The 225,605-nt window shown below is 70.8% G+C and carries 196 protein-coding genes and 2 pseudogenes (2 of these 198 running past the window's edge); 97 read left to right on the forward strand and 101 right to left on the reverse strand.

What is annotated here, in order from left to right:
* Both LAJ50_RS00735 and LAJ50_RS00740 read left to right on the forward strand, forming a co-directional pair.
* Positions 1–733: the 3' portion of a membrane-bound PQQ-dependent dehydrogenase, glucose/quinate/shikimate family gene (locus LAJ50_RS00735; RefSeq protein WP_224096422.1), read on the forward strand. 1,688 nt of this gene lie to the left of the window's left edge; only the last 733 of its 2,421 coding nucleotides appear in the window; the start codon falls outside the window, past its left edge; it ends in the stop codon at positions 731–733.
* A gap of 134 nt (positions 734–867) precedes the next feature.
* Positions 868–1,728, forward strand: a complete 861-nt coding sequence (locus tag LAJ50_RS00740; RefSeq protein WP_138651414.1) for an IclR family transcriptional regulator C-terminal domain-containing protein — start codon at positions 868–870, stop codon at positions 1,726–1,728.
* Between the two features lie 719 nt (positions 1,729–2,447).
* Here the strand turns inward: LAJ50_RS00740 and pcaC are convergent.
* The 15 genes from pcaC to LAJ50_RS00815 form a co-directional block, all read right to left on the reverse strand.
* Entirely contained in the window at positions 2,448–2,840 is a 393-nt protein-coding gene (gene pcaC, locus LAJ50_RS00745; RefSeq protein ID WP_138651412.1) for a 4-carboxymuconolactone decarboxylase, read from the reverse strand.
* A 20-nt stretch (positions 2,841–2,860) separates the two neighbouring features.
* Complete coding sequence (gene pcaD / locus LAJ50_RS00750; RefSeq protein ID WP_138651411.1) at positions 2,861–3,640, reverse strand: 3-oxoadipate enol-lactonase; 780 nt, start codon at positions 3,638–3,640, stop codon at positions 2,861–2,863.
* Between the two features lie 26 nt (positions 3,641–3,666).
* Complete coding sequence (locus LAJ50_RS00755; protein ID WP_138651410.1) at positions 3,667–5,004, reverse strand: 3-carboxy-cis,cis-muconate cycloisomerase; 1,338 nt, start codon at positions 5,002–5,004, stop codon at positions 3,667–3,669.
* A gap of 823 nt (positions 5,005–5,827) precedes the next feature.
* Positions 5,828–6,391 carry a protocatechuate 3,4-dioxygenase subunit alpha gene (gene pcaG / locus LAJ50_RS00760; protein ID WP_138651408.1) on the reverse strand — a complete coding sequence of 188 codons (564 nt, stop codon included), beginning with the start codon at positions 6,389–6,391 and terminating at the stop codon, positions 5,828–5,830.
* A 3-nt stretch (positions 6,392–6,394) separates the two neighbouring features.
* Complete coding sequence (gene pcaH, locus LAJ50_RS00765; RefSeq protein WP_130551285.1) at positions 6,395–7,111, reverse strand: protocatechuate 3,4-dioxygenase subunit beta; 717 nt, start codon at positions 7,109–7,111, stop codon at positions 6,395–6,397.
* A 61-nt stretch (positions 7,112–7,172) separates the two neighbouring features.
* A complete protein-coding gene (gene pcaF, locus LAJ50_RS00770; RefSeq protein ID WP_138651407.1) occupies positions 7,173–8,381 on the reverse strand; it encodes a 3-oxoadipyl-CoA thiolase in 1,209 nt (402 codons plus the stop codon).
* 13 nt (positions 8,382–8,394) lie between these two features.
* Positions 8,395–9,039: a 3-oxoacid CoA-transferase subunit B gene (locus LAJ50_RS00775; RefSeq protein WP_130534900.1), complete on the reverse strand. Its 645-nt coding sequence runs from the start codon at positions 9,037–9,039 to the stop codon at positions 8,395–8,397.
* Positions 9,036–9,716 carry a 3-oxoacid CoA-transferase subunit A gene (locus LAJ50_RS00780; protein ID WP_138651406.1) on the reverse strand — a complete coding sequence of 227 codons (681 nt, stop codon included), beginning with the start codon at positions 9,714–9,716 and terminating at the stop codon, positions 9,036–9,038. Before LAJ50_RS00780 ends, LAJ50_RS00775 begins: the two co-directional genes overlap by 4 nt.
* 226 nt (positions 9,717–9,942) lie before the next feature.
* On the reverse strand, positions 9,943–11,250 hold the full coding sequence (locus LAJ50_RS00785; RefSeq protein WP_138651405.1) for an MFS transporter: 1,308 nt from the start codon (positions 11,248–11,250) through the stop codon (positions 9,943–9,945).
* 127 nt (positions 11,251–11,377) lie between these two features.
* A complete protein-coding gene (gene aroD, locus LAJ50_RS00790; protein ID WP_224096423.1) occupies positions 11,378–12,268 on the reverse strand; it encodes a type I 3-dehydroquinate dehydratase in 891 nt (296 codons plus the stop codon).
* 41 nt (positions 12,269–12,309) lie between these two features.
* Positions 12,310–13,605 (reverse strand): carbohydrate porin, encoded by a 1,296-nt coding sequence (locus LAJ50_RS00795; RefSeq protein WP_138651404.1) that lies wholly within the window; start codon positions 13,603–13,605, stop codon positions 12,310–12,312.
* A 54-nt stretch (positions 13,606–13,659) separates the two neighbouring features.
* A complete protein-coding gene (locus tag LAJ50_RS00800) occupies positions 13,660–15,162 on the reverse strand; it encodes a NosD domain-containing protein (RefSeq protein ID WP_171044532.1) in 1,503 nt (500 codons plus the stop codon).
* 798 nt (positions 15,163–15,960) lie between these two features.
* Positions 15,961–17,316 (reverse strand): Gfo/Idh/MocA family oxidoreductase, encoded by a 1,356-nt coding sequence (locus tag LAJ50_RS00805; protein ID WP_138651403.1) that lies wholly within the window; start codon positions 17,314–17,316, stop codon positions 15,961–15,963.
* Between the two features lie 202 nt (positions 17,317–17,518).
* On the reverse strand, positions 17,519–20,512 hold the full coding sequence (locus tag LAJ50_RS00810; protein WP_138651402.1) for a TonB-dependent receptor: 2,994 nt from the start codon (positions 20,510–20,512) through the stop codon (positions 17,519–17,521).
* 121 nt (positions 20,513–20,633) lie between these two features.
* Entirely contained in the window at positions 20,634–23,987 is a 3,354-nt protein-coding gene (locus LAJ50_RS00815; RefSeq protein ID WP_138651401.1) for a TIM-barrel domain-containing protein, read from the reverse strand.
* Between the two features lie 321 nt (positions 23,988–24,308).
* Between LAJ50_RS00815 and LAJ50_RS00820 the strand changes: the two genes are divergently transcribed.
* The 5 genes from LAJ50_RS00820 (at position 24,309) to LAJ50_RS00840 (ending at position 29,168) form a co-directional block, all read left to right on the forward strand.
* Complete coding sequence (locus LAJ50_RS00820) at positions 24,309–25,475, forward strand: SIS domain-containing protein (protein WP_138651400.1); 1,167 nt, start codon at positions 24,309–24,311, stop codon at positions 25,473–25,475.
* Positions 25,468–26,403 carry an ROK family protein gene (locus LAJ50_RS00825; protein WP_224096424.1) on the forward strand — a complete coding sequence of 312 codons (936 nt, stop codon included), beginning with the start codon at positions 25,468–25,470 and terminating at the stop codon, positions 26,401–26,403. Before LAJ50_RS00820 ends, LAJ50_RS00825 begins: the two co-directional genes overlap by 8 nt.
* 107 nt (positions 26,404–26,510) lie before the next feature.
* Positions 26,511–27,290, forward strand: coding sequence for a DeoR family transcriptional regulator (locus LAJ50_RS00830; protein WP_138651439.1), 780 nt, complete (start codon positions 26,511–26,513; stop codon positions 27,288–27,290).
* Positions 27,291–27,725: 435 nt separating this feature from the next.
* Entirely contained in the window at positions 27,726–28,385 is a 660-nt protein-coding gene (locus tag LAJ50_RS00835; RefSeq protein ID WP_138651398.1) for a DUF4304 domain-containing protein, read from the forward strand.
* 270 nt (positions 28,386–28,655) lie between these two features.
* On the forward strand, positions 28,656–29,168 hold the full coding sequence (locus LAJ50_RS00840) for a hypothetical protein (RefSeq protein WP_138651397.1): 513 nt from the start codon (positions 28,656–28,658) through the stop codon (positions 29,166–29,168).
* Positions 29,169–29,349: 181 nt separating this feature from the next.
* On the opposite strand, the gene LAJ50_RS00845 is transcribed toward LAJ50_RS00840, so the two are convergent.
* The gene (locus tag LAJ50_RS00845; RefSeq protein WP_138651396.1) at positions 29,350–31,704 is read right to left on the reverse strand and encodes a Tex family protein; all 2,355 of its coding nucleotides are present in this window, start codon (positions 31,702–31,704) and stop codon (positions 29,350–29,352) included.
* 182 nt (positions 31,705–31,886) lie between these two features.
* Here LAJ50_RS00845 and LAJ50_RS00850 point away from each other — a divergent pair, with 182 nt between their 5' ends.
* Positions 31,887–32,246, forward strand: a complete 360-nt coding sequence (locus LAJ50_RS00850; protein ID WP_138651395.1) for a hypothetical protein — start codon at positions 31,887–31,889, stop codon at positions 32,244–32,246.
* Positions 32,247–32,277: 31 nt separating this feature from the next.
* Here the strand turns inward: LAJ50_RS00850 and LAJ50_RS00855 are convergent, their stop codons facing one another.
* A complete protein-coding gene (locus LAJ50_RS00855; RefSeq protein ID WP_138651394.1) occupies positions 32,278–33,504 on the reverse strand; it encodes an MFS transporter in 1,227 nt (408 codons plus the stop codon).
* 76 nt (positions 33,505–33,580) lie between these two features.
* Between LAJ50_RS00855 and LAJ50_RS00860 the strand changes: the two genes are divergently transcribed.
* The 4 genes from LAJ50_RS00860 to LAJ50_RS00875 all read left to right on the forward strand — a co-directional run bounded on the left by LAJ50_RS00860 (position 33,581) and on the right by LAJ50_RS00875 (position 36,824).
* A complete protein-coding gene (locus LAJ50_RS00860) occupies positions 33,581–34,375 on the forward strand; it encodes a helix-turn-helix transcriptional regulator (protein ID WP_138651393.1) in 795 nt (264 codons plus the stop codon).
* 253 nt (positions 34,376–34,628) lie between these two features.
* A complete protein-coding gene (locus LAJ50_RS00865) occupies positions 34,629–35,111 on the forward strand; it encodes a hypothetical protein (protein WP_138651392.1) in 483 nt (160 codons plus the stop codon).
* Between the two features lie 19 nt (positions 35,112–35,130).
* Positions 35,131–36,414 (forward strand): XVIPCD domain-containing protein, encoded by a 1,284-nt coding sequence (locus LAJ50_RS00870; RefSeq protein ID WP_138651391.1) that lies wholly within the window; start codon positions 35,131–35,133, stop codon positions 36,412–36,414.
* Positions 36,415–36,650: 236 nt separating this feature from the next.
* Positions 36,651–36,824, forward strand: coding sequence for a DUF1328 domain-containing protein (locus tag LAJ50_RS00875; RefSeq protein WP_130551265.1), 174 nt, complete (start codon positions 36,651–36,653; stop codon positions 36,822–36,824).
* Between the two features lie 224 nt (positions 36,825–37,048).
* Here LAJ50_RS00875 and LAJ50_RS00880 read toward each other — a convergent pair whose 3' ends face one another.
* From LAJ50_RS00880 to glyQ, 9 genes and pseudogenes are all read right to left on the reverse strand, one after another.
* On the reverse strand, positions 37,049–37,510 hold the full coding sequence (locus LAJ50_RS00880; RefSeq protein WP_171044531.1) for a VOC family protein: 462 nt from the start codon (positions 37,508–37,510) through the stop codon (positions 37,049–37,051).
* 200 nt (positions 37,511–37,710) lie between these two features.
* Positions 37,711–39,858, reverse strand: coding sequence for a S46 family peptidase (locus LAJ50_RS00885; protein WP_138651438.1), 2,148 nt, complete (start codon positions 39,856–39,858; stop codon positions 37,711–37,713).
* 155 nt (positions 39,859–40,013) lie between these two features.
* Positions 40,014–40,532 (reverse strand): hypothetical protein, encoded by a 519-nt coding sequence (locus tag LAJ50_RS00890; RefSeq protein ID WP_138651389.1) that lies wholly within the window; start codon positions 40,530–40,532, stop codon positions 40,014–40,016.
* Positions 40,533–40,602: 70 nt separating this feature from the next.
* On the reverse strand, positions 40,603–44,451 hold the full coding sequence (locus LAJ50_RS00895; RefSeq protein ID WP_224096425.1) for a translocation/assembly module TamB domain-containing protein: 3,849 nt from the start codon (positions 44,449–44,451) through the stop codon (positions 40,603–40,605).
* Positions 44,448–45,950 (reverse strand): annotated as a pseudogene (locus LAJ50_RS00900) (autotransporter assembly complex family protein); the annotation flags it as partial. The pseudogene LAJ50_RS00900 and the gene LAJ50_RS00895, both read right to left, overlap by 4 nt.
* A gap of 285 nt (positions 45,951–46,235) precedes the next feature.
* A pseudogene (locus LAJ50_RS20255) lies at positions 46,236–46,535 on the reverse strand (POTRA domain-containing protein); the annotation flags it as partial.
* Positions 46,536–46,708: 173 nt separating this feature from the next.
* Positions 46,709–48,934: a glycine--tRNA ligase subunit beta gene (gene glyS, locus LAJ50_RS00905; RefSeq protein ID WP_138651387.1), complete on the reverse strand. Its 2,226-nt coding sequence runs from the start codon at positions 48,932–48,934 to the stop codon at positions 46,709–46,711.
* 71 nt (positions 48,935–49,005) lie between these two features.
* Complete coding sequence (locus LAJ50_RS00910) at positions 49,006–49,638, reverse strand: glutathione S-transferase family protein (protein ID WP_138651386.1); 633 nt, start codon at positions 49,636–49,638, stop codon at positions 49,006–49,008.
* The gene (glyQ, locus tag LAJ50_RS00915; protein WP_138651385.1) at positions 49,635–50,564 is read right to left on the reverse strand and encodes a glycine--tRNA ligase subunit alpha; all 930 of its coding nucleotides are present in this window, start codon (positions 50,562–50,564) and stop codon (positions 49,635–49,637) included. The genes LAJ50_RS00910 and glyQ overlap by 4 nt, the downstream gene beginning before the upstream one ends.
* Before the next feature lie 91 nt (positions 50,565–50,655).
* Here glyQ and LAJ50_RS00920 point away from each other — a divergent pair, with 91 nt between their 5' ends.
* From LAJ50_RS00920 to LAJ50_RS00930, 3 genes are all read left to right on the forward strand, one after another.
* Complete coding sequence (locus LAJ50_RS00920) at positions 50,656–52,464, forward strand: GspE/PulE family protein (RefSeq protein ID WP_138651384.1); 1,809 nt, start codon at positions 50,656–50,658, stop codon at positions 52,462–52,464.
* On the forward strand, positions 52,461–53,186 hold the full coding sequence (locus tag LAJ50_RS00925; RefSeq protein ID WP_138651383.1) for a glutamine amidotransferase: 726 nt from the start codon (positions 52,461–52,463) through the stop codon (positions 53,184–53,186). Before LAJ50_RS00920 ends, LAJ50_RS00925 begins: the two co-directional genes overlap by 4 nt.
* Positions 53,187–53,248: 62 nt before the next feature.
* Complete coding sequence (locus tag LAJ50_RS00930) at positions 53,249–54,136, forward strand: BPSS1780 family membrane protein (protein WP_138651382.1); 888 nt, start codon at positions 53,249–53,251, stop codon at positions 54,134–54,136.
* Positions 54,137–54,480: 344 nt separating this feature from the next.
* Here LAJ50_RS00930 and tatC read toward each other — a convergent pair whose 3' ends face one another.
* The 4 genes from tatC to LAJ50_RS00950 form a co-directional block, all read right to left on the reverse strand.
* A complete protein-coding gene (tatC, locus tag LAJ50_RS00935; protein ID WP_130551255.1) occupies positions 54,481–55,245 on the reverse strand; it encodes a twin-arginine translocase subunit TatC in 765 nt (254 codons plus the stop codon).
* Positions 55,226–55,657, reverse strand: coding sequence for a Sec-independent protein translocase protein TatB (gene tatB / locus LAJ50_RS00940; protein ID WP_138651381.1), 432 nt, complete (start codon positions 55,655–55,657; stop codon positions 55,226–55,228). The genes tatC and tatB overlap by 20 nt, the downstream gene beginning before the upstream one ends.
* A 63-nt stretch (positions 55,658–55,720) precedes the next feature.
* Positions 55,721–55,957, reverse strand: coding sequence for a Sec-independent protein translocase subunit TatA (gene tatA / locus LAJ50_RS00945; protein WP_130514837.1), 237 nt, complete (start codon positions 55,955–55,957; stop codon positions 55,721–55,723).
* A gap of 106 nt (positions 55,958–56,063) precedes the next feature.
* A complete protein-coding gene (locus LAJ50_RS00950; RefSeq protein ID WP_138651380.1) occupies positions 56,064–56,975 on the reverse strand; it encodes a lipid-binding SYLF domain-containing protein in 912 nt (303 codons plus the stop codon).
* A gap of 165 nt (positions 56,976–57,140) precedes the next feature.
* Between LAJ50_RS00950 and hemH the strand changes: the two genes are divergently transcribed.
* Together hemH and LAJ50_RS00960 are read left to right on the forward strand one after the other, a co-directional pair.
* Positions 57,141–58,133 (forward strand): ferrochelatase, encoded by a 993-nt coding sequence (hemH, locus tag LAJ50_RS00955; protein WP_205961503.1) that lies wholly within the window; start codon positions 57,141–57,143, stop codon positions 58,131–58,133.
* The gene (locus LAJ50_RS00960; protein ID WP_138651378.1) at positions 58,130–58,987 is read left to right on the forward strand and encodes an alpha/beta hydrolase; all 858 of its coding nucleotides are present in this window, start codon (positions 58,130–58,132) and stop codon (positions 58,985–58,987) included. The genes hemH and LAJ50_RS00960 overlap by 4 nt, the downstream gene beginning before the upstream one ends.
* 69 nt (positions 58,988–59,056) lie before the next feature.
* On the opposite strand, the gene LAJ50_RS00965 is transcribed toward LAJ50_RS00960, so the two are convergent.
* From LAJ50_RS00965 to ttcA, 4 genes are all read right to left on the reverse strand, one after another.
* Positions 59,057–59,839 (reverse strand): SprT family zinc-dependent metalloprotease, encoded by a 783-nt coding sequence (locus LAJ50_RS00965; protein ID WP_138651436.1) that lies wholly within the window; start codon positions 59,837–59,839, stop codon positions 59,057–59,059.
* Between the two features lie 63 nt (positions 59,840–59,902).
* The gene (locus LAJ50_RS00970) at positions 59,903–60,802 is read right to left on the reverse strand and encodes a recombination-associated protein RdgC (protein WP_130551249.1); all 900 of its coding nucleotides are present in this window, start codon (positions 60,800–60,802) and stop codon (positions 59,903–59,905) included.
* Positions 60,803–60,960: 158 nt separating this feature from the next.
* Positions 60,961–61,617 carry a hypothetical protein gene (locus LAJ50_RS00975; protein WP_138651377.1) on the reverse strand — a complete coding sequence of 219 codons (657 nt, stop codon included), beginning with the start codon at positions 61,615–61,617 and terminating at the stop codon, positions 60,961–60,963.
* 38 nt (positions 61,618–61,655) lie between these two features.
* Complete coding sequence (ttcA, locus tag LAJ50_RS00980; protein ID WP_138651376.1) at positions 61,656–62,558, reverse strand: tRNA 2-thiocytidine(32) synthetase TtcA; 903 nt, start codon at positions 62,556–62,558, stop codon at positions 61,656–61,658.
* A gap of 114 nt (positions 62,559–62,672) precedes the next feature.
* On the opposite strand from ttcA, the gene LAJ50_RS00985 reads away from it, so the two are divergent.
* The 5 genes from LAJ50_RS00985 to LAJ50_RS01005 all read left to right on the forward strand — a co-directional run bounded on the left by LAJ50_RS00985 (position 62,673) and on the right by LAJ50_RS01005 (position 65,615).
* On the forward strand, positions 62,673–62,879 hold the full coding sequence (locus tag LAJ50_RS00985) for a YdcH family protein (protein ID WP_130551246.1): 207 nt from the start codon (positions 62,673–62,675) through the stop codon (positions 62,877–62,879).
* A gap of 191 nt (positions 62,880–63,070) precedes the next feature.
* Positions 63,071–63,733: a hypothetical protein gene (locus tag LAJ50_RS00990; RefSeq protein ID WP_138651375.1), complete on the forward strand. Its 663-nt coding sequence runs from the start codon at positions 63,071–63,073 to the stop codon at positions 63,731–63,733.
* A gap of 57 nt (positions 63,734–63,790) precedes the next feature.
* Positions 63,791–64,414 carry a hypothetical protein gene (locus tag LAJ50_RS00995; RefSeq protein ID WP_138651374.1) on the forward strand — a complete coding sequence of 208 codons (624 nt, stop codon included), beginning with the start codon at positions 63,791–63,793 and terminating at the stop codon, positions 64,412–64,414.
* A complete protein-coding gene (locus LAJ50_RS01000; protein ID WP_138651373.1) occupies positions 64,411–65,025 on the forward strand; it encodes a hypothetical protein in 615 nt (204 codons plus the stop codon). Before LAJ50_RS00995 ends, LAJ50_RS01000 begins: the two co-directional genes overlap by 4 nt.
* Entirely contained in the window at positions 65,022–65,615 is a 594-nt protein-coding gene (locus tag LAJ50_RS01005) for a hypothetical protein (RefSeq protein WP_138651372.1), read from the forward strand. Before LAJ50_RS01000 ends, LAJ50_RS01005 begins: the two co-directional genes overlap by 4 nt.
* Positions 65,616–65,640: 25 nt before the next feature.
* On the opposite strand, the gene LAJ50_RS01010 is transcribed toward LAJ50_RS01005, so the two are convergent.
* From LAJ50_RS01010 to LAJ50_RS01030, 5 genes are all read right to left on the reverse strand, one after another.
* Positions 65,641–66,903 carry a hypothetical protein gene (locus LAJ50_RS01010; RefSeq protein WP_138651371.1) on the reverse strand — a complete coding sequence of 421 codons (1,263 nt, stop codon included), beginning with the start codon at positions 66,901–66,903 and terminating at the stop codon, positions 65,641–65,643.
* A 6-nt stretch (positions 66,904–66,909) separates the two neighbouring features.
* Positions 66,910–69,564: a glycerol-3-phosphate 1-O-acyltransferase PlsB gene (gene plsB / locus LAJ50_RS01015; protein WP_138651370.1), complete on the reverse strand. Its 2,655-nt coding sequence runs from the start codon at positions 69,562–69,564 to the stop codon at positions 66,910–66,912.
* On the reverse strand, positions 69,564–70,562 hold the full coding sequence (locus tag LAJ50_RS01020) for a hypothetical protein (RefSeq protein WP_138651369.1): 999 nt from the start codon (positions 70,560–70,562) through the stop codon (positions 69,564–69,566). The genes plsB and LAJ50_RS01020 overlap by 1 nt, the downstream gene beginning before the upstream one ends.
* Before the next feature lie 624 nt (positions 70,563–71,186).
* Positions 71,187–71,906: an orotidine-5'-phosphate decarboxylase gene (gene pyrF / locus LAJ50_RS01025; RefSeq protein ID WP_138651368.1), complete on the reverse strand. Its 720-nt coding sequence runs from the start codon at positions 71,904–71,906 to the stop codon at positions 71,187–71,189.
* A complete protein-coding gene (locus LAJ50_RS01030; RefSeq protein WP_130551237.1) occupies positions 71,903–72,829 on the reverse strand; it encodes a 5'-nucleotidase, lipoprotein e(P4) family in 927 nt (308 codons plus the stop codon). The genes pyrF and LAJ50_RS01030 overlap by 4 nt, the downstream gene beginning before the upstream one ends.
* Positions 72,830–72,950: 121 nt before the next feature.
* Between LAJ50_RS01030 and LAJ50_RS01035 the strand changes: the two genes are divergently transcribed.
* A complete protein-coding gene (locus tag LAJ50_RS01035) occupies positions 72,951–73,619 on the forward strand; it encodes a DUF480 domain-containing protein (RefSeq protein ID WP_138651367.1) in 669 nt (222 codons plus the stop codon).
* 644 nt (positions 73,620–74,263) lie between these two features.
* On the opposite strand, the gene LAJ50_RS01040 is transcribed toward LAJ50_RS01035, so the two are convergent.
* Positions 74,264–76,243: a UvrD-helicase domain-containing protein gene (locus LAJ50_RS01040; protein ID WP_138651366.1), complete on the reverse strand. Its 1,980-nt coding sequence runs from the start codon at positions 76,241–76,243 to the stop codon at positions 74,264–74,266.
* Positions 76,244–76,375: 132 nt separating this feature from the next.
* Here LAJ50_RS01040 and LAJ50_RS01045 point away from each other — a divergent pair, with 132 nt between their 5' ends.
* Positions 76,376–77,002 carry a thymidine kinase gene (locus tag LAJ50_RS01045; protein WP_138651365.1) on the forward strand — a complete coding sequence of 209 codons (627 nt, stop codon included), beginning with the start codon at positions 76,376–76,378 and terminating at the stop codon, positions 77,000–77,002.
* 4 nt (positions 77,003–77,006) lie between these two features.
* Here the strand turns inward: LAJ50_RS01045 and LAJ50_RS01050 are convergent, their stop codons facing one another.
* From LAJ50_RS01050 to LAJ50_RS01065, 4 genes are all read right to left on the reverse strand, one after another.
* Positions 77,007–79,814: a serine/threonine-protein kinase gene (locus LAJ50_RS01050; protein WP_138651364.1), complete on the reverse strand. Its 2,808-nt coding sequence runs from the start codon at positions 79,812–79,814 to the stop codon at positions 77,007–77,009.
* A 16-nt stretch (positions 79,815–79,830) separates the two neighbouring features.
* Positions 79,831–80,400, reverse strand: coding sequence for an ECF-type sigma factor (locus tag LAJ50_RS01055; RefSeq protein WP_130551232.1), 570 nt, complete (start codon positions 80,398–80,400; stop codon positions 79,831–79,833).
* An 89-nt stretch (positions 80,401–80,489) separates the two neighbouring features.
* Positions 80,490–81,302 (reverse strand): bifunctional DNA-formamidopyrimidine glycosylase/DNA-(apurinic or apyrimidinic site) lyase, encoded by an 813-nt coding sequence (mutM, locus tag LAJ50_RS01060; protein ID WP_138651363.1) that lies wholly within the window; start codon positions 81,300–81,302, stop codon positions 80,490–80,492.
* A 67-nt stretch (positions 81,303–81,369) separates the two neighbouring features.
* Positions 81,370–82,191 carry an ATP-binding cassette domain-containing protein gene (locus LAJ50_RS01065; RefSeq protein ID WP_138651362.1) on the reverse strand — a complete coding sequence of 274 codons (822 nt, stop codon included), beginning with the start codon at positions 82,189–82,191 and terminating at the stop codon, positions 81,370–81,372.
* A gap of 132 nt (positions 82,192–82,323) precedes the next feature.
* Between LAJ50_RS01065 and LAJ50_RS01070 the strand changes: the two genes are divergently transcribed.
* The 5 genes from LAJ50_RS01070 to LAJ50_RS01090 all read left to right on the forward strand — a co-directional run bounded on the left by LAJ50_RS01070 (position 82,324) and on the right by LAJ50_RS01090 (position 86,783).
* Positions 82,324–83,523, forward strand: coding sequence for a fatty acid desaturase (locus LAJ50_RS01070; protein ID WP_138651361.1), 1,200 nt, complete (start codon positions 82,324–82,326; stop codon positions 83,521–83,523).
* A gap of 163 nt (positions 83,524–83,686) precedes the next feature.
* Entirely contained in the window at positions 83,687–84,022 is a 336-nt protein-coding gene (locus LAJ50_RS01075; protein ID WP_224096426.1) for a hypothetical protein, read from the forward strand.
* 176 nt (positions 84,023–84,198) lie between these two features.
* Positions 84,199–85,056, forward strand: coding sequence for an EamA family transporter (locus tag LAJ50_RS01080; RefSeq protein ID WP_138651359.1), 858 nt, complete (start codon positions 84,199–84,201; stop codon positions 85,054–85,056).
* A gap of 262 nt (positions 85,057–85,318) precedes the next feature.
* Positions 85,319–86,227 (forward strand): glyoxalase, encoded by a 909-nt coding sequence (locus LAJ50_RS01085; RefSeq protein ID WP_138651358.1) that lies wholly within the window; start codon positions 85,319–85,321, stop codon positions 86,225–86,227.
* A 160-nt stretch (positions 86,228–86,387) separates the two neighbouring features.
* Positions 86,388–86,783, forward strand: a complete 396-nt coding sequence (locus LAJ50_RS01090; RefSeq protein ID WP_138651357.1) for a MerC domain-containing protein — start codon at positions 86,388–86,390, stop codon at positions 86,781–86,783.
* Positions 86,784–86,817: 34 nt separating this feature from the next.
* Here LAJ50_RS01090 and LAJ50_RS01095 read toward each other — a convergent pair whose 3' ends face one another.
* From LAJ50_RS01095 to zwf, 4 genes are all read right to left on the reverse strand, one after another.
* A complete protein-coding gene (locus LAJ50_RS01095) occupies positions 86,818–88,527 on the reverse strand; it encodes an ExeM/NucH family extracellular endonuclease (protein ID WP_138651356.1) in 1,710 nt (569 codons plus the stop codon).
* 93 nt (positions 88,528–88,620) lie between these two features.
* Positions 88,621–89,139: a c-type cytochrome gene (locus LAJ50_RS01100; RefSeq protein ID WP_130551223.1), complete on the reverse strand. Its 519-nt coding sequence runs from the start codon at positions 89,137–89,139 to the stop codon at positions 88,621–88,623.
* Positions 89,140–89,362: 223 nt separating this feature from the next.
* Positions 89,363–90,076, reverse strand: a complete 714-nt coding sequence (gene pgl / locus LAJ50_RS01105; RefSeq protein ID WP_130551222.1) for a 6-phosphogluconolactonase — start codon at positions 90,074–90,076, stop codon at positions 89,363–89,365.
* Positions 90,073–91,557 carry a glucose-6-phosphate dehydrogenase gene (gene zwf / locus LAJ50_RS01110; RefSeq protein ID WP_130551221.1) on the reverse strand — a complete coding sequence of 495 codons (1,485 nt, stop codon included), beginning with the start codon at positions 91,555–91,557 and terminating at the stop codon, positions 90,073–90,075. The genes pgl and zwf overlap by 4 nt, the downstream gene beginning before the upstream one ends.
* A 136-nt stretch (positions 91,558–91,693) precedes the next feature.
* Between zwf and LAJ50_RS01115 the strand changes: the two genes are divergently transcribed.
* Positions 91,694–92,443 (forward strand): GntR family transcriptional regulator, encoded by a 750-nt coding sequence (locus tag LAJ50_RS01115; RefSeq protein ID WP_138651355.1) that lies wholly within the window; start codon positions 91,694–91,696, stop codon positions 92,441–92,443.
* Between the two features lie 21 nt (positions 92,444–92,464).
* Here the strand turns inward: LAJ50_RS01115 and LAJ50_RS01120 are convergent, their stop codons facing one another.
* Entirely contained in the window at positions 92,465–92,731 is a 267-nt protein-coding gene (locus LAJ50_RS01120) for a hypothetical protein (RefSeq protein WP_138651354.1), read from the reverse strand.
* Positions 92,732–93,198: 467 nt separating this feature from the next.
* Between LAJ50_RS01120 and LAJ50_RS01125 the strand changes: the two genes are divergently transcribed.
* Together LAJ50_RS01125 and LAJ50_RS01130 are read left to right on the forward strand one after the other, a co-directional pair.
* On the forward strand, positions 93,199–94,344 hold the full coding sequence (locus tag LAJ50_RS01125; RefSeq protein WP_171044530.1) for a DUF3182 family protein: 1,146 nt from the start codon (positions 93,199–93,201) through the stop codon (positions 94,342–94,344).
* Positions 94,328–95,170, forward strand: coding sequence for an alpha/beta fold hydrolase (locus LAJ50_RS01130; RefSeq protein WP_130551218.1), 843 nt, complete (start codon positions 94,328–94,330; stop codon positions 95,168–95,170). Before LAJ50_RS01125 ends, LAJ50_RS01130 begins: the two co-directional genes overlap by 17 nt.
* A 75-nt stretch (positions 95,171–95,245) precedes the next feature.
* Here LAJ50_RS01130 and LAJ50_RS01135 read toward each other — a convergent pair whose 3' ends face one another.
* The 5 genes from LAJ50_RS01135 to LAJ50_RS01155 all read right to left on the reverse strand — a co-directional run bounded on the left by LAJ50_RS01135 (position 95,246) and on the right by LAJ50_RS01155 (position 98,864).
* Positions 95,246–95,611 carry a GatB/YqeY domain-containing protein gene (locus tag LAJ50_RS01135; RefSeq protein ID WP_138651352.1) on the reverse strand — a complete coding sequence of 122 codons (366 nt, stop codon included), beginning with the start codon at positions 95,609–95,611 and terminating at the stop codon, positions 95,246–95,248.
* 200 nt (positions 95,612–95,811) lie between these two features.
* Positions 95,812–96,711, reverse strand: coding sequence for a ParB/RepB/Spo0J family partition protein (locus tag LAJ50_RS01140; RefSeq protein ID WP_130551216.1), 900 nt, complete (start codon positions 96,709–96,711; stop codon positions 95,812–95,814).
* On the reverse strand, positions 96,711–97,511 hold the full coding sequence (locus tag LAJ50_RS01145; protein ID WP_130551215.1) for an AAA family ATPase: 801 nt from the start codon (positions 97,509–97,511) through the stop codon (positions 96,711–96,713). The genes LAJ50_RS01140 and LAJ50_RS01145 overlap by 1 nt, the downstream gene beginning before the upstream one ends.
* Before the next feature lie 56 nt (positions 97,512–97,567).
* Positions 97,568–98,206, reverse strand: a complete 639-nt coding sequence (gene rsmG / locus LAJ50_RS01150; protein WP_130551214.1) for a 16S rRNA (guanine(527)-N(7))-methyltransferase RsmG — start codon at positions 98,204–98,206, stop codon at positions 97,568–97,570.
* 10 nt (positions 98,207–98,216) lie between these two features.
* Positions 98,217–98,864, reverse strand: coding sequence for a 4'-phosphopantetheinyl transferase superfamily protein (locus tag LAJ50_RS01155; RefSeq protein WP_138651351.1), 648 nt, complete (start codon positions 98,862–98,864; stop codon positions 98,217–98,219).
* A 212-nt stretch (positions 98,865–99,076) separates the two neighbouring features.
* Between LAJ50_RS01155 and LAJ50_RS01160 the strand changes: the two genes are divergently transcribed.
* Positions 99,077–99,328, forward strand: coding sequence for a GlsB/YeaQ/YmgE family stress response membrane protein (locus LAJ50_RS01160; protein WP_130521611.1), 252 nt, complete (start codon positions 99,077–99,079; stop codon positions 99,326–99,328).
* A gap of 100 nt (positions 99,329–99,428) precedes the next feature.
* Here LAJ50_RS01160 and xth read toward each other — a convergent pair whose 3' ends face one another.
* Entirely contained in the window at positions 99,429–100,196 is a 768-nt protein-coding gene (gene xth / locus LAJ50_RS01165; protein WP_138651350.1) for an exodeoxyribonuclease III, read from the reverse strand.
* 62 nt (positions 100,197–100,258) lie between these two features.
* Here xth and LAJ50_RS01170 point away from each other — a divergent pair, with 62 nt between their 5' ends.
* Together LAJ50_RS01170 and LAJ50_RS01175 are read left to right on the forward strand one after the other, a co-directional pair.
* Complete coding sequence (locus tag LAJ50_RS01170) at positions 100,259–100,801, forward strand: gamma carbonic anhydrase family protein (protein ID WP_130551211.1); 543 nt, start codon at positions 100,259–100,261, stop codon at positions 100,799–100,801.
* A gap of 82 nt (positions 100,802–100,883) precedes the next feature.
* Entirely contained in the window at positions 100,884–101,777 is an 894-nt protein-coding gene (locus LAJ50_RS01175) for a DUF2167 domain-containing protein (RefSeq protein WP_130551210.1), read from the forward strand.
* A 2-nt stretch (positions 101,778–101,779) separates the two neighbouring features.
* Here LAJ50_RS01175 and LAJ50_RS01180 read toward each other — a convergent pair whose 3' ends face one another.
* Positions 101,780–102,046 carry a YkgJ family cysteine cluster protein gene (locus LAJ50_RS01180; RefSeq protein ID WP_130551209.1) on the reverse strand — a complete coding sequence of 89 codons (267 nt, stop codon included), beginning with the start codon at positions 102,044–102,046 and terminating at the stop codon, positions 101,780–101,782.
* A 131-nt stretch (positions 102,047–102,177) separates the two neighbouring features.
* Between LAJ50_RS01180 and LAJ50_RS01185 the strand changes: the two genes are divergently transcribed.
* From LAJ50_RS01185 to LAJ50_RS01210, 6 genes are all read left to right on the forward strand, one after another.
* Positions 102,178–102,894 (forward strand): RDD family protein, encoded by a 717-nt coding sequence (locus tag LAJ50_RS01185; RefSeq protein ID WP_130551208.1) that lies wholly within the window; start codon positions 102,178–102,180, stop codon positions 102,892–102,894.
* A complete protein-coding gene (locus tag LAJ50_RS01190; protein ID WP_138651349.1) occupies positions 102,891–103,892 on the forward strand; it encodes a stage II sporulation protein M in 1,002 nt (333 codons plus the stop codon). The genes LAJ50_RS01185 and LAJ50_RS01190 overlap by 4 nt, the downstream gene beginning before the upstream one ends.
* Complete coding sequence (locus LAJ50_RS01195; RefSeq protein WP_138651348.1) at positions 103,882–105,393, forward strand: DUF4129 domain-containing protein; 1,512 nt, start codon at positions 103,882–103,884, stop codon at positions 105,391–105,393. Before LAJ50_RS01190 ends, LAJ50_RS01195 begins: the two co-directional genes overlap by 11 nt.
* Complete coding sequence (locus LAJ50_RS01200) at positions 105,390–106,550, forward strand: DUF4350 domain-containing protein (protein ID WP_138651347.1); 1,161 nt, start codon at positions 105,390–105,392, stop codon at positions 106,548–106,550. The genes LAJ50_RS01195 and LAJ50_RS01200 overlap by 4 nt, the downstream gene beginning before the upstream one ends.
* Positions 106,547–107,533 (forward strand): MoxR family ATPase, encoded by a 987-nt coding sequence (locus LAJ50_RS01205; protein ID WP_224096427.1) that lies wholly within the window; start codon positions 106,547–106,549, stop codon positions 107,531–107,533. Before LAJ50_RS01200 ends, LAJ50_RS01205 begins: the two co-directional genes overlap by 4 nt.
* 115 nt (positions 107,534–107,648) lie before the next feature.
* Positions 107,649–108,950 (forward strand): DUF58 domain-containing protein, encoded by a 1,302-nt coding sequence (locus LAJ50_RS01210; RefSeq protein WP_138653790.1) that lies wholly within the window; start codon positions 107,649–107,651, stop codon positions 108,948–108,950.
* A gap of 21 nt (positions 108,951–108,971) precedes the next feature.
* Here the strand turns inward: LAJ50_RS01210 and LAJ50_RS01215 are convergent, their stop codons facing one another.
* The 4 genes from LAJ50_RS01215 to LAJ50_RS01230 form a co-directional block, all read right to left on the reverse strand.
* Positions 108,972–109,493 (reverse strand): hypothetical protein, encoded by a 522-nt coding sequence (locus LAJ50_RS01215; protein ID WP_138653788.1) that lies wholly within the window; start codon positions 109,491–109,493, stop codon positions 108,972–108,974.
* 216 nt (positions 109,494–109,709) lie between these two features.
* The gene (locus LAJ50_RS01220) at positions 109,710–110,147 is read right to left on the reverse strand and encodes a hypothetical protein (protein WP_138653786.1); all 438 of its coding nucleotides are present in this window, start codon (positions 110,145–110,147) and stop codon (positions 109,710–109,712) included.
* A gap of 50 nt (positions 110,148–110,197) precedes the next feature.
* Positions 110,198–111,376, reverse strand: a complete 1,179-nt coding sequence (locus LAJ50_RS01225) for a glutathionylspermidine synthase family protein (RefSeq protein WP_138653784.1) — start codon at positions 111,374–111,376, stop codon at positions 110,198–110,200.
* A 1-nt stretch (position 111,377) separates the two neighbouring features.
* Positions 111,378–111,914, reverse strand: a complete 537-nt coding sequence (locus LAJ50_RS01230; protein ID WP_130551199.1) for a DUF1190 domain-containing protein — start codon at positions 111,912–111,914, stop codon at positions 111,378–111,380.
* 163 nt (positions 111,915–112,077) lie between these two features.
* On the opposite strand from LAJ50_RS01230, the gene ilvD reads away from it, so the two are divergent.
* The 3 genes from ilvD to LAJ50_RS01245 all read left to right on the forward strand — a co-directional run bounded on the left by ilvD (position 112,078) and on the right by LAJ50_RS01245 (position 115,330).
* The gene (gene ilvD, locus LAJ50_RS01235) at positions 112,078–113,916 is read left to right on the forward strand and encodes a dihydroxy-acid dehydratase (RefSeq protein WP_138653782.1); all 1,839 of its coding nucleotides are present in this window, start codon (positions 112,078–112,080) and stop codon (positions 113,914–113,916) included.
* 66 nt (positions 113,917–113,982) lie between these two features.
* Positions 113,983–114,888 (forward strand): cyclase family protein, encoded by a 906-nt coding sequence (locus LAJ50_RS01240; RefSeq protein ID WP_130551197.1) that lies wholly within the window; start codon positions 113,983–113,985, stop codon positions 114,886–114,888.
* 61 nt (positions 114,889–114,949) lie between these two features.
* Positions 114,950–115,330: a VOC family protein gene (locus LAJ50_RS01245; RefSeq protein ID WP_138653780.1), complete on the forward strand. Its 381-nt coding sequence runs from the start codon at positions 114,950–114,952 to the stop codon at positions 115,328–115,330.
* 12 nt (positions 115,331–115,342) lie between these two features.
* On the opposite strand, the gene LAJ50_RS01250 is transcribed toward LAJ50_RS01245, so the two are convergent.
* The 3 genes from LAJ50_RS01250 to LAJ50_RS01260 all read right to left on the reverse strand — a co-directional run bounded on the left by LAJ50_RS01250 (position 115,343) and on the right by LAJ50_RS01260 (position 117,670).
* Entirely contained in the window at positions 115,343–115,918 is a 576-nt protein-coding gene (locus tag LAJ50_RS01250) for a DUF2058 domain-containing protein (protein WP_138653778.1), read from the reverse strand.
* Positions 115,919–116,236: 318 nt separating this feature from the next.
* Positions 116,237–116,956, reverse strand: coding sequence for a hypothetical protein (locus tag LAJ50_RS01255; RefSeq protein WP_130551194.1), 720 nt, complete (start codon positions 116,954–116,956; stop codon positions 116,237–116,239).
* 117 nt (positions 116,957–117,073) lie between these two features.
* A complete protein-coding gene (locus tag LAJ50_RS01260; protein WP_138653776.1) occupies positions 117,074–117,670 on the reverse strand; it encodes a TetR/AcrR family transcriptional regulator in 597 nt (198 codons plus the stop codon).
* An 81-nt stretch (positions 117,671–117,751) separates the two neighbouring features.
* Between LAJ50_RS01260 and LAJ50_RS01265 the strand changes: the two genes are divergently transcribed.
* From LAJ50_RS01265 to LAJ50_RS01275, 3 genes are read left to right on the forward strand one after another with little or no spacing between them, the layout of a single operon-like run.
* Positions 117,752–118,315 (forward strand): hydrolase, encoded by a 564-nt coding sequence (locus LAJ50_RS01265; protein ID WP_130551192.1) that lies wholly within the window; start codon positions 117,752–117,754, stop codon positions 118,313–118,315.
* Between the two features lie 52 nt (positions 118,316–118,367).
* Complete coding sequence (locus tag LAJ50_RS01270) at positions 118,368–118,535, forward strand: hypothetical protein (RefSeq protein ID WP_224096428.1); 168 nt, start codon at positions 118,368–118,370, stop codon at positions 118,533–118,535.
* Positions 118,532–119,380 (forward strand): NAD(P)-dependent oxidoreductase, encoded by an 849-nt coding sequence (locus LAJ50_RS01275; protein ID WP_138653774.1) that lies wholly within the window; start codon positions 118,532–118,534, stop codon positions 119,378–119,380. The genes LAJ50_RS01270 and LAJ50_RS01275 overlap by 4 nt, the downstream gene beginning before the upstream one ends.
* Before the next feature lie 10 nt (positions 119,381–119,390).
* Here LAJ50_RS01275 and LAJ50_RS01280 read toward each other — a convergent pair whose 3' ends face one another.
* Positions 119,391–119,780 carry an MAPEG family protein gene (locus LAJ50_RS01280; RefSeq protein WP_138653772.1) on the reverse strand — a complete coding sequence of 130 codons (390 nt, stop codon included), beginning with the start codon at positions 119,778–119,780 and terminating at the stop codon, positions 119,391–119,393.
* Between the two features lie 335 nt (positions 119,781–120,115).
* Here LAJ50_RS01280 and LAJ50_RS01285 point away from each other — a divergent pair, with 335 nt between their 5' ends.
* The 3 genes from LAJ50_RS01285 to LAJ50_RS01295 all read left to right on the forward strand — a co-directional run bounded on the left by LAJ50_RS01285 (position 120,116) and on the right by LAJ50_RS01295 (position 122,034).
* Entirely contained in the window at positions 120,116–121,213 is a 1,098-nt protein-coding gene (locus LAJ50_RS01285) for a DUF1615 domain-containing protein (RefSeq protein WP_138653770.1), read from the forward strand.
* Between the two features lie 124 nt (positions 121,214–121,337).
* Positions 121,338–121,583 carry a hypothetical protein gene (locus LAJ50_RS01290; RefSeq protein ID WP_138653768.1) on the forward strand — a complete coding sequence of 82 codons (246 nt, stop codon included), beginning with the start codon at positions 121,338–121,340 and terminating at the stop codon, positions 121,581–121,583.
* Positions 121,584–121,797: 214 nt separating this feature from the next.
* The gene (locus tag LAJ50_RS01295) at positions 121,798–122,034 is read left to right on the forward strand and encodes a hypothetical protein (protein WP_130551187.1); all 237 of its coding nucleotides are present in this window, start codon (positions 121,798–121,800) and stop codon (positions 122,032–122,034) included.
* A gap of 10 nt (positions 122,035–122,044) precedes the next feature.
* Here the strand turns inward: LAJ50_RS01295 and LAJ50_RS01300 are convergent, their stop codons facing one another.
* Positions 122,045–122,938 (reverse strand): ketopantoate reductase family protein, encoded by an 894-nt coding sequence (locus LAJ50_RS01300; RefSeq protein ID WP_138653766.1) that lies wholly within the window; start codon positions 122,936–122,938, stop codon positions 122,045–122,047.
* A gap of 523 nt (positions 122,939–123,461) precedes the next feature.
* Between LAJ50_RS01300 and LAJ50_RS01305 the strand changes: the two genes are divergently transcribed.
* Positions 123,462–124,523: an acyltransferase gene (locus tag LAJ50_RS01305; RefSeq protein ID WP_171044620.1), complete on the forward strand. Its 1,062-nt coding sequence runs from the start codon at positions 123,462–123,464 to the stop codon at positions 124,521–124,523.
* Between the two features lie 147 nt (positions 124,524–124,670).
* On the opposite strand, the gene LAJ50_RS01310 is transcribed toward LAJ50_RS01305, so the two are convergent.
* Entirely contained in the window at positions 124,671–124,991 is a 321-nt protein-coding gene (locus LAJ50_RS01310) for a DUF2782 domain-containing protein (RefSeq protein WP_171044619.1), read from the reverse strand.
* A gap of 109 nt (positions 124,992–125,100) precedes the next feature.
* On the opposite strand from LAJ50_RS01310, the gene polA reads away from it, so the two are divergent.
* The 7 genes from polA (at position 125,101) to LAJ50_RS01345 (ending at position 133,599) form a co-directional block, all read left to right on the forward strand.
* Positions 125,101–127,866 carry a DNA polymerase I gene (polA, locus tag LAJ50_RS01315; RefSeq protein WP_138653762.1) on the forward strand — a complete coding sequence of 922 codons (2,766 nt, stop codon included), beginning with the start codon at positions 125,101–125,103 and terminating at the stop codon, positions 127,864–127,866.
* A 709-nt stretch (positions 127,867–128,575) separates the two neighbouring features.
* Complete coding sequence (locus LAJ50_RS01320) at positions 128,576–129,265, forward strand: response regulator transcription factor (RefSeq protein ID WP_130551183.1); 690 nt, start codon at positions 128,576–128,578, stop codon at positions 129,263–129,265.
* 17 nt (positions 129,266–129,282) lie between these two features.
* Positions 129,283–130,707: a sensor histidine kinase gene (locus tag LAJ50_RS01325; RefSeq protein WP_138653760.1), complete on the forward strand. Its 1,425-nt coding sequence runs from the start codon at positions 129,283–129,285 to the stop codon at positions 130,705–130,707.
* 82 nt (positions 130,708–130,789) lie between these two features.
* Positions 130,790–131,656 (forward strand): alpha/beta fold hydrolase, encoded by an 867-nt coding sequence (locus tag LAJ50_RS01330; protein ID WP_138653758.1) that lies wholly within the window; start codon positions 130,790–130,792, stop codon positions 131,654–131,656.
* On the forward strand, positions 131,653–132,015 hold the full coding sequence (locus tag LAJ50_RS01335; protein WP_138653756.1) for an EamA family transporter: 363 nt from the start codon (positions 131,653–131,655) through the stop codon (positions 132,013–132,015). Before LAJ50_RS01330 ends, LAJ50_RS01335 begins: the two co-directional genes overlap by 4 nt.
* Positions 132,012–132,410 (forward strand): EamA family transporter, encoded by a 399-nt coding sequence (locus LAJ50_RS01340; RefSeq protein WP_138653754.1) that lies wholly within the window; start codon positions 132,012–132,014, stop codon positions 132,408–132,410. Before LAJ50_RS01335 ends, LAJ50_RS01340 begins: the two co-directional genes overlap by 4 nt.
* Complete coding sequence (locus LAJ50_RS01345) at positions 132,394–133,599, forward strand: DegT/DnrJ/EryC1/StrS family aminotransferase (RefSeq protein ID WP_138653752.1); 1,206 nt, start codon at positions 132,394–132,396, stop codon at positions 133,597–133,599. Before LAJ50_RS01340 ends, LAJ50_RS01345 begins: the two co-directional genes overlap by 17 nt.
* A gap of 17 nt (positions 133,600–133,616) precedes the next feature.
* Here the strand turns inward: LAJ50_RS01345 and LAJ50_RS01350 are convergent, their stop codons facing one another.
* The 4 genes from LAJ50_RS01350 to LAJ50_RS01365 are packed head-to-tail and all read right to left on the reverse strand — an operon-like array spanning position 133,617 to position 137,748.
* A complete protein-coding gene (locus tag LAJ50_RS01350) occupies positions 133,617–134,492 on the reverse strand; it encodes an arginase family protein (protein ID WP_138653750.1) in 876 nt (291 codons plus the stop codon).
* Entirely contained in the window at positions 134,489–135,553 is a 1,065-nt protein-coding gene (locus LAJ50_RS01355) for a GNAT family N-acetyltransferase (RefSeq protein WP_138653748.1), read from the reverse strand. The genes LAJ50_RS01350 and LAJ50_RS01355 overlap by 4 nt, the downstream gene beginning before the upstream one ends.
* A 51-nt stretch (positions 135,554–135,604) precedes the next feature.
* Positions 135,605–137,011 (reverse strand): aminotransferase class III-fold pyridoxal phosphate-dependent enzyme, encoded by a 1,407-nt coding sequence (locus LAJ50_RS01360; protein ID WP_138653746.1) that lies wholly within the window; start codon positions 137,009–137,011, stop codon positions 135,605–135,607.
* Between the two features lie 38 nt (positions 137,012–137,049).
* Positions 137,050–137,748, reverse strand: coding sequence for an HAD-IB family phosphatase (locus LAJ50_RS01365; protein ID WP_138653800.1), 699 nt, complete (start codon positions 137,746–137,748; stop codon positions 137,050–137,052).
* A 189-nt stretch (positions 137,749–137,937) separates the two neighbouring features.
* Here LAJ50_RS01365 and LAJ50_RS01370 point away from each other — a divergent pair, with 189 nt between their 5' ends.
* Positions 137,938–138,423: a YetF domain-containing protein gene (locus LAJ50_RS01370; RefSeq protein WP_130551174.1), complete on the forward strand. Its 486-nt coding sequence runs from the start codon at positions 137,938–137,940 to the stop codon at positions 138,421–138,423.
* A gap of 55 nt (positions 138,424–138,478) precedes the next feature.
* Here LAJ50_RS01370 and hemF read toward each other — a convergent pair whose 3' ends face one another.
* The 3 genes from hemF to LAJ50_RS01385 all read right to left on the reverse strand — a co-directional run bounded on the left by hemF (position 138,479) and on the right by LAJ50_RS01385 (position 142,478).
* Complete coding sequence (gene hemF, locus LAJ50_RS01375; protein ID WP_138653798.1) at positions 138,479–139,435, reverse strand: oxygen-dependent coproporphyrinogen oxidase; 957 nt, start codon at positions 139,433–139,435, stop codon at positions 138,479–138,481.
* A 77-nt stretch (positions 139,436–139,512) separates the two neighbouring features.
* Entirely contained in the window at positions 139,513–140,109 is a 597-nt protein-coding gene (locus LAJ50_RS01380) for a hypothetical protein (RefSeq protein ID WP_138653744.1), read from the reverse strand.
* Complete coding sequence (locus LAJ50_RS01385) at positions 140,106–142,478, reverse strand: S9 family peptidase (RefSeq protein ID WP_171044622.1); 2,373 nt, start codon at positions 142,476–142,478, stop codon at positions 140,106–140,108. The genes LAJ50_RS01380 and LAJ50_RS01385 overlap by 4 nt, the downstream gene beginning before the upstream one ends.
* A gap of 167 nt (positions 142,479–142,645) precedes the next feature.
* Here LAJ50_RS01385 and LAJ50_RS01390 point away from each other — a divergent pair, with 167 nt between their 5' ends.
* From LAJ50_RS01390 to LAJ50_RS01400, 3 genes are all read left to right on the forward strand, one after another.
* Positions 142,646–143,992 (forward strand): AMP-binding protein, encoded by a 1,347-nt coding sequence (locus LAJ50_RS01390; RefSeq protein WP_138653740.1) that lies wholly within the window; start codon positions 142,646–142,648, stop codon positions 143,990–143,992.
* Positions 143,993–144,058: 66 nt separating this feature from the next.
* Complete coding sequence (locus LAJ50_RS01395; RefSeq protein WP_138653738.1) at positions 144,059–145,408, forward strand: AMP-binding protein; 1,350 nt, start codon at positions 144,059–144,061, stop codon at positions 145,406–145,408.
* Positions 145,405–146,436 carry a hypothetical protein gene (locus tag LAJ50_RS01400; RefSeq protein WP_171044618.1) on the forward strand — a complete coding sequence of 344 codons (1,032 nt, stop codon included), beginning with the start codon at positions 145,405–145,407 and terminating at the stop codon, positions 146,434–146,436. The genes LAJ50_RS01395 and LAJ50_RS01400 overlap by 4 nt, the downstream gene beginning before the upstream one ends.
* Before the next feature lie 438 nt (positions 146,437–146,874).
* Here LAJ50_RS01400 and LAJ50_RS01405 read toward each other — a convergent pair whose 3' ends face one another.
* Positions 146,875–147,855 carry a pteridine-dependent deoxygenase gene (locus LAJ50_RS01405; RefSeq protein ID WP_224096429.1) on the reverse strand — a complete coding sequence of 327 codons (981 nt, stop codon included), beginning with the start codon at positions 147,853–147,855 and terminating at the stop codon, positions 146,875–146,877.
* A gap of 31 nt (positions 147,856–147,886) precedes the next feature.
* Positions 147,887–149,170, reverse strand: coding sequence for an NAD(P)/FAD-dependent oxidoreductase (locus tag LAJ50_RS01410; RefSeq protein ID WP_224096627.1), 1,284 nt, complete (start codon positions 149,168–149,170; stop codon positions 147,887–147,889).
* Positions 149,171–149,403: 233 nt separating this feature from the next.
* Here LAJ50_RS01410 and LAJ50_RS01415 point away from each other — a divergent pair, with 233 nt between their 5' ends.
* From LAJ50_RS01415 to fabG, 9 genes are all read left to right on the forward strand, one after another.
* Positions 149,404–149,673, forward strand: a complete 270-nt coding sequence (locus LAJ50_RS01415) for a phosphopantetheine-binding protein (RefSeq protein WP_130551168.1) — start codon at positions 149,404–149,406, stop codon at positions 149,671–149,673.
* A gap of 23 nt (positions 149,674–149,696) precedes the next feature.
* Positions 149,697–150,425, forward strand: coding sequence for a ketosynthase (locus LAJ50_RS01420; protein WP_171044616.1), 729 nt, complete (start codon positions 149,697–149,699; stop codon positions 150,423–150,425).
* 115 nt (positions 150,426–150,540) lie between these two features.
* Positions 150,541–151,293 carry a lysophospholipid acyltransferase family protein gene (locus tag LAJ50_RS01425; RefSeq protein ID WP_171044621.1) on the forward strand — a complete coding sequence of 251 codons (753 nt, stop codon included), beginning with the start codon at positions 150,541–150,543 and terminating at the stop codon, positions 151,291–151,293.
* An 8-nt stretch (positions 151,294–151,301) separates the two neighbouring features.
* The gene (locus LAJ50_RS01430) at positions 151,302–151,583 is read left to right on the forward strand and encodes a hypothetical protein (RefSeq protein WP_138653734.1); all 282 of its coding nucleotides are present in this window, start codon (positions 151,302–151,304) and stop codon (positions 151,581–151,583) included.
* Positions 151,580–152,563 (forward strand): acyltransferase, encoded by a 984-nt coding sequence (locus LAJ50_RS01435; RefSeq protein WP_130551166.1) that lies wholly within the window; start codon positions 151,580–151,582, stop codon positions 152,561–152,563. Before LAJ50_RS01430 ends, LAJ50_RS01435 begins: the two co-directional genes overlap by 4 nt.
* Positions 152,514–153,137 carry a LolA-related protein gene (locus LAJ50_RS01440; protein ID WP_138653732.1) on the forward strand — a complete coding sequence of 208 codons (624 nt, stop codon included), beginning with the start codon at positions 152,514–152,516 and terminating at the stop codon, positions 153,135–153,137. The genes LAJ50_RS01435 and LAJ50_RS01440 overlap by 50 nt, the downstream gene beginning before the upstream one ends.
* A complete protein-coding gene (locus LAJ50_RS01445) occupies positions 153,134–155,494 on the forward strand; it encodes an MMPL family transporter (protein ID WP_224096430.1) in 2,361 nt (786 codons plus the stop codon). Before LAJ50_RS01440 ends, LAJ50_RS01445 begins: the two co-directional genes overlap by 4 nt.
* Positions 155,487–155,930 (forward strand): phosphotransferase, encoded by a 444-nt coding sequence (locus tag LAJ50_RS01450; RefSeq protein ID WP_138653730.1) that lies wholly within the window; start codon positions 155,487–155,489, stop codon positions 155,928–155,930. The genes LAJ50_RS01445 and LAJ50_RS01450 overlap by 8 nt, the downstream gene beginning before the upstream one ends.
* 196 nt (positions 155,931–156,126) lie before the next feature.
* Positions 156,127–156,873, forward strand: a complete 747-nt coding sequence (fabG, locus tag LAJ50_RS01455; RefSeq protein ID WP_138653728.1) for a 3-oxoacyl-ACP reductase FabG — start codon at positions 156,127–156,129, stop codon at positions 156,871–156,873.
* An 83-nt stretch (positions 156,874–156,956) separates the two neighbouring features.
* Here the strand turns inward: fabG and LAJ50_RS01460 are convergent, their stop codons facing one another.
* The 6 genes from LAJ50_RS01460 to LAJ50_RS01485 form a co-directional block, all read right to left on the reverse strand.
* Complete coding sequence (locus LAJ50_RS01460) at positions 156,957–157,310, reverse strand: hypothetical protein (RefSeq protein WP_130551162.1); 354 nt, start codon at positions 157,308–157,310, stop codon at positions 156,957–156,959.
* On the reverse strand, positions 157,307–161,965 hold the full coding sequence (locus LAJ50_RS01465) for a DUF4329 domain-containing protein (protein WP_165424120.1): 4,659 nt from the start codon (positions 161,963–161,965) through the stop codon (positions 157,307–157,309). The genes LAJ50_RS01460 and LAJ50_RS01465 overlap by 4 nt, the downstream gene beginning before the upstream one ends.
* Positions 161,966–162,250: 285 nt before the next feature.
* Positions 162,251–163,882 carry a tryptophan 7-halogenase gene (locus tag LAJ50_RS01470; protein WP_138653726.1) on the reverse strand — a complete coding sequence of 544 codons (1,632 nt, stop codon included), beginning with the start codon at positions 163,880–163,882 and terminating at the stop codon, positions 162,251–162,253.
* A gap of 1 nt (position 163,883) precedes the next feature.
* A complete protein-coding gene (locus LAJ50_RS01475) occupies positions 163,884–164,696 on the reverse strand; it encodes a glycosyltransferase family 2 protein (RefSeq protein WP_138653724.1) in 813 nt (270 codons plus the stop codon).
* Positions 164,693–165,478, reverse strand: coding sequence for a beta-ketoacyl synthase chain length factor (locus LAJ50_RS01480; RefSeq protein WP_130551158.1), 786 nt, complete (start codon positions 165,476–165,478; stop codon positions 164,693–164,695). The genes LAJ50_RS01475 and LAJ50_RS01480 overlap by 4 nt, the downstream gene beginning before the upstream one ends.
* The gene (locus tag LAJ50_RS01485; protein WP_130551594.1) at positions 165,475–166,668 is read right to left on the reverse strand and encodes a beta-ketoacyl-[acyl-carrier-protein] synthase family protein; all 1,194 of its coding nucleotides are present in this window, start codon (positions 166,666–166,668) and stop codon (positions 165,475–165,477) included. Before LAJ50_RS01485 ends, LAJ50_RS01480 begins: the two co-directional genes overlap by 4 nt.
* Positions 166,669–166,853: 185 nt before the next feature.
* Here LAJ50_RS01485 and LAJ50_RS01490 point away from each other — a divergent pair, with 185 nt between their 5' ends.
* Genes LAJ50_RS01490 through LAJ50_RS01500 form a run of 3 tightly spaced genes read left to right on the forward strand, consistent with a single transcriptional unit; the run spans position 166,854 to position 170,892 of the window.
* The gene (locus LAJ50_RS01490) at positions 166,854–167,114 is read left to right on the forward strand and encodes a YcgL domain-containing protein (RefSeq protein ID WP_130551157.1); all 261 of its coding nucleotides are present in this window, start codon (positions 166,854–166,856) and stop codon (positions 167,112–167,114) included.
* Positions 167,107–170,496: an ankyrin repeat domain-containing protein gene (locus tag LAJ50_RS01495; protein ID WP_224096431.1), complete on the forward strand. Its 3,390-nt coding sequence runs from the start codon at positions 167,107–167,109 to the stop codon at positions 170,494–170,496. Before LAJ50_RS01490 ends, LAJ50_RS01495 begins: the two co-directional genes overlap by 8 nt.
* 39 nt (positions 170,497–170,535) lie before the next feature.
* The gene (locus LAJ50_RS01500; RefSeq protein WP_138655390.1) at positions 170,536–170,892 is read left to right on the forward strand and encodes a tRNA-binding protein; all 357 of its coding nucleotides are present in this window, start codon (positions 170,536–170,538) and stop codon (positions 170,890–170,892) included.
* Between the two features lie 14 nt (positions 170,893–170,906).
* Here the strand turns inward: LAJ50_RS01500 and LAJ50_RS01505 are convergent, their stop codons facing one another.
* A complete protein-coding gene (locus LAJ50_RS01505) occupies positions 170,907–172,733 on the reverse strand; it encodes a monovalent cation:proton antiporter-2 (CPA2) family protein (RefSeq protein ID WP_130551154.1) in 1,827 nt (608 codons plus the stop codon).
* 159 nt (positions 172,734–172,892) lie between these two features.
* Here LAJ50_RS01505 and LAJ50_RS01510 point away from each other — a divergent pair, with 159 nt between their 5' ends.
* Positions 172,893–173,765 carry an energy transducer TonB gene (locus LAJ50_RS01510; RefSeq protein WP_138655393.1) on the forward strand — a complete coding sequence of 291 codons (873 nt, stop codon included), beginning with the start codon at positions 172,893–172,895 and terminating at the stop codon, positions 173,763–173,765.
* Positions 173,766–174,606: 841 nt separating this feature from the next.
* Here LAJ50_RS01510 and rho read toward each other — a convergent pair.
* Together rho and trxA are read right to left on the reverse strand one after the other, a co-directional pair.
* Complete coding sequence (rho, locus tag LAJ50_RS01515; RefSeq protein WP_224096629.1) at positions 174,607–176,331, reverse strand: transcription termination factor Rho; 1,725 nt, start codon at positions 176,329–176,331, stop codon at positions 174,607–174,609.
* Positions 176,332–176,598: 267 nt separating this feature from the next.
* Positions 176,599–176,940 (reverse strand): thioredoxin TrxA, encoded by a 342-nt coding sequence (gene trxA / locus LAJ50_RS01520; RefSeq protein WP_130551151.1) that lies wholly within the window; start codon positions 176,938–176,940, stop codon positions 176,599–176,601.
* A 225-nt stretch (positions 176,941–177,165) separates the two neighbouring features.
* On the opposite strand from trxA, the gene rhlB reads away from it, so the two are divergent.
* From rhlB to LAJ50_RS01550, 6 genes are all read left to right on the forward strand, one after another.
* A complete protein-coding gene (rhlB, locus tag LAJ50_RS01525; protein ID WP_130551150.1) occupies positions 177,166–178,956 on the forward strand; it encodes an ATP-dependent RNA helicase RhlB in 1,791 nt (596 codons plus the stop codon).
* Positions 178,957–179,091: 135 nt separating this feature from the next.
* The gene (ftsE, locus tag LAJ50_RS01530; RefSeq protein WP_130521682.1) at positions 179,092–179,778 is read left to right on the forward strand and encodes a cell division ATP-binding protein FtsE; all 687 of its coding nucleotides are present in this window, start codon (positions 179,092–179,094) and stop codon (positions 179,776–179,778) included.
* A 37-nt stretch (positions 179,779–179,815) separates the two neighbouring features.
* Positions 179,816–180,781 (forward strand): permease-like cell division protein FtsX, encoded by a 966-nt coding sequence (gene ftsX / locus LAJ50_RS01535; protein ID WP_130551149.1) that lies wholly within the window; start codon positions 179,816–179,818, stop codon positions 180,779–180,781.
* A 13-nt stretch (positions 180,782–180,794) separates the two neighbouring features.
* Positions 180,795–181,637 carry a response regulator gene (locus LAJ50_RS01540; RefSeq protein ID WP_130551148.1) on the forward strand — a complete coding sequence of 281 codons (843 nt, stop codon included), beginning with the start codon at positions 180,795–180,797 and terminating at the stop codon, positions 181,635–181,637.
* 5 nt (positions 181,638–181,642) lie between these two features.
* Entirely contained in the window at positions 181,643–181,999 is a 357-nt protein-coding gene (folB, locus tag LAJ50_RS01545; protein ID WP_130551593.1) for a dihydroneopterin aldolase, read from the forward strand.
* On the forward strand, positions 181,996–182,403 hold the full coding sequence (locus tag LAJ50_RS01550; RefSeq protein ID WP_130551147.1) for a 2-amino-4-hydroxy-6-hydroxymethyldihydropteridine diphosphokinase: 408 nt from the start codon (positions 181,996–181,998) through the stop codon (positions 182,401–182,403). The genes folB and LAJ50_RS01550 overlap by 4 nt, the downstream gene beginning before the upstream one ends.
* 115 nt (positions 182,404–182,518) lie before the next feature.
* Here LAJ50_RS01550 and LAJ50_RS01555 read toward each other — a convergent pair whose 3' ends face one another.
* Positions 182,519–183,259 (reverse strand): pteridine reductase, encoded by a 741-nt coding sequence (locus tag LAJ50_RS01555; protein WP_138654840.1) that lies wholly within the window; start codon positions 183,257–183,259, stop codon positions 182,519–182,521.
* Positions 183,260–183,419: 160 nt separating this feature from the next.
* Here LAJ50_RS01555 and LAJ50_RS01560 point away from each other — a divergent pair, with 160 nt between their 5' ends.
* Together LAJ50_RS01560 and LAJ50_RS01565 are read left to right on the forward strand one after the other, a co-directional pair.
* Positions 183,420–184,865 carry a circularly permuted type 2 ATP-grasp protein gene (locus LAJ50_RS01560; protein ID WP_138654842.1) on the forward strand — a complete coding sequence of 482 codons (1,446 nt, stop codon included), beginning with the start codon at positions 183,420–183,422 and terminating at the stop codon, positions 184,863–184,865.
* The gene (locus LAJ50_RS01565) at positions 184,865–185,806 is read left to right on the forward strand and encodes an alpha-E domain-containing protein (protein WP_130551144.1); all 942 of its coding nucleotides are present in this window, start codon (positions 184,865–184,867) and stop codon (positions 185,804–185,806) included. Before LAJ50_RS01560 ends, LAJ50_RS01565 begins: the two co-directional genes overlap by 1 nt.
* A gap of 148 nt (positions 185,807–185,954) precedes the next feature.
* Here the strand turns inward: LAJ50_RS01565 and LAJ50_RS01570 are convergent, their stop codons facing one another.
* On the reverse strand, positions 185,955–186,794 hold the full coding sequence (locus LAJ50_RS01570) for a 20S proteasome subunit A/B (protein WP_130551143.1): 840 nt from the start codon (positions 186,792–186,794) through the stop codon (positions 185,955–185,957).
* 372 nt (positions 186,795–187,166) lie between these two features.
* Here LAJ50_RS01570 and LAJ50_RS01575 point away from each other — a divergent pair, with 372 nt between their 5' ends.
* Both LAJ50_RS01575 and LAJ50_RS01580 read left to right on the forward strand, forming a co-directional pair.
* A complete protein-coding gene (locus LAJ50_RS01575) occupies positions 187,167–188,348 on the forward strand; it encodes an SAM-dependent methyltransferase (RefSeq protein ID WP_138654852.1) in 1,182 nt (393 codons plus the stop codon).
* An 11-nt stretch (positions 188,349–188,359) separates the two neighbouring features.
* Complete coding sequence (locus tag LAJ50_RS01580) at positions 188,360–188,761, forward strand: VanZ family protein (protein WP_130551142.1); 402 nt, start codon at positions 188,360–188,362, stop codon at positions 188,759–188,761.
* Positions 188,762–188,807: 46 nt separating this feature from the next.
* Here LAJ50_RS01580 and LAJ50_RS01585 read toward each other — a convergent pair whose 3' ends face one another.
* The 4 genes from LAJ50_RS01585 to LAJ50_RS01600 all read right to left on the reverse strand — a co-directional run bounded on the left by LAJ50_RS01585 (position 188,808) and on the right by LAJ50_RS01600 (position 195,384).
* Positions 188,808–189,107, reverse strand: coding sequence for a hypothetical protein (locus LAJ50_RS01585; protein ID WP_130551141.1), 300 nt, complete (start codon positions 189,105–189,107; stop codon positions 188,808–188,810).
* Between the two features lie 51 nt (positions 189,108–189,158).
* Positions 189,159–191,456 (reverse strand): family 20 glycosylhydrolase, encoded by a 2,298-nt coding sequence (locus tag LAJ50_RS01590; RefSeq protein WP_224096432.1) that lies wholly within the window; start codon positions 191,454–191,456, stop codon positions 189,159–189,161.
* Positions 191,457–191,575: 119 nt separating this feature from the next.
* Complete coding sequence (locus LAJ50_RS01595) at positions 191,576–194,233, reverse strand: TonB-dependent receptor (protein WP_130551140.1); 2,658 nt, start codon at positions 194,231–194,233, stop codon at positions 191,576–191,578.
* Positions 194,234–194,394: 161 nt separating this feature from the next.
* Entirely contained in the window at positions 194,395–195,384 is a 990-nt protein-coding gene (locus tag LAJ50_RS01600; protein ID WP_240792513.1) for a glucokinase, read from the reverse strand.
* 380 nt (positions 195,385–195,764) lie between these two features.
* On the opposite strand from LAJ50_RS01600, the gene LAJ50_RS01605 reads away from it, so the two are divergent.
* From LAJ50_RS01605 to LAJ50_RS01630, 6 genes are all read left to right on the forward strand, one after another.
* On the forward strand, positions 195,765–196,487 hold the full coding sequence (locus LAJ50_RS01605; protein WP_171044668.1) for a GntR family transcriptional regulator: 723 nt from the start codon (positions 195,765–195,767) through the stop codon (positions 196,485–196,487).
* A gap of 81 nt (positions 196,488–196,568) precedes the next feature.
* Positions 196,569–197,846, forward strand: a complete 1,278-nt coding sequence (locus tag LAJ50_RS01610; protein WP_138654844.1) for a sugar MFS transporter — start codon at positions 196,569–196,571, stop codon at positions 197,844–197,846.
* 41 nt (positions 197,847–197,887) lie between these two features.
* Positions 197,888–198,946: a LacI family DNA-binding transcriptional regulator gene (locus LAJ50_RS01615; RefSeq protein WP_130551136.1), complete on the forward strand. Its 1,059-nt coding sequence runs from the start codon at positions 197,888–197,890 to the stop codon at positions 198,944–198,946.
* A 4-nt stretch (positions 198,947–198,950) separates the two neighbouring features.
* The gene (locus LAJ50_RS01620) at positions 198,951–199,994 is read left to right on the forward strand and encodes an SIS domain-containing protein (RefSeq protein ID WP_130551135.1); all 1,044 of its coding nucleotides are present in this window, start codon (positions 198,951–198,953) and stop codon (positions 199,992–199,994) included.
* The gene (nagA, locus tag LAJ50_RS01625) at positions 199,991–201,136 is read left to right on the forward strand and encodes an N-acetylglucosamine-6-phosphate deacetylase (protein ID WP_138654846.1); all 1,146 of its coding nucleotides are present in this window, start codon (positions 199,991–199,993) and stop codon (positions 201,134–201,136) included. The genes LAJ50_RS01620 and nagA overlap by 4 nt, the downstream gene beginning before the upstream one ends.
* A gap of 16 nt (positions 201,137–201,152) precedes the next feature.
* Positions 201,153–202,232: a heparan-alpha-glucosaminide N-acetyltransferase domain-containing protein gene (locus LAJ50_RS01630; protein ID WP_138654848.1), complete on the forward strand. Its 1,080-nt coding sequence runs from the start codon at positions 201,153–201,155 to the stop codon at positions 202,230–202,232.
* A 75-nt stretch (positions 202,233–202,307) separates the two neighbouring features.
* On the opposite strand, the gene LAJ50_RS01635 is transcribed toward LAJ50_RS01630, so the two are convergent.
* Positions 202,308–203,357, reverse strand: a complete 1,050-nt coding sequence (locus tag LAJ50_RS01635; protein WP_138654850.1) for a YeiH family protein — start codon at positions 203,355–203,357, stop codon at positions 202,308–202,310.
* A gap of 80 nt (positions 203,358–203,437) precedes the next feature.
* Between LAJ50_RS01635 and LAJ50_RS01640 the strand changes: the two genes are divergently transcribed.
* Entirely contained in the window at positions 203,438–204,346 is a 909-nt protein-coding gene (locus LAJ50_RS01640; protein WP_224096433.1) for a LysR substrate-binding domain-containing protein, read from the forward strand.
* 66 nt (positions 204,347–204,412) lie between these two features.
* Entirely contained in the window at positions 204,413–204,916 is a 504-nt protein-coding gene (locus LAJ50_RS01645) for a hypothetical protein (protein ID WP_138652694.1), read from the forward strand.
* A 108-nt stretch (positions 204,917–205,024) separates the two neighbouring features.
* On the opposite strand, the gene LAJ50_RS01650 is transcribed toward LAJ50_RS01645, so the two are convergent.
* The 6 genes from LAJ50_RS01650 to LAJ50_RS01675 all read right to left on the reverse strand — a co-directional run bounded on the left by LAJ50_RS01650 (position 205,025) and on the right by LAJ50_RS01675 (position 211,904).
* Positions 205,025–206,269: a multifunctional CCA addition/repair protein gene (locus LAJ50_RS01650; RefSeq protein ID WP_138652692.1), complete on the reverse strand. Its 1,245-nt coding sequence runs from the start codon at positions 206,267–206,269 to the stop codon at positions 205,025–205,027.
* A gap of 143 nt (positions 206,270–206,412) precedes the next feature.
* Positions 206,413–208,371: a lytic transglycosylase domain-containing protein gene (locus LAJ50_RS01655; protein WP_138652690.1), complete on the reverse strand. Its 1,959-nt coding sequence runs from the start codon at positions 208,369–208,371 to the stop codon at positions 206,413–206,415.
* Between the two features lie 252 nt (positions 208,372–208,623).
* Entirely contained in the window at positions 208,624–209,400 is a 777-nt protein-coding gene (locus LAJ50_RS01660) for an endonuclease/exonuclease/phosphatase family protein (protein ID WP_130521705.1), read from the reverse strand.
* A gap of 4 nt (positions 209,401–209,404) precedes the next feature.
* A complete protein-coding gene (locus LAJ50_RS01665) occupies positions 209,405–210,208 on the reverse strand; it encodes a thiol:disulfide interchange protein DsbA/DsbL (protein WP_130551128.1) in 804 nt (267 codons plus the stop codon).
* 90 nt (positions 210,209–210,298) lie between these two features.
* Complete coding sequence (locus tag LAJ50_RS01670; protein WP_130551127.1) at positions 210,299–210,940, reverse strand: thiol:disulfide interchange protein DsbA/DsbL; 642 nt, start codon at positions 210,938–210,940, stop codon at positions 210,299–210,301.
* 136 nt (positions 210,941–211,076) lie between these two features.
* Positions 211,077–211,904 (reverse strand): c-type cytochrome, encoded by an 828-nt coding sequence (locus tag LAJ50_RS01675; protein WP_138652688.1) that lies wholly within the window; start codon positions 211,902–211,904, stop codon positions 211,077–211,079.
* A 220-nt stretch (positions 211,905–212,124) separates the two neighbouring features.
* Between LAJ50_RS01675 and yihA the strand changes: the two genes are divergently transcribed.
* On the forward strand, positions 212,125–212,763 hold the full coding sequence (gene yihA / locus LAJ50_RS01680; RefSeq protein ID WP_138652686.1) for a ribosome biogenesis GTP-binding protein YihA/YsxC: 639 nt from the start codon (positions 212,125–212,127) through the stop codon (positions 212,761–212,763).
* Positions 212,764–213,104: 341 nt separating this feature from the next.
* Here yihA and LAJ50_RS01685 read toward each other — a convergent pair whose 3' ends face one another.
* From LAJ50_RS01685 to LAJ50_RS01695, 3 genes are all read right to left on the reverse strand, one after another.
* Positions 213,105–213,797, reverse strand: a complete 693-nt coding sequence (locus LAJ50_RS01685; protein ID WP_130551124.1) for a VIT family protein — start codon at positions 213,795–213,797, stop codon at positions 213,105–213,107.
* Between the two features lie 126 nt (positions 213,798–213,923).
* Entirely contained in the window at positions 213,924–214,139 is a 216-nt protein-coding gene (locus tag LAJ50_RS01690; RefSeq protein ID WP_138652684.1) for a hypothetical protein, read from the reverse strand.
* 115 nt (positions 214,140–214,254) lie between these two features.
* Complete coding sequence (locus LAJ50_RS01695; protein ID WP_138652682.1) at positions 214,255–219,951, reverse strand: autotransporter domain-containing protein; 5,697 nt, start codon at positions 219,949–219,951, stop codon at positions 214,255–214,257.
* Positions 219,952–220,129: 178 nt separating this feature from the next.
* On the opposite strand from LAJ50_RS01695, the gene LAJ50_RS01700 reads away from it, so the two are divergent.
* Both LAJ50_RS01700 and LAJ50_RS01705 read left to right on the forward strand, forming a co-directional pair.
* Positions 220,130–220,687, forward strand: a complete 558-nt coding sequence (locus LAJ50_RS01700) for an ECF-type sigma factor (RefSeq protein WP_130525185.1) — start codon at positions 220,130–220,132, stop codon at positions 220,685–220,687.
* On the forward strand, positions 220,684–223,575 hold the full coding sequence (locus LAJ50_RS01705) for a serine/threonine-protein kinase (protein WP_138652680.1): 2,892 nt from the start codon (positions 220,684–220,686) through the stop codon (positions 223,573–223,575). Before LAJ50_RS01700 ends, LAJ50_RS01705 begins: the two co-directional genes overlap by 4 nt.
* Positions 223,576–223,835: 260 nt before the next feature.
* On the opposite strand, the gene LAJ50_RS01710 is transcribed toward LAJ50_RS01705, so the two are convergent.
* Positions 223,836–224,051 (reverse strand): hypothetical protein, encoded by a 216-nt coding sequence (locus tag LAJ50_RS01710; protein ID WP_130551120.1) that lies wholly within the window; start codon positions 224,049–224,051, stop codon positions 223,836–223,838.
* A gap of 382 nt (positions 224,052–224,433) precedes the next feature.
* Between LAJ50_RS01710 and LAJ50_RS01715 the strand changes: the two genes are divergently transcribed.
* A protein-coding gene (locus LAJ50_RS01715; protein ID WP_138652678.1) for a glutamate--cysteine ligase crosses the window boundary here: on the forward strand, positions 224,434–225,605 show its 5' portion. 193 nt of this gene lie beyond the right edge of the window; only the first 1,172 of its 1,365 coding nucleotides appear in the window; the start codon lies at positions 224,434–224,436; its stop codon lies off the right edge, out of view.

The following is a 225,605-nucleotide window of genomic DNA, read 5'->3' on the forward strand; positions in this document are numbered from 1 at the left end:
CGCCACCCTGCTGGACCAGATGCTGTGCCGCATCGCCTTCAAGCAGATGCGCTACGAGGGCCTGTACACCGCGCCGGGCACCGATGTCTCGCTGAGCTTCCCCGGTTCGCTGGGCGGCATGAACTGGGGCGGGCTGTCCTTCGACCCCGTGCACGGCTACGCCTTCGCCAACGACATGCGCCTGGGCCTGTGGGTGCAGATGATCCCGCAGAAGGCCGACAAGGCGGCCGCCTCCAGCGGCGGCGAGGCGGTCAACACCGGCATGGGCGCGGTGCCGCTCAAGGGCACCCCGTATGCGGTCAACAAGAACCGCTTCCTGTCGGCGCTGGGCATCCCCTGCCAGGCCCCGCCGTTCGGCACGCTGAGCGCGATCGACCTCAAGACCCGCCGGATCGCCTGGCAGGTGCCGGTGGGCACGGTCGAGGACACCGGCCCGATGGGCATCAAGATGCACATGCCCATGCCGGTCGGCATGCCCACCCTGGGCGGCACGCTGGCCACGCAGGGCGGCCTGGTGTTCATCGCAGGCACCCAGGACTACTACCTGCGCGCGTTCGACAGCGGCACCGGCAAGGAGCTGTGGAAGGCGCGCCTGCCGGTCGGCAGCCAGGGCGGCCCGATGACCTATGCGGTCAACGGCAAGCAGTACATCGTGGTGACCGCCGGTGGCGCGCGGCAGTCGCCGGACCGTGGCGACTACGTGATCGCCTACACCTTGCCGGACGCCAGGTAAGCGCTTCGCGCGCCGGCCACGCCGGCGCATGCCGGCCACGAGCGGCGGGCCTGCCCGGGTCCGCCGATTCCTGTTTGGGCGCCCGCCGCCCGCGCCGCTACCATGGCGCTCCGCCCGTTCGATGACCGCCGCCGATGACTGATGCCCCCAAGCCCCGCGCCCGCCGCAAGCCCGCTCCGGCGTCGGCGGCGGCCGAGCGCGGCCTGGCGCGCGAGATCATGCGGCAGATCGACGCGGCCCAGGGCGACCCGGACTTCATGACCTCGCTGGCGCGCGGCATGGCGGTGCTGAGCGTGTTCGCCCAGCACGCGCGCGAGGTCACCATGTCGCAGATCAGCACCGAGACCGGCATCCCGCGCGCGGCGGTGCGGCGCGCGCTCTACACGCTGGCCAAGCTGGGCTACGTGGGCGAGCACGGCCGCGGCTATGTGCTGCTGCCGCGCGTGCTGGGCATCGGTGGCGCCTACGTCGCTTCCGCGCCGCTGGCGGTGGCCGCCCAGCCGGTGCTGGACGCGCTGCGCGATGCCGTGCACGAGTCCTGCTCGCTGGGCGTGCTCGACGGCGACGACGTGCTGTACGTGGCCCGCGCCGAGACCGTGCGCATCATGTCCATCGGCCTGCGTTCGGGCAGCCGCCTGCCGGCGTACTGCACCTCGATGGGCCGCATCCTGCTGGCCTCGCTGCCGCCGGACACGCTGGAAGGCTATCTGGAGCGCAATCCGCTGCGCCCGCGCACCGAGCGCACCATCACCCACCAGGCCGAGCTGCTCGAGGTGCTGGCCAAGGTGCGGCGCGAGGAGCTTTCGCTGACCGACCAGGAGCTGGAGATCGGCCTGCGTTCGATCGCGGTGCCGGTGCGCAACCGGGCCGGGGCGGTCATCGCGGCGCTCAACATCGGCACGCAGGCGGGCAGGGTGAGTCTGCAGACGATGCATGCGCAGTTGTTGCCGCCGTTGCGGCAGGCGGCGGCGCGGTTGGGGGCGGTGTTGAGTTAGGACGCTTGCGCTGGCTTGCGTGCGGGTTGGCCACTTCGGTGCTTTGCATCGAAGGCAATGGGGGAAGGCAACGCGCCTACGGCGCGCCAAGTGCAAAGCTTTCGCGCCTGCGGCGCGACTTCCTTTTGTCTTGTCAAAAGGAAGCAAAACCGCTTCTCGCCGGGCCCCAAAGAGGGGGTAAAACGCACGCCGACGCTGCGCGTCGGTCCCCTGCGCTCCTCGCCTGATCGGGCACGGCGCCCAAACTCGCTTCGCTCAGACAGGGCGCCTCTTCGGCCCGATCAGGCTGCGGTGCTCGGCGTGCTTTACGGCTCAGACAGGGAAAGCAACTGCAAAAGCAGAGGCTGAGAGCAATCGCAATCGCAATCGCAACCGCAACCGCAACCGCAACCGCAACCGCAACAGCAACAGCAACCGCAACCGCAACCGCAACCGCAACAGCGACAGCGACAGCGACAGCGGGAGGTGGGGCGGAGGCGGGGACGGGGCCTGGGCGGGGAGCCGGGGCCGAAGCAGTCATTTCAGATCGTCATTCCCGCGAAAGCGGGAATCCAGGGACTTTGTGCTTCTCGCTCTTGCTTCGCTTTTGATCTGCCCGTGCGGGATCGCGCGAAGAGCGCCATTTCCAACCACCAAGCGTGATGCGCAGAACGCGTTGGCTCTGGAGGGGGCACGGGTGTCCACTCCAAGAACCGCAGCGGGTCACGCCGGCGAAAAGCTCACTCAGCAGATTCAGCTGCCTGTTCTTCCAGAATCGGCTTGGCCAGGGCGAAGGCATGGTTCGCCGCCGGTACGCCGCAGTAGATCGCGGTCTGCAGCAGCACTTCCTTGATCTCGTCGGCGCTCACGCCGTTGTTGCGAGCCGCGCGGATGTGCAGCTTGAATTCTTCGTCGTGGCCCAGCGCGACCATCATCGCGATGGTCAGCAGCGAGCGGGTGTGCCGCGGCAGGCCCTCGCGCGTCCACACCTCGCCCCAGGCGGCGCGGGTGATGAAGTGCTGGAACTCGTGGGTGAAGTCGGTGCGCGCGTCCAGCGAGCGCTGCACGTGCGCCTCGCCCAGCACGGCCTTGCGCACGGCCAGGCCGGCTTCGTAACGGGCTTGCTCGTCCATCGTTGGATCCTTCGAGGGCTTCAGGCGGTGAGGAAGTCGCGCAGCGCGGCGGTGAAGGCGGCCGGCGATTCGAGATTGCAGATGTGGCGGCCGGGCACCTGGGCGAAGCGGCCGTCGGCGACGTGCTCGGCGATGAACTGCAGGTCGGCCGGCGGGCACACCGGGTCGTCGTCGCCGGCGATGGCCAGCAGCGGCACGGCGATGCCGGCCAGGTCGTGGCGGAAGTCGGCCTGGCCGACCGCGTTGCAGCAGCCGACATAGCCCTCGGGCGAGGTCGCCAGGAAGGTGTCCAGCACCGCGCGCACCTGTTCCTCGTGCGTGTCGGTGTAGTGCTCGGTGAACCAGCGCATCACCGTGCCCTCGGCCAGCGCCTTGAGGCCTTGCTCGCGCACCTGCGCGATGCGCGTCTCCCAGCTCTCGGCCGTGCCGATCTTGGCGGCCGTGGCGCAGACCGCCAGCCGCGTCAGCCGGTCGGCGGCGTTGAGGCCCAGCCATTGCCCGGTGAGCCCGCCGATGGACAGCCCGCAGAAGTGCGTGTGTTCGATCCCCAGCGCGTCCCACAGCGCGACCACGTCGCCGCCGAGCTGGTCGATGGTATAGCGCCCGGCGGGCGCGGTGGACTGGCCGTGGCCGCGGCGGTCGTAGCGCAGGATGCGGAAGTCGCGCGACAGCTCGGCCACCTGCGGGTCCCACATCGACAGGTCGGTGCCCAGCGAGTTGCAGAAGGTCAGCCAGGACGCGCCCTCGGCGCCGTCGATGCGGTAGTGCAGGCGATGGGTGGGGAGATCGAGAAACGCCATGGTGAGGCTCCGTCGCGGGAAAGGGATCAGTCGGCCGCGAGCACGCGGTCGATCCAGGTGTCGCTCATGCCGCGCCAGCTGTCGGCGGCGAACAGCGCATCGAGGCGCGCGGCATCGAGCACGGTGTTGACCTGCGCATCTTCGGCCAGCACCTCGCGCAGGTGGCGCTGCTCGCCGACCGCGCGCTTGGCGGCGGCCTCGACCAGCGCATGGGCGGCGGACTTGCCGAGCGTGGCGGCCAGCGCGACCGACACCGCCTCGGCGTAGAGCAGGCCGCCGAAGCTGTCCAGATGCGCGGCCATGCGCGTGCGGTCCAGCTGCAAGCCATCGAGCACCACGGTCATCTGCGCCAGGCTGCCGGCGGTGAGGCGGACGAGTTCGGGCAGCGTCTCCCATTCGGCATGCCACTGGCCGGGCGCGCGCTCGTGCGGCTGGCTCATGGCGGCGAACAGCGTGGACACCAGTGCCGGCACGCGCGTGGCCGCGGCGATGGCCGCCACGCAGCCGACCGGGTTGCGCTTGTGCGGCATCGCCGAGGAGCCGCCCTTGCCGGCGCCGCTGGGTTCGAAGGCTTCGCCGACCTCGGACTGCATCAGCAGCACGATATCGGTGGCGAGCTTGCCCAGCGCGCCGGCCAGCAGCGCGAAGGCGGTGCCGACCTCGACGATGCGGTCGCGCGCGGTGTGCCAGGGCAGGGCGGGCAGCGGCAGCTCCAGTTCCCGGGCGAGCGCCTGGGCCACCTCCAGGCCGCGGTCCTCGAGCGAGGCCAGCGTGCCGGCGGCGCCGCCGAACTGCAGCACCAGCGCGTCGGCGCGCAGGGCCTGCAGGCGTCGTTGCGCGCGTTGCAGCGCATCGAGCCAACCGGCGGCCTTCAACCCGAAGGTGACCGGCACGGCCTGCTGCAGCAGGGTGCGGCCGGGCAGGCCGGTGTCGCGCTCGGCCTGCGCCAGCGTGCGCAGGATCGCGCACAGCCGGTCGAGCTTGGGCGTGAGCGCGTCGAGCGCCTGGCGCAGCTGCAGCACGGTGCCGGTGTCGATCACGTCCTGGCTGGTGGCGCCCCAGTGGACCCAGCGCGCCGCGTCCTCGTCGCGCGCCTTGACCTTGGCGGTGAGCGCCTTGACCAGCGGGATGGCGGGATTGCCGGCCAGCGCGGTGGCCGCGCCCAGTGCATCCAGATCGAAGTCATCGGCCCGGCAGGCCTCGGTGATCGGGCCGACGGCGCTGTCGGGAATCACGCCGCAGCGCGCCTCTGCACGGGCGAGCGCGGCCTCGAAGTCGAGCATGCCTTGCAGCCGTGCGCGGTCATCGAACAGGGTGTCGATGTCGGGATCGCCGAACAGGGGGGCGAGCAGGCGGGAAGTCATCGAGGCGGGTCTTCGGTGTGAGGCTTGATGGGATTATGGTGGGCTGATGGCAGGAAGGATGACGTCAAACCGCATCTTGCCGTTGCCGTTGCCGTTGCCGTTGCCGTTGCCCTTGCCGTTGCCGTTGCCGTTGCTGTTGCACTAGCTGTTGCTGTTGCACTTCGCTTTTTGTCTGAGCCGTAAAGCGAGCCGAGCATCGCAGGAAGACGGGGCCGAAGAGTCGCCCTGTTTGAGCGAAGCGAGTTTGGGCGACGTGCCCCGTCTTCCGAGAAGCGCAGGGGACCGCCGCGTAGCGGCGGCTCGCGTCCCGGCGAGAAGCGGTTTTGGCTACTTTTGACAAGACAAAAGTAGCTCGCGCGGCGAAGCCGTGCGAAAGCTTTGCTTTTAGAAGCGCCTGCATGGAACTCAAGTCTTGCTTGCAAATTAAACCAAAGTCTGGATAAGGACTGGCGCGGCACTGATAGGGCGGAAGCAACGCGCCTGCGGCGCGCCAAGTGCAAAGCTTTCGCGCCTGCGGCGCGACTTCCTTTTGTCTTGTCAAAAGGAAGCAAAACCGCTTCTCGCCGGGACGCACGCCGACGCTGCGCGTCGGTCCCCTGCGCTCCTCGCGAATCAGGGCACGGCGCCCAAACTCGCTTCGCTCAAACAGGGCGCCTCTTCGGCCCTGCTTCGCTGCGGTGCTCGGCGTGCTTTACGGCTCAGACAGAAGAGCAACAGCGGAACAGCAACAGCAGAACAGCAACAGCAGAACAGCAACAGCAGAACAGCAACAGCAACAGCCAAATCAACCGCAGCCGCTAATGCAAAGAGCGAAAAGCGGCGCTCAGTAGCTGAAGAACACCGTCTCGCGCTCGCCCTGCATCTTCACATCCCACGCGTACTGCCCCGGCGCCGTCTGCCGCGCGACCAGCGTCTCGCGGCGCGCTTCCGGCACCAGCGCCAGGATGCCGTCCTCGCCATTGCTGGGCTCATCGGAGAAGTAGATGCGCGTCGGCGCCGCCTTGAGCAGCCCGCGCATGAACACCAGCGCCACCAGGTGCGGCGCCTGCGCGACCCCCTTCAGTCCCGGCACGCGGCCCGGCTTGATGGTGCTGAAGGAGAAGCGCCCCTGCGCGTCGGTCGGCACGCGGCCCCAGCCGTGGAACGCCGGGTCGTGCGCGTCGCGACGCGGGTCCTCGGCGTGGTCGTAGATGCCGTTAGCATCGGCCTGCCACAGTTCCAGCACCGCGTCGCTGACCGGATTGCCAAGGCCGTCGAACACGGTGCCGGTGACGGTGATGCGTTCGCCCTTCGCCGCGGGTGGGGCGATCTGCGTGTGGTAGAGCGGCTCCAGCCCCAGACGGTAGTAGGGGCCGACGGTCTGCCACGGGGTCGATTGAAGGCTCATGCGTTACTCCCAAACGGTCTGCTTGCGGCCGCGCAGCACGATGTCGAAGCGATAGCCCAGCGCGTACTCGTTCTGCGTGGTCTCCCAGTCGAAGGCCGAGACCATGCGCGCCTTGGCCTGCGGGTCGGGCACGCAGTTGTAGATCGGGTCGAACGCCAGCAGCGGATCGCCCGGGAAGTACATCTGCGTGACCAGGCGCTGGCCGATGCCCGCGCCATGCAGCGAGAAGTGGATATGCGCCGGGCGCCAGGCGTTGTAGTGGTTGCGCCACGGGTAGGCGCCGGGCTTGACCGTCTTGAAGCGGTAGTGGCCGTGCGCGTCGGTCAGGACCTGGCCGGTGCCCTTGAAGTTGGGATCCAGCGGCGCGTCGTGCTGGTCGCCGGCGTGCAGGTAGCGGCCGGCGGCGTTGCACTGCCAGACCTCGACCACGGTGTTGCGCACCGGCCTGCCGTTCTCGTCCAGCACGCGGCCGGAGACGATGATGCGCTCGCCCAGCGGCTCGCCCGCAAAGCCGGCGGTCAGGTCGGCCGCATGCTCGCCCAGGGTGAGGCGGTCCAGCGTGGGGCCGGTGACTTCCGACAGCGTCACCGGGATGGCGATGGGGTCGCTGCCCACGCCGCGCAGCACGGTGGAGGCGTAGGGCGGATGGATGTAAGGCGGCTGGCTGCCCGGGTAGGGCTTGCGATAGCCGGCCAGGGAATCGGAAGGGGATTGGCTCATCTTGCTTCTCCGTCTGGCCCGGTCAGGGCCCGGGCCACAGTGCTTCAGGACAGCGTGCGCGTCACGCGCGCTCGATCGCCAGCGCCACGCCCTGGCCGACGCCGATGCACATGGTCGCAAGTCCGCGGCGCCCGCCGCTGGCCTCGAGCTGGCGCAGCAGGGTCAGCGTGATGCGCGCGCCGCTCATGCCCAGCGGATGGCCCAGGGCGATCGCGCCGCCGTTGGCGTTGACGTGGGCGGCATCGTCGGCGACGCCGAGTTCGCGCAGGCAGGCCAGGCCCTGGGCGGCGAAGGCCTCGTTGAGTTCGATCGCATCGAAGTCGCCGATGGACAGCCCCAGGCGCGCCATCAGCTTGCGCGTCGCGGGCACCGGGCCCATGCCCATGTAGGCCGGTTCCACGCCGGCGCTGGCGAAGCCCAGCACCCGCGCGCGCGGCGTCAGGCCCAGCGCCTGCACCTGCTCGGCGCTGGCCAGCAGCAGCGCGGCGGCGCCATCGTTGATGCCCGAGGCGTTGCCGGCGGTGACCGTGCCGGGCTGGCGGAAGATCGGCTTGAGCCTGGCCAGGCCCTCGAGCGTGGTGTCGGCGCGCGGATGTTCGTCCACGGCGACCTGCACGGTCTCGCCGCGCTTCTTGCCGGGTGCGGTGACCGGGGTGATCTCGCCCTCGAAGAAGCCGGCCGCCTGCGCGGCGACGGCGCGCTGCTGGCTGCGCAGGGCGAAGGCGTCCTGGTCCTCGCGCGAGATGCCGTAGCGCGCGGCCACGTTCTCGGCGGTCTCGCCCATCAGGTCCACGCCGTAAAGCTGCTTCATCTTCGGGTTGATGAAGCGCCAGCCCATGGTGGTGTCTTCGATCTGCTGGTTGCGGGCGAAGGCGCTCTCGGCCTTGCCCATCACCCACGGCGCGCGCGACATCGACTCCACGCCGCCGGCGATGGCCAGGCCCAGCTCGCCGGCGCGGATGCCGCGGGCGACGGTGCCGACGGCATCCAGGCCCGAACCGCACAGGCGGTTGACCGTGCTGCCCGGCACGCTGACCGGCAGGCCGGCCAGCAGCAGGCTCATGCGCGCCACGTTGCGGTTGTCCTCGCCGGCCTGGTTGGCGCAGCCCAGGTAGACATCCTCGATCGCGGCCGGATCGAGGTCGGGGTGGCGCGCCAGCAGCACCGCCAGCGGCACCGCGCCCAGGTCGTCGGCGCGCACGCCGCTCAGCGCGCCGCCGTAGCGGCCCACGGGCGTGCGGATGCCATCAACGATGAAGACTTCACTCATGCGCTTGCTCCGTTCAGTGCGCCAGCGTCAGACCAGTCAGGCGCTGCAGTTCCTCGATGGACAGGCCATCGACCCGCTCGACCACGCGTGCCCCGTCGGGGCCGAGGTCGAACACGCCCAGGTCGCTGTAGACCCGGCTGACGCAGCGCAGGCCGGTCAGCGGATAGCTGCATTCGGCGACCAGCTTGCTCTCGCCGGTCTTGGTCAGCAGATCCATCATCACGTAGGTCTGCTTGGCGCCGATGGCCAGGTCCATCGCGCCGCCGACGGCGGGGATGGCGTCGGGCGCGCCGGTGCTCCAGTTGGCCAGATCGCCATGCTGGGAGACCTGGAAGGCGCCCAGCACGCAGATGTCCAGGTGGCCGCCGCGCATCATCGCGAACGAATCGGCGTGGTGGAAATAGCAGCCGCCGGTCAGCAGCGTCACCGGCTGCTTGCCGGCGTTGATCAGGTCGGGATCCTCCTGGCCCGGCGCGGGCGCCGGGCCCATGCCGAGCAGGCCGTTCTCGCTCTGCAGGAAGATCTCCTTGTCGGCCGGCAGGTAGTTGGCCACCTGCGTGGGCAGGCCGATGCCCAGGTTCACGTAGGCGCCCTCGGGGATGTCGCGCGCCACGCGCGCGGCCATCTGTTCGCGGGTCATGCGCTGGTAACCGCTCATGCGCGGGCCTCCTGGTGGCCGACCGCGACCACGCGCTGGACGAAGATGCCGGGGGTGACCACGGCCTCGGGATCGAGCCCGCCGAGTTCCACCACCTCATGGACCTGGGCGATGGTGCACTTGGCCGCCATCGCCATCAGCGGGCCGAAGTTGCGCGCGGTCTTGCGGTAGACCAGGTTGCCCCAGCGATCGCCGCGGTGGGCCTTGATCAGCGCGACGTCGGCGTGGATCGGGTACTCGAGCACGTAGTGCCTGCCGTCGATCTCGCGCGTTTCCTTGCCCTGCGCCAGTTCGGTGCCGTAGCCGGTCGGGGTGAAAATGGCGCCCAGGCCGTTGCCGGCGGCGTGGATGCGCGCGGCCAGGTTGCCCTGCGGCACCAGCTCCAGCTCGATCTCACCGGCGCGGTAGGCCGCGTCGAAATGCTGCGAGTCGCTCTGCCGCGGGAACGAGCACACGATCTTGCGCACGCGCTTGTGCTTGATCAGCGCGGCCAGGCCGGTCTCGCCGTTGCCGGCGTTGTTGTTGACGATGGTCAGCTCGCGCGCGCCGTGTTCGATCAGCGCCTCGATCAGCGCGTCGGGCATGCCGGCCGTGCCGAAGCCGCCGATCATCACCGTGGCGCCGTCGCGGATGTCGGCCACCGCCGCCGCGCACGAGGGCAGGGTCTTGTCGATCATGGCATCACCGCGCGGTCGCAGGCCGCGCGCGCCTGGGCAATCAGGGACATCGAAGTCGCATCCTCTCGCTTGGACAGTCCGCGCGCGCAAGCCGCGCGGGACGCCAAGGTGGACCGCGCGAAAAATCGCGTCAATCCGAATATCGGTTTTAAGTTCGTTATTCGCACAAACTGGACCAAAGTCGAATCCCTCGGCGCGGCCGGCATGCGCGCGCCCACCACTGCCTTCAGCGCGCGGGCTGCAGGCGCATCGTCAGCACCGCGGCGATGGCCACCAGCAGCGGCAGGGCCAGGACGTAGTACAGATTGGCCGGCTGCCAGCCCGCGTCGACCAGCACGCCGACGGTCATCGGCGAGAGGATCGCGCCGACGCGGCCGATGCCGATCGCCCAGCCCAGGCCGGTGGTGCGCACGCTCGGCGCGAACACGATCGGCGCCACCGCGTACAGGCCGGCCATCGAGCCGAACAGCGCCGCGCCGATCACGAAGGCCACCGGGAAGGCCAGCTGCAGCTGCGTGCCCAGCGAGGCGAACACCGCCATGCCCAGCGCGGCGATCAGGAAGCTGGTGGCGGTCAGCCGCGGCAGGGCGAAGCGCGCGGCCAGCCAGCCGAACAGGGCCCCGCCGATGATGCCGCCCAGGTTCAGCAGCACCCCGCCGGTGACGCCCTGCTCGGCCGACAGCCCGGCCTGCACCAGCAGCTTGGGCGTCCAGCTCAGCACGAAGTAGAAGGCGAACATGTGCATGAAGAAGGCCAGCGCGATCAGCACGCTGTTGCGGCGCAGGCCCGGGGTGAACAGCGCCGCATAGCCCGCCTTTTCCGGGACCGGCGGGGGCGGCGGCAGCGCGTCCAGCCTGGGGGCGCGCATGCGCGCCAGCAGCGCGTTGAGCCGGGCCAGCGCGTCGGGCGGGCGCCGGCTGAGCAGGAAGTCCAGCGACTCGGGCAGTAGCGCCAGCACCACCGGGATGCACAGCAACGAGGCCAGCGCGCCGAAGAAGAAGGTCGCGTGCCAGCCCCAGCGCTCCAGCAGCACCGCGGCGATCAGGCCGCCCAGCGTGGCGCCGATGGGATAGCCGGTGGCCTGCAGCGCGACCGCGGTGCTGCGCCACTTGGGGCTGGCATACTCGGCGGTGATCACGCCCACGCCGGCGAGCATGCCGCCGATGCCCAGGCCGGTGAACACGCGCAGCCCGGCCAGCTGCCAGGCGTTGCGCGCCAGGCCTGACAGCGCCATGCCCACGGTCAGGATCACCAGGCACCACAGGATCATCGCGCGCCGGCCGTAGCGGTCGGCCAGCGGCGCCAGCACCAGCGAGCCGGCGGCCATGCCGACCAGGCCGGCGCTGAGCATCAGCCCGAGTTCCTTGCCGCTCAGGCCCCAGTCGGCCGAGACGTGCGGCGCGGCGAAGGCCATCACCATCACGTCGAAGCCATCGAGCATGTTGAGCAGCACGCAGATGGCGATGGCCAGCCACTGGAACGGGCTCATCGACTGCAGCGTGAGCGGGGCGTTGGGGGCTGTGGCGTGGGCCATGGCGACTCCTTCAATCGGACTGGCCGACGCGGCGCCGATAGCGCAGCGCTCGCGTCGAGGACGACCTTGCTCGCACACGGACGCGCATCAACGCCGCATGCGGCGGTCACGGGCGCCGTGGGCAGCGTTACTGCGGCTTTTTGGTGGCGTTGTCGAGCGTGGTCAGGATCCCGCGCAGCGTGCCGACCTCGATCTGGCCCGGCGCCGAGGCGGTGCCGATCATGCCGAAGGTCAGGGCCTGGCCGAAGGTCTCGCCGGACAGGCGCGAGACCACGCCCACCGGGCCCATCGACATGGTCAGCAGCGGGCGGTCGCTGCTCTGGCGCAGCTGCCAGGTGGCGTCGAGCAGCTTGAGCACATCGCCGGGGTTGCGCGGCATCACCGCGATCTTCAGCACGTCCGCGCCGAGGGCCTGCTGCTGGCGCAGGCGGGCGACGATCTCGGCCGTGTCCGGCGTGGCGTGGAAGTCGTGGTTGGACATCACCACGTAGGCGCCGGCCGCGTGCGCGGCGGCGACGATGGCCTCGACCACCGCGCGGTCGCGGAACATCTCCACGTCGTACAGGTCGGCGGCATGGGCCTTGATCAGCGCGGCGTAGAGCTTGCCGTAGTCGGCATCGGCGATCGCGGTGGCGCCGCCCTCGGCCTTGGTGCGGAAGGTCAGGATCACCGGCTTGCCGCCTGCGGCCGCGGCGATCTGCGGGGCCAGCTTGACCAGCGCCTTGGCGTCGCCGGCGATGTCCAGGTAGTCGATGCGCCACTCGACCACGTCGGTGTCGGCATTGGCGCCGATGCGCTGGGCCTGGGCCAGCTGCTCGGCCGCGGTCTTGCCGGTGATCGGCACGATGGTCTTCGGTGCGCCCTGGCCGATCTGCACGCCCTTGACGGCGATGGTGCGGACGGCGGGCAGGGTGGACGCGTTGTTCATGTCGGCGGCATTGGCGGCGGTGGCGGCGCCGGCCATCAGGGCGAGGGCCAGCAGCATGCGGGCGGCTAGGGTAGTACGGCGAAGCTTCATCTCAAGTCCCTCCCGGGAGCAATGGCGTGCGATGCGGCGAATCAGAAGGTGATCTTGGCCTGCAGGCCGACGGCCAAGGCGTTGTCGGTCTGGGCGTAGGAGAAGGTGCCGGGGTTGGTGATGTACTGCACATCCGGGCGCAGCATCAGCCACGGATTGACCTGGAAGCTGTAGGACAGCTCGTACAGCTCCTCGGCGCCGGTGAGCGCGAACAGCGGCGAATCGGCCGGCACGCCGGCGGTGGTCAGCGCGGCCCGGCGGGCATCGAGCAGGCGGTGGTTGATGTCCGAGCCCACGTAGCCCAGCGCGATGCGGTCCTTGCTGCGTGAGCCCACGCCCTGCCACACCCCGCCGATGGCGTACCAGCGCTTGAGCTGGGCGGTGTCGCTGTCCGACACCATGTACTCGGCGAAGGCGTTCAGGCCGATGGCCGCGTCGCTGCCCGGCGTGTAGAGCTTCTGCTCGGCCAGCACGTAGGCGCCGTCGCGGCCGGTGACGCTGCTGGTGTCCAGCCCCTTCTTGGGCACGCGCGAGGAGTCGTAGTAGCCGCCGAACTTGTACACGCCCGGATACAGCGTGCCGGCGCCCGGCTTCCAGGTCAGCTCGACCGGAAACAGCGAGCCGGTGGTGCCCTCGACGAAGGGCCGGAACGCGTTGCGCTCGATGTTGCCGCCCAGGTTGGGATTGACCTGGAACCAGCCGGCGCGCAGGTTGACCGAGGACGTCAGCTGCTCGGCGAACTCACCGCCCCAGCGCGCGGTCGGGTAGTTGTACCAGCCACTGTTGCCGCTCATGGCCAGCGGGTGGGCGCAGAAGGCGGCGTTGACGAAGCTGGTGCCGGCGCTGAGCAGGCCGAACTGGTTGCCCATCGCGTAGAAGCCGAGCTTGAAGTACGAGCGGCCACCGTTGAAGGTCTGGTCGTAGCTCAGCTCGGTCAGGCGCGTGTACTGGCCGCCGTAGGCTTCCTGGATCGGGAAGCGGTTGCCCACCAGGTCGGCCGAGGTGCTGCGGCCGCGGCGGTCGTTGAGGGTGAAGCGGAAGGTGCCGCCGTCCCAGCCGGCCAGCTTGCCCATGTCCAGGTCGAAGCCCACGCGCACCTGCTGTGCATAGCGCGCGCCGGTGTCCAGGCCGCCATCGACCACGCCCATCGCCTCGCCGACATAGTCGCCGCGGAAGCTGATGCCCTTGTCGGCCAGCGCGGCGCGCTGGCCGTTCCAGCCGCCGGTCATGGTGGTCGCATCGAAGCGGTCCTGCGCCTGGGCCAGCAGCGGCGTGGCCAGCAGGGCCAGCGCCAGCGGCGTCAGGGCGCGGGAGAAGGAGCGGGAGGCGTACGACATGGGGGAATACCTGTGAATGCGAAGGAGATGCGGGTGCGGCGGGCGGGCAGGACCTCAGCGCGCCACGGCGCGCGGCGCGGACAGGGGCGAGGTGGCCCCGTCCACGGCGGTCACGGTCGCCGTGACGCCGGCGATGTCGGCGGTGGCCGGCACGGCGAAGGAGAAGCGCGCCTGGCCCTGGGCGTCGGTGGTCACCTGGGCATCGCCCAGGTAGCGAGTCGCCTCGGTGTCGCTGGCGCGCGGGTTGCCGAAGACTTCCACGCGCTGGACGGTGTTGGCCGTGCCGCGCACCTGGCCCTGGATCTGCAGGGTCGTGCCGCTGCGGCGGGCCTGTTCGACCACCGGCGCGGCCAGGCCGTCGTTGGGCACGGGCTGGCAGTGGTCGGTGACGCGCGCGCTGCAGATCTGCGCCAGCTTGGCGGGATCGCTCTCGACGCCGCCGCCGCGCGAGCCGACGAAGTCGGCATGCTCCAGCCCCGGCACGCCGAACACGATCGCCCCGCGCGCCTGGCCCGGCACGCAGGCGCCGCCGGCCTGGCAGCGCTCGATCTTCAGGCCGTTGCCGAAGATCGCGTTGGCGGTGATCCGGTTGGGCCGCGACACCGGCTGCGGGCGCAGTGCCACGCCGATGCCGTTGCCGGTGATCGTGTTGCCATCGACCACGTTGTCGCGCCCGGTCAGGCTGACGCCGATGGAGTTGCCGGTGAAGGTGTTGGCGGCGATGGTGTTGCGGTTGCCCCAGTTGATCTGCAGGCCGTCGGAGTAGTTCTCGAAGCGGTTGCGCAGCACCAGGTTGTCGTTGCCCCACAGGATCTCGATGCCCTGGGAGGGCTCGGGATTGGCGTCGGTGGAGCGGAACAGGTTGTCGGCCACCAGGTTCCAGGCCGCGCCGCGGGTCAGCTCCAGGCCGTCGCCGTTGTCGATGAACTCGTTGCGCACCACGCGGTTGTGCACGGTGGTGGTGGGCGTGGACTGGCCGTTGCCGTCGTCGCCGGTCAGCATCACGCCGGCGCCGCCCTTGTTGGCGACGATGCGGTTGTCGTGCAGCCAGTTGTCGTGGCTGCGGTTGATCAGCACGCCGATGCAGAAGTTGCGCACTTCCAGCCCGGCCAGCTCCACTCCCTGCGTGTCGCGCAGCACCAGGCCTGGCAGGGTCGTGGTGCGCACGTTGGTGCCGTACTGGCCCGGCACCGCGCCGGGGCAGGCCCGGGTGCCGGTGCCGGTGACGTAGGCGGCGCCATCGATGGCCACGTACTGGCCGGACTGCGCGAACGGCAGGCCGACGATGGCCACCGGGCCCTTGAGCTCGGGCAGCGGCGCGCGCGGCTTGATCACGTAGGGCGCGGTGCCGACCGCGGCGATCTCGATCCGGTAGATGCCCGGCGCCGCGTTGGCGGTGGCGATGGCCCAGCGCAGCGAGCCCGGCGCCTCGTCATCGTCGTAGCGGTCCACCTTCAGCACTTGGCGCGCGGGCGGATCGGGCTCGGCCTGGTGGGCGGCGGCCAGCAGCGGCAGGCAGGCCAGCAGGCCGCTGGCAACGAGGAGGACGGGGCGCATCTGGATCTCCGGCGGTACAGGGGGTGTCATGCGCGCGGACCGCGCAGCAGGCCGCAGGGGCGGGGCGCGCGTGATGCCGCGGCAACGGCCGCCGTCGATCCGGCACCCGCGAGACAGGTGCACACGCTAGTTTTATCGCAGTGCAGCATTCAAGTTCGATATTCGCTTGCTGGTGCGAATATCGGCCGATCGGACTACGACCTTCGTCCAATGCCGGGCCCGCGGCCGAGGTACGGCGCCTGCTCTGTTCAGGGGCTTGGGACGTGCGTGCGCGCTTCGCCTCGGAGGGGCAGCGGGCCGGCGGGCGGTGGCTGCTTTTCCCTCCATCAGGGCATCCTGCCCTGAGTCGGGCGCTCGGCGTCCTGCCTCGCCAGGCGCGGCCACCGCCCGCCGGCCCGCTGCCTCGCGCGTCAGGTCAGAGGGCTTCGGTTTGATCGGTCTTCGAGGCCCTCCCGCGTGCACAACGCGATCAGCGATGGGAAATCATCAACTTGAGGCCCCCTCCCCTGCGCTGCGCGCGAGGAGGAGGCAGAGCGCTTGCTCGGTGCTTTTGAGTTGGAAGAAGTCCTGCTCTGCACGTTCGCGGAGCCTCGACCCGGCCGGGCACGCGGAGAGCGGGACATGGATGGCAGACCGAGCCGAGGAGCCGTGCCCGGCCGGGTCGAGGCGGGTGGGCGAAGTCCGTGTGCCGGCTTCGCTCTGACACCATCACCTGATTCGTATCCCCGCATTCTTGCGAGAACAAAAAAGCCGCCCGGCAGAGCCAGGCGGCGTCGAGATCAGCATTGAAGCCGCGGGCTAGTAGCGCGCGTCGAAGGCGAAGATCGGCTTGCGCTGCTGCCACTGGCCGCGGGTGAAGTCCGGGAAGTCCAGCGTCTGGAAGCCCTGCGCGATGGACTGCTCGGACAGCGGGGTGATCGCGCTCCAGGTCACCGCGTCGAAGATGTCGATCGGCATCGGCGCGTTGGCCTTGAGCGCCTCGCAGAAGGCGTGCATGACGAACCAGTCCATGCCGCCATGGCCCGCCCCGGCGGCATCGCCGGCGTACTGCTTCCACAGCGGATGCTCGTACTGGTCCTGGTAGGCCTTGAAGTCCTCCCATTCGTGCGGCGGGCTGCGGCCCTCGATGTGGACGCCGTGGTTGAGGTCCATCCACAGGCCCTTGGTGCCCTGCACGCGGAAGCCCAGCGAGTACGGGCGCGGCAGCGAGGTGTCGTGCTGCAGCAGGATGGTCTCGCCGTTGGCGCAGGCCAGGGTGGTGGTGACCACGTCGCCCAGCTTGAAGGTGACCTTGGTGCTGGGATGCGTGGTGCCGCCGCTCTTCTCCACCGTGTAGTCGTGCAGGCCGCGCGCCTTGGTGGCGAAGGCGTTGAGGCGGGTGAAGCGGTTGCCGCGGTTGATGCCGGTATACATCGCGCACGGGCCGATGCCGTGGCTGGGATAGAGATCGCCGTTGCGCTCGATCGAATGCTCCGTGCGCCAGCGCGCCTCCGACCAGCCCTTGGGGCCGAACTCCACGCCGCTGTCGTAGGGGTGGGCGGGATTGCCGTCGTTGAACTTCACCCCGCGCAGGTCGTGCTGGTAGCCGCCCTGCAGGTGGATCAGCTCGCCGAACAGGCCGGCGCGCACCATCTGCAGCGCCGCCATCACATCGCGGCGGTAGCAGACGTTCTCCAGCAGCATGTACGGCGTGCCGGTGCGCAGCTGGGTCTCCAGCACGTCCCAGTGGTCCTGCAGGGTGATGCCGGCGACCACCTCGCAGCCCACCGCCACCTTGGCTTCCATCGCGCCGATGGCCATCGGCGCGTGCCATTCCCATGGCGTGGCGATGATGACGCCGTCCAGCCCGCGGGTCTCGAGCAGGCGCTTCCACGCGTTGACATCGCCATCGGCACCATAGACCTTCGGCGCCGGCTTGCCGGCCTTGGCGACCATCGCCTGCGCTTGCCCCAGCATGATCGGCTCGATGTCGCACAGCGCCACCACGTCCACGTCACTGCGGCGCAGCAGCTCGGTCAGATGCACCTGGCCGCGCATGCCGGTGCCGATCAGGCCCATGCGCAGGCGCCGGCCGCGCGCCCAGGCGGGGGTGGCCGAGAGCAGGCTGGTGGCGGCCAGCAGGCCGCCTGCGGCGATGAAGTCTCTGCGGTTCATGGGTGGAAGATCCTCCTCATTGGAATGCGATGGGCCGGCGCTGCGCGCCGGCGCGTTGGAACGGTGTGACGTGTTGCTTGGCTTCTCCCCTCCCGTCGCTGTAGTCGAAAGGGAGAGGCGGGTGTTCCGCCACCATGCGCGCGGCGCCACCCTCCCGGCATCTCTCTGCTTCGCAGGGGGAGATGAGCCAGTTACGTACCGACTAGAACTTGTACCCCACCTGGAAGCTGACCACCCGGCCATAGATGCTGGCGTAGTCGCTGGAATCGCCCAGGAAGCTGTTGGGATCGTAGAAGGGCTTGCGGTCGAACAGGTTCTTCAGCGTCAGCCCCACGTTCCAGTGCGCGTCGGGGCGCCAGGCCACGCTGAGGTTGGCGGTCCACCACGACGGCGCGCCGTCGCACTTGCTCTTCTCCAGCGGCAGGTAGCCGGCGGTACAGGTATCGGCATTGTTGTCCTGCGCGTCGATCCGGTCCCAGCCCCACTTGGTGCCGCCGGTGTAGTTGACGAAGACGCTGGTGGTGAACTGCTGGTAGCTCCAGTCGGCGTTGAGCGTGGCGCGCAGGCGCGGGTTGCTGTAGTAGCCCACGGTGTTGCCGTAGTACCAGCGGTACTCATCGTCGATGTAGCTCTCGTTGCGGCGGGCGATGGTCGCGGCCAGGCCCAGGTTCAACTTGCCCCAGGCGCCGAGCGAGAACTGGCTGCGCGCGTCGATGTCGAAGCCGTCGATCAGCGTCTTGCCCTGGTTCTTGTACTGGCCCACCACCGCGGACACGTTGCCCACGCTGTAGCCCGGCAGCGTGCCGGGGCAGGCCACGCCCGCGCCGGGATCGGCGCACATGGCCGCCAGCTGCGCCAGGTTGGCGCGGTCGGCGTCGGTGATCGGCGAGCGGGTCATCGACAGGATGTCGGTGTCCTTGCTGTAGTCCGGCGCGACGATCTGGTTGCGGCGATAGACGAACCAGTAGTCGGCCGACACCGACAGCCAGCGCACCGGCTCGAACACGAAGCCCAGCGTGGCGATCTTGGCCTTCTCCGGCTGCAGGTTCTTGTTGGGCTGGGTCATGCGCGCCACGGTGCGGCTGCAGTCGCTGTTGAGCAGCGCGTTGCCCAGGTCCACGTCGCCGGCGCGGCTGGACTGCAGCAGCAGGTTGGCGATCGCGTTGGTCTCGGCGCAGCGCGTCTCGTCGCGGTAGCCGCCCAGCTGGGCGAACACGCCGCCGGTCCCCGCCTCGGCCAGGCTGGGCGCGCGGAAGCCCTCGGAGTAGGTGCCGCGCAGCATCAGCTGCGGCAGCGCCTGGTACTTCAGGCCGATCTTCGGCGCCAGGTTGGTGTCGAAGTTGGGGTACTTGTCCGCGCGCAGGGCCGCGTCCAGCTCCAGCTTCTCGGTCAGCGGCGCCACGGTCTCGGCGAACAGCGCATAGGTGTTGCGCGCCCCGTCGAACCACGAGCCGCCCTGCTGGGTGATCAGGCCGTCGGCCGCATCCGGATTGCCCGGCGTGTAGAAGGTCTCGCGGGTGGCGTTGAAGCCGAACGCCGCGCGCATCTCGCCGGCCGGCAGCTGCGCGATCGGCCCTTCGATCTTGCCGTCCAGGGTGTGCAGGCGCGTCCAGGACTGGATGTCGAAGGTCGGGTACGCCTCGCGGATCAGCGCCGCGTTGGCCTCGCTGATCTCGCCGAACTTGTACGCCGGATGGTCGGAGATGATCACCCGCCCGGTGCCCGGTTCGATGGTGAAGGGACCGAAAGCCTTCTCGAAGCCCTTCAGGTTCACGTTGACGGTCTGATAGGTGACCGAGTGGCTGCCGGCGGTGGCGAAGGCCGTCTCCCAGTTCCACTGCCCCAGCTGGCCGCGCAGGCCGGTGACCACACGATAGCTCTTGTCGGTGTTGCGCTGGCCGAAGTAGTCATCGCCCGCGTCCTGCAGCAGGTACTGCAGGCCCACCACGCCGCCCATCATCGCCTTCAGCGCCGGGCTGGCGTGGTTGTACTCGTTGTTCGGCCCCAGGTACGGATACAGGAACTGGTTGACCGTGGTGCCGGTATTGCGCGAGAACCAGCTGGTCGGGTTGCCGGTGGTGGTGTTGAACGTGCGCGGCGTGCCGCCGTTGGCGCGCAGGTCGATGTCGGTATAGGTGCCCTCTGCGAAGGCCTCGGTGGTGTCGCCGACCAGGAAGTGGCTGTTGAGGTAGACCGTGGTGCGCTCGGACTGCGCGCCGCCGTCGATCTCGTTGTTCATCCAGGTCTGCCAGATGCAGCGCGGGCCGGCGGCCTCGGTGGTGAGCACGTTGTTGCACCCTGGCGCGGCCTCCTGCACGCGCGCGCCGGTGACCGGGTCGAAGGCGAAGTAGCTGCCCGGATTGAACTCGCCCGGCTTGCTGCCGGTGCCCAGGCGCAGGTTCTTCAGGTAGTTGGGATTGTTGACGTAGTACTGCGCCGGGCGCTTGTCGTAGACATCGCTCAGCGGGATCGCATCGCGCTTGTAGTAGTTGACCGAGCCGTAGACGTTGAAGCGGTCGCGGTCCAGGTCGCCGAAGCCGCCGGTGATGCTGGCCTGGTGCTCGCCGTAGGAGTCGATGCGCGAGGAGCTGTCGGTGGTCAGGTTGACCTCGGCGCCCTGGTAGTCGCGCTTGGTGATCACGTTGATCACGCCGGCGATCGCGTCGGTGCCGTACACGGCCGAGGCACCGTCGGTCAGCACTTCCATGCGTTCGATCGCCGCGGCGGGGATCGCATCGATGTTGACGAACTGGGTCTGGAAGCCCGCCGGCGCGCCGTAGTACGACAGGCGGCGGCCGTTGAGCAGCACCAGCGTGCCCTGCGCGCCCAGCCCGCGCAGGTTGGCCTGCGAGGCGCCATCGGAGCCGGTGAACAGCGAACGGAAGTCCTGCTGCGCCGGCCGCGCGGCCGGCAGGTTGTCGAGCACCTGCAGCAGGGTGCGCGCGCCCATGTTCTCGATTTCCTGCTTGCTGATGACCTGAACCGGCGAGGCGGTCTCCACATCGGTGCGCCGGATGTTGGAGCCGGTGACCTGGATGCGGGCCAGGTCGGTGGCCTGGCTGTCCTTGGCCGGTTCGCCGTCCTGGGCGGTGGTGTCCTGCGCGGCGGCGGGCAGGGCGAGGGCCAGCAGCACGCTGGCCACGGCCAGCGACAGCGGGGAACGGGAGCGGGAACGGAACGCAGGTGCGGGCAACATCGAAGGTCTCTCCTGGCGGTTAAACGGCGCGGGGTGGCGGTGCGCCGGGCAAAACGATCCTCACGGCCGCGGCGTGGCGGCCGCGGCGGGCAGGGCGGGGCAGAGCGGTGTTACGCGGGGGTCATGGGCGCAGGACGCTGGCGGTATCGCCCTCCTGGCCGATCAGCACGGCATTGGCCCAGTCGGCGCAGACCTGGGACGGGGCGGCGCCGGTCGCGCCGGTGGTGCGCAGGCTCAGGGTCGACAGGCCGCGGATGTCCAGTTCCGGCTTGACCACGCCCGGCGCCTGGACCAGGCCGCTGTCGTACAGCAGGCGGCCGTCGCCGAACACCTGGAACTGCAGCCCGCCGGCCTGGCGGCAGGCGTCGTCGATGCCGAGGTCGGCGCGCAGCAGGCGCCATTGGCCCTTCAGCGCCAGGTCGAGGCGGCTGTCGGGGCCCACGCCGAGGCCGCGGCGGAACAGCAGGCCGTTCATGCGCAGCGCGCCGCCGCCGCGCAGGGCGCGGTCGGGCACGACCTTGCCGGCCAGCGCCGCCGGCAGCGGCAGTTCGGACAGGGCGCGCTGCTGCACCGGGCGCTCGGGTTCGACGTGCTCGAGGATGTGGAAGGTGGACAGCGTGATCGGCCCGACATCGCGCGGCTGCAGCGCATCGATGGCGCGCGCGGCGTCGCCGCCCTGGGCGGCCAGCACCATCGGATCGGTGGCCGACGCGCCGTCGCCCTCGGGGTTCTGCACGCTGAGCACGCGGAAGCGCAGCAGGCGCCCGGCGTGGGCCGGGAAGTCGATGCGCTGCGTGCCCTGCGCCAGCTTGAGCGTGCCGCGCGCGACCGGCTCGCCCCATTCGCCGTTGCTGTCCGCCAGGTAGACCTCGTAGTCGCGCACCTGGCCGTGCTTCCAGTTCTTGTCGTTGCGCGGGGCCAGTTCGATGCCGTCGATCAGCTTGCGCTCGCCGAAGCCGACCACCCACTCGTGCGCGCCGGTGCGCACGGCCTGGTTGCGCACGGTGCGGAACCAGGTGCCGGGGTCGTCGTCGAAGGCGTTCTCCAGCGGCTGTCCGGGCTCCTCGGCCGGGCGGTTGACCACCAGCAGGCTGTCGGCGGGCAGCGCGCGGCCCAGGTCCGGCGCGGCCGGATAGGCATCGTCGGCCGCCGCGGGCGCCACGGGGAAGTCCAGCTGCAGCGCCAGCGGCGCGCGGATGTCCACCGCCGCTGTGCGCACGTGCAGCGTGCCGCGCCGCTCGCCGGCGTCGAAGGACCAGCCTTCGGTCGCGCGCGCCAGCGCGGCGGCATCGCCCACTTGCGGCAGCGCGCGGCCGTCGAGCCGCACCCCGCGCGGCGCCTGCCGGCTGGACACGCGCAGGGCATAGCGGCGCTGCGCCAGCTGGCCCTGGTACTGGCCCTGCACCGCGCCGATCTCGACCCGCACCGGGCCGGCGCCCTGGTCCGGAGCGTGCATGGCGATGACCTGTGTGCTCGATTCGCCCTGCTGGTAGCGGCGCGTGCTGCCGTCGTCCTCGTACAGCGTGTACTGCGATTCGCCCTGCGGATACAGGTCGAAGGTCACCTCGTCCAGCGGCTTCTGCCCGTCGAACAGCATCTCCGGATACATCGGCACGATCGCCCCGGCGCGCACGAACACCGGCACGGTGGCCAGGTCGACCTGGCGGTCCAGCTGGCGGCCTTCCGCCCCGGCGCGCACGCGGCGGCCGTCCCAGTAGTCGATCCAGGTGCCGGCCGGCAGGTGGATGTCGCGGCGCCAGCCGCGGCTGGCGGCCTGGCTGCGGTAGACCGGCGCGACCAGCAGGTCGCGGCCGAGCAGGAACTGGTGCTTGTAGGTCTCATCGTGCGCATGCGGGTCGTCCGGGAAGTCCCACATCAGCCCGCGCACCGGCGGCGCGCCGGTCTGCGCCGCCTCGTGCACCAGGCCGTACATGTACGGCGTCAGCCGCATCTTCAGCTTGAGCGCGGCGCGGTTGATGCTGCGATAGGGTTCGTCGAACCACCAGGGGTGCTTGCGGTCGTTGGCCGACCAGCCGGACATGCCCATCAGCACCGGCGTGAACGCCTTCCACTGCAGGTCGCGGGTATAGGTCTCGGCGCTGCCGCCGAAGATCCCGTCCACATCGCCGGTGGCGTAGGCCAGCCCCGACAGCCCCGAGCCGACCAGCGTGGGGATATGCCAGGCGATGTAGTCCCAGCTGCCGCTCTGGTCGCCCGTCCAGGCCACCGCGTAGCGCTGGATGCCGGCCCAGCCCATCACCGTCCACAGGAACGGGCGCGAATCGGAGTTGTCCAGGATGCCTTGGTAGGCCGCGCGGTTGGCGTCCATCGCGAACTGGTAGCCCTTGCCGGTCCAGGCCACGTCCAGCTTCTGCACCCGGCTGCCGGCGGTGCCGACCTCCCAGGCGATCTTGTCCACGCCGTTCTCGGTCCACAGCCCGGTCCTGAAGCCGTACCGGGCCAGCCCCTCCACGACCTCGGGCAGCTTGGTGTAGCCGCAGCCGTAGCCGTCGTTGGGCAGGATCCAGCCGCCGGGCATGTCGTGCTCGCGGTACTGGCGCGCCACCGAGTCGATCACGTCCGGCGTGGTGCCGGTGGGGCCGTCGTGCCAGCCGTCCGGCACGGTGCCGGGCTTCCTGGCGTTGTCGCCGTCGTTGTAGCAGTCGGCATCGCCGTAGGACAGCGCCCAGCGCGCCAGCATGGTGGGCCGGCCGGTGAGCCGGGTGTAGCGCTCCACCAGCCGCGGCAGGCCGGCGCCGACGAAGTAGTACGCGTCGAAGCGGTCCTCGCGATGCAGCAGCGTGGCCTGGTCGGGCTGGCGCAGGTCGTAGTCGCCGTCGCGCCAGGTGTTGCGCAACATGCCCCAGCCGCGGTCGCTCAGCAGCATCGGCGCCGGGCTGGGCCGGTCGCCGTCCTCCCAGCCGCCGGAGTAGGAGATCTCCAGCTCGCGGCCCTTGAACTGGTAGCGCCCGTTCTGCTGGCCGCCGCCGTAGAAGCCTTCGTCCGCCTGCGAGGACAGCACCTGCACGCTCTGGTCCCGGTCCAGGTCGAGCGGCTGCAGCTCCTGCCACAGCGGCACCGCGCGGCCCTGGTCCAGCCGTTCCAGGCGCAGGCGCAGGGGCGCGCGCTGCACGTGCAGCACCAGCGCGTCGGTGCGCACGCGCAGCTCCTGGGCGTCTTCCTCCAGGCTTGCCTGCGCGTCGCTGGCCGGCTGCGGCAGCACGATCGGCGCGGCCTTGTCGCCGGCGTCGGTGAGCCTGCCGTCGCGGCCGGCCTGCACGCGCACGATGTCGGCGGCCACCACCTCGATGCGCATCACCGCGCCGCTGTCGGTGCGCAGCAGCCAGGCGTGCTCGCCCTGCGCGCTGATCGACCGCACGTTGCCGACCGACACGGCCCCGGCCGCACCGCAGGCCAGCAGCAGCGCTGACGACAGCGCGGCACGCAGCGGCGATCGCGGGGCTCGGACTTGCACCTGAAAGGCTCCGTTTGCCGGTTCAACCGACGTGCGAATGGCGGGTCGTCACCGACTGTAAGGCAGGGTTTCGAAACATGTCAACGAAATGAAAGGAAAAGCGCGCCATTTCGACGCGTAAAAGAAAGAATCTGGTTCGAATTTCTTTCGAAATTCCGGCCGATTCGGGCTGGCCGTTGCTCTGATCCCTGGTGGCCCGGTCCGGCCCCGCAACAGAGAAGCTCTTCCAGGCATAGCCGGCTCGCGTCTTTTCATTTTCTTTCGTTATTTGACATTTCGAAAGGAAAGCGGGATGTTGCGCCGGCCCAACTGGACGCTTGCATGGACCTGATTCCGCTTTCCGACGCCCCCGCCTGGCAGCGCCTGGGAGGCGCGCACACCGCCGCCGAGATCGCCCAGCAGCCGGCGCTGTGGGAGCAGCTGGCACAGGGGCTGGCCGAGGCGTGGCCGCGGCTGCAGGCCTTCCTAGGCCAGGCGCTGAGCGACCCGCGCCAGCGCGTGCTGTTCACCGGCGCCGGCAGCTCTGGCTTCATCGCCGAGATGGTGGCCGACACGATCAACGCGCAGTGGCCGGCCGACGTGCGCGCCCTGCACACCACCAACCTGCTGACCCATCCGACGCTGTATCTGGAGCGTGCGCGGCCCACCCTGCTGGTGTCCTTCGGCCGCAGCGGGTCCAGTCCGGAGAGCGTGGCGGCGGTGGACCTAGTCCGCGCCGGCGTGGACCAGGCGCGCTTCCTGGACATCACCTGCAATGCTCAGGGCGAACTGGCGCGGCGCGGGGCCGGTCGCGCCGATACCTTCACCGTGCTGATGCCGCCGGCCAGCTGCGACCAGGCCTTCGCCATGACCAGCAGCCTGACCTGCATGCTGCTGGCGGCGCTGGCGGTGTTCGACCGCGGCGCGCTGGACACGCGCATCGCCCGCCTGCGGCAGGTGGCCGCGCTGGCGCGCCAGGGCCTGGCGCAGTGGGACGCACCGGTGGCGGCGCTGGCCGCGCGTCCGTTCGATCGGGTGATCTATCTGGCCAGCGGTCCGCTGGAGGCGCTGGCGCGCGAGGCCGCGCTGAAGGTGCTCGAACTCTCCGCCGGGCGCGTGCTGGCGCTGGCCAACACGCCGCTGGGCTTCCGCCACGGCCCCAAGTCCACGCTGGACGCGCGCACCCTGGTGATCGTGCTGCGCAGCGTGCAGCCGCTGGCGCGCCGCTACGAGCAGGACCTGCTGGCCGAACTGCGCCGCGACGGCGTGGCCGGCCAGGTCCTGGCGATCGGCCCGCACGCCGACATCGGGGCCGACGACGACTTCACCCTGACCGTGCCGGCGACCACGCCGGCGCTGGACGATCCATGGCTGGCGCCGGTGTGGCTGGGTTTCGCCCAACTCTACGCGCTGCGGCGCTCGGCGGCGCTGGGGCTGACCCCGGACAATCCCTTCCCCGATGGCACCGTCAACCGCGTCGTGCAGGGCGTCACCATCCACCGTGGCTGACGCACCGGCCCTGCGCTACGGCATCGACATCGGGGGCACCAAGATCGAACTGGTGGCCTGCGATGCGGCCCTGCAGGGGGTCTGGCGCCGGCGCGTGGCCACGCCGCAGGGCGACTACGCCGGCTTCCTCGACGCGGTCGCCGCGCTGGTGGCCCAGGCCGACGCCGCGCTGGGCCAGGCGGCCTGCGCCATCGGCGTGGCGTTGCCCGGCGTGCGCGAGCGCGGCAGCGGTCGCCAGCTCAGCGCCAACGTGCCCGCGCTGACCGGCCAGACCGTCGCCGCCGACCTGCGCGCGCGGCTGGCGCGGCCGCTGGCCTTCGGCAATGACCTGCAGTGCTTCGCCCTGTCCGAGGCCCGCGGCGGTGCCGCGCAGGGCTATCCGAGCATGTTCGGCGCGATCCTCGGGACCGGCGCGGGCGGCGGCTACTGCGTGGACGGACGGCTGATCACCGGCTTCAACGGCCTGGCCGGCGAATGGGGCCACTGGAGCGTGCCCGGCCACCTGCTGCAGCGCCATGGCCTGCCGCTGCTGCCCTGCGGCTGCGGTCTGCAGGGCTGCGTGGAGCGCTATGTCTCCGGCAGCGGCCTGGCCATGCTCGAGCGTCACCTGGGCGGCACCGCGCCCGATGCCGCCGCAGTGGTCGCGCTGGCCGACGCCGGCGATGCGCGTGCCCGCCAGGCGCTGGACATCCACCGCGACCTGCTCGGCCACAGCCTGGCCGCGCTGGTGCTGGCCCTGGATCCGCATGTGATCGTGCTCGGCGGCGGGCTGTCGCAATACGCACCGCTGTATGCGCAGCTGCCCGCCGCGGTGGCCGCGCACCTGTTCGCCGGCGCGCAGGTGCCGCCGATCGTGCCGCCGCGCTTCGGCGATGCCGGCGGCGCGCGCGGCGCGGCGCTGCTGGCCTGCCCGCCGGCGTCGTCCTGAGACCCAGGGCGCACGCCGTGTCCTCGCCGCGGACCTCGCTTCCCGCCCGTCGCGCGGGCGATACGACCGGCTAAGCTGCCGAGCTCCTCAGGGATCCCCCGATGGCCATGCGCAACACCCGCTCCCGCCGCCAGCAGATCCTGCAATCCCTGATCGAGCAGGGCGGCGTGCAGGTGGGCGCGCTGGTCGAACGCTTCGGCGTCTCGGCGGTGACCATCCGCGCCGATCTCAACCACTTCCAGGCCCAGGGCCTGGCCACGCGCACACACGGCGGCGCCAACCTCGTGCGCACACCGCCGCAGGAGCGCGACATCCATGAGAAGGACACGCTCAACCTGCCGCTGAAGGATTCCATCGGCCTGCGCGCCGCGCGGCTGGTCAAGCCCGGCGACAACATCATCATCGACTCCGGCTCGACCACCATGACCCTGGCGCGCCACCTGCACGACCACCGCGACGTGTCGGTGATGACCAACGGCCTGAACATCGCCTGGGAACTGGCCACCGCGCCCGGCGTCAACGTGCTGCTCTCCGGCGGCCAGCTGCGCAAGCAGTCGCTGTCGCTGCAGGGCAGCCAGGCCGAGGTGAGCCTCAACGCCTACAGCTTCGACACCCTGTTCCTGGGCGTGGACGGCCTGGATCTGCAGTTCGGCCTGACCACCCACGACGAATCCGAGGCCCGCCTCAACCAGCGCATGGTGGAACATGCCCGCCGCGTGGTCGTGCTGACCGACGCCTCCAAGTTCGGCAGGGTCAGCCTGCACCGCATCGCCAAACTGGAGCAGGTGCACACCATCATCACCGACGCCGGCATCGACGCCTCTACGCGCGACGGGCTGCAGCGGATGGGGGTTGAGGTGATCATTGCCGAGCCGGGGGGCGGTTGATTCGGCGCGAGGATCGAATCAGCCGTCCAAGTCAGTCGCCGGTGCGTCGGCGCGGCCTCGGCCTTGAACCGCGCTATGCATCGGTGCCGCGTCTGCCGTGCGTATCCGGCGACTGCGAATACGCCGCCATCAATCAAGATCGCTGCAAGCGCTTGCCCGGCGGCGAGTCCGGCGTGAGAAATCACCAAAAATGACCCAGCGTCGGGCCAATGTCGCCCAAGTCGCGATCTGTCATTTCTTTATGACCGCGCGCTCGCTGCGCGACGGAATGCACCCGCGCCTTCGCCGATAACACGAAAGTCATGTCTGTCGCGCAATCGATATGCGCCAAGCAAGCCCTTGTCGTGTGCGGCTTTTTCCTATTGACGCCCCGCAAGCCGAACAGCAGACTCGCCGAATACGCCCCATTGTGGGGTCGAATCGTCGTTGGACGACATGGACAGCAAGATCGTCAACCGAGAAATCAAAAGAGCCGTTTGGCCGCTTTTGAAGAAAGCCGGATTCAATCGATTTACGCAGAGGGTGGCTTGGCGGCATCATCAGGACAGTATCGATGTCCTGGATCTTCAATCATTTAACAGCTACAACGCCGAGATTATGGGGGTTACCACCTTTTCGTTTTGTGTGAATCTTGGCAAGTATCTTTTGTACGTACCACCTCTGTGGGACGCGAAAGTGAAAGATGGAGTTCAACTTCCTCGAGAGCATGAGTGCCTATTTCGCGGGCGCTTGTTTCCCGAAGTGTCGGCCGCGACCTCGGATAAGACAATTTGGTCGATTGACGCCTCCGGAAGGAACTTGCTCTGGTGTATCCAGGACGTCATCGGCCAGATCCCGATGGCTCTCAACTGGTTTGCACGGCTCGATGAACGCTCCGAAGTTCTGTCAATTCTTCTAAAGGAGGACGAAGACATGCCGCGCCTTTGGGGATTCGGGCGCAACCCGTCTCCGATTCGCTCGTATTCTGCTGGATATGTGGCGCTTGCACTCGGGCAGAAGCAGCTTGCCAGCAATAAGCTAAATGAGGCGGTCGACTCAAAGTGTTTTACACGGCTGTTCTCAAGCGTTGACGGAGCAGTCAATCGCGCCGTCTAACAATTCGTTCAACCCGACACCGCTCCGCGACGCGGCTCAACTCAGGGTGGTAGAGCCAATGCCCAACACCATCGCTAATCGCGCAATTGCTATCCTGGTGGCGCTAACCAAGCACACTGGTTGCCGCTTTCTGGTCTGCAATGAGCGCAGGCTGGCTTGGTCTCGTTACCGTTCGGCGCCTTGCTACTCTTTCTTGCACTATCGGATTAATGCAGGCGTCAGCGCGCAATGGCAGCTTTGACGGCGAACGAGACAAGACAGGCGCTTTTCATGCGCATCAACCAAGCCCAGGTACACCACGATCTTCTCGTTGCCCTCCGAGAATCGACCGCCAACCAAGATCATCTAGTCCGATTTAACCGCAACCTGCGATTCTTCGCGGGAGCCGAGTCCGCGCTATATAACTCCACGGTTGTCCTTCTCTACGGCCTCTACGAGACCCGAGGAGATACGGTCAACTTTCGGCAACTGCTGGAGCTTGCGGGCAGTCTTATCCCCGCAGAGGCTCTTGCCGAGTATCGCCAACGCTTGGAGCAGATCAAACAGACTTGGTTGCGCGTGTGCACGCTCCGCAATGAAGTAGTCGGCCACCAAACATTAAGGCGCGACAGAGCCGCCGTAGAGCTTAAGGCGGACTTGAAATTTTCAGATGTCGATTCTCTTCTGACGCACGCCAAAAAGTTGTTGTTTGACATTTCAACTCGCCACTTCGACACGCACCCGCACTACATCGAGAACAGTCGTGACGCTGTTGACGAACTACTATCTCGGATTGCGCTCTAACTAACTCGGGAGCTGGGTCGGAGTGCAGTTCTTGAACCGTTGAGATTCGTGCTCGACCTCACGCCCTGGCTTTTGCCTCTACGGCTCGAGCAAGGCACGCGTTCGGTTGCCGAAAACAGAAGTGGCCGATCCGACCTGAATCGCCTCCCGTCGCGTTGTCCGCAAGGGAGGCGCGGCGCGATCACTTCCCCCGCGCCCGCGCAAACGCCGCAGCCAGCGCGTTGTCCACCGGTGGTGCGGTGGGCTTGGGCGGCCGTGCGTTGCCGCCGCCGTGGCGCGGGCCGCCGCGTGCGTTGTCGCGCGCATTGCGGTCCTCGCGCGGGCCGCTGGTCGGGGCGCGGGGGACGTCGTCCAGGCGGCGGGTCAGGGCGATGCGCTTGCGCGCCACGTCCACCTCGAGCACCTTGACCTTGACGATGTCGCCGGCCTTGACCACTTCGCGCGGGTCCTTGACGTAGGTGTCGGACAGGGCGGAGATATGGACCAGGCCGTCCTGGTGCACGCCGATATCGACGAACGCGCCGAAGGCGGCCACGTTGCTCACCACGCCTTCCAGGATCATGCCTTCGCGCAGGTCCTTGATGTCCTCCACGCCCTCGGCGAAGCGCGCGGCCTTGAACTCCGGGCGCGGGTCGCGGCCGGGCTTCTCCAGCTCCTTGAGGATGTCGCGCACGGTGGGCACGCCGAAGGTCTCGTCGGTCAGGCGCTCGGCCTTGAGCCCGCGTAGGAAGGCGGTGTCGCCGATGATCTGCTTGATGCTCTTGCCGTCGGCCTGGGCCAGGATGCGTTCGACCACCGGATAGGCCTCAGGGTGCACCGCGGAGGCGTCCAGCGGCTGCTCGCCGTCGTTGATGCGCAGGAAGCCGGCGCACTGCTCGAAGGTCTTCTCGCCCAGGCGCGGCACCTTGAGCAGCGCCTTGCGGGTGGGGTAGGGGCCATGCTGGTCGCGGTAGACCACGATGTTCTCGGCCACGGTCGAGGACAGGCCCGATACGCGCGTGAGCAGCGCGGCCGAGGCGGTGTTGACGTCCACGCCGACCGCGTTGACGCAGTCCTCCACCTTCGCATCCAGCGCGCGCGCCAGGCGGAACTGGTCCACGTCGTGCTGGTACTGGCCCACGCCGATGGCCTTGGGTTCGATCTTCACCAGCTCGGCCAGCGGGTCCTGCAGGCGGCGGGCGATGGACACCGCGCCGCGCAGCGACACGTCCAGGTTGGGGAATTCCTTGGCCGCGGTTTCCGAAGCCGAGTACACCGACGCGCCAGCCTCGCTGACCACGATCTTCTGCAGCTTGGGGTTGTTGCAGGCCTTGATGACCTCGCCGGCCAGCTTGTCGGTCTCGCGGCTGGCGGTGCCGTTGCCGATGGCGATCAGCGCCACGTCGTGCTGCTGGCACAGGCGCTTGAGCGTCTGCAGCGACTGCTCCCACTGGCGCTTGGGTTCGTGCGGATAGATGGTGTCGGTGGCCACCAGCTTGCCGGTGGCATCGACCACGGCGACCTTGCAGCCGGTGCGGATGCCCGGGTCCAGGCCGAGCACGGTCTTGGGCCCCGCCGGGGCGGCCAGCAGCAGGTCCTTGAGGTTGTCGCCGAACACCTCGATGGCCTCGCCTTCGGCCTTCTCGCGCGCCTGGTTGAACAGGTCCAGCATCAGGTGCAGGTGCAGCTTGGCGCGCCAGGTCAGGCGGCAGGCCTGCGCCAGCCAGGCATCGGCGGGGCGACCACGCTGGTCGATGCCGGCCGCGCGCGCGATGCGTCCTTCGGCATAGGCGTTGCCGGCCTCGATGTCCGCGCCGGGCTCCAGGTCGAGCTGGATGAATTCCTCGCGGCGCGCGCGGAACAGGGCCAGCAGGCGATGCGAGGGGATCCTGGCCAGCGCTTCGCTGTGGTCGAAGTAGTCGCGGTACTTGGCGCCGGCGTCCTCCTTGCCTTCCACCACGCGGGCGCGGATCACGCCGTTGTCCTGCAGCCAGGTGCGCAGTTCGCCCAGCAGCGCGGCGTCCTCGCCCCAGCGCTCCATCAGGATGGCGCGCGCGCCTTCCAGCGCGGCCCTGGCGTCGGCCACGCCCTTCTCCGCATCGACGAAGCCGGCGGCAAAGTCCTCCGGCACGCGCGTGGGGTCGGCCAGCAGGCCATCGGCCAGCGGCTCCAGGCCGGCCTCGCGCGCGATCTGCGCGCGCGTGCGGCGCTTGGGCTTGTAGGGCAGGTACAGGTCTTCCAGGCGCGACTTGCTGTCGGCGGCGAGCAGTTCATTGCGCAGGTCGTCGGTCAGCTTGCCCTGCTCGTCGATGCTGGCCAGGATCGCGGCGCGGCGGTCTTCCAGTTCGCGCAGGTAGACCAGGCGCGTTTCCAGCGTGCGCAGCTGCGTGTCGTCCAGGCCGCCGGTGACTTCCTTGCGGTAGCGCGCGATGAACGGGACCGTGGCGCCTTCGTCCAGCAGCGCGATGGCGGCCTGCGCCTGCGCGGCCTGCGCGCCGATCTCGTCGGCGATGGTCTGGGCGATCTGGCGCGCGAGCGCCGCGGAGAGTGCTGCCATTGCGTGGGTTCAACCGGAACTACAGGGCCGGCGATTGTGGCGTCCTCCGTGCGCCAGTCCAAGCGGTTGACTTTCATCGCGCCTGGTCGGAGCGCGGTTTGACGCCACGCTGGGCCGCTGCTAGAAGGACACGGGCCGGTGGTCGCCGGCCGACGCGGAAACACCCCTGACAGGACGTCACCATGACACCCGATCCAGAGCAGTTGGCAGAACAGCACGCGCGCGAATTCGCCGGTCCCCAGGATCGGATGCTGCGCCAGGCCGGTCGCGCGCTGGAAGCCGCCGTCCAGCATTTGCCCGAGGCCGAGCAGATCGCGTTCGCGGACCGCTACATGGCGCGGCTGACCCAGCTGGCCCTGGCGCAGTCCTCGTCCGCGCGCCCAGGCGAGGCCGCGACGCGTCAATCGCCTGAGGCGGTGGGATTGCTGGGGGATGCGGATCCGCGAACCCGACGGTCGGGCTTCCGGCTGTGGGTGCCGGTGCTGCTGGTCGCGCTCGTGGTGATCCTGGTGCTGGTGGTGAACGGCCTCGGCGCGCGGTAGCGGTTGCCGCGCGGGCCGGGCCGCACCCGGCTCAGGCGTGCCGGCGGCTGGGCAGGAACGCGGCGACGATGCCCAGCAACGGCAGGAACGAGATCACCTGGTAGACCCAGAAGATGCTGGTGTGGTCGGCCAGCACGCCCAGCACCGCCGCGCCCAGCCCGCCCATGCCGAAGGCGAAGCCGAAGAACAGCCCCGACACCGTGCCGATGCGGTTGGGCATCAGCTCCTGCGCATAGACCAGGATCGCCGAGAACGCCGAGGACAGCACGAAGCCGATCACCACCGTCAGCACCGTGGTCCAGCCCAGGCTGGCGTAGGGCAGCAGCAGCGCGAACGGCGCCACGCCCAGGATCGAGGCCCAGATCACCGGCTTGCGACCGATGCGGTCGCCCACCGGCCCGCCGATCAGCGTGCCCGCGGCGGAGGCCAGCAGGAAGCCGAACAGATGCAGCTGCGCGCTGGGCACGGAGAGGTGGAACTTCTGGATCAGGAAGAAGGTGTAGTAGCTGCTGATGCCGGCGATGTAGAAGTACTTGCTGAAGATCAGCACCAGCAGCACGCCGATTACCCAGGCCACCGTGCGCCGCGGCAGCGGCGCGAGGGTGGCGGGCGTGGCCGTCTTCGGCCTGGCCGCGCTGCGCGCCAGCTGCAGGCCGTACCAGCGCCCGACATAGGTCAACAGGCCCATGCCGATCAGCGCCGCACCGGCGAACCAGGCCACGCTGGTGCGCCCGTTGGGCACGATCACCGCCGCGGCGATCAGCGGGCCGATGGCCGTGCCGGTATTGCCGCCGACCTGGAACACCGACTGCGACAGCCCATGCCGCCCGCCCGAGGCCAGCCGCGCGATGCGCGAGGACTCGGGATGAAACACCGCCGAGCCGATGCCCACCAGCATCGCCGCGCACAGCACCATGATGAAGTTGGGCGCATAGGCCAGCAGCAACAGGCCGCACAGCGTGGAACCCATGCCCATCGGCAGCGAGTACGGCGCCGGCTTGCGGTCGGTGCGCAGGCCGATCAGCGGCTGGAACAGCGAGGCGGTGAGCTGGTAGGTCAGGGTGATCAGGCCGACCTGGGCGAAGCTGAGCTGGAACTGGCCCTTGAGGATCGGGTACAGCGCCAGGATCAGCGACTGCATCATGTCGTTGACCAGGTGCGAGCCGGTCAGCGCGGCGAGCACGCCGACCGCGACCGGGCCGCGCGCGGGCGCTGACGTGGCGGGCTGGGCGGGCAGGGGCGCGGTGGTGGTCGACATGACGGCGGCACGGTTCGGGACGGGCAGGGGGCGCATGGTAAAGTTGCCGCTGACGCCTTTCCTGCGCGATCTGGTCATGACCTCCCGCGAAAAGGACATCGACACCCGCGGCGAATCCATCCCTGTGCCGCTCACGGCCGAGGTGCCGTTGACCTGCCTGGCCCGCGATTACCCGGCCGACACGCTGATTCCGCTGCACCATCATCCCGACCGCCATCAGCTGGTCTACGCCGAGGGCGGCGTGCTGGTGGTGCGCGCCGGCGCCGGCCGCTGGGTGGTGCCGGGCACGCGCGCGCTGTGGATGCCGGCGGGCATGGGCCATCAGGTCCACTGCATCGGCCTGGTGCGCATGCGCAGTCTCTACATCCTGCCCGGCGCGCTGCCGGACGCGCCGGCGGCGCCGTCCACCGTGTCGGTGACGCCGCTGCTGGCCGCACTGATCCACGCCGCGGCCGAGGTCGCGCAGCCGTGCGTGGCCGACTCGCGCGATGGCCGGCTCATGCGCCTGATCCTGGACGAACTGCGGACCCTGCCGGTGCTGCCGCTGCATCTGCCCGAGCCGCGCGACGCGCGCCTGCGCAGGATTGGCCGACGCCTGGAACGGGCGCCCGACGATGCCTCCACGCTGCAGGACTGGGCCGCGCGCCTGGGTGTGGACGTCAAGACCATCCAGCGCCTGTGCCGGCGCGAGTTGGGCATGACCTTCGGCCAATGGTGCCAGCAGGCGCGGCTGCTGCGTGCGCTGGAACGCCTGGCCGTGGGCGAGAAGGTGATCGACGTGGCGCTGGCGCTGGGCTACGACAGCCCCAGCGCGTTCGCCACCATGTTCAAGCGCCGCTTCGGGCAGACGCCGTCGCAGTTCTTCCGTTGAACGCGAGAGCTGGGACAGGCTTCGCAGATGACGGGTTTGACGGCTTTTCGGGGCACTGCTAGAAGGTGAACCGGGCCATCGGGGGTGGCCTCCCCACGCCGCGAGACCGATCTCCATGCACCGTCCGACCTCATCCGCCGCTGTCTTTCCCCTGCGCGTGGTCTGGCTGGCCCTGTGCGGCCTGGCGACCACCGGCTGCGCGACACCGACGCGCCAGGACGCCGCCGCTTCCACCCCTTCGAAGGATCCGATGATGACTGCCACCGCCGCTCCGTCCCTGAGCCTCGACGACCTCAACCAGCGCGTTCTGCGCCTGATCGACGGCATCCGCACCCGGGAGGACCTCGCGCCGGCGCAGCTGCAGCGCCTGACGGGCGTGGACGTGGAGGTGAACGCGGAAGACCCGACCATCTATGGCATCGCCGGCCCGGTGGAGGGGCAGGGCCGCTACAGCCTGGTGTCCTCGCACAAGAACGCCGCCGGCCAGGTCGACAGCCTGCTGCTGTCCTTCGAGCCCGGCGACGCAGCCGGGCCCTGCGCCAGCGTCGAGGGCTATCGCAACGCGCTGGCGGCCGCCGGCTTCTCCGGCCAGCACCTGCCGGCCGGCCACCGCGGCAACGAATCCTGGTACTTCACGCGCCAGGGCGTCAGCGTGAACCTGCATGTCCGCCCCGGGCGCGGGGCATCGCCTGCGCCGGACTGCGTGGCCTCCATGGTGATCGGCGTCTATCAGTAACGCAGGCGAGGACAAGGACATGAACGACAAGCACGTCACGGACAAGACCTCGCCCACTCCGGAACAGCAGCTGCAGTCGATGCTGGATGCCTTCGACAAGGCCAACGCCCACGACAGCGTGCATCCCGGCGAAGACCTCAAGGCCGTGCTGGACAGCACGCCGGGCCTGAAGGCCAACGTGCTCGATGCGATCAAGAAGGACCAGCTGGACAAGATCGAGGCGCTCAACGTCAACGGCGCGCTCGGCGTCTACATGGGCGATTCGCGCACCATCCAGATCTCGCCCGACCAGCTGCACATCGCGCGCACCGATCCGGAAATGCTCAACTCGGTGCGCTTCACGCTGGGGCACGAGGTCAAGCACGCGGCGGACCGCGCGCAGATCATGACCTCCGACGCCAGCCTGGAGAAAGGCGTCGACGCCCTGGCCCGCAGCGGCGGCAAGGTCCACGACTACACCGCGGTGATCGGCAAGTACAACGAGACCTCGCGCAGCCTGGAGACGCACGCCGAACTGACCGGCTACAACGTCGTGGTCGACCAGGTGCTGAAGGACAATCCGAAGGCGACGCTGCGCGATGTCTACAACGCCTCGCCTAGCGACATGGACCCGTATATCCAGAAGGGTGGCACGCCGGCCAACCCGACCTACGCGCCGCGTCCTGGCATCACCCTGGACGGGCTGAAGATGCCGGAGACCAAGGAAAACCTGGCCGCGGTGAACACCTACTTCTACGAAGCGCGCGGCTACCCGCAGCAGAACGTCTCCCAGCTGCTCGACTACGCCGGCCAGGCCGAGGCGCATTACCACCCGGGCAAGGGCGCGCCGCAGATCGAGGTCGACCTCAAGGCGCTGGGGGTGTCCAAGGCCCAGGTCTCCACCAGCGCGACGTATGTCGATACCAGCGCCAGGCCACGCCTCGGCGTGCCGACCGCGGCGCCGGACGGGCTATCCGGCAATCGCCTCTACGACGATGCCGCGCAAGGCCTGGGACGCACGCAGACCGGGGCCGCCCTGGACGGTCTGGCCTTCCGGCAGACCGCCGCGGCGATGGCGGCACAGGCGCAGCAGGACGGCCTGCACCGGATCGACAGCGTGCACGAAGGCCGCGATGGCCGGCTGTTCTCCGTCCAGGGCCAGCCGGGCGCGCCCGACGCCCTGCGCAGCCATGTCGAAAGCGCCCAGGCCAGCCGCCAGCCGCTGGAACAGAGCGCGCAGGCCCTGCAGCCCCCGCAGGCGCCGCCGCCGCAGGTGCAGTCGCGCGAGCAGGACGTGCAGCAGCACGCGCCGCTGATGCGCTGAGACCAGCGACGCCGGCGGGTGGCGCATCGGCGGGCAGTCCGGTGATTTCAGGACGGTACCGCGCGTGAGCCTCTTGCCAGAGGCCAGCCCCGTTGCCACCTGAGCAATTTCTGAGCTGCCTGCGCGGCAGCGAACCGGGCAATGCCGGATGTGAGCATCGCGTTTGTGCATCCTCACCCGATGCGCACCGCGCGCTGGCTAGGGTGCCGCCATCTGACCGTGCAAGGAGACATCCCATGCTCAAGTGGGCGCTGATTTTCGCCATCATCGGCGTGATTGCCGGCGTGCTCGGCTTCGGCGGCATCGCCGGCGGCGCGTTCGCCATCGCCAAGTTCCTGTTCTGGGCCTTCATCATCATCGCCGTGATCCTGTTCGTCCTGGGCATCACGGTCTTCAAGAAGGTTACCTAGCCCGCGCTCCGCCCCTCCCCTTGCGCAGCAGGGGGAGGCTGGGGGTTGTCCGGCCGAGGCGGTTTCAATCGAAGAGCAGCCGTCCTCTCGGTCACCGGTCCGCTATCGGAGGTCCCGTCGGATCGCATCGCGGCGCCGCGGCATCGTCAAACGGAGTGCTGGCTAATCATGTGGACTGCAGGGGCAGCCGAGGCGTGACACGGCTACTTCTCCCGCGTCCCTGATCATTCCCCGGGCGGCTGCATGAACTCGATCGTGATGCGATCGGGGCCCACGACGTAGGCGACCAACGTCCCTTTGCGCGGCCCGCCAGGAATCGGCTGTGGGCTGCCCTTCGCTTTCCAGCCCGCCGCCTTGACACGCGCGATGGCGGCGTGGATGTCCTTCACGGTCAGCGCCAGGTGCGCGGCGCCGATCGCACCCGCGCTCTCCGGTACGGCTCCATGCTCGCGGCCTCTTGAGTACTGCAGCAGTTCAATCACGAACCCGTCCGGCGCCTCGACGATCGCGGTCCGCACGCTCGGATCGTCCACCCCCGTGACCTGCCGGAGGAACTCGCCTCCCATCTCCGACTGCCGCCGCAGCGTGAAGCCGAGCGCTTGCGTCCAGAAGCGGATGGCCTCGTCCAACGAGGAAACGGCAAAGCCCGTGTGATCCACGGCGATTACGTCGGCGGTCTGGGTCACTGCTGCGGCTCCCTGTGGGGGATCGGGAAAAAGCAGGATTCTGCACCTTGGGCCTAGCGGCAGCAGTGGACGATGAGAGGCGCGCGGATCTCAAAGCGAAGAGCAAAAGCACCGCCCCCCGAATCGCTGGTTCGCGACTTCGAGCTCCCCCTCGCCTGCTGGCGAAAGGGAGGGGGCAAGGCACGTCTGGCGTGCGCGGCCTACTGCGCCGGCACGCCCATCTCGCGCAGCAGGGCCGGGGCCGGATAGACCTTGGCCAGCAGCCAGCGGATGTAGCGCGCATCGACGTGGATGGCGCGCTTGTAGCGCGGGTCGTACCACCAGCTGGCGCTGACCGCTTCCCAGTTGCTGTCGAAGTTCAGGCCCATCAGCTCACCCCGGGCGTTGAGCACGGGCGAGCCGGAGTTGCCGCCGGTGGTATCCAGGTTGGTCAGGAAATCCACCGTCTGCGTCTTCAGCACCGGGTCGGCGGTGCTGCCGAAGTCGCCCTTGGCGATCGCCTCCAGCAGCGGCTTGGGCGCATCGAACGGCGCGATGCCGGTGTTCTTCTCCACGATGCCGGCCACCGTGGTGAGCGGCGCATAGGCCACCGCGTCGCGCGGCGCCAGCGGGGTCACCCGGCCGAAGCTCACGCGCAGCGTGCTGTTGGCATCGGGATAGCTGGCGCGGCCCTGCTTGGCGCGCCAGGCGGCCAGCGCCTGCATGTAGGCCGGGCGCAGGCGCAGCAGATCGCCCTCGCGCGTCTTGCGGGCGTTCTCCAGTTCCAGCTGCGCCGGCACCAGCCTGGCGGCCAGCGCGATCAGCGCATCGTCGGCCAGCGGCTGGCCCTGGCGCGCGGCGGCGAAGCGCGACAGGCGCTCGCTCTCCGTCCCCAGCGTGGTCGCGCCATACAGCGCGTCCAGGGCCTTGGCCAGTTCGGCCGGGGTGCGGCCGAAGGCGGCATCGAAGGCCGGCACGCGCTGCGCCTCCGGCAGCTGCTGGTAGCGGCCCAGCAGCACGGTCAGCAGCGCCTTCTCGGTGCCCGCGTCGTAGCGGCGCTGCACCTGCTTGAGCTGGCCTTCGATCAGGGCCTGGTCGCGCTGCTGGTAGCCGGTCTCGCGCTGCGCGTCGGGCTTGGCCGATTCCAGGCGCAGGCGCTCCAGGGTCAGCGCCGAGCGCAGCAGCTGCGTCTGCGTGGCGACCAGGCCCAGCAGCAGGTCGCGATCGCCCAGCGCCTGGCCCTGGGCCAGCAGCTGCCGCAGCTGGTCGATCTGCTGCTTCTGCGCGCCGCGCGTGGCCGCGAGCATGCCGGCCTCGTCGGTGCCCCGCAGGCGCGCGGCGTCGCTGCGCTGCAGGCCTTCCAGCTCGCCGGCGGCGCGCTTGCGGTTGTTCTTCAGCGACTGCAGCTGCGAGGCATAGCGCGTGCGCGCCTCGGCATTGGCCTTGCCGGCCTGCTCGATCTGCGCGATCAGCGCATCGAATACCGCCACCCGCGCCGGCAGCACATGGCCGACCTGCGCCTCGAACTCGGCCGCGGTGCGGTTGCGATAGGTAATGCCGGGATAGCCGGCCAGCATGGCGAAGTCGCCTTCCTTCGGCCCCTCGACGGCCATCTTGAGGAACGCCGGTGGCTGATAGGGCACGTTGTCGGCGCTGTAGTCGGCCGGCTTGCCGTCCTTGCCCACATAGGCGCGCAGGAAGGTGAAATCGCCGGCATGCCGCGGCCACATGAAGTTGTCGATCTCATCGCCGTAGTTGCCGATGGCGCGCGGCGGCGCATAGACCAGGCGGATGTCGCGCAGCTCCAGCTGGGTCACGCGATAGAAGTCCGCGCCGTAGTCCATCGTGGCCACGCTGCAGCGCACGTTGCCGGCGGCCTCGCATGCGGCCACCAGGCGCTTGCTGGCCGCGTCCACGGCATCGTAGTAGGCGCGGCCGGTCTTGCCCTTCGCATCGGCCAGCACCTGGTCGGTGACCTTGTCGAAGGCGGTGGTGACCAGCACGCGGAAATCCGGATTGGCCGGCAGCTCCTCGCCGCGCGCCTGCGCGACGAAGCCGTCGTCGATGAGGTTGGCGCCGGCCTTGGTGTTGTACTGGATCACGCCGTAGGCCACGTGGTGGTTGGTGACCAGCAGCCCGTCGCCGGAGACGAACGAGCCGGTGCCGCCGCCGACCTTCACCACCGCGCTCAGCGGCGCCTGGGTGACATCGGCCAGCGCGGCCGGATCGCCGCGGAAGCCCGCCTCGCGCAGCGGTTCGGCCAGCGAGGGCAGCTGCGTGGGCAACCACATGCCTTCGTCGGCACGGGCGGTGGAGGACAGCAGCAGCGCCAGCGAGGCGGCCAGGGGCAGGGTGCGGGTCATGTGGATCCGGTGACAGAGCGAAACGTGCCGGCGACAGTAGCGGCCGCCCGCGCATGCGGCAAACGGGAGGCGCATGACGGTTCGGTCATGGGCGGCGTGTCATGCGAAAGCCGGTGCGCTGCAAAAGTCCGCGGGAGCGTTGTCTGCGGAGCCGAGTGCGGTCAGGCGGAGTCGAGGTCGCGGCCGTATCGCACACGGGTGACGAGGCGCTGCAGGCCCGTGCTTCCGAAGATCATCCAGACCGCCAGGACCAGCTGCAGCAACGTCGAGATCACGCCGCCCACCTGCTCGGGACCCCAGGCGAAATATCCGGAGGCTTCGCGTCGCGTCAGCAGGAAGATCGTGACCCAGTAGCTGGCGTCGGGCAGGGCGGTCAGCAGCGTCCAGAATCCCAGCAGGGTCAGGCCTACCGACAACGCGGTCGAGGCGCCCATGGCGTGATCGGCGCGCGGCTCCTTCATCACCGGCAGCAGCTTGCGCGCGACGGTCAGCGGGAAGCGCCAGAGTGCGGCGCAGATCAGCAGGCCGAGGACCAGCACCGCCAGGCTCCAGGCCATCGCCGTGGTGTCGTGCTGCGCGCGCAGCGCCGCCATGCTCGGCAGGAACGACCGCAGCAACGTGATCAGCAGGAAGATCGCGAACAGGCGCGATCCAACAGCGATACAGTCTTCCCGGTTCATGGCCTGATTCCTTGACCTTTGACGATGTTGAGCTGGCCGCGCAGCGCGGTTGCGCTGCTGGCGATGAGGACTACTTCTCCTTGCGCCAGTTGATCGATCCGCGCGTTTCCACGGTGGACGATTCGATCTCGGCGTTGAAGCCCTTGCGCATCAGGTACTTCAGGGTGACCACCGAGCCGCCGCCGACCATGGCCACGCCGTAGCTGACGTAGAGCTTGGGCGAAAGATACTTGCCGATGCCGAAGACCGAGGCGCCCATCGTGCGCGACTCGAGCACGCCGGCGTCGTCCAGGCCGATCTTGGCACCCAGCTGCGAGGCCAGCAGGCCGGCGCCGGCCGACAGCGCCGAGGACGCGGCGCTGACCTGCGCGCTTTCCTGGCTGCTGGCGGTGCTCAGCGGGCGGCCCAGCACCAGGTAGGCGAGCGCGTCGGATTCGGAGGTCTCGGGGTTGGACCAGACGCTGGCGCGCGGCGCGCTGGCGCGGCCGGTGACGTCGATGCCGGCGGTCACCCCGGCGCTGACGATCTCGCGTTCGGCGCGGATGTTGATGTTCGGGTCGGAGACATCGTCGTTGCTCCAGCTCAGCTGGCCGCGGGTGATGGTCAGCTTCTGACCATAGGCGGTGTAGCGGCCGTCGACGTCGAGCTGGCCGGTGGCCGACATGGCGCGGCCGGCGCGCGAATGCACGCTCATCTGGCCCTGCAGCGAGCCTTCCAGGCCAAAGCCCTTCATCCGCACCTGGTCGCCCAGGTTCACCGCCAGGTCCAGCTTGAGCAGCGAACTTCCGCCTTCCTCCGGGTCGGCCGGGTCCAGCACCACCACGTCCTCGGAGGTGGACACGCCTTCGCTGAGTTTCTCCAGGTTGAGGTTGGCCGAGGGCACCGTGACCTGGCCACCGACGCCCAGCACCTTGCCTTGCAGGGCGATGGTCATGTCCGGGTCGATCACCGCGCGCAGCTGGGTGGTGTCCGAGGCCAGGAAGTTGTCGCCGCGCACGTGGAACAGCAGCGGCTCGTCGCCGCCCTGCCAGCCCAGCGAGCCGTCGATGGACAGCGTGCCGCCGGTGGTGCCGCCGCCGGTGGCCGACTGCGACTTCATGCTGCCCTTGATCTGCGCGGTGCCATCGGACAGCGCGGTCAGCTGTGCATTGCCCTGCACCAGGGTGATGCCCAGCGCCGGCAGGTCGCCGGTGAACTCGCTCAGGTCGGCCTCGCCGCTGAGCAGCGGCGCACCGCGCGTGCCGGCCAGGCCGATGTGCCCCTTGAGCTTTCCCTGCGGGCGCACTAGGTCCGGCGAGAACAGCTCCAGCCAGAACAGCCGGTCGTTGTAGAGATAGATGTTGCCGGTCAGCGGGGCGTAGCTGTCCCAGCCGGTGTCGAAGCTCGCGTCGACGAAGCCGTTGCCCGCGAAGCCCGTGCCGAGGCGGCCATGGATCTTCTGCGGCGTCATGTCCACGTCGATGCTGAAGTGATCGTAGTGGACGATCTCGCCGCGGCTGTTCTTGCCCATCTTCAGGCCGCCGTCCATCGAGGCGATGTGCACCTGGCCCTGCCAGGCGTTGGCCTGCGGCTTGAGGTTGGCCTCCAGCGTCAGGTCGCCGCGCAGGCTGAGCTGGCGGCCGTCCTGCTGCGGCAGCCACGGCTGCACCAGGGTCAGCGGCAGGCGGTCGGAATGCGCGCGCACGCCGTTGCGCGGCCAGTCGGCCGACACGCACAGGCTGCCGCCGTCGCCGCCGGCCAGGCAGCTGTCGGACAGGGTGAAGGCCGCGCCCTTCTGGCTGAAGCGGGCGGCCTGGGTCAGTGCCCAGGCATCGCCCTTGGACGGGACGATGCGCAGCGTCTCCAGCGTGCCGGACCAGGCGCCGTCCTGCGCCTGGCGCGCCTGGCCGGCGACGGCGAGTGAGGCCATCTGGCTGTCGGCCTGCGCATGCAGCTGCAGGTCCTGCACCGCGCCGCGCGCCTGCACGTCCAGCCGGTCCAGCGCCAGCCCGGCCTGCACGCCGGTGCCGGTCAGCGCCAGCTGGCCATTGCCGCTCTTCCACGGCAGCCGGCCCTTCAGGCTCAGGGTCTGCGCGGTGTAGGTGTCGAACTTGAGCGCATTGCCGGTGAGGTCGGCCTCGATGGTCGGCGCGGCGCGCGGGCCGGAGAGCTTCAGCGTCCCGGCCAGCACGCCGGTGGCGCCGGGCAGCAGGTCGGCCAGCTCCAGCGGATTCAGGGTCGCATCGACATCCAGCGTGTCGGCCACCTTGCCCTGCGCCTGCACGCGGCTGGCGCCCAGGCTCAGGTCCAGCTTGCCCTGGCCGCTGTCGCCCTGCAGGACGAAGTTGCCGCTGCCGGCCAGCTTGCGGTCGCGCAGGCGACCGCCCAGCTGCGGGATGTCCAGCGTCGCATCGAAGCCGGTGCCCTTGCCCGCGGCCGGATCGCGCTGCGCGCCCTTGCTGGACAGCCGGCCGGTGACCGCGCCCTTCCAGCCGGCGGCGAAATAGCCCGGGTCGAAGTTCTGCAGCGTCGCCGCCACGTCCCAGGACAGCTGCGGGGCCCAGCCGACCTGGCCGGTGACCTGCAGCCCGCCGGCCGGCGTGGTCGCCTTGAGCGTCTTCAGCAGCACCTTCTCCAGGTCGCCGCGGCCGTCGAAGTCGACCTTCGCCTTGTCCTGCCCGCGCGCCAGATCGGCCGTGCCGATCGCCGCCCAGGCCGCCTTGCGGCCGGCCACGCCCAGGTCGGCATCGGCCTGGATGCGGGCATCGCCTTCGCCCCACTTCAGGCCGCGCGCGTTGACCGCGAACTTGAAGCTCGGGTCCTCGGTCTGGGTGAAGTCGGCGTGGCCGTTGAGCGTGATGCGGCCGTCGAGCAGCTGCACCGCCAGCGGCTGCACGGTCAGCGTGGTGTCGTCGATGCGCACGTGCGAGGGCTCGATCACCACCGCGTTCTCGCCCTGCTGGGCGTGGCCGCTGATGGCCGCGCCGCCGTCGGTGCCACTGGCCTGCAGGTCGAAGGCCAGCGGCGGCGCATCGGCCGCGCCCACGCCCAGCAGCGACAGGTCCAGCTGCTTGCTGACCGCGCGCATGGCCCAGTCCGGCTTGGTCTCGCCGCGCACGTCCAGGTGCACGCGCACCGGCGCCGGCGCGTTGCCGCCCACCGCCACCTGCATGTGCTCGACGTCGCCACGCGCGACCAGCCCCAGCCGCGCCGGCGTCTTGCCGCGCGGGGCGGGAAAGCCGGCCGACACGGTCAGGTCGGTGTCGTAGTCGTCGCCCGGCCGGTAGTGGCCGTCGATGGAGAAGTTGCCGCGGTCGCTGGTGATCTTCACCGCGCTGGCTTCGGCATAGCCATCGCCCAGGTCGACGCCGCCGCGGATGCTGCCCAGGAAGATCACCGGCTCGCCGCCGGAGGTGTAGCGCAGCCGGTCGACCTGCAGGGTGTCGGCCTGCAGGTTCAGCGGCAGCTCGATCTGCGGCATCACCTCGGGCCAGCGCGGCAGTTCGAACGGCTTGTCCGGGCTGGGCGCGACTTCCAGCGTCGCGTCCTCCACTTCCAGCCGGTCCAGGCGCAGGCGCTTGCCCAGCAGCGGACGCAGGTCCGGATCCAGCAGCACGCGCCTGGCGGTGAAGTCGATGCCGTCCATGTGGAAGTGCACGTCGCGCAGCGTCAGCGGCCCGGCGACCGGGCCTTCGGCACTGGCGTAGGTGAGCGAGCTGCCGGCCGGCAGGCGCGCGATCACCTGCGCCAGCAGCACGTCGCGGCCGGCCACGGTCTGCAGCAGCCAGTACAGCGCCACCAGCGCCACCACCACCAGCGTGGCCACGCCGATCGCGCTGCGGATGGCCAGCGTGCGCATGCGCGCCTTGCGCCGGGCGCGCAGCTCGGCGATGCGCGCCTCGCGCTCCTCGGGGGTGAGGTCCTGCGGCGTGCGGCTCACAGGCTGGTCCCGATGCTCAGGTAAAGCTGCACGACCGAGTCGGGATCGTTCAGGCCGTGGGCGATGTCCACCCGCACCGGGCCGATCGGCGAGCGGTAGCGAACGCCGACGCCCACGCCGGTCTTGAGGTCGGGCGAGTCGTTGTAGGCGCTGCCGGTGTCGACGAAGATCGCGCCGCCGAACGGGCCGCCCTTGTAGTAGTGCTCGTATTCGGCGCTGGCGGTGACCAGCTTCTTGCCGCCGACCGAATACTCGCCGCCCTCGGTGCGCACGCGCGGACCGACCTCGCGGTACTGGTAGCCGCGGATGCTGTTGTCGCCGCCGGCGTAGAAACGCAGGCTCGGCGGCAGCGCGTCGGTCGAGCCGGCGGTGGTCTGGCCCACTTCGCCGCGCAGGATGAAGCGGTCGTTGGCGCCGATGCCCTTGAACCAGCTCGCGCCGACCTGCAGCTGGGCGAAGTTGGTGTCCGAGCCGGCGCCTTCCAGGCCACCGCGCAGGGTCGAGCGCGCGACGATGCCGCTGCGCGGGAACAGGCGATCGTCCACGTTGACGTACTGCGCCTCCAGCTGCGGATAGACGTAGGTCGCGTAGCGGTACGGCGCGGCGGCCTCGGCGCCATCGCCGTTCTCGTCCTCCAGTTCTAGCTTCCAGCGCTCGCGCAGGGCGTGGATCGAGGCGGTGAGCGTCCAGTTCTCGTTGAGCTGGCCGCTGCGGCTGCCGATCAGCTCGATGCGGCGGGTGTCGATGTAGTCGGTCTGTTCGTCGTACAGCTGCGCGGTGGCCGCGTACCAGCCATCGAGCCACTTGAATGCGGGGATGCGGTAGGTGCTGGTGAGCGCCTTGCGGTTCTGCGCGTAGTCCAGCAGCGTCTTGAGCTTGTGCCCGCGCGAGTTGACGTAGCGGCGCTCCACGCCCAGCAGCACACCGGCGCCGTATTCGGTGCCGTAGCTCAGGCCGGCGGTGTAGATGTTGCGCTTGGCCAGCTTCAGGTTGACGCCGATCGGCACGCGGCCGTCCACCGCGCGGTCCGGATCGGGCTGGATGTCGATGTTGCTGAAGTAGTCCAGCGCCACCAGCGACTGCCGCAGCCGGTCCAGCTTGCCCTGGTGGTAGTAGCTGCCCTCGTCCCAGTAGACCAGCTGGTCGAGCAGGCCGGGCCGGAAGTAATCCTGGTGGAAGATCGTCGGGCCCATGTCGTAGCGGATGCCGCTGACCCAGGACAGATCGATGTCGGCGGCGTGCTGGGCCCGGGTGATCTCGACCCGGCGGTCCTGGAAGTCCGCGTCCAGATAGCCGCGCTCGGCCAGGCGGCGCACGATCTTGAGCTTGCTGGCCTCGTAGGTCTGGTGGTCGAACACCTGGCCCGGGCGCGGCGCGAAGTCCTTCAGGTCCTGGGCCAGGTAGCGGTCGCTGCCGCCTTCGCCCTCGATGCGGATGTCGGCATCGCGCACGCGCACTGGTTCGCCCGGCTCCACGGTGACCACCACGGTCAGGTGGTCGGCCGGTGCGCGCACGCGCGGTGCGTTGGCGGCGGTCGGCGCGGCATCGCCGGTGGCCTGCTGCGCGGCCGTGCCCTCGCTGGCATCGGGATTGACGTCGGCCGGGGCCACCGAGGTGGTCACCTTGCCGTCGGCGTCGCTGGCGTCGCGCTGCACCTGCGCGCTGGGCTGCGGCGCGGTATCGCGATCGTCGTCGTCGTCGTCGTTCTCGTCGTCGTCCTTGCCCTTGCCGCCGGTCTTCTTCTGCCGCTCCACGCGCGCGGCCTGGCTGGCATCCAGGCGGGTGGTGGTGACCGTGATGGTCGGCCCGTAATAGCCGAAGGGCTCGAGCGCGTGGGCGGCCTCGTCCTTGGTCTGTTCCAGCAGATATTCCAGCCGCGCCTCGCCCAGGCGCTTGCCCAGGGCGTCGTTCAGCGTCAGCGCCACGCGGATGTTCTCGGCCATCGCGGCCTGGGTGTCGTCGTCCTCGTTCAGACCCTTGATCTGCACCTGATCGACGATGGCCGCCGCCCACGCCAGCGCCGGAGACAGAGACAACGCGGCGGCGAGGGCAAGCGGGGAAAGGACGCGCATGGGCCAAAGCATACCCAACCGCCGTCCCGCGCCGGGTTAAGGCGCCATGACGGCGTGTGCGCCGAGTGCGCCGTCAGTTCTCTACCATCGTTCCCGCGCACGCGGGAACCCAGCGCCTTGCATCCCGGCCAAGCCGAAGCCCGCCGTGCCCACCTGCGCGGGAACAACGGGCCTGTTGGCCGTCCTCAGACCGAAAGCTGCGCGATGTCGGCCACCTTGCCGAAGCGCGCGTGCAGCCGATGCAGCAGGGCCAGGCGATTGCCGCGCACGGCTGGGTTCTCGGCGTTGACCATCACCATGTCGAAGAAGCTGTCCACCTGCTCGCGCAGCAGCGCCAGGCGCGCCAGCACCGCGACGTAGTCGTGCTGGTGCAGGGCGGTGTCGGTGTCGCCGATCGCGGCCTGCACGGCCTCGGCCAGCGCGGCCTCGGCCGGGTGTTCGATCAGGCCGCGATCCAGATGGTCGGGGATCTGCACGCCCTCGGCCTGCGCCTTCTTGAGGATGTTGCCGATGCGCTTGTTGGCCGCGGCCAGCGCGGCGGCCTCGGGCAGCGCGGCGAAGGTGCCGATGGCCTCGATGCGGCGGTCGAAGTCGTACAGCGAGGCGGGCTTGAGTTCGGCCACCGCGTTGAACTGCGTGGTCGGCACACCCTTGTCGGCGTAGTAGCCCTTCAGGCGGTCGAGGATGAAGTCGTAGAGCTCTGAAACAAGCGGTGCCAGATCCAGCTGCATCAAGCTCTTGCCGTGCGCCGCAAAGTGACCCTTGAGGTGATCGGTCACGAAGTCGTCGCCCTTCGCCGGCTCGAGCAGCGCATTCGCTTCGGCCGGCTTTCCGGCTTTCTCATTCCGAGCTGCATGCGCTGCGACAGCGGTGCCCGTCTGCATGACGGCCGAGCCGATCAGGTCGCGTACGTCCAGATCAAACCCGCTCTCGATGATCGTCCGCGCCAGCCCCAGCGCATTGCGGCGCAGCGCGAACGGATCCTTGTTGCCGGTCGGCTTGAGGCCCGCTGCGAAGCCGCCGGCCAGCGTATCCAGGCGCTCGGCGATGGCCAGCACCTTGCCCAGCGGCGAGAGCGCGATGTCGTCGCCCGCGAAGCGCGGCTGGTAGCCCTCGTCGATGGCCAGCGCGACCTCCTGCGGCTCACCGGCCGCCAGCGCGTAATGGCGCCCGGCGATGCCCTGCAGCTCGGGGAACTCGCCGACCATGCGCGACTGCAGATCGTTCTTGGACAGTTCCGCAGCACGCCGGGCCAGCGCGGGGTCGGCGCCGACCTGCGGGGCAATGGCCTGCGCCAGCGCGGCCACGCGCGCGACCTTGTCGGCCACCGTGCCCAGCTTGGCCTGGTAGGTCACGGTCGCAAGGCTCGCGCCCATCGCCACCAGGCCCTGCTTGAGATCCTCGTCGAAGAAGAACTTGGCATCGGCGAAGCGCGGACGGATCACGCGCTCGTAGCCGGCGCGCACCTGCGCCGGGTCGCGCGAGGCGATGTTGGCGATGCCGATGAAGTGCTCGGTCAGCACGCCATCGCGCAGCACCGGGAAGAACTTCTGGTTGATCTCCATCGTCTCGATCAGCGCTTCCTGCGGCACGGCCAGGAAGGCGGGTTCGAAACTGCAGGCGACCGCGTTCGGCCACTCGGTCAGGCACACGACCTGTTCCAGGTTGTCGTCGGTGACGCGCGCGTCGCCATCGACGCTGCGCGCCGCGGCCTGGACCTGTTCGATGATGCGCGCGCGGCGCTGCTGCGGATCGACCAGCACGCGCGCGGCCTCCAGCGCGGCCACATAGTCGCCCGGCGCGCCGATCGACACCGGCGCGTCGTGCTCGAAGCGATGCCCGCGGCTCTCGCGGCCCGCGGCCACGCCCATCAGCGTGGTGGCGATGACCTGCTCGCCCAGCAGCGCCACCAGCCACTGCACCGGCCGGGCGAAGGCGTAGTCGTGGTCGCCCCAGCGCATCGGCTTGGGGATCGGCATGGCGGCCACGGCCTCGGCGATCACCTCGGGCAGCAGGTCGGCAGTGCGCGCGCCGGCGCGCGTGGCGCGCAGCACGAAGCGCTCGCCCTTGGCATCGGTGGTGCGCTCGAGCTGGGTCCAGTCCACGCCGGCCTTGGCCGCGAAGCCGCTCAGCGCCTTGGTCGGCTGGCCATCGGCGTCCAGGGCGATGTTCACGTACGGGCCGAACACCTCGCTGGCCTGCTCGGGCTGCTCCACCGCCACGCCGGGCAGCAGCACCGCCAGCCGGCGCGGGGTGAACAGCGGCCGGGCCTCGCGCGCGTCCACTGCCACGCCGCGCTTTTCCAGCCCGGCCTTGATGCCGTCGAACAGCGCATCGGCCAGCCCCGGCAGCGCCTTGACCGGCAGCTCCTCGGTGCCCAGTTCGATCAGGAGGGGAAGTTGTTCGCTCATGTGGTCAAGCCTTGGAGAGGGGCTCGCTCGGCCGGGCGAGCGAGGTGCATCGGGAAGGTCGTCGTGCGCCGTCAGGTGGTCGGCGCGAAAAACGGGACGTAGCGGTTGGCGAACACCGGCAGCGCTTCGTAGCGCGCCACGCGTGCGGCCAGCGCCGGCGTGTCGGCCAGATCGTGCGGGACCGCGTCGCGCGCATAGGTCGTGCAGCAGGCCAGGGTGATGTCGGCCTGGCTCATCGCGTCGCCGATGAGCCATTCGCGCTCGCCGGCCTCGACGCAGGTCTGCTCCAGTACCGCCAGGGCGCCGCGCATCTGCGCGTTGCAGCGCTCGACCCACGGCGCGTGGCGCTTGTCCGCGGGACGGAACACGCGCTCCATCACCTGGTGCAGCGCCTTCTCGACGGCACCGGTGGCGAAGCCCATCAGGCGCTGGGCCTGGCGCCGTGCCGGACCGTGCGCGGGCAGCAGCGCGCGCTGCGGCCCCGCGACCTCGTCGAGGTAGTCCAGGATCACCGCCGATTCGGTCAGCGCTTCGCCGTCGTCCAGCACCAGCACCGGGACGCGGCCGAGCGGGCTGTAGGCGCGGATGCGGTCGAAGTCGCGGCCCACCGACCAGTCGCGATGCTCGAAGGGCATGCCCAGCACGTCCATGCTCACCGCCACGCGGCGCACGAACGGCGAGTCGAACATGCCGATCAGGATCATGCCGCGGCCTCGTGCGCGGCGCGCTTGAGCCCCGGGAAGCCGAGCTTCTCGCGCTGCGCGTAATAGGCCTTGGCCACGGCCTGGGCCAGGGCGCGCACGCGCAGGATGTAGCGCTGGCGCTCGGTCACGCTGATGGCGCGGCGCGCGTCGAGCAGGTTGAAGCTGTGGCTGGCCTTGGTCACCTGCTCGTAGGCGGGCAGCGGCAGGCCGGCCTCGACCAGCTTGATCGCCTCGCGCTCGCAGGCGTCGAAGCGGTGGAACAGCTCGGCCACGTCGGCGTGCTCGAAGTTGTACGCGCTCTGCTCCACCTCGTTCTGGTGGTAGACGTCGCCGTAGGTCACCGGGGCGCCGTCCGGGCCGTAGGTCCAGACCAGGTCGTAGACGTTGTCGCAGTCCTGCAGGTACATGCACAGGCGCTCGAGTCCGTAGGTGATCTCGCCCAGCACCGGCCTGCACTCCAGGCCGCCGGCCTGCTGGAAGTAGGTGAACTGGGTGACCTCCATGCCGTTCAACCACACTTCCCAGCCCAGGCCCCAGGCGCCGAGCGTCGGCGATTCCCAGTTGTCCTCGACGAAGCGCAGGTCGTGCACCAGCGGGTCGATGCCCAGCGCCTTGAGCGAATCCAGGTACAGCTGCTGGATGTTGTCCGGGTTGGGCTTCATCGCCACCTGGTACTGGTAGTAGCGCTGCAGGCGGTTGGGATTCTCGCCGTAGCGGCCGTCGGTGGGGCGGCGCGAGGGCTGCACGTAGGCCGCGTTCCACGGCTCCGGGCCGAGCGCGCGCAGGAAGGTCGCCGGGTGGAAGGTGCCCGCGCCGACCTCCAGGTCCAGCGGCTGGATCAGCACGCAGCCTTGCGCCGCCCAGAACTGGTTGAGGGTCTGGATCAGGCCCTGGAAGGTGATGGGTGTGGCCGTCGTGACAGTCATGCGGCGAAGGGCGGAAAAAGGGGTGGGCTAGTATACGGGCGTGATGCAGCCGCTTTCGGCCGCAGGGACACGGCCAGGAGCCGACGCCGCCATGGAACAGACCCAGCGCAGGGCCGATTTCTCGCCGGAGTCCACGGTGCTCGGGTCGGGCCGGCTGGACTTCGCCCAGGTCACCCGCGCACTGCTGGCCGACGGCCTGGTGGCCGAGGCCGACCGCGGCCGCATCCAGATGTCCGCCGCCGGCGCGCGCAGCGCCAGCGAGGTGCATCCGCTGGTGCTGCTGGCCAACCTCAAGCTGGCCGCCGCGGCGGGGGGCGAGCTGAGCCTGGAGCGCCTGACCGAGTGGCTGGCCCGGCGCGTGGAGGTGCGCTACCTGCGCATCGACCCGACCCGGGTGGACGTGGCCAGCGTCACCGCGGTGGTCAGCCAGGCCTATGCCCGACGCCACCGCATCCTGCCGCTGGCGGTCGAACACGACCGCGTGCTGATCGCCACCAGCGAACCGCTGGACCTGAGCTGGAAGCCGGACCTGACCCACCTGACCCGGCGCCAGATCGAGCTGGTGCTGGTCAATCCGCTGGACCTGCACCGCTACACGATGGAGTTCTTCGGCGTGACGCGCTCGGTGCGCGGCGCCAAGGACATGCGCGACCGCGAGCAGAACGCCGCGATGCCCAGCTTCGAGCAGCTGGTCGATCTGGGCCAGAGCGGCGAGGTCGGCGCCGACGACCACCACGTGGTGCAGATCGTCGACTGGATGCTGCAGTACGCCTACGAACAGCGCGCCTCGGACATCCACCTGGAGCCGCGCCGCGAGCTGGGCCGCATCCGCTTCCGCATCGACGGGGTGCTGCACAAGGTGTTCGAGCTGCCGCCGCCGGTGATGACCGCGGTGGTCTCGCGCATCAAGGTGCTCGGCCGCATGGACCTGGCCGAGCGCCGCCGCCCGCAGGACGGCCGCATCAAGACCCGCTCGCCCGGCGGGCGCGAGGTCGAGATGCGCCTGTCGACCATGCCCACCGCCTTCGGCGAGAAGTGCGTGATGCGCATCTTCGACCCGGACACCGCGTTCAAGCCGATCGCCGAGCTGGGCTTCAGCCCGACCGAGGCCGCCGGCTGGAACGCGCTGGTCGAGGCGCCGCACGGCATCGTGCTGGTGACCGGCCCGACCGGCTCGGGCAAGACCACCACGCTGTACTCGACCCTGCGCAAGCTGGCCACCGCCGACGTCAACGTGTGCACGGTCGAAGACCCCATCGAGATGATCTCGCCCGAGTTCAACCAGATGCAGGTCCAGAACAACATCGACCTGGACTTCGCCTCCGGCGTGCGCACCCTGCTGCGCCAGGACCCGGACATCATCATGATCGGCGAGATCCGCGACCTGGAGACCGCGCAGATGGCGGTGCAGGCCTCGCTGACCGGCCACCTGGTGCTGTCCACCCTGCACACCAACGACGCGCCCTCGGCCATCACCCGCCTGCTGGACCTGGGCGTGGCGCACTACCTGGTCGCCTCGACCCTGAGCGGCGTGCTGGCCCAGCGCCTGGTGCGCACCCTGTGCCCGCACTGCCGCCAGCCGACCACGCTGCCGGCCCATGCCTGGGACGCGCTGCTGGAAACCGGCCGCCAGGTGCCCGAGGATGCCGCGCCCAACGCCCCGGTGGGCTGCCTGGAGTGCCGCCGCACCGGCTACCTGGGCCGCGTGGGCCTGTACGAGCTGATGCCGCTGACCCCGCAGCTGCGGGCGATGATCCGCGCCGACATGGAGCTGGCCGCCTTCACCCGGGCCGCGCGCATCCAGGGCATGCGCACGCTGCGCGACGCGGGCCTTGACATGGTGGCGCGCGGTCTGACGACAATCGAGGAAGTCGTCTCCGTCCTGCCCCCTCGGGAATGAATCCGCCCTTCCTGATCGTCGAAACCGGCCAGCCGCTGCGCAGCCTCAAGCGCCATGGTGGCTTTTCCCACTGGATCCGCGTCGCCGCCGGCCTGGAGGCCGACGAGGCGGTGGTGGCCAATGTCGAGCGCGGCGACGCGCTGCCCGCGCATGGCGACTTCGCCGGGATCATCGTCTCCGGCTCCTCGGCCATGGTCACCGACCGCGCCGACTGGAGCGAGCGCGCGGCCGGCTGGCTGCGCCAGGCCGCGCACGAGGGCCGGCCGCTGCTGGGCATCTGCTACGGCCACCAGCTGCTGGCCCACGCGCTGGGCGGCGAGGTGGCCTACAACCCGGCCGGGCGCGAATCGGGCACGGTGCGCATCGATCTGCATCCGCCGGCCGCGCAGGACCCGCTGTTCGCGCACCTGCCCGAGGGCTTCATGGCCCACACCAGCCATGTGCAGACGGTGCTGCGCGCGCCGGAAGGGGCCACGGTGCTGGCGCGTTCGCAGCGCGACGGCTGCCAGGCCTTCCGCTGGGGCGAGCGCGCCTGGGGCGTGCAGTTCCACCCCGAATTCGCCACCCACCACATGCGCGGCTACGTGGTCGCCCGCGCCGAGCACCTGCGCAGCACCGGCCAGTGCCCGGTGCGCATCCACCGCGAGGTGACGGCCGCGCCGCAGGCGCGCACACTGTTGCGGCGGTTCGTGCGCCACGCGCGACAGGCCCGCGCCCGCTGACCCCGGCCAGGCGCGCCGGGCCGTTCCTGTCCTCCCCCCTGCGTTCTTTCGGAAGTGTCTCGATGTCGATGATCAACAAGGTGCCCGCGAGCGCCGGCGCGCAATGGCTGCTGGACGGGCTGGCCGCGCTCAAGCGCGCGCCGCTGCAGCTGGGCGCGCTGGGCGCGCTGTGGGCGCTGCTGTCGCTGCTGGTGGCGCAGGTCATGGCGCTGGCCACGGTGCCGGGGCTGTTCCTGCAGCTGCTGCTGGGGCTGGCCTCGCCGGTGCTGTTCGCGGGCATGGTCGGCGCGGCCCGCAAGGTGGCCGGCGCGCAGCCGGTGGTGCCGGGCGACCTGTTCGGCGGGTTCCGCTCCGGCCGCATCTCCAGCCTGGTGGCCACGCTGCTGCCGCAGGTGCTGCTGGCCATCGCCGCCGGCGTGCTGCTGATGGCGCTGCTGGGCACCGACGGGGTGCAGAAGCTGCAGGAGGTCATCGGCCATCTCGAGCAGCAGGCCGCCAGCGGCGGCCAGCCCGATCCGGCGATGGTGGCGCAGCTGCCGGCCGGGCGCCTGCTGCTGTGGCTGCTGCTGCTGATCGCCGGCGGCCTGGTGGCCAGCCTGCTGGTGTTCGTGGCGGTGCCGGACGTGCTGTTCGGCCAGCGTCGCGGCCTGGAGGCGATGTTCAACAGCCTGCGCGCCTGCCTGCACAACCTGCCGGCGGTGGTGGTGTTCTACCTGTTGCTGGTGATCGTGCTGGTGCCGCTGCTGGTGGTCGTGCAGCTGCTGGGCCTGGCGGTGGCCATGGTCGCCGGCCAGCTGCTGGGCATTCTGCTGACCAACGTGCTGCTGATGGGCGTGATGCTGCCGCTGCTGGCCGGCTGCGTGACCAGCGCCTGGAGCCAGCTGCTGGGCCAGCCCGGCGCCGTCGCGCCGACCGGCCCGCTGCCGCCGCCTTCGACCTTCGCGGCCTGACGTTCCTCCGGTCGGGGTTCTTCCCTCTTGGGGAATTGCGGCGCGTGGATTCCTGGCTTCGGATGGGCAGCGGTCCGGCGGGCGGTGGCCGCTTTTCCCTCCATCAGGGCATCCTGCCCTGATTCGGGCGCTCGGCTTCCTGCCTCGCTCGGCGCGGCCACCGCCCGCCGGCCCGCTGCCGCGCGCGTTGAGCGAATAGGCTTCGGCTCGAAAGAAGTCCCGATCCATCCGCAGCGGGTCCAGCCCCATTGTGGGAGCCGCCACGGCGGCGATGCGGCTTTACCGGGAAGGCCATGTCGCCATGGCGGCTCCCACAAAGAGCTGGAGCCCACTGGGCGCGAGCTTCAGGCTTGGGCGGCTTTACGGGGGAGGACCCAGCGGCAGGCGAGGATGCCGAGCTCGTAGAGCAGGCACATCGGCAGGGCCAGCATCAGCTGGGAGACCACGTCGGGCGGGGTGATGATCGCGGCGATGATGAAGACGCCGACGATGGCGTAGCCGCGCGATTCCTTGAGCTGCTGCGGCGTGACCAGTCCCAAGGCCACCACGATCACCATGGCCACCGGCAGCTCGAAGCTCAGGCCGAAGGCCAGGAAGATCACCACCACGAAGTCCAGGTACTTGGCCGGATCCGGCGCCAGGGTCACCACGTCGGGGGTGAACAGCGTCAGCGCATGGAACACCGCCGGCAGCACGGCGAAGTAGGCGAAGGCGCAGCCGGCGAAGAACAGCGCGATCGAGGACACCAGCAGTGGCACGGCCAGGCGCTTCTCGTGCCGGTACAGGCCCGGCGCGACGAAGCACCAGGCCTGGTAGATCAGCCATGGCGAGGACACGAACAGGGCCAGATAGAAGGCCAGCTTGATCGGCGCGAAGAAGCCCGAGGTCGGGTCGGCGGCGATCATCTTGGCGGCCTGATCGACCGGCAGCTGCGAGAGCAGGGGACGGGCCAGGTGCTCGAAGATGCGCTTGGCGAAGGGCACGGCGATCACCAGCACCACCGCCACGCCGGCCAGGCCCCGGATCAGCCGCGTGCGCAGCTCGATCAGGTGCTCCATCAGGCTGCTTTCGGCCTCGTGCTCGGAGCGATCAGGCACGGGGGCGTTCATGGCCTGGCTCGGACGCGGTGGGTTCAACGGCGGCGGGTTCGACGTGCGCCTGCGGCGCGGACGCGGCGGCCACGTCGGCGGCGGTGTCCGCGCCCGCTGCGGCGCCTTGCTCGGCGCCGGTGTCCTTCACCGCGGTGCGCAGTTCGTCGAACTGCTGCTGGGCCTGGGCGCCGCCGCGGCGTGCCTGTTCCTCGGTACGGCGCAGGGCCTCCTGGGCCTCGTGCAGATTGCGCTTGAGCTCCTCGGCGGCCAGCTCGCGCTCCAGCTCCTGCTTGACCGAATCCCACTGGTTGCGCGCCCGGCGCACCCACAGCCCCGCGAAGCGGGCCGCCTTGGGCAGGCGCTCGGGGCCGAGCACCACCAGCGCGACCACGGCGATGACGATGAGTTCGGGGAAGCCGATCTCGAACATGACGGCGCCTTGGGCCTCAGCCGGGCCGGCGCGGGCAGGGTGCCACCACGACAGCGCCTGCGGTCAGCGGGCGTCGCCGCTGCGTTCGCGCTCGCGCTCCTTGGCGGCGGCCTCGTCGGCGCCACGCGCCTCGTCGGACAGGCGCGCGACCGGCTTGTCCTCGTCGTCGCGCATGCCCTTCTTGAATTCCTTCACCGCGCTGCCCAGGTCCTTGGCGCCGCTGGTCAGGCGCTTGGTGCCGAACACCAGCAGCACGATGGCCAACACGATGATCCAGTGCCAGATGCTCAAACCGCCCATGTCGGACCCGCCGGGAAGAAGTGGACGGTCAGGATAGCCTACGCGGCGCGCGCTTGTGCTGACCACGGCGACCGCAAGCCGGCGGCCGCGCGACGGCCAGGGGCGTTCAGTTCAGCTGTTCGGTGCGGATTTCACCTTCGCCCACCGGCTGGAAGCCCTGCTGCGGCGCCGGCTGCGGCTGCGCGGGCTGCGCCTGCGCCGGCTGGCCGGCGCCGATCGGCGCGGTCTGTGCCTCGGGATAGGCCGGCGCGGCCGGCGGCGCGCTGGGCGTGCCGGTGGTGACCACCGGACGGGCGTCGCCGCCACGTGCGGCGCGCGCGGCAGCGGTGGCTTCCTCGAGTTCATCGCGGAAGGCCACCACCTGCGACGAGGGCCGGCCGGCGCGCGCCTCGAAGATCGCCCGGGGCGTGGCGCCCGCGCCGTAGGCGGCCACGTTGGCGTCGTTGTCGATGGACAGCACGGCGCCGTCCAGGGCGATGCCGGCGAACAGGCCGCGCGCGCGCGACCACGACCAGATCTCGGCCTTGAGCTGGCCGTCGGTGGCGGCCGACGCGTTGCGTCCTACCGGGCCGGCGGCCACGCCGGCATCGGCGCCCAGGGTCACCTTGCCGTTGACGATGTTGTTGAGCGAGCGGTCGTTGCGGAACACCAGCACGATGTCCGAGGACTGCACGCCGGCCTGGAAGCCGACGCTGCCGCCGGTGAGCTTGACGAACACCGGCTGCGACCAGGTGCCGTCGGGGTTCTTCACCGACATCAGGCCGTGGCCGCTGCGCCCGCCGAACACCAGGCCGACCTTGAGCGAGTCGGGGATGACGATGATCGCCTTGCCCTCGTCCAGCAGTTTGTCGGGGATGGATTCCTCGGGGATGCGCTGGATGTCGGCCAGCACGCGCGTGGCGTTGGTGGCGCGATCGTCCTGCTCGGTGCCGGCGAAGGCCTGCGTGGCGGCCAGGCTGGCCAGCAGCAGCACGCCCAGGCGGGCAAGGCGACGCGGCGTGGAACGGGACAGGGGCATGCGGGAGGCTCCGGGGAAAGTGGCGGGACAACGCAGCGCGCGCCGACGATGCCATCGGCCGCCATGCAACGCCGCGAGCCTAGTGAGCGGCGAGTGAATCGGCCATGAGCCCGCGCGGCATCTGTCATCATGCCGCGCATGTCCGACGCTCCCTCCGCCGCGGCCATGGGCCAGGCTGCTTCCTCTCCCGCCTCCGCCGTCGCCGGCACGCTGGTGCTGGCCAATCTGGGCACACCGACCGCGCCGACCGCGCCGGCGGTGCGCCGCTACCTGGCCGAGTTCCTCAGCGACCCGCGCGTGGTCGCGATTCCGCGCTGGCTGTGGCAGCCGCTGCTGCGCGGGGTGATCCTGCCGCTGCGCGGACCCAAGTCGGCGGAGAAGTACGCCAAGGTCTGGCTGGAGGGCGGCTCGCCGCTGGCCGTGTACACCACCGGCCTGGCCGCGCAGGTGCAGGCCCTGCTGCCGCACTGGCGCGTGCTGCCGGCCATGCGCTACGGCGAACCCTCGCTGCGCGCGCTGCTGCAGCGGCTCCGGGACGAGGGCGGGCTGGTGCGGATGCTGCCGCTTTATCCGCAGTACTCGACCACGACCACCGCCTCGATGCAGGACGCGGCGCGCGCGGTGCACCCATCGGCGCCGGACGCGCGCCTGCAGTGGGTCGAGGACTATTCGGACGACCCGGACTGGATCGCCGCGGTCGCCGCGTCGATCGCGCAATGGCGCGCCCAGCATGGCGCTGGCGCGCACCTGCTGTTCTCCTTCCACGGCCTGCCCCAGCGCGTGGCCGACGGCGGCGATCCCTATCCGCAGCGCTGCGAGCGCAGCGCCGCGCTGATCGCCCAGGCGCTGGGCCTGGGCGAGGGCGAGTGGACGCTGACCTACCAGTCGCGCTTCGGCGCCGAACGCTGGCTGGAGCCGGCGACCGACGCCGAGCTGGCCGCCCTGGCCGCGCGCGGGGTGACCCAGGTCGACGTGGTCTGCCCGGGCTTCGCCGTGGACTGCCTGGAGACGCTGGAGGAGGTGGGCATGCAGTTCGCCGAGGGCTTCGCCCACGCCGGCGGCACGCTGCGCTACATCCCCTGCCTCAACGACGCGCCCGCCCATGCGCGCGCGCTGGTGGCGATGCTGGAGCGCCAGTTCGGGCCGATGCGGGCATGAGCCTGCGCCCGGTCACGGTGCCGACCCAGGTCGGCGCGCTGGCCGCGCTGCGCGGCGGCGATCCGCACGGGCCCAAGGTCATCGCCCTGCACGGCTGGCTGGACAACGCGGCCAGCTGGCTGCCGTTGTTCGAGCATCTGCCGCAGCCGCTGGACGTGCTGGCGCTGGACCTGCCCGGGCACGGTCACAGTCCGCACCTGCCGCCGGGTGTGGAGTATTCGCCGTTCGTGGCGATCAACGCGGTGCTCGACGCGGCCGATGCGCTCGGCTGGACGCGCTTCGCGCTGCTCGGGCATTCGATGGGGGCCGGGATCTCGAGCCTGATTGCCGCGGCTTGCCCGCGGCGCGTGCGCGCGCTGGTGTGCATCGAGGCGCTGGGCGGCCTGGCCGAGGACGCGGCCGAGGCCGGCGGCCGCCTGCGCGATGCCATCGAGCGGGCGCGCCAGCCCGCGCGACGGCCGCTGCGCGTGTTCGCATCGCTGGACGCGCCGGTGCGTGCGCGCATGCAGGCCAACGGCCTGAGCCAGGCCAGCGCGGCCCTGCTGGTCGAGCGCGGCGTGCGCGCGGTCGACGCCGGCTGGGTCTGGAGCAGTGATCCGCGCCTGATGCTGCCCTCGCTGTACCGCGCCACGCATGCCCAGGTCGATGCCATCGTCGAATCGATCGACTGCCCGGCGCGGGTGATCCTGGCCACGCCCGCCCAGCCCTACTTCCCTGAGCCGATCCGCAGCCAGCGCGCCGCGCGCCTGCGCCACGGCCAGACCTTCGTGCTGCCTGGCCACCACCACGTGCACATGGACGACCCCGCCGCCGTGGCCGCGCTGATCGGCAACGCGCTCGGCAGCAACGACTGACCGCTGTGGGAGCCGCCATGGCGGCTCCCAGCCAGCTCCAGCCGGCTCCACCCACAGGTGCCTGTTGCTTCAGGGCTGCAGCAGCGCGCGCAGCTGCGCCTTGAGGGCGCGGCCTTCTTCGTGGAAGTAGGCGCGTTCGGCGCGCCAGTCGGGGAAGCGGCGTTCGACCTCGTTCCAGAACGCCTGGGAGTGGTTGGCCTGGGCCAGGTGGCACAGCTCGTGGACCAGCACGTATTCGAACGCGCTCGGCCGGGCCAGCACCAGCGACAGGTCCAGCGCCATCGTGCCGTCCGGACTCAGCGAGCCCCATTGCGAGGACATGATCTTCAGCCGCAGCCGCGACGGCGCGCGCGGCAGGCCGGGCAGGTGGCGCGGCATCCAGCGCGCCACGTCGCTGCGCGCCTGGGCCTCGTAGAACTCGCGCAGCGCGCGCGCCAGGGTGGCCTGCGAGCCGCGCGCCGGCCACTGCACGTGCAGGCCGTCGTCCTCCAGCGCCAGGCGCGCGTAGCGGCCGGGCTGCCAGTGCAAAGGAATCAGCGCGCCGCGCAGCGGCAGGTGCGTGCTCTGGCCCGGCTGCAGCGGCTGCACTTCGCAGGCCTGCACGCTGCGGGCCAGTTGGTCGTAGAGCCAGTCGCGGTGCAGGGCGAGGAAGCGATCGCCGGCGACCAGACTGGCGCGCATCGGCAGGGTCAGGCGCGCCCCGCGCTCGTCCACGCTCAGGCGGATGCGGCGGGCGCGCGGGTCGCGCACGCGCTGGATCTGGATCGGGGCGCCGCCGTCGGCCGCGGGGAACAGCACGGTGTCCCGCTCGACCGTGCGGGTGGGTTTGGCGATGAGCCGGCGCAGCAACATGCCGGCCATTGTACGGACGCGTGCGGCGCGCGTTTGACGGTCCGGCGACAGCCCGCGGCGCGGTTACTCCACCTTGCTGAGCTTCAGGGCGCCTTCGAGGATGAAGAACAGCCGCCGCACCTCGGCGCTCATCAGCGCGAAGCGCGCGTCCAGTTCGGCGCGCATGTCCTCGATGTTGTCCTCCAGCTGGTCGACCGCGCCATCGAGGAACTTGAGCTTGCGGATGATCAGGTCCTCGCCCAGGACGAAGGACACGTGGTCGTCCAGGTTGAGCGCGAGCTTGGTGACCTGCTTGCCGGCTTCCAGGTGCTTGTCGACCTCTTCGCTGCGCAGCTCCTGCTTCTGACACTTCACCACCGCGCCGCCGTCGATGGGATCCTTCATCTCGCATTCCTCGCCGAGGCTCAGCCCCTCGGGCAGGGGCTCGCCGGCGATCCAGCCGGTGAGGATCGAACGCGGCGCGATCTCGGCGTTGACCGGCATGGCCGGGAAGCTGCCCATCACCCCGCGCAGCTCGGACACCACGTTCTCGGCGCTCTTGCGCGAGGAGGCGTCCACGGCGATGAAGCCCGAGCGCGCGTCGATCAGCGCATCGGTGCGCGAGGGTTTGACGAAGGCGCGCGGCAGCAGCTCGTGCAGCAGGTCGTCCTTGAGCCGCTTGCGGGTCTTGCCGCCGGGGCGGCGCCCTTCCTTGGCCTCGATCTCGTCCAGCTTGCGCGCCAGCAGGTCGTTGACCACCGCGCCGGGCAGCAGCTTGTCCTCGCCGCCGACGCTGACCCAGATCGCGTCGTCGGCGCGATGGGTGGCGACCTCCTCGGAGCGGCCGAACGGATTGATGAAGCCGCGCGAGTTCATCTCCAGCGGGCCGACCGGCTTGAGCGGCGCCTGCGCGACCTGGGCGTCGAGTTCGGAGAAATCCAGCGAGGTGGGGAAGCGGAACAGGGTGAGATTGCGGAAGAACATGCAGGGGACCGTGTGGAGCGCGCGGCGCGCTGGAAGCGGCGGACGGCGCGGCGAAGGAGATCGTGGATTATGGCGGCTGCGGCCGGCGCCGACAGCCTTGACAGGCCGGCGCGGCGGCGGTGCCGGAACCGGGCGCTGCCGGTGACGGGCGACAGGCCCTAGGGCGCGGCACCGACCAGCTGCACCGCGTCGATCGAACCGGTCGGCGCGCCGGGCGTCACGCTCAGGCGCACGGCGCGGGTGCGGTAGGGCGTGGGCGCGAAGCGCGCCTGGAACCAGGTGACCTGCTGGGCGTCGCGCGGGGCGCGGTCCGGGCCGTTCCAGACCATGTGGCGCGCGCCGGTCTCGTCGATCAGTTCGATCCGGCGCAGGCGGCCGGGCAGGCCGACCTGGCGCACGCGGACCGCGCTGGCCGACACCGCCTTGTCATAGCGCAGCTCCAGCCATTCCGGCGCGCGGCGCTTGCCCGCGGCCTGCTCCGGCGCCCAGCCCTTCTCGGGGTAGCGCACGCTTTCCGCATCGGGCGCGCCGGTGGCCGCCTCGGGCGTCCAGCGCTCGTCCTGGCCGGCCAGCGCGGTGGCATAGGTCGAACTGGCCGTGGCGCTGGTGGCCCACTGGCCGGCCGGATCGTCCAGGTACTGCTGGCCGGCGCGGGCCTGCTCGATCTTGGCCTGGCGCTGGGCCGCCTGGCGCGGCGTCATCACCGGTGGGGCCGGGGTCGCCGCGGGCGCGGAGGTCTCGGCGTTCGCGGCCACGGGCGCGTCGGCGCCGGCGCGCGCGCAGCCGGCGAGCACGGTCAGTGCCGACAGCGCCACCGTCAATCGAGGTCCATGGGGCAATCCGCGTACCGCCATCAGTCCAGCCCGGGAGTCTCGCCGCGCAGCCAGGCGTGGGCATCGGGCTGCACCGCGCCTTCGGCACGGCCCAGGGCGGCGAAGTCGAACAGCTTGGCATCGGCCAGCTGCGAGGGCCGGATGTCGCCCATGGCGCGCGCGATCTGCTCGATCCGGCCCGGGTGCTCCTTCTCCCAGGCCTTGAGCAGGTTGCCGACCTGGCGACGCTGCAGGTTCTCCTGGCTGCCGCACAGGTTGCAGGGAATGATCGGGAACGCCTTGGCCTGCGAGTATTCGACGATGTCGGCCTCGCGCACATAGGCCAGCGGGCGGATCACCACATGGCGGCCGTCGTCGGACAGCAGCTTGGGCGGCATGCCCGAGAGCTTGGCGTGGTGGAACAGGTTCATGAAGAACGTGGCCACCATGTCGTCGCGGTGGTGGCCCAGGGCGATCTTGGTGAAGCCGTGCTCGGCGGCGTAGGCGTAGAGCGCGCCGCGGCGCATGCGCGAACACAGCGAGCACAGGGTCTTGCCCTCGGGCACCACGCGCGTGACCACCGAGTAGGTGTCCTGCTCGATGATGTGGAACGGCACGCCCAGGCCTTCCAGGTAGGCGGGAAGCACATGCTCGGGGAAGCCCGGCTGCTTCTGGTCCAGGTTGACCGCGACCAGCTCGAACGGCACCGGCGCCTTGCGCTGCAGCTGCAGCAGGATGTCCAGCAGGGTGTAGCTGTCCTTGCCGCCGGACAGGCACACCATCACCTTGTCGCCGGCCTCGATCATCCCGTAGTCGGCGATGGCCTGGCCGACCTGGCGGCGCAGGCGCTTGGCCAGCTTGGTCTGCTCGCGACGCGCGCGCGCCTGCGCGCCGGCCGGCGGCGGCGCGCTGTCGATCAGCTGCAGGGGCAGGGGCGTGGACATGGGGGGCGTGCATTCTAGCCGGCCGCCGACCTTCCTGCCCCGCGCGGGCCTCCGGGGACGGCGAGGCCGCAGCCGCGCGCACCGTCTGCTGCGGTCTTTGCGTATGCTGGGCGGGTGCACCAGGGGCTCACCAGCGATACGGTCACCCGGCTTGCCGCGCTGCGGCGGGAACATCGCGATCTGGACGATCAGATCAGCCGCGGCATCGCCGACCTGCAGGCCGACGAGCTGGCGATCAAGCGCCTGAAGAAGCGCAAGCTGTGGCTGAAGGACTGCATCGCCCGCCTGGAAAGCGCCCTGATTCCCGACGAGCCGGCCTGAGCCACAGCGGCGAGATGTGACCGCCGCGGTCACCGCCCTGGGACCCCCGTCGCAGGACCATGGGCCGGAAACCCCCGTCCCGACAGGCAGTTGCGTGCGATCGCCGGCGCCAGGGCGGATTGGCGCGATGTTTGCTTGATTCCCGGGTACGGCCCTGCCTTGTCCGGGCGCCTGGTGTTGTTCGTCCGCCCATGCCTCCGCTCGGCTCCACCGCTTCCGCCATCGCACTCCCGCCCACGGGGGGCGGGCTGCGCGTGGTGCGCCTGGGGCCGGGCCAGACCGGCGCCCCGCTGCGGCTGATGCGCCAGCGCCTGGCCGCCGAGCAGGGGCGGGAGCCCGAAGCCGACGACCTGCTGGAGGCCAGCGCCACCATCGTGTCGGTCTTCGCCGGCGATGCGCTGGTGGCGGCCCTGCGCGTGCACGCCACCGATACCCCGCAGCTGCGGCGCGAGCTCGGCCCGCTGCTGCAGCTGGACCGCTTCAGCGGCGCCTGCGCGCCGGAACACATCGTTGTCGGGTCGCGCCTGCAGGTGCTGGCCGACTTCCGCACCCGCCAGGTCATCGATGCGCTGCTGCGCGACAGCTATCGCCTGGCGCGTGATTCCGGCGTGCGTTTCGCGCTGATCGCCTGCGATCCGGCGCTGCATGCGCTGTTCGCCTTCTACGGATTCCGCGAGTACCTGCCGCCGGCGATCGTGCCCGGCGATGTTGGCCTGCTGCGCATGGCGCTGGTGTGCGAGGACGCCGGCACTTTCGTCAGCTGCGGCTCGCCGCTGGTCGATCTGGTGCAGCGTCCGCAGCTCGGTCTGTCGGCGCGCGGCTGGCTGGAGCAGGCCTTCCCCGTGCTGGGCTGAGCGTCGCCGCCGCGGCGGCGCGGGTGCTAAGGTGCCGCCGCCCACGGAGCGCTGGATGTGGTCGGAAAGCAGGAACTCATCGAGAAGGCACGCAACCCCTGGTGGCAGGCCGCGGCGGCGGTGGCCCTGCTGGCCCTGGTGATCACCACGGCGCTGGGCGGGTTCGGCGACGCCTCGGGCAAGCCCCACCCGCTGCCGCGCAGCGGCGCGGACACCACGCTGCGCAGCGGGGCGATGGCGGTGACGCCGCGCCGGACGTGGCTGGCGCACTACCGGCCGGGTGGGCGGGTCGATCCGGCCGACCCGCAGGCGCTGTATCTGGTGCTGGAGGCCGACATCGAAAATCTCACCGGGCGCAGCGTCAACGGCTACGGTTTCCTGCGCGAGGACGTGGTGCTGGTCGACGCGCGGGGCGAGCCGACCCGGCCCGACGTGCTGCAGCTGGCCGATGACCACAGCACCCTGACCGGGCTGCAGCCGCGCCTGCGCCAGCGGGTGGAACTGGTGTGGTCGCTGCCGGCCGGCACGGCCGTGCCGGCGCAGCCGTTGTTCGGCCTGTTCGCGCGCGACTACGTGGCCAAGGCCTATCTCAACGACCAGGGCGGCTGGATGCAGGGCGCGCCGATGGCGCTCATGCAGCTGCCGCTGCGCGATCTGCGCGACCGGGTGGTGGCGCCATGAGCGCGGGGGCCTGGTCGGTGCCGCGCCTGCGCTGGCGGCAGGTGCTGTGGATCGCGCTGGCGCTGGCGGCGATCGTGGTGCTGCGCAAGCACCAGTCCAGCTACGAGCAGCGCGATGCGCCGCTGCTGCAGCCGGCGCCGGCGAGCGCCGCGGTCGGGCGCAACTTCCGGGTCGAGGTCGGCGCGCTCAAGGTGGTCCACGCCTACCTGCTCAACGGCCCGTATCCGGGCGATGAGGCGCGGACCCTGCGCACGCCGGGCGTGTGGCTGTCGGTCCTGGCCAAGGTCGAGGCCACCCAGCATCCGGGCATGCTCACCGCGCAGCTGCGCACCCGCGAAGGGCGGGTGTATGTCGCCACCGGCGCCGAGCGTCCGCGCCTGCCGGCGTTCAACCTGTCCGGGCGCGAACTGGCGCCCGGGCTGCAGGAAGTCGGCGCCTGGTTCTTCGAACTGCCGCCGGATCAGCTGCAGGGCGCGCATCTGCAGCTGTTCTGGGGCACCAGCCTGCCGGCCGGCGGCGACAGCCTGGTCGATGTCGACCTGGGGCTGGACGCGGCGCGCGCGCGGCGCATGCTCGAGGAGGCCAAGCCGGTGCTGGATCTGCGCCAATGAACACGACGATCGCGACGGGCTGGTGGCGGCGCAACGCCGGCTGGCTGGCCGGCACGCTGGTGCTGGGCGCGCTGGCCCTGTGGCTGCCCTACTGGCAGGCGCGCCAGCGCGATCTCGACCTGCATCCGGACATCCCGGTCACCGCCAAGCCCGGGCAGTGGGCGCGCTTCGCCGGCGCGCGCTGGCGGCTGGTCTCGGCCGAGGTGGTCGAACCCGGCGACCGCCGCCTGCGCGGCTGGCTGCGCAAGGACGCGGTGGTCCTGCTGCTGCGCTACGAGGTGGTGCGCGCCGCGGGCGCCGACGCGGCGCTGTTCGAGACCTGTCGCGGCGCGGTGACCGATGCGGCCGGGCGACGCTGGGAGGCGGGTCCCAATGCGCTGCCACGGCTGGCCGGGCCGCGCCTGCCGCCCGGCTGCGGCCACGGCCTGGACGCGAACGGCGACCAGGTGACCATCGCGCCCGGCCAGCCGCTGCTGTTCCAGCACGCCTTCGTGCTGCCGCGCGCGCAGGACGTGCACGGCCTGCATGCGCGGATCGAGCTGAGTCCGCTGGCCGGCGTGGCCGGCCGCCATCTCGACGTGCCGCTCTAGGACGTGCCGCTCCAGGGGCCGGGCGCTAGCGCGCGCCCGGCAGCCGCGCGATGGCGCGGTCGAAGGTGGCCGCCAGCAGCACCGTGCGCAGCGCGTCGGTCAGCAGCGAGGTGCGGAACGACAGCGGCGTGGTCAGGAACACCGCATACAGCTGGCCCTGCACCTGCTGCACCGCTGGCGACTGCGGCCCGATCACCTGCCGCATCCAGTGCCAGGCCCAGGAGTCGATCCAGGCCAGCAGCTGCCAGCCCACGCACAGGGTCAGCAGCGCCGGCAGGCCCGCGCGCAGCACCAGACGCAGGCTGTTGACCACCGGCACGCCCTTGCTGGTCCAGCCCTCGCTGGCCTTGTCGGCCAGCATGCGCAGGCTGAAGTGCAGCGAGCGGAAGCGCTGCACCAGCTGCTCCAGGCGGGCATCGGCCTGGTCCAGGCGCTGGGCCTTCTTGAGGTCGATGCCGTAGATCAGCGCGGTGATCGCCAGCCAGATCAGCGGCAGCACCACCGCGCCGGCGGCCGTGTTCACCACGTCCCACGCCGGCGCCAGCAGACGCCTGGCCGGCGGCAACAGCGTGAACAACGAGGCCGGGTTCTCCCACCAGCGGGTCGCCGCCACATACACCACCCGCGCGTGCCACCAGTCCTTGGCCACGCCGTGGAGCCGGGTGATGGCGGCCACGCCGACGAACACCCAGTAGGCCTCGCACACGGTCACCAGCAGCTTCCAGCCCCAGCCTTCGCCGGCGGCGGCGCGGCGCTTGGCCGCCCAGCGCAGCACCCAGGCGACGGCCAGCGCGACCCAGATGCCTTTCAGGTGCAGGACGTTGGCCAGGTCCTCCTTGTCCCACACGCCCATCACATAGCCGGTGCGGAAGTCGCGGCGCAGGTTCTCCAGCAGGCCCCAGCCGGCGTAGTAGGCGAAGAACGGCAGCAGCGCCACCGCCAGCGCACCGCTCCAGTGCGCGCGCGCCGGGTCCAGCCGCGGCGTGGTCGCCCCGCCGGCCAGCATCGGCAGCGAGGGCCGCAGCGACTGGAACATGAGGATCGTGCCGGCCAGCTGGGTGACGATCAGCAGCGACAGCGCGGCGAAGGACAGCAGCGCGCTGTAGCTGCCCAGCCGCACCGCCAGCTGCATCAGCGCGTCGTAGCACACGCGCATGGCGAAGAACCAGAACAGCAGCGCCGGCCAGTGCCGGGCCAGCACCCGGCCGGCCAGGCGCGGCACTTCCAGCCACGCCGGCCCGCGGTCGGCGGCGATGTCGGGCGTCGCGGCGGGCGGGGACAGCGCCATGCGGGCTTATTCGGAAGGCGTCGGCGCCGGTTCCGGACGCGCCGCCTCGGGGCTGACGCGTTCGATGGTGTGGCGCAGCTCGCGGCCCAGGATCACCTTGGCATCGCGCGCCCACGCGTCCAGGCGCGCGTCGAACAGCAGCTTGCTGTGCTCGTCCGGCCACACCAGCTTGAGCTCGCGCAGTTTCTGGATGAAGCCGCGGAACAGCGTCCTGTCGAAGAACTCCGGCGCGGCCGGCGCGTAGAGCAGGCTCAGGCGCTGGGCGGCCTGCTGGCACAGGCTCTCCAGCTCGGCCGCGCCCAGCGTGCCCGGGCCGTTCTTCACCAGCACCGAGATGGCGATGTAATAGCGCTCGAAGGCTTGCTGCAGCGAGTGGCCGATCGCGCGCAGGCGGAAGACCTCGTCGGTCTGCCCCGCATTGCGCTGCAGGACGCCGCCATCGTCATCGTTGATCTGTTCGAGCATGTGCGCCTCGATGAAGACATCGATGGTGCGGTCGATGCGCTCGCCGAACTCCTCGGCCGTCCACGGCAGGAACAGCTCGGCCTGCAGGAACGGATACAGCTGCTGGCCCAGCGCGATCAGCCGCGAACGCGCCATGCGCCGGTTGTTCTGGAAGCAGCAGGCGATCCACGAGGCCGCGGTGAACAGGTGCAGCACGTTGTTGCGGTAGTAGCTCAGCAGCACCGCGGTGTCTTCATCGACCACGTCCAGCACATCGCCCAGCGGATGGGAGATGCGGCGCAGCACGTTGATATCCAGGCCGTGGGCAATGATCCGCTCGGGGCTGTGCGGGGTGACGGTGACGCGGTCCGAATACGGCAGGCGCGCCAGCAGGGTCTTGCTCAGCTCGATCTGCGCGATCAGGTCGGCCTCGGCCATGGCGTGCTTGGGCGTGGACAGGAGCGCCAGCGCCAGCAGGTTGATCGGGTTGACGTCGGCGGCGGCGTTGACGCGGGTGTTGATGGTGGTGGCCAGCGCATCGACGGTGTCCGACAGCCAGCGTGGCTTGTCTTCCTCGGACAGCGGCTTGCCGTCCCACTCCGGCGCGTGCCGGGCCAGCATGTCGGTCAGCTCGATCGGCTCGCCGAAGTTCACCACCACCTGGCCGAAATTGGAGCGCAGCACCTTGGGGATGGACCACAGCAGGCCCCAGATGGATTCCTTCTGCTTGGGCCGGCCGGACAGTTCGTCCAGATAGCTCTTGCCCTCCATCAGCTTCTCGTAGCCGATGTACACCGGCTGGAACAGCACCGGCTTGCGCGGCTGGCGCAGGTAGGCGCGCACGGTCATCGAGATCACCCCGCCCTTGGGCGGCAGCAGCCGGCCGGTGCGCGAGCGCCCGCCCTCGACGAAGTATTCGATCGAATAGCCGCCGGCCACCAGCTGGGCCATGTACTCGCTGAACACCGCCGAGTACAGCGGGTTGCCGCGGAACGAGCGCCGGGCGAAGAACGCGCCGCCCTTGCGCAGCAGCGTGCCGACCACCGGCAGATTGAGGTTGATGCCGGCGAAGATGTGCGGCGGCACGATGCCGCGTTCGTACAGCAGGTAGCTCAGCAGCAGGTAGTCCATGTGGCTGCGGTGGCTGGGCACGTAGACGATCTCGTGCCCGGGCGCGGCGTCCTTGAACTTGTCCAGGTGGTGCACCAGCACGCCGGCGTAGATGCGGTTCCACACGTGGCTGAGCAGGAAGCTGGCCGAGCGCACCACCGGGTTGGAGTAGTCGGCGGCGATCTCCCAAGCGTAGGCGTGGGCCTTCTTCCACGCGTCCTCGGGCTTGGAGTTGTCGCGGCGCGCCTGGTCGGCGATGGCCTCCTTGACCGGCTCGGCCGCCAGCACCTGGTCCACCAGCAGGCGGCGGGTGGACAGGTCCGGGCCGATCACCGATTCGCGGATGCGGTGGAAGTGCTTGCGCAGCACGCGCGAGAGCTTGCGCACCGTGCGCTCGGGCGGCAGCTGTTCGGCCACGGCGTCGCGCACCGACACCGGCGCGGAGAAGCGCACGATGGTGCTGCGGCCGTTGAGCAGGATCGCCAGCAGGCGGCGGAAGCGGCCCACCAGCGCCCAGTTCTCCGAGAACAGCACCGCGAACCAGCCGCTCTGCTTGTCCGGCGCGCGGCCGACGAAGATCGACACCGGCACCAGCTGCACGTCCAGCGCCGGATTGAGGCGGTGCGCCTGCAGCAGGCGCGCCAGCGAGTCCGAATGGGTCTTGGTGCTGCCGGCCTCGGGGATCAGCGAACTGGCGATGCGCCGCGACAGGGCCAGGTAGGCGCGCTTGCGCCGCAGCGGGTCGCCCGGCACCGGCAGCGGCAGCAGCGGCGAGGGCAGGCCGGCGGCCTGGCAGGCGCGGTCCAGGATCAGGGCGTTGGACAGGCCGTAGTCTTCCAGCACGTAGCACACCGGACGGCTGTCCAGCAGCGTGGACGGCGCCTCGGGTTCGATGTCCAGCTCGACCCAGGGGTCGACCACCTTGTGCAGCAGGCGCGCCCACAGCGGGGGCTTGCCGGTGCGGCCGATCGGGGCGGACACCGGCACCGGCAGCTGCGCGGGTGCGGACGCCGCGGCGTCGGCCGCCTCTGCCGGCGGTGCGTCCTCGCGCTCGGGACGCGGGTCTTCGGGGAAGGGCAGGGGGTTCTGGTCAGGCATCGCGGCCATTATGCCCAATGGCCGTTGCCGGCCCCGGTGACCGTTCCGGCCACCTTGCCGTCCGGCGGCGGTGGCGAGGACGCCGGCGGCGCGGAAGGGGACGGCGCCTCGGGCGCCGGCGCGTCAGGCGCAGTGGGCGCCTGCTGTTCGAGGCGTTTGCGCAGGGCCGCGGCCTGGTCCATGTAGTGGGCCACGTACCAGTGGCCGCCCTGGCGGCGCAGGGTCACGGTCAGCTGGATCGGCTTGCCGGCCAGCGGGTAGGTCACCGCGACCTTGGCCAGGTCGCCCTCCTGGGTGACCTCGCCCACTTCCAGTTTGGCCAGGCTGTCGTCCAGCGACAGGCCGTAGTCGGCCAGCACGCCGCCCAGCGCGGCGAAGAACGGATCCAGCCGGGCCAGGGCGCCGGCCATGCCGGCCTGGGTCAGGTCGGCCTCCGAATCGATGCCGGTCGCCCGCGCGGCCGGTACCAGGGTGCGCAGCGCGGTATGGGCGCGGGCGGCATCGGCCAGCGGCGCCGACTGCGCCCAGGCGGTCAGCGCCGGCACGACCTGGCCGAAATGCGCGCGCTGGTCGGGGGTGAATTCGCCCTGGCTGCGCACGTACTGGCCGATGAACAGGCCCAGGGTCTGCGCGGCGTTGCGCAGGTCGGTGACCTGGCCGGCCAGGTTGCGGTCGTAGTCGATGCCCAGCTGGCGTTCGGCGTCGTTGGCCGACAGTGCGGCCAGCATGGGCACCAGCCGTTCGGGCAGGGGCAGTTCGCTCAGCGGCCAGCGGCTGGCGCCGGCGGCCCAGCCGGCCGCGAAGGTCTGGTAGTCCTGGGCGGGCACCGCATCGCGGGCGAAGCCGGCCAGGTCGTACTGGCGCAGCTGTGCCGCCAGGTGACGCACAGTGGCGGCCGGGCCGTCCGGTCGGTCGTCGACCACCGGCTTGGGCGAGCGCTGGCACGCGGCCAGGACGGCCAGGGCACAGGCAAGGACGGCGGCGGGTATGCGCAGGGCCCGAGGCATGGGGGTTCTCTCCAGGTGGGGGGCATCTTGGCCGCTGCATGTGTCGCGGGCAACACGCGGGCGGACGACGCCCCAGCAAGCGGCTTCGCCGCGGTAAGCGGCCCCGCCCGCCGGACCGCTGCCCTTCCGAAGCCGCCGCACATGAGAGCCGGGCACTTGGATGGGGGCGCAAAAAAAACAGGCCCGGTCGAATGACGACGCGCGGGCCTGGCAAATCCGGGTCGGGCCCGGAGGACATCGGTTGTGGCAACGCTCCGGCCCAGGGCCGGACGGCGCACAGCCTAACCCCTGAATAAAGGCAATGCAACACTTTAAGTGTTGCTTCTCAAGCTATTGATTTAAAACGGATAATTTCGCAAATATGTCTGCCCTGCCAGACGGCTGCGACCTGCCGTCCTTCCCAGCGTGGCAGGACCCGTGGCGGCGACCTGATCCCGTGAAGCGCCGTGCGGATGCGCGCCCCCCTGCATGCGGTTCGCCGGTCAGGGCGAGCCTGGTCCGGCCTCGACGATATCGCGCAACCCACCACGCGGGCATGCTCGCTCGGGATGGCGGCATGTCACGCCGTGCGTGCAGGCCCTCAAGCGTGCTCCGCAGCTGCCGCGGCGCCTGCGCCTTGGCGGCCTAGGCGGGCTGGTGCGCGGCGAGGATCTGCTGCTGGATCGCCTCGGCCGCCGCGCGCGGATCGCTGGCCTGGCGGATCGGCCGGCCGACCACGATGGCATCGGCGCCGGCGGCGAAGGCCTGGGCCACGTCCAGCACCCGCTTCTGGTCGCCCACCGCGCTGCCGGCCGGGCGGATGCCGGGGCAGACGATGTCGAAGCCGGCGCCGGCCGCCGCGCGCACGGGCGCGGCCTCCAGGCCCGAGCAGATGACCCCGTCGATGCCGGCGGCCTGCGCGGCCAGCGCGCGCTGCACCACCACGGCCTGCGGCTCGGCGTCGATGCCCATCGCGGCCAGGTCGCCGCGGTCCATCGAGGTCAGCACCGTCACCGCCAGCAGGCGCAGCTCGCCACGGCGCGCTTCGGCGGCGGCCTGCATCATCGGCGCGTGCCAGCCGTGGATCGTGGCGAAGGTCACCGGCCAGCGCGACAGCCCGGCGATCACCCCGGCCACCGTGGCCGGGATGTCGAAGAACTTCAGGTCGACGAAGATCTTCTTGTCGCGCTTGGCCAGCGCGTCGAGCACGCTGAAGTAATCGCCCGAGGCCAGCAGCTCCATGCCGATCTTGTAGAAGCCCACCGCATCGCCCAGGCGATCGACCCAGTCCAGCGCCTGCGCGCCGGTGGGTTCGTCCAGGGCGACGATCAGGCGCTCGCGCGGGGCCAGCTGCAGCGCGCTCATGGCGCCACGTCCAGCTGCGCGCGCTTGGCGGCGCGGCGCGCCTCGCGCGGCTGCTGCCAGTCGTTGTTGAACAGCGCCGGCTCCCACGAGCCGTAGGTCGGGCCGGCCAGCATCCACCAGCGCTCGCCGAACCAGTCGCGGTACTGCGTCAGCAGCCGCTCGCGGTCGGCCTGCGTGTTGGCCACCACCTGCACGAAGTCGCCCAGCTGGTCGCCGAACTGCATCAGCACGCGGTACTGCTGCCCGGCCAGCCTGCGCCGGCAGTTCTTCTCGGTGCCGTTCTGCTCGCAGCCCGGCACGTTCGTGCCCAGGCCCAGGAACACGCTGTCGTCGGCCACCGGCAGGCCGACCGCCTTGAGGTTGGCGATGGTGGCGTCCTTGAGGTGCACGGCGCGGTTGGAGACGTACAGCAGGGTCACGCCCTTGGCGTTGGCGGCCTTGGCGAAGTCGACCACGCCCGGCACGGCCTTGGCCTTCTTCTCGGCCACCCAGCGGTCCCAGCTGACCTCGTCGTATTCGGCGTTGTCGCGGATCAGGCGCGCCTGGTAGGGCGAGTTGTCCAGCACGGTCTCGTCCACGTCCAGGATCACCGCCGGCTTCAGGCCGGTGGCGGCGTTGCCGCGCTCTTCCGGCACCAGCGCGTCCCAGTGCTTTTCCTTCAGCGCGGCGTCCAGGTGATCGGCGGCGGCGCGATAGGTCTGGATCGACAGGGCCTGGTATTCGACCGAACGCTGCACCCACAGCACCGCGTTGAGGTTGTCGTCGGCCGGTGCGGTGGGCGTGGTCGGGACGGGCTGGGTGGCCGCGGCGACGGCCGGGGCCGGCGTGGAGGCGGCCGGCGCGGCGGCGGGGTCGGTGCGCTTGCAGGCGGCCAGGGCCAGCACGGTGCAGAGGCTCAGGAGCAGCGGTCGGGTTGCGGTCACGTGGGAGGATCGACGCGAAAGAGGCCCGCAAGTTTACCGGCTGCCGGTGACAGCCTCACTTCGGCGCCGGCCGCGCGCGGCGGCTATCCTTGCCGGCCCCTTGAACCGTTCCAGGTGCCTTGTGACCGATGCCGCCGACCTGCCCGTGCTCGACGCCGCCCAGGCCCGCCTGCTGGGCTGCCTGATCGAGAAGGAAGCCACCACGCCGGATGTCTATCCGCTGACGGTCAATGCCGCGGTGTCGGCCGCCAACCAGAAGACCGCGCGCGATCCGATCATGAACCTGCAGGCCGGCGCCGTGCAGCATGCGCTGCGCGCGCTGGAGTCCCTGGGCCTGGCGCGCCAGCAGTTCTCCTCGCGCGCCGAGCGCTACGAACACCTCGCCGACAAGGCCTTCAGCCTGCCCAACCAGCAGGTCGCGCTGCTCGGCCTGCTGCTGCTGCGCGGCCCGCAGACGGTCAATGAACTGCTGACCCGCGCCGAGCGGCTGGCCTCGTTCGCCGACGCGGAGGACGCGCGCCACCACCTGGAGCGCCTGGCGCATCGCGAATCGGCGCTGGTGGTGCAGATTCCGCGCGGCCCGGGCCAGCGCGAGGACCGCTGGATGCACCTGCTGGCCGGGCCGGTGGACGTGGCGGCGATCAGCGCGCGCGTTACCAGCGGGTCCGGTGAGAGCGCCCCCAGCGCACTGGAGCACCGCATCGCCGAGCTGGAGGCGCGCGTGGCCGATCTGGAAGCGCGCCTGGCGCAGCTGCAGCCCGCGGGTCCTGCGGTGCCTCAGCTGTCCTGAGCGCGCCGCCTCCGGTATGACGCGCCAGGTGCGCCCGCACGCCGCGCACGCGGACGCCGCGATGGCTGGCATGGGCGGCGTTGTCCGGCGTGCAGCGCACCGTGGTCGTTCCGGCGCGGCTGCCCGCACGGGCTGAACGTTGAAGCGGTTGAGTGAGATCTTCGGCCGCTTCAGGTCATCGAAAGCCGCAGCGGGATCAAGAGCACCCCACCCGGCCCTCCCCTTCGCCTGCGGCGAAAGGGAGGGGGCAAAGCGCCTTGCCGCGAGTATCAGCACATGCTGCGGATGGCTCGAGGCTCGAGGCTCGAGGCTCGAGGCTCGAGGCTCGAGGCTCGAGGCTCGAGGCTTGAGGCTTGAGGCTTGAGGCTTGAGGCTGTGGCCCCCTCCCTTGCGCGCAGCGCAGGGGAGCTCGAAGTCGCGGCTAGCGACTGAGGGGGAGGGGTCGGGGCTTTCCCGGCCAAGCGTCAGAGGCTCCACCGTCGTTCCCGCGAAAGCGGGAGCCCATCGGCTTTCAGCAGAAATCTGAGAACCGATCTTCCGCTTACGGGAGAGCGGCAGGAAGTTGCCACGGGAGCGGAGGCGCCGCCAGCCGCTGGTAGCGTCGCATGCCCCCGAACGCAGCCACACGGCGTGGCACTGTCCGACTAATCGTCGAACAACGCCTGGATCGCCGCCAACCCCGCCTTCGCGCGCTCCTGCTTGTGCGCGGCATCGGCCACCGGGTCGGCGCCGTCGCGCTGCAGTTCGGCTGCGGGCAGCTCATCGAGGAAGCGGCTGGGCTGCAGGCGCACCAGTTCGCGGAACTTGCGCGTGGTGCGGCTGTGGCTCAGGTACAGGCCTTCCTTGGCGCGGGTGATGCCCACGTACATCAGCCGGCGCTCCTCCTCCAGCGAGCCTTCCTCCAGCGCGGTCTCGTGCGGCAGCACGCCGTCCTCGCAGCCGACGATGAACACGTAGCGGAACTCCAGCCCCTTGGCCGCGTGCAGGGTCATCATCCGCACCTGGTTGCCGCCGTCGTCCTTGTCGTTGCGCGACAGCAGCGCCAGCTGTGCGGCCAGGTCGCCCGCGCTGGCGCCGCGCGGCCCGCCGCCGAACCAGTCCGCCAGCTCCTCCAGGTTGGCCTTGCGCCGCTGGAACGAGGCCTCGTCCTTGGACTGCACGCGCAGGTCGGCCAGCAGGCCCGAGCGTTCGGCCAGCAGCCGCACCAGATCGGCCGCCGAGGTGCGCGGCGCCTGCTCGCGCAGGCCGCGCACGGCGTCGTTGAAGCTGGCCAGGCCGTTGGCCGCGCGCGGCGGCAGCGCCTGCAGCGCGCCGGTGATCTCGGCCACGCGCGCCATCGGCAGGTGGCGCTGCTGGGCCATCTCGGCCAGGCGCGCCAGCGAGGTCGCGCCGACCTCGCGCTTGGGGTTCTGCACCGCGCGCAGGAACGCCGCATCGTCGTCGGGATTGGCCACCAGGCGCAGCCAGCTCAGCGCGTCCTTGACCTCCTGCCGGTCCAGGAACGCGGTGCCGCCGGTGAGATGGTAGGGGATGCGCAGCAGCTGCAGCGCCTTCTCCAGCACGCGCGACTGGAAATTGCCGCGGAACAGGATGCAGAACTCGCTCCAGGGCACCTGCTTGGCCGCCTGCAGGAAGGCGATCTCCGCGGCGACCTTCTCCGCCTCGTGGTCGTTGTCGCGGCATTCCCAGACGCGGATGCGTTCGCCGTCGGCCTGATCGGACCACAGCTGCTTGAGATGCTCGTGCGGATTGCGCGCGATCAGCGCGTTGGCCGCGCGCAGCACGCGGTTGGAGCAGCGGTAGTTCTGCTCCAGCTTGACGATCTCCAGCTGCGGATAGTCGCGGCCCATCTGCAGCAGGTTCTCCGGGTTGGCGCCGCGCCAGGCGTAGATGCTCTGGTCGTCGTCGCCCACGCAGGTGAAGTCGCCGCGCGGCCCGGCGATGGCCTTGAGCAGGCGGTACTGCGCGTCGTTGGTGTCCTGGCACTCGTCCACCAGCAGGTAGCCGATGCGCTCGCGCCAGGCCGCGGTGATCTCGGCGTTGCTTTCCAGGATCTGCACCGGCAGCCGGATCAGGTCGTCGAAATCCACCGCGTTGAAGCTCGCCAGCCGCGCCTGGTAGCGCGCGTACAGGGCCGCGGCCTCGGCCTCGCGCGGGCTCTTGGCCAGCTCGGCGGCGGCCTCGGGCGACAGGCCCTGGTTCTTGGCGCGCGAGACCAGCGACTTCATCTGTTCGATCGCGTCCGGCTTGGCGCCCGGCATCAGGTCCTTGATCTGCGCGGCCGAATCGTCGGCGTCGAAGATCGAGAAGTTGCGCTTCAGCCCGGCCGCGGCGTGCTCGATCTGCAGGAACTTCAGCCCCAGGGCGTGGAAGGTGCAGATGGTCAGGCCCTCGGCCGCATCGCCCTTGACTCGCTTGGCCAGGCGCTCGCGCATTTCCTTGGCCGACTTGTTGGTGAAGGTGATCGCCGCGATGCGCTTGGCGGGCATGCGCCGGGAGGCGATCAGGTGCGCGATCTTCTCGATGATCACGCGCGTCTTGCCGCTGCCCGCGCCGGCCAGCACAAGCAGCGGGCCATGGACATGCAGCACCGCGGCGCGCTGCGGGGGGTTGAGGAAATCCATGGGCCAGGGACGAGTGGAGAGGGAACGAGAAACGGGGAGGGCGGGAGCGTTCCCGCTGCGAGTATTCTCTCATCCCTTGAGGCGCGACCGTTGTCACGCGTTCCTCGTTCCTTCCCACTCCTTCCCCGCCTCATGGCCAAGCTCTACTTCTATTACTCGGCAATGAACGCCGGCAAGACCACCACGCTGCTGCAGTCGGCGCACAACTACCGCGAGCGCGGGATGCGGGTGCTGATCCTGACGCCGCGGCTGGACGATCGCGCCGGCACCGGCGTGGTGGCCTCGCGCATCGGCCTGCGCGCGGAGGGCACGGCCTTCACCGCCGCCGACGACCTGCTGGCGGTGGTCGATGCGGACATCGCCGCCCATGGCGCGCTGCACTGCGTGCTGGTGGACGAGGCGCAGTTCCTCAGCCGCGCGCAGGTCTGGCAGCTCAGCGAGGTGGTCGACCAGCGCGGCATCCCGGTGCTGTGCTACGGCCTGCGCACGGATTTCCGCGGCGAGCTGTTCGAAGGAAGCCAGGCGCTGCTGGCCTGGGCCGACGAGCTCGGCGAGATCAAGACCATCTGCCACACCGGCGCCAAGGCCACCATGACCGTGCGCGTGGACGGCCAGGGCCGCGTGGTACAGGACGGGCCGCAGGTGGAGATCGGCGGCAACGAGTCCTACGTCTCGGTCAGCCGCGCCGAATACAAGAAGATCACCCGCGGCGAGTCGTCCATGCAGCCGCTGCAGGCGCCGCTGCCGCTGCCCAGGTAAGGCGCTAGCGGTTGCGCGCCAGCAGGCGCGCGTTGCAGGCCTGGGCGATGTGGTCGATCTCGCGCACCAGCGTGCCGCCCTCGGGCTGGGCGCCGTGCAGTTCGTTCTGCAGCGCCTTGAGGTCGGACGCCGGGGCGGGCGCGGCGCTGCCGCAGCGGGATTCGGCCAGGTAGGCGCGGGCGCGCCAGACCAGGCGCTGGGTCTCGCTGGTGTCGATGGGCAACTGCGCCAGGCGCGCCATCGTCGCCTGCGCCGGCGCGAGCTGGCCGAGCCGGGCCTGGTTGCGCGCCTGCGCCAGTTCGGCGGCGCGCTGGCGCAGCGGCATGGCCGTCTTTCCGGTGCTCAGCCGCACGGCGCTGTCGAACCACGGCGCGGCCTGGTCCGGCGTTCCGGCGTCGGCCAGCGCCTGGCCGATCATGCGGTCGGCCTCGCCGACGATCTCCGACTCCGCACCGTAGCGGGCGACACGCAGCCGCCGGCTCTCCTGGAACGCGCGCAGCGCCTGCTCGGGCTGGCCGGCGGCCAGCTGCGCCAGGCCGAGGTTGAACAGCCCGCCGTGCAGCAGCCCTTCGTTGCCCGGCGCGCGCCAGATCGCGATGGCGCGCGCGATGTCGGCCAGTGCCTGGGCGCTGTCGCCGCGTTCCATGGCGATGATGCCCAGGCTGTTCCAGGCCAGGCCGGTGCGGCGATGCTGCGGGCCGAGCTGCTGCTGCACGCCGGTGAGCAGGGTGCGCGCCTGGCGTTCGGCCTGCGCGTAGCGGCCGCGGTCCACGTCCAGCGCCATCAGATTGGCGCGCAGGTGGCCCACGGTCGGATGCCGGGGGTCGTAGAACGCGGTGGCCAGGTCCAGCGCGCGCTGGAAGCTGGCCTGCGCCGCGTCGGTCTCCCCGCGCAGGCGCTGGGCCGCGCCGAAGCCGCGCAGGACGTCGATCTCCAGCGCGGTGTCGGGCTGGTCGCGCAGCTGCGTCAGCGCCTGCCGGTACAGCGCGAACGCCGCCGGCTCGTCGCCGCGGTCGGTCGCGGTCTGCGCCAGGTCGAGCAGGCTCTGGGCCTGGTTGGTCGGCCGTTCGATCAGCTGCTGCCGCGCGAGCACCTGCTCGAACAGCGCCCTGGCCTCGTCGGGCCTGTCGACCTGGCGCAGGCAACGCGCGTACTGGGACAGGAAGTCGTTGGCCATGGTCTGTTCGACCCCGCGGCGCGACTGGGCCAGCGGTTGCAGCGGGCCCAGCAGCGACACGCATTCGGCGCCGCGGTCCAGCAGCGCCAGCGCGCGGCCGCGCTGGGTGGCCAGCTGCAGGCGCAGCTGCGCGGGCGGGTCCGGCGTGGCGGCCAGCAGCGCCTGGCCACGCGCGAGCAGGGCCAGCGCCTGCTCGTAGTCGCCCAGGCCCAGACGCAGGCGGCCGACCACCGCCAGCAGTTCGGCATGCGCCAGCGGCTGGCCGGCCAGTTCGCGCTCGCCGCGCGCGGCGCCGGCCTCCAGCAGCTTGCGCGTGTCCACCGCCTCGCCGCGCGGGGCCGCGCCGGTGTTGTCGAACAGGCCGATCACGAAGTCCTGCATCGCCTGCGCGCGCTGCGCCTCGCGCATGGCCTCGCGCGCCTGGCGCAGGCTGATCGCCGCCGCGCCGACCAGCACGCAGATCGCCAGCGCGGCGGCCATCAGCCACCAGCGTCGGCGCGTGGCGTACTTGCCCAGCCGGTAGGCCAGGCTCTGTCGCCGCGCCTGCACCGGCAGGCCCTGCAGGTGCCGGCCCAGGTCGGCCGAAAGCGCTTCGACCGAGGGGTAGCGCTCCTCCGGACGCTTGGCCAGCGCCTTGAGCACGATGCGGTCCAGGTCGCCGCGCAGGCGCCGCGCCTGGCGGCGCGCGTCCAGGCCGACCTCGCCGGTCTCGCCCGCGCCCAGCACGCGCTGCGAGGGGCGCGGCGGGTCCACCGCGACGATGGCCTGCTCCCACTGCAGCGGGTTGTCGCCGCGCAGCCGGTAGGGTTTGTGGCCGGTCAGCATCTCGTACAGCACCACGCCCAGGGCGTAGACGTCGGTGCGGGTGGTGACCGGTTCGCCGCGGACCTGCTCGGGCGCGGCGTAGTGCAGGGTGAAGGCGCGCAGCTCCGTCCTGGCCACCGCGCCGTCGGGCGTGTCGAGCAGCTTGGCGATGCCGAAGTCCAGCAGCCGGGCCTGGCCGTGCGCGGTGACCAGGATGTTGGAGGGCTTGAGGTCGCGGTGCACGATCAGGTTGGCGTGCGCGTGGCTGACCGCCTGGCAGACCTGGCGGAACAGCGCCAGGCGCGCCTCCAGCGCCTGCCCGTGCTGGCGGCAGTAGTCGGTGATCGGCAGGCCCTCGACGTACTCCAGCGCCAGGTAGGGCTGGCCCTGGTCGCCGACGCCGGCATCGAGCAGGCGGCCGATGTGCGGATGCTCCAGCCGCGCCAGGATGTCGCGCTCGCGCGAGAAGCGCAGGCGCAGGCGGTGGTCGGCGAAGCCCGGGTGCAGCAGCTTCAGCGCCACGCGCCGCTGGTAGCCGCCCTCGGCGCGCCTGGCGCGCCAGACCATGCCCATGCCGCCTTCGCCCAGCAGGTGCTCCAGCACGTAGGGGCCGATGCGCGTGCCCGGGCGCAGGCTCGGCTGCGGCTCGTGCAGCGGCGGCGGGAAGCTGTCGCCGGCGCCCTGGTCCAGCGCCAGCAGCGCGGCCAGCTCGTCGGCCAGCGCCGGATCGTGCTGCCGGTGGCGCGCCAGCGCCTGCTCCCGCTCCTCCGGACCCATGTCCAGCAGCAGGTCCAGCAGGGGCGACAGGCGCTGCCAGCGCGCGGAATCCATGGTCGCCGCGCCCGCGCTACGCGTCCTGCATCGCGGCCAGCAGGAACAGCCGCGCCTTCTGCCAGTCGCGGCGCACGCTGCGCTCAGAGCGCTGCATCAGTTCGGCGATCTCCAGCTCGGACAGGCCGCCGAAGTAGCGCATCTCCACCACCTTGGCCAGGCGCGGGTCGGCGTCGTCCAGCCGTTCCAGCGCGGCGTTGAGCGCCAGGGTGGTCTCGTCCAGGCGCAGCAGGTTGCTTTCCACGTCCTCGGGGATCTCGGCCACGCGCTTGAGGTCGCCGCCGCGCTTGCGCGCCAGCCGGCTGCGCGCGTAGTCCACCACCACCGAGCGCATTGCCGAGGCGGCGTAGGCGAAGAAATGCGCGCGGTCGTCGAAATGGGCCGCGCCCTGGGCGCCGAGCAGCTTCAGGTAGGACTCGTGCACCAGCGCGGTGGCGTCCAGCGTGTGGCCCTGCTGGCCGGCCAGCTGGCGCCGCGCCATGCCATGCAGTTCCTGGTAGAGCGTGGACAGCACGCGGTCCAGCGCGCCGCGGTCGCCGCCGCGCGCCGAATCCAGCAGCAGGGTGATATCGGTCCCGCCTTCCATGCATCGACTTCCGCGTCGAGCCGCCCGTCACCCGACTATATCCGCTGGAATCGGGATCGCCAGCGCAGAATGTCCGTTACTTTCTCCCGCTAGCGCTGGCAGTGCGGGCACCACACCGTAGTGCGCTGGCCGACCTGTTCCACCTTGAGCGCCCGGTCGCAGCGCTTGCAGGGCTGGCCCTGGCGGCCGTAGACCCACAGCTCCTGTTCGAAGTACCCCGGCGCGCCATCGGGGCTGATGAAATCGCGCAGCGTGGTGCCGCCTCGGGTGATGGCGTAGGCCAGGATGGCCTTGATCGCCGCGGCCAGGGCCTCGTAGCGCTCGCGCGAGACCTTGCCGGCCGCGCGCAGCGGGTGGATGCCGGCGTTGAACAGGCTCTCGGCCGCGTAGATGTTGCCCACGCCGACCACGATGCGCTGATCCATCAGGAAGGCCTTCACCGGCGCGCTGCGGCCTCGGCTGCGCGCGAACAGGTAGGCGCCGTCGAAGTCCTCCGCCAGCGGCTCGGGCCCCAGCCCCTGCAGCAGCGGATGCACGCTGCCCGGCTCCTGCCACAGCAGGCTGCCGAAGCGGCGCGGGTCGTTGAAGCGCAGCACCCGGCCGCCGTCCAGGGCCAGGTCGACGTGGTCGTGCGCCTTCACCGGCGTGGCCGCCGGCAGCACGCGCAGGCTGCCGCTCATCCCCAGGTGCAGCAGCGCGCTGCCGGCCTGGGTGTCCAGCAGCAGGTACTTGGCGCGGCGGCGTACCGCGTCGATGCGCGCGCCGGGCAGATGCGTGCGCACCTGCGGCGGGATCGGCCAGCGCAGGTCGTCGCGCCGTTGCAGCACCGCGCGCACCACCGCGCCCTCCAGGTGCGGGGCCAGGCCGCGGCGCGTGGTTTCGACTTCGGGCAGTTCGGGCATGGCGGGGTGCGCGAAGGGCGGGGCTAGGCAAGATGGGTCTGGAACCCGCCCGCGGCAAGCCTGCCGCTCAGCCGGCGATGGCCCGGTACACGGCGCCGTCGCGCTGCACGCGCACCGGCGCGCCGTAGGCCTGCGACAGCCGCTCCGCGGTCAGCACCTCCGCGCGCGGGCCGTCGGCCAGGATGCGGCCCTCGCGCATCAGCACGACGCGGTCGATCTCCGGCACGATTTCCTCCAGGTGGTGGGTCACCAGCACCAGGGTCACGCCCTGCCGCGCCAGCTCGCCCATCAGCGCGCAGAACTGCTGCTGGGCGACCACGTCCAGCCCGGCGGTGGGCTCGTCCAGCAGCAGCGCCTGCGGCCGATGGACCAGCGCGCGGGCGATCAGCACCCGGCGCATCTGGCCGGTGGACAGTTCGGCCACTGGCCGTCCGGACAGGGCCTGCGCGCCGACCCGCGCCAGCGCCTCGGCCGCGCGGGCGCGCATCGGCGCGGTGACTTCCTGGTCGATCGGCAGGACGAAGCTGGAGAAGAACCCGGTCACCACCGCATCGTCCACGCCCAGCTGCGGCATGTCCTGCAGCAGGGCGGTGGCGTCGGAGGTGACCACGCCCAGGCGCGTGCGCAGCTGGGCCACGTTCCAGCGGCTCTGGCCGAACACGCGCACCGGCGCCTCGCCCTCGCGCGCCAGCGGATAGAGCTCGCGGTTGATCAGCTTGATGAAGGTCGACTTGCCGCAGCCGTTGGGGCCCAGCAGCGCGACGTGTTGACCGAGCTGGATGCGCAGGTCCAGGTCCTCCAGCACGGGCGTGCCGCCGCGCACCACGGTGGCGCGGTCCAGTTCGATCAAGGGCTCGGAAAACGGCGTTGAATCTGACGATGCTGACATAAGGCGGGCGCTGCGCCGGCGGGGCTGAACGCCATACGCGGGCGACGGGTGAAGTTTGCGGGGGCAGCCTGCATTATGGACGCCAGCGGTGGGCGTGTTGCCTGCGCTTCGGTATCCCTGGAGGGGGAACCCATGCATCCGTCCCTGATCGACTTCCTGACCGGCGGCCTGACCCGGTTCTCCTGGTGGGAGCTGGCCCTGGTGCTGCTGGTGTGCACCCAGCTGACCATCTTCTCGGTCACCCTGTACCTGCATCGCAGCCAGGCCCACCGCGGCGTGGACTTCCATCCGGTGCTGAACCATTTCTTCCGCTTCTGGACGTGGTTGACCACCTCGATGATCACCAAGGAGTGGGTGGCGATCCATCGCAAGCACCACGCCAAGGTCGAGACCGAGGAAGACCCGCACAGCCCGCAGACGCGCGGCATCGGCAAGGTGTTCTGGGAGGGCGTGGAGCTGTACCGCGAGGCGCGCTGGAACCGGGCCGACATCGAGCAATACGGCCGTGGCGCGCCGGAGGACTGGCTCGAGCGCCACCTCTACACCCCGCGCGCCAACTGGGGCCCGATCGTGCTGGGCGTTGCCTACGTGGTGCTGTTCGGCCTGCCGGGCGTGGCGATGTGGGCGATCCAGATGGCGTGGATCCCGTTCTGGGCCGCCGGCGTGGTCAACGGCCTGGGCCACTGGTGGGGCTATCGCAATTTCGAATCGGCCGACACCTCGACCAACCTGACGCCGTGGGCGTTCTGGATCGGCGGTGAGGAGCTGCACAACAACCATCACGCCTTCCCGAGCTCGGCGCGCTTCGCGATGCGCCGCTTCGAGTTCGACATCGGCTGGGCCGCGATCAAGGGCCTGGAGGCGTTGCGCCTGGCCAAGGTGCTGCGCGTGGCGCCGCGCCTGGACATCCGTCCCAACATCGCCGTGCCGGACGCCGACACGCTCAAGGCGCTGCTCTCGCACCGCTTCCAGGCCATGACCGACTACCAGCGCAACGTGTTCCGCCCGGTGCTGGCCGAGGAGGCCTCCATTGCCGGTCAGAAGCTGCGCCAGCTGCTGCCGCGCCGCCTGCGCCGCGGGCTGGTCGACGACGGGCGCTGGCTCAAACCCGACGCGCGCGACGCGCTGCAGCACTGGATCGCCCAGCGTCCGCGCATGGCCGCCCTGGTCGAACACCGCAAGCGCCTGGCCGCCCTGCTCGAGGCCCGCTCGCACGACGCGGCCGAGCGCCTGCGCCAGCTGCAGGCCTGGTGCAGGGAGGCCGAGGAAAGCGGCATCGCCTCGCTGCAGGCCTATTCGCAGCGGCTCAAGGGCTACGCGCTGGCGCACTGATCGGGAAGCCGAGCCGGATGCCAGGTCTGGGCGTCGGGGCGCTGCGCCTCATCCCCGCGAAGGCGGGGATCCCGTGGCGTTCCCGCGCCTCCCACCTCGCGCACGCACGGCGTCCGGATCGCGCCACAGCTGCGACACTGCCGCCATGACTCGAAGCCGCGTGATGCACGCCCCCCTGGCCGCCGCGCTGGCGCTGGCCTGCGTCCCTGGCGCGTACGGCCAGCAGCCGGCCGGCACGGCCGACTACCTGGCGCGCATGGACAGCGACCACGATGGCCGGGTCAGCGTCGAGGAGTACGTGGCCTGGATGACCTACGCCTTCGACGAACGCGACGCCAACCATGACGGCGTGCTCGAAGGCGCCGAGCTGCCCGGCAGCCGCGGCAAGCCGGTCACGCGCGCGGCGCTGGTGCAGCAGTTGCGCGCGCGCTTCGCCCGGCAGGACCGCAATCACGATGGTTTTCTCGACGCGCGGGAGCTGGCTGCGCCGCCGCAGTAGAAACCTGGAGGCGCGCGACACGCGACACCTTACGAAGCGCGAGGCGCCTGGAGGTGAGGCGCTGCGCCTTGCGCGGGCTTCCGGCCCGCTTTCTTTCGTCGCACACAATCCCGCCGTCCGAGCCAGTGCGCGCTGCGATAATGCGCAGCCCTGAAACACGCGCACGGCGGTGATCGATGTGGTGGCTTGCCCTGGCGGTGCTGTGCAGCGTGGCGGTATCGGTCCTGTTCCGCCTGGCGCCGCGCTGGCGGCTGGATGTGCCGCAGGCGGTGACCTGGAACTACCTGGCCGGCGTGCTGCTGGCGCTGGGCCTGCTGCATCCGCCGCTGCAGGCGCTGGCCGGCGAACACGCGCCGTGGCGCTGGTGGCTGCCGCTGGGCCTGCTGTTGCCGGGGCTGTTCCTGGTGCTGGCCGCCTCGGTGCGTCGCGCCGGCGTGGTGCGCACCGACATCGCCCAGCGCCTGTCGCTGCTGCTCTCGCTGATCGCCGCCTTCACCCTGTTCGGCCAGCGCGCCAGTGCGGCACAGCTGCTCGGCCTGGCGCTGGGGCTGCTGGCCATCCCCTGCCTGCTGGCGCGTCCGCGCGGCGGTCACACGCCGGCCACGTCCGAATGGCGCCTGCCGCTGGTGGTGCTGGTGGGCTGGGCGACCACCGACGTGCTGTTCAAGCGCATCGCCGCCGACGGCGCGCCGCTGTCGGCCTCGCTGCTGGCGACCTTCGCCGTGGCCTTCGTGCCGATGCTGGGCTGGCAGCTGTGGCGGCATGCGCGCGGCGTCCGGCTGCAGTGGCGCAGCTTCGTCGGCGGACTGGCGCTGGGCGCGCTGAACTTCGCCAACATCGGCTTCTACCTGGCCGCGCACCGCGCGCTGCCGCAGGCACCGGCGACGGTCTTCGCGGCGATGAACATCGGCGTGGTGCTGCTCGGTACGGCGGTGGGCGTGGGCGTGTTCGGTGAACGCTTGGGCCGGCTGAACCTGCTCGCCATCCCGCTGGCGCTGGCCTCCATCGTCCTGATCAGCCGCGGCATGGGCTGATCGCCCCGCGCTGCCAGCGCTTGGTTGGCGCGGACCAGCGCAGCGCGCGTGCGCATCGGGCAACGCGATCCCCCGAAAGAGGGAAGGGCCACCACACCGATCGTGGGTGGACGCCTTGGCAGCGGCGTTCGAGGATGCGGGGACGCAGCGCCGCCGCGCCGGCTTTGGCATCCGTGACGATTGCGCCCGTTCCGCACGGCGTTGGGCCCACCTGGCGTCGCGGCCGATGCACCGATGTTTCTCCCGCTGGAGCATGCCCCCCATGAAGCCTCGCCTACCGCTGCTGGCCATCGCCCTCATCGCCCTGACCGCGTCGTGGGTGCCGCCAGCGCGGGCCGGAGCAGAGGCCCGCGCGCCCGCGGCCGACACCTCCTACGCCGTGGGTCCGCAGTACGACTCCACCCACGTCTACGTCCAGGCGGAGGACTTCGACCGGTTCGTGCGCAGCTTCGTGGCCACCTTCGGCGGGACGGCCGGCAAGCAGGCCGTCGTCCAGGTCACGCCGACCCCGAGCCAGACGCTGTCCCAGCTGGTGCTCTCGCCGGTCGGTACGCTGTCGGTGTTCGGGTTCAAGACGCCGATCCCGTCCCCCTTCGGCGCCGAACGCACCGGCTACCTGGTCACCGACATCGACGCGGCCACCGCCGCCGCCGTCTCGCTCGGCGCCACGCGTCTGGTCGAGACCTTCCCCGATCCGATCGGGCGCGACGTGGTCCTGCAGTGGGCCGGCGGGGTCAACATGCAGTTCTACTGGCATACCGCGCCGCCGTCCTACGCCGCGCTTGCCAGCGTGCCGGAAAACCGCGTCTACCTGACCGCCGACGCGGCCGATGCCTTCATCAGGCAATGGCTTGCGTTCTCGCGCGGGCGGATCGTGTCGGACGAGGCCGCGGCCAGCGGAACGGAGATCGGCCGCCCCGAGGCCAAGGTGCGGCGCGTGCTGATGCAGTCCGGGTACGGCAAGGTGCTGGTGCTGGTCTCCGACGGGCATCTGGCGTGGCCGCATGGCCGGGAGTTGACCGGCTACGAGGTGCAGGATCTGGACGCCACGCTGGGCCGCGCCCGCGATGCCGGCGGCGAGGTGTTGGCAGGCCCGTACGCGGTCGGCAGCCGGCGCGCGGCGATGCTGCGTTTCCCCGGGGGCTATATCGCGGAAGTCCACCAGCCCTGAAGACCGGCGTTTCGCGGCGGAGCCGATGGGCCACGGCATCTGGCGCCCCATCGGCAGGGGACGCCTGGCCGATCCGGCGGCCCGCCCATCGCGCCCCTAATTGACATCGAGGGGTTGACACCTCCTGTACTGTTACTAAGTAACACAAGGAGAAGTCGCCATGAAACTGTCCTCAACCCAGGCCGCCGACGCCTCGGCCATCGGCCTGTCGATGCTGTGCCTGGCCCACTGCCTGCTGCTGCCCGTGCTGGCGGCGCTGTTGCCGGTGTTCGGCGCCTGGGCGCATGCCGAATGGGTCCACATCGTGTTTGTGGCCATCGCCGCGCCGCTGGCCGGCTTCGCGCTTTGGCGTGCGCATCGTGCCCGCCCGCTCCCCTGGCCGCTGGTGACGCTGGCCGCGCTGGGCCTGGCCGGGCTGCTCGCCGGCGCGGTCGGCTGGCCCTCGCACGAGGCCGAGACGCCGGTGACCGTGGCCGGCAGCCTGCTGCTGGCCAGTGCGCATGTCTGGAACTGGCGCCGCCGCCCGCACGCGCCGCCGTGCGAGGCCTGCAACTGAGTCTGCGCGGCCTCGGCGGCCGCGCGCTCATCCGCTAGAGATCGAACCCCAGCAGCATCGGGTCATGGTCCGAGCTGCGCCACGGGCCGGGCGTGGCGTCCCGCGCGTCGCCGCGCGGCTCGGGCTCGTCGGCGTTGACGTGCCATTCGACCGCGCCGCGCAGCAGCGGCGCCAGCGCCGGCGAGAGCAGGGCGTGGTCCAGCCGCCCGCGCTGGCCGTCGTAGACATAGCTGTAGGGCGCCGCCACGTGGGCCGCGGCGAAGGCGTCGGCCCAGCCGGCCTGGCGCAGCGTGCGCAGCGGCGGTTCCTGCGCATAGGCATTGAGGTCGCCGACGATCAGCGCGCGGGTCGCGCCGGTGCCGGTGGGGTCCGACTTGAGCCAGGCGTCCACGCGCCTGGCTGACTCGTTGCGCGTCGCATTCCAGCAGCCGGCGCCGTCGTGCGCATCGGCCTCGGCGCCGCTGGCCTCGCCGCAGCCCTTGGACTTGAAGTGGTTGGCCGCGACCACGAACAGCGCTCCGTCGCCGCGGCGGAAGGCCTGCGCCAGCGGCACGCGGCTGTGCTCGACGAACGGGCCGCCTTCCAACGTGACTGGCTTGCCCACCGGCGTGACCCGCGAGGCGCGATAGATCAGGCCGACCCGGATCGGGTTGTCGCCCGGGCCGCTGCCGGCATCGATGTAGCGCCAGTCGCCGCCGCTGGCGTTGAGCGCCTCTACGAACTGTGCCAGCGAGGACTGCGGCCCGTAGCCGTCGTTCTCCAGCTCCATCAGCGCGGCGATGTCGGCGCGCAGCGGCGTGAGCGTGGCCACCAGCCTGGCGACCTGGGCGCGGTATTCGGCCTCGGTTTTGGCGCCGCGCTTGGTCGGGAAGCCGCCGCCCGCGCCGTCGCCGTTGAAGAGGTTCTCCAGGTTGAACACCGCGATCCTGACGCTGCCCGGCACGTCCGGCGCCGCCGGGCGCGCGGCCGCCTGCACCTGCAGCGGCGTCAGCGCCTGCAGGCGCCAGGCGCCGTGGCGGAAGTCGACCACCCCACTCGCGCCGGTCGCGATCGAACCGCTGCGCACCGCGCCACCCGGCAGATAGGGCAGCACTGCCGGATCGCGCGCATCGCTGCCATCGTCCAGCAGCAGGCGGCGATGCGCGTTGTCCGCCGCGAGCGCGGCATAGCCGGGGGTGCCGGGCACCTCGCGTTCGGACGGCGTCCACAGCGGCCCGCCGAAGCTGGCGATGGTCTGGCCATAGCGGGTGTCGGTGCCGTTCAGCGTCAGCGGCGCGTCGATGCGCACGCGCATGCCTTCCAGCGCGGCCCAGTCGGACGGAGGGGCGGTCAGCACGACCGGCGCGGGTGTGGCGATCGTCGGGCCAAGCGCCTTGGCGTCGGCCAGCTGCAGCGTGGTCAGGGTGTGCGGGCTATCGCCGGTCTCCGCTACGGTGCCCGTGAGCTGCCAGCGCTGGCCAGCGTGGATGTCCGGCAGCGGGGCGCCCGCGCCGGCCACGACCCACAGCGCATCTGAGGTCGACGCATCGCCGTCGCCGGCGTCCTGCACGAAGAAGCCCTGGAGCCCTGCGCGCAGGTCCGCAGTCACCGTGCCGGCGACCGTGACGGTCTGGCCCACCAGCGCACTGCGCGCCTGCTGGCCCTGCACCTGACCGATCGGCAGCGGCGCCTCTCCGGCGTAGGCGGGCAACCCGCAGCACAGCCCCAGCGCGGAGGACAGCAGCAGAGGACGGATCGAAGGCATGCGGGATTTCCGTAAGACGCGAACGAAGAGGGCGTTGAACGCAAAAACGCCGCCCGAAGGCGGCGTTCCCGGCCAGGCATTGTGCCTGCGCGATTACTTCGATTGTTCGAGCATCCAGTCGACGGTGGCGTGGATCTGCGCCTCGCTCAGCCCGGGGTTGCCGCCCTTGGGCGGCATCACCCCGCCGTCCGGGCCGGTGAAGCCCTCGATGGCGTGCTTGTAGAGCGTCTCCTTGCCCTTGGCCAGGCGCGCGCCGAAGCCGGCGGCGTTGAGCATCGGCGCATTGCCGATGCCGGCGGTATGGCAGGCGGTGCATAGCTGGTCGAAGATGGTCTTGCCGTCCAGCGTGCCGCCGTAGGCGCCCTGCGCGGCGGCGGCGGCTTCGGCGGCCGCCTTGGCCGCGGCCTGGGCCGCCGCACCGGTGGCGCCGGCATAGACCGCGCCGACCGGCGCGATGCGCGCCTGGGTCTGCTTGGCCGCCACTGGCGAGACCTCGGCCGGAATGACCGTGGACAGGAAGAACGCGCCGATGATCAGGCCGACGGTGACCACGGCCAGGATGCCGATCACCATCGAAAAGCGCTTGAGGAACTCCAGGTCGTGATTGCGCACAGTCCACCTTTGGCAGCGCCGTCGCCGGCGTGGCTGAAAACACTCGTCGGTTGTTGCGAATGTTCCGGACGTGGGGGTGACCGGGATGCCGCACCGGCGAACCGGGCGGCGGGGGGATTATAAGCAGGCCCGTCGGGTGGGAGCGAGGAGTGAGTCATTGCGGCGAGGACCGGGCAAGGCAGCGATCCGGCTTTCGCTCACTCCGCTCCGCGCACGCCTGGCCTCAAGGGCACCAGTAGGTCTGCACCGGCGTGCCGGCGGCACGCAGCATCACCGCGATCGGCGGCGGGCTCTGGGCGGCCAGCGCCTCGCGCAGGGTGCGCGCCTTCTGCTCGCCCTCGATGTGCAGGTACAGGTGCCGGGCGGCGGCCAGCACCGGCAGGGTCAGGGTGATGCGCGCCTCGCCGGCGGCGGTGGCGTGCATGGGCAGCACGCGCGCGGTGCCGGCCGGGTCCAGCGCCTGGGCCAGGAAGTCGCCGCCGGGGAAGAACGAGGCGGTATGCCCGTCGGTGCCCATGCCCAGCACGGCCACGTCCAGCGGCAGGGTCTGCGCCAGTTCGGCCTCCAGCTCGGGCAGGGCGGCCTCGGGGCCGTCGTCGTAGCTGCGGTACAGCGGCACGAAGCGCGCCACCGCCGCCGCGCCGTACATCAGGTGCTGGCGCACCAGCGCGGCATTGGAGCGGGCGTTGGACTCGTCCACCCAGCGCTCGTCGACCAGGGTGATGGTGACCTGCTTCCACGGCAGCGGCTGCTCGGCCAGCGCCTGGAAGAAGCGCACCGGCGTGGTGCCGCCGGACAAGGCCACGGTGGCGCGGCCGCGCTCGGCCAGAGCCGCGCGCAGGTCGTCGGCCACCTGCGCGGCCAGCGCCTGCGCCAGCGCATCGTGGTCGGGCCAGGCGTGGACCTGGGTGATGCGCTCGTCGATCTGCAGGTTCACGTGCCGGCGTCCTCGTGCCAGGTGCGGCCATCGCGCTCGATCAGCGCCACGGCGGCGTTGGGGCCCCACGAGCCGGCGGTGTACGACTTGGGCGCCTCGGGCAACTGCTCCCAGGCATCCAGGATCGGGTCGATCCAGGCCCAGGCCGCCTCGACCTCGTCGCGGCGCATGAACAGCGACTGGTTGCCGCGCACCACGTCCATCAGCAGGCGCTCGTAGGCCTCCGGCTGATGCACGCCGAAGGCCTCGGCGAAGCTCATGTCCAGCGGCACGTACTTCATGCGCAGCCCGCCCGGGCCCGGGTCCTTGATCATCAGCCACAGCTTGACGCCTTCGTCCGGCTGCAGGCGCAGCACCAGGCGGTTGGGCTGGGCCGGGCCGACGCTGGCGTCGAAGATCGAATGCGGCACCGGGCGGAAGGCCACCACGATCTCAGACACGCGCTCGGGCAGGCGCTTGCCGGTGCGCAGGTAGAACGGCACCCCGGCCCAGCGCCAGTTGGACACCTCGGCCTTGATCGCCACGAAGGTTTCGGTGCGCGAATCGTTGCGGCCCAGTTCGTCGAGGTAACCCGGCACGGCCGCGCCGCCCGAGGCGCCGGCGCGGTACTGGCCGCGCACGGTGACGTGGCCCACCTCGGCGGCGGTGATCGGCTTGAGCGAGCGCAGCACCTTGAGCTTCTCATCGCGCAGCGCGTTGGCCTGCAGCGTGGCCGGCGGCTCCATGGCCACCATGCACAGCAGCTGCAGCAGATGGTTCTGGACCATGTCGCGCAGCGCGCCGGAGGTGTCGTAGTAGCCGGCGCGCTTCTCCAGGCCCACGGTCTCGGCGACAGTGATCTGCACGTGGTCGATGCGGTTGGCGTTCCACAGCGGCTCGAACAGGATGTTGGCGAAGCGCAGCGCCAGCAGGTTCTGCACCGTCTCCTTGCCCAGGTAATGGTCGATGCGGAAGATCTGGTGCTCGGAGAACACCGCGCCGACCGCGTCGTTGATCGCCGCGGCGCTGGCCGAGTCCTTGCCGATCGGCTTCTCCAGGACCACGCGGGCGTTGCCGTCGTTCAGGCCGGCATCGCGCAGGCGCGTGCACAGGTCCACGAACAGGCTCGGGCTGGTGGACAGGTAGAACACGCGGATGCGGTCGGGCCCGGTCTGGGTGAGCAGGGCGCCGAACTCGTCCCAGCCCTCGTCCTTGGTCGCGTCCAGCGGGCGGTAGTCCAGCAGCTGCAGGAAGGCGGGGATCCGCGCGCGCAGCAGCGGATCGTCGCTGGCGACCTTCTCCAGCGCCTCGCCTACGCGGGTGCGGTAGTCGGCGCCGGTCTGCGGATCGCGCGCCACGCCGATGATGCGGCTGTCCTGCGGGATCTGGCCGTCGGCATAGCGGCGCAGCAGGCCGGGCAGCAGCTTGCGCAGGGCCAGGTCACCGGTGCCGCCGAAGATCACCAGGTCGAAGCTGTCTACGGGTACGGTCTTGGCGCTCACGGTGAAGCCTTGTCAGGAAGCAGGAGATCGCCGCAGACGATACCACCGCCCTACCACGCGGCCCAGCCCTGCGCATGAATGGGCGAGTGAGGGTCGCGCGATTGCACTCATGGTATCGCATTGGTATTTTCGCGGCATGCTGTCCGCCATCGCCACCGAATACGCCCGCCTGCAGCAGGCCGAGACCAGCCGCACGCTGGCCTATCTGCGCCTGCGCCGCGCCCTGCAGCACCTCATCGACACCGGCGTGCTCGGGCCCGGCCACGGCCTGCCCAGCGAGCGCGACCTGGCCACTGGTCTGCAGCTCTCGCGCGTGACCGTGCGCAAGGCGCTGTCCGGGCTGATCGACCAGGGCCTGCTGAGCCAGCGCCAGGGCGCGGGCACCTTCGTGTCCGAGCGGATCGTGCGCAGCTTCTCGCGCCTGACCAGCTTCACCGACGACCTGCGCGAACGCGGGCTGGACCCGCAGGTGACCTTCCTCGAGCGCGGCATCGGCGGGGTCACCCCGGAAGAAGCGATGGCCCTGAACCTCTCGCCCGGCAGCGGCGTGGTGCGCCTGTACCGCCTGCGCCACGTCGATGGCGCGCCGATCGCGGCCGAACGCACGCTGGTACCGCACAGCCTGCTGCCCGATCCCGAGCGCATCGGCGCGTCGCTGTACGAGGCGCTGGACGCCTATGGCCACCGCCCGCGCCGCGCGCTGCAGCGCCTGCGCGCGGTCGCGCTGGAGCGCGAAGCCGCCGCGCTGCTGCAGCTGGAGCCCGGCGCGCCCGGTCTGCTGGTCGAGCGCCGCGCCTTCCTCGCCGACGGACGCGTGGTCGAGTTCACCCGCTCGTTCTATCGCGGCGACGCCTATGACTTCGTGGCCGAACTGCAGAGCGACTGAGGCATCCGCCCAGCGGCGGCGTCACTCCTGCGTGCCGGCGCCGACCGGCAGCGGGCTGCGCTGGCCGATGGACAGCAGCCGCTGCGCGTCCACGCCGACCTCGTCGAAGATCGCATCGATCCGTTCGATCGCATAGCGCGCCTGGGCCGCATCGTCCACGTGCGCCAGGATCGCCGAGGCATCGGCCGCGCAGGCGTCGAAGAAGGCCTGGTCCAGGGGCAGTGCGCGGCCGTCGGCCACCTTGTCGTGCAGGGCATGCAGTTGCTGGTCGAGTTGCTCCTGGCGCATCGAGGGCCTCCGGTGCGTGCGCGGCTTGAGCGTGCACAGTGCCGCCTTTCGCGCATCCGTGCGCATCGGGCGGCGCATTCTGGAACCCGCCGCACGTCGCGAGGCCGTTCGTGAAGACGTCCAGGTCGCGCGGGTCATCAGCGCAGTCGCGATTGTCATGTCTACGCACACGCGGCTTCGCACGGGATTTACACGGCACGGCAATACTCGGAGCCAAGGGGATCCACGGCCCTGGCGCGAGCGACCATCGCGCAGGGCCAGCCGTCGCATCACCGCAGTGCGCTGTCGTCCGCTTCCGCTCCATACAAGGCTTCTCCCGCATCCCCCCTGGGCCCGTCGGCGGCCACCACCTGCAACACGCTCCCATGCAGTGCCGCGCTCCACCGCGCCTGCGATGCAGGCGCCCCGCACCGGGCCGCTTCGCGTGGCCCGGCCTCCTCGCTCCTCCCCGCCACCGAGGGAAGATCATGGTCGCCATCATCGAATCCCGCCCCCCGCCAGCCAACGACGTCGTGGCCCTGCCGCGCCCGTTCGCGCCGGCGGTCACGCCGCTGTTCACCGATCCGCGCCGCGCCGCGCACGAACGCGCCAGCGTGGACTGCATGGGCCGTCGCCTGGCGCGGCTGCTCGGGCGCGAGTTCCGCGCCCAGGCCTTGCCCGGCCTGCCCGGCTACTTCATCCCGATGGAAACCCTGACCCGCGAGGAGGCCGCGATGCGCGGCATCGGCTGCGCCGCGCATCTGTTCGGCGGCGTCGTGCCGCACGCCTTCGTCGCCACCAAGCTGGTCACCCACGGCCTGGTCGAAGGCGGCGCCCATGCGCCGGACGGCTGGGCGCACGCGCTGGGCGATGCGCTGGGCGATGCGGTGCTGCCGGGCTATTCGGTGTTCACCGCCGCGGACCTGCGCCGCGCCGTCGCCGACCTGCTGGCGCAGGGGCGCGTGCGCTGCAAGTTGGCCCACGCGCGCGGCGGCAACGGCCAGCGCGTGGTCGATTCGCTGTCGGCGCTGGAGGCGTGGCTGGCCACCGTGGACGCGGACGAGATCCAGGCCGGCGTGGTGGCCGAACTGAACCTGGAGGAGGCCGTGACCTTCAGCGTCGGCTGCGTGGAGGTGGGGGGACAGTCCATCGCCTACTTCGGTACCCAGCGGACCGTGCGCACGCCGCGCGGCGAGGAGGTCTATGGCGGCTCGCAGCTGCGCGTGGCGCGCGGCGGGCTGGACCAGCTGCAGCACGTGCCGCTACCGGCGCAGGCGCACGAGGCGATCGCCAAGGTCCAGCACTACGAGGCGCAGATCGTCGCGGCCTATCCGGGCTTCTTCGCCTCGCGCCGCAACTACGACCTGGTCCATGGGTTGGATGCGGATGGCCAGGCGCGCTGCGGCGTGCTGGAGCAGTCCTGGCGCTTCGGCGGGGCCAGCCCGGCCGAGATCCTGGCGCTGGAAGCGCTGGCCGCCCAGCCGGACATCGCCTGGCTCGATGCCAGTACCCACGAGCGCTGGCGCGATGAGCCCGTGCCCGACGACGCGGTGGTGTACTTCGACGGCCAGGTGGCTTCACTCGGGAGATTGGTGAAATACGCTAGGGTCTCGCTCGATGGATGTCACGCTTGAGCACATCGGCTTCGAAGTCGACGACGCCGCGCTGTCCGGCACGCTGCTGGCGCCGGCCCGCGCGCTGCCCGGCGTGCTGTTCGTCCACGGCTGGGGCGGCAGCCAGGACCACGACCTGGCCCGTGCGCGCGAAGCCGCCGGCCTGGGCGTGGTCTGCCTGACCTTCGACCTGCGCGGCCACGAGGGCGATGCGCAGATGCTGGAGCGGGTCACGCGCCAGCAGAACCTGGACGATCTGCTGGCGGCCTACGACTGGTTCGTGCAGCAGCCCAACGTCGATGGCAATGCGATCACGGTGGTCGGCATCAGCTACGGCGCCTACCTGGCCGCGATCCTGTCCTCGCTGCGCCCGGTGCGCTGGCTCGCGCTGCGCACGCCGGCGCTGTACAAGGACGAGGGCTGGGAGCTGCCCAAGCGTCAGCTGCACCAGGACCCGGACCTGATCCCGTTTCGCCATCGCCAAGTGCAGTGGAAGGACAATCGCGCGCTTCGCGCCTGTGCCGAGTTCCGCGGCGACGCGCTGATCGTGGAGGCCGAGCTGGACCAGATCATTCCGCACCAGGTGATCGAGAACTACATGGCGGCCTTCACCCGTGCCCGCTCGCGCACCTCGCGGGTGATCGCCGGCGCCGACCATGCCTTTTCCGAGAAGCCGGCCCAGCGCACCTACACCACGGTGCTGGTGAAGTGGCTGACCGAGATGGTGGTGGGTGCCCGCGAGCAGGCCGCGCGCGAGAAGATCGACGAGCGCAAGCGGGTACGGGACGGGAAGACGCCGTCGGCTTCGCCGCAGACGGTGGCCAAGGCGGACGCGGCGACGAAGTAGGCGGGTGATAGCTTGCTGGCGCGTCCCGGCCAGTGGCACGTCTATGGACGCTCCAGATGACGCGCGGCGACGGCCTCAGGATGCCGGCGTCAGGTAGCGCGCCAGGACCGTGATCGCATCGTCCAACGCCTGCGCCTGCGCACCCTGTGCCAGACGCCGATAGGTCGCCGCGGCATCGCGGCGGATGTGGATCTCATCCTCGATCAGGCGGCGCAGTGCGGCCTCGTCCAGCGAGCGTCGCGGGACTTCCACCGCGGGGTCGCCGAAGGAGTGGACCACATAGGTGTCGTGGCGATCGCCGACCGCCACCGCCTGCGCGTTATCGACGGCGGCGATCAGTTGCCGCAGCACCGCGACCTCGGCGGCGTTGCGCGCGCGCATGGCTGTGGTCAGGTCGGCCTTGAGGCGCGTCACGAGGCGCTGGGCTGCATCGGCGGTCATCGGCGCATGGTCGCCGCGCAGCGGGCGCGCGGGCAAGCGCTGCGCGCGTCCGAAACCGAATTCCCGCGCCTGCTTTCCCGCTTCGCGGGCATGTCGAGCGCCACTTCGACCGCAACAGCACACGCGATCGGCGCGATGCCTGGCGCTGTTCCGGATGACGATCCGAAGGTGCTGGTTCGCCGCTGTCGTTGCCGCGCGGCTTACTCGCGCTTGCCGCGCAGCCGCTCCAGCACCCCTTCCAGCGTATCCAGGTCGGTGTAGTGGATCACCAGCTTGCCGCGCCCGTTGCGCCCGTGCGCGATGGCCACGGTCGTGCCCAGCGTCTCGGACAGCTCGTTCTGCAGCGAGGCGATATCGGCCTGCGGCACCGCGCGGGCCGGCTTCTTCTTGCCGCTGACCGGCACCCGGCCGGCGGCGAACTGCGAGGCGCGATGCTCGACCTCACGCACCGACCAGCCTTCGTCGGCGGCCTCGGACGCCAGCTTGCTGGCCAGCTCCGGCGACAGGGTGAGCAGCGCGCGGGCGTGGCCCATCTCCAGCCGGCGCGCCTCGAGCAGCGCGCGGATCGCCGGCGGCAGCTCCAGCAGGCGCAGCAGGTTGGACACCGCCGCGCGCGAACGGCCGACGGCCTCGGCGGCCTGGCCATGGGTCAGCGAGAATTCGTTGATCAGCCGCTGCAGCGATTGCGCCTCTTCCAGCGGATTGAGGTCCTCGCGCTGGATGTTCTCGATCAGCGCCATGGCGATGACGGTGCGATCGTCGAGCTCGCGCACCACCACCGGCACTTCGGCCAGACCGGCCTGCTGCGAGGCGCGCCAGCGGCGCTCGCCGGCGACGATCTCGTAGCGGCCATCGTCCTGCTGGCGCACCACGATCGGCTGGATCACGCCCTGGGCCTTGATCGAGTCGGCCAGCTCGTCCAGCTTGGCCGGGTCCATCGCCATGCGCGGCTGGTAGCGGCCCGGCTGCAGCTGCCCCACGGGCACGTTGCGCAGGACTTCGCCTGGCTGGGCCTCGGCCGGTGCGGTCTCGGCGGCCTTGGGGCCGAGCAGCGCTTCCAGGCCGCGGCCCAGGCCGCGCTTCTTGGGGGCGGCGGACATCAGTAGGTCTCCATGGGGGATTGCGGAGCGCGCGTGCGCTCCTGCTGGCGCCGGATCAGCTCGCCGGCCAGGCCAAGATACGCCACGCCACCGCGCGAGGTCCGGTCGTAGCCGACGATGCTCTGGCCGTGGCTGGGCGCCTCGGCCACGCGGACGTTGCGCGGCACGATGGTGCGGAACACCTTGTCGCCGAAGTGTTCGATGAGTTCGGCCGAGACCGCGTTGGCCAGGTTGTTACGCACGTCGAACATGGTGCGCAGCACGCCCTCGATCTCCAGCTTCGGGTTGAGCCGGCCGCGGATGGCGCTGATGGTGTCCATCAGCGCCGACAGGCCTTCCAGCGCGTAGTACTCGCACTGCATCGGCACCAGCACCGCGTCGGCGGCGGTCAACGCGTTGAGCGTCATCAGCGACAGCGCCGGCGGGCAGTCGATCAGGATCCAGTCGTAATCGGCGCGCAGCGGCTCCAGCGCGGCCTTCAGGCGCTGCTCGCGCTCGGGCTGGTCCATCAGCTGGATCTCGGCGGCGGTCAGGTCGATGTTGGCCGGCAGCAGGTCGAAGTCCTCGGCCGTGCGCACGATCGCCGCGCGCGCCTCGCATTCGCGCAGCAGCACCTCGAAGGCCGAGGCCTCGATCTGGCGCTTGTCCACGCCGCTGCCCATGGTCGCGTTGCCCTGGGCATCCAGGTCCACCAGCAGCACGCGCTGCGGCGCGCGCGCCAGGCCGGCGGCGAGGTTCACGGCGGTGGTGGTCTTGCCCACGCCACCCTTCTGGTTGGCGATGGCGACGATACGGGCCATGCGAGGGCGTGTCCTGGGCGGATGGGGAAAGGAACGGGGGATTATGCGGGTTTCGGTCAGGCGCGTCCCACCGTGACCAGGTGACGCTCGCCGTCCTGGCCGGGCACCGCCAGCGGCACGGCGTCCACCAGTCGCCAGCCGGCGGGCAGGGCGGCGATCTCCGCGTGCGGCATCACGCCCTTCATCGCCAGCAGCAGGCCATCGGGCTTGAGCAGGTGGCCACCTACCTCGATGATGCCGGCCAGCGTGTCCAGCGCGCGGGCGGTGAGGCGGTCGAACGCGGCCGGGCGATCCAGCGCCTCGGCGCGGCTCTCGGCCACGCTGGCGTTGGTCAGCCCCAACTGACGCACGGCTTCGCGCAGGAAGCGCGCCTTCTTGCCGTTGCTCTCCACCAGGGTCACCTGCAGCCGCGGATGGGCGATGGCCAGCGGGATGCCGGGCAGACCGGGGCCGGTGCCCAGGTCGGCCAGCGTGCCCTCGGACACGAAGCGATGCATCGCCAGCGAGTCGAGCAGGTGGCGGGTGACCATCTGCCGCGGATCGCGCACGGCGGTGAGGTTGTAGGTGCCGTTCCAGCGCACCAGCAGCGCCAGGTAGGCCAGCAGCGGCGGCGCCAGCGCGGCGGACAGGCCGAGGTCGGCCAGCCCGTCGCGCAGCGGCGCCTCCAGGCCGGCGGGGAGGGAGTCGTGGGTCATCCCGGTGATTTTATCGCAGGCCCATGGCCGCACCGCCGGGCGCCGCACGCCAGGCCACCGCCGCCAGATAGTGCCGATGCGGCTGCCACTGCTGCAGCGTCCAGTCCGAAGGCGCGCCCAGGCGCGGATCGCAGGCGACCAGGCGCAGCGGCGCGCCTTCCAGGGCGTCGAGGCCGCCGACGGGCGCGAAGGTCAGCCGCTCCAGTCCGAACGAGATGCCATGCCCGTGCGCCTTCAGCAGCGCTTCCTTGGCGCACCACAGGCGCAGGAAGGCGCCGGTGCGCTCGTGCTCGGGCAGCGCGCGCAGGGCCTGCGTCTCGGCGGGGGCGAAGAAGCGTTCGGCCAGTTCCAGCGCGCGCGGACGCGGACGCAGGCGTTCGACATCGACGCCCAGTTGCACCTGGGGTCCGGTCGCCAGCAGCAGGGCGTCGCCGCTATGGCTCCAGCCGACATCGTGCGCGGCCAGGGCGCCTTCCAGCCGCGGGCGCCCGCGTGGATCGCGCTGCAGCGGCAGCGCCTCCGGGTCGGTGCCGAACCAGTCCGCCAGCAGCGGACGCGCGACCGGCTCGCCCGAACCGCGCGCAGGATGCGAGGTCCACCACACCTGCAGCGGCCCGACGCGGTGCTGCGCGAAGAATGTTTCGCTCGGTTCAGCCATGTGCATGCGCCAGGCCGCGCAATGGAAATTCATCGGAGAACCGGCCCTGCGTCTGTGAAGGCCGTAGCGCGCGGCGGCCCGCGCGACCCTGATTTTCAAGGGGTTTGGCGCATGTCGGGCGGCTTTCGTATACGACGGTTTCACGCCTGCGGCCGCCAAATCGTCCCACCCCCGCGACGGGGCTTTTCACCCTACGAATCGAGGAGAGCATCATGGGCATCATCATCTGGTTGATTGTGGGCGGCGTCGTTGGCTGGCTCGCCAGCATCATCATGCGTCGTGACGCCCAGCAGGGCATCATCCTGAACATCGTCGTCGGCATCGTCGGTGCCGCCATCGCCGGTTTCCTGGGCGGCGGCAGCATCAACCAGGCCATCACCGTCGGCACCTTCCTGTGGTCGCTGCTCGGTGCGGTGATCCTGCTGGCGATCGTGAACCTGTTCACCCGCAAGAGCGTGCGCTGAGCGCAGGCGACACGGCGCGCAGCGCGCGCCAGCGAGGACATGGAAAGACCCGGGCTTGTCCCGGGTCTTTTTTTGGCTGCGGTTGTTGCACGGGTGCCGCTCAGACGATTTCCACCCAGGCCGGCGCATGGTCGCTGGGGCGTTCGAGCTTGCGCGGGGCGCGGTCGATGCCGGCGGCGACCACCTGCGGCTTGAGCGCGTCAGAGACCAGGGTGAGGTCAATGCGTAGCCCCAGGTTGCGGCGGAACGCGGCCATCCGGTAGTCCCACCAGCTGAAGACGCCGGCCTCCTCGCTGTGCAGGCGGAAGGCGTCGTGCAGGCCGAGGCCGAGCAGCGCCCGCAGCGCCTCGCGCTCGGCCGCCGAGGTGAGGATGTGGTGCTCGTTCCAGACCTCCGGATCGTGCACGTCGCGCGCGTCGGGGGCGATGTTGAAATCGCCCAGCACCACCAGCCGCGGATGCATGGCCAGTTCGGCCTTGATCCATTCGCGCACGGCCTCCAGCCAGCGCAGCTTGTAGCCGTACTTGTCGGTGCCCACGTCCTGTCCGTTGACCACATACAGGTTGACCACGCGCACGCCGCCGACGGTGCCGGCGATCACGCGCTTCTGCTCGTCCTCGAAACCGGGAATGCCGACCTGCACGTCCTCGATCGCCCCGCGCGCCAGCAGCGCCACGCCGTTGTAGGTCTTCTGCCCGGCGAACACGCTGCGGTAGCCGGCCGCGGCCAGGGCAGCGTCGGGGAACTTGTGATCCTCCAGCTTGGTTTCCTGGATGCCGACCACGTCCGGCGAGAACTCGGCCAGCCACTGTTCCAGGTGCGGCAGGCGCACGTTGAGCGAGTTGACGTTCCAGCTGGCGATCTTCATGGGCGGCGGCGCGGCGGCAAGGGCGGCACAGCCTAACCCAGGCCGGCCGTTACACTGCGCGCATGAGCAATCTGCGCCCCTTCCTGGACAAACGCCCCGTGCTGGGGCAGCGCGTGTACGTCGACCCGGCGTGCACGGTGATCGGCGATGTCGCGTTGGGCGACGATGTCTCGGTGTGGCCGGGCACGGTGATCCGCGGCGACGTCAACCACGTGCGCATCGGCGCGCGGACCAACGTGCAGGACGGCACCATCATCCACGTCAGCCACCACAGCCCTTACAACAAGGGCGGCTATCCGACCCTGATCGGCGAGGACGTCACCGTCGGCCACGGCACCATCATCCACGCCTGCACCATCGGCGATGCCTGCCTGATCGGCATGGGCGCCTGCGTGCTCGATGGCGCGGTCGTCGCGCATCACGCCTTCATCGGCGCCGGCGCGGTCGTCGGTCCGGGCAAGCGCGTGGGCAGCGGCGAGCTGTGGGTCGGCAATCCGGCGCGCCCGGTGCGGCAGCTGTCGGACAAGGACATCGAAGGCCTGCTGTATTCGGCCCAGCACTACGTGCGGCTGAAGGACCAGTACCTGGGCCAGGACAACGGCTGACCGGGTTGTCAGCCGGCCTTGCCTCGGGCGACACTCGGCGCCCCGGGCATGGGGATGCCCACATGGATGAAGGGGAAAGACGATGCGGACGACGCTTCGCGGCCTGGCGGTCGCGTGCCTGATGGCGCTGGCCATGCCGGTGCTGGCCGATGAGGGGCAGCAGGCCCAGCAGCTGATCGACAGCCTGCAGTTCCGCAGCGGCCAGATCGAGGTCGGCCCGGCCCACGCGCACTTCAACCTGGGCACGCAGTTCCGCTATCTGGACAAGGCCGACGCCCGCAAGGTGCTGGAGCAGCTCTGGGGCAACCCGGAGGACGACAGCGTGCTGGGCATGGTGGTGCCCACCCATCCGGGCCTGGATGAGCAGGACGGCTGGGCGGTGGTGGTGACCTACGACGACGAGGGTTACGTCTCCGACGCCGATGCGTCCAAGATCGATTACGACGAACTGCTCAAGCACATGCAGGAGGGCACGCGCGAGGCCAACGCCGAACGCGAGAAGGCCGGCTACGGCCGCGTCGACCTGGTGGGCTGGGCGGTGCCGCCGCGCTACGACGCCGGAGCCAAGAAGCTGTACTGGGCCAAGGAGCTGGCCTTCAACGGTCAGCCGGACCACACGCTCAATTACGACATCCGCGTGCTCGGCCGCCATGGCTATCTGAGCCTCAACGCGGTCTCGGCGATGGACGAACTGCCGAAGGTGCAGGCCGGCATGCAGCAGCTGCTGCCGATGACCGAGTTCGACGCCGGCGCGCGCTACGCCGACCACAACCCGTCCACCGACAAGGTCGCCGCCTACGGCGTGGCCGCGCTGATCGGCGGTGGCCTGGCCGCCAAGACCGGCCTGCTGGCCAAGCTGGGCCTGCTGCTGGCCAAGTTCGGCAAGCTGCTGTTCCTGGGCGTGGTGGCGGCGGCCGCGGCGGTGAGGAAGTTCTTCGCCTCGCGCAAGGCCAAGGCCTCGGCGACGGTGCGCTGAACTCAGGGCGCCGTCGCCGCTTCCAGCGCGGTGAGGAAGGCCAGCGCTTCGCCGCGTGAAGCGCCGCACATCGACGGCCGCGGACGCAGGCTGGCGCACACGGCCGGGCGTTCGGGCCGGCCGAAGATCCGGCAGCGCAGGGCCTCGTCCAGCTGCACGCAGGGCACGCCGGCCGGCTTGCCCTGCGGCATGCCGGGGATCGGCGAGCTGATCGACGGCGCGATGCAGCAGGCGGCGCAGCCGCTGCGGCAGGAGACGGGCATGGACATCGCGGCAGTGTAGGCCCTGGGCGGGCCGACGGCGGGGTGGGCAAGTCGCGCGGCGCTCGCTACAGTCTGGCCGGGGCAGGGACGACGGCAGGCATGCACAGGCAGGCGTGGGTTCTTCAACGGGACGCTCGATGACGGCCATCGCACAGGAGGCCGCACCGGCCGTGGTGCTCGATACCGTGCGCGAGGTGGTCACGCCAGAAGGCGTGTCGCTGCAGCTGCCCGCCGCCGGGCCGGTCCCGCGCGCGGTGGCCTGGGGCGTGGATCTGGTGGTGCGGGTGGCGCTGATGTTCGCCGTCACCCTGCTGCTGGGCCTGCTGGGCAAGTTAGGCGGCGGCCTGAGCCTGATCGTCGCCTTCCTCCTGCAATGGGGCTACATGATCGTGCTCGAGGCGCTGTGGCACGGGCAGACCCTGGGCAAGCGGGCGATGCGCCTGCGCGTGGTGCTGGCCAATGGCGCGCCGATCGGCTGGCCGGCGTCGATCACCCGCAACCTGCTGCGCGTGGTGGACATGCTGCCCTTCGGCTACGCCGCCGGGCTGGTGGTGAGTCTGATCGATCCATCCGCGCGCCGGCTGGGCGACCTGGCGGCCGGCACGCTGGTCGTCCATGCCGAGCACGCCGAGCCGCCGGCGCCGGCGCCGATCAATGCCGTGGTGGTGCCGCGCGCCACGCTGCGCCCCGCCGAACAGGCGGCCATCGTCGCCTTCGGCGAACGCGCGCCGCAGCTCACGCCCGAGCGCCAGGTCGAACTGGCCGACCTGCTCGAGCCGCTGACCGGCGCGCGCGGCCCGGCCGGGGTGCTGCGCCTGTTCGGCATGGCCAACTGGCTGCTGGGGCGGCGATGAGGCAGGAGCAGTTCGTCGCACGCCACCAGCGCGAGTGGCAGGAGCTGGAGGACTGGCTGCGCACGCGCGCCGATGCGCGCCGCGCGCAGGACGCGCGCAACACCGGCGCGCTGGGCGACGAGGCCATGCCGCAGCGCTACCGGCGCATCGCCCAGCAGCTGTCGCTGGCGCGCCGCCGCGGCTACAGCGCGCAGGTCACCGGGCGCCTGCAGACGCTGATGGAACAGGGCCACCAGGTGCTCTACCGCACCCCGCCGCTGCGCTGGCGCACGGCGCTGGAGTTCCTGATGGCCGGTTTCCCGCGGCTGGTGCGCAGCCAGGCCCGCTGCATGTGGGTGGCGCTGGTGCTGTTCGGCGCGCCGCTGGTGACCATGACGGTGCTGCTGCAGTTCCGCCCCGAGCTGATCCATGCGCTGATGGATCAGCGCATGGTGGCGGCGATGGAGCGCATGTACGACCCGTCCAATCCGCGCATCGGTCGCGACAGCGGCAGCGACTGGATGATGTTCGGCGTCTATATCCGCAACAACATCGGCATCGGCCTGCAGACCTTCGCCAGCGGCCTGGTGGCGGGCGTGGGCAGCCTGGTGGTGCTGGTGAGCAACGGGCTGACCATCGGGGCGGTGTTCGGCCATCTCACGCGGATCGGCTCGGGCGGGCCGCTGTGGAGCTTCGTGTGCGGGCACGGCGCGTTCGAACTGACCGCCATCGTCATCGCCGGCGGCGCCGGCCTGCAGCTGGGCCTGAGCTGGCTGGCGCCGGGGCGGCGCACGCGCGGGCAGGCGCTGATGCAGGCCGGCATCGTCGGGGCGCGGCTGTGCCTGGGCGTGGCCTTCATGCTGCTGGTGGCGGCCTTCGTCGAGGCGTTCTGGTCCTCGGTCGCCAGCATCCCGTATGCGGTGAAGTACGCCGTGGCGGCGGTGCTGTGGACCGGGGTGATCGTCTGGCTGTGGCGCGGCGGGCGCGGCGGCGCGGACAAGGAGCACGATGCGCGCTGAGCAGCTCACGGTCGAACTGCGCGCGCGCTCGCCCTGGGAGGCGGTCGAGCTGGGCACCGCGCTGGTGCGCCGCCACGCCGGTGCCATCTGGAGGCCATGGCTGTGGCTGGCGCTGCCGGTGTTCGTGCTGGTCAACGCCGGCGCCTGGGCGCTGTCCTCGCCGCTGGCCTCGTGCCTGGTGCTGTGGTGGATCAAGCCGCTGTTCGACCGCGTTCCCCTGTATGTGATCTCGCGCGGCGTGTTCGGGCAGGCGCCGACCACGCGCCAGACCCTGGCCGCGCAGCTGCGCTGGGGCTGGCGGCCGATGCTGGGCTATCTGACCTGGCGCCGCTTCAGCGGCGCGCGCAGCCTGTTCCTGCCGATCGAGACGCTGGAAGGCGAGCGCGGCGCGCGCCTGCGGGCGCGCCGGCGCGTGCTGGGCGCGACGCTCTACGGCAACGCCCTGGTGCTGACGCTGGCGTTCCTGGGCTTCCAGCTGGCGCTGACGCTGGCGGGCGTGGCGATGGTGGCCGTGTTCGTGCCGATCGACTACCTGCCGCAGGCCGCGCGCGCGGGACTAGCGCTGCTGTCCGATCCGCCGCTGTGGGCACAGCTGGGCTTCAACGCCTTCTTCTGGATCGCCATCGGTGCGGTCGAGCCGTTCTTCGTCGGCGCCGGCTTCGGCCTGTATCTCAACCGGCGCACGCAGATCGAGGCCTGGGACGTGGAGATCGCCTTTCGCCGGCTGCGCCAGCACCTGCTGGCCGCGTCCGCGCCGCTGGTGCTGCTGCTGGCGCTGGTCGGGGTGGCGCCGCTGCGCGCGCAGCAGCCGGCGCCGGCCAGCGAGGCGCCGCCGCCCGGGGTGGAGCAGGTGTTCGAAGGCCAGCGCGTGGACGACGCGCGCTTCCGGCAGGCGGTCGCACGGGCCTATCGCGACCCGCTGATCGATCGCCATCGCACCGACCACACCTGGCAGCGCCGCCGGCCGCCCGAGGTCAGCGAGCCGCCCAAGCTGGACATGGGCTGGCTGGAAAGCGTGCAGCGCGTGCTGGCGTTCATCGGCGAGTGGGGGCTGTGGATCGTGCTGGGGCTGCTGGTGGTGTTCCTGCTCGTCAGTGCGCGCCACTGGTGGCCGTGGATGCGCGGGGTGCGCACGCCGCGGCCGGTGCCGGCGCCGGTGACCACCGGCGTGGTCGAACTGCCGCAGGTCCTGCCGCCGGACATCGCCGCCAGCGCGCGCCGGCTGTGGGCACAGGGCCAGCCGCGTCACGCTCTGGCCCTGCTGTATCGCGCCAGCGTCGAGGCGATGGCCGAGCGTGCCGGCGTGGTGCTGCCGCCCGGCGCGACCGAGGCGCAGTGCCTGCGCGCCGCGCAGCGCCAGCCCGAGGACGCCGACCGTGGCCTGTTCGCGCGCATGGTGCGGGTGTGGCAGTACGCGGCCTACGCGCAGCGCCTGCCGCAGCCCGAGGAATTCGAGGCGCTGGTCGGCGCCCTGCAGGCGCGCTACCGGTGGCCGGCATGAGCCAGAGCACGCGTGGCGCCAAGCCGGCCCTGATCACGCTGGCCACCTGCACGGTGCTGTTCGTGCTGGTGGCGTGGTTCGTGCACACCTACGAGCGCGTGGCGCGCCGCGTCGACCTGCCGCCGGTCGGCGAGGCGGCGTGGAACCCGCTCTACGTCCTCAAGCAGGCGCTGCGCGCCGATGGCGTGGCGGTGGAAGCGCGCCCGCGCCTGGACCTGGACATCGCCCGGCTGGGGCGGCGCGACACGCTGGTGCTGCTGGACGATCCGCGCTATCTCGACGCCGCGCGCGCATCGGCGCTGCTGGACTGGGTCGCGCGCGGCGGGCACCTGGTGGTGCGCGCGCCACCGGGCGAAGCGTTCGGCCTGCGCGAATCGATGCCGCTGCTGGAGGCGCTGAAGCTGGAGCCGATGCCGGTCGGCGGCTGCGAGCGGTTCCAGGTGCGGGGCCAGCCGCCGCACGTGGAGTTCTGCGGCGCGCGGCGGTTCGGACTGCGGGGCGCGCAGCCGGTGCTGGCCTGGGGCAACCTGCGCGACGGCTACGTCTACGCGCGGCTGGCGCGCGGCCAGGGTTTTGTCGACGTGCTGGCCGACGTGGATTTCCTGCAGAACGGCGCCGCGCCACGTCCCGGCGACGATGGCCGCGGCCTGCGCGCGCCGACGCACCAGGTGCTGGCCCGGCAGGTGCTGGCGCCCAACTACGGCCACGGCACCATGCACCTGGTCTACGCCACGCAGATGCCGTCGCTGTGGCGCACGCTGGTCGAGCGCGGCTGGCCGGTGTCGGTGCCGCTGCTGCTGGCGCTGCTGGCCTGGATGGCCCTGCGCGCGCAGCGCTTCGGACCGCTGCAACCTCCGCCGGCCCCGGCGCGCCGCTCGCTGCTCGAGCATGTGCGCGCCAGTGGCGAGCACCTCTACCGCTATCGCCGCGAAGTGCTGCTGTACGCCGCCGCGCGCGGCGCGTTCCTGGCCAGGCTCCGGCGCAGTGATCCGGTGGCCGCCGCGCTGAGCGGCGCCGCCCAGGCCGATGCGCTGGCGCGGCGCTTCGACCTGCCGGCCGCGCGCGTGGCGCGCGCGCTGCAGACCCCGACCGGCCGCGAGCGCCGCGAGTTCGCCGACCGTATTTCCCTGCTGATGTCCATGAGGCAACGACTATGAGCGAGTTCCCCCACGCCGCGCTGCCGGCCATCGAAGGCGCCGCCGACCGCGTGGCCGCCGTGCGCACCGAGGTGGCGCGCGCCTTCATCGGCCAGCCGCGGGCGCTGGACCAGATCCTGATCGCGCTGCTGGCCGGTGGTCACGTGCTGATCGAAGGCGTGCCGGGCCTGGGCAAGACCCTGCTGGTGCGCGCGCTGGCGCAGGCGCTGTCGCTGGACTTCGCGCGCGTGCAGTTCACCCCGGACCTGATGCCCAGCGACGTGTCGGGCCATGCGGTGTTCGACCCGGGCACGCAGCGCTTCGAGATCCGGCGCGGGCCGGTGTTCACCCACCTGCTGCTGGCCGACGAGATCAACCGCGCGCCGGCCAAAACCCAGTCGGCGCTGCTGGAGGCGATGCAGGAAGGGCAGGTGACCATCGAGGGCCAGTCCTTCCCGCTGGCGCCGCCGTTCCTGACCCTGGCCACGCAGAATCCGGTCGAACAGGAAGGCACCTATCCGCTGCCCGAGGCGCAGCTGGACCGTTTCCTGCTGAAGGTGCTGATCGACTATCCGGCGCTGGAGGACGAGAAGCGCATGGTCGATGCGATCACCACCGGTCGCACCGCCGCCGACTTCGACCTGAGCCAGGTGCGCTGCGTGGCCTCGGCCAGCGATGTGGTCGCGCTGCAGCGCGCCACCGCGCAGGTGCAGGTGGACGCGCAGGTGATCGACTACGCCGTGCGCCTGGCCGCCGCCACGCGCAGCTGGCCGGGCATCGCGCTGGGCGCCGGGCCGCGCGGCAGCATCGCGCTGGTGCGGGCGGCGCGCGCGCAGGCGGTGCTGGGCGGGCGCGACTTCGTGATTCCCGACGATGTGCGCGAGGTGGCGCTGCCGGCGCTGCGTCATCGCATCGCGCTGGCGCCGGAGCTGCAGATCGAGGGGCAGTCGCCCGACGACGTGCTGGCCGCGCTGCTGGCCAAGGTCGAGGCGCCGCGCAAGTGAGCTCGCTACCACGCTTTCGTGGGAGCCGCCATGGCGGCGATGAGGCTTTCCCGGGAAAGCCCCTCGCCGCCATGGCGGCTCCCACCAGGCGGGCGCTCACGGCGGCATCGTGGCGATGAGGCCAGCCCCGCCACTGATCGCGCTGCTGTGCGCCTGGGGCGCGTCCGGGCTGGCGGTGCTGTTCGCCGAGCTGCCGCTGCTGGCCTGGCAGGGCATCGGCGCGGCGATCGCGACGCTGGCGTTCATCGATGCGCTGGCGCTGTGGCGCCGGCCCGCGCCCCTGGTGCAGCGCCGCGTGCCCGAGGCGCTGGCGCTGGACCTGCCGCGCGAGGTGCAGCTCACGCTCGCCTCGCCCGGGCGCGCGCAGCGCGTGGAGGTGTTCGATCTGCATCCGGGCGCCTGGCCCGCGCAGGGCCTGCCGCGCGCGCTGGTCCTGGCGCGCGACGCCACCGCCACCTTCGCCTACACGCTGCGCCCCATCGCGCGCGGCGATGCCTGGTTCGCCGGCGTGCAGCTGCGCCTGGCCTCGCCGCTGCGGCTGTGGAAGCAGGCGCGCGTGGTCGGCGCGCCGCAGGCGGTGCGCGTGTACCCGGACTTCGCGCCGCTGGCCCGGCTGGCCTTGTTCAGCGCCGACCAGGCCTCGCGGCTGGTCGGCGCGCATCTCAAGCGCCGCAGGGGCGAGGGCACCGACTTCAACCAGATGCGCGAGTACCGCGTCGGCGACAGCCTGCGCCAGATCGACTGGAAGGCCACCTCGCGCGCGCGCAAGCTGATCTCGCGCGAGTATCAGGACGAGAAGAACCAGCAGCTGGTGCTGGTGCTGGACACCGGCCGGCGCATGCTGGCGCGCGAGGACGGGCTGGCGCATTTCGACCATGCGCTCAATGCCGCGCTGGTGGTGGCCTACCTCGCCTTGCGCCAGGGCGATGCCGCCGGCCTGCTGTCCGCCGGCGAGCAGCCGCGCTGGGTGCCGCCGCGACGCGGCATGGCCGGCATCGACACCCTGCTGCGCGCGGCCTACGACCTGCAGCCCTCGGCCACCGCCTGCGACTACCTCGCGATGGCCAGCGAACTGTCCGCACGCCAGCGCCGCCGCGCGCTGGTGATGCTGGTGACCAACGTGCGCGACGAGGACATCGAGGACCTGCTGGCGGCCGTGCACCTGCTGCGCCGCCGGCACCTGGTGTGCGTGGCCAGCCTGCGCGAGGCCGAGCTGGACCAGGCGCTGGACGCCGAGGTCGCCGACCTGTCCGGCGCCATCCAGGCCGGCGCGGTGGCCCGCTATCTCGAACAGCGCGCCGCGGCCCACGACGCCCTGCGCGGCCATGGCGTGATGGTGCTGGATGTCACCACTGCCCAGCTGCCCGCCGCGCTGGTCGAGCGCTATCTGGCGGTCAAGCGCGAGGGGTTGCTGTAGTCGACTGCTCGCGGGAAGAACTCATCGCTCGTCGCCACGCTTCACCGAGAAAACGTGATTGATCGCGGCCAACAACAGCCAAACAAAGGCGGCAGCGACGTAGAACAGGATGGTCCCGGTCAAAGCGAGCGACAGCGAAGAACTCACCATGCCGCGATAGACCAACCCCGATCGGCCGATCAGACCTTCGCCGGAGGCAAGTAGCGACTCTGGGAAGAAAAAGGCCGGTAGCGCCAGGCAAAGGGCAAGGATCAGAAGGAAAAGCCGGTCGGGTAGTCCACCCGGGCGGAGGGGGAGATGCTGCATGCTCGACCGCTGCAACGCCATCGACAGCGGCACCAGCAGACCGTAGCCCAGGACAACATAGACCCAGGCGCGTCGTTGATCCTGCGGTAGGGCGACCGCGGCAAATGGACCGAGCCTGGCTGCCGCATCGGCAACGAGCGCAAGCGCGAGACTTGTCACCGCCACCAGCAAGAGGCTTTTCCGGTCCTTGCGATTCCGTGCTTCAAACCCGATCAGATCCGGCCTTGGATCCCTCATTTGCGTTCCTGACTCGCTGTTCATCCGGTAGCGTGGCTTGATTCTAAGACACGAATCGGATCAGGCGTAGGAGCTCTCACGCGCCCGTTGCTGTTGCCGTGCGGCATGAAGCACTAGCCGTCGCAGTTGGTGCGGGTATCGCGCTCACGGCTAAGTGGATGTTGTAGGCGCGATCGTCTTCCTTGCTGCATGCGCCTCGCCGTACCGGCGGTCCGCTTAAACCGGCGGCAAAGGCGGCGGCTGGTTCTTTCGCGCACGCAGCAGCGGCACGGCAGCCGAGACGGCCAGCAGCAGGAAGCTCACTTCCCAGAGGTAGAAGCCTTCGCCGAAGGCCTGGCGCATGACATTCATTCCGCCCTCGTCCAGCGGAAAGCGGTCCACGCGCACCGTGTCCAGTCCCACCCCGAATGCGAGCAGACTCAGGACGAGGACCACGCGCGTGCGGCGCATGAGGTAGGCGATCAGCGCCGCCGCGTACAGGCCGTTCGCCAGCCAGGCGAAACAGGAGGAATCGGCCAGCGGGAGGGCGCCGAAGATCAGCAGCACCAGCCCGATCAGGTACGAGCCGCCGCCGTACAGCGCAGGCAGGAACAGCGACACGCCGTACAGCAGCACGCTGGCGATCAGCAGCGCATGGGATTTCAGGAATCGCATCAGGCCTCGTCCTTGTATCGCCCTCCACCGCGCCCAGTCTGCCGCCGCGCTCAGGCGTAGAACACCCCGGGCGCCTCATCGATGATCGCGTGCGGCAGGAAGCGCGCGCTGTCGCGGGTGATGCGGGTGTCGTCCTCGCGGATGCCGATGCCGCAGGCGCTATCGCCGATCACCCAGCTGCCGATCAGCGGGTAGCGGCCGTCGAAGGCGGTCAGCGGATGGGCCGCCTGGACGATGCACGGTCCGGCATAGGGGCCGTCGCTTTCCTGCCAGCCGCCATCGGCCAGGTGCAGGGCGATGTTGGCGCCCTCGCGCGAATGCAGCGGCTTGCGCACCCGGCCCGCGCGCAGCGGCGTGCCGTCGTCGAAATGCGCTTCCAGCAGGTTGGGATGGCCGCGATGGCGCTGCCACAGCAGCGGCAGCAGGCCCTTGTTGCTCAGCACCGCCTTCCACGCCGGTTCCAGCAGCTGCAGGCCCGAGGCCGGCAGGGCACGGCCGAACTCCTCGGCCAGCAGGTCCTCCAGCGGGTACAGCTTGAACAGCGTGCCGATCACGCCATCGTCCAGGTCGGTGAAGCGGCCGTCCTCGGACAGGCCGATGTCCTCGATGGCGACGAACTCGCTCTCCAGCCCCGCCTGGGCCGCGCAGTCGCGCAGATAGGCGACCGTGCCGCGGTCCTCGGTGGAGTCGCGCACGGCCGCGAAGCGCAGCGGGCCGTGCAGGGCGGGCGCGATCTGCCCGAAGCGCGCCACCAGCGCCTCGTGCAGCGCGTTGAACTGGTCGGCCTGCGCCGGCAGCCGCTGCGCGGCGCGCTGGTCCTCCAGCCACTGCCACTGGAAGAACGCGGCCTCGAACAGGGACGTGGGCGTGTCGTAGTTCAGCTCGTACAGCTTGGCCGGCCCGCGTCCGTCGTAGGCCAGGTCCAGCCGGCCGTACAGATGCGGCTGACGCTGCTGCCAGCTCTCGGCGATCCAGGACCAGGCGAACTGCGGGATCGCCAGGCGTTCGAGCAGCTGCGCGTCGCGCACGATGTCGTCCACCAGGTCCAGCGCCATGGCGTGCAGCTCGGCGCTCGGATCCTCCAGGTCGTCCTCGATCTGGCGCAGGGTGAAGGCGTAGTACGCGCTTTCGTCCCAGTACGGCGCGCCGTCGATGGTGTGGAAGTCGAAGCCGCACTCGGCCGCCTGCGCGCGCCAGTCGCCGCGCGGGGTGATGGCGATGCGGCGCATGTCAGCCGCCGAAGCTGGCGCGGCCGCTGCTGCGCGCGCCGAAGCCGCCGCGGCTGACGGTCACGGCGCGGTTGGGCGTGGCGTTGACCGGGGTCATGCCGGTGGTGCCGGTGCGGAACGCGCCGGAGGTGTCCGGCCGCGCGCCCGGGGTGGGCCGCAGCCAGCCGTTGTCGCGGTTCTGGTAGGCCGGCGCGGCGTTGAAGCCGGCGCGGTTGTTCAGCATCTGCGACATGAAGAAGCCAGCCATCAGCGGGCCGATGAACGAGTGCCCCTGGCTGTCGCGCTGCTCGGCGCAGCGGTCCTCGCCCCAGTCCACCTTGCACTGCTCGCGCGTGGCGTAGCGCGGCGCCTGGTCGGCCGACTGCTTCTGGGCGCTGTCGAAGGCCTGCTTGCAGCTGGCCGCGTCGCCGGTCTCTCGCGTGCAGGCCTCGACCGTGGTGTACAGGCCCTGGCGGACGTCCGGCTCGTTCTGGCAGGCGGTGAACAGCAGGGGCGCGGCGCCCATCAGCAGCAGGCGCGTGGTGGTGGAGCGTTTCATCGGGGTCCGGTCAGGGGCGGGCGATGGGCCCATGATGCCTGCAGCGCCGGGCGCCTGGCCCTACATGGCTGAACGGTCAGTTGCAGCAGCAACGGAGCAAACGGAGGAAAATGCCGGCTTTCCGCCGCACGCCAGCCTTCGCGCTCGCTCAAGACCGACCGCCATGCCCGAGTACCGCTCCAGGACCTCCACCCACGGCCGCAACATGGCCGGCGCCCGCGCGCTGTGGCGCGCGACCGGCATGCAGGACGCCGACTTCCACAAGCCGATCATCGCCATCGCCAACTCCTTCACCCAGTTCGTGCCCGGCCATGTGCATCTGAAGGACCTGGGCCAGCTGGTGGCGCGCGAGATCGAGCGCGTGGGCGGGGTGGCCAAGGAGTTCGACACCATCGCGGTGGACGACGGCATCGCCATGGGCCATGACGGCATGCTCTATTCGCTGCCCAGCCGCGAGATCATCGCCGACTCGGTCGAGTACATGGTCAATGCGCACTGCGCCGACGCGCTGGTGTGCATCTCCAACTGCGACAAGATCACCCCGGGCATGCTGATGGCCGCCTTGCGCCTCAACATCCCCACCGTGTTCGTCTCCGGCGGGCCGATGGAGGCCGGCAAGACCCGGCTGGCCGATCACAAGCTGGACCTGATCGACGCGATGGTGATGGCGGCCGATCCGAACGCGACGGACGAGCAGGTCGCCGCGGTCGAGCGCAGCGCCTGCCCGACCTGCGGCTCGTGCAGCGGCATGTTCACCGCCAACTCGATGAACTGCCTGACCGAGGTCCTGGGCCTGTCGCTGCCGGGCAACGGCACCGTGGTGGCCACCCATGCCGACCGCGAGGCGCTGTTCAAGCGCGCCGGCGTGGCCGCGGTCGAGCTGTGCCATCGTTGGTACGGCGCGGAAGATCCCACCGCGCTGCCGCGCGGCATCGCCACGTTCGAGGCCTTCGAGAACGCGATGACGCTGGACATCGCCATGGGCGGGTCGACCAACACCATCCTGCATCTGCTCGCCGCCGCGCAGGAGGGCGAGGTGCCCTTCGACATGCGCGACATCGACCGCCTCTCGCGGCGGGTGCCGCAGCTGTGCAAGGTCGCGCCGAACACGCAGAAGTACCACATCGAGGACGTGCACCGCGCCGGCGGGATCATGGCGATCCTGGGCGAGCTGGCGCGCGGCGGGCTGCTGCACACCGAGGTGCCCACCGTGCACGCGCGGACGCTGGCCGAGGCCATCGCCAGGTGGGACGTGACGACCGCGCAGGACGAGGCCGTGCAGACCTTCTACAAGGCAGGCCCGGCCGGTATCCCGACCCAGATCGCCTTCAGCCAGGCCACGCGCTGGCCGTCGCTGGACGTGGACCGCGCGCAGGGCTGCATCCGCAGCGTCGAACACGCCTATTCGGCAGAAGGCGGCCTGGCCGTGCTCTACGGCAACATCGCCCGCGATGGCTGCGTGGTGAAGACCGCCGGCGTGGACGAATCCATCCACGTGTTCGAAGGCACGGCGAGGGTGTTCGAGAGCCAGGATGCGGCGGTCAAGGGCATCCTCGGCGATGAGGTCAAGGCCGGCGACGTGGTGGTGATCCGCTACGAAGGCCCCAAGGGCGGCCCCGGCATGCAGGAAATGCTCTACCCGACCTCGTATCTGAAATCCAAGGGCCTGGGCAAGCAGTGTGCGCTGCTCACCGATGGCCGCTTCTCCGGCGGCACCTCGGGCCTGTCCATCGGCCACGCCTCGCCGGAGGCCGCCGCCGGCGGCGCCATCGGCCTGGTGCGCGACGGCGACCGCATCCTGATCGACATCCCCAACCGCGGCATCAACCTGCTGGTCTCCGACGAGGAGCTCGCCGCCCGCCGCGCCGAGCAGGACGCCAAGGGCTGGAAGCCGGCACAGCCGCGCCCGCGCAAGGTCAGCACCGCGCTGAAGGCCTATGCGCTGTTGGCCACCAGCGCCGACAAGGGCGCCGTGCGCGACAAGGCCCTGCTGGACGGCTGAGGCGGCCGGCGTGGTCAAGCCCAGGGTGTCCACGGCAAGATGCGGGCTCCTGACCGGGAGCCCGCCATGCATCGACTCGCCTGCCTGCTGATCGTTCCGCTGCTGGGGTTACTGGCCCCGCAGGCCCACGCCGACGACACCCGCCTGTGGGACGTCTACGCCCAGCAGCTCAAGGGCGTGAAGTACGTATCGCTCTCGCATGTGATCGCGCCGGACATTCCGGTGTGGCACGGCTTCGGGCCCTCGACGTTCGAACCGGCGCGAGATCCGGCCGATGGCCATGCCTACACCTACGCCAAGGACGGGTTCGAGGCCACGCGCTACACGCTGGCCACCGACCAGCTGGGCACCCAGCTCGATCCGCCCGCGCACTGGGCACCGGAGTATCCATCCATCGACGAACTGCCGGCCAGCTACACCCTGCGCCCGCTGGTGGTGATCTCCATCGTCGAGCAGGTCAAGCGCGACCCCGGCTATGCGCTGAGCGTGGCCGACATCGAGGCCTTCGAGCGGCGCCATGGCCGCATTCCGGAAGGGGCGGTGGTCTTCGTGCGTTCGGACTGGTCCAGGCGCTGGCCGGATCCGGCGCTGGCCAGACTTGAGCGCTTCCCGGGCGTGTCGCTGCCGGCGCTGAAGTTCCTGCACGAACAGCGCCACATCCTGCTGCACGGGCACGAGCCGCTGGACACCGACGACAGCCCCAAGCTGGAAGGCGAGGCCTGGCTGATGCACCACGGCTACGCCCAGGCCGAAGGCGTGGCGCACCTGGACCAGGTGCCGGAAGTCGGCGCGCTGGTGGCGATCGGCTTCCCACGGTTCAAGGGCGGCACCGGCGGCTACGCCAGCTTCACCGCGATCTGCCCGCCCGACTGGCCGCACGGTGTGGCCGCCGATCCGCGTCGTGATGCGCCGCTGCCGCGGTCGGACAAGCCGCTGCACTGGGATGCCGGCAAGGGCGTGCGCGTGCGCTGAGCGGCACTTGCCCGCATGCCGCCGGCGACCAAGAATCCGCCATCACCCACGGAGCAGCGCGATGAAGCGAGTCACGGGAATCGGCGGGATCTTCTTCAAGGCGCGCGATCCGGCCGCCCTGGCCGCTTGGTATCGCGATCACCTCGGCCTGGAGGTGGCCGGCTGGAACGGCGCCATCTTCAGCTGGGGCGGCGAGGGCAGCGAGCCCGGCATGACGCTGTGGAGCCCATTCGCCGCCGACACCACGTACATGGCGCCGGGCACCGCGTCGTTCATGGTCAACTTCCGCGTCGCCGATCTCGATGCGCTGCTGGCCGCGCTGCGCAGCGAAGGCTGCCATGTGCTGGAGGACACGCAGTCCTCCGAGCAGGGCAAGTTCGGTTGGGTCATCGACCCGGAAGGCAACAAGGTCGAGCTGTGGGAGCCGCCCGCGGGGCAGTGACCGCCGCGCGCGTCACCAGATCAGGTCGTCCGGCACCTTGAAACGGTCCTGGTCGTAGAAGTCGTCGTCGCCTGCCGGCGCGGCGCTGTCCGCGGAAGACGACGTTTCATCCGCCGCCTTGCGGCCATGGTCGAGCAGCACGAACGCGGCATCGCGCTCGTAGACCTTCTGCGCGGCGGCGCGCGGGATCAGCTCCACGCCCTCGCCATGGCGCACGATCACCAGCGCGCCACTGGCCAGCTGGGCGCGCAGCGCGGTGTCGACCAGCACGGTGCGGATCGCCTTGCCGTCGTTGAAGCGGTACTCGACCTCGCCGCCGCGCTTGACCTTGTGCGTGTCCACGATCTGGCGGATCTGCGCCAGCAGCTCCTGGCGCTTGGCCTGCGCATTGCGCTCGGCGGCCAGGGCGCGGTCGCGCTCGGCGCGTTCGGCCTGCAGCCTGGCGGCATCCACGCGGTCCGCGTCGGCAGGCGGCCTGGCCTGGCCCTTGGCCAGACGCGCCTTGACCTGATCGCGGGCGATCTGGTCGGCCTTGCCCTTCTTGACCAGGCCGGCTTTGAGCAGCTGCTCCTGCAGGGGATTGCGCATGGGTGGAACGTGTCGTCGAACTCGGGTGGGCAGTGTAGCGCCGGGACCAAGCGCGCCGCGCGCGAGTGAGCTTCACTGGCCTCAAAGGCCGCGGCGTTCCGCACGCCTTGCGTTGCCCAGGAAGTCGCCGTCAAACCCGTCCACCGTCATTCCCGCGAACGCGGCAATCCAGCGGCTTTCACGCAGAAGCCAACTTCCCGACTACCCGCGTCTGCGGGAACGACGGAGGTTCGCAGACGCCGCCCGCTGCGCGCCGGATGGCAGGCAGCCGGTGCGGACCAGGCGATCAGCGGCCGCCGCTTACGACGGCCATGCCGCTCAGGGCGCGGCCTGCACGCAGTAGCGGTTGGACGAGGCGATGCCCGAGGCATCCTCGGCGATGAACTCGATGCGCGCCGGCTCGGTCTTGCCGTGCTTGCCCTGCTTGGCCGGCACCAGTTCGGTGCGGTAGAGACCGGCGAGGTGGCAGATGCCCTCGATCTCCTGCGTGTTGCCGCGGACGCCGATCCGCAGCGCCTCTTCCGGCGCGCCGGAAGAGGCGACGGTGAAGGCGTTGCTGTCCTTGTCGTTGCACTTGGGTTCGTGCAGGGACTCCAGGTCGAGCACGACCACCTGGTGGTCTTCCTGCGGCGGCGCGCTGTCGACGACGTTGTCGGCGGTGACGGCGGGCTTCCACACCGGGATCGGCGTGCGGCCATCGCCGGCTTTGCAGGTCGGCACGCCGGGCACCAGGTCGCCGACCGAGGCCATCGCCGGCGGGCCGGACTGCGACGGAACGGGCTGCGGGACATTGTCCTGCGGCGGCAGGGTCGGGGCCGAGGCACCGGGCGCGCCGGGCGCGATCGGGTTGGCGCCGGCGCTGGAGGCGGTGCAGTTGCCGTTGCTGCAGATCTCGCCCTGTTCGCAATCGGGGTTGGCCTTGCACTCCGCGGGCGCCGGCTCGGACACCGGCGGCGGCGCGGTCGGTTCCGGCGTGGCGGCGGGTTGGCAGGCGGCGCACAGCAGGAGCAGCGCCGATGCGGCGACTCGTAACTTCATCACGTTCCTCCACGGCCCGATGCCGCGAGCAAGCGCGCATCATGACCGGGAACGGGATTAAAAAGTTGTTGTGCGGGTGCCGGCGGATGGCAGAGCCGGCAGACGCCGCCGCGATCGCTAGTGCGATCGGTTGCGCTGTTCCAGGTAATGCCGCAGCAGCTGGCGCAGCTCGTCCAGCGCGTCGCGGCTGTCTGGCTGCAACGCCAGGCTGCCGGCCGCCTTGATCAGCAGCACCACGGCCTCGGCCGCTGCCGGTGCCTGCGCCGCCGGTACGGTGCCGGCCTGCCGCAGGATGTCGCCCACGCCCTGGCGCATCTGTTCGCGCAGCCGCGCGCGCAGGGCTTCGTCGCCGGTGATCTCCACCAGCACCAGGGCGGCGGTGCGTTCGGCCTTGCGATCCAGGGCCAGGCCGAGCAGCGCATCGGCCAGCGCGTCGGGCGCCAGCGTCGCGGCACGCGCCTCAAGCTCGGACAGCGCCCGGCGCAGGTCCTCGGTGTAGCGCTCCAGCAGCGTCGCCACCACCGCGTCGCGGGTGGGGAAGAACCGGTACAGCGAACCGATCGCCGTGCCCGAGCGGGCCGCGATCTCGGTCATGGTGACCGCCGCGCCGTGGTCGATGAACAGCTGCGTGGCCGCCTCCAGGATCGCCGCGACGCGGTCGCGGCCGCGCTGGCGCTTGGGGGCGACCCCCAGGGTTGACTTTTGCGAGGGCATCCTCACAATTCTCTTATGCGAGTCGATCCTCGCATTTTAACCCACCCACTTCGTTGTGTCCCCTGTCCCCTGGAGGTCCCCATGTTGACCCTGTCCCCGCGCCGCACGGCGCTTGTGTTGATCGATCTGCAGCACGGCATCACCGCCATGCCGCTGCAGCCCATCCGTGGCGAGGAAGTCGCGGCCCGCGGCATCGCCGCCGCCGCCCGCTTCCGCCAGGCCGGCGCGCAGGTCGTGCTGCTCAATGTCGATTTCGGCGCGGACATGGTCGATGCGCCGCGCCAGCCGGTCGACCGCCCGCTCGGCGGCGGTCCGCTGCCGGCCGACTGGTCGCAACTGCACGACGGCCTGGTCCAGCCCGGCGACCTGCGCGTGACCAAGCGCCAGTGGGGCGCCTTCACCGGGACCAGCCTGGAGCAGCAGCTGCGCCGCCGCGGCATCGACACCATCGTGCTGGGCGGGATCGCCACCAACTTCGGTGTCGAGTCCACCGCGCGCCACGCCTGGGAGCTGGGATTCTCCGTGGTCGTCGCGCCGGATCTGTGCGCCAGCGTCTCGGAGGAGCTGCACCGGATGACGCTCGAACACGTGCTGCCGCGCGTGGCGCGCATCGTCCCCAGCGACGCGCTGCAGCTGCAGGCCTAGCGGCATCGCGAACGCTGGTCCATGGGAGTCGCGCCGGGGAACGCGGCGCCCCATGGCGCGCCTGGGTGAGGTGCGTTGCGGCAGGGCCTGCGGGCCGCAGCGCAATCGCGGCAGCTGGACGTTCCTCCTGGCGGGACGTTTCGGCTCGGCATCGCTGGGCGCGGTCGACGGCCAGGCGCAGGATGTGCGGCATCTTCCGGCGAGCGAGCGCGTGCGATGACCGATCCCTTGGCCTTGGTGGCGCCCGGCGCCATGGGCGCGGCGCTCGGCGCGCGTCTGGTGGCGCACGGCGTGCCGGTGCTCACCGCATTGGAAGGCCGCAGCGCGTCCAGCCAGGCACGCGCCGAGGCCGCCGGCCTGCGCGCGGTGGCCACCGGCGAGCTGATGCAGGCGCGCTGGTTCCTGTCGGTGGTGCCGCCGGCGCAGGCGATGCCCCTGGCGCGGGCGTTCGCGGGCTGGTGCCAGGGCGTGGCGCGGCCGCCGGTGTTCGTCGACCTCAATGCGATCAATCCCGACACCGCCGCGCAGGTGCAGGCGGTGATCGAGGTGGCGGGCGCGCGCTTCGTCGACGGCTGCATCCTCGGCTTCCCGCCCAAGGGCGATGCGCCCGGCCCGACCATTTACGTGTCCGACGATGCGACGGAGCTGGCCACCCTGCTGGAAACGCATGGTCTGCAGGCCCGCACGCTGCGCGGCGGCGTCGGCGCGGCCAGCGCGCTGAAGATGGCCTACGCCGGGATCAACAAGGGCGTGGCGCTGCTGGGCGCCGCCATGGCCCTGGCGGCGCAGCGCCACGACGCCGGGGAGGCCCTGCGCGCGGCGCTGGGGCAGACCCATCCCGCGCTGCTGGCGCAGCTGGACCACGGGCTGCCGGACCTGCTGCCCAAGGCGCGGCGCTGGGCGCCGGAGATGGAGGAGATCGCCGCCTTCATCGGCCCGGATCGGCCCGAGGCCGCGATCTACACCGCACTGGCCGCGCACTGCCGCGCGCTGGCCGACGACCTGGACGGTGCAGGCGAGGCGGCCGCGGTGCTGCGTGCCTTCCCCGCGTCGGGCGTGCGCTGACGGCGCGGGGCTACAGCAGCGCCCACACCAGCTGCAGGATGGCCCACAGCGACACCACCCAGATGGCCGAACGCAGGTAGGGAATGCCGATCACGTACACCGGCAGGTAGGCCAGCCGCGACCAGAAGTACAACTGCGCGGCCAGCGCCGTGTGCGGGCTGCTGCGGTCCAGTGCGACCACGGCCAGCGCCGCGGCGGCGAAGAACGGGAAGGTCTCCAGGAAGTTCGCACTGGCACGCTGTGCCCGCGCGGGCGGGCCGCGCAGTGGTTCGGCCGGGGCGTCGCGGTTGCCGGCGTTCCAGGCCACGCCGCGCTTGGCGGTGACCAGCGCGGCGGCCAGCAGCACATAGGCCAGGCCCAGCAGGATGGACCAGCCCAGCAGCTTCAGTTCGATCGGCATGGGGCGACTCGGCGCGTTCGGGAGAGCGGGCAGTGTCCCGCATCGGCATGTGAACGGCCGGCGGCGAGGCGCTGCGGGGCTCGGAAAGCGGCGCGGCCACGGGGCGCGGCTCCAGCGCACGCGCCCAGGCAGCGCTGGAGCCGCTTGGGGCCGAACTCGCGCTGGTCTGGTCCACGCCGTTGGCCAGGCGCGCCAGCGGATCAGTGACAAGTCGTCGTGCAGGTCCTGGTCCGCCCGCCCGGGCGCTTCGCGGAACGTGGTCTCCGCACCGCGAAGCGCCACGCCCAGACACCATGACGCGCCTCAGGGCGACGCGCATGGCAGCATGCGCCCCCATGACACAAAGCCGATTCACCACGGTCCATGCCGCCCTCGGCCTGCTTTGCGTGCTGCTGGCCGGCTGCGCGACCCAGCCCAAGGCGCCGCAGCGTCACCCTGACGCGGTGCGCGCCGAGATCGTGCGCAAGCTGCCGGCCACGCTGCCCGACGCGCAGGGCTGGGCCGACGATGTGTACGTGGCGCTGACCGCCCAGGGCATCGAACCCAGTACCGAACACGTGTGCGCGGTGCTGGCGGTGGCCGAGCAGGAATCCACCTACCAGGCCGATCCGCCGGTGCCCGGGCTGCCGGCGATCGCGCGCGGCGAGATCGACCGCCGCGCGGCGGCGCTGCACGTGCCTGGGCTGCTGGTCGATGCGGCATTGCGTATCACCTCGCCCGACGGGCGCCGCTATGCCCAACGCCTGGCCGAGGTGCGCACCGAGCGCCAGCTCAGCGAGCTCTACGAGGACTTCGTCGGCATGGTGCCGCTGGGCGGCAAGCTGTTCGGCGGGCTCAATCCGGTCCGGACCGGCGGGCCGATGCAGGTGAGCATCGCCTTCGCCCAGGCGCACACGCGCGGCTATCCGTATCCGCTGGATGCCGGCGTGCGCCACGAGGTGTTCACCCGGCGTGGCGGGCTGTACTTCGGCACCGCGCATCTGCTGGGCTATCCGGCGCATTACGACGCGCTGCTGTATCGCTTCGCCGATTTCAACGCCGGCTGGTACGCCAGCCGCAACGCCGCCTTCCAGGCCGCCGTCAGCCGTGCCTCGGGCGTCAAGCTGGCCCTGGACGGCGACCTGCTCCGGCCCGGCGCGGGCATGGACGATCCCGGCGCCACCGAACGCGCGGTGCGCGCCCTTGGCCCACGCCTGGACATGGACGACGGCCAGATCCGCCGCGCGCTGCAGCAGGGCGATGCGCTGGCGTTCGAGGACACCGCGCTGTACGCGCGCGTGTTCGCGCTGGGCGACGCGGCGGCCGGGCGGCCGCTGCCGCGTGCCGTGCTGCCCGGCATCCGGCTGGAAAGCCCCAAGATCACCCGTCAGCTGACCACCGCCTGGTTCGCCGACCGGGTCAATGCGCGCTGGCAGCGGTGCATGCGCCGCTGAGCTGGTCGCGCCGAGCGGTCAGCGAAAGCGGACAGGCTGCCGCCCGCGTGGCGGCCGCCCCGCCAGGCGCCCCTATGATGCGGCGTTCCCCTCCGCCATCGCCACGCAGGCGCGCGCCGCGCGCATGCGCAAGCCCGCCATGACCCCGCTTCCGCCCGCCGTGCCGCCGCAGCTCGATGCCATGCTCCAGGCGCTCGAACAGGCGCTGCCGGCGCTGGTGGCTTCGCATCCGGCACCGGGCGATTTCTGGAACGCGTTCATGCAGCGGCTGGACGACATCGAGGCGTGCGCGCCGCCGGAACTGGACCTGACGCCACGACTGAACGCGATGCTGGCCCCGCACGGGATGCGGATCGCGCTGGCGGACTGAGCGCGGCCGGCGCGCCGCCTGGGGCCTGGCCGCGAGGCGGAGCCCGCAGCCTCCCGATGCAGGGGGCAGAAGGCGCTAGGCGCCTGCGTTCGCGGAAGCGACGGTTGCTCGCGCAAGCCTGCGCGCCTGGCGCATGACCTTCGTCACTGGGCGCGACCGCCGTGCGCGGTGAGCATCGCGGTCATCGATCCGCAGCGGACACCAGGGCATCCCCATGAGCGCAGGACAGGGTTCGGCAGGCAACGTCATCGCCGCCATCTGCAGTTTCTTCATCCCGGGACTGGGCCAGCTGTTCCAGGGCCGGTTGATTTCCGCGGTGCTGTGGTTCGTGACCGGCTGCGTGGCCTTCGCCATCACCTGGCTGATCACGCTGTCGCTGCTGCCCTTCGGCTGGTTCATCATCAGCGTGCTGTCGTGCATCAACGCGGCGGTGTACCGCCGCGCGCCCTGAATCGGAGCCGCTAGCGCGGCGCGGCTTCGAGCAGCTTCACCAAGCTCCACAGCGTGTGGTTGACCGGCGTGGCGACGCCATGGTGCCGGCCCAGCCGCACGATGGTGCCGTTGAGGTGATCGATCTCGCTGGGGCGGCCGCGCGCCAGATCCTGCGCGGTGGACGAGCGCTGGCCGGCCATGTTGCGGGCCAGGCCGTACGTGGCGTCCCACAGATCGTCCGGCAGGGCGATGGACGCAGCCGCGGCCACCGCCACGCATTCGTCGAAGGCCGCGCGCATCGTGTCCTTGACCTCCGGTACCTGCGCCAGCACGCCGTAGGGCTGCTGCGAGATGGCCGACAGCGCGTTGTAGCAGCAGTTGATCACCAGCTTGGCCCAGAGCGCCGCGTCCACCTGGTCGGAGACCTCGGTCGGGATGCCCGCCTGCGTCAATGCCGCGGCCAGCGCGGCGCTGGAGGGGCCTGCGCCGAGCACCAGTTCGCCGCGGCCGTGGTGGCGCACGTGCGCCGGGCCGGCCATCTCGGTGCCGACGTAGACCACGGTAGGAATGACGGTGCGCTGCAGCGCCTGCGCCAGACGCGCGGCGTTGTCCACGCCGTTCTGCAGGCTGAGCACCTGGGCCTGCGGCGCGAGCCAGGGGGCGAGCGCGACGCCGGCCGCCTCGGTGTCGCCGGACTTCACGCAGCACAGCACCAGCTCGGCCTCGGCGGCCGCCGAGGCATCGGTGCTGGCCTGCAGCGCGACCATGCCGTCGAACCTCGCCGATTCCAGCCGCAGGCCATGCGCCCGTACCGCCTCGACCAGCGGCGCGCGGCCGATCAGCGTCACCGCATGTCCGGCGCGCGCCAGCATGGCGCCGTAGTAGCAGCCGACCGCGCCGGCCCCCATCACCGCGATCCGCATCGCGCGGCCTCCTCATCCTGGAAAGCCACGGACTTTAGAGCGTGTCAGGGAGCGAGGTAAGAGCGCCTGCCGGAACCCGCTGTTCCCGCGAAGGCTGAGGCCGGTGGCGCCGGCACGCTCATGGTCATGCGAAAGTCGCTGAGGTCCCCGCCTTCGCGGCAACGACGAGCGTGGGAGCTGCGGTGGCTCAAGGCGCTTGAGCGCTGGAACACGCGCGATCCGCTCTCCCTTTCGCCGGAGGCGGGAAGAGGGCCGGGGAGGTGTCGCCGTTGCCGGCGCTTTCGCTTCGTGCCGACTGCAGGCAGGCACAAGCACAAAAGCCCCTTCTCCAGCCTTCCCCTGCGCCGCGCGCAAAGGGAGCGCTCCCACCTGGATCAAGCCAAACCGCAGGGGCGAGCGGCCGGCGCTACCCACAAGCTGCGCCATCCGTCACGGTCCGCGCATGGGCACTGGCCCGCTTCCTGTCCGTCGTGTCAGTTTCTCCCGTTCCTGCCCCACGCGGGCGTCATCCGGAGCAAGCCGCATGGGGTCGGACAAGGATCGCCTCGCCGCCATCCAGTCCCTGCGCGCCGTCGCCGCGCTGATGGTGGTCCTGCATCACGCGCGCAATCCGATTCCCTGGCTGTGGAACCCGCTGGCGCATTACGAGGCCTTCGCCTCCGGCGTGGACATCTTCTTCGTCATCAGCGGCCTGATCATGTACGTGGCCGCGCGCGACGAGCGCTGGGGCGAGTTCATCGGCAAGCGGGTGATCCGGGTGGTGCCGATGTACTGGATCGCGACCTTCGCCCTGCTGGCGATCGAGGTCGCCCGCCATCTGGCGCCGCTGGACGCCACGCAGCTGTCGCATCTGCTGCGGTCGTTGCTGTTCATCCCGCACGAGAGCCCGGACAAGCCCGGGCAGCTGTATCCGCTGCTGGCCGTGGGCTGGACGCTGAACTACGAGATGTTCTTCTACGCGCTGTTCTGCATCGGCATCGTGCTCAGGCGCGTGGTGGCCGTGCCCACGGCGCTGATCCTGGCACTGGTCGCCGCGGGCGCGCTGGGCGATCTCCACGGCCCGCTGGCGCGCACCTACACCAGCCCGCTGCTGCTCGAGTTCCTGTGCGGGCTCTGGCTGGGCGTGCTGTATCGCCGCGGCCACGCCGATCGCCTGCCGGGCTGGCTGCTGCCCGCGGGGCTCGTGGGGTTGCTGCTGGTGCCGACGGTGTCAGGGGAGGGGCTCGCGCTGGCCGGCCGGATCGTGTGCGGCGTGGCGGTGGTGGCCGGCGCGATCGGGCTGGGGGCGCGTGCGCCGCGTTACGCGCTGCTGGAACGCCTGGGCGACGCCAGCTATTCGGTCTACCTCACCCACACCGTGGTGGCGCTGCTGCTGGTGCAGGCGCTGTGGGCGCGCATCCCGCTGCAGGGCCCGCTGCAGCTGGCGGGCTACCTGCTCACCGCGCTGGGGGTGAGCGCGCTGGTCGGACTGGCGAGCTACCGCGGGCTTGAACGCCCGCTCACCCGCTGGTTGCGTAGGACCTGGACGGAGCGGATGGCCCGACGCAAGTCCGCCTCTTCCGGAGCGGCCGCGGAGAGCCGCTAGCGCGGCCCACACGCACCCTTCGCTCCCGCGAAAGCAGGAACCGGTGGTTTCATGCTGAAGGCCGACGTCCTTGGATTCCCGCTTTCGCGGGAACGAACAGCGCTTCATCGGCAGGGTTCAGCAGCGCGCGGTCGCGCCGTCTCGGGCTCACCAGCCGTAGAGCTTCCAGTACACCGGCGAGATGTCGCCGCGGTTCGGGTCGCTGGAGCGGTCCAGCTTGCCGTCGCCGTTGTCGTCGTAGAGGTAGTAGGCCGGGCCGCGACTCGGGGTGATCTTGACCATGCGCAGCGCGCCGGCCACGCGGTACTCCTGGATGACGTCGCCATTGTCCTCGGTGCGCACGGCCACGTCGGCGTCGGGCAGGTCCATCTCGGTCAGCTCCTGGCCACCGTGGCGCGCGCCGCCGCCGCTGGCGCAGCCGGTGAGCAGGATCCCGCCGCTCAGCAGCAGGCAGGTCAGGATAGGCATCAGGCGCTTCATGGCGGCATCTCGCGGATGGGGACGGGGAGATTATCCGCCTGCGCGCATGCGATCGGGTGACGGCCGGTGACGCGGGGGCGCGGCGTAGAATCCGCACATGACAAGACTCGTCCTGATCGATGGTTCCAGCTACCTCTACCGCGCCTTCCACGCGCTGCCGCCGCTGAGCAACGCGGCCGGCGAACCGACCGGCGCGCTGTTCGGCGTGGTCAACATGCTGCGCGCCACGCTGAAGGAGCGGCCCGAGTACGTCGCCTTCGTGGTCGACGCGCCCGGCAAGACCTTCCGCGACGACCTGTACCCCGAGTACAAGGCCAACCGCGCGGCGATGCCCGACGACCTGCGGGCGCAGGTCGAGCCGATGATGAGGATCGTCCACGCGCTGGGCATCGACATCCTGCGCGTGGAAGGGGTGGAGGCCGACGACGTGATCGGCACCCTGGCCGTGCAGGGCTGCCGCGACGGGTTGCAGGTGACCATCTCCACCGGCGACAAGGATTTCGCCCAGCTGGTGCGCCCGGGCGTGGCGCTGGTCAACACCATGAGCGGCAGCCGGATGGATTCGGACGCGGCGGTGATGGACAAGTTCGGCGTGCGCCCGGACCAGATCGTCGATCTGCTCTCGCTGATGGGCGACACCGTGGACAACGTGCCCGGCGTGGAGAAGTGCGGCCCCAAGACCGCGGCCAAGTGGCTCGGCGAATACGGCACGCTGGACAACGTCATCGCCAACGCCGGCAGCATCAAGGGCAAGATCGGCGACAACCTGCGCGCGGCGCTGGAGCGCCTGCCGCTCAACCGTGCGCTGGTGACCATCCGCACCGACGTGCCGCTGGAAGTGACCGCCCAGGACCTGGCGCTGCGCGAGCAGCACGTGGACGAACTGCGCGAGCTCTACGCGCGCTATGGCTTCAACCAGGCGCTGAAGGACCTGGACGGCGGCAGCGTGGCGGTGCCGGTCGCGGAAAAGGAGCCGGGCAGGGCGCGCGGCACGGGTTTCAGCGCCGCGCCCGCGCCGGTCACCGCGCCCGATCTCGATCCGGCGCTGTCGGCCGCGGGCGAATACGAGACGCTGCTGACCACCGGGCAGCTCGACGCCTGGATCGACACCCTCAAGGCCGCCGGCCGCTTCGCCTTCGACACCGAGACCGACAGCCTGGACCCGATGCAGGCCAACCTGATCGGCCTGAGCTTCGCCGCCGAAGTGGGCAGGGCCGCCTACCTGCCGCTGGGCCACGACTATCCGGGCGCGCCGGCGCAGCTGTCGCGCCAGGACGCGCTGGAGGCGCTGCGTGCGCTGCTGACCGATGCGGACGTTGAGAAGATCGGCCAGCACGGCAAGTACGACCTGCATGTCATGCGCCGCCACGGCGTGGAAGTGGCCGGCTACACCCAGGACACGCTGCTGGAGAGCTTCGTGCTCAACTCCGGCAGCGCCCGCCACGACATGGACAGCCTGGCCAAGCGCTACCTGGGCTACGACACGGTCAAGTACGAGGACGTGTGCGGCAAGGGCGCCAAGCAGATCCCGTTCTCGCAGGTGTCCCTGGAGGACGCCACCCGCTACGCGGCCGAGGACGCCGACATCACCCTGCGCCTGCACCAGGTGCTGTCGCCGAAGCTGGCCGCCGAGCCGGCGCTGGACTCGGTCTATCGCCACATCGAGATTCCGCTGGTGCCGGTGCTGGCGCGGATCGAGGCCAACGGCGTGCGCGTGGATGCCGACGAGCTGCGCCGCCAGAGCGCCGACCTGTCCAAGCGCATGCTCGCCGCCCAGCAGAAGGCGACCGAACTGGCCGGGCGCAGCTTCAACCTGGATTCGCCCAAGCAGCTGCAGGCGCTGCTGTTCGACGAGCTGGGCCTGCCGGCGGTGGTCAGGACGCCCAAGGGCCAGCCTTCGACCAACGAGGAGGCGCTGGAGGCCATCGCCGACGCGCACGAGCTGCCGCGCGTGATCCTGGAGTACCGCGGCCTGGCCAAGCTGCGCAGCACCTACACCGACAAGCTGCCGGAGATGATCCATCCGCAGACCGGCCGCGTGCACACCAGCTACCACCAGGCCGGCGCGGCGACCGGGCGCCTGTCCTCGTCCGATCCGAACCTGCAGAACATCCCGATCCGCACCGAGGACGGCCGCCGCATCCGCCGCGCCTTCGTCGCCCCGCCGGGGCGCAAGCTGGTGGCCTGCGACTACTCGCAGATCGAGCTGCGGATCATGGCCCACCTGTCCGGCGACCCGGGCCTGGTCGGCGCGTTCGACTCCGGCGCCGACGTGCATCGCGCCACCGCGGCCGAGGTCTTCGGCCGCAGCATCGACCAGGTCACGCCCAACGAGCGCCGCGCCGCCAAGGCGATCAACTTCGGCCTGATGTACGGCATGAGCGCGTTCGGCCTGGCGCGCCAGCTGGGCATCGGCCGCGGCGAGGCCCAGGACTACATCGCCCTGTACTTCAGCCGCTATCCGGGCGTGCGCGACTACATGGAGGCCACCCGCCAGCAGGCGCGCGAGCAGGGCTATGTCGAGACCGTGTTCGGCCGCCGCCTGTACCTGGACTACATCAACGCCGGCAGCCAGGGCCAGCGCGCCGGCGCCGAGCGCGCGGCGATCAACGCGCCGATGCAGGGCACCGCGGCGGACATCATCAAGCGCGCGATGGTCAGGGTGGACGAGTGGCTCGCCGACCATCGCGACAGCGCGCTGATGATCCTGCAGGTGCACGACGAACTGGTGTTCGAGGCCGAGGTCGACTTCGTCGACACGCTGACCGTGCAGGCGCGCAGCCTGATGGCCGGAGCGGCCACGCTGGCTGTGCCGCTGGAAGTCGATTGTGGCGTCGGTGACAACTGGGACGAGGCGCACTGATTCGGCGGATTCGGCGCATTGATACGGCGAAGCGGCGGCGCATCTTCATGGAGGAGCGGCGTGCCGCCTCAGCAAACTTCCGGCGCACAAGGACGCCGCGAAAACAGCTGGTTACATCGCATTTTTGAGATAACGGGAAATTAATTTCAGAACTGACCAGTTTATGATCTGAATAACCCCTAAATTCAACGGGTTTTTAACTGGATCCTTCACGATCTATCCATGTTGGGAGTGCTTTCATAGCCCTCGACAGATGCAAGGTCTGTCGCGGATCGTCCTCCCATCCCCTGGGGGCGATCTCTGGTACGAAGAGCCCCTCCCCAGGCTCCCGTACCCTGGCCCCGCCGAGCCCCCCCTGCTCCGCGGGGCTTTTTTATGCCCGCTCGCCGGAGTGTGCTGGAACGAAGCCGCCGTCGTCATACACGTCTGCTCGAAAAGCTTGCTCCGCCACGCAGACTCGAATCGTCCGGACGCGGCTCCCCGGCCCGGTCCGCCCTCCTGGCCGACTCGTCGCTGCGGCCCATCCCTGGTCCACGCTGCGCGCCCGCCGGAGCGCTGCCCTTCCAGAGTCCAAACGCCTTCCTGTCCGCAACCCGAAGACCCGACCGGCGCGACAGGTTTTCGGCGACACTTCGCGCCTGCCGGTCGAGTCTCTTCGTGGTGTGGTGCGCATGCTGCCGTTCCCTTCCTGTCCGCTGTCCCGTCCGTCATGCGCGTGCTGATCGTCGAAGACGACGCGGCCATCGCCGAGGCCGTGGTGGCCGCGATGCGCCAGCAGGGGCACGCGGTGGATCACCTGGCCGATGGCGCCCGCGCCGACCTGGCGCTGCGCGACACCGAGTACCAGCTGCTGGTGCTGGACCTGGGCCTGCTGGGGCCGATGGACGGCGTGCAGGTGCTGCAACGCCTGCGTGCGCGGGCGGCGACCACCGCGGTGCTGGTGATCACCGCGCGCGAGGGCCTTGAGGATCGCGTGCAGGTGCTGGACCTGGGCGCCGACGACTATCTGGTCAAGCCGTTCGCGCTGAAGGAGTTCGAGGCGCGGGTGCGCTCGCTGCTGCGGCGCATGGTCAGCCAGGGCGCGCCCGAACTGCGCCTGGGCCAGCTGCGGCTGGACCTGGCCGGGCACCGCGCCTGGATCGGCGAGGACGCCCTGGAGCTGACCGCGCGCGAATTCGGCCTGCTCGGCGCGCTGGCCACGCGCACCGGCCGTGTCGCCAGCCGCGCGCAGCTGGTGGAGGTGCTGTGCGGCTGGGACGCGGACATCAGCGACAACGGCCTGGACATCGCCATGTACCGCCTGCGCCGCAAGCTGCAGGGCAGCGGCGTGGGCGTGCGCACCATCCGCGGCCTGGGTTACCTGCTGCAGGAGCAACAGGACGCGGGCGATGACGCCTAGGGCCTGCCGGGGCGCCGATGGCAGGCCCTAGCCCGCATCCCAGCCTGCGCCGGCGGCTGGTGCTGTGGCTGGCGGTGCCGATGCTGGTGCTGCTGGCGCTGGACGCCGCGCTGACCTATCGCGTGGCGCTGCACTACGCCAACCGCGCGCACGACAGCAGCCTGGCCGACGACGCGGTCACCCTGGCCGAGCTGCTGCGGCGCGAGCCGCAGTCGCACGCGCTGTCCCAGCAGGCGCAGTTCCTGCTGCGCTACGACCCGAACGGGCCTAACTACTTCGCGGTGATCAGCCGTCGCCACGGCCTGCTCTACGGCGACAGCGGGCTCGGCAATACGCGGATGCCGGTGCCGGGGGCCAGGCCGGTGCTCTACAAGGGCTTCCACGACCAGCACCATCTGCGCATGGCGACCATCGGCCTGGCCTCGCCGTACGAGGCCGGCGACACGCTGGCCGTGACCGTGGCCGAGACCCTGCGCGAGCGCCACCGCAGCGCGCGCGACGTCCTGCTGATGACCTTGCCGTTGCAGGCCGCCCTGATCGTGGTGGTGCTGATGCTGGTCTGGGTGGGCGTGGATCGCGGGCTTGGGCTGCTGACGCCGTTGACCCGGCGCCTGGCCGAGCGCGAACAGGCGCTGGCGCCGGTTACCGAGGCCGACGTGCCGCGCGAGATCCTGCCGCTGACGCGCGCGCTGGACGCGCTGTTCATGCGCGTGCGCGGGGCGATCGCGCTGCAGGAGCGCTTCATCACCGATGCCGCCCACCAGCTGCGCACGCCGCTGGCGGGCCTGCAGCTGCATGCCGAGCGGGCGATGGCGGCGCAGGACCCGGCGCAGCTGCAGCAGTCACTGGCGCACATCCTGGCGCAGACCGCGCGCGCGGCGCGCGCCTCCAACCAGCTGCTGGCGCTCAGTCGCGCGCAGGCCCCGCATCCGGGCGGAGAGACGCTGGAATCGCTGGCCCTGGACCGGCTGGTGCCGCACGCGGTGGCCGCGCGCGTGCCCGAGGCGCTCGATGCCGGCCTGGACCTGGGCTATCAGCCCCCGGAGGCGCCGGTACCGGCGATCGTCGGCGAAGCGCGCGGGGTCCAGGAGCTGCTCGACAACCTGATCGACAACGCCCTGCGCTACGCCGGCGCGGGCCGCAGCATCACCGTCGGCGTCTGCGCCGGGCAGGCGTGGGTGATCCTCAGCGTGGAAGACGACGGCCCGGGCGTGCCCGATGCGCTGCGCGCGCGGCTGGGCGAGCGCTTCTTCCGGGTGCCCGGCGCCGGTGGCGAGGGCACCGGGCTGGGGCTGGCCATCGTGCAGGGCATCGCCAGCCGCCATCAGGCCGAGGTGGCGTTCCTGCGCGGCACGCAGGGCGGGCTGCGGGTGGAGGTGCGCTTCCCCGTGGCGCCGCGGCCGGACACGGCGACCGATCCGGTCAAGCACAACCCGGCGTAAACCTCGCCGCCACCCCGGCCTGGACGAAAGCCAGCGGAAAACCTCGCGTGACACCCTGCCGGCCTCTTCCGCGAGGTGGCACGTGATCCGTTCAAGCGAATTCTTCTTCGAAGGGGGCCGCGACGGCGTTCTGCTGATCCACGGCCTGACCGGCACCCCGGCCGAGATGCGCCGGGTCGGCACCGGCCTGCACCGCGCCGGCTTCACCGTGCACGGGGTGCAGCTGGCCGGCCACTGCGGCGACCTGGACGACCTGCTGGCCACCGGCTGGCGCGACTGGTACGCCAGCGTCGAGCAGGCCGCCGACGCGCTGGCCCGGCGGGTGGACCGGGTGTTCGTGGCCGGGCTGTCGATGGGCGCGCTGCTGGCGCTGGAACTGGCCAGCCAGCGGCCGGAGCGGGTGGCGGGCGTCGGCGTGTACGGCGCGACCTTCGTCTACGACGGCTGGAACATCCCGTGGACGCGGCATCTGTCGTTCCTGCTGCCGCTGTTCAAGGCCACCGGCATCGGCCGCGACCGCATGTTCATGGAGGAACCGCCGTACGGGCTGCGCGACGAGCGCCTGCGCGCGCAGATCAGCGCGGCGATGCAGGGCGCGGACAGCAGCGTGGCCGGACTGCCCGGCAACCCGTGGCATTCGCTGGCCGAGCTGCGGGCGCTGGCCGCGCGCGTGCGCCGTCATCTGCCGCAGGTCACCGCGCCGTGCCTGGTGGCCCATGCCACGGAGGACGACGTGGCCAGCCTGCGCAATGCGCAGTGGGTGCTGGACGGGGTGTCGGGACCGACCGAATTCCTGTCGATGCATGACAGCTACCACATGCTGACCCTGGACCGGCAGCGACGCCTGCTGACCGATCGCACGGCGGCGTTCTTCCAGGGCATCGCCCAGCCGCACGCGGCGGTGCCGGTGGCCGCCGGCGTGCAGCGCCTGCACGAGGCGCTGGCATGAGCATGACGGTGGCCCTGCTGTGGCTGCTGACCGTGCTGGTGGATACCGGCGGCCAGTTGGCCTTCAAGGCCGCGGCGGTCGATGGCGGTGAGGCCGACGCCAACCTGGCGCGCTGGCGGCACCGGCTGGCGCGGCCGTGGCTGTGGCTGGGCATCGCCTGCTATGTAGTGGAGTTCCTGGCCTGGGCGGCGTTCCTGTCGCTGGTGCCGCTGTCGCGCGGCGTGCTGCTGGGCTCGGTCAACATCCTGGCGCTGATGCTGGCCGGGCGGCTGTTCTTCGGCGAGCGGCTGACGCCGCTGCGGGTGGCTGGCATGGGGCTGATCGGCCTGGGCGTGGCGGTGGTGGGAGTGGGCGGATGAACCGGCTGTACGTGTTCGGCTTTCCGCTGCTGATGGCGTTCGACACGCTGGCGCAGCTGTCCTTCAAGCTCGCCGGCGATCATGCGCTGCCGCTGGAATGGGGTCTGCCCTGGCTGCAGCGGCTGTTCGGCCAGCCGTGGATCTATGGCGCGATCGTGGGCTACATCGGCGCCTTCTTCACCTGGATGACGCTGCTGGAGCGCGCGCCGATCGGCCCGGCCTTCGCCGCCTCGCATCTGGAGGTGGTCAGCGTGCTGCTGGTGTCGGCTTGGCTGCTGGGCGAGCCGATCACCGCCGTGCATCTGGTGGGCGCGGCGCTGATCCTGGCGGGCGTGGCCTGCCTGGCGCGTGCCGAGACCCAGGTCGTCGAGACCGCCGGTGCTGCCGCGGCGTGAGCTGCCGCCGACGGCGGGGCTGCCGCTGCGCTGGACCGACCTGCTGCCTGGCGATGCCGGGCTGGAAGCGCGGCTGGCGCAGCTGTTCGGCCTGCCCGCGCCGCTGCTGACCTGCTCGGGCACCGCGGCGCTGGTGCTGTCGCTGCGTGCGCTGCGGCGGTTGGCGCCGACGCGTGATGAGGTCGTGGTGCCGGCCTACACCTGTCCGCTGGTGGCCATCGCGGTGCACGCCTGCGGGCTGCGCCTGCGCGTGTGCGAGCTGCGCGAGGCGTCGTTCGATCTCGACCCGGCCGCGCTGCGCGCCCTGTGCGGGTCGCGCACGCTGGCCGTGCTGCCCACCCACCTGGCCGGGCGCGTGGCCGACGTGGCCGATGCCGAACACGCGGCGCGGGCCTGTGGCGCCTGGGTGATCGAAGACGCGGCCCAGGCGCTGGGTGCGCGCGTGGACGGGCGCAGCGTCGGCCTGCGGGGCGACATCGGATTCTTCAGCCTGGCCGCGGGCAAGGGCCTGTCGCTGTACGAGGGCGGCCTGCTGGTCAGCGCCGATCCCGCGCTGCGTGCGTGCCTGGCCGAGGAAGCGGCGCGGGTGCCGTCGAATCTGGCCTGGGAGCTGCGCCGCAGCGCCGAGCTGCTGGGGCTGGCGCTGGCCTACCGGCCGCGCGCGCTGGCCCTGGCCTATGGCCTGCCGCTGCGGCGCGCGCTGGAGCGTGGCGATCCGGAGGCGGCGGTGGGAGATGTGTTCGGGCCGGACATTCCGCTGCACCGCGTCGGCGCCTGGCGGCGCATGGTCGGCGTGCATGCCAGCGGGCGGCTGCCGGCCTTCCTGCACGCCGCGCGCGATCGCGCCCTGGCCTGGAAGCGGACCCTCGAGGCCGTCCCCGGTGTGCAGGTCTACGACGACCGCCCCGGCGAGCGGGGCACCTGGCCGGTGCTGTGGCTGCGCCTGCCCGACCGCGCGCGACGCGACGCGGCGCTCGAACGGCTGTGGACCGCCGGCATGGGCGTGAGCCGCATGTTCATCCACGCCTTGCCGGATTACGCCTATCTGAGTGACTGCGTGCCGCAGGCCGAGGTGCCGCAGGCGCGCGCGTTGGCGGCATGCGGCCTGACCATCGGCAACGGCCCCTGGCTGGACGATGCCGCGCGTGCGCGCATCCTGGACGTCCTGCGCCGCGGTACCGCGCCGTAGGCGGGCGGCCGCGCCGCTCAGGCGGCCGATGCGGCGGCGATCAGCGGCAGCAGCGCCTGGTTCAGCGCGTGCTGCCCGGCCTGCCAGCGCGGCAGGACCTCGGGATCGGGCGGCTGCTGGCCGTCCAGGGCGGAGAGCAGTCGCTTGAAGGGCTGGCGATAGCGATGGTGCGAGATCTCGCCGGTGATGTCGCTGGCCACGATCAGCGCGCGCAGCTGCGCGATCAGACGCTGCGCATCGGCCAGCCTGAAGCGGCCCTGGTCCCAGTTGGTGCGCGCCACGTCCTCGGCGAACACGTCCTTGTCGATGGACAGGTACACCGGCAGCGCGGCGTCGGCGCGTGCGGCGAATGCGTCCAGCAGGCTGGCGCTGTCGGCGAAGCCGTGCACGGCATGGTCGCAGCCCAGCGCGCGCGCCCAGCGCGTGTCCACGTCCAGGCACCAGTAGTGCACGCGTCCGGCGCGCAGCGGGCCGAGCACGTTCTCCCAGCAGTGGCGCGTGCCGGCGTCGGCCGAGCACAGGCCGACCATGTGCACGCGCGCCACCTGCGGCAGCGCCGCCACGCGCCGCACCCACGATCCGCAGTGCACGCCGAAGGGATAGCGCATGTTGTCCGGATGGTTGTCCAGCACCACCACCTGCAGCGGGCCGCCATGCCGCGCCGCCGCCTGTCGCACCAGCGGCCAGGTCAGGTGGTGGAAATCGCCGCTGCCCAGCATCACCGTGCCGTGCGCGGTCTCCAGGGCCGGCCGCAGCTCGCGGGCCAGCCGTTCCAGCGTGGCCACGCCGCAGCCGAAGCGCACCGCGTCCTGCCAGTCGCGCAGCGGCAGCACGCGCGCGCCCGGCAGCGGCCCGACCGCGCCGTCCAGATCCAGCACCAGCGGCGCCTTCATCCGGCCGCCTCGGCCTGCGGCACGGTGCCGGCCTCGTGTTCGAAGCGATGCGCGTGCCGGCGCAGCAGGCAGCGCAGCAGGGCATTGCGTGGATAGACCGCGTGCCGGGTAGGGGTGAGGCGCGCGCCGAGATAGCGCTTGATCTCCGGATCCGTCCAGCCGGCCACGTAGTGGCTCAGGCCGTGGCGGCGGGCATGGTCGAGATTGTGCATCCAGCTGACCGCGTACAGGTTGTGCTGGCGCGCCTGCGGATAGGCCAGGCCGATGTACTTGTCCACCAGCATGCCGGCGTGCTCGTAGCACAGGTTCCAGCCGATCAGCGCATCGTCGTGGTAATAGGCGAAGACCCGACCGCCGCTGCCGCCGTCGCGCAGCAGGCCGTCGAGGAAGGCCCGGTCGAGCTGGTCGAAGTGGATCTGGCTCTGCGCGTAGACGTTGAGGTACAGCGCGTAGTACGCCGCGCGCACGTCAGGATCGTCGAAGCAGGCCGCCCCGGTGTGCAGGCATTCGATGCGCAGGTCGGCGCGCGCGCGCAGCTTGCGGCGGATGTCGCGGCGGCGGCCGGAGGACAGGCGCGCCAGATAGGCGTCCTCGTCGGCGAAATCGATCGGGACCCACGCCAGCTGCATGCCCTGCATCAGCACGAAGCCGCGTTCGGCCAGGGCCTGGGCGAAGGCCGCGGCGCGGCGGTTGCCGTGCAGGTCCAGCAGGGGCGAATCGTCCGGCAGGTCCTTGACGATCAGCAGCGGCGCGCGGCGCGCCTGCGCCAGCACCTCGTCGGCCAGGGCGTCCAGGCTGCCGGTGAGCGGCAGCGGGGCGTATTCGGTGGCAGTGCAGCCGATGAAGCAGGCCGGCCACGCCAGCAGGCGGCGCCAGTGGCGATAGCCGGGCAGGCCGGTGACGCGCCGGCGCAGCGCATCGTCGGCGGTGGTCAGCAGGTCCAGGCGGGCGCGGAACAACGGCAGGCCGCTGGACAGGCGTTCGGCCTGGAAACCAGGTGGCGGATGGGCCAGGAAGCTGTCGAGCAGGGCATCGGGCTCGAGCTGGGTGCAGGAGTGCATGGCGGCTCCGCGAAGCACCGGCCGCTGCAGGCGGCCGGTGCCGGTGGGGGATCAGACGGTCTGCTTGGCCTTGGTCAGCGCCTGGTCGATCAGGGCGATGGCCAGGTCGATCTCCTCGTGGGTGATGTTCAGCGAGGGCGCCAGGGTGATGACGTTCTTGTACCAACCGCCCACGTCCAGGACCAGGCCGATCGGCTTGCCCTTGTGCGTGAGCTCGCCGCCCAGGCCGATGTCCACCATCCGGTCCAGCAGCGCCTTGTTGGGCGTGAAGCCATCGGCCTCGCAGATCTCCGCGCGCAGCGCCAGGCCCAGGCCGTCGACATCGCCGATCTCCTTGTGGCGCTTCTGCAGTTCGCGCAGGCCTTCGAGGAAGTGCGCGCCCTTCTCCGGCACGGTGCGCTCGTAGTCCATCTCGTAGCCCATGCGGATCACTTCCAGCCCCAGCGAGGTGCCCAGCGGGTTGGAGTTGAACGTGGAATGGGTCGAACCCGGCGGGAAGATGGTCGGGTTGATCAGCTCCTCGCGCGCCCACAGGCCGGACAGCGGGTTCAGGCCGTTGGTCAGCGCCTTGCCGAACACCAGCACGTCCGGGGTCACGCCGAAGTGCTCGATCGACCACAGCTTGCCGGTGCGCCAGAAGCCCATCTGGATCTCGTCGACCACCATCAGGATGCCGTACTGGTCCAGCACCTTCTTCAGGTCGCGGAAGAAGTTCGGCGGCGGGATCACGTAGCCGCCGGTGCCCTGGATCGGCTCGACGTAGAAGGCCGCGTATTCGGCCTGGCCGACCTTGGGGTCCCACACGCCGTTGTATTCGGTCTCGAACAGGCGCGCGAACTGGCGCACGCAGTGGTCCGAATACTCCTCCGGGCTCATGCCCTTGGGCCGGCGGAAGGGATAGGGGAAGGGGATGAACATCGCGCGCTCGCCGAAGTGGCCGAAGCGGCGGCGATAGCGGTAGCTGGAGGTGATGCTGGAGGCGCCCAGGGTGCGGCCGTGGTAGCCGCCCTCGAAGGCGAACATCAGGCTCTTGCCGTTCTTGTAGTTGCGCACCAGCTTGAGCGAGTCCTCGATGGCCTGCGCGCCGCCGACGTTGAAGTGCACGCGGCCGGGCAGGCCGAACTTGCCTTCCACGTCCTGGGCGATGGTCTTGGCCAGCTGGATGCGGGTGGGGTGCAGGTACTGGCTGGCGACCTGCGGCAGGGTGTCGATCTGGTGCTTGAGCGCGTCGTTGAGGCGCTTGTTGGAATAGCCGAAGTTGCAGGCCGAGTACCACATCTGCAGGTCCAGATACGGCGTTTCGCCACTGTCGAACATGTAGCTGCCTTCGCAGCGATGGAACACCTTGGGCGGATCGACGTAGTGCACGGTGTCGCCGAAGGAGCTGTAGCGGGCCTCGTCGGCCAGCAGCTGGGCGTCGTCCTCGATCGCCGGGGCGAGGGTATGGAGCAGGTTCATTGGCAGTGTCCGTTCGCAGCAGGAGGGGAGCCGCCGCATCAGGCGATGGCGGCAGCGGGGGAGAGGGCGGGGGCGTGGCGGGTCAGTTCGCCCGATTCGAGCGCGGGCAGCAGCGCCAGCGCCTCGGCGAAGCCTTCGATGGCGCTGTGTGGCAGCGCGTGGTCGCGGCAATGGGCGATCAGCTTGCGCTTGGCGAACACGTAGTCGGCGCGGCCGGCCACGCAGAAATCCGAGGTGCCGTCGCCGACCAGCAGCACCTGCCCGTTCGGCGTCTGCCGGCGCGCCTGCGCGGCGCGCGCGCACTTGCAGGTGCCGGCGCCGCAGCTGGGCGCCTGATGCGGCGAGTCCAGGTTCCAGCGGCGTTCGCCGACCGGATGGAAGCGGTTGGCGTACAGCGGCAGCGGTGACACGCCTTCGCGCGCCAGCAGCAGGCGGATCGGCAGATCCAGGCCGTCGCTGACGATCTCCAGCGGCCAGCCGCGCGCGGCCACCGCCGCGGCGAAGGCCGGGAAGGCCGGATCGATGTCCAGGTCCGACAGGTGCTGCTCGAACTGGGCCGCGTCCATGTCCAGCAGGCCGACCTGGCCGCGCATGCAGGCGCGCGAGCCGATGCGGCCGGCCAGCCAGTCGTCTTCCAGCGCTTCCCAGCCGGGACGGCCGAAGCGCTGCAGCAGGGTGTCGATGGTGTCGCGCAGTCCGATGGTGCCGTCGAAATCGCACAGCACGGTCCAGCGCAGGGGGACGGAACGAAGAGACATGAGGCACGGGCGCGGTTCGAGGTGGCGCCACGTTAGGCAGCGGACCTTTCCGAGGGCTTTCCGCCGCGGCGCGCTTCAGCCGGCGTTGGGACAAGCCCGGCCGCCACCCTTGCCGGCGCGGGGCGCGCGTGTGATAACGCCGCCGTTGCCCCCTGCGATGCCGCCCCGATGCACGATCTGTTCGACCTGTCCGCGCCTTGGTGGCACTTCGTGCTGCGCGGGGTGGTGATCTACGCGATGGTGACCGTGCTGATGCGCATCTCGGGCAAGCGCGCCATCGGCCAGTTCACGCCGTTCGACCTGATCCTGCTGATCCTGATCGGCAATGCCGTGCAGAACGGCATCAACGGCGGCGACAACTCGCTGACCGGCGCGCTGATCATGGCCTCCACGCTGATCGCGTTGAACTGGCTGGTGGCGTTCGGCTCGGCGCGGTCGATGCGCTTCCGCCACCTGGTGGAAGGCCGCGCCACGGTGCTGGCCCGCGACGGCAAGGTGTTCGCAGACGTGCTGCGCAAGCAGCTGGTGGCCGAGTCGGACTTCAGGAAGGCCATGCGCCAGTCCGGCTGCGAGCACGAGCACGACATCAAGCTGGCGATCCTGGAAACCAACGGCCACATCACCATCGAGACCCGCGAGGGCAAGTCGGGGTAAGGCCGGAAGTAGCGATAAGGCCATGTGGGAGCCGCCATGGCGGCTCCCACCAAACCTAAGGCGGGGCGAGCTCGGTCAGCCAATCCCGCGGCCGCAGATAGTCGGCCAGGCGCGCCTCGTCGCTGCCGGCCTCGGGGGTGAAGCCGTATTCCCAGCGCACCAGCGGCGGCAGGCTCATCAGGATCGATTCGGCGCGCCCGCCGCTCTGCAGGCCGAACAGCGTGCCGCGGTCGTAGACCAGGTTGAACTCCACATAGCGCCCGCGCCGGTAGAGCTGGAAGTCGCGCTCGCGCTCGCCATAGGGCGTGTCCCGGCGCGCGGCCACGATCGGCAGATAGGCGTCCAGGAAACCGTCGCCGACCGCGCGCAAATAGCCGAAGTCGGCTTCGAAGTCGTCCTGCAGATCGTCGAAGAACAGCCCGCCGACGCCGCGCGTCTCGCTGCGATGCTTGAGGAAGAAATACTCGTCGCACCAGCGCTTGTGCGCCTCGTAGCGCGCCTGGCCGCCGAAGGGCGCGCACAGCGCATGCGCGGTGCGATGCCAGTGCAGCACGTCGGCATCGACCGGGTAGAACGGCGTCAGGTCGAAGCCGCCGCCGAACCACCATGCCACCGTCTGGCCGTCGCGCTCGGCGCGGAAGTGGCGCACGTTGGCATGCGTGGTCGGCAGATGCGGATTGCGCGGATGGAACACCAGCGACACGCCGACCGCGCGCCACGAGGCGCCGGCCAGCTCGGGCCGCGCCGCCGAGGCCGAGGGCGGCAGCCGGCTGCCGGACACGTCGGAGAAGCCGATGCCGGCCTGTTCGAAGACGGCGCCGTCGCGCAGGATCCGCGTGCGCCCGCCGCCGCCCAGGGAGGGGCCAGAGGCCTGGGATGCGGCATCGGCCGCAGGCTGGCGCGTCCAGCGGTCCTCGACGAAGCGGGCCTGGCCATCGGTGGCCTCGATGGCGGTGCAGATACGGTCCTGCAGTCCGGCCAGGTAGTCGCGGACGATGTCGATGCTGGGGATGTCGGTCATGCGCGCAAGTGTAAGGGCCCTGCCGTGGCGCTCAGGGCCTGCCTTGGGAGTGCAGACAGGCCTTGGCGCTAGCGCGTCGCCGGCGCGCGGCCGAACTGCGCCCGCACCGGCGCCGTGCACAGCTTCCAGATGATCGCGCCGTGCAGCGCGGTGAACACCAGCGCCACGATCACGCTGAAGACCAGGACGACGGTCTTCAGGCCGGCCAGTTCCGGCGGCAGCGCGCCGCCGGCGCCGCCCAGCCCGGGCTGCATCGCCAGCGAGGCCTCGGTCATCGCCGGGGCGTACCACAGCGAGCCGTAGGTCAACAGCGTGCCCAGCGCCAGGTAGGCGATGAAGGCCAGGCGCGCCCATTCGCGGCGCTTGAGCAGGCCCCAGCCCAGCCAGGCCAGCAGCAGCGAGGCGATGGCCTCGGCCAGGCCGATTTCGAAGTAATGGGTCAGCATCCAGCGCATCAGCGGCGGCATCGGACCGGCGGGCTCGAGCAGCTGCAGATAGGCCGGGCTGGACACCAGGCCGGCCATCGCCATCTGCAGCGCGCCGTAGGCCACGCCGACCGCGGCCAGGGCCAGGGTGATCCAGGCCAGCACGGTGACGAAGCCCTGCGCCCCGCTGCGGGGCGAGGGCGCGGCGCCTGGCAGCGGCGGCGGGACGGGCGCGCTCACGGCGTGGGCTTGAGCGTGTCGTCGAACAGGTTGAGCACGCGCTTGTACTCGTCCAGCCACGCGTCGGCGCGGGTGAAGCCGTGGCGCTCCAGCGGATAGGGCGCGATCGACCAGTTGTCCTTGTGCAGTTCGATCAGCTTCTGGGTCATGTCGACGGAGTCCTTGAAGAACACGTTGTCGTCGATCATGCCATGCGCGATCAGCAGGCGGTCCTGCAGCCCGGCGGCGTATTCGATCGGCGAGGACACGCGGTAGGCCTGCGGATCGATGTCCGGCGTGTTGAGGATGTTGGACGTGTACTCGTGGTTGTACTGCGTCCAGTCGGCCACCGGGCGCAGCGCGGCGCCGGCCTTGAACGTGCCCGGCGCGCGGAACAGCGCCATGTAGGTCAGGAACCCGCCGTAGCTGCCGCCGTAGATCCCGGCGCGGTCGCGGTCGCCCTGGTGTTCGCGCACCAGCCATTCCAGGCCGTCCAGATAATCGTCCAGCTCCGGGTGGCCCATGTTGCGGTAGATGGCCGTGCGCCAGTCGCGGCCGTAGCCGGCGCTGCCGCGGTAGTCCAGGTCCAGCACCAGGTAGCCGCGCTGCACCAGCAGGTTGTGGAACATCTGTTCGCGCGGGTAGGGCGGATAGCCGGCGATGGCGTTCTGCAGGTAGCCGGCGCCGTGGACGAACATCACCACCGGATAGCGCTTCCCCGGCACCAGCCGCGCGGGCGCGTAGAACTTGCCCCAGATCACGCCGGCGCCGTGGCGCGAGGGCACCTGCACCAGCTGCGGCTGGATCCAGTCCACCGCCTTGAACGCCGGCATCCGCGTGTCGGTCAGCACCTTGGCCTGGCCGCCGCCGGCGGGGACCACCGCCAGCTGGCTGGGCAGGTAGCTGGCCGAGTACTGCACCAGCAGCGAGCGTCCGTCCGGGGACTGGCTGAAGGCCTCCACGCCGCCCTCCAGCGCGGTGACCTCGGCGACCTTGCCGGTCTTCAGTTCGGCGCGGCAGACCTCGTAGCGGCCGGGCGCGGCGCGGTTGCACAGGAAGAAGAAGCCCTCGCCATCGGCGGCCACCTGCGGCGCGGACACCTCCCACGCGCCACTGGTCAGCGCCCGGGTCTTCTCGCTGCCGCGCTGGGTGTAGAGCTGGGAATGGCCGCTGGCCTCGGACAACAGCCACAGGGTCTGGTTGTCCGGCAGCCAGCCGAACTCGTTGAAGCTCCAGTTGATCCAGGCCGGGTCGGTGAGGCGGTCGCGCACCTGCAGGCGTGCGTTGTCCAGGTCCACGCTGGCGATCCAGCGGTCCTTGTTGTCGGTGGCGCGCAGCAGCAGGGCGACGTTGCGCGAGTCGCCGCTCCAGTGGATCGCCGCGCCGCTGGCATCGCCGTCGCTCTCCACCCGCACGGCGCGGTTGCCCTTCAGCGGCTCCTTGCCGGCGGCCTTGCGCAGCTCGGCCAGCGGATCGCTGGCGACGCCGGGCAGGGCGTCCAGGCTCAGCGGTTTGACCGTGCCGCTGGCCATGTCGGCCAGCCACAGCGCCTGCGGGATCGGCGAATTGCGCCCGACCAGCGTGCGCGCCTCCTGCTGCTCGGCGTAGCCGGACTCGGTGACGTAATGCGGGACCTGGCCGGCGTCGCCCGCGTCGGCGCCCTTCTTCTGCGTGACCACCAGCAGCCAGCGCCCGTCCGGGGACAGCGCGGTCTGGCTGATCTGCACGTCCTTGCCCAGGTAGACCGGTGCCGGCGCGCGGCTGGGATCGGCCTTGCGCCAGGCATTGTCCTGGCGGCGCAGGGCTTCGCGCTGCTCGCGGTCGCGCGCCAGGGTGGACAGGGTGCGCAGCTGCTGTTCGCGCAGCAGGTCGGCCTCGGGCGCCTTGTCCGGGTCGTCCTCGGCCTTGGCCTGGGCGGCCTGGGCCACGGCGCTGCCGTTCCAGCGGAACCACTGGTTGCCCACCCGCCACACCAGCGCGCCATCGCTGGCGAACTGCGGCTGGCTTTCGTTCTCCAGCGTGCGCGTGAGCTGGGTCAGCGTCCCGCTGCGCAGGTTGCGCACGAACACGTCGCCATTGCGGATGAAGGCCTGGCGCTGGCGCCTGGCGTCGTAGACGGCCTCCGGCGCGCCCAGCGTGTCGCGCGCATCGTCGGCCACCCGCGTCGCGGCGCTGGCGCCGAGCTCCTGGCGGAAGGTGTCGCGGATCGGCGAGCCGTTGCGCTTGAGTTCGTACTCCACCGCGCGGCTGTCCCAGGTCCAGCGCGGCGCTTCCACCGGCGGACCGATCCAGTCCAGGTCGGCCATGACCTGTTCGATGGTCAGCGGCGTGGACGATTGCGCCAGCGCGGCGGGCGACAGCAGCAGGCAGGACAGGACGACGACGGGCAGGCGCATGAACGGGCGCTTCGGCAGGACAAAGAGCCGCGAAGGGTAGCAGCGGCGCGGGGGCGGCCGCAGGGACCCGCGTCGCGGCGACTTGCCCGGGCGGCGCCCAGCGGCGACAGTACCGTTCGCCCGGCGTCCAGAGCCGGGATGCTTTCGGGGGGAATGTCGTGATGTCAGCCGTCGTCGAATCCGCGCCGCAGCGGGCCCGGCCGTGCCCGCTGGGCATCGGCGCGCCCACGCGGATCATCGCCCGCAGCGGCGGCCAGGCCATCGACCTGGCCACCTTCCATGGCCACGTGCGCGCGCTGGCCGCGCAGCTGCCGGCCGGGCGCCACGCGGTCAACCTGTGCGAGGACCGCTACCGCTTCCTGGTGGCGTTCTGCGCGGTGGCGCTGCGCGGGCAGGTGACGCTGCTGCCGTCCTCGCGCGCGCCGGCGGTGGTGGCCGACGTGATGGACCGCCATGCCGATACCTACGCGCTGGGCGATCTGGACCTGGAGCCGGCACCGGCCGCCTATTGGCGCCTGCCGGACACGCTGGCCAACCTGGACGGCCCGCTGCCGGAAGTGCCCGAGGATGCGGTGGTCTGCATCGGCTTCACCTCCGGCAGCACCGGCACGCCCAAGCCCTTCCCCAAGACGCTGGCGGCCTTCCGCACCAGCAATGCGCAGAACCTCAGCGCCGTGGCCGACCTGTGGGGCCAGGCCACGCCCAGCCTGGTGGCCACCGTGCCGCCGCAGCACATGTACGGCATGGAGATGTCGGTGGTGATGCCGCTGATGAGCGATGCCTGCGTGCACGGCGGCAAGCCGTTCTTCCCGCAGGACGTGGCCAGCGCGCTGGCGCAGATGCCGGCCCCGCGCGTGCTGGTGACCACGCCCGTGCACCTGCGCGCGCTGGTCGAGTCCGGCGTGTCGCTGCCACCGATCGCCGGCTACGTCTCGGCCACCGCGCCGCTGGAGCAGGCGCTGGCGCAGGCGGCCGAGGCGCGCTTCGGCGGCGAGCTGCGCGAGACCTTCGGCTCGACCGAGACCTGCATCTTCGCCAAGCGCCGCACCGCGCTGGACACGGCCTGGACGCCGCTGCCGGGCGTCTGGGTGCAGCCGCAGCCGGACGGGACGCTGGTGCATGCGCGCCACCTGCCGCAGCCGGTGCCGCTGGCCGACCTGATGGAGGTCGAGCCGGACGGCCGCTTCCACCTGCGCGGGCGCCAGGCCGACCTGCTGGAGATCGCCGGCAAGCGCGCCTCGCTGGGCGATCTCACCCGACGCCTGCAGGCCGTGCCCGGCGTGCGCGACGGCGCGGTGCTGCAGCTGGCGCCGGACGAGATGGGCGTGGCCCGCATCGCCGCGCTGGTGGTCGCGCCCGGCATGACCGAAGCGGCGCTGCTCGCCCAGCTGCGCATGGCCATGGACCCGGTGTTCCTGCCGCGGCGCATCCGCTTCGTCGCCGCGCTGCCGCGCGGGGAGACCGGCAAGCTGCCGCGCGACGCCGCGCTGCGCCTGCTCGAAGGCTGATTCAAGGACGCATCAGGACGCGCCGGTCACGCTGCGCGCGTCACGCAAGAGGACTTCTTCCACGCCATGTCGGCCGTCATCGAAACCCTTCCCCGCCCGGCGCGACGCTGCGCGCTGGGGGCCGGAGCGCCGCAGCGGGTGATCGCCCGCGCCGACGGCCGCGACATCACCCTCGGCACCTTCCACGCCCAGGTGCGCGCGCTGGCCGCGCGGCTGCCGGCCGGGACCCACGCGGTCAACCTGTGCGAGGACCGCTACCGCTTCATGGTCGCCCTGTGCGCGGTGGCGCTGCGCGGGCAGGTCACGCTGCTGCCGCCCTCGCGCGCGCCGGCGGTGGTCGACGAGGTGATGGCGCGCCAGCCGGCGACCTACGCCCTCGGTGACCAGGCGCTGGCCGCCGCGCCGCCGCACTACTGGCGCCTGCCCGAGGTGCTGGACGAAGCCGACGGCCCCGTGCCCGAGGTGGATGAGGACGCGGTGTTCGCCGTGGCCTTCACCTCCGGCAGCACCGGCGCGCCGAAGGCCTTTCCCAAGACGCTGGCGCAGTTCCGCGCCAGCACCGCGCAGCTGGTCGCGGCCCTGGCCGACCTGTGGGACGGCGCGCGGCCGGGCATCGTCGCCACCGTGCCGGCGCAGCACATGTTCGGCCTGGAGCAGTCGGTGATGGTGCCGCTGCTGACCGAGGCGGTGCTGCACGGCGCGCGCCCGTTCTTCCCGCAGGACGTGGCGCGGGCGCTGGCCGAGGTGCCGGCCCCGCGCATGCTGATCACCACACCGGTCCACCTGCGCACACTGGTCGAATCCGGCGTGTCGCTGCCGGCCATCGCCGGCTGCGTCTCGGCGACCGCGCCGCTGGAGCAGGCGCTGGCGCGGCAGGCCGAGGCGCGCTTCGGCGGCCAGGTGCGCGAGATCTTCGGCTCGACCGAGACCTGCATCTTCGCCAGACGCCGCCCCGCCCTCGAGCGCGCCTGGACCCCGCTGCCCGGGGTGAGCGTGCAGCCGCAGCCGGACGGCACGCTGATCGCCGCCCCGCACCTGCGCCAGCCGGTGGCGCTGGCCGACCTGACCGAGGTGCTCGGCGACGGGCGCTTCCTGGTGCACGGGCGCCGGGCCGACCTGCTGGAGATCGCCGGCAAGCGCGCTTCGCTGGCCGACCTCACCCGCCGCCTGCGCGCCGTGCCCGGCGTGCGCGATGGGGTGATGGTCCAGCTCGACGGCCCGGGCAAGGTGCGTCGCACCGCTGCGCTGGTGGTGGCGCAAGACCTGTCCGAGGGCGAACTGCTGGCCGCCCTGCGCGCGGCGATGGACCCGGTGTTCCTGCCGCGGCGCATCCGTTTCGTCGCCGCGCTGCCGCGCACCGAGACCGGCAAGCTGCCGCGCGCCGACGTGCTGCGCCTGCTCGGAGCGTCGGCATGAAGCCGGTCGCGGTGATCGCCGGTGTCGCGGTGGCCGCCGCGCTCGCGGGGCTGGGCTGGTGGGCGTTGCGGGCCACGCCGGCGACGCAGCAGGCGGCTGCCGTGGCCGCCGCGGCAGCGCCGGCCCCCGCTGCCGCACCCAGGGTCACCGCGCTGCCGCCCAGCACCGCGCCGCTGCCGGCGCAGGACACGCCGCTGCGGCTGGTGTTCGACGATCTCAGGCGGCGCGCCGGCAACGGCGATGCGCGTGCGGCCTGCCGGCTGGCGGCCGAGCTGGAGCAGTGCGAGCGCGTGCGCCTGCAGCTGGCGCAGTTCGACGACATGACCGGGCAGCAGCAGCGCATGCTGGAGGGGATGGATCCCGCGCGCCGCGCGCGCATGCAGGAAAGCCTGCAGCGCACGGCGCTCGTGCGTGGGCAGCAGCTGCTGCAGGATTCGGAGCGCTGCGACGGCGTGCCGGCGATGTCGCCCGGGCAACGCGCCGCGCTGTGGCGCGACGCGGCGCTCGGCGGCAGCCTGCCGGCGCTGGCCCAGTACGCGGTCGGCAACGCGTTCCGGACCCGCGACACGCTGCAGGTGCTGCCGCAGCTGCAGACCTATCGCAACGAGGCCGAGGCGCTGGCGCTGCAGGCCGCCGAGCGCGGCAGCCTGAAGGCGACCGTGGCCCTGGCCGGGGCGTATTCGCCGCAGCGCGATACCGGGCGGCGCACCTATCTGGCGCAGGTGGTGACGCCGGACCCCAGCAAGTCGCTGGCCCTTTACCTGCGTGCGCAGCAGGCGCTGGCGAGCACGCAGCCGGCGCAGGCCGCGCAGGCGCAGCCGCCGATGCAGCGGTTCCGCGCCGCCGCGCTCCAGCGCAACATCGACTGGCTGCGCGGCAACATGTCCGACGCCCAGGTCGCGCAGGCCGACGCGCTGGCGCGCCAATGGCAGCAGGACTGGGCCGCGGCCGCGCCGGAAGAGGGCGAGGTCGCGTTCTCGCCGGACGGCGGCGTGCCGGATGTCGCGCCGAAGCTCTGCGGCGACTGAGCGCGCTCTTCCGAGGATCGAGGGATCGCTGCGACTGGGCGTTCTTTGGCTTAGGAGGGGCAGCGGTCCGGCGGGCGGTGGCCGCTTTTCCCTCGATCAGGGCATCTGCCCTGACTCGGACGCTCGGCGTCCTGCCTCGCTAGGCGCGGCCACCGCCCGCTGGCCCGGTGCCATGCGCATTGGGCGGATCGGCTTGTGTTCGAAAGAAGTCCCGATCCATTCGCAGCGGGGCCGTCACTCGTCAGGTGCGGACCCTGTCGGTGGGACCCGCCATGGCGGCGATGAGGCTTTACCGGGAAGGCCCCATCGCCGCCATGGCGGCTCCCACAGAAGCATGAAGCGCCGTCGATCCCTTCCAATTCCACCCGCCTTCTTACAGGCCAAGACGCCGTGGCCTAGGCCCAGTCCAGGCGCGAACGGCCAGTCCGCCGCTCGCGCTCAGCCGTGGACGCCGTCGATCTCGATACGCAGGTCGCGGCGGCACACGGCCGCGTGCAGGATCAGGCGCGGCACCGAGGGCGGCAGGCGCTGGGCGAGCAGGTCGGCGGCCAGGGGCAGCTCGGCGGCGTCGCGCACGTACACCTTCAGCCGGGTGCTGGCGTCGAACTGCGCCGGCAGCGTCGGCCGGTGCCGGCGCGCGCTGGCGAGCAGGCTGTCGAAGTTGGCGAAGGTCTCCTCCAGCTGCGCGGCGGTGGAGTCGCCGTGCAGGCTCTGGTGGCCGACCACCGAGGCGGTGCCGGACAGCAGCAGCGGGGCGTGCACCGACGGCGGCGGCAGCATCGCGCGGGCGAAGCTCGGCGGCTGCGGGCCGTACTGGCGCGGATAGCGGTAGGCGCTGACCTGGCGCGGGTTCTCCACCGGCGTGCCCGGCTGGCGGCAGGCCAGCCAGTACACCTGCAGGGTGCGGCGGCCGTCGACGCGCCCGATCGCGGTGGCGGCCGGCAGCTGCGCGGTGTCGAAGCGACCCAGGCCGCGCGCGCGGCCCACGCAGAAGTGGCGGTAGCGCTCGGCGTCGCCTTCGCCTTCGGTGATGTCGTCCAAGTAGTTCCACACGCGCAGCAGATGCGGGGTGGCGCTGCCGGGCACGAAGCCGGACAGCTGCGCATAGGCCTGGGCGGCGGCGGTCTCGATGTCGCCTTCGACCTCGTCGATCTGGATCGCGCCGAACTGCAGCGTGCCGTCGCTGGCCCAGGCGATCGCGCCCTCGCGCCCGCGCACGACCGGGCGGGTGCTGCGCCAGACTTCCAGCGGCGCGGCGCCGTGCGGCGCCAGCGGCACGCGCAGGTAGCGCGGATCGTCCTCGTCCGGGGCGTCGGGGCCGAAGCCGAACACCGCCAGCACGCGGTCATCGGCCAGCAGCGGGCGCGGCGTGGTGTCGTGGAGGTAGTCCACCGTCAGGGTGGACGCGTCGAGGGGCACGGAAGCGGAGAGCGGGTTCACACGGTTGAGTTTAATCGGCCTGGAGTGTGTCGCCGGTAAAGCCCTCGGCCAGCTGGCGCCGCCGGCGGCGCCAGGCGCGCAGGGCGGACGGCACCATGATCGCCACGTGCGCGGCATAGATCAGCCGGAACACGCGCAGCCGGCGCCGCACGCGCGGGCTGTCGAACACGTCGCCGGCCAGCATCGCCACCACCGCCGATTCGACCTCCAGCACATCGCGCGGGTTGGCGAACAGGTGGCGCATGGTCGGCGAGGTGAAGCGGTAGATGAACCACTTGAACTCGTCCAGGCCGGCGTCCAGCCGCCGCTGCAGCCGGCGGCGCAGGCGCGTGGCCTGCCGCGGCGCGCGCAGCGCGGCATCGACCATCGCCGCGCCCTGTTCGGCGCTGTGCATGGCCAGGAACACGCCGGAGGAGAACATCGGGTCGACGAAGGCATAGGCGTCGCCCAGCAGCAGCCAGCGCGGGCCGCTCATGCGCGTGCATTCGTAGGCGTAGTTGCCGGTGGCGTGGACCGGGGCCACGCGCTGGGCGCCGGCCATGCGCTGGGCGACCTCGTCGTTCAGCGCCAGGGTCTGGCGCAGGAAGCCTTCCAGGTCGCCGCTGCGGGTCTTGAGGTAGTCGGGGAAGCACACCGCGCCCACGCTCATCACATCGTCCGGCAGCGGGATCAGCCACATCCAGCCATGCGCATGGCGGTAGATGCTGATGTTGCCCGCGTCCTCGCCGGGACGCCGGGCCACGCCGCGGAAGTGGCTGAACACCGCGGCCGACTGGTGGCGCGGATTCTTGCGCTTGAGCTTGAGCCGGCCGCCGAGGAAGGCGTCGCGGCCGCTGGCGTCCAGCAGCCACTGCGGGCGCAGGGTCAGCTCGGCGCCGTGCCGGCGGACCCGCACCACGGGTTGCTCGCCTTCGAAGGCCACGCCGGTCACCGCCGTGCCCTCGTGCGCGTCCACGCCCCCGCGGCGAGCCTGCTCGAACAGGATCCGGTCGAAGTCCGCGCGCGGCACCTGCAGGGCGAACGGACTCTTGGCGTCCAGCGCGCGGGCGAACTTGAAGGTGTTGTAGCCGCCCTGCTCGTCGGGGAAGTCCGCGCCCAGCTTGAGCGTGCCGATCGCGCGCATGTCCTCCAGCACGCCCAGCCGCTCCAGCAGCGGCATGGTCATCGGCAGCAGCGATTCGCCGATGTGGAAGCGCGGGTGGTGGTCCTTCTCCAGCAGGGTCACGCGCCAGCCGGCGCGGGCCAGCAGGATCGCCGCGGTGCTGCCGGCCGGGCCGCCGCCGACGATCAGCACGTCGGGCGTGGCATCGGGCGCCGGGGTCGGGGCGGTGGCCAGGGCCGCGGCGGCGCCGGGATCGGCGGCGGGCTGTGCAGCGGTGGCGGGGGTCATGCGGTGCGAACCTTCGCGTGTGGCAGTCCTGACAAGGGCGTCATCATAGCCTGCGCGGCCGCCCGGCCCGACGGTTGCGCGCGGCCGTCCTTTGCACCATCGTGTCGCACCTTCAACGCCCTGGAAACCGCCGCCGCATGTCCGCGCAAACGCCCGAAGAACACGAACTGGCCCAGCTGCTGGTCGAGAGTCTGAACCTGGAGGACGTGGACGCCGGCGCGATCGATCCGGAGGCGCCGCTGTTCAACACCGGCCTGGGCCTGGACTCGATCGACGCGCTGGAGCTGGCGCTGGCGATCGGCAAGAAATACGGCTTCCAGCTGCGCTCGGACAACGAGGACAACCAGCGCATCTTCGCCTCGCTGCGCGCGCTGTCGGCCCATGTCCAGGCCAACAAGACCACCTGAGCCCCGGGCCCGCCCCGCACCCGATGCGCGCGCCTGAGCCGGGCGCGCCGGCCGACGCCGCGCCCTGGGCGGTCGGCGCGGCGCTGCTGCTGGCCATCGTCTATTCGCCGCTGGCGCACTGGGCCAACGCCTCCGGCCGCAGCGACCTGGCCGTGCTGGCCGGCGCGGCGCTGGTGCTGATGCTGCTGATCGAACCGATCGCCCGCCGGCGCTGGTGGGCGTGGGCGCTGTGCGCGGCGCTGCTGGCCGCCCTGGTGCCGCTGTGGCGCTCGCCGCATGCGCTGCTGCTGCTGACCGCCCCGCCGGTGGTGTTCACCGGCTGGGTGGCGTGGTTCTTCGGCCGCAGCCTGCGCGCCGGGCGCGTGCCGCTGATCGGGCGCATCGTCGAAGGCCTGTACGCCCAGGCCGGGCAGCCGCTGAGCGACGAGCAGCGCCGCTACACCCGGCGCCTGACCCAGGCCTGGACCGCGCTGCTGGCCGCCATGACCGTCGCCAACCTGGTGCTGGCGCTGTGCGCGGTGCCCGGCGGCGTGCTGGCGCAGCTGGGCCGGCTCTCGCCCTGGCCGATCCCCGACGCCCATGCCTCGCTGTTCGCCAACCTGCTCGGCTATGGGGTGATCGGCGGATTCTTCCTGGGCGAGTACCTGCTGCGCGGGCGCTGGTTCCCGGTGCGGCCGTACCGCAACTTCGTCGACTTCGTGCGCCAGCTGGCGCGGCTGGGGCCGGCGTTCTGGCGCGACGTGCTGCGTTAAGGCGGCCACGTTCAGGCTCGGCGGGCGGCGTTAAAAAATCGCAAAATCCCGCCGCCCAAGCGCGCGGCGGCCGGGTATCCTGTGGGTCATGAGCATTTCGACCGAGAACATGGACGTGCAGGCCTCGCGGTCCCCCGGGCAACTGGCCTGGGGGGTCTGGAACATGCTGCAGCTGGTCTTCACCCTGCTCTGGACGGCCACGCTGTGCAGCCTGGTGCTGCTGCTGCATGTCCTGCGCGTGCCGGTGGCGCGCCTGCTGCGCATGGCGCCGCAGGTCTGGGCGCCGGTGCTGGTGGCCGGCGCGGGCGCCCGGCTGGTGGTCGAAGGCGGCGAGGATATCGACTGGTCGCGCCCTCACCTGATCGTCTCCAACCACCAGTCGGTGATCGACATCTGCGCGCTGTACATGGCCGTGCCGGTGCCGCTGCGCTTCCTGCTCAAGGACGAGATGCGCAAGGTGCCGTTCGTGAACTGGTACGCGCGCGCCACCGGCATGCTGTTCCTGGATCGCGACAGCCGCCGCGCCGGGGCGATCGTGCGCCGCCAGGCCGCCGCCGTGCTGGCCGCCGGCCATAGCCTGTGCCTGTTCCCCGAGGGCACGCGCAGCCGCACCGGCGAACTGGCGCCGTTCAAGGCCGGCCTGCTGCAGGCGGCCATCGACGCCGGCGTGACGGTGGTGCCGGTGGCGCTGGATGGCTGCGGCAAGGTGCTGCCGCCGCAGGGGCTGTTCCGCGTGCGGCCGGGCATCATCCGCGTGCGCATCGGCGCGCCGATCGACCCGCTCCGGCCCGGCGACACGCTGGACCGCCAGGCGCTCACCCGGCGCGCCCACGACGCCGTGCGCGCGATGCTGGAACCGCGGATCTGAGCCAGCGCATGGAATTCGCCGTCGCGCACGACCATCCGGCCCTGCCGGGCCATTTCCCTGGCCAGCCGATCGTGCCTGGCGTGGTGCTGCTGGCCCATGTGCTGGAGGCGATCGCCGCCGCGCACGGGGCCCTGCCCGGCGCGCTGCGCCTGCCGCAGGTGAAGTTCGTGCAGCCGCTGCTGCCCGGCCAGCGGGCGCGGGTGGAACTGGACGGCGCCGCGCCGCGCTGGAAGTTCCGCGTGCTGCGCGAGGACGCCGTGCTGGCCAGCGGCGAGGTGGTGGCCGCATGAGCACCGTCTGGAAGCAGCGCCCCGAGGGCGGCAGCCGCCTGGCCCTGCGTCTGCTGCTCGCCATCGCCTGCCACGGCGGGCGTGGCCTGGCGCGGGTGCTGCTGTGGCCGATCACGCTGTACTTCATGGCGGTGCGCGGGCCGGAGCGGCGCGCCTCGCGCGCCTACCTGGCGCGCGTACTCGAGCGCCAGGTGCGCCTGCGCGATGTCGCCCGCCACATCCACACCTTCGCCTCGGTGATCCTGGACCGGGTGTTCCTGCTGAGCGGGCGCATGCGCGAGTTCGAGGTCGGCGTCACCGGCCTGGACGAACTGCACGCGCAGATGGACAAGGGCCGCGGCGTGCTGATCTTCGGCTCGCACCTGGGCAGCTTCGACGCGCTGCGCGTGCTGGCCCAGGAGCGCCCGGACGTGCAGGTCAAGGTGGTGCTGGACAAGGCCCAGGCGCCGGCGATGACCGAACTGCTGGCCACGCTCAACCCGCGCCTGGCCGACTGCATCATCGACGCCAGCCAGGACAGCACCTCGATCGTCATGGCGATCAAGCAGGCTACCGACGAGGGCCACCTGGTCGCGCTGCTGGTCGACCGCACGCGGCCGGAGGACCCGAGCCTGCCGGCGCAGTTCCTCGGCGCGCAGGCGCAGTTCCCGACCTCGCCCTGGCTGATCGGCGCGGTGCTCAAGGTGCCTGTGGTGCTCGCCTTCGGCCTGTACCACGGCCGGGCGCGCTACACGCTGGCCTTCGAGGCCTTCAGCGATGGCTTGGACGTGCCGCGCCGCAACCGCGCCGCCACCTTGGGCGCGCTCATCCGTGGTTATGCCGCGCGGCTGGAGCATCATGTGCGCGCCGCGCCCTACAACTGGTTCAACTTCTATGATTTCTGGAACACCAAGGCCGACCCGGATCCTGCCGCCGCGGATGTGGGCGCTGATGCTGACGCTGCTGTGCAGCGCCGCACCGCTGTCCGCCGCATCGCCTGACGCGGTCGATCCGGGCTGGATCCTGTCCAGGATCGCGCGCACCGGCGCCATCTCCACCCCGTTCGTCGAATTGCGCGGCTCGGCCCTGCTCAAGGCGCCGCTGCGCGTGGAAGGCCGCTATGCGCGCGACGCCGACGCGACCCTGGTGCGCGAGGTCACCGCGCCCTACCACGAGAAGATCACCCTGAAGGGCCAGACCGCCACGCTGGAGCGCGACGGCAAGGCCACGCGCACCTTCTCGCTGGCCCGCGCGCCGGAACTGGCCGATCTGCAGAAGGGTTTCGGCGCCCTGCTGAGCGGCGACGCCAGCCAGCTCGAACAGCACTACGCGCTGAGCACCACCGGGACGCGCCAGGCCTGGCAGCTGCGCCTGGACCCGAAGGACGCCACCGCGTCCAAGGTGCCGGTGCGCGGCATCCAGCTCTACGGGCAGGGCGCGGAGCTGCGCTGCATCGAGACCACCGATGCCAAGGGCCAGGCGCAGCGCACGCTGCTGGCCGGCGCGGCGCATGCGGCGCAGGGCGTGGATGACGGCGCGGCCCTGACCGCGCTGTGCCGCGGCCACGCCGGGTGAGCCTGCCGCCCGTCGCGCGCACCGGCCTGGCGCTGCTGTGGCTGGCGCTGCTGCTCGCGCTCGGCGCCTGGATCGGCAACACGCTCAAGCTGTCCGGCGACCTGCGCAAGTTCATGCCCGAGGCGCGGACCCCCGCGCAGAAGCTGCTGCTGGACGAACTGGGCGAAGGCCCGGGTTCGCGCCTGCTGCTGCTGGCCATGTCCGGCAGCGACCCGGCCACGCTGGCGGCGCAGTCCAAGGCGCTGCGCGCGCGCCTGGCCAGCCAGCACGAGGCGATCTCGATGGTCGCCAACGGCGACGTGTCGCCGGCCGATGCGATCCCGGCCAAGTGGCTGCCGTACCGCTTCCTGCTGACCGACCGCTACGACGCCCATCCGCTGGACGCGGCCACGCTGCACGCCGAACTGGTCGAGCGCGTGCAGGACCTGGGCTCGCCGGCGGCCGAGATGATCGAGCCGATGCTGCCGCGCGATCCCACCCTGGAGCTGCTGCACGTGGCGCAGGGCCTGCAGCCGAACAACGCGCCGCAGCTGATCGACGGGGTGTGGTTCGACAAGGCAGGCAAGCGCGCGCTGCTGGTGGTGGAGACGGTGGCCGGCGGCTTCGATCCCAGCGGCCAGCAGCAGGCGGTGGGCGGCATCCGCGCCGCGTTCGACGCGGTGGCCAAGGGCAGCGGCAGTCAGCTGCTGCTGACCGGGCCGGGCGCGTTCTCGGTGGAGATCAGCACGCGCACCCAGAACGAGACCCAGTGGATCGGCATGCTCGACACCGGCGGGCTGATCCTGCTGCTGCTGATCGCCTACCGCAGCTGGAAGATCCCGCTGCTGGGCGTGCTGCCGCTGGCCAGCGCCGGCCTGGTGGGCATGGTCGCGGTGATGCTGTGCTTCGAACAGGTGCACGGCATCACGCTCGCCTTCGGCTTCACCCTGATCGGCGTGGTGCAGGACTATCCGATCCATCTGTTCAGCCATCAGCGCCCGGGGCTTTCGCCCTACGCCAACGCGCGCCACCTGTGGCCGACGCTGGCCACCGGCGTGGTGTCCACCTGCATCGCGTATGTGACTTTCTTCTTCTCCGGTGTCGAAGGCCTGCGCCAGCTGGCGGTGTTCACCATCTGCGGGCTGGGCGGCGCTGCATTGCTGACGCGCCTGCTGCTGCCGGCGCTGATCGATCCCTCGCCGCGTGATTACGCCGACTCGCGGCTGATGGCGCGGCTGTTCGTGCTGATCGATCGCCTGCCGCGGCCACGCTGGTCGCTGCTGGGCCTGGCGGTGGTCGCGGGGATCGTGATCGTCGCCAGCCCCACCCCGTTCTGGCAGGACGACCTGTCCAAGCTGACCCCGGTGCCGCACGAATCCCTGATGCAGGACGGGGAGCTGCGCGGCGAGCTCGGCGCGCCGGACGTGATGTACGTGCTGAGCCTGCAGGCGCCCGACCGGCAGGCCGCGCTGGCCGCCTCGTCCGCTCTGCGCACGCGCCTGGACGAGCAGATCGCCGCCGGCAACCTGGCCAGCTACGACATGGCCGCGCGCTACCTGCCGACCATCGCGACCCAGCGCAAGCGGCAGGCGCAGCTGCCCGCGCCGCAGGCCGCGCGCGCGATGCTGGAACAGGCCACCGCCGGGCTGCCGTTCCGCAGCGATGTCTTCGCCCCGTTCCTGGCCGACCTGGAGCAGGCGCGCACCGCCAGGCCGCTGGACGCGCCGGATGTGGCCGACACGCCGCTGGCCACGGGCGTGAACGGCCTGCTGCTGGAAGGCGACGGGCACACCACCGCCCTGGTCTCGCTCAGCGGCCTGCGCGATCCGGCCGCGCTCACCGCCGCGCTGGCCGGCACGGGCGCGCAGCTGATGGACCTGCGCGAAGCCTCGCGCACGCTGGTGCTGACCTACCACCGCGTGCTGGTGGCCATGGGCGTGGCGGCGGTGCTGCTGGCCATCGCGGTCAGCGTGGCGCTGCGCGAGCGCCGTCGCATCGTGCGCGTGCTGCTGCCGATGGGCCTGAGCGTGCTGCTGATCCTGGCGGTGCTGCGCGGTGCGGGCGTGGAGCTCAACCTGTTCCACCTGATCTCGCTGATCCTCGGCGCCGGGCTGGGCTTGGACTACGCGCTGTTCTTCGACCATGCCGGCGACGATGCGGCCGACCAGCGCCGCACACTGCACGCGCTGATCGTGTGCAGCCTGATGACGCTGCTGGTGTTCGTGCTGCTGGGGCTGTCCAGCATCCCGGTGCTGCGCGCGATCGGCTCGACCGTGGCGATGGGCGTGGTGTTCAACTTCGTGCTGGCGCTGCTGGTCTCGCGCGAGCACGCGCGCGGCGACGATGCGCAGCCCGCACAGGCCCCCGCGCATGGCTGAGCGCGCCCTGCCGCGCACGCGCGCGGAGATCGCCCGGCTGGTGCCGCACCAGGGCCTGATGTGCCTGTGGGAGGAGGTGCTGGACTGGAACGACACGGCGCTGGTGCTGCGCAGCCACGGTCATCGCGCACCCGACCATCCGCTGCGCCGGCACGGCCGGCTGCACGCGGTGCACCTGTGCGAATACGGCGCCCAGGCCATGGCCGTGCACGGTGGCCTGCTCGGCCAGGCCAGCGGCGCGCCGGTGCGGCCCGGCATGCTGGTGGCGCTGCGCGGCGTGCAGCTGCACGTGGGCACGCTCGACGGACTGGAAGGTGCGCTGGAAGGCCATGCCGAGCTGCTGATGCACACCCCCGACAGCCAGCAGTACGGCTTCCGCATCCTGCACGCCGGCACGCTGCTGGCCGAAGGCCGCGCCTCGGTGATGCTGGGCTAACGCGCGGCGGCCGTGCTTGGTTTGGTTTGGCTTGGTTTGGTGGGAGCCGCCATGGCGGCGATGAGGCTTTACCGATCATCCCTCGGCACCGATAACAGCTGAGGCTTTACCGGGGGAAAGCCCCATCGCCGCCATGGCGGCTCCCACCAAGCCAAGCGAATCCAAGCAAAGCACGCTGCATTGCTACCATGCGCCCATGACTTCATCGACGACTTCAAAGCCAGCGCGGCGCGCGCCGGTGACCGGCGGCAGTGGCGACCTGGGCGGGGCGATCTGCACCGCACTGGGCGCGGCGGGCTTCGAGGTGATCGTGCATGCCAACGGCAACCTCGCGCGCGCTCAAGCTGTGGCGCAACGCATCGCCGAATCCGGCGGCCGCGCGCAGGCCGTGGCCTTCGACCTGGCCGACGCCGATGCCTGCGCGACCGCCATCGCCACGCTGCTGGAAGCAGGTCCGGTGCAGGTGGTGGTCAACAATGCCGGCATCCACGACGACGCGCCGATGGCCGGCATGAGCGCGCAGCAGTGGCATCGCGTCATCGATGTCTCGCTGCACGGCTTTTTCCACGTCACCCAGCCCCTGCTGCTGCCGATGGCGCGCACGCGCTGGGGCCGGGTGGTGAGCGTGTCCTCGGTCGCGGCGGTGATCGGCAACCGCGGCCAGGTCAACTACGCCGCGGCCAAGTCGGCCCTGCATGGCGCCACCAAGTCGCTGGCGCGCGAGATGGCCAGCCGCGGCATCACCGCCAACGTGGTCGCGCCCGGCGTGATCGAGGGCGCGATGATCGGGACGCAGTTCCCACCCGAGGCCATCAAGCAACTCGTCCCCGCCGCCCGCGCCGGCAAGCCCGAGGAAGTCGCCGCGCTGGTGGCCTTTCTCTGTTCCGACGCCGCCGGCTACATCAATGGCCAGGTGATCGGGGTCAATGGTGGGATGGCGTAGAGCTCGCCTGCCAAATGGGTTCTAAGTCCATTTTCCAGAGAAGGTTAATATTTAGACGCTATTGCCGTCGTATTTCTCCAGGGTCACTCATATAACTCAACATTATTTATCTTAAGGCTATTGATATCGATCTCATATCTCGCTCCTCCGCCTAGGATGGGACCCTCGTGCTTATCTCTTTTAAGAGAAAAAATCACGATGTAAGAGTCCGACGATTGTGCCAATCCGATCGAGTAATTTTTATAGTCATACACGTAGTTGGCGAGCGCCAGATTTTCTTTATCGAGCTTTGCTTTGTTTTTCTCTTCTATGAGCTTTTTCTCGAAGTTCTGCGCCGCCACCTTGCCAGCTTCGAAGGCTCGCTCAAAGTCGCCAGACGAGGCCGCGCTTGAGTAGCTCAGAAAAAAAATGGATAGAAATAACGATGAATTCTTCATTTCCCGCCTCCGAAGTAACGAATTACTTTTTCTGCGAAGGTAAAGTTGCTGCCTCCGCATGTAGTAACCGCATCTGCATTATTACTTGATGCAGGAGATATTTCGTAAGGATTACCAACGGTCCCGGCCTTGAGAATTCTTCCGGAAGGCGTTGCAAGCCAGGCACTGTCACCGTAGTTAATGCTTTGCAGGTCGGTCCGCGAGAAAGTCTCATCTCCCCATTCTGGGCCGCTCTCTGCGCCATGGGTATGATAGACCCCAAGAGCTCCCGAAGGCCTCTGGCCTGGGTTTGAATGGTGCGTAAGTCCTCGTTTGCCCGTGGTATAGGTATAGAAGCCATCGCTCCTTCTATATACCCATCCCGCGTACTCAAGGTCGGACGCTATGGAAATTCCTAATACGTCGGCCAGTGCATTGGCGGCAGCAACATCTGCGGACCTATAACGATCCCCGGCGGCGAGGCCGGTTGCATCAGCCATTACTAGTGGATTTGCTGCCGCGTATGAGTAGGTGCTAATTCCACCACTCAACCCAATCGGGTCGCTCTGGACGTAACGTCCGCTGTCAGGCTCATAGTCGCGGAAGTAGTTGTAGTTGAGCTCCGCGTACTGATCGTAGCGCTGTCCAGGGAACCGCATATCCAGGTTGAACGCGGTGCCGTTTCCATCCGGATCCTGGTCTGGCGCCGTGGCGCCGAAAGCTTCGCCCTTGATGTCCCACTTCCAGATCGCGGTGTTGGCCACCGGGTCGATGACCACGCGTGGGCTGCCCAGATGGTCGGGCTCGATGTAGCTCACGGTGCCGGCGGCTGCGGTGCGCAGGCCCACCGGCAGATCATCCATCCAGATCGCCTGCTGGACCGGGGTGCCGTTGGCGCCGTAGTCGCCGACCCAGTGGCCGGCCTCGTCGTACAAGGTGTAGGTGTTGGCCGTGCTCAGGTAACTGCGCACGCGCTCGCCCTTGCCGTTGTACTTGTAGTTGCGGGTGGTGGTTCCGCCGGCTTTGACGCTGCTCATCCGCCCCGTGTCGTCGTAGACGAACTGCTTGGCGGTCCCGTTGATGCCCGTGGTGTTGCCGGCTGCGTCGTAGGTGCGGGCAATGCCACCGACGTTGGTGAGCCGGTGACTGGTGGTCGGATAGCTGTAGGTCGAGGTGCCCGCTGCCGTGGTCAGGCTGATCCGGTTGCCGGTCTTGTCGTAGCCGTAGCCATCGATCACCGTTCCGGTCGGGCCATCCTTGAACTGGGTCAGCCGCCCCAGGGTGTCGTAGCCGAGGCCGACCTGCGGCAAGGTGCTGCCCGGCTGGGTCAGCTCCAGCAGGTTGCCGACCTCGTCGTAGTTGAAGCCGACTGCGAGCCCGCCCGTGCTGGCGTCATGGATGGCGGCCGGACGATAGTCCAGATCCAGCGTGCGGGTCATTTGGCGGCCATTGCCGTAGGTCCAGCCCGCCGCTGGACCGAACGGGTGATAGGTCGCGCCGGTGAGCAGCACCTGGCGGGCGCCCGCATTCGGTGTGACGCCCACCTCGGTGATCCGCCCCTGGCTGTCGCGCACATAGTCCACCACGACGCCATCGGGATAGGTCATGGCGGTGAGCTGGCCGCCCGGGGCATAGCTATAGCGCAAGGTCAGGGCCACGCCGTTGACGGTCTGCACCTTGCGGGTCAGGTCGCCAAAGCGGTTGTAGCAATACTGCGTGGTGCCGCTGCCGTCCTGCATCTTGGTCAAGCGACCGGTCGAGAAGGTCTCATCGACACTGCAGACATCCTCAGTGACATCGTAGGTGTACGCGACGTCGAGCGCAGGCGTGGCACGGTTAATCCCCGCCAGCCGATTCAGGGCGTCGTAGACGTAAGTGGCAGCCCTGTTCTCGGCATCAGTCTGCGTGACCCGGTTGCCGGCGCTGTCGTAGGTGTAGGTGGTGGTGCCGGTGTCCGGACTGACCTGCTGCGTCAGGTCGCCCAGACCGTTGTAGGTGTAGGTGGTCTTTAGGCCCTTGGGGTCGTTGACTTCGGTCAGACGGCCTAAGGCGTCGTAGGCGAATTTGGTCTCTGCGGCGATGCCGCCCACGTCCTGCAGCGTCCGCTTGAGGCGGTTGAGCGGGTCGTACTCGGACTGGGTGAACCGCGACAGGGCATCGGTGGCCGAAGTCGTGTTGCCGTTGGCGTCGTAGCCGTAATCCGTCGGATTGCCCACTGCATCGGCCTGCGTCGCCAACTGGCCGAGTTGGTTGTAGACCCGGCTCAGGGTGCGCTTGAGTGTGCCGTTGGCATCCTTGGTGTCTTCCTTGAGCCGGTTGCCGGCATTGTCCAGGGTGTAGTGGATGGTGTTGCCTGCGTTGTCGGCGATATCGGTGAGGCGGTGCGCTGCGTCATAGGTGTAGGCAGTCAAGGCGCCATCGGTCTGAGTGACCTGCTTGACTAGGCCGGTGGGCCAGTAGTCGATGGTCGTGATCCGGTCGTCGGACTCGGTACTGCTGTCGGCGCCACGCACCTTGGTGGCGGTCAGCCAGCCGCGCGGGCTGTAGCTGTAGTCGGTGACCACGCCGTTGGCATCCTTGACCGACAGCGTCCGGCCGGCCGCATCGTAGGCCAGGGTCTCGGTGACCTGACCCAGGGCGTTGGTGACCTTCCACAGGTCGCCCCTGCGGTAAGCGCAATTGCCGCCAGTGGCGCAGCCGGCACCATCGGCTGGATAGTAGGCGTACTGGGTGAGGTCGGACACGTCCGTGCGCGGGCCGTCGATCGATTTCACCAGGCCCAGGATGGGGCAGGTGCCGCCGCTGGCTGACACGTCGGCGGCCTCGCAGTAGGTAACGGTGGTGGCACGCGATGCCTGAGAGTCCAGGTCGGTGACGGTGATAGCGATTGGTTGCAGGCGTGCGTTGCGCGTGTAGGACGTGAGCTGGGCATCGCTCTCAACCGAGAACGTGCGGTTGGAGTCGGCCAGTGTGCGGCTGATGGACGTGCGTTGTCCGGGAAGTCCGAAGGCTTCTTGCACTGTTTGGACGTTCATCGCGACGCCGGATTCGGTGGTCTCCGTATAAATGTGCTTAGTGACCGTGCCGTTGCGATCGGTACTGGTATCCAGGCGGCGGCGGAAGTCGGTCGCCTGGTCGTAGTACGCGTAGCTTGCGGTGCCGGCGCTGTTGGCAATTGCCGACACTTTCGGTGTGCCGCCGCCCGCATCGGTCAGAGTGTAGGTTGTCTGCTCACCCAGTGCGTCGGTGACGAGGGTGCCGGTCGACGAATAGGACAGGGTGACGCCATCGGCACCGCCGGAGTGCTGGCTGGAGATCACGCGCCCCTTGGCGTCGTATGCGAATATGCTGAATCGCTGGCCGTCTTCGGCGGTGATTCCTGTTAGGTGGCGTGGAAAGCGCGTGTCTTCATAGTGGTATATGCGCTGCCCACCATCCGGATAGGTGACGGTCTTGAGTCGTCCATTGTCGTAGGTATAGGTTACGAGTTGGACGCCGGCCGAAGAGATGCCGGTAATGAGCGCATCACTTGATGCATCTGTGTATTGGAACTCGACAGATCGCCCCTGAAGCGAAGTGATCGAGCTGCGTCTTCCGTACGCATCGTAGCTGTAGGACAGGACAGCACCATCTTGATTCTCACGCGAGATCACGTGACCAAGTTGGTCGAAGGTATATATGGCGTCCTGGCGATACAGCCTCCATTGGTCTCCGATCTGGATCAAGCGCTCACCGCTACCATCGGCGGCCCTATAGCCGCCGCTAACCGCTTGAAAGGGCAACACATAGCCGCTTCCTTCCACCAAACCGACTGAGGAGGAGCTGATCGCAAGATGTATCTGGTGCGAATCAGACCAGCCAAGCCCCAAGCCACCGGATACATTGGCGACCCTTGAATGGTAATAGCGTGACAAGGCGATCCAACCGAGATTGAAGTCCTCCTCTGTCTCAAACTTCTCCCCCGTCTTGACATCACAGGGATTTCCTACGAACCCGGATGGCCCACCTGCGGCACCGTCGCATTGTGTTTGGCTTGTGACAATGGTCGCGGTTATCTCCTCATTGACGCATGCGTTCTGACTGTTTTTCCAGTAGAGGTATGGGTTTGGGCATATTGAAGCGCGCATCGCCTGAAATGTACTGGCGTAAGGCGAGCACGATCCGTCGATATCGTCATATGTTTCACCCCCATATGAATAATCGGCGAGATCGAATCCGTCATATCCTTGCACATATGGGTTTGGGTACCAGTCGCTTGTGCGTGAGAAGTAGGAAGAAGAGCAGGGTGGCGATTCGCCTGCGTTAAAGGAGGCTACCATGAGAACATTCAACTCATCTTCTGTTTCGGCACTGAGTCCACCCGTCCCATAGAAAATGAATGTTCTGTCCTTCTTTCCCATCCAGTATGTGATTGTGGTCTGACCGTCGACTGTAACGGACTGGCCCTTGATTTCAGTGACATACTGATAGGCATCCGCCGCATTGGAAGGCCCCGGAATTGTTCTTATCGCAGCCTCTGCTTGCTGCTGAGTTGCGTAAGTTCCGAACAAGCCGCCGGTCGGCGTATAAACCGAAAACATTTGATCGCTTTCCTGGGCGGTCGCCACGGTCGCCCACGTCGCGCTCGTCAGAATCAAGAGGCCTGACAGGAAAAACGATAGCTTTGAAGTGAACATCCATCTCCTCCTTGAGATTCCTTGGAACAGCATGAGCATGTCATGACTGCATTGGCTTCGAGTTCCCTTCGAGCCATAGCTTAGCCGCGTGCACCCATCAGGCACGGATCGCTGCCAGCTTTAGCATCAGCAGCACTTTGATGCTGCATCTTCAACAGCACTACTAGTCCGTTTTCTATACCACGTCAAGGCGACATCGGATGCATGGCTTAAACCGTGAGGACGATCTCTCTCAAGCTTGGCTTACATCGCAATGCTGCAGCGTTTCTCTTTACGGCAATTACGCTATGCCGCGTCTGCATACTGGTACCAGACTTCACTCAAGGAACGGCCAGATGGCATCTCGGAGGAGGCTAGCAGTGTGTCTAGGCCAAGATCTCCGAGGTCCGCATGCGCCGCATTGGCGCGGGCCAGGATCTCGCCGGCGAGCCATTCCATGCGCGCGACGTTGGACGCCAGGCGTGCGGTCAGGGCGTCGGGGTCGAGCGTGTCGTTCAAGGCGCGGTTGAGTTCGAAGAACCAGTCGATCGCGTACTGGTCCAGCAGGCGGCCGTCGGTCAGCGGGGCAGGGTGGGGCGCATTGCGCCGGCCCCATTCGGCCAGCAGGGCCTGCACGGCCAAGTTGAGCGCGCGCCCGCGCTGGAACAGCGGCCGCAACCGTCCCAGCAGCGGCACATCGGTCAGGCGCCCGGCGAAGTACAGCGGCGCCAGCAGCGACCAGTAGTAGGTGTAGTCCCAGATCACCTTGACCGGCATCACCTGGGCATCGCCGAACAGCGGGTACTGGCCCTGGTAGAGGGTCAGGGTGTTCTCGTAGAAGCCGCTGTAGAGCTGGTTGTAGATGCCCGCGTACGGTGCGATCCCTTCGCCGGCGCGATCGCGCGCGACCAGGTCGGTGATGTAACCGTTGGCGATGGCGATGAAGTCGCTGCCGGGCGAATAGAACGGGTCCAGGAACACGCCCGCCTCGCCGGTCAGCGCCCAGCGGTCGCCGGAGAACACCTGCTTGCAGCCGTAGGAGAAGTCGCGCAGGAACATGAAGTCCATCAGCGCATGCTCGGGCCGCTCCAGCGCGGCGGCCACGCGCGGCTGGTGCGTGCGCAGCCACTCCATCGCCTTGGCGTGGGTGTTCATCGTCTCCAGCGGATGCGCGTCGGCATCGCAGACGATGCCCAGCGAATGCGCGCCGCACGACAGCGGGATCAACCAGAACCAGTAGCCCGGCCCGCACATGTGGTTGGTCGAGCGCCAGCGGTCCGGCGGCGTGCAGCGCGCCAGCCAGGCCGGATCGTCGGACCAGGCGTTGGGATCGATGAAGCCTTCCACGCGCCACCACACCGCATTGGCATGGTGCGCGTTGGGCTGGGCCAGGCCGAGCTTGCGCTTGAGCAGGCCGGCGCGGCCGCTGGCATCGACCACCCAGCGCGCGTCCAGCGTGGCGGCCGCGCCGTCGCGTTCGAAGCGCACGCCGTGATCGGCCTCACCGGAGGCCAGGTCCACGCCGCGCACGCTCGCGCCATCGAGGAAGTCCACGCCCAGCGCACGCGCGCGCTCGCCGAGGAAGTTCTCGAAGCGGCCGCGGTCGATCTGCCAGGACGGCGTGGGCAGCAGCTGGCTCACGCCCAGTTCGGTGCACTGGTCGATCTGCCACTGGCCTTCGGAGAAGAAGAAGCGGAAGCCGAACTTGCGCAGGTGTTCGTCGTCCAGGTGCGCGCGCAGGCCGAGCACGTCGCTGAAATAGTGCGCGCCGATCTCCACGGTCGACTCGCCGACCTTGAACGCGCCTTCGCGCACCGGGTGGGCGCGACGCTCGATCACGCTGATCGCCAGGGCCGGATCCCGCGCCTTGAGCTGCAGGGCCAGGGTCAGTCCGGCCAGGCCGCCGCCGAGGATGGCCACATCGGTGCGCGCGTTCATCTCAGGCGTCCGCCGCAGGGGAGGGAGCCGGCACCCTAGCAAACTCGCCCTGCGGATCGTGGATGACCGGGCGGGTGGCGCGGATGCCGCGGTAGACCGACAGCAGCCGGCCATGGCGCAGCACCTGGCCGACCACGTGCGTGGTGATCCTGCACAGGTCGCGCACCAGGCGGAAATGGCTCTTGCGGAACGTGCCCGGCTCGGTGCCGGCATAGCGGGTCTCGATCGGCACCGACACCACGCGCGCGCCGGCCTGGCGCGCGGCGCTGATCAGCATCTGCGCCTCGAACACGAAGCCCTCGCCTTCCACCCCTTCCAGCGTGAACACGCTGCGCGGATAGAAGCGCTGGCCGCTCTGCGTATCGACCAGGCGGAAGCCGCAGCCCCAGGCGATGCCCCAGTCGCCGAAGTCGTTGCCGATGCGGCGGATGATCGGCTGGCTGGCGCGCTTGCGCAGGCGCGCACCGTTGACCACCCAGCCCGGGTAGGCGTTGGCGGCCTCGAGCATGCGCGGGAAATCGCTGGCCCGGTGCTGGCCGTCGCCGTCCATGGTCAGCACGCCCTGCGCGCCCTGGCGGGCGGCCTCGGCGAAGCCGCTGCGCAGCGCCGCGCCCTTGCCCAGGCGCTGCGGATGCCGGATCAGCGTCACCGGCAGGCCGTCCAGGCAGTCGCTGGTGCCATCGTCGGAGCCGTCGTCGACCACGATCACCCGCGGGCACACCGCCAGCGCGTCCTCGACCACCTCGCGGATGCGCAGGCGTTCGTTGAGCGCGGGGATCACCACGGCCACGTCGTTCATGGTCAGCGGGCTCATCGGACGATCTCCACCTGCAGCACCGCGCCGTGGCCGGCATCGAGATGGCAGTGCGCGGCGCCCAGCGCCAGGGCGTCGAACAGCGGCAGCATCGGCGCCATCGCGTTGCCGGCGGCGAGGGTTTCCAGCGGGCCGGCCGGCGCGCGGTCGGCGCCGCCGGTGCCGACCGTGGCGCGCAGCGCCAGGCCTTCGCCTCCTGCGCTGAGCACCAGGGCCGCGCCCAGCAGACCCTGGCTGTGCGAAATGCGCCCCAGCGGTCCCACCGACTGGCTGTCGTAGCCGACCAGCAGCACCTCCGGCGTGCCGGTGGCCAGCTGGGTCAGCGCTTCGAGCAGGCCCTGGGCGAAGCTGCCGTGGAAGGCGCTGATCGCGGTGGCCGGCGCATGCGTGGCCGCGCCGATGGTCCAGTAGCCGGCCGCGGCGTTGTGCACCGAGTTGTGGAAGCGGATCGGCGAGATGCCGGTCGGGTCGCTGGCCAGCTGGCGGCACATGTAGTCGGTGATCGCCAGGTCGCCGTGGGTGGAGGTGAACACCGACGGCAGCGTCGCCGGGTCGCGTCCGGCGGCCTGGCACGCGGCCAGCGCCACTTCCAGCGCCACGGCCACCGTCTCCGGCGCGCGCCGGCGTTCGTTGGGCGCCAGCAGCTGCGGCGCCGGCTTGGCCGGGGCATCGGCCGGCAACGCGCCGCCGCGCGCGTAGGCCTGCGCGGCGTCCCAGGAGGGCAGGCCGCGGCACCAGAAACCGATGCCGGCCACGCGGGCGTTCAAGGTGGAAGCGGTCATGCGCGGCCGAACACCAGCGCGCAGTTGTTGCCGCCGAAGCCGAAGGAGTTGTTCATCGCGTACTGCACCGGGCGCCGCTCGGGCGCGAAACGGATCTGGGGACCGCAGGCCGGATCGGGCGTGCGGGCGTTGAGGGTGCCGGGAAGATAGCCGGTGTCCAGCGCGATCAGCGCGAACACCGACTCGACGATGCCCGCCGCGCCCAGCGTGTGCCCGGTCCAGGCCTTGGTCGACGCCGCATGCAGCCCGTCGGGGAACAGCCTGGCCACCGCGATCGCCTCGACCGTGTCGTTGGCCGGCGTGGAGGTGCCATGCAGGTTCAGATAGTCCAGCTGCGCCGGCGCGATACCCGCGCGGGCCAGCGCGTCGGCCATCGCCAGCTGCGCGCCCAGGCCTTCTGGATGCGGGGCGGACATGTGGTGGGCATCGCTGGATTCGCCGTAGCCGCGCAGCTGCAGGCCGCCGTCGGCGTCGCCGGCGCGTTCGAGGAGGGCGAAACCACCGGCCTCGCCCAGCGACAGGCCGTCGCGGTGGGCGTCGAAGGGCATGCACGGATTCCTGGACACCAGCTGCAGCGCGTTGAAGCCGTACAGCACGCTGCCGCACAGCGTGTCCACGCCGCCCACCAGGGCCGCATCGACCAGCCCGGCCTGGATCAGCCGCGCGGCCTGGGCGAAGACCTTGGCGCTGGACGAGCACGCGGTGGCCACGGTCACGCAGGGCCCGGCCAGGCCGGTGGCGTGCTGCACGAAGTCGCCCAGCGAGTGCGGCGTGTGCACGATCGGGCGCGCCAGGTCCTCGGGGAAGCGCTCGCCTTCGGCGTCCTGCTCAAGGCGGGTGTAGGCCTCCTCGCTGGCGCCGATGCTGGAGGTCGAGGTGCCGATCACCACCGCCACGCGGGCCGCGCCGTAGCGCCGGCCGGCCGCCTGCACCGCATCGAGCACGCCGTCCTGGCCCAGGGCGAGCCAGGCCAGGCGGTTGTTGCGGCAGTCCCACGGCGCCAGGTCGGGCGGCAGGGCGACGTCCTCGACGCCCTCGACGCGGCCGATCCAGCAGTCCAGGCGCGGCGCCGGGCCGAAGTCGTTGTGCCGCAGGCCGCTGCGGCGGGCTTCCAGACCCTGCGCCTGCGCCTGGCGGCCGTGGCCCAGGGCGGTGGTGGCGGTGTAGGCCGTGATCGCCAGGGGCGTCATGCGGGACGGAGACGGCATCCAGAGGTATGTGTCGGTCGATGGCATTCGAGTATAGCCAGCGGCCCTGGCGTGACCGTGTGCATGCGGGCGTGGCGTTGCGTGCGCTCAGGTTCGGGTTTCGCCACTGCGGGCTTTGCCGCACAATCGGTGCGACTTTCCCCACGATCGGATTCGCGCGCACCCGGATGCATGCGTTCGTCTACAAGAGCCTGCGCAAGGCCGACACGTACCTGTACCTGGCCGCGCGCGACGACTTCGCGCGCCTGCCAACGCCGCTGCGCAGCCAGCTGGGCGAACTGGCCTTCGTGCTGGAAGTGACCCTGACGCCCGAGCGCAGGCTGGCGCGCGAGGACGTGGCCGTGGTGCGCCAGAACCTGGCCAGCCGCGGCTTCCACCTGCAGTTCCCGCCGCAGGCCGCGATCCAGGATCCGATGCCCGATGCCTGACGCCGTCCGTCCGCCGAACCGCGCGGCGCTGGTGGCGCTGCTGGCCGGCCTTGCGCTGGCCGCACTGACCTTCTTCGGCGGACCCGTTGCCGCGGTAGGCGCGCTGCTGGCCCAGCCGGCGCTGGCGCTGGCGGTGTCCTGGCAGGCGCGCACCCGCGCGCCGGCGCGGCGCGACTTCCTCAAGCGCGACCTGGTGCCGCTGCTGGCGGTGTGGGGCGCGGGCTTCGTCCTCGCCGCCGCGCTGCTGGCCTGGCCGCTGCAGGCCCTGCGCAGTGGCGGGTCGCTGGGCGCGGCGCTGGGCCTGAGCGCGGTGGTCGGCGTCTGCCTGATCGGCGCATGGCGCGCCTGGCCGCTGTGGCTCGCGGTCGAACGCGAGGGCGGCGCGCTGTCGCGCCAGTGGCGCGCGATGGCCGACCGCGACCTCGGCGACCTGCGCGGGTTGGGCGTGGCCGCGGCGGTGGCGCTGGCCATCGGCGGCGGGCTGAGCCTGGCCTGGCCGGCGCTGTGGCCCAGCACGCTGCGCGCCGCCGGCGCCATCGTCTACGCGCTGGCGCTGCCGCTGCTGCACGCCGGCCTGCAGCGCGCCACCCGCGCCGGCGGCCTGCCGGTGCTGGACATGCCGGCCAAGCCGGTCGCCCGGCCGGTCCAGAAGAGCGCGCCGTCGTTCGCCCCGGCGCCGACGCCCGCCGCGCAGGCCGCGCCCGCACCAGCGCCAGCGCCCGCCGCCGCCTCGCGGACCGCACCGGCGAACGCGTCGGCGGGCCCGGCCCAGGACGCGGCGCTGTACGAGGCCGCGCGCAGCGGCCGGGTCGAGCGCGCGCTGGAGCTGATCGAGGCCGGCGCCAACCCGCGCGCCCTGCCGCCGGCGGACGCGCGCGACCAGCGCAGCCTGGCCGTGCTGGCCGCCGTGCTGCCCGACCTGCGCCTGCTGCGCACCCTGATCGCCAAGGGCATCGATCTCAACCAGGCCCATGCCGGCATGACCCCGCTGCTGGCGGCGACCCGCGACAGCTGGCACGGCCGCCCCGATGCGGTGACCACGCTGCTGACCAACGGCGCCGATCCGCGCCAGGCCGATCGCGAGGGCAACACCGCCCTGCATCACGCCGCGCGCAGCTCCGACCCCGGCGTGGCCGCGCTGCTGCGCGACGCCGCCGCCGAACTGGACGCGCTGAACCACGACGGCCTGACTCCGCTGGGCATCGCCTGCATCGCCGGCAACTGGCGTTTGGCCAAGTTCCTGCTCGAACGCGGCGCCCGCCCCGAGCCCGCCGGCGGACAGCCGGTGCTGTTGGCCGCCGCCGGGACCGAGGAAGACGATGCCGCCGGCGTGCAGCTGCTGCTCAAGCACAAGGCCAAGGTGAATGCGCTCGGCGCGCAGGGCCGCAGCGCCCTGCACGAGGCCGCGCTGGCCGGCCATGCCGAGATCCTGGCCGCGCTGCTGGCGGCCGGGGCCACGGTCGATGCGCGCGATGCCGCCGGCGCCACGCCGTGGCTGGAGGCCGCGCGCAGCGGCCGGGTCGCCGCGCTGGACACCCTGGCCTCGGCCGGCGCCGACCTGGCCGCGGTCGACGCCCGCGGCCGCAACGCGCTGCTGCTGGCCAGCACCGCCGAGCAGGTCGTGCCCGCGGTGGTCAAGCGCCTGCTGGAACTCGGCGTGGACCCCGAACAGCGCGACCTGGCTGGCCATCGCGCCGCCGATCTGGCCGCCGCGGCCGGGCGCTGGGCGCTGGTCTCCCAGCTCGATCCCGACTACCCGCTGCCGACCGCCGTCTCCGCGGCCGACACCCACGCCCCGCCGCCGGACCAGGCGCCGCTGGGCCTGCTGCGCGAGGCGCTGGAGCGCGGCGAACGGCGCGGCCTGGACGCGCTGGTGCGGCTGTGCTCGCCGCAGGAGCTGGGCAGCCTGCTGCACGCCCCGGCGCTGCAGGCGCAGGCCGACGCGGTGGCCTGGCTGCTGCGCCACGGCGCCTCGGGCGAACAGCCCGACGTGCGCGGCGACCTGCCGCTGCTGGCGGCGCTGGCGCGCGGGCCGGCGGCGCTGCCGGTGATCCGGGTGCTGCTCGATGCCGGCCTCTCGCCGGCCGGCAGCGCCGGGCTGGCGCGCTTCCTGGCCGCCTGCCTCGCCTCCGATGCGCGCACCCGGCCGGAGCTGTCCGCGCTGGCGCTGGAGCTGCTGGCCCGCGGCGCCGATCCCTTCGCCCCCGCGCCCGGCGGCGACCGCGCGCTGCCGCTGGCCGTGCGGCTGGACTGGCCGGCGCTGGTCGAGGCCCTGCTGGCGCTCGGCGTGGACCGCGAGGCCCGCGACGCGCGCGGCATGTCGGCGCTGCACCTGGCGACCGCGTTGGGCAATGTGGCGATGGTGCGGCGCCTGATCGCGGCCGGCGCCTCGCCGGACGCGCGCGCCGCCGACGGCCAGACGCCGCTGGGCGTGGCCCTGTCGGCCGGCCGCCGCGACCTGGCCGACTGGCTGGACTGGCGCGTCTGGCCGTTGCCGCGCCGCGCGCTGCAGCCGGCCGACCTGCCGGCCGCGGCCAAGGCCGGCGACGCCGACGCGGTGCGCCGCCTGCTGGACCTGGGCTTCGAGGTGGACGCGCAGGACGCACAGGGCTGCAGCGCGCTACTGCGCGCGGCCGGCGGCGGCCACGGCGCGGTGGTCGACCTGCTGCTGGCGCGCGGTGCCGATCCGCAGCGCCCGGCGCGCACGGGCGCCACGCCGCTGTCGGCGGCGGTGAGCATGCGCCAGACCGCCATCGTCGGCGCCCTGCTCGAGACCGGCGCCAGCCTCGAACACCGCCTGCCCGGCGAGGTCAGCGTGCTGATGCTGGCCGCCGCACTGGGCCTGCCCGATGTCGCCGCGCGCCTGCTCACCGCCGGCGCCGACGTCCACGCGGTCGATGCCCAGGGCCTGACCGCGCTGCACTGCGCGGGCCTGTTCGGCTTCATCGCCCGCGATCGGCCGCGCCTGCTGGCGCTGCTCGACACCCTGCTGCTGGCCGGCGCGCAGCCCGACGGCCCGGACCCGGGCACCGTCACCCCGCTGCTGTTGCTGCTGGGCGCGCGCGCCGAGCCGGGCACCGTCTGCGACGAGGACGTGATCCTGGCCGGTCTTGAGCGCCTGCTCCAGGAAGACGTCGCGCTCGACGTGCGCGACCCGCGCGGCTTCGGCCCGCTGCACCTGGCCGCGCTGCACGGCCTGCTGCGCGTGGTCCAGCGCCTGCTGCGCGCAGGCGCCGATCCCGACCAGCGCGACGCGCTCAACCGCATCCCGCGCGACATCGCGATCATGCGCGGCTTCGTCGATGTGGCGGGCGAACTGGCGCCGGCCGGGGTGCCGGGCGCCGGCGCGCCGATCGCGCGCTTCCTGCGCGACCCGCGCTGAAGGCGCGCGCACCGCTTCCTCCCGCTGGATCCCCCGCCGATGTCCGACGTGCCCGCCGCCGATGCCGCTCCCATCACCTGGGCCGATTTCGAGAAGGTCCTGCTGGTCGCCGGCACCATTCTCAAGGTTGAGCCGTTTCCCGAGGCGCGCCGGCCGGCCTACAAGGTCTGGGCCGACTTCGGCCCCTACGGCCAGCGCAAGACCAGCGCGCAGATCGTCAGCCTGTATGCGCCCGAGGACCTGGTCGGCCAACAGATCGTGGCGGTGCTGAACTTCCCGGAGAAGCAGATCGGGCCGTTCAAGTCGCAGTTCCTGCTGACCGGCGCCTACACCGAGCAGGGCGTGGTGATCACCACGCTGGAGCGTCCCGTGCCCAACGGCGCGCGCCTGGGCTGAGCGCCGGCGCGGCCTCAGTCGCCGGCCGGCGGCTTCTCCGTCGTCGTCGCAGAGGGAGGGGCGTCCGTCGCGGCCGGCGGCGCCGTGTCGGCCGCGACCAGCTTTTCCAGGTCGCGGCGCGCATCGCGCGCGGTCTGGATCAGTGCCGCGTCGTCGTCGTAGACCAGGTACTGCTCGCGCAGCAGCTTCTCGTCGTGCGCGCGGAAGCGCCGCGCCTGCCGCGCGGCCTCCTCCTCGTCGACGCCCAGCGCGGTCAGCACGCGCTCGCCCATTTCCAGGCTGGAGCCGAAGGTTTCGCGGAAGGGTTCGGCGCTCAGGTCCATCAGCCGCCAGGCGTGCTGGCGGTTGCGCGCGCGGCTGAGCACCGTGGCGGCCGGATACATGCGCCGGATCAGGCGCGTGCAGCGGATGTTGGTGTCCGGGTCGTCCATGGCCACCACGAATACCTTGCAGTGCTGCGCGCCGGCCGCGCGCAGCAGGTCGGGCCGGGTGGGATCGCCGTAGAACAGCCGCGCATTGCCGAAGCGGCGCAGGGTGTCCACCTGTTCGGGGCTGTGTTCCAGCGCGACGAAGGACACGCGCTGGGCGGTGAGCAGGCGCGCGACGATCTGGCCGAAGCGGCCCATGCCGGCGATCAGCACGCGCGGCTGCAGGTCCTCGACCTCCTCGAAGGCGCGCTTGGGCGCGGCCGGCGCCTGGTCCAGCCAGCGGCTGGCCGCGATCAGCAGCAGCGGCGTGGCGGCCATCGACAGGCCGACCATCGCCACCAGCCGGTCGCGCTGCTGCCCGCTCAGCAGGTCCGCCTGCGCGGCCTGGTTGAACACCACGAAGGCGAACTCGCCCCCCAGCCACAGCACCGCGCCCAGCTTCAGCGCCGCGCGCCAGCTCATGCGCACCTGCCAGCGGCCCAGCGCCAGCAGCACGCCGGCCTTGACCAGCAGCAGGGTCAGCACGCCGGCGGCGATGATCTGCGGCTCGGCGCGGATGCGGTCGATGTCGATGGACATGCCCACGGCGATGAAGAACAGGCCCAGCAGCAGGCTCTTGAACGGCTCGATCTGCGATTCCAGTTCGTGGCGGAACTCGGAGTCGGACAGCAGCACGCCGGCCAGGAACGCGCCCAGGCCCGCGCTCAGCCCGGCCAGCTGCATCAGCCAGGCCGTGCCCAGCACCACCAGCAGCGCGCTGGCGGTGAACACCTCGGGCATGCGGGTGCGCGCCACGATGCGGAACAGATGCCGCAGCGCCAGCCGGCCGAACAGCGCCACCAGCACGATCGCGCCGACCGCCTCCAGCACCGTCGCCCAGCTCAGGGTCTGGTTCTTGGCGCCGCCCAGCAGTGGGATCGCCACCAGCAGCGGGATCGCGGCCAGGTCCTGGAACAGCAGCACGGCAAAGCCCGTGCGGCCGTAGTCGGTGGCCAGCGCCTTGCGCTCGGCCAGCAGCTGCAGGCTGACCGCGGTGGAGGACAGCGCCAGGCCCATGCCGATCACCAGCGCCTTCTTCCAGCCCAGGCCCAGGCACAGGCAGATCGCCCCCAGCAGCAGCGTGGTCAGCAGCACCTGCAATCCACCGGTGCCGAACACCGGCTTGCGCATCACCTTCAGCCGCGAGGGCGAGAGCTCCAGGCCGATCACGAACAGCAGCATCACCACGCCTACTTCGGAGGCGTTGAGGATGCGCTCGGCATCGCGCACGAAGCCGAAGCCATGGGGCCCCAGCAGCGCGCCGGCGACCAGGTAGGCCAGCACCGCACCCAGCCCGAAGCGCTTGAACACCGGCACGGCCACCACGCCGGCCAGCAGGAACACCAGCGCAAGTTGCAGACCGCCGTCGTTCATCCAGATTCCTTACGCACCTGTCCCATTATGCGCCGCGCGCGCGCCTGACCGGCCGCGCGCGTGGACTGCACTGTCATGGCCTGCGCTGTGCCGGACGGCACTTGTCGTCGTTCCGCCGGCGCGGCAAGCTCGACGCCTCATCGTGGACAGGGATCGACCATGCGCATGCCCAACGGATTCGTGGCCGCCTGCTGCGGCGCGCTGCTCGCGATCGCAGGCGCCGCCGCGTTCGCGCAGACCCGGAGCGAAGTACGGGAAACGCTGGAATCCAGCCTCGTCGTCACCGGCGACATCCGCATCGCCGGCGACGGCAAGGTCAGGGACTTCCACATCGATCAGCCGGACAAGCTGTCCAGCGACGTCATGCAGCTGGTCGACCGCGCCGTGCCCAGCTGGGAGTTCGAGCCGATCCTGGTCGAGGGCAAGCCGGCGGAGGTGCGCTCGCGCATGCGCATCCGGCTGGTGGCGTACAAGCGCGCGGACGGCAACTACGTGCTGAGCATCCGCAGCGCGTCCTTCACCGGCGACCAGGACGAGGAGGTCGATGCGACCTGGCTCAAGCAGCAGAAGATGCCGCCGCCGGCCTATCCGGCGGTGGCCGCGGCGTCCAACGTGTCGGGCACGGTCTTTCTGCTGATCAAGGTCGGCGCGGACGGCAAGGTGCAGCAGGCCTTCGCCGAGCAGACCAATCTGCGCGTGCTGGCCAACGGGCGCGAGATGGCGCGCTGGCGCAAGGTGCTGGAGCAGTCGGCCATCGCCGCCACGCGGGCCTGGCAGTTCACGCCGTCCGCCAATGATCCCAAGCATCCCGAGGGCGGTTGGACCTCGCGCGTGCCGATCGAGTATTCGCTCGCGCGCCAGCGCCCCGGCTACGGCACCTGGGAGCCCTACATCCCCGGTCCGCACATGCCGGCGCCGTGGCTGCGGCCCGAACTGGCCCGCGCCCAGGACGTGGATGCCGCCCAGGCCGGGACGCTCGCCCCGGTCGGCGAAGGCGCGATCCGCCTGCGGACCGATCTCGGCCAGGGCTAGCGCGGGCGCGCTCCTGCTTCGGAGGTGCAGCGCTCCGGCGGGTAATGTTCGCTTGTCCCTCGGTCATGGCATCTGCCCCGACTTACACACCTCCATCGTCGTTCCCGCGAACGCGGGAACCCAGGGACTTTCGTTCGAAGCACCAAGAACCGGCTCTGCTCGCGATCCTGAGATTGCGTTGCAGGTGAGCGGTGCGGCTTCGGATGGGCAGCGGTCCGGCGGGCGGGGGCCGCTTATCCCTCGATCAGGGCATCCTGCCCTGATTCGGGCGCTCGGCGTCCTGCCTCGCTGGTCGCGGCCCCGGCCCGCCGGACCGCTGCCTCGCGCGTCAGGTCAAGGGCTTCGGTTTGCGCGGTCGTTCGAGACCCTCGCCCATGCGCAGAGCGCGATCGGTGACGGGAGGGTATCGACTTGAGGCCCCCTCCCTTGCGCGCAGCGCAGGGGAGGGACGGGGAGGGGTCGGAGCTTTACCGGTCAAGCCACCGAAGCAACAGCAAAAGCACCTCACCCCCTCAGTCGCTAGTTCGCGACTTCGAGCTCCCCTTCGCCTGCGGCGGAAGGGAGGGGGCAGAGCGCTTGCTCAATGGCTTCGTTGGAAGAAGTCCTGATCTGCACGCTCGCAGCGCCTCGACCCGGCCGGGGAGCGGGCCAAGTTGGCTCGCGTCGGCGAGTCCGCCAGGGATGGCGGGCCGAGCCGGGGAGCCGCGCCCGGCCGGGCCGTCTGTTCACCGAAGCCGGCTTTACCGACTCCGCACATTGGAGTCATTCCCGCACACAGGCTGGGAGAAAAACAAAGAGCCCCGCAATGCGGGGCTCCTTGTTGGGCTGCTAGAGGCGCGGTTCAGCGCTTCATCGAGCTGAAGAACTCGTCGTTGGACTTGGTGTTCTTCATCTTGTCCAGCATGAACTCCATCGCGGCGATTTCGTCCATCGGATGCAGCAGCTTGCGCAGGATCCAGATCTTCTGCAGCAGGTCCGGCTCGATCAGCAGGTCCTCGCGGCGGGTGCCGGAGAGGTTGACCGCGATGGCCGGGTAGACGCGCTTCTCGGTGATGCGGCGATCCAGGTGGATTTCCGAGTTGCCGGTGCCCTTGAACTCCTCGTAGATCACCTTGTCCATCGCGCTGCCGGTGTCGACCAGGGCGGTGGCGATGATGGTCAGGCTGCCGCCTTCCTCCACGTTGCGCGCCGCGCCGAAGAAGCGCTTCGGGCGGTGCAGGGCGTTGGCGTCCACGCCGCCGGTGAGCACCTTGCCCGAGGACGGCACCACGTTGTTGTAGGCGCGGGCCAGGCGGGTGATCGAGTCGAGCAGGATCACGACGTCCTTCTTGTGCTCGACCAGGCGCTTGGCGCGCTCGATCACCATCTCGGCGACCTGCACGTGGCGCGCGGCCGGCTCGTCGAAGGTCGAGCTGATGACCTCGCCGCGCACGGTGCGCTGCATTTCGGTCACTTCTTCCGGACGCTCGTCGATCAGCAGCACGATCAGGTGCACGTCGGGGTGGTTGGTGGTGATGGCCGTGGCGATCTGCTGCATCATCATCGTCTTGCCCGCCTTGGGCGGGGAGACGATCAGCGAGCGCTGGCCCTTGCCCTGCGGCGCCATCAGGTCGAGGATGCGGCCGGCGATGTCCTCGGACGACCCGTTGCCGCGCTCCAGGTGGAAGCGCTTGCGCGGGAACAGCGGGGTGAGGTTCTCGAACAGCACCTTGCCCTTGCTGGCCTCGATCGGCTCACCGTTGATGGTGTCGACGATGTTCAGCGCGAAGTAGCGCTCGCCATCCTTGGGGAAGCGGATGCGGCCGGCGATGTGGTCGCCGGTGCGCAGGTTGAAGCGGCGGATCTGGCTGGGCGAGATGTAGGTGTCGTCCGGGCCGGCCAGGTAGCTGGCCTCGGCCGCGCGCAGGAAGCCGAAGCCGTCGGGCAGGATCTCCAGCACGCCGTCGGCGGCCACGCCCTCGCCGTGGCGGGTCAGCACCTTGAGCAGGGCGAAGATCACGTCCTGCTTGCGGGCGCGGGCCACGCCTTCCTGGATCTGCAGCTGGTCGGCGATCTCGATCAGCTTGTGCGCCGGCATCTTCTTCAGATCGCTCAGCGAGTACTGCGGGAAGCCCTCGGGCACCTGCGGATGCGGGCGCGGCACGAAGGTCTCGCTGGCGCCGTCCTGCGGCAGACCGTCGTTGTAGCGGTCGTTGCGGCCCCGCTCGCGGTCGCGGCGATTGCGGAAGCGCTCGCGGCGGTTGTTGCCCTGGCCCTGCTGCTGGCCGTTCTGGTGGTTCTGGTTGTTGTTCTGGAAGCGCTGCGGATTGTTGTGCTGGCCGTTGCCGTTGGCCTCACCGCTCTGGCCCTGCGGGGCCTGCCGGGGCTCGTTCGGCGCGCCGTCGCCGCCGCCTTCGTTGCGCGGCGCGCTGGCTTCGACCGGTGCGGCGGGCGGCGCTGCCGGGAGGGGCGCGCTGGCTTCCGGCGCCGGGGCGGGCCTGGGCGCGGGGGGCGCGCTGTCCAGGGCCAGGTCGGGCTGGGCGATGGCGTCGGGCTTGGCGGTCTTGCTCACGCGCGGCTTGCGCACGCGCTTCTCGGCGGTGGCGACGCCGGTTTCGTTGCTGTCGGACAAAGGGCGATTCCTCGCTTAAGAGGTTGCGAGCCTGCCGGCGGCACGTGAAGGGGCGCGGGCGGCTGTTGAAGTGACGGTGGGTGGTGTTGCAGAAGGGGTGCGGCGCGAGAACCCCAAGCGCCGGATATCTTGACCTTAGCACCGCGCCGGAACGGCTTCAAGCGCGCTCCGGCATCGGTTTGCAGCGGATTCAGGCCCCGCGGGACGCCGCGGGGCGGGGCATCAGGCGGCCTGCGCGCCGATGGCCTTGTCGATCATCTGGGTCAGCTGGCCCTTGCCGACGGCGCCGACCTGGGTCGCCTGGACCTGGCCGTCCTTGAACAGCAGCAGCAGCGGGATGTTGCGCACGTGGTACTTGATCGCCGTGGCGCGGTTGTCGTCGACGTTGAGCTTGACCACCTTCAGGCGGCCCTCGTAGGCGTCGGCCAGTTCGTCCAGGACCGGGGCGATCATCTTGCAGGGGCCGCACCATTCGGCCCAGAAATCGACCAGGACGGGTTCGTCGGACTGCAGCACGGCAGCGTCGAAATCGGCGTCGCCGACGTGGGTCACCTTGTCGTTCATCAGGGGGTCTCCGTGGGAGTTTCGCGGTGCGGGGCCGGAAGATGGCCGCCGGATGCGGTAAAATGGGGTGTTTCGCGGCCCGATCAAGCCCTGCATGCTTAGGGGGAGGCCGCGCCACCCGGCATCGAGGGCGCCAGTGTGCGACCGGGTTGCCGGCGATGCAAGCGGACCTCTCCGCCCCCTTCAGCCCGCCGCCGCCCCAGGGCCCCGGCGCAAAGAGAATTCATGAGCGACAAGCCTCTTACCGACGTCACCTTCAACTCCTTTCCCCTGCATCCGGACCTGCTGGCCGGGCTGGAAGCGGCCGGGTTCTCCCGCTGCACGCCGATCCAGGCGCTGACCCTGCCGGTGGCGCTGGCCGGGCGCGACGTGGCCGGCCAGGCCCAGACCGGCACCGGCAAGACGCTAGCCTTCCTGGTGGCGGTGATGAACCGCCTGCTGACCCGGCCGGCGCTGGCCGACCGCAAGCCCGAGGATCCGCGCGCGCTGATCATGGCGCCCACCCGCGAGCTGGCGATCCAGATCCACAAGGACGCGGTCAAGTTCGGCTCGTCGCTGGGCCTGCGCTTCGCGCTGGTCTACGGCGGCGTGGACTACGACAAGCAGCGCGAGCTGCTGCAGCAGGGCGTGGACATCATCATCGCCACGCCGGGCCGCCTGATCGACTACGTCAAGCAGCACAAGGTCGTGTCCCTGCATGCCTGCGAGGTGTGCGTGATGGACGAGGCCGACCGCATGTTCGACCTGGGGTTCATCAAGGACATCCGCTTCCTGCTGCGGCGCATGCCCGAGCGCACTACGCGCCAGACGCTGCTGTTCAGCGCCACGCTCAGCCACCGCGTGCTGGAGCTGGCCTACGAGCACATGAACGAACCGGAGAAGCTGGTCGTCGAGGCCGAGACGGTCACCGCCGCGCGCGTGCGCCAGCGCATGTACCTGCCGGCCGACGACGAGAAGATCCCGCTGCTGCTGGGCCTGCTGTCGCGCAGCGAGGGCGCGCGCACGATGGTGTTCGTCAACACCAAGGCCTTCGTCGAGCGTGTGGCCCGGGCCCTGGAGCGCGCCGGCTACCGCGTCGGCGTGCTGTCCGGCGATGTGCCGCAGAAAAAGCGCGAGACCCTGCTCAAGCGCTTCCAGGCCGGCCAGCTCGAGCTGCTGGTGGCCACCGACGTGGCCGCGCGCGGCCTGCACATCGACGGCGTCAGCCACGTCTACAACTACGACCTGCCGTTCGACGCCGAGGACTACGTGCACCGCATCGGCCGCACCGCGCGCCTGGGGGCCGAGGGCGACGCCATCAGCTTCGCCTGCGAGCGCTATGCGATGAGCCTGCCGGACATCGAGGCCTACATCGAGCAGAAGATCCCGGTCGAGCCGGTCACCGCCGAGCTGCTGACCGCGCTGCCGCGCCCCGAGCGCGCGCCGCTGCCGCCGGGCGAGGACGACGGCGAGGCCGAAAGCGTCAGCGCGATCTTCCGCGAGGCGCGCGAGCAGAAGGCCGCCGACGAGGCGCGCCGTGGTGGCGGGCGCTCCGGTTCCGGCGGCGGTGGTCGCAGCGGTTCGCGTGAGGGCGGCCGCAGCGGCGCCCGCGATGGCGCCGGCAGCCGCGGCCCGCGTCCGCCGCGCCGTCCGCGCAGCGAGCCGGTGGCCGGCGAGGCGGCCGTGGCGCCGATCGCCGACGCTCCGGTGGCCGAAGCGCCGCGTCCCGTGCCGGCCGCCGCCGTGGGCGGCGAGGCGCCGCACGATCCGAACGCGCCGCAGGGCGAGAAGCGCCCGCGCAAGCGCCGTCGTCGCCGCCACGGCCGTCCGGTCGAAGGCGCCGAAGGCGCGGCGCAGCCCTCGGCCGGCTCCGGCAACGGCGCCGCTGGCCCGCGCGCGCCGCGCGCCAAGCCCGAGCCGTCGGCCGCCGCGCCGGTCGCCAAGGCCAAGCCGGCCCCGGCCGCCGCGTCGGCCGCGGGCAACGACTCGTTCCTGACCCGCCTGGGCCGCAAGATCAAGTCGCTGGTCGGCGGCTGACGGGAGAGGAACGCGGGCGAGGCGGCGCGCAACGCATCGGCGCTGCGGCCGCTTCGCCGCCGCGCGTTCCTCGCTCCTCTTCCCGCTCCGCGGGTCACGCACTCGTTCTTCGCGTCGCGCGGGCATAATCGCGGCATGACCGTCCTGCGCTTCGAAAACGTCAGCAAGCTCTATCCCGGGGGCCATGAGGCCCTGTCCGATGTCAGCTTCGAGGTGGGCGAGGGCGAGATGCTGTTCGTCACCGGCCACTCCGGCGCCGGCAAGAGCACGCTGCTGCGGCTGGTGCACCTGAGCGAGCGGCCCAGCCGCGGCGCGGTGGTGTTCGACGGGCGCAACCTGCTCAAGGTGCGCGGCCGCCAGATCCCGCTGCATCGGCGCCATGTCGGCGCAGTGCATCAGGACCACCGCCTGCTCACCGACCGCACCGTGGCCGAGAACGTGGCCCTGCCGCTGATCCTGCGCGGCGATCGCCGCGGCGACATCGGCAAGCGCGTACGCGAGGTGCTGACCCGCCTGGGCCTGGGCCATCGCGAGCGCGCGCTGCCGACCCAGCTCTCGGCCGGCGAGCAGCAGCGCGTGGGCATCGCCCGGGCGATCGTGTCCGAGCCGCGCCTGCTGGTCGCCGACGAGCCCACCGGCAACCTCGACCCGACCCTGGCCGCCGAGATCATGTCGCTGTTCGCCTCCATGCCCGAGCGCGGCACCTCGGTGCTGGTGGTCAGCCACGACCTGGCCCTGATCAAGCGCATGCGCAAGCGCGTGCTGATCCTGGACCATGGCCGGCTGATGGACGACATCAGCCCCGACGACCTGGCCGAGTAATGGCCATGACTGCTGCAAGTTCCGTAGGGGTGCGCGCATGAGCGACGAACCGGGCCCGAAGATCGAACCCAACCGCCGCGTCGCCGGCCCGCGCTCGGGCGTGGGCATCTGGCTGGACCAACATCTGTACAGCTTCGTCTCCAGCCTGGGCCGCGCGCTGCGCCGGCCCTGGTCCACGGCGCTGACCATCGGCGTGATGGCGGTGGCGCTGGCCCTGCCGCTGGGCCTGTGGCTGGCGCTGGGCAACGTGCAGCACTTCGCCGGCAGCGTGCAGGCTTCGCGCCAGGTGGACGTGTTCCTCAAGCGCGACACCTCGCCCGAGCGCGCCCGCGCGCTGGCCGAAGAAGTCCGTGCGCGCCCGGACGTGGCCCGCGTGGACCTGCGCACGCCCGAGCAGGGCCTGGCCGACTTCCGCAGGCTCAGCGGGCTGGATGCGGCCATCGATGCGCTGGACGAGAACCCGCTGCCGGCGCAGCTGGTGGTGATCCCCGGTGGCGACGACGCGGCGCTGGCCGAGGCGCTGGGCCAGCTGCCCGAGGCCGACGTGGTCCAGCACGACGCGGTCTGGCGCCAGCGCCTGGATGGCTGGCTGCACTTCGGCACGCGGCTGGTGTGGGTGCTTGCGGCGCTGTTCGGCCTGGGCGCGGCGCTGGTGGTGGGCAACACGGTGCGCCTGGACATCCAGTCGCGGCGCGAGGAGATCGGCGTACTGCAGCTGCTGGGCGCCAGCGACGGCTTCATCCGCCGCCCCTTCATCTATCTGGGCGCCTGGTACGGCCTGGGCGCCGGGCTGCTGGCGCTGGGCCTGGTGCTGGTGGCCGGTGCCGCCCTGCGCGCGCCGCTGGAGGCGCTGGCGCACAGCTACGGCAGCAGCTTCGCGCTCGATGGGCTGGACCCGGTGCGCGCCGGTCTGGTATTGGTGGCGGCCTTGATCATCGGCTGGTTGGGGGCCTGGTGGGTGACCGGGCACTACCTGCGCCAGACCCGCCCGACCGACACCTGACCGCACAGCGCCTATGGCCCCCCAAGACTTGCGGCACCTGATCAGCGACGCCCCCAGGGTCATGGTGGTCGACGGCTCCAAGATGGTGCGCAAGCTGATCGCCGACGTGCTCAAGCGCGACCTGCCGCAGGTGCAGGTGGTCGGCTGCGCGAGCCTGGCCGAAGCGCGCCAGGCGCTGGCCGAAGGCCCGGTCGACCTGGTCACCACCGCGCTGTCGCTCAAGAGCGGCAGCGGGCTGGAAGTGGCGCGTGCGGTGCGCGAGTCCGCCGGTCAGGCCTACGTGCCGGTGATCGTGGTCTCCGGCGAGGCGCAGCAGCATCTGGAGGAGCGCCGCTTCACCGAGTTCGTCACCGACTACTTCGACAAGGCGCTGGGCCACGAGGCGCTGGCCGCCTTCATCCATGGTTACGTGCAGCCCGAGCCGGTGCCCGGCTCGACCGTGCTCTATGTCGAGGACAGCCGCGTGGTGGCCGAGACCACCACGCGCATGCTCGAGCGGCACGGGCTGAAGGTGGTCCACGTGCTGCGCGCCGAGGACGCCTTCGCCCTGCTCACCGCCGAATGCCTGGGCCTGTCGGCCACCCGCTTCGACGTGGTGCTGACCGATGTCACGCTGAAGGGCGAGCTGAGCGGCGTGGACATCGTCCGGCGCGTGCGCGTGGACTTCGACTACGGCAAGCGGCGCCTGCCGATCCTGGTGATGACCGGCGACAGCAACCGCGACAACCAGGCCGAACTGCTGCGCGACGGCGCCAACGACCTGGTGCTCAAGCCCATCGAGGAGCGCCTGCTGGTGACCAAGGTGCTGTTCCAGCTGCGGCTGGCGCGGATGGCCGGCGCGCGCGTGGACGCATGAGCGCGATGGACGATGTGGTCTTCATCGACGGGCTGCGGACGCAGGCTTTGATCGGCGTATACGACTTCGAGCGGACCGGTCCGCAGCCGCTGGTGTTCGACGTGGAGATGACCATGGACACGCGCGCGGCCGGAAGCAGCGATGCGCTGGGCGACACGGTGGATTACGCGGTGGTGGCCGAGGCGATCGAGCAGACCTGCGCCGGCTCGGCCTTCGCGCTGGTCGAGGCGCTGGCCGAGACCGTTGCCGCGCGACTGCTGCGGGAGTTCCCGATCCGCCGCATCGCCCTGCGCGTGACCAAGCCGCAGGCCGTGCCGGCCGCGCGCGGGGTGGGCGTGCGCATCGTGCGCCACGCCGCATGAAGACCCACCGCTACGTGCTGCTGCTCGGCACCAGCCTGGCCTCGCCGCTGGTGCTGGAACGGGCGATCGAATCGCTGGCGGTCGAAGGCCTGATCGAGGCGGTCTCGCGCCGGGTCAGCGGGCCCAGCGTCAGCCCCGGCGATGCGCGCCATTTCCACAATCAGGCTGTGGTGCTGGCCACCGCGCTGACGCGCGAGGCGCTGCCGGCGCGGCTCAAGCAGATCGAGGCCGCGCTGGGCCGCACGCCGAATGCGGCCGACTGCGTGATCGACCTCGACCTGGCCTGCGAATGCGACGGCCACGGCATCGTGCTGTGGCGCGACGACCGCAAGCTGGGCCACGCGCTGTTCCTGGACCTGATGCAGGACGTGCTGGATCAGCTGCGCGGGACTGCGCTGGCCTGATCGAGCTGCGTGGGAGCCGCCATGGCGGCGATGCGGCCTTACCGGGAGAGCCCCATCGCCGCCATGGCGGCTCCAACCCGGCACGCCCGCTGTCACACGCGCCCACGCCCGCGCGCTACACGAACACCGAGCGCCCGCCGTCGATCGCCACCACCTGGCCGTTGATGTAGGCATTGCCGTCCAGCAGCCAGCGCACCGCCGAGACGATGTCCTCCGGCGCGCCCTGCCGCTGCAGCGGCACGCGCTCGCGCAGCAGGGCCTCGGTCTCGGCCTTGGTCGGGTTCTCCGACCACAGGATGTTGCCCGGCGCGATCGCGTTGACCCGCACCCGCGGGCCCAGTTCGCGCGCCAGCGACTGGGTCATCATCACCAGCGCGGCCTTGGCCATGCAGTAGAGCGTGTGCTCGGGCAGCGGACGCTGGGCGTAGATGTCGGCGATGCTCACGATCGCCCCGCGGCTGGCCGCCAGGTGCGGGGCGGCTGCCTGCGAGAGGAAGAACGGCGCGCGCGCATTGGAGGCGAACAGCGCGTCCCACTGCTCGGGCGTGGCCGTGCCGATCGGCGTGGCGTAGTAGGCCGAGGCGTTGTTGACCAGGGCATCGAGCCGGCCGAAGCGCCGCACCGTGTCCTCGACCAGCGCCGGCAGCCGCTCGGTGTCGGCCAGCTCGGCCTGCAGCACCAGCGTGCTGCCCGGGCGCGCGGCCTCCAGTTCGTCGGCCAGCGCCTGCATCTGCTGCGCCGAGCCGCGGTAATGCAGGCCCAGCGCGTAGCCGTCGGCATGCAGGGCGCGGGCGATGGCCGCGCCGATGCGCTTGGCGGCACCGGTGATCAGGGCGACGCGGGGTTGGTCGGACATGGCGGTTGCGAGCGACGAAACGGACCCGGATTGTGGCATCGCCGGGCGGTCCGACGCGCCGACGCGATTGCTTGACGCCGGTCATGGTTTGCGGGCATGTTGCCGAAGAACCCTTTCGCGACCGCTTTCCGCTGGCTGCAAGGGCATCGGAACGGAGCGAATGGACTGGGCGAAGTATCGGACTTCCACGTTTGACGAGCTGATCCAGGCCGACGGCCAGCCGCGTCCCGCCGCGCGCCGACTGGTCGAGTACCTGGGAGGCCTTTCGGGGCGCGAACTGGCCGAGCGCCAGCTGGCCGCCGACGTCACCGCCCGGGTCATGGGCATTACCTTCACCGTCTATTCCGATGGCCGCAACGTCGACCGCACGCTGCCCTTCGACCTGATCCCGCGCATCATCCCGCGCCGCGAGTGGGAGGTCACCGAGGCCGGCCTCAAGCAGCGCATGCAGGCGCTGAACCTGTTCATCGGCGACATCTACGGCAAGCAGCAGATCGTCAAGGACAAGGTGTTCCCGGCGATGCTGCTGGCCGACTCGGTCAACTTCCGCCCGCAGTGCGTGGGCATCTCGCCGCCGCTGGGCGTGTGGGCGCACATCTGCGGCTCGGACCTGGTGCGCGATGCCGACGGCACGCTGTACGCGCTGGAGGACAACCTGCGCATCCCCTCCGGCGTGAGCTACATGCTGGAGAACCGCATGGTGGCCAAGCGCGTGTTCCCGGAACTGTTCGAGACCAGCTCGATCCTGCCGGTGGACGAATACCCCAGCCAGCTCTACGAGACCCTGGCCGCGCTGTCGCCGCGCCCGGGCGATGCGCCGGTGATCGCGCTGCTGACGCCTGGCGTGTTCAACAGCGCCTATTTCGAGCATGCCTACCTGGCGCAGGCCATGGGCATCGAGCTTGTCGAAGGCTCGGACCTGTTCGTCGCCGACGACGACTGCACCTACATGCGCACCGTGTACGGTCCGCAGCGCGTGGATGTGATCTACCGGCGCGTGGACGATCTGTTCATCGATCCGGAAGTGTTCCACCCCGATTCGATGCTGGGCGTGCCGGGGCTGATCCGCAGCTGGCGCGCCGGCAAGGTGGCGCTGGCCAACGCGCCGGGCGCCGGCGTGGCCGACGACAAGGTGGTCTTCGCCTACGTGCCCAAGATGATCAAGTACTACCTGGACCAGGAGCCGATCCTGCCCAACGTGCCCAGCTATCTGTGCCACGACGCGGCCGATCGCAAGTACGTGCTCGAGCACCTGGACCAGCTGGTGGTCAAACCGGCCAACGAATCCGGCGGCTACGGCATGCTGATCGGTCCGCGCGCCAGCGCGGCCGAGCGCGAGAAGTTCCGCGGCCTGATCCAGGACGATCCGCGCAATTACATGGCCCAGCCCACGCTCAACCTGTCCACCGCGCCGATCGTCACCGACGAAGGCCCTTCGCCGCGGCACCTGGACCTGCGTCCGTTCATCCTCTCGCGCCAGGACACCTACGTGACCACCGGCGGCCTGACCCGCGTGGCGATGACGCCCGGTTCGCTGGTGGTCAATTCCTCGCAGGGCGGCGGCGCCAAGGACACCTGGGTGGTCGACGAGGAGGGAGACGCCTGATGCTCTCGCGCGTCGCAGACAACCTGTACTGGTTCAGCCGCTACATCCGCCGCGCGGAGAACACCGCGCGCCTGGTCGGCGTGGGCAGCATGCTGCAGCTGGACCTGCCGCGCTCGGTGCGCTTCACCTGGCGGCCGATGATCGACACGGTGGGCGCCGGCGAGGTGTTCGCCGCACTCCATCCCGACGCCGGCACCGATGTGGCCGATACCGAGGTGGTGCGTTTCCTGCTGCTGGACGAACTCAATCCCTCCTCGCTGCGCGTCACCCTGACCCAGGCGCGCGAGATCCTGCGCGGCATCCGCGACGCCCTGCCGCAGGAGGTGTGGGAAGCGGTCAACGACCTGTACCTGTACGTGGGGGCCAGCGGCGAACGCGCGCTGCAGCGGCGCTATCGCGACGAGTTCCTCAGCCGCACCGTCGATGGCTGCCTCAAGGTGTCCGGCCTGCTGCTGGCCAACGTCAGTCGCGATATCGGCTATCAGTTCCTGCGCCTGGGCACCGGCATCGAGCAGGCCGACATGACCACGCGCATCATCGACGCCGGCGCCTCGGGCCTGATCACCCCGCGGACCGAGGAAGACCGCGAGGCGTTCCGCAACATGCAGTGGATGGCGGTGCTGCGCTCCCTGGCCGCCTACCAGATGTACCGCCGCCACGTGCGCCAGCGCGTCACCGGCGAGCACGCGCTGCGCTTCCTGCTGCAGAACACCGAGTTCCCGCGCAGCGTGCAGTTCTGCCTGACCCGCGCCCAGCACGTGCTGCCGACGATGCCGGCGCGGCCGAGCGTGGACCGCCATCTCAACCGCGTGGTCGGCATGACCCGCAACGCCGATCCGGTGTGGCTCGCGGCGAAGAACCCGGCCGGCTTCATGGACGATATCCAGACGCGCCTGAGCGATCTGCATCACGCCATCGTCGAGGGGTACTTCTACAACTAAGGAACGAGTTGGAGCCTGGCAGCTTCTCTCGATCGGGCCTGGCCTATGCCATCAGCCGACACTGCGACGAGACAGGAAGAAGCAGTTCAGCGGAAGCGGTGGTTTCCCGCTTCCGCGCGGTCCTCGTTCCGCTCCCCGCGTTCCTGCCTCACTGCTGCCCGGCCTCGTCGCCCGGATCCAGGCGCGCGGCCATGCGCCGCGGTGGCGCGGTGACCGGGGCCGGGCCACGCTCGTCGGCTTCGTCGCCTTCGCGCGGCGGCTCCCAGGGGAAGCGGGGCAGGGTGCGCACGGCGTTTTCCAGCTTGCGCGACCAGGTGTCGTGGATCTCCGCGTACAGCGGCGTGTCGGCTTCCAGGCGCAGCTGCTGGCTGATCCGCAGATCGCCGGCGCGGATGATCGCCATGTCCAGCGGCATGCCCACCGACAGGTTGGAGCGGATGGTCGAATCCAGCGAGACCAGGGCGCAGCGCGCGGCGTCCTCCAGCGAGGTGCCGGGGCGCAGGATGCGATCCAGGATCGGCTTGCCGTACTTGGACTCGCCGATCTGCAGGTAGGGCGTCTCGGGCGAGGTGGCGATGCAGTTACCCAGCGGATAGACCATGTACAGGCCCGGGCGCTCGCCGGCGATCTGCCCGCCCAGCACCAGCGTGGACTGCACGCTGACGCCGCTCTGCTGGGCCTGATCGGTCACCGCGGCCTGGCTGGCCACCAGCACCTCGCCCACGTACTCGGCCACCTCGAACAGATGCTTGAACGTGCGCAGGCTGCGCGTGCAGTTTGGATCCTCGGCGTCGCGCTTGAGCCGCGAGATGGTCAGCTGGGTCGTGGCCAGGTTGCCGGCCGAGAGCAGCACGAACACCCGGTCGCCCGGGTACTCGAATACATGCATCTTGCGGTAGACGCGCACATCGTCGAACGATGCGCTGGTGCGGGTGTCCGCTGCGAAGACCAGGCCTTCGTCCACTTCGATGCCGACGCAATAGGTCATGGGGAAACCGGGAAAATAGGCCTCACGATCATAGGCAGCCCTGCCGGTGCTGGCTAGGGCCGCGCGGTGGTTGCAGCGGGAACCAGTGGGATTTTCAGCCGGAGTGGCGGCCCTGCATTCCGCATCTCTTCGCCGGATGCGACACGTCGCGGCGCCACGGCGGCCTGCAGGCCGGGCCGACCTTCGCAGTCAGCAACGTCAAGAAGCCCGCGAGCGCGAATGCGCCGGGCGGGCGCGGATCGGTCGCGCCTGCGAGGGCAGACGGCGCCCGCGCATGCCGTGCGTGCCTGAAGCGGTGCCGGCGCGTCGGCGGGCCCTCAGGACCAGGCAGGTACCATGGCCGCTCTCTTCAACCAGGCCCTCGCCCTCCGCATGACCGACCTGCCGACGCCCGATGCCGACGCCCTGGCGCACAGTGCGCAGCTGGCCGCGCTGATCCGCGGCGAAATCGCCGCTTCCGGCGGTTCGATCCCGTTCTCGCGCTTCATGGAGCGCTGCCTGTACACGCCGGGGCTGGGCTATTACAGCGCCGGGGCGGCCAAGTTCGGCGAGGCCGGCGACTTCGTCACCGCGCCGGAGCTGGGGCCGCTGTTCGCCGCGGCCGTCTCCGGTGCGCTGGCGCCGGTGCTGCAGCAGCTGGGCCCGCAGGCCTGCTTCCTGGAGATCGGCGGCGGCAGCGGTGCGTTCGCCGAGGTCATGCTCAAGCGCCTGCTGCAGCTGGATGCGATGCCGGACAAGTACTGGATCCTCGAGCCCAGCGCCGATCTGCGCGAGCGCCAGCGCGAACGCCTGGGCAAGCGGCTGATTCCGCCGGTGTTCGACTGCGTGGAGTGGCTGGATGGCCCGCCCGGCGATGACTGGAACGGCGTGGTGTTCGCCAACGAGGTGATCGACGCCCTGCCCACGCCGCGCTTCGTGCTGCGCGAGGGCGAGGTGTTCGAGGAGCACGTGGCGCTGGACGGCGACGGCGCCTTCGTCAGCACCGACCGGCCGGCCGATCCGCTGCTGGCCGCGGCGGTGCGCCACGTCGAGCGCTACCGCGACGTGCTGTTCGAGGACGGCTACCGTTCGGAGCTGCTGCCGCAGCTGCCGTACTGGGTGCAGGCGGTGATCGGCGGCCTGAAGTCCGGGGCGATGCTGTTCTGCGACTATGGCTATCCGCGCAAGGAGTACTACCTGGAGCAGCGCAGCGGCGGCACGCTGCGGGCGTTCTATCGGCATCGCATGCATGGCGACGTCTTCCGCTGGCCGGGCTTGCAGGACCTGACCGCGTCGGTGGACTTCACCGCCCTGGCCGAGGCCGGCACCGGCGTCGGCTTCGAACTGGCAGGCTATGCCACGCAGGCCGGCTTCCTGCTCGGCAACGGCCTGATGGACCGCCTGGCCGAGGCCGAGGCGCAGGCGGACGAGGCCGGCGCGCTGCGCCTGCGCAATACGTTCAAGAAGCTCACCCTGCCCAACGAGATGGGCGAGCGCTTCCAGTGCATGGGCTTCGCGCGCGACTGCAACTTCGAGGCGGCCTTCCTTACCGGCGACCTCACCTGGCGCCTGTGAGCGCGCCTGCGTTGAAGCCACTGCGCTGGCCGGGCTTCTGGGTGGGCTCGTGGGCGCTGGCGATGGCGGTGGTGGTGACCACCTGCCTGCTGCCGGGCGATGACATTCCCCAGGTCGCGCCGGGCGTGGACAAGCTGCAGCATGCGAGCGCGTTCTTCGTGCTGGGCGTGTGCGCGGTGCAGCTGTTCGCCACGCGGCGCGCGCTGCTGCGCGCCGGGGCGGGCCTGGTGATGCTGGGGGTGCTGATCGAGTTCCTGCAGGGCTGGTTCACCGTCGATCGCACGCCAGATGCCTTCGATGCGCTGGCCGATGCGCTGGGCGTGGCGCTGGGCCTGATCGTCGCCAGGACGCCGGCGCGCGATCTGCTACTGCGCTTGTTCCCGGCAAAAGTTCGTCGCGGCCAACGAACCTAAAGTAGGGAATTCAACCCTGCCAGTCCCGGCCATTCGCACACTATGCTCAGTGTTCCCATTTAGGCAGACCGCAGTGGACACAGGCCTTCACGGATAACGGCCATCGACTGATCCATGCATGGGCGAAAGGCTTTCCGCAGTTGGGGCACGGAAAAAATTGCAGGCGGAGTGCCGAAACTCCGAGAAAGATCGCCCATGCCGCGATCAATAACCAGACGCCAATCGACGGGGAAGGCGCGTGCGACACGGTGATCACGATCGCGACGACCGGGATGCCTGCGAGCAGCATCGCTACGAACCAGCGGGCGCGACTGCGATAGTCGCGCCATTGATCAGTGAGCTCCATGCCAAGTGGCACTTTGGGACGGTTCCTCGTCATAGAGCGACACGCTGCAGCCTAGTTTCCCGCGCTTGGGACTAGCGTCAAGCGATCCAGCACCCACATCTCCGGACGCGTGTCGCCGGTGAAGTAGACGCACAGGTCGGCCTTGGCCGGCGCGTTGGTCAGCGGCGCCTCCAGTGTCAGGAAGCCGTCGGCCGCCGGCGCCTTGGGCAGCGGCAGGCTGGCCAGGGTCGGGCCGTCGCAGCCGTTGCGGATCACCAGCTCGCCGTAGGGCGTCCTGGCCGGCTTGAACGTGCGCTTGGACTCGTCGTGGGCCAGCTCGAAGAAGTACGGCATGCGCCCGGCGCGCACGGTCAGCTTGCCGATGCCGGTCAGCGGCGCGCCCTTCCACAGCCAGCAGGGGTTGAAGATGTCCACGTTGAACACCGCGCGCGCGCCTTCGCGCGGGCCGTCGTCCTCCAGTCGCAGCATCAGCTGGTCGGTGCACATGGCCAGCTGTTCGTCGCTGCGCGTGCGCAGGGCCTCGGTGGTCAGCCCCAGCACGGTCGGCGGCGCCAGCGGCTTGCCGTCGAAGAACACCGCCGCCTGCAACGTGGTCGGCACCGGCACGGTGAGCGGCGCGGTATAGGCCGGCGAGTCGGCCGCCGGCACGCTCCCGTCCAGGGTGTAGCGGATGTCGGGATAGCCCATCGGGTCGGACAGGGCCACCGTGGCCTGGGTGCCGGCATCGTTGGCCTGCGTGTCGAACAGCACCTGGAACGGCGTGCGCGCATAACCGATGTGCAGCGCGCGGTAGTGCGCCAGCAGGTTGGGCAGGCGCGCCTTGAAGTCTTCCAGGTTGCGGCTGGCCTGCGGCGACCAGGCGACCTCGGCCAGCGCGGCCAGGCGCGGGAACACTGCGTGTTCGACGCGCGCGAAGTTGTGCATGTGCTCGGTCCAGACATTGGCCTGCACGCCGATGATGCGCTGGCGCTGGCTGGCGTCCAGCTCGGCCGGCACCGGGTCGAAGGCGTACAGCTTCTGCAGCGGGACCTGCAGCGGCCGGCCCGGCGGCTCGGCCGGCGAGGCGGTCTGCAGGTAGTCCAGGTACAGGCGCGAGGCCGGGGTCATGACCACGTCGTGGCCCTTGCGCGCCGCTTCGATGCCGCCCTCGGTGCCGCGCCAGGACATCACCGCCGCGCCCTCGGGCAGCGGGCCGCCCAGCAGGATCTCGTCCCAGCCGATGATGCGCTTGCCGTGCTGGGCCAGCCACGTGCCCAGGCGGTCGATCATCCAGCCCTGCAGCGCCTCCTCGTCCTTCAGGCCCAGCTGCTTGATGCGCGCCTGCATGTGCTTGGAGGCCTTCCAGCGATCCTTGACCGCCTCGTCGCCACCGATGTGGAAGAACGTGCCCGGGAACAGCGGCAGCATCTCGCCCAGCACGTTCTCCAGGAAGGTCAGCGTCGCTTCGTCGGCATTGAACAGGTTGGGATACACGCCCGCGCCATTGGCCACCTGCAGCTGCGGCCGGTCCACGCCCAGCTCCGGATACGCGGCGATGGCGGCGGTGGCGTGGCCGGGGATGTCGATCTCCGGCACCACGGTGATGTGGCGCTTGGCGGCGTAACGCACCACCGCGCGGACCTGCTCCTTGGTGTAGAAGGCGCATTCCTGGATCGGCTGGCCGTCCTCGCCCACGCCCGCCTCGCCCAGCGGGATGCGGCAGCCGCCGACCTGGGTCAGCAGCGGGTACTGGTCGATCTGGATGCGCCAGCCCTGGTCGTCGGCCAGGTGCCAGTGGAAGGTGTTGAGCTTGTGCACCGCCATCGCGTCGAGCAGGCGTTCGACCTCCTCCACGCTCTGGAAATGCCGCACCGAATCGAGCATCAGCCCGCGCCACTTCAGCCGCGGCGCATCGGTGATGTCCACCGCGGCCAGGCCGGTGGCGCCCTTGCCGGCCGGCAGCAGCTGCCACAGGCTGACGCCGCCGTAGAACAGGCCGGCGCCGTCGGCGGCGCGGATGCTGATGCGCTCGGGGGTGACCTGCAGGCGGTAGCCCTCGGCCGGGCCGGCGGCCGGATCGAGCGCGAACTGGATCGGGGCCTGCGTCGCCTCGCCGTCCTCGGCCAGTTCCAGCGCCGGCCCGCCGCTGCGTTGCAGCAGGTCGATGAACTGCTCGGCCGCCTGGCGCGCGGGTTCGCCCTGCGCGCCGACCCGCATGCCCGCGCTCAGCGCGAAGCGGCCCTGGCCGGCCACGGCCGACTGCGGGGCGGGAATCAGCGGCAGTGGCGCGGCCAGCGCGGCAGGCGCGGCCAGCGCCAGCAGCAGGGCGGCGGCGCGCAGGACAGGACCAAGACGGCGGGGCAGGGACATCTTCTGGACACCTCGTGCGGGACATGGGACCGCGCCGGGGCGCGATCCGCCGAAAAGCGAACGGGCCCGGACGTGTCCGGGCCCGTTCAAGGGTCAAGCATGCAACAACTTGGCGCCGATCAGAACTTGGCGCGCAGGTTGAGGTAGTACTGGCGCCCGTTGGAGTACACCGCGTACGGCAGGAAGCCCACCGTGCTGTCGGTGTAGTACTTGGCCTTGGGGTTGTTGAGGTTCAGGCCGTCCAGGCTCAGCGAGAGGTGGTCGTTGAACTTCCAGCCCAGCGAGGCCGACAGCGTGCCGAAGTCGTCCTGGTAGAACGGCGTGGCGCGGCTGGCGCCGGCGTAGAAGCTGTCGCGGTAGCTCCAGGACACGCGCGCGCTGAAGACGTCGTTCTCGAAGTAGCCGGCCACGTTGTAGGTGTTCTTCGAGGTGCCGAACATCGGCGTGCCGGTGTCGGTGTCGCCATCGGTGTAGGTGTAGTTGATGCTGGTACCGAAGTGCTCGCCGATCGGCTGCTGGTAGGTCAGCTCCACGCCCTTGACCTTGGCGTCGGTGTTGACCGGCACGGTGACCTGGTAGTTGGCGTAGACGTCGGTGCCCTGGTCGAAGCTGGCCTGCTGGTCCTTGTACTGGATGGTCTGCGAGCCGCCCACGTCGATGTAGTCCTTCATCTTCATGTAGAAGGCGCTGGCGGCCAGCAGGCCGCGCGGCATGAAGTACCACTCCAGGGACAGGTCGAAGTTGGTCGACACCAGCGGCTTGAGGTAGGGGTTGCCGCCGCTGCCGGTGTGGGTCAGGTCATCCAGCGACAGCGAGCCGGCCAGCGCCGAGTAGTCGGGGCGGGTCAGGGTCTTGGACGCGGCCACGCGGCCGACCAGGTCGTCGCTGAAGTCGAACTTGAAGTTCGCGCTGGGCAGCAGCTTGTTGTAGTCGTTCTTGGCCTCGATCGGCAGGTAGGCGCCGAAGGCCGAGCCGGTGATCGCGCCTGGGATGGTGGCGGCCACGCCCTGGTTGTAGCGGACCGTGCTGGAGGTGCTGACGTAGCGCACGCCGATGTTGCCGCTCCAGCGCTCGCCCTCGAAGTTGCCCTGCAGGTAGACCGCGCCGTTGTTTTCCTTCACGCCGTAGACGTTCTGCCAGTTGAAGCGCGTCACCGGGTCGCGGTTGGCGTAGGCGGCGTTGATCGCGGCCAGCTGGCTGGGCGTGTAGTACCAGATGCCGCTCGGCAGGTTGCCTCCGATGCCGTCGCCGAAGTCGCTCGGGTAGGAGCCGCCGGTGGTCGGCAGCGCCGACAGCGGCGGCATGCCGTTGAGCGGGCCCTGGCCGATGTCGAAGTCGTTGTGGCGCTCGTGCTCGGTGTAGCGCACGCCGAAGTCCAGCGAGCTGAACACGCCTTCGGTGTTGGTCCAGCTGCTGTCGGCGGCGAACCAGTTCTCCTTGTCCTTCACCTCGATGCCCTGGTCGCCGAAGATCCAGCCGGCCGAGGGGACCTGGGTGGTCGGCGTGTTGCCGGTGCCCAGCGAGGCGTCGATGACGCTGCCGATGCCGTGCATCTGCCAGCCGACGGTGCCGCCGGTGGGCGAGATGCCGGTCTCCAGCACGTTCTGGTGCGGGCTCTTGCCCACGCCGTGGCTGCTGCCGGCCTCGAACTTCACCCGCACGCTGTCGTTGACGTGCCAGTCGGCGTTGAGCGCGACGTAGTTGGTCGAGGACTCGGCGCCCGGGCGCGAGATCATGTCGTACACGCCGTACGGGGTGGTGCCGTTGGGAGTGTAGCTGGCGCTGGTCAGCACGCCGTTGTTGATGGTGTAGCTGTCCGGCGTCTGGGCGCCGACGAACTGGCTGCCCCAGATCATGAAGTTGCGGTTGTAGTTGTCCGCCTTCATCTTCGAGTAGAAGCCGTTGAGGTCGAAGGTCAGGTCGTCGGAGGCCTTGAACTGCAGGTCGACCGTGCCGCCCTGGCGCTCGCGCTCCTGGGTGAACAGCGTGGCGCCGATCAGGTTGGGATACAGCACGCTCTGGCCGCCGACCGTGGCGGTGCCGTAGCCGCCGACCACTTCCTGGCCATCGCGGCGCAGGCTGCGCTTCTCGTAGAACGGCTGGACCAGGATGCCGAAGGTGTCGGCGTCGTTCTTCCAGTTGAGCAGGCCGCTGAACTGCGGCTTGGTGTCGCCCGGCAGGTCGGAGTAGACCGCGCCGAAGGAGCCTTCCAGGGTCAGCGGCTTGTCGAAGTTCAGCGGCTTGCGGGTGATGATGTCGACCGAGCCGGCGGCGCCGCCTTCGACCAGCTTGGCCTCGGAGGACTTGTGCACCACGACCTGGTCCACGATCTCCGAGGGCAGCAGCGAATAGCTGACGCTGCGGCCCACGGTCTGCACCTGCGAGAGCACGAACCAGTCGCCGGTGGCGATGCCGTGGCCGTTGAGGGTGGTCTGGGTCAGGCTGGGGCTGGTGCCGCGCAGGGACACGCGGTCGGCTTCGTCGAACGCGCCTTCGCTGGCGGAGGACGAGGCGATGTTCACGCCCGGCAGTTCGCGCAGCGTGTCGGCCACGTTCTTGGCGGGCAGCTTGCCGATGTCCTCGGCGCTGACGGCTTCCACGTGCGAGCTGGCGTCGCGCTTGGTGTTGAGCGATTGCTCCAGGCTGCCGCGGATGCCGACGACCTTGACGGTGTCCAGGTCGGTGGCGGTCTGGCTGCTGTCGGTCTGCTGGGCCTGGGCGGCGAAGCTCAGGCTCGTCAGGATGGCCACGCTGAGGAGGGATTTCTTGCAGGTCATGGTGCTTCCCCGGTCTTGAAGTTGGGTGGTGGCAGTGGGCTGCCAGGCCTGTACATCGGTGCGGTGAGAAAACGAACGGTGGCGAGAAGGACTACAAGGGTGCTGCGTGTGCCGAATGTCCCGTCCAGCGCGAAAGCCAAAGGGCGGCGGTGCGAAGGACGTCAGTGCGGTTGTTGTGTCTGGTCGAGGTACCAGTTGGCGGCGCCCAGGACGCCCAGCTGCCCGTGCTCGACCAGTCGCACGGGAATGCGCTCCAGCGCGGCTCGCATCGGCCCCTTGTTGAGGAAGCGTTCGACGAAGCTGCTCTGCAGCAGGAACTCGCGGATGCGCGGCAGGATGCCGCCGGCCAGGTACACGCCGCCGGTGATGCCGTACAGCAGGGCCATGTCGCCCACCGTGCTGCCCAGCAGGCCGCAGAACACCTCCAGCGCCTCGCGCGCCAGCGGGTCGTGGCCGGCCGCGGCGGTCACCGCGTTGGGGGCGAAGTGCTCGGGCGCCACGCCGCGCACCTCGCACAGCGTGCGGTAGAGGTTGAGCAGGCCGGGGCCGGAGAGGGCATGTTCGACCGGCACGTGCGGCTGCTTCTTCAGCATCTGCGCCAGCAGGCGCATCTCCAGCTCGGTGCCCACGCTCAGCGCGGCCTGGCCGGCCTCGGTGGCCAGCACGGTGGCGCTGCGGCCGGTCGGGATCCACACCGCGCCGCCCAGGCCGGTGCCGGGCCCGAGCACCAGCGTCGGCCCGCGTTCCGACACGGTGGCCGGGCCGGTCAGGCGCAGCACTTCCTGGTCGCCGACCAGGGCGGCGGCGTAGGCCACGGCCTCGAAGTCGTTGACCAGGCGCAGGTCTTCCAGGCCCAGCGTGCCCTGGATCTCGCGCGGGGACAGGCGCCAGGGCAGGTTGGCGGTGATCACCGTGCCGTCCTCCAGCGGGAAGCCGGCGCTGGCGATCACGCCCCGGCGCACGCGCGGGCCGTCCAGGCCGTCGAGGAAGTCGCTGATGATCTCGGCCAGCCCGCCGTAATCGGCGCAGGCGTACTTGCGGTAGCTGAGGATCTCCACCGGCTGCAGGTCGTGTCCGGTCGGGCGGACCAGGCCCAGGCGCACGTGCGTGCCGCCCACGTCGGCGGCGATGAAGGGCGAAACGCCGTTCACGACACGATGGCTCAGCGGTGCGACGTCTGCTTCCACGAACTGCCCCCATGGCGTCACGGCGATTTCACAGACCACCGTGGCTTGCGGCGAGTCTCCCTTGGCGATGACAACGATGTCAACAGGGTCCGGACAAATTTTTCGGACCAGTGGTCTTGTTGCGTTGCGGCGTGCCTCATGGGCGATTCCGTGCCACGCGCTGCGACGGAAGCCCCGCGAAAAAAGCCGTCTCGCGTCATGTGACCGGGTCGCCGCAGCGGATGGCGCGCCAGCGGCCTTGCGGATTTCCGGAAAATTGGTTTTAAATTGGACCCAATGAATTTAAATCCACCCTCGCAGGCGGCCCGCTGATGGGTCGCGCCGGACCCGCGGTCGATCCGCGGTTGCGCGCGATCGCGCTGGACGCCGAGGCGCCCACGCCGCTGTACCTGCAGCTCACCACCCAGCTGATCGATGCGATCCGCGGCGAGCAGTGGAAGCCTGGCGAAGCGCTGCCCGCCGAGCGCGTGCTGTGCGCGCAGCTGAAGGTCTCGCGCGTCACCCTGCGCCAGGCCATGGATGCGCTGGTCGAGCAGGGCCTGGTCGTTCGCCGGCAGGGCGCCGGGACCTTCGTCACCTCGCAGATCCCCCATCCGCTCAGCGGCCTGACCAGCTTCAGCGAAACCCTGCGGATGAAGGGCTACCAGCCTGGCAGCCGTTGGCTGGAGCGCCGCGTGCGCCCGGCGCTGGGCGAGGAGATCCTGCGCCTGGGGCTGTCGCCGGATGCGCAGGTGTCCTCGCTCACCCGCCTGCGCAGCGCCGACGAGCGGGTCATGGCCTACGAACACACGATCGTGCCGGAGCGGGTGCTGCCCGATCCGCTGGCCATGGGCGACTCGCTCTACGCCTACCTGGACGCGCAGGGCACGCCGGTCGTGCGCGCGCTGCAGTACTTCCGCGCGGTCAACCTGAGCGCGGCGATGGCGCAGCACCTGGGCATGGCGCAGGGCGAGGCCATCCTGCACGTGGTGCGGGTCGGCTACGGCCGCGACGCGAGCGCGATCGAGCTGAGCCACACCTATTGCCACAACGATTTCTACGATTTCGTCGCCGAATTGCGACGTTGAACCCGTCCGCCGCGCCCGGGCGTGCCCGCGGCGCGGCGGGTGTCACGCTCTCACCATCGAACCTTCGGAGTTGCGCGTCCCATGTCGTCCGACCAGAGCAAACGCTTCGCCACTTCGCTGGCCATCACCGGCCTGCTGTTCTTCATCATGGGGTTCTTCACCTGGATCAACGGCCCGCTGATCACCTTCGTCAAGCTGGCCTTCGACCTGGATGAGGTCAAGGCGTTCCTGGTGGTGTTCGTCTTCTACATCTCCTACTTCCTGCTGGCGCTGCCGGCCGCGGCGGTGCTCAAGCTCACCGGCATGAAGAAGGGCCTGGCGCTGAGCCTCGGGCTGATGGCGATGGGCGCGGCGATGTTCGGCCAGTTCTCCACCCATCGCTGGTACGCCGGCGCGCTGTCGGGGCTGTTCGTGATCGGCGGCGGCCTGGCCATGCTGCAGACGGCGGTCAATCCCTACATCTCCATCCTGGGGCCGATCGAGACCGCCGCGCGCCGCATCGCGCTGATGGGCATCTGCAACAAGGTGGCCGGCATCCTGGCGCCGATCGTGATCGGCTCGCTGGTGCTGCATGGCGTGGGCGACATCGCCACCCAGGTGGCCGCCGCCGACCCGGCCACCAAGGAGCAGCTGCTCGATGCGTTCGCCGCCAAGATCCACGGCCCGTACCTGGCCATGGCCGGAGTGCTGGTGGTGGTGGCGCTGGGCATCCTGTTCTCGCCGCTGCCCGAACTGCGCGGCAGCGAGGCCAACGCCGAGGTCGCCGCCAGGAGCGGCGTGGCGCGCGGCAGCATCTTCCAGTTCCCGCACCTGCTGCTGGGCGTGCTGTGCCTGTTCTGCTACGTCGGCGTGGAAGTGCTCGCCGGCGATGCCATCGGCACCTACGGCAACGGCTTCGGCCTGCCGCTGGACGAGACCAAGTTCTTCACCTCCTTCACCCTGGGCGCGATGCTCCTGGGTTACCTGGCCGGGCTGGTGGCGATCCCGCGCCTGCTCTCGCAGCAGGCCTATCTGGCGATGTCGGCGGTGCTCGGCGTGGTGTTCGCGCTGGGCGCGCTGCTGACCCACGGCTACGTGTCGGTGGCCTTCGTGGCCGCGCTGGGCTTCGCCAACGCGATGATGTGGCCGGCGATCTTCCCGCTGGCGATCAGGGGCCTGGGTCGCTTCACCGAGACCGGTTCGGCGCTGCTGGTGATGGGCATCGCCGGCGGCGCGGTGCTCTCGCAGGGCTTCGCCATCCTCAAGCAACATGCCGATTTCCAGGTGGTGTTCGCGGCCCTGGCCGTGCCCTGCTACCTGTACATCCTGTTCTTCGCCGTGCGCGGCTACCGTGTCGGCCACGGCGCAGGATCGCGCTGAACCCGCCGCCCTCTCTTCCGGACTGACGCAGGAACCAGCACATGCGCCGCCCCACCATCAAGGATGTCGCCGAGCGGGCCAAGGTCTCGCTCAAGACGGTCTCGCGCGTGATCAACAACGAGCCCTCGGTCATGCAGGCCACGCGCCAGCGCGTGCTGCGCGCCATCGCCGAACTGGACTACGAACCGGACCCGTCCGCGCGCAATCTGCGCAGCGGCACGCCGTTCGTGATCGGCCTGGTCTACGACAACCCCAACCCGTACCACATCATCGGCGTGCAGAACGGCGTGCTGGCGGCGTGCCGCGAGACCGGGTTCGGCCTGCAGATCCAGCCCTGCGATTCGACCTCGCCGCTGCTGGCCGAGGAGCTGGCCGAGTTCGTGCAGCGCTCGCGCCTGGCCGGACTGGTGCTGACCGCGCCGATGTCCGAACGGCCCGAGCTGATCGCCGCGCTCACCGCGCGCGGGGTGCAGCTGGTGCGCATCATCGCCGCCACCGAGGACCCGGGCGAGGGCCCGCCGTGCGTCTACGTGGACGACCGCGACGCGGCCTACGAGATCACCGAGCACCTGATCCAGCTGGGCCACCAGCGCATCGGCTTCCTGATGGGCGGGCCGGCGCACCGCTCCTCCACCGAGCGCTACGCCGGTTACGAGCAGGCGCTGAAGGACTACGGCATCACCCTGGACAAGCACCTGGTGGTGCCGGGCGACTACACCTTCGACGACGGCTTCCGCGGCGCGCGCCGCCTGCTGGCGCTGCGCGAGCCGCCCACGGCGATCTTCGGCTCCAACGACGAGATCGCCGCCGGCGTGCTGGCCGCGGCCAAGTCGGCCGGCATGAACGTGCCCTACGACCTGTCCATCGCCGGCTTCGAGGACAGCCCGTTCTCCAAGCAGTCCTGGCCGGCGCTGACCACCGCCAAGCAGGCCACCGAGGACATCGCCAAGCACGCCGCGCGCCTGCTGATCGCGCGCCTGCGCCAGGACGCCTACGACGACGCTCCCATCGCCATGCACAACCAGGGCTTCACCCCGCAGCTGGTCGTGCGCGGTTCCACCGCTCCCATGCGCCCCTCGCGGGCCGAGTCCAAGACCTGATCCCATGACGTCCGACGTTCCGCTGCCGGCTCCCGCCGACACCCTGATGTACAACGAAGCCGCCTCCACCGCGCAGGTGGTCGCCACCCAGTTCGCCCGCAACCACGACACCGTGGTGGCGCTGGCGCGGTCGCTGCGCGAGAACCCGCCGCCGTTCGTGGCGACCTGCGCGCGCGGCAGTTCGGATCACGCCGCGACCTTCGGCAAGTACCTGTTCGAGACCCAGCTGGGGGTGGTCACCGCCTCGGCCTCGCCCTCGATCGGCTCGGTCTACGGCGCGCCGCTGAAGCTGGCCGGCGCGCTGTTCATCGTGATCTCCCAGTCCGGCAAGAGCCCGGATCTGCTGCGCAACGCCGAGGCGGCCAAGGCGGCCGGCGCGCGCGTGGTGGCGCTGGTCAACGTGGAGGATTCGCCGCTGGCGCAGCTGGCCGAGGTGGTGATCCCGCTGTGCGCCGGCCCGGAGAAATCCGTCGCCGCGACCAAGAGCTACCTGGCCTCGCTGGCCGCGCTGCTGCAGCTGGCCGCGCACTGGTCGCAGGACGCGGCGCTGCTGGCCGCGCTCGATGCGCTGCCCGGCGCGCTGCGCCAGGCGTGGGAAGCGGACTGGTCCGGCGTCAGCGAAGGCCTGGTCGACGCGCACAACCTGTTCGTGCTCGGCCGCGGCCTCGGCCTGGGCGCGGCGCAGGAGGCGGCGCTGAAGTTCAAGGAGACCTGCGGCCTGCACGCCGAAGGTTACAGCTCGGCCGAGGTCAAGCATGGGCCGATGGCGCTGGTCGGGCCGGGCTTCCCGGTGCTGTGCTTCGCCCAGCCCGACGGTACCGAGGCCGGCATGCTGACGCTGGCCAGGGAGTTCCGCGCCCGCGGCGCGCAGGTGTGGGTGGCCGCCACGCACGACGGCGACCTGCCGCTGGTGGATGTGCCGCATCCGGCGTGCGCGCCGCTGCTGACCATCCAGAGCTTCTACAAGGCGATCAACGCCCTGGCCCTGGCGCGCGGCCACAACCCCGACGTGCCGCCGCATCTGAACAAGGTCACCGAAACCGTATGAGCATCTTTGCCCTGGTCAACGCGCGGGTGTTCGCCGCGCAGGGCCTGATCGAGGACGGCGCCGTGGTGGTGCGCGACGGCCGCATCGCCGCGATCACCGACCGCGCCGGCGCCAAGGCCTTCACCGAGGATCTGCGCGACCTCGGTGGCGCCTGGCTGGCGCCGGGTTTCATCGACATCCAGGTCAACGGCGGCGGCGGCGTGCTGTTCAACAACACGCCCACGGCCGAAGGCATCGACCGCATCGGCCGCGCGCATCGCAAGTACGGCACCACCGCGTTCCTGCCGACCCTGATCAGCGACCGCGCCGAGGTCATGGACGCGGCCATCGCCGCCACGCGCCAGGCCATCGCCGACGGCGTGGACGGCGTGCTGGGCATCCACCTGGAAGGGCCGTACCTGGCGCCGGCGCGCAAGGGCACGCACGACGCGCAGCAGTTCCGCGTGCCCGGCGACGACGAGATCGCCATGGCCACCGCGCTGGACAACGGCCTGACCCTGATGACCGTGGCGCCGGAGGCCATCGGCCCCGAACGCATCGCCGCGCTCGTCGCGCGCGGGGCGATCGTGGTCGCCGGCCACACCGCGGCCAGCTACGAGCAGGCCCGCGCCGGGCTGGATGCCGGCCTGCGCGGCTTCACCCACCTCTACAACGCGATGAGCCCGCTGCAGGGCCGCGAGCCCGGCGCGGTCGGCGCGGCGCTCGAGGATCCGCACAGCTGGTGCGGGATGATCGTCGATGGCGTGCATGTGCACCCGGCCTCGCTGCGCGTGGCGCTGGCGGCCAAGCCGCGCGGCAAGCTGGTGCTGGTCACCGACGCCATGCCGATGGTCGGCGACGCGCGTCCCAGCTTCGACCTCTATGGCGAGACCATCACCGCCGTCGATGGCGTGGTGCGCAACGCGGCCGGCTCGCTGGCCGGCTCGGCGCTGGACATGGCCAGCGCGGTGCGCAACGCCGTGCATCTGCTCGGCCTGCCGCTGGAGGAGGCGCTGCGCATGGCGACGCTGTATCCGGCGCAGTTCCTGCGGCTGGAGCACGAGCGCGGCGCGATCGCCGAAGGCCTGCGCGCCGACCTGGTCGCGCTGGACGACGACCTGCACGTGGTCCAGACCTGGATTGGCGGGAAACCCCCACGCTGAGCGACACTTGCGGGCCATGAACAGCCTCCCCGCGCGCCGTTTTGCCTCCGTCGATGCCCTGCGCGGGCTGACGGTGGCGTTGATGCTGCTGGTCAACGATCCGGGCGACTGGGCGCACGTGTACGCCCCGCTGCTGCATTCGGAGTGGAACGGCTGCACGCCGACCGATCTGGTGTTTCCGTTCTTCCTGTTCATCGTCGGCGTGTCGATCGCGCTGGGGATCGTGCCGCGCATCGAGGCCGGCGCCGACCCCGCGCCGATCCGCCGCAGCATCGCGGTGCGCGCGCTGCGCATCGTCGGCATCGGCCTTGCGATCAACCTGCTGGCCTGGTGGCTGCTGGACAAGCCGCACTTCCGCCCCTGGGGGGTGCTGCAGCGGATCGGGATCTGCTTCTTCGTGGTCGGCTGGCTGGCCACCTCTGCCCGGTCGCGCGCCTGGCTGGGGCCGCTGGCGGCGGTCCTGCTGCTGGGCTACTGGGCTTTGCTGGCCTTCGGCGGCGGCTATGCGCCGTGGATCAATCTGGCCAGCCGCGTGGATACCGCGCTGCTGGGGCCGCTGGTGTACGAGCTCGACCCGGCCACCGGCCGCGGCCACGACCCCGAGGGCCTGCTGTCCACGCTGCCGTCGCTGGCGACCGTCCTGCTGGGCCTGCATGCCGGCGGCTGGCTGCGCCGTGGGCGCACCCATCGCCTGCTGCCCGGGGCCCTGGCCGGGCTGATGATCGGCTGGCTGTGGTCGGCGGTGCTGCCCTGGAACAAGAACCTGTGGACGCCTTCGTTCGTGCTGTGGACGGCGGGCTGGGCGATGGCCGTGCTGTGGCTGTTCCACCAGCTCATCGACCGCCACGGCTGGCCGGCGCTGGGCCGGTCGCTGGGTCTCAACGCGATCACGGTCTATGCGGGGTCGGCGCTGATGTTCCTGCTGCTGTACGCGGTGGAGGCGTGGGAGGCGATCTATCGGGTGGGGTTCGCGGACTGGATGACGCCGAGGTTCGGGCCGTACGTGCCATCGCTCGCCTTCGGCCTGGCGTTCACCGGGCTGTGGTGGGGCATCGCGAAGCTGATGGAGCGGCGCGGGATCGTGATTAAGGTCTAGCCGTCCTCCTGCTCTTCGCCCACCTGCCAGAGCGGGGATGCACACCGGGCACCCGGGCGAGCCGCGCGGTGACCGCTAGGCCAACAGCAACAGCATTCCGCGATTGAGCGCATAGCCGCCCACCATCAGCAGCCCCCACAACACCGCCGCCAGCAGCAGCGGCCTGGCCCCCGCCTGGCGGATCGCGCCCCAGTGCGTCCGCAGCCCCAGCGCCGCCATCGCCATGGCCAGCAACAGCGTGTCCAACGCGTTGGCGACCGCGACCACGCGCGCCGGCAACAGATGCAGCGAGTTGAAGCCGGCCACCGCCACGAAGCCCAGTGCGAACCACGGGATCGTCAACGGCGTCGCCCCCGTCTCCGCCCGCGGACGGCCGCGGCGCAGCCAGGCGCCCAGCGCCAGCAGGAACGGCGCCAGCAGCATCACCCGCAGCATCTTCTCGATCACCGCCGCGTTCGCCGCGGCCTCGCCGACGGCGCGGCCGGCGACCACCACCTGGGCGACTTCGTGGATGGTCGAACCCGCGTAGAGGCCGTAGGCGTGCGCATCCAGCGGCAGGTGCGGGGCCAGCTGCGGATACACGAACATGCTCAACGTGCCGAACACCACCACCGTGGCCACCGCGACCGACACCTTGTGCGCCGGCGCCCTGAGCACCGGCTCGGTGGCCAGCACCGCGGCCGCGCCACAGATCGCGCTGCCGGCGCTGATCAGCATCGCGCTCTGGCGATCCAGCCTGAGCACACGCATGCCCCACCACGTGCCGGCGACGAACACGCCGGCCACCACCGCCACGTCGATCGCCAGCCCGGCCACGCCCACGCCCATCAGGTCCTGGAAGGTCACGCGCAGGCCATAGAGCACGATCCCGGCGCGCAGCAGCGTGCCCTTGGCCAGGTCGACGCCCGCGCCGGTACGCGTGGCGATGGCCGGGAACACGCTGTTGCCCAGGGCGATGCCGAGCACGATCGCCAGGGTCAGCGCGCTCAAGCCTGCACCCTGCATCCACGGGACCTGCGCCAGACCGATGGCGGCCAGGGCGATGCCGAGGACCAGCAGCAGTCCTGGCCACGGGCCGGACCTGTGGTCGAGGGCGAATGGACGCGGGAGCGTGGAGCCTGACATGGCGCGCCTGTGGCGATGAGCGGATGCGTCATGCTCGGCCGGCGCGTAGGATGCGTCCAATACATCGTTCTCAACTTTCCATGAATTCAGCTCATGGCCTGAATCTGCATCTGCTGCGCGTGTTCGCCGCGGTGGTGGAGCACGCGGGCTTCTCGCGCGCGGCCGAGGCGCTGTTCGTCAGCCAGTCGGCCGTGTCCAAGGCGCTGCGCGAGTTGGAACATCAGCTCGACCTGCCGCTGATCGACCGTTCCGGTGGCCGCGGCGTGCGTTTGACCGAGGGCGGTCAGGCGCTGTATCGCCATGCGCGCGGCATCTTCGCGCTGGAGCGCGCGGCGCTGGAGGAAGTCCGCGAGCGCGTGGGCCTGCGCCGGGGCGGCCTGCGCATCGGCGCCAGCACCACGGTGGCGGCGTACTGGCTGGCCGAGGCGTTCGCGCGGCATGCCGCGCGCCATCCGCAGCTGGACAGCGCGCTGGTGGTGGGCAACACCGGCGAAGTGGCCGATGCGTTGATCGACTGCCGTATCGACGCGGGCTTCGTGGAAGGCCCCCCGCACGACGAACGCATCCTGGCCACGCACTGGCGCCAGGAGCCGCTGCAGGCGGTGGTCGCCGCCGCCTCGACGCTCGGCGCGCAGCGCCGGGCCAGCGCCCGGCAGCTGGCCGCGCAGCGCTGGCTGGTGCGCGAGGCCGGCTCGGGCACGCGCGAGGTCGCACAGTCGCTGCTGGCCGCGCGCGGCATCGTGCCGGCGCGCACGCTGGAGATCGGCGGCAACGAGGCCATCGCCCGCGCCGTGGCCGTCGGCGACGGCGTGGCGATCCTGCCGGCCGCGGTGGTCGCCGACCTCATCGCGGTCGGCCGTCTGCGCGCGCTGGCGCTGCCGCCCGGACCGCCGCTGCAGCGTCCGCTCTATCGCCTGGAGCTGGCCAACCGCCCGCGATCGCCGGCGCTGGCGGCGTTCCTGGCGGCCATGGACCAGCGGGAAACTTGAGTCGCAAGGTCGCCTCGTCCAAGCTTGGAATGCAGGGATTCAACGGGCGACGAACAGGACATCGCCATGCCGGTCAACACAGTACGTTCCCTCCTGCTTGCCGCGTGCGTCCTCGGACTGCTGTCCGCCTGCGGCGGCGGCGCGCCGGAACAGCATCTGACGCTGGAGCTGGAAGGCAAGCCGCTGCGCTTCGACAAGCATCTGGGCGCCAACGATCCACCGTCCGAGCCGACGGTGCACTTCGTGACGGTGGGCGGACACCTGGAAGACGATCGGTCGTCGCCCGGCTTCATGTTCCAGCTCGTGGCCCCGGAGGTGAAGCCAGGGACCTATCGCAGCGGCGTCGATCAGCTGTATGCGTCGTACTACGTGCAGACGCCCAGCGGGACGACGACCTATACCGGCGATGACCTGGATGGCGCCAGCTTCGTGATGACCGTGACGGCGATGGATGCCGATGGGGTGCAGGGCACGTTTTCCGGTCGGCTGAGGCTGACCGGAGGCGGTGAGCAGGGCCCGTTCCTCAAGGTCGAGAACGGCAGTTTCGCAGCCCGCTACAACGGGCATTGAGCCTGTCCTCCGCGCCTGGCGGCAGGATCGCGGTCCAAGCCCTGGCCATCGCGCCGGATGGTGCGCGCGCCGTGGTCTGATCCAGTGCGCCGAAGTGGCGGTTCGCCGCTAAGCCGCGCTGGGCTCAGCCGGCGTCGAACGCGCGGCGCCGATCGCCGCGATGCGCGCCTTGCGCACGGCCTCGCCGATCTGCGGGCCGCTGAGGCGCTCGGTGGCCACATCGCGCGCGCTCACCGCACAGGCCGCCGCATGCAGGCGCTTGAGCGTCGCGCCCTGCGGATAGGCGTCCTCGGCGCTGCCCGCGCGTCCACGCTTGTCGCATTCGCACACCAGGGCCAGCTGGGCGATGCGCGCAGGCTTGCGGAAACCGTCGCAGCGCGCCAGCAGGTCGTGCACAGTGGCATCGCGCAGCTCGTCGATGCGGTGCACGTTGAGATGCTCGCGGCAGGCGATCACCGCCAGCTCGCGGTGCTCGGCGGGCACCTTCAGCCGCGCGCACAGCGCCAGCAGCGGCTTGATGCCAGCCTGTTCGTGGCCGATATGGCGCGGCAGCACGTGCGCGGGCGTGAGCGCCTTGCCCAAGTCATGGGTCAGCGCGGCGAAGCCGATGAGGTCGTCCCCCGGCGCGAGCCGCGCGGCCATGTCGCTGACCAGTTCCTGGTGCGCGCCGGTATCCACTTCCGGATGGAACTCGGCACGCTGCGGCACGCCGTACAGCGCGTCCACTTCCGGCAACACGTGCGCCAGCGCGCCGGCGTCGCGCAGCGTGCGCAGGAAGGCGCCGGGCCTGGGCGCGGCCAGCGCCTTGCGCAGTTCCTGCCAGACGCGCTCGGGCACCAGCGCGTCGAGCTCGCCGCTGTCGGCGACCTGCCGCATCAGCGCCAGCGTCTCCGGCGCGACGGTGAACCCCAGCGGCGCCAGGCGCGCCATGAAGCGCGCCGCGCGCAGCACGCGCAGGGGATCCTCGACGAAGGCCGGCCCGACGTGGCGCAGCACGCGCGCCTCGATATCGTCCACGCCGTGATACGGATCGACCAGGGCGCCGTCGGCATCGCGCGCGATCGCGTTGAGGGTGAAGTCCCGCCGCTGCAGGTCTTCTTCCAGCGTCACGCCCGGATCGGCATCGACCACGAAACCGCGATAGCCGCGCCCGGACTTGCGCTCGGTCCGCGCCAGCGCGTACTCCTCCTGCGTGTCCGGATGCAGGAACACCGGGAAATCGCGCCCCACTGCGCGGAAGCCCTGCGCCTCCATCTGCGCCTGCGTGGCGCCGACCACGACCCAGTCGCGATCACCCGCCGGCAGGCCGAGCAGGGCATCGCGGACGGCGCCGCCGACGAGGTAAGTCTTCATGCGAGGAGTGAGGGCAGAGGAGCGAGCAACGGGCGGGTGTCCAGCTTAGCGCGATCGCAGCGTGCATCAGGCCCGCGCCGCCCACGACAAGATCACCTCGCAGGCTGGCGCCGGGCGCGCGCTACCCGTTCCTCCACCCGCGCTCACTCCTGCTCGTCCGCTCCGGCCTGCGCCCCGCACGCGAAACGCTTGCGCTTGCCGTCCAGCCGGCCCTGCATGCGTTCGTCCAGCGACAGCGCATCGCCGCCCAGACGCCAGTCGTAGATCACGCTGAAGGCGAGCACGCGGGCGACGTACTCGCGGGTCTCCTTGTAGCTGATGGTCTCGATCCAGATGTCCGGGTCGAAGCCGGGCCGCTGCGCCTGCCAGCGAGCGGTCGGCGTCGGGCCGGCGTTGTAGGCGGCGATGGTGACGTAGGGCGTGCCGTACTTGCCCAGCAGTTCGCGCAGGTAGGCGGTACCGACGGCGATGTTGGTGTCGGCGTCGTACAGGCTCTGCGCCCCGCCGTAGGCGATGCCGTTGCGTCGGGCCACGTCCGCGGCGGTCCCCGGCACCACCTGCATCAGCCCCAGGGCGTTGGCCGCCGAGCGCGCGTTGGGGTTGAACACGCTCTCGGCGCGGATCTCGGCGGCCACCCAGGCCGGGTCGATCGCATTGCGCTGCGACTGCGCGCGGATCGTGGCGTCGTGGTGCAGCGGGAAGCGCAGGCTGTAGAGCTGCATTTCGTCCGGCTTCTTGCCCAGGGCGAACACGGCGCGGTCGAACCAGCCGTTGCGCTGGGCCACCTCCACCGCGATGCGGCGCTGGTCGTCGTTGAAGCGGGTCAGCGCATCGGTCCACTCGGCGGTGGCCCAGGCGGCGCGGTCGAGCTTCCACAGCTCCATCGCGCGCACGATCGCCGGCTCGCGCGCCACCGCCGCCTGCGCCTGCGCGCTGTCGCGCGGCTCGCGCGGGCACAGTGCGTAGGGCTGGTCGAGCACGTCGGCGGCCAGGAAGCCGTGGAAGGTGCTGGTCCTGGCGGCCTGCGCATACAGCGCCCTGGCCGCGCCGGGCTGGCCGGTCTTGTCGAGCATGCGCGCCTCGAACCACTGCCAGCGCGCATCGCCGCGCTGCCCGGCCGGCATGGCGCGGATGGCCTGCAGCGCCGCGGGCCAGTCGCCGCGGGCCAGGGCCTCGCGCACCTGCCATTCGTGCAGGCGCTCGTCGTAGGCGGCGCTGGGCACCGCGGCCAGTCGTCGCGCCGAATCGGGCAGGTAGGAGGCCACGGTCCACAGCGCGATCTGGTAGAGCACCTGGCCGCGCTGGGTCTCGCTCAGTCCCAGGGCCTGGTCGTATTGCGGCAGCAGGCGTTCGGCCGCGTCGGGATCCTTGCGCGCGAGCAGTTCCAGGCCGTCGGTGGCCATGGCGCGGGCGCGGTCGGACTTCTCCCAGGCCAGGCCCTGGGTCCCCGGTGCATCGAGGAAGCCCGCATAGGCCAGCACCTGGCTGCGCGCGGCGGCGCTCATGCCGTTGGCGGCCGCGCGCATCACGCCCGTCTGGCCCGCGGCCGCGGCCGCGTCGATACGCTCCCAGCGCAGCGCATCGCTCAGCTGGCCCTGCGTGGCCAGCGCGGAGAACACCGGATCGCAGCCGTCGGGCAGGGGCTTGCCGGCCCCGCGCCACAGCGCCTGGGCCTCGCTCACCCACGCCGCATCGGCGCGGCCCTGCACCCACAGCGCCTGCAGCCGCGCGCAGCGCAGGCCGGGGTTGTCGGTGGGCTGCCAGTTGGCCAGCAGCGTGGGCCAGTCCTTGCGTCGCGCCAGCGACGGCAGCCAGGCGCTGCGCAGCGCGTTGGCCACGGGCTGGCCGGCATAGCGACGCAGGAAGTCCTGCGCGCGCGCGGGGTCAAGCGTGTCGATGTCGCGCTTGAGCTGGGCGAACTCGATCCAGCCGCGCACCGGGCTGCCGGCCACGGCCGGGTTGCTCAGCGCATCGCTGGCCTGGCCACGCTCGGCCGCCTCAAGCGCGGCGCGGACCAGTAGACGTTGCGCATCCAGGTCCTGCGCGGCGGCGGGTGCGCAGAGGCCCAGCGCGAGGAGGGCAAGCAGAAGGCGTGATCGCATCATGCGCGCGATGATAAGCAGGCGTGCATGAATCGGATTTCCGCCGGGGCGGGGGCATGTGGGAGAAGCGGTCTCCTCATGCGTCGGCGACGCGCACCTGGCCGTCTCCCATTGCCCGCAGGCCAAGGGGAGCTCGAAGTCGCGACCTGGCGCCTGAAGGGGAGGGTTGATCTCCGCGGAAAGCTGAAAAGCGCCCCGGCCTCCCGCTTCGCTACGCGAAAGGGGAGGGTCGATCGTGGAGCCCACCAAGCCTTACTGCCGCAGCGCCTGCGCGGGTACGTCGATGTCCAGCGCCAGCGCCAGGTGATCCGAGAACGCCGCCGGCACGGCCCGCGCGTTGGCGTGGGCCAGCTGGTCGGTGACCAGGATGTGGTCGATCGCGCGCGCCGGCTTCCAGCTGGGGAAGGTCGGCACGCAGAAGCTCGGCGGCCGCAGATGCGTCCGCTCGTACAGCAGGTCCATCTCCGGCACCGTCGGCACGCAGTTGAAGTCGCCCATCAGCACCGCATGCGGATGCGGGGCCAGCAGCTCGGCGATATAGCCCAGCTGCTGGCGGCGCGAGCCATTGCCCAGCGACAGATGCGCCACGGCCACCACCAGGCCTTCCTCGCCGCTGCCAAAGTGCGCCAGCAGCACGCCGCGCCCGGCGATGCGCCCGGGCAGCGGGTGCATGGCCACCTTGACCGGCTCGAGCCGGCTCAGCAGCCCGTTGGCGCTGCCGGCTACGCGCGCCACGTTGCGGTTGGGCTGGTGGCTCCAGTACTGGAAGCCGGCGCGCTGGGCCAGGTAGTGGGTCTGGTTGGTGAAGCCGGAGCGCAGGCTGCCCGGGTCGGCCTCCTGCAGGCCGACGATGTCGTGGCCGCCGGCCAGGTCGGCGATGGCGTCCAGGCTGCTGCGCTTGGCGCCCACCGGCAGTGCGTGCGACCAGCTGCGGGTGAAGTAGTCGCTGTAGCGGCGGGTGCTGGAGCCGGCCTGGATGTTGGCGCTCAACATCCGCAGCCGGCGCGCATCGGGGGACACGTCGGTCATCGGCTTACTTGGCGGCCTGGCGCTCTTTGGCGATCAGGTGGTCGGCGATGCGCAGCATGTCCGGCATCGAGCGGCCCTTGACCAGGTACTTGCCGGCCACGATCAGCGACGGCGTGCCGCCGATCTGGGCGCGCATCAGGAACTGGTTGGCCTTGCTCAGCTTGCCGGCCACCGCGAAGCTGCCCATGGTCTGCTTGAACTGCTCGGCGGTGACGCCGTACTGGGTGTACCACTGGGCCACCTTGTCCGCGTCGAAGGCCTCGCCTTCGCCCGGCAGCGCGTGGTCGATGTGGATCGCCTTGAAGATCGCATCGTGACTCTTCTTGTCGATGCCCAGCGCCTGCGCGGCGTAGTAGACCTTGGCGTACTCGCGGAAATCGGGGCGGAACTGCGCCGGCACGTAGACCACCTTCACGTCGGCCGGCTGCTTGGCCTTCCACTGGTTGAAGCCGGGCTCGAACTGGGCGCACGCCGGGCAGATGTAGTTGAAGGCCTCGACCACCTCGATCTTGCCGTCGGCCGGCTCGAAGGGCTGGCCATCGGCGATCACCGAGTAGTCGGTGCCTTCCACCGGCGCCGGACCCTGCGGCGGCACGATCGGGTTGTTGTTCGGCGCATCGGGCGCGGCGGCCTGGGCCGGTGCGCTGGCGGTCGGGGCGCTGGCGTCGGCCGGGGCGGCCGGCGTGGACGCGGCCGGCGTCGAGGCGGCGGGCGTGCTCTCGGCGGTCGGGGTGGCGGCGTCCTGCTTGGAACAGGCGGCCAGCACGGGCAGCAGGGCCACCAGGGCCAGGGCGAAACGGGTCTTCATGGGCGGTGCGACTCCATAGCAACAGGCGAAGAAGCGGGCGGGCGCGCGGCGCATGGTGCCGCCGCGCGCGTCAAGAAAGGATGTGCGCGTTTACTTGGCGGCGGCCAGTTCGCGCTTGATCAGGAAGTCGGCGACCTTCAGCACGTCATCCGGGTCGACCGTGTTGATGCGGTACTTGCCGTTGATCACCAGGGTCGGCGTGCCGCGGATGCCGCTGGCCATGCCGAAGGCGCGCGCCTTGTCCAGCTGGGCGGCGACCTGCGGCGATTCCATGGTCGCGGCGAACTTGTCCGGGTCCGGCCCGAAGCGCGCGTAGAACCCGGCGATCTCCTGGTCGCTGGCGTTCTGGATCGGCAGCTCATGGCTGTCGTGCAGGGCCCTGAACACCGCCGCGTGGCTCTGCTTGAGCACGCCCAGCTGCTGGGCGGCGTAGAAGGCCTTGGCATAGGGGATCCAGTAGCCGCCGAACGCCGCCGGCACCGAGGTCACCCGCACGCTGGCCGGCTGCCGCTTCTGCCAGGCCTCGAACTGCGGTTCGAAATGCGCGCAGTGGATGCAGACATAGCCGAACACCTCGACCACCTCGACCTTCTGCTGGCCGGTCAACGGAGCGAAGGGCTGGCCGTCGGCGATGACGTCGTAATCCTCGCCCTCCACCGGCGCATCGGAGGACGCGCAGGCCGTCAGCGGCAACAGGGCGAGCAAGGCGAGGGCAAACAGGCGCAGCTTCATGCGGCAGAGCTCCTTCCGGAGGGGAGGGTGGGGAGGGGATTGTCCGGCAAAACGCACGACGCCGGCCATGCACGGCCGGCGTCGTGGGTGACGGGGGCGACAGCAGGGACCGCCGGCGCGGTGCGCCGCTTGGACCTCAGGACTGCCCGGTTGGTTCCGCGGGCGCGGCGGGTGCCGGCGCCGGGGCGCTGGCCGACGGGGTCGCGGCCGCATCGGCGGCGCTGTCGTGCAGGCCCTGGATGTAGCTGCCCAGCGACTGGATTTCCTGCGGGGTCAGCGGCTTGGCGACCTGGGCCATGATCTGGAAGTGGCCCGGATCCTTGTAGGTGGTCGTGCCGGCCTGGTACTCCTGCAGGCGCCGCACCACGTAATCCTGCGGCTGGCCGCCGATGTGCGGATACGGCGGGCCCGGGTTGCCGGCGCCGCTGGGGCCGTGGCAGGCCATGCAGGCCGGGATGCCGCGCTGGGCGTCGCCGCCGCGGAACAGCTGCTCGCCGACCTGGTAGAACTTCAGCCCCTTGTACGGGCCCTCGGCGATGACGGTGTCGTCGGCCACGCCGGCGCCGGCCTTCTGCGTGGCAAAGTAGGCGCCGACATCGCGCATGTCCTGCGGGGTCAGGCTCTGGGCGAAGGGGATCATCACCGCGGCCATGCCGCTGGTGCGCTGGCCGGTGGCGAACAGCGCCAGCTGCTGGGCGATGTAGCGCTCGCCCTGGCCGGCCAGGCGCGGATAGATCGGCGCGGCCGGGTTGCCGTCGGCACCGTGGCAGGCCGCGCAGGTGCCGGCCCTGGTCTGGCCGGCCTTGGCATCGCCCCAGTGGGTCTTGGTCAGATCGATTTCCAGCGGCTGCGCCTGCACCGGGGTGTTGTCCGGCAGCGGCGTGACGCTGGTCTGCGCGAAGGCGGCCGCGGCGACGGCGACGATGGCGAGGCTGGACAGTCCCAAGACACGAGCGTGGCGCATAGCTGGAGCTCCGTGATGTTCCGATGGTTCGCGCACCACATGGCCCGGGCCGCGTGAAGCCGGCCGATTATCGTCACGGCCCGCGCGGACGGTCAATGCGAGCCGCGCCAAAACGCACGCACCGCGCCCATTGGCCGCAGATGCCGGGCAGATGCGCGGAAAAGATGGCGCGCTGCAACATGGTCGCCGCCGCGCGCGATGCCCGTGCGATCCTATGCCCATGGCCGTCTCCAACTATCTCAACGCCGCGCGCTATTTGCTGTCCGCGCACAACGCCCGCCAGCTGCCCGCCGACGAGGGGCTGGAGGTGGCGTTCGCCGGGCGCTCCAATGCCGGCAAGTCCAGCGCACTCAACGCGCTGGCCGGCCACAACGCGCTGGCGCGGGTCTCCAAGACGCCGGGCCGCACCCAGCAGCTGGTGTTCTTCGAGGTCCGGCCGCAGCGCTGCCTGGTCGACCTGCCCGGCTATGGCTACGCCAAGGTGCCGATGGACCTGCAGGCGCACTGGCAGGCCTTCATCGATCAGTACTTCGCCACACGCCAGTCGCTGCGCGGGCTGGTGGTGGTGATGGACATCCGCCATCCGCTGAAGGACTACGACCGGCAGATGCTCGGCTACGCCGTCCAGCGCGGCCTGCCGGCGCATGTGCTGCTGACCAAGGGCGACAAGCTCGGCCGCGGCCAGCAGTCGCAGACCCTGGCCGCGGTGCGCAAGGAACTGTCCTCGGCGTTCGGCGACAGCGTCGGCGTGCAGGTGTTCTCGTCCGAGTCCAAGCAGGGCGTGGACCAGGCCCGTACGGTGGTGCAGGGCTGGCTGGAGCTGATGCCGGCGGCCGCGGCGGTCGTCGCGGCCGAGTAAGCGCAGCGGCGCCGGGCCCTTTCCGTTCGCCCTGTCGCGGCCGATCAACGCCGCGATCAACCTCCTGCCGCCGTGCCCGCGCACGCGGGAACCCAGGGACGTTGCTCGACCTGCGAAAGTCCCTGGATCCCCGCGCTCGCGGGGATGACGGGATGTGAGCTCATCGCGCGGGGCGGGGACAGCTTTCGGCGAGCAGGGGGATTCAAGCTCGCACCCACTCGCAAAACCTTTCTGCCGTCGTTCCGACGAAAGCGGGAACCCATGGACGTTCAAGCGCAGAGCCAAGGCGCGGGGTTCCCGCTTGCGGGGGGAACGACGGGTGATGGTCAGCCGCTCAACCTTCAGGGCGACACATCGAACGCGCGGCCCACCAGATCCGCCGCGGCCATCGCCAGCGCGCCCCAGAAGGTGACCCGCAGCGCGCCGCGCAGCGTCGGTGCGCCGCCGGCGCGCGCGGCCAGCGCGCCGGACGCCAGCAGCGCCAGCAGGGTGGCGATGATCACCGCCACCCTGGCCTGCGCCGGGAACAGCAGCGCCGCCAGCAGCGGCAACACCGCGCCGGTGGAGAACGCCGCCGCCGAGGCCAGCGCCGCCTGCACCGGCCGTGCGCGCAGGGTCTCGGTGATGCCCAGCTCGTCGCGGGCGTGTGCGGCCAGGGCGTCGTGCGCGGTCAGCTGTTCGGCCACCTGGCGCGCCAGCGCCGGCTGCAGGCCGCGCTGTTCGTAGATGCCCGCCAGTTCGATCAGCTCGCTTTGCGGATCCTCGGCCAGCTCACGCTTCTCGAGCTTGAGGTCGGCGCGCTCGGTGTCGGCCTGCGAGCTGACCGAGACATACTCGCCGGCCGCCATCGACATCGCCCCGGCCACCAGCCCGGCCACCCCGGTGGCGACCAGCGTGCCCTGGCCGGCGCCGCCGGCGGCCACGCCGACCATCAACCCGGCGACGGAGACGATGCCGTCGTTGGCGCCCAGCACGGCGGCGCGCAGCCAGCCGGTACGGTTGCTGCGGTGGACTTCCGGATGGAGCTTGCGCATGGACGATGACCGGGGAGCGGGGACCCACAGCCTAGCCAAGCCCGGCCATGCAACGCGAACTGCGAGGCCTGGCGCGAATGCGATGCGCTCGCGCGTCCCCCGCTGCGCGCGGATCGACCGATCCGCTCAGAGCTGGCGGGCCTCGGTGGCGAAATAGCCGCCGACCGACTCGTAGCTGATGGAGGCGCTGGCATTGAACAGGGTCGCCAGCGTCTGGCATTCGGTCGCGCTCAGGAAGACCTGGGTGCTCACGCGCGATCCGACCAGGGTGTAGTACATCCAGTAGGTCTTGTCGGCCGGTTTGAAGCCGAAGCTGTAGTGGTCCACTTTCTGCCACGCCATGACGCAGGTTCCTTTGTTGAGGGGAGATGGGGTCTTGCCGGGGGCGCCGATCCGGGCGTGCTTCGCTCCGGGTCGGCGCCACAGCGCATCGCGCTGCTGAAATGCGCCATGCGCGCTAGAAGCGCCAGGTGTAGCGCAGGCTGGCCTGGTGCGCCGCCGCGCCGCCGCCGCTGGTCGCCGCATACGCCAGCGACAGTTCGCTGGCGCGCCCCAGCGCATAGTCCACGGCGAAGCGCCCGATCACCGCGTCGCGGCCCGTGCGCGGGGCCAGGACCTGGAAACGCGCGCCGCCGTCGAACTGCGCCTGCATGGACGAGACCGCATCGCCGCCGAAGCGGTGCCGCAGACCCAGTCGCGCATCGACGTGCAGACGCTGATCGGCCGAGGGCACGTCCAGGACCAGCCAGGCCCCGGCGGTGCCGGTCTTGCTGGTGCCGCTGGCCACGTGCAAGGCGGCGTTGCCGCCGTGTTCGTCGAAGGCATCGGTGCGGGCCTGCGCATGCGCCAGTTCCAGCTGCGCCCCCAGCACCGGCGTCAACGCCACTTTGGCGCTGGCGAAGCCCTGCCACAGCTGCGCGTCGTAGCCGGCGCGCAGGCGCTGGCTCTCCAGACCCTCGATGTAGACCGCGCGCCGGCTGTCCAGCCGATAGTCGGAGTAGGTCACGCCCGCGCGCAGCTCGAAGCGACCGGTCTGCACGCCGCCGTGCACGCCCAGATGCAGCCCGCGCGCATCCATCGAGGAGGCGCGTGCGTCGTTGCGCAGGCTGCCGTCGCTGTAGCCGGCCAGCGCGCCGAGGACGCCATGCTCGCCCAGCACCAGGTCGGCGCCGAACGCCAGGCCCTGATGGTCTTCCTTGACCTGCGCCGCGTTGCCGTCGCCGCTCAGATGGCCCCAGGCGCCCAGCGCCTGCGCCCAGACGCCGCTGCCGTCGGTGCGGCGCTCGTCCAGCGCCTGGCGCAGTTCGGCCGACTGCAGCAGCAGGCTGGCGCGCGTCTCGGCGTGGATTTCGCCGGACAGCGCGTCGAAGGCGGCGCGCGCCCTGGCCTGGTCCGGCAGGCTGGCTACCGCCTCGTACAAGGCCCCGCTGCCGACGCTTTCCACGCCACCGCCTGCGGCGCACTGGTTGCCGGTGGCCGCAACCTCGCAGAACGCCACCGCGTTGCGCGCCACCTGCAGCAGGACATCGTTGGCGCCGTAACGCAGCGACAGGTCGACGAAGGGCAGATCCTGGGTGAGCGCATCGAAGCGCCCGCTCACGCCGCCGGCGGCGCTGAGGATGTCGAAGGACGTGCCCGGCAGGTAAGTGCCCGCCGCCTTGCTCACGGCCACCGTACCGCCCTGCAGCGTCGCGGTGCCGGCCACCGCGATGCGGTCGCTGGCGCCGCTGGGATCGATCTCCACCGCATAGGTCGAGCCGGCCTGCTGCACATAGTTGCCGGTGACGCTCAGCGTGCCGATGGAATTGCCCGGCGCGATGGTCGCACCGGCCTGCACGGTGGTGGCACCGACGCTGCCGTTGCCCTGCAGGCGCGCACCGGAGCCGACCGCCAGCGTGCCGCCCAGGCGACCATCGACCGCCAGCGTGCCGCTGCGCACCTGGGTAGCGCCGCTGAAGGCGGACGAGTCGCCCGTCAGCCGCAGCGTGCCGCCGCCGGCCTGCGCCAGCGTGCCGGCGCCGCCGATCGCACCGGCGAAACTCACCGCGTCGCTGCGATTGAAAGCCAGCGTGCCGGCGTTGGCGACATTGCCGGCGATCACGCCGGCCGTGCCGCCATTGCCCACCTGCAGCGTCGCGCCGGACTGCACGGCCAATGCGCCGCCCAGCGCGCCATCGACTTCCAGCGTGCCGGCGCGCACCTGGGTGGTGCCGCTGAAGGCGGACGAGTCGCCCGTCAGCCGCAGCAGCCCGCCGCCGGCCTGCGCCAGCGTGCCGGCGCCGCTGATCGCGCCGGCGAAGTCCACCGCGTCGCTGCGATCGAACACCAGCGTCCCGGCGTTGCGCACGTCGCCAACGATCGCACCGGTGGTGCCGCCGTCGCCGATCTGCAGGGTGCCGTTGCGCACGACGGTGCCGTGTTGCCAACTGCCGTTGCCGGTCAGCACCAGCGTGCCCAGGTCGTCCTTCACCAGCGTGGCATCGCCGCGGACGTCGCTGGCGATGGTGGCGCTGGACGCCGCACCGTCCGCGCTGCCGTCGCCCACCCGCACCACCACCTCTGCGCCGAAACCCTCCAGGTGCAGTGCGGAACCCTGCAGCATCCAGCCGCTGCTGGCGAACTGCAGGCCGGTGGTCTCCACGTTGCCGTGGCTGTGATCCAGCGTCACCGTGCCCGCCGCGCCCTGGAACACCGCGAACAGCCCGTTCCACGTGCGCGGGTCGGTGCCCGCCGGATTGGTCCAGTTGGTGAGGTAGCCGACCCAGGTTCCGCTGCCGCCATGCACCTGGCCATCGGGGACGGTGGTGGTGCCGTTCCAGAAGCTCACGGTCTGGTCGTCGCCGCCGCTGACCACCAGGTTCACCTGCTTGTCGACGGAGGTCTGCAGCGCACCGCTGGTGCCATTGGGTAGCGCCCCCACGTCCAGGCCGTTGTCCGTCAGGGTGCCGCCGTAGTCGAACAGCCGGTACACGCCCTGGCCGAAGAGGCCGGCATCGGTGACCTGCAGGGCGCCATCCAGCGTCAGGTTGCCGCCCACGGCGAACAGCGCCTGGCTGTCCGGCGCGTACAGCGACGCCCGCACCACCGCGGTATCCCCCAGCAGCAGATCGCCATCGATGCGCAGCGTCGGCTCGCCCTGCATGCCCGACAGCGTGCCGCCGGCATTCACCGCCACGCTGCCGGACAGGCGCCCGTCGCCGCTCAGGATGCCGGTGCCGGAAACCAGGGCATTGCCGCCGAGCAGCGCATGCACGTTGAGCTCGCCGCCGGTGACGACAGCGTACCCACCGAAGTCCGGGCTGTCCTGGCTCAGCGAGGTGTAGCCGGCCAGCACGTCCACCCTGTCCACCTGGGAGAGGGACAGGTCGTAGCTCTTGATGTCGGTGTGATTGAACACCACACGTCCGCCGTGGACGGTGGTGCGGAAGGCGAGTTGGCCGCTGGTCTCGGGACCGTCCTCGATGGTGCCACCCAGATAAAGGATGCCCTCGTCGCTCTGGTCAAGCACGTCATCTGATGCATGCAGCGCGCCGCCGGTGACCTGCAGGATGCCCTCGTTGCTGAAGCCGCCGGGCAGGCGCAGGGAGCTGTTGTCGAACAGCTTGATCAGGCCCAGATTGCGCAGGGTGCCGGGGAAGGAGAACGACTCGCTCCCCTGCAGAAAAATCCTTGCTTCTTGCTGATTGATCACTTGGCCGGGGCCTGTGATCAGGTCGCTGGTGGTCATCTTCAGATCGGTCCAGTTTTCCAGCGTCGCGCCCGCTGCCACCGTGAACGTCCCCGCGAAGGTGGGGCCGCCCCCGCTGCCCAGCTGCAGCGTGCCGGCTTCCACCCGCGTGTCCCCCTTCCAGCTGCCACTGCCGGAGAGCACCAGCCGGCCCCGGTCGGTCTTGACCAGGGTGGCGTTGCCGGTCAGCGGCACTCCGATGTGCGCCGTCCACGCCGCGCCGGCCGCGGTGCCGTCGCCCACCCGGACCACCACATCCCCGCCCTGACCATCCAGCGTCAGCTGCCCGTCGCCGGATACCCACCACTCCCCGTCCATGAACTGCATCCCGGTGGTCTTCACCTCACCGTCGTCGCCGCTCACGGCGACGACCCCCGGGTTGGCCTGGAAGACCGCGGCGCGTCCGTTCCACGCCCGCGACTCGGTCCCGTTCGCGTTGGTCCAGTTGGTGCGCGTGCCGGCGCTCCAGGTGCCGTAGCCGCCGACCACCGTGCCGGTGGGCGAGAGCGTGTTGCCGTTCCAGAAGCTCAGCGAGGTGTCGCCGCCGGCCGGGTTCACCACCAGATTCACCTGGTGGGCGATGCTGTTCTGGACCTGGCTGACCAGGTTGCTGGGCAGGCCGTACACGTCCAGGCCGTTGTCGGTCAGCGCGCCGCCGTAGTCGATCAGACGGTAGACGCCGGTGCCCATGTCCTGCGTCGCGTTCAGCGCCAGGCCGCCGTCGAGGATCAGGTCGCCGCCCACGGTGAGCCGCGCCTGCGAGGCGGGCAGGTCGTTCGGTGCGCCGAGGATGGCGTTGAGGCGGCTGTTCGCGCCCAGCCGCAGTGCACCGCCGATATGGAACTGGCTGTCGCTGCCCCAGCCGAGCTGCAAGGCGCCGTCCTGCGCATCCACATCGCCCGCGACCGTGCCGGAACCGCCCAGATGACCGCCATTGGTCAGCGTCACCGTGCCTCCCAGCGCGCCGTCTTGCACCCAGAGGAAGCTGCCGCCTCCGTCCACCCGCGCGCTGCCGCCGAAGGTGGAATTGTCGCCACGCAGGGTCAGATCGCCGTTATTGACCTCCAGCGCCTGCATCTGTGCCAGCCGCAGGTCGGGGTCGAGGGAGGCGTTGACCACCAGGGTGCCGCCCTGCAGCGTGGTGGCCGCCAGCGTGCCGGCGCTGTTGCCCTGAAGATCGTCGATCTCATCGCCGATCACCACGCGCCCGGTCGCCGACTGCCGGAACACCGCCGTGCCATCGCCCGCCTGGAGGGTGCCGCCGTTGCGCAGCTGCACCGTGCCGTCGTTGACGAAGGTGTCCGGGAGCTGCAGGCCGCCGGTATCGATCTCGACGCGGCCGCGATTGGTCAGCGCGGCATCGAAGGCCGTGGTGCCGGGGATGGTCTTGCGGATCGTGCCGTCGTTGGTCACCGGCCCGCCGCCGAGCAGATCGCCGTTGGACACACCGATCAGCCCGCCCGTCGCGACATGGATGGACCCCGGGCCAGGCAGCCGGATGAGGCCGACCAGGTTCAGCGTCGCGCCGTTGCCGACCTCCAGGTCGCCCACGATGCTGGCGCCATTGGTGTAAAGCGTGCCGCCGTCCAGCGTCCAGCTGCCCACCAGATTCGCCGAGTTCCGCAGCCAGGCATCGCTGCCTACGAGCACCGCGCCGTTGCCCCAGAACAGGCCGCCATCGAGCATCAGGCTGGCATTGATGGCCGTGGTGGTGCCGCTGAAGGCCGCGCCGTTGGCGAAGGACACGATGCCCTGCGCGACGCCGGTATCGATCACGCTGCCGGCGTTGAATTCCGGCCCGCCCTGGCTGTCGCCGTCGAACTGCAGGGTGCCGGCCAGCACCCGCACCGTGCCGCTGTTGACGAAGTGCACCCCGCCGATATGCGCCGTGCCGGTGCCGGCGCTCTTCAGCAGCTCACCCTGGTTGTCGAACTGACCGCCGCTGTTGCTGTTGTCGCCGGTGATCGACACATCGCCCTGCAGGTCATAGGTGCCCTGGTTGGTCAGCACGCTGCCGGTGCTGCCGAACAGTAGGTTGCCGGCGGCGTGCGCGACGGTGGCGCCGCTGTCGATCAGCAGGTCCTGTCGTCCGTCGCAGTTGGGTCCGTTGGGCGCGCAGCCCAGCAGCTTGTCGGCGCCGCTGGTCAGCGTGAGCAGATCGCCCGCGGCCAGGGTGGGGGGCGCCACGCTGCTGGAGGTGGTGGGATCGCTGAAGGTGGTGTACCAGCCCGAGGCCCAGGTGTAGTCCGTGGCCGCAGCCGGGCCCGCCAGTCCGGCCAGGCTCAGCGCCACCAGGGACGCCAGCCGCGCGCGCCGCACGCTGGCGCCCCCCGCCGTCGCGCCGGTCCCGTGGCGGCAGGCCAGCTCGGAGGCCACCTGTGGCACGCCCAGGGCGCGGTTGAAGACAAGCCGGTAGACACGGTTCATGCGTTAGCCCCAGATGCAAGGAAGGAGTTCGAACCCTGCTATGCGCAGGACGGGGCCCGGGCAGGACATCGGCGGCGCACGCGCCGGGGCAGCGCCGCTGCGCGGCGGCTTGTGAGAGGATGCGGCCGGGACGATCCGCGCCGCCAAGGCCGGACATGGGGCACAAGCGAGGACAGGCATGGGGACCGACACGGTGCCGGTGACCGAACTGCTGCAACGCGCGCGGCAAGGCGATGCGGCCGCGGCCGATGCGGCGTTCGCCAGTGTGTATTCCGAACTCAAGCGCGTCGCGCATGCGCAGCTGCGGCGCGAGCGCGGCGGCGTGGATACGACGATGCTGGTGCACGAGGCCTACCTGAAGCTGGCCGGCGGCGCGGTGGTCTCGGCCAACGATCGAAGCCACCTGCTGGCCATCTCCGCCCGCGCCATGCGCCAGGTGCTGGTGGACCAGGCGCGCTCGGCCCACGCCGACAAGCGCGGCGGCGGACAGGCCCCGGTGACGCTGACCGCGCGCCTGGGCTCGGGCGAGCGCGCGATCGTGGAAGTGCTGGCGCTGGACGAGCTGTTGGGCGCGCTGCATGACGCCGACGCGCGCGCGGCGCAGATCGTCGAACTGCGCTACTTCGGCGGCTATGAGGAGACCGAGATCGCGCAGATGCTGGACATCAGCGTGCGCACGGTGCGCCGCGACTGGCGCGCGGCCCGCGCCTTCCTGCTGGCGGAGCTGGAGAAGTGAACGAGGCCGAACGTCGCCGGCGTGCGTTGGCGGCGTTCCGCGAGGTCGTCGACCTGCCCGTCGACCAGCGCGCGGCCTGGCTGGAACAGCACTGCGCGCATGATGCGCAGCTCATCGCGCAGGTGCTGGCCCTCCTTGCCGCCGACGACCGCGAAGGCGAGCCCTTCGACGGAGATGCCCGCATCTGGGGCCAGGCGTTGCACGTGAGCGAGGAGCACGAAGCGCACGATGCGATGCTGGGCCGGCAGCTCGGCGCCTGGCGCGTGCTGGACGTGCTGGGGCGCGGCGGCATGGGCGCGGTGTACCGGGTCGAACGCGACGATGGCGCCTACACGCAGCAGGCCGCGCTCAAGCTGATCCGTGCCAGCACCGATTCGCAGCCCGCGCGCGAACGCTTCCTGCGCGAACGCCAGATCCTGGCCGCGCTGCGCCATCACCACATCGCCACGCTGCTCGATGGCGGCATCTCCCCGCAGGGCGAGCCGTACTTCGTGATGGAGCTGATCGACGGCCAGCCCATCGACCGCTGGTGCGACGCGCACAACCTGGGGCTGCGCGAACGCGTGACGCTGTTCCTGCAGGTGCTCGACGCGGTGCGCTACGCGCATCGCAATCTGGTCGTGCATCGCGACCTCAAGCCCTCCAACCTGATGGTCGATGCGGAAGGACGCGTCAAGCTGCTGGATTTCGGCATCGCCAAGCAGCTGGAGGGCGGCGCCGTGACGGCCACGCACGACCGGGCCCTGACCTTCGAGTACGCCTCGCCCGAGCAGCTGCACGATGCGCCCATCACCACCGCCACCGATGTGTGGCAGCTGGGCGTGGTGCTGCATCGGCTGCTGTCCGGGTCGCATCCCTTCGGGCTGACCCGGGACACGCCGCTGGCCAGCCAGCTCCAGCACCTCGAGCGCGATCCCGAGCCGCTCACCCGCGCCGCCGCCAAGCTGCCGCCCGAGCAAGCGCTGCAGCGCGGCGGGCACACCCCTGCCTCACTGTCGCGCGCGCTGCGCGGCAGCCTGTCGGCGATCGTCCAGACCTGCCTGCGGCGCGATCCGGAGGCGCGCTACGCCACGGCCGACGCCTTGGCCAACGACCTGCAGGCCTGGCTGGACAGTCGACCGATCGCCGCCGTGCCGCTCAGACGCATGCAGCGCCTGCGGCTGTGGGGGCGCCGCAACCGTACGCTGGCCGCCGCGGTCGCGGCCGTCTCGCTCGCCCTGGTCGCGGGCACCGGGGTCGCGCTCTGGCAGGCGCACGAGGCCCGCGCCCAGGCGCGCATCGCCACGCGCGAAAGCGCTAGCGCGCGTGCAACGCTGGCCTTCCTGAGCGATACCCTCGCCGCCGCCGCGCCGGAGCAGGCCATGCGCCGTGATGTCAGCGTGCGCGAGCTGCTCGATCAGGCACGCAGGAAGCTCGATGAGAAAGCGCTGGAGCCACAGGTGCGCCAATCGGTGCAGCGCATGCTGGGCCGGCTCTACCAGTCGCTGGGGGACAACGTGTCCGCGGTCGCGTTACTGGAAGCCGGCACGCGCGGGGTCATACCGCGGCAACGCGAGGACGCGCTCACGCTGGCCGATGACCTGGTGGTGTACTCGGACGCGCTGAACAATCTCGAACGTCTGCCCGAGACCCTGAGCGTGGCCGAGCAGGCCGTCGCTTTGCGCGAGCGCTTCGCGCCGAACGATCCGGAGCAGCAACTGCGCGCGCTGGCTCATCTGACCCTGGGCCATTTGCAGAAGTACGGTGTGTTCTGGTGCCGCAAGCGCGCCGAATCTGCTCTGGCCCTGGCCAAGCGCATGCCCGCGCCCCCGGTGGATGTGGTGCTGGACGTGTACTCGGACCTCAGCGACATTGCCAGCCTGGAAGGCAACGGGACTGGTCTATTGAGTGCCAGTCGCGCGGGTCTGGCCTACGCCGATGCGAACAGGATCCCGCCTGCTTCGCCACTGCGGCAGACATTGACGAAGAACCTGATCAATGGCCTGCTCGCGCAGGGGCAGGTGATCGAGGCCGAACGGGTGACGCGCCAGGCCATCGACGTGGGCGAGCGGACCGGCGGTTTCGGCAGCGCCGCGGCCACGGTGCTTTACCAGGCGTTGGCTGACGCGCTCAACAAGCAGGGACGTTACGCGGAATCGTTACAGGCGCTGGAGCACAGCCTGCGCCTATCAAGCCAGGCAGGAGAGGGGCCGCGCAACCTGGGGATCGTGCTGGCCAATCTCGCCACCACCTCGCTGCAGCGCGGCGATGTCGCGGCGGCACTGCGGTTCGCCTCTGAGGGGATGGCGCGGATCGACCAGGCACAGGTGCCGGCCGATGATGCGTTTCGCCGTATGATCGAGCGCGTTCAGGCGCGCGCTCTGGTAGCCGACGGTCAGCTGCCGGAGGCGGGACAGCGTCTGAATGCGCTGCGCGCGCGTGCGCTGCGGCTCGACGGCCCCACCTCGGAGGAGTACGCCAACGTGCTGGGCGCCACGCTCGAATTACAGCAAGCCAAGGGCGATGTGGCGCGCGGCGTGCTCATGCTGGCGCAGTTGCGCGCGGTCCTGGTCCAGCGCGGTGTGCCGTCAGACCACCCCGACTTCGCCCGGCTCCTGGCGACCGAAGCCACCTTCGATCGTCTGCGTGGTGACACGCTGGCCGCTGAGCGCCACCAGCGCGCTGCGCTCGCGCAGCTGGATCGAGGCGCCAACGCCTGCGAGGCGGCCATCGCCAAGGCGCGGCTGGCCGACGATCTGGCTTCCCGCGATCCCGTACAGGCGAGCAGGCTGCTGGTAGAGGCGTTGCCGATTCTGCAACAGGCCTTGGTGCCGGCTGAGCGCAATCGCCACTCGGCTGAAACACTCGCGCTGCGACTTGCCAAGCCGCAACACGTCGCGCGTGCTTGAGTCCTGAATAATCGGGGTACGTCGGGAACGACGTCGCCCACGCTTTGACGCCATTGCAGAAAGCGTCTGGCCTGCCCACGACGAATATCGCGCTGGTCCGGGAGCTGCCGGCCGTGCCAAGCCGTCCTAGCGGTTGAGGCGGAAATCAATCTGATCAGTGGCTGGCCAGAGCCTTCTTGGTACTGGCGACAGGGGGTCTGCGTAGTGTCGCCAAGGTTTTTCCCCTTGGCGACAGGGTTACGCGCTCGGGCAGACTTCTACTAACGGTAGTTCTGCGCAATGGCCTTATGTACGCCGTCGCTGCCCTGTATCGATGCCTCTGGTGTAGAAGCCCCGAACAACCAACTCTGGATTCTCTCGATGAAGGAGAAACCTCCCGAGTTGTAAGACGTCTCCGCCGCGGCCGTCCCGTGAGCCGAGATGACGAGAAGCAGCAAAGCGATGGACTGTGCTTTCCTGTGCTTGATGATCTTCATGGCCGTGCACGACTCCTTGTGTGGTGGGTTGTCAGGAAGTTCTGACAAACCCATTTGATTGGATGATTTGCCGCCTGGCAAGACGTGTGTCGGGCTTGGGGGCCACTTCGCCGCCGGCGCGCCAGGGTGGGCCGGCGAGGGAGCCCGGGCGTGCAGGCGCGGCATCGGGCAGCCTCGTGGCCAGTCGCCCGTCCTCGCACACCGCGCTGCGGTCGCCCGGCGGCGCAACCGTGGGACCGTCCAGGCGGTCCGGGCGCGCATCACTGGAAAGCTCAAGCGACGCCGGCGTCGACGATGCGACGGGAGGCGCCCGGTATCATGCGGCCGTTGTGCTGGTCCCCCCGCGGCGCCAGATCGCCCCCCTCTTCGTTGCGAGTCGCCCTTGTCCAGTCCCAGCCACGTTGCCGATACCCCGATCACCACGCTGTCTCAGCTGGTCGATTACGCCGCGTCCGGGGCGCGGCCGCGCGAGGCGTGGCGCATCGGCACCGAGCACGAGAAGTTCGGCTTCCGCACCGATGATCTGCGCCCGCCCACCTTCGAGGGCGAGCGCGGCATCGAAGCGCTGCTGGTCGGGCTGACGCGCTTCGGCTGGCAGCCGGTGCAGGAAGACAGCCGCACCATCGCGCTGCTGCGCGACGGCGCCTCGGTCACGCTGGAGCCGGCCGGCCAGCTCGAGCTCTCGGGCGCGGCGCTGGAGACGATCCACGAAACCAGCGACGAGCTGACCGCGCATCTGGCCGAAGTGCGCCAGGTCGCCGACGAGCTGCGCCTGGGCTTCCTGGGCATGGGCTTCCAGCCCAAGTGGACGCGCGCGGACATGCCGTGGATGCCCAAGGGCCGCTACCAGATCATGAAGTCCTACATGCCCAAGGTCGGCAAGCTCGGCCTGGACATGATGACCCGCACCTGCACCGTCCAGGTCAACCTGGACTACGGTAGCGAGGCGGACATGGTCAAGAAGTTCCGCGTGTCGCTGGCGCTGCAGCCGATCGCCACGGCGCTGTTCGCCGATTCGCCGTTCACCGACGGCGCGCCCAACGGCTACCAGAGCTACCGTTCGCATATCTGGACCGATACCGATGGCGACCGCACCGGCATGCTGGATTTCGTGTTCGAGGATGGCTTCGGCTTCGAGCGCTATGTCGACTATTTGCTCGACGTGCCGATGTACTTCTCCTACCGCGACGGCATCTACCACGACGCCTCCGGCCAGAGCTTCCGCGACTTCCTCAAGGGCCGCCTGCCGGTGCTGCCCGGTGCGCTGCCCACGCTGCGCGACTGGTCCGATCACATGACCACCGCCTTCCCGGAGGTGCGCATGAAGAAGTATCTGGAGATGCGCGGTGCCGATGCCGGTACGCCCGATCGTCTGGCCGCGTTGCCGGCCTTCTGGGTGGGCCTGCTGTACGACGATGCGGCGCTGGATGCGGCCTGGGACCTGGTGCGCGACTTCACCGGCGAGGAGCGCCACGCCCTGCGCGACGGCGTACCGCGGCATGGCCTGCGCCTGCCGTTCCGTGGCGGCAGCGTGCGCGACCTGGCGCGGCGCGC

Source organism: Pseudoxanthomonas sp. X-1 (assembly GCF_020042665.1).
GTDB lineage: Bacteria > Pseudomonadota > Gammaproteobacteria > Xanthomonadales > Xanthomonadaceae > Pseudoxanthomonas_A > Pseudoxanthomonas_A spadix_A.

Excerpts from the sequence above, each read along its gene's own strand:
- LAJ50_RS00740 (WP_138651414.1), top strand. The coding sequence starts at position 868 with ATGACTGATGCCCCCAAGCCCCGCGCCCGCCGCAAGCCCGCTCCGGCG.
- pcaC (WP_138651412.1), bottom strand. The coding sequence starts at position 2,840 with ATGGACGAGCAAGCCCGTTACGAAGCCGGCCTGGCCGTGCGCAAGGCC.
- pcaD (WP_138651411.1), bottom strand. The coding sequence starts at position 3,640 with ATGGCGTTTCTCGATCTCCCCACCCATCGCCTGCACTACCGCATCGAC.
- LAJ50_RS00755 (WP_138651410.1), bottom strand. The coding sequence starts at position 5,004 with ATGACTTCCCGCCTGCTCGCCCCCCTGTTCGGCGATCCCGACATCGAC.
- pcaG (WP_138651408.1), bottom strand. The coding sequence starts at position 6,391 with ATGAGCCTTCAATCGACCCCGTGGCAGACCGTCGGCCCCTACTACCGT.
- pcaH (WP_130551285.1), bottom strand. The coding sequence starts at position 7,111 with ATGAGCCAATCCCCTTCCGATTCCCTGGCCGGCTATCGCAAGCCCTAC.
- pcaF (WP_138651407.1), bottom strand. The coding sequence starts at position 8,381 with ATGAGTGAAGTCTTCATCGTTGATGGCATCCGCACGCCCGTGGGCCGC.
- LAJ50_RS00775 (WP_130534900.1), bottom strand. The coding sequence starts at position 9,039 with ATGAGCGGTTACCAGCGCATGACCCGCGAACAGATGGCCGCGCGCGTG.
- LAJ50_RS00780 (WP_138651406.1), bottom strand. The coding sequence starts at position 9,716 with ATGATCGACAAGACCCTGCCCTCGTGCGCGGCGGCGGTGGCCGACATC.
- LAJ50_RS00785 (WP_138651405.1), bottom strand. The coding sequence starts at position 11,250 with ATGGCCCACGCCACAGCCCCCAACGCCCCGCTCACGCTGCAGTCGATG.
- aroD (WP_224096423.1), bottom strand. The coding sequence starts at position 12,268 with ATGAAGCTTCGCCGTACTACCCTAGCCGCCCGCATGCTGCTGGCCCTC.
- LAJ50_RS00795 (WP_138651404.1), bottom strand. The coding sequence starts at position 13,605 with ATGTCGTACGCCTCCCGCTCCTTCTCCCGCGCCCTGACGCCGCTGGCG.
- LAJ50_RS00800 (WP_171044532.1), bottom strand. The coding sequence starts at position 15,162 with ATGCGCCCCGTCCTCCTCGTTGCCAGCGGCCTGCTGGCCTGCCTGCCG.
- LAJ50_RS00805 (WP_138651403.1), bottom strand. The coding sequence starts at position 17,316 with ATGAACCGCAGAGACTTCATCGCCGCAGGCGGCCTGCTGGCCGCCACC.
- LAJ50_RS00810 (WP_138651402.1), bottom strand. The coding sequence starts at position 20,512 with ATGTTGCCCGCACCTGCGTTCCGTTCCCGCTCCCGTTCCCCGCTGTCG.
- LAJ50_RS00820 (WP_138651400.1), top strand. The coding sequence starts at position 24,309 with ATGGACCTGATTCCGCTTTCCGACGCCCCCGCCTGGCAGCGCCTGGGA.
- LAJ50_RS00830 (WP_138651439.1), top strand. The coding sequence starts at position 26,511 with ATGCGCAACACCCGCTCCCGCCGCCAGCAGATCCTGCAATCCCTGATC.
- LAJ50_RS00835 (WP_138651398.1), top strand. The coding sequence starts at position 27,726 with ATGGACAGCAAGATCGTCAACCGAGAAATCAAAAGAGCCGTTTGGCCG.
- LAJ50_RS00840 (WP_138651397.1), top strand. The coding sequence starts at position 28,656 with ATGCGCATCAACCAAGCCCAGGTACACCACGATCTTCTCGTTGCCCTC.
- LAJ50_RS00845 (WP_138651396.1), bottom strand. The coding sequence starts at position 31,704 with ATGGCAGCACTCTCCGCGGCGCTCGCGCGCCAGATCGCCCAGACCATC.
- LAJ50_RS00850 (WP_138651395.1), top strand. The coding sequence starts at position 31,887 with ATGACACCCGATCCAGAGCAGTTGGCAGAACAGCACGCGCGCGAATTC.
- LAJ50_RS00855 (WP_138651394.1), bottom strand. The coding sequence starts at position 33,504 with ATGTCGACCACCACCGCGCCCCTGCCCGCCCAGCCCGCCACGTCAGCG.
- LAJ50_RS00860 (WP_138651393.1), top strand. The coding sequence starts at position 33,581 with ATGACCTCCCGCGAAAAGGACATCGACACCCGCGGCGAATCCATCCCT.
- LAJ50_RS00865 (WP_138651392.1), top strand. The coding sequence starts at position 34,629 with ATGACTGCCACCGCCGCTCCGTCCCTGAGCCTCGACGACCTCAACCAG.
- LAJ50_RS00870 (WP_138651391.1), top strand. The coding sequence starts at position 35,131 with ATGAACGACAAGCACGTCACGGACAAGACCTCGCCCACTCCGGAACAG.
- LAJ50_RS00875 (WP_130551265.1), top strand. The coding sequence starts at position 36,651 with ATGCTCAAGTGGGCGCTGATTTTCGCCATCATCGGCGTGATTGCCGGC.
- LAJ50_RS00890 (WP_138651389.1), bottom strand. The coding sequence starts at position 40,532 with ATGAACCGGGAAGACTGTATCGCTGTTGGATCGCGCCTGTTCGCGATC.
- glyS (WP_138651387.1), bottom strand. The coding sequence starts at position 48,934 with ATGAGCGAACAACTTCCCCTCCTGATCGAACTGGGCACCGAGGAGCTG.
- LAJ50_RS00910 (WP_138651386.1), bottom strand. The coding sequence starts at position 49,638 with ATGATCCTGATCGGCATGTTCGACTCGCCGTTCGTGCGCCGCGTGGCG.
- glyQ (WP_138651385.1), bottom strand. The coding sequence starts at position 50,564 with ATGACTGTCACGACGGCCACACCCATCACCTTCCAGGGCCTGATCCAG.
- LAJ50_RS00920 (WP_138651384.1), top strand. The coding sequence starts at position 50,656 with ATGGAACAGACCCAGCGCAGGGCCGATTTCTCGCCGGAGTCCACGGTG.
- LAJ50_RS00925 (WP_138651383.1), top strand. The coding sequence starts at position 52,461 with ATGAATCCGCCCTTCCTGATCGTCGAAACCGGCCAGCCGCTGCGCAGC.
- LAJ50_RS00930 (WP_138651382.1), top strand. The coding sequence starts at position 53,249 with ATGTCGATGATCAACAAGGTGCCCGCGAGCGCCGGCGCGCAATGGCTG.
- tatC (WP_130551255.1), bottom strand. The coding sequence starts at position 55,245 with ATGAACGCCCCCGTGCCTGATCGCTCCGAGCACGAGGCCGAAAGCAGC.
- tatB (WP_138651381.1), bottom strand. The coding sequence starts at position 55,657 with ATGTTCGAGATCGGCTTCCCCGAACTCATCGTCATCGCCGTGGTCGCG.
- tatA (WP_130514837.1), bottom strand. The coding sequence starts at position 55,957 with ATGGGCGGTTTGAGCATCTGGCACTGGATCATCGTGTTGGCCATCGTG.
- LAJ50_RS00950 (WP_138651380.1), bottom strand. The coding sequence starts at position 56,975 with ATGCCCCTGTCCCGTTCCACGCCGCGTCGCCTTGCCCGCCTGGGCGTG.
- hemH (WP_205961503.1), top strand. The coding sequence starts at position 57,141 with ATGGGCCAGGCTGCTTCCTCTCCCGCCTCCGCCGTCGCCGGCACGCTG.
- LAJ50_RS00960 (WP_138651378.1), top strand. The coding sequence starts at position 58,130 with ATGAGCCTGCGCCCGGTCACGGTGCCGACCCAGGTCGGCGCGCTGGCC.
- LAJ50_RS00965 (WP_138651436.1), bottom strand. The coding sequence starts at position 59,839 with ATGTTGCTGCGCCGGCTCATCGCCAAACCCACCCGCACGGTCGAGCGG.
- LAJ50_RS00970 (WP_130551249.1), bottom strand. The coding sequence starts at position 60,802 with ATGTTCTTCCGCAATCTCACCCTGTTCCGCTTCCCCACCTCGCTGGAT.
- ttcA (WP_138651376.1), bottom strand. The coding sequence starts at position 62,558 with ATGTCCACGCCCCTGCCCCTGCAGCTGATCGACAGCGCGCCGCCGCCG.
- LAJ50_RS00990 (WP_138651375.1), top strand. The coding sequence starts at position 63,071 with ATGCCTCCGCTCGGCTCCACCGCTTCCGCCATCGCACTCCCGCCCACG.
- LAJ50_RS01000 (WP_138651373.1), top strand. The coding sequence starts at position 64,411 with ATGAGCGCGGGGGCCTGGTCGGTGCCGCGCCTGCGCTGGCGGCAGGTG.
- LAJ50_RS01005 (WP_138651372.1), top strand. The coding sequence starts at position 65,022 with ATGAACACGACGATCGCGACGGGCTGGTGGCGGCGCAACGCCGGCTGG.
- LAJ50_RS01010 (WP_138651371.1), bottom strand. The coding sequence starts at position 66,903 with ATGGCGCTGTCCCCGCCCGCCGCGACGCCCGACATCGCCGCCGACCGC.
- plsB (WP_138651370.1), bottom strand. The coding sequence starts at position 69,564 with ATGGCCGCGATGCCTGACCAGAACCCCCTGCCCTTCCCCGAAGACCCG.
- LAJ50_RS01020 (WP_138651369.1), bottom strand. The coding sequence starts at position 70,562 with ATGCCTCGGGCCCTGCGCATACCCGCCGCCGTCCTTGCCTGTGCCCTG.
- pyrF (WP_138651368.1), bottom strand. The coding sequence starts at position 71,906 with ATGAGCGCGCTGCAGCTGGCCCCGCGCGAGCGCCTGATCGTCGCCCTG.
- LAJ50_RS01040 (WP_138651366.1), bottom strand. The coding sequence starts at position 76,243 with ATGGATTTCCTCAACCCCCCGCAGCGCGCCGCGGTGCTGCATGTCCAT.
- LAJ50_RS01045 (WP_138651365.1), top strand. The coding sequence starts at position 76,376 with ATGGCCAAGCTCTACTTCTATTACTCGGCAATGAACGCCGGCAAGACC.
- LAJ50_RS01050 (WP_138651364.1), bottom strand. The coding sequence starts at position 79,814 with ATGGATTCCGCGCGCTGGCAGCGCCTGTCGCCCCTGCTGGACCTGCTG.
- LAJ50_RS01055 (WP_130551232.1), bottom strand. The coding sequence starts at position 80,400 with ATGGAAGGCGGGACCGATATCACCCTGCTGCTGGATTCGGCGCGCGGC.
- mutM (WP_138651363.1), bottom strand. The coding sequence starts at position 81,302 with ATGCCCGAACTGCCCGAAGTCGAAACCACGCGCCGCGGCCTGGCCCCG.
- LAJ50_RS01065 (WP_138651362.1), bottom strand. The coding sequence starts at position 82,191 with ATGTCAGCATCGTCAGATTCAACGCCGTTTTCCGAGCCCTTGATCGAA.
- LAJ50_RS01070 (WP_138651361.1), top strand. The coding sequence starts at position 82,324 with ATGCATCCGTCCCTGATCGACTTCCTGACCGGCGGCCTGACCCGGTTC.
- LAJ50_RS01075 (WP_224096426.1), top strand. The coding sequence starts at position 83,687 with ATGCACGCCCCCCTGGCCGCCGCGCTGGCGCTGGCCTGCGTCCCTGGC.
- LAJ50_RS01080 (WP_138651359.1), top strand. The coding sequence starts at position 84,199 with ATGTGGTGGCTTGCCCTGGCGGTGCTGTGCAGCGTGGCGGTATCGGTC.
- LAJ50_RS01085 (WP_138651358.1), top strand. The coding sequence starts at position 85,319 with ATGAAGCCTCGCCTACCGCTGCTGGCCATCGCCCTCATCGCCCTGACC.
- LAJ50_RS01090 (WP_138651357.1), top strand. The coding sequence starts at position 86,388 with ATGAAACTGTCCTCAACCCAGGCCGCCGACGCCTCGGCCATCGGCCTG.
- LAJ50_RS01095 (WP_138651356.1), bottom strand. The coding sequence starts at position 88,527 with ATGCCTTCGATCCGTCCTCTGCTGCTGTCCTCCGCGCTGGGGCTGTGC.
- LAJ50_RS01115 (WP_138651355.1), top strand. The coding sequence starts at position 91,694 with ATGCTGTCCGCCATCGCCACCGAATACGCCCGCCTGCAGCAGGCCGAG.
- LAJ50_RS01120 (WP_138651354.1), bottom strand. The coding sequence starts at position 92,731 with ATGCGCCAGGAGCAACTCGACCAGCAACTGCATGCCCTGCACGACAAG.
- LAJ50_RS01125 (WP_171044530.1), top strand. The coding sequence starts at position 93,199 with ATGGTCGCCATCATCGAATCCCGCCCCCCGCCAGCCAACGACGTCGTG.
- LAJ50_RS01130 (WP_130551218.1), top strand. The coding sequence starts at position 94,328 with ATGGATGTCACGCTTGAGCACATCGGCTTCGAAGTCGACGACGCCGCG.
- LAJ50_RS01135 (WP_138651352.1), bottom strand. The coding sequence starts at position 95,611 with ATGACCGCCGATGCAGCCCAGCGCCTCGTGACGCGCCTCAAGGCCGAC.
- LAJ50_RS01140 (WP_130551216.1), bottom strand. The coding sequence starts at position 96,711 with ATGTCCGCCGCCCCCAAGAAGCGCGGCCTGGGCCGCGGCCTGGAAGCG.
- LAJ50_RS01145 (WP_130551215.1), bottom strand. The coding sequence starts at position 97,511 with ATGGCCCGTATCGTCGCCATCGCCAACCAGAAGGGTGGCGTGGGCAAG.
- rsmG (WP_130551214.1), bottom strand. The coding sequence starts at position 98,206 with ATGACCCACGACTCCCTCCCCGCCGGCCTGGAGGCGCCGCTGCGCGAC.
- LAJ50_RS01155 (WP_138651351.1), bottom strand. The coding sequence starts at position 98,864 with ATGGCTGAACCGAGCGAAACATTCTTCGCGCAGCACCGCGTCGGGCCG.
- LAJ50_RS01160 (WP_130521611.1), top strand. The coding sequence starts at position 99,077 with ATGGGCATCATCATCTGGTTGATTGTGGGCGGCGTCGTTGGCTGGCTC.
- xth (WP_138651350.1), bottom strand. The coding sequence starts at position 100,196 with ATGAAGATCGCCAGCTGGAACGTCAACTCGCTCAACGTGCGCCTGCCG.
- LAJ50_RS01170 (WP_130551211.1), top strand. The coding sequence starts at position 100,259 with ATGAGCAATCTGCGCCCCTTCCTGGACAAACGCCCCGTGCTGGGGCAG.
- LAJ50_RS01175 (WP_130551210.1), top strand. The coding sequence starts at position 100,884 with ATGCGGACGACGCTTCGCGGCCTGGCGGTCGCGTGCCTGATGGCGCTG.
- LAJ50_RS01180 (WP_130551209.1), bottom strand. The coding sequence starts at position 102,046 with ATGTCCATGCCCGTCTCCTGCCGCAGCGGCTGCGCCGCCTGCTGCATC.
- LAJ50_RS01185 (WP_130551208.1), top strand. The coding sequence starts at position 102,178 with ATGACGGCCATCGCACAGGAGGCCGCACCGGCCGTGGTGCTCGATACC.
- LAJ50_RS01190 (WP_138651349.1), top strand. The coding sequence starts at position 102,891 with ATGAGGCAGGAGCAGTTCGTCGCACGCCACCAGCGCGAGTGGCAGGAG.
- LAJ50_RS01195 (WP_138651348.1), top strand. The coding sequence starts at position 103,882 with ATGCGCGCTGAGCAGCTCACGGTCGAACTGCGCGCGCGCTCGCCCTGG.
- LAJ50_RS01200 (WP_138651347.1), top strand. The coding sequence starts at position 105,390 with ATGAGCCAGAGCACGCGTGGCGCCAAGCCGGCCCTGATCACGCTGGCC.
- LAJ50_RS01205 (WP_224096427.1), top strand. The coding sequence starts at position 106,547 with ATGAGCGAGTTCCCCCACGCCGCGCTGCCGGCCATCGAAGGCGCCGCC.
- LAJ50_RS01210 (WP_138653790.1), top strand. The coding sequence starts at position 107,649 with ATGAGGCCAGCCCCGCCACTGATCGCGCTGCTGTGCGCCTGGGGCGCG.
- LAJ50_RS01215 (WP_138653788.1), bottom strand. The coding sequence starts at position 109,493 with ATGAGGGATCCAAGGCCGGATCTGATCGGGTTTGAAGCACGGAATCGC.
- LAJ50_RS01220 (WP_138653786.1), bottom strand. The coding sequence starts at position 110,147 with ATGCGATTCCTGAAATCCCATGCGCTGCTGATCGCCAGCGTGCTGCTG.
- LAJ50_RS01225 (WP_138653784.1), bottom strand. The coding sequence starts at position 111,376 with ATGCGCCGCATCGCCATCACCCCGCGCGGCGACTGGCGCGCGCAGGCG.
- LAJ50_RS01230 (WP_130551199.1), bottom strand. The coding sequence starts at position 111,914 with ATGAAACGCTCCACCACCACGCGCCTGCTGCTGATGGGCGCCGCGCCC.
- ilvD (WP_138653782.1), top strand. The coding sequence starts at position 112,078 with ATGCCCGAGTACCGCTCCAGGACCTCCACCCACGGCCGCAACATGGCC.
- LAJ50_RS01240 (WP_130551197.1), top strand. The coding sequence starts at position 113,983 with ATGCATCGACTCGCCTGCCTGCTGATCGTTCCGCTGCTGGGGTTACTG.
- LAJ50_RS01245 (WP_138653780.1), top strand. The coding sequence starts at position 114,950 with ATGAAGCGAGTCACGGGAATCGGCGGGATCTTCTTCAAGGCGCGCGAT.
- LAJ50_RS01250 (WP_138653778.1), bottom strand. The coding sequence starts at position 115,918 with ATGCGCAATCCCCTGCAGGAGCAGCTGCTCAAAGCCGGCCTGGTCAAG.
- LAJ50_RS01255 (WP_130551194.1), bottom strand. The coding sequence starts at position 116,956 with ATGAAGTTACGAGTCGCCGCATCGGCGCTGCTCCTGCTGTGCGCCGCC.
- LAJ50_RS01260 (WP_138653776.1), bottom strand. The coding sequence starts at position 117,670 with ATGCCCTCGCAAAAGTCAACCCTGGGGGTCGCCCCCAAGCGCCAGCGC.
- LAJ50_RS01265 (WP_130551192.1), top strand. The coding sequence starts at position 117,752 with ATGTTGACCCTGTCCCCGCGCCGCACGGCGCTTGTGTTGATCGATCTG.
- LAJ50_RS01270 (WP_224096428.1), top strand. The coding sequence starts at position 118,368 with ATGGCGCGCCTGGGTGAGGTGCGTTGCGGCAGGGCCTGCGGGCCGCAG.
- LAJ50_RS01275 (WP_138653774.1), top strand. The coding sequence starts at position 118,532 with ATGACCGATCCCTTGGCCTTGGTGGCGCCCGGCGCCATGGGCGCGGCG.
- LAJ50_RS01280 (WP_138653772.1), bottom strand. The coding sequence starts at position 119,780 with ATGCCGATCGAACTGAAGCTGCTGGGCTGGTCCATCCTGCTGGGCCTG.
- LAJ50_RS01285 (WP_138653770.1), top strand. The coding sequence starts at position 120,116 with ATGACACAAAGCCGATTCACCACGGTCCATGCCGCCCTCGGCCTGCTT.
- LAJ50_RS01290 (WP_138653768.1), top strand. The coding sequence starts at position 121,338 with ATGCGCAAGCCCGCCATGACCCCGCTTCCGCCCGCCGTGCCGCCGCAG.
- LAJ50_RS01295 (WP_130551187.1), top strand. The coding sequence starts at position 121,798 with ATGAGCGCAGGACAGGGTTCGGCAGGCAACGTCATCGCCGCCATCTGC.
- LAJ50_RS01300 (WP_138653766.1), bottom strand. The coding sequence starts at position 122,938 with ATGCGGATCGCGGTGATGGGGGCCGGCGCGGTCGGCTGCTACTACGGC.
- LAJ50_RS01305 (WP_171044620.1), top strand. The coding sequence starts at position 123,462 with ATGGGGTCGGACAAGGATCGCCTCGCCGCCATCCAGTCCCTGCGCGCC.
- LAJ50_RS01310 (WP_171044619.1), bottom strand. The coding sequence starts at position 124,991 with ATGCCTATCCTGACCTGCCTGCTGCTGAGCGGCGGGATCCTGCTCACC.
- polA (WP_138653762.1), top strand. The coding sequence starts at position 125,101 with ATGACAAGACTCGTCCTGATCGATGGTTCCAGCTACCTCTACCGCGCC.
- LAJ50_RS01320 (WP_130551183.1), top strand. The coding sequence starts at position 128,576 with ATGCGCGTGCTGATCGTCGAAGACGACGCGGCCATCGCCGAGGCCGTG.
- LAJ50_RS01325 (WP_138653760.1), top strand. The coding sequence starts at position 129,283 with ATGGCAGGCCCTAGCCCGCATCCCAGCCTGCGCCGGCGGCTGGTGCTG.
- LAJ50_RS01335 (WP_138653756.1), top strand. The coding sequence starts at position 131,653 with ATGAGCATGACGGTGGCCCTGCTGTGGCTGCTGACCGTGCTGGTGGAT.
- LAJ50_RS01340 (WP_138653754.1), top strand. The coding sequence starts at position 132,012 with ATGAACCGGCTGTACGTGTTCGGCTTTCCGCTGCTGATGGCGTTCGAC.
- LAJ50_RS01350 (WP_138653750.1), bottom strand. The coding sequence starts at position 134,492 with ATGAAGGCGCCGCTGGTGCTGGATCTGGACGGCGCGGTCGGGCCGCTG.
- LAJ50_RS01355 (WP_138653748.1), bottom strand. The coding sequence starts at position 135,553 with ATGCACTCCTGCACCCAGCTCGAGCCCGATGCCCTGCTCGACAGCTTC.
- LAJ50_RS01360 (WP_138653746.1), bottom strand. The coding sequence starts at position 137,011 with ATGAACCTGCTCCATACCCTCGCCCCGGCGATCGAGGACGACGCCCAG.
- LAJ50_RS01370 (WP_130551174.1), top strand. The coding sequence starts at position 137,938 with ATGCACGATCTGTTCGACCTGTCCGCGCCTTGGTGGCACTTCGTGCTG.
- LAJ50_RS01390 (WP_138653740.1), top strand. The coding sequence starts at position 142,646 with ATGTCAGCCGTCGTCGAATCCGCGCCGCAGCGGGCCCGGCCGTGCCCG.
- LAJ50_RS01395 (WP_138653738.1), top strand. The coding sequence starts at position 144,059 with ATGTCGGCCGTCATCGAAACCCTTCCCCGCCCGGCGCGACGCTGCGCG.
- LAJ50_RS01400 (WP_171044618.1), top strand. The coding sequence starts at position 145,405 with ATGAAGCCGGTCGCGGTGATCGCCGGTGTCGCGGTGGCCGCCGCGCTC.
- LAJ50_RS01415 (WP_130551168.1), top strand. The coding sequence starts at position 149,404 with ATGTCCGCGCAAACGCCCGAAGAACACGAACTGGCCCAGCTGCTGGTC.
- LAJ50_RS01420 (WP_171044616.1), top strand. The coding sequence starts at position 149,697 with ATGCGCGCGCCTGAGCCGGGCGCGCCGGCCGACGCCGCGCCCTGGGCG.
- LAJ50_RS01430 (WP_138653734.1), top strand. The coding sequence starts at position 151,302 with ATGGAATTCGCCGTCGCGCACGACCATCCGGCCCTGCCGGGCCATTTC.
- LAJ50_RS01435 (WP_130551166.1), top strand. The coding sequence starts at position 151,580 with ATGAGCACCGTCTGGAAGCAGCGCCCCGAGGGCGGCAGCCGCCTGGCC.
- LAJ50_RS01440 (WP_138653732.1), top strand. The coding sequence starts at position 152,514 with ATGCTGACGCTGCTGTGCAGCGCCGCACCGCTGTCCGCCGCATCGCCT.
- LAJ50_RS01450 (WP_138653730.1), top strand. The coding sequence starts at position 155,487 with ATGGCTGAGCGCGCCCTGCCGCGCACGCGCGCGGAGATCGCCCGGCTG.
- fabG (WP_138653728.1), top strand. The coding sequence starts at position 156,127 with ATGACTTCATCGACGACTTCAAAGCCAGCGCGGCGCGCGCCGGTGACC.
- LAJ50_RS01460 (WP_130551162.1), bottom strand. The coding sequence starts at position 157,310 with ATGAAGAATTCATCGTTATTTCTATCCATTTTTTTTCTGAGCTACTCA.
- LAJ50_RS01465 (WP_165424120.1), bottom strand. The coding sequence starts at position 161,965 with ATGTTCACTTCAAAGCTATCGTTTTTCCTGTCAGGCCTCTTGATTCTG.
- LAJ50_RS01470 (WP_138653726.1), bottom strand. The coding sequence starts at position 163,882 with ATGAACGCGCGCACCGATGTGGCCATCCTCGGCGGCGGCCTGGCCGGA.
- LAJ50_RS01475 (WP_138653724.1), bottom strand. The coding sequence starts at position 164,696 with ATGAGCCCGCTGACCATGAACGACGTGGCCGTGGTGATCCCCGCGCTC.
- LAJ50_RS01480 (WP_130551158.1), bottom strand. The coding sequence starts at position 165,478 with ATGACCGCTTCCACCTTGAACGCCCGCGTGGCCGGCATCGGTTTCTGG.
- LAJ50_RS01485 (WP_130551594.1), bottom strand. The coding sequence starts at position 166,668 with ATGACGCCCCTGGCGATCACGGCCTACACCGCCACCACCGCCCTGGGC.
- LAJ50_RS01490 (WP_130551157.1), top strand. The coding sequence starts at position 166,854 with ATGCATGCGTTCGTCTACAAGAGCCTGCGCAAGGCCGACACGTACCTG.
- LAJ50_RS01495 (WP_224096431.1), top strand. The coding sequence starts at position 167,107 with ATGCCTGACGCCGTCCGTCCGCCGAACCGCGCGGCGCTGGTGGCGCTG.
- LAJ50_RS01500 (WP_138655390.1), top strand. The coding sequence starts at position 170,536 with ATGTCCGACGTGCCCGCCGCCGATGCCGCTCCCATCACCTGGGCCGAT.
- LAJ50_RS01505 (WP_130551154.1), bottom strand. The coding sequence starts at position 172,733 with ATGAACGACGGCGGTCTGCAACTTGCGCTGGTGTTCCTGCTGGCCGGC.
- LAJ50_RS01510 (WP_138655393.1), top strand. The coding sequence starts at position 172,893 with ATGCGCATGCCCAACGGATTCGTGGCCGCCTGCTGCGGCGCGCTGCTC.
- trxA (WP_130551151.1), bottom strand. The coding sequence starts at position 176,940 with ATGAACGACAAGGTGACCCACGTCGGCGACGCCGATTTCGACGCTGCC.
- rhlB (WP_130551150.1), top strand. The coding sequence starts at position 177,166 with ATGAGCGACAAGCCTCTTACCGACGTCACCTTCAACTCCTTTCCCCTG.
- ftsE (WP_130521682.1), top strand. The coding sequence starts at position 179,092 with ATGACCGTCCTGCGCTTCGAAAACGTCAGCAAGCTCTATCCCGGGGGC.
- ftsX (WP_130551149.1), top strand. The coding sequence starts at position 179,816 with ATGAGCGACGAACCGGGCCCGAAGATCGAACCCAACCGCCGCGTCGCC.
- LAJ50_RS01540 (WP_130551148.1), top strand. The coding sequence starts at position 180,795 with ATGGCCCCCCAAGACTTGCGGCACCTGATCAGCGACGCCCCCAGGGTC.
- folB (WP_130551593.1), top strand. The coding sequence starts at position 181,643 with ATGGACGATGTGGTCTTCATCGACGGGCTGCGGACGCAGGCTTTGATC.
- LAJ50_RS01550 (WP_130551147.1), top strand. The coding sequence starts at position 181,996 with ATGAAGACCCACCGCTACGTGCTGCTGCTCGGCACCAGCCTGGCCTCG.
- LAJ50_RS01555 (WP_138654840.1), bottom strand. The coding sequence starts at position 183,259 with ATGTCCGACCAACCCCGCGTCGCCCTGATCACCGGTGCCGCCAAGCGC.
- LAJ50_RS01560 (WP_138654842.1), top strand. The coding sequence starts at position 183,420 with ATGGACTGGGCGAAGTATCGGACTTCCACGTTTGACGAGCTGATCCAG.
- LAJ50_RS01565 (WP_130551144.1), top strand. The coding sequence starts at position 184,865 with ATGCTCTCGCGCGTCGCAGACAACCTGTACTGGTTCAGCCGCTACATC.
- LAJ50_RS01570 (WP_130551143.1), bottom strand. The coding sequence starts at position 186,794 with ATGACCTATTGCGTCGGCATCGAAGTGGACGAAGGCCTGGTCTTCGCA.
- LAJ50_RS01575 (WP_138654852.1), top strand. The coding sequence starts at position 187,167 with ATGACCGACCTGCCGACGCCCGATGCCGACGCCCTGGCGCACAGTGCG.
- LAJ50_RS01585 (WP_130551141.1), bottom strand. The coding sequence starts at position 189,107 with ATGGAGCTCACTGATCAATGGCGCGACTATCGCAGTCGCGCCCGCTGG.
- LAJ50_RS01590 (WP_224096432.1), bottom strand. The coding sequence starts at position 191,456 with ATGTCCCTGCCCCGCCGTCTTGGTCCTGTCCTGCGCGCCGCCGCCCTG.
- LAJ50_RS01595 (WP_130551140.1), bottom strand. The coding sequence starts at position 194,233 with ATGACCTGCAAGAAATCCCTCCTCAGCGTGGCCATCCTGACGAGCCTG.
- LAJ50_RS01610 (WP_138654844.1), top strand. The coding sequence starts at position 196,569 with ATGTCGTCCGACCAGAGCAAACGCTTCGCCACTTCGCTGGCCATCACC.
- LAJ50_RS01615 (WP_130551136.1), top strand. The coding sequence starts at position 197,888 with ATGCGCCGCCCCACCATCAAGGATGTCGCCGAGCGGGCCAAGGTCTCG.
- LAJ50_RS01620 (WP_130551135.1), top strand. The coding sequence starts at position 198,951 with ATGACGTCCGACGTTCCGCTGCCGGCTCCCGCCGACACCCTGATGTAC.
- nagA (WP_138654846.1), top strand. The coding sequence starts at position 199,991 with ATGAGCATCTTTGCCCTGGTCAACGCGCGGGTGTTCGCCGCGCAGGGC.
- LAJ50_RS01630 (WP_138654848.1), top strand. The coding sequence starts at position 201,153 with ATGAACAGCCTCCCCGCGCGCCGTTTTGCCTCCGTCGATGCCCTGCGC.
- LAJ50_RS01635 (WP_138654850.1), bottom strand. The coding sequence starts at position 203,357 with ATGTCAGGCTCCACGCTCCCGCGTCCATTCGCCCTCGACCACAGGTCC.
- LAJ50_RS01640 (WP_224096433.1), top strand. The coding sequence starts at position 203,438 with ATGAATTCAGCTCATGGCCTGAATCTGCATCTGCTGCGCGTGTTCGCC.
- LAJ50_RS01645 (WP_138652694.1), top strand. The coding sequence starts at position 204,413 with ATGCCGGTCAACACAGTACGTTCCCTCCTGCTTGCCGCGTGCGTCCTC.
- LAJ50_RS01650 (WP_138652692.1), bottom strand. The coding sequence starts at position 206,269 with ATGAAGACTTACCTCGTCGGCGGCGCCGTCCGCGATGCCCTGCTCGGC.
- LAJ50_RS01655 (WP_138652690.1), bottom strand. The coding sequence starts at position 208,371 with ATGCGATCACGCCTTCTGCTTGCCCTCCTCGCGCTGGGCCTCTGCGCA.
- LAJ50_RS01660 (WP_130521705.1), bottom strand. The coding sequence starts at position 209,400 with ATGACCGACGTGTCCCCCGATGCGCGCCGGCTGCGGATGTTGAGCGCC.
- LAJ50_RS01665 (WP_130551128.1), bottom strand. The coding sequence starts at position 210,208 with ATGAAGACCCGTTTCGCCCTGGCCCTGGTGGCCCTGCTGCCCGTGCTG.
- LAJ50_RS01670 (WP_130551127.1), bottom strand. The coding sequence starts at position 210,940 with ATGAAGCTGCGCCTGTTTGCCCTCGCCTTGCTCGCCCTGTTGCCGCTG.
- LAJ50_RS01675 (WP_138652688.1), bottom strand. The coding sequence starts at position 211,904 with ATGCGCCACGCTCGTGTCTTGGGACTGTCCAGCCTCGCCATCGTCGCC.
- yihA (WP_138652686.1), top strand. The coding sequence starts at position 212,125 with ATGGCCGTCTCCAACTATCTCAACGCCGCGCGCTATTTGCTGTCCGCG.
- LAJ50_RS01685 (WP_130551124.1), bottom strand. The coding sequence starts at position 213,797 with ATGCGCAAGCTCCATCCGGAAGTCCACCGCAGCAACCGTACCGGCTGG.
- LAJ50_RS01690 (WP_138652684.1), bottom strand. The coding sequence starts at position 214,139 with ATGGCGTGGCAGAAAGTGGACCACTACAGCTTCGGCTTCAAACCGGCC.
- LAJ50_RS01695 (WP_138652682.1), bottom strand. The coding sequence starts at position 219,951 with ATGAACCGTGTCTACCGGCTTGTCTTCAACCGCGCCCTGGGCGTGCCA.
- LAJ50_RS01700 (WP_130525185.1), top strand. The coding sequence starts at position 220,130 with ATGGGGACCGACACGGTGCCGGTGACCGAACTGCTGCAACGCGCGCGG.
- LAJ50_RS01710 (WP_130551120.1), bottom strand. The coding sequence starts at position 224,051 with ATGAAGATCATCAAGCACAGGAAAGCACAGTCCATCGCTTTGCTGCTT.